202 protein-coding genes, 5 tRNA genes, 1 other RNA gene and 3 pseudogenes (1 of these 211 running past the window's edge) are annotated in these 228,803 nt (G+C 70.4%); 133 read left to right on the top strand and 78 right to left on the bottom strand.

Annotated features, from left to right (window positions below):
• On the bottom strand, positions 1-243 hold the 5' end (the start) of the coding sequence (locus J0I43_RS12080) for an NAD(+) synthase (protein WP_292864014.1). 1,830 nt of this gene lie to the left of the window's left edge; 243 of the gene's 2,073 nt are visible here — the first part of the coding sequence; its start codon is at positions 241-243; its stop codon lies off the left edge, out of view.
• A gap of 67 nt (positions 244-310) precedes the next feature.
• On the opposite strand from J0I43_RS12080, the gene J0I43_RS12075 reads away from it, so the two are divergent.
• The 3 genes from J0I43_RS12075 (at position 311) to J0I43_RS12065 (ending at position 5,446) form a co-directional block, all read left to right on the top strand.
• Positions 311-3,883: a bifunctional RecB family nuclease/DEAD/DEAH box helicase gene (locus tag J0I43_RS12075; RefSeq protein WP_292864011.1), complete on the top strand. Its 3,573-nt coding sequence runs from the start codon at positions 311-313 to the stop codon at positions 3,881-3,883.
• A gap of 15 nt (positions 3,884-3,898) precedes the next feature.
• Positions 3,899-4,198: a DUF3467 domain-containing protein gene (locus tag J0I43_RS12070; protein ID WP_292864008.1), complete on the top strand. Its 300-nt coding sequence runs from the start codon at positions 3,899-3,901 to the stop codon at positions 4,196-4,198.
• A gap of 246 nt (positions 4,199-4,444) precedes the next feature.
• Positions 4,445-5,446, top strand: a complete 1,002-nt coding sequence (locus J0I43_RS12065) for a magnesium and cobalt transport protein CorA (protein ID WP_292864005.1) — start codon at positions 4,445-4,447, stop codon at positions 5,444-5,446.
• A gap of 46 nt (positions 5,447-5,492) precedes the next feature.
• Here the strand turns inward: J0I43_RS12065 and upp are convergent, their stop codons facing one another.
• Positions 5,493-6,125 carry a uracil phosphoribosyltransferase gene (gene upp, locus J0I43_RS12060; protein ID WP_292864002.1) on the bottom strand — a complete coding sequence of 211 codons (633 nt, stop codon included), beginning with the start codon at positions 6,123-6,125 and terminating at the stop codon, positions 5,493-5,495.
• Between the two features lie 76 nt (positions 6,126-6,201).
• Here upp and tadA point away from each other — a divergent pair, with 76 nt between their 5' ends.
• On the top strand, positions 6,202-6,669 hold the full coding sequence (gene tadA / locus J0I43_RS12055) for a tRNA adenosine(34) deaminase TadA (RefSeq protein ID WP_367267554.1): 468 nt from the start codon (positions 6,202-6,204) through the stop codon (positions 6,667-6,669).
• Positions 6,670-6,682: 13 nt separating this feature from the next.
• On the opposite strand, the gene J0I43_RS12050 is transcribed toward tadA, so the two are convergent.
• The 8 genes from J0I43_RS12050 to J0I43_RS12015 form a co-directional block, all read right to left on the bottom strand.
• Complete coding sequence (locus tag J0I43_RS12050) at positions 6,683-7,795, bottom strand: alpha/beta fold hydrolase (protein ID WP_292863999.1); 1,113 nt, start codon at positions 7,793-7,795, stop codon at positions 6,683-6,685.
• Between the two features lie 9 nt (positions 7,796-7,804).
• Positions 7,805-8,569, bottom strand: coding sequence for an aspartate/glutamate racemase family protein (locus tag J0I43_RS12045; protein ID WP_292863996.1), 765 nt, complete (start codon positions 8,567-8,569; stop codon positions 7,805-7,807).
• Complete coding sequence (locus J0I43_RS12040; protein ID WP_292863993.1) at positions 8,566-9,786, bottom strand: amidohydrolase family protein; 1,221 nt, start codon at positions 9,784-9,786, stop codon at positions 8,566-8,568. The genes J0I43_RS12045 and J0I43_RS12040 overlap by 4 nt, the downstream gene beginning before the upstream one ends.
• An 80-nt stretch (positions 9,787-9,866) precedes the next feature.
• Positions 9,867-11,399, bottom strand: coding sequence for an ABC transporter substrate-binding protein (locus J0I43_RS12035; RefSeq protein WP_292863990.1), 1,533 nt, complete (start codon positions 11,397-11,399; stop codon positions 9,867-9,869).
• Positions 11,400-11,426: 27 nt separating this feature from the next.
• Positions 11,427-12,245: an ATP-binding cassette domain-containing protein gene (locus J0I43_RS12030; RefSeq protein WP_292863987.1), complete on the bottom strand. Its 819-nt coding sequence runs from the start codon at positions 12,243-12,245 to the stop codon at positions 11,427-11,429.
• On the bottom strand, positions 12,242-13,255 hold the full coding sequence (locus tag J0I43_RS12025; RefSeq protein WP_292863984.1) for an ABC transporter ATP-binding protein: 1,014 nt from the start codon (positions 13,253-13,255) through the stop codon (positions 12,242-12,244). The genes J0I43_RS12030 and J0I43_RS12025 overlap by 4 nt, the downstream gene beginning before the upstream one ends.
• The gene (locus tag J0I43_RS12020; protein WP_292863981.1) at positions 13,252-14,196 is read right to left on the bottom strand and encodes an ABC transporter permease; all 945 of its coding nucleotides are present in this window, start codon (positions 14,194-14,196) and stop codon (positions 13,252-13,254) included. The genes J0I43_RS12025 and J0I43_RS12020 overlap by 4 nt, the downstream gene beginning before the upstream one ends.
• A complete protein-coding gene (locus J0I43_RS12015; protein ID WP_292863978.1) occupies positions 14,193-15,119 on the bottom strand; it encodes an ABC transporter permease in 927 nt (308 codons plus the stop codon). Before J0I43_RS12015 ends, J0I43_RS12020 begins: the two co-directional genes overlap by 4 nt.
• A gap of 245 nt (positions 15,120-15,364) precedes the next feature.
• Here J0I43_RS12015 and J0I43_RS12010 point away from each other — a divergent pair, with 245 nt between their 5' ends.
• The 3 genes from J0I43_RS12010 to proC are packed head-to-tail and all read left to right on the top strand — an operon-like array spanning position 15,365 to position 17,955.
• Positions 15,365-16,360: an ornithine cyclodeaminase family protein gene (locus J0I43_RS12010; RefSeq protein WP_292863976.1), complete on the top strand. Its 996-nt coding sequence runs from the start codon at positions 15,365-15,367 to the stop codon at positions 16,358-16,360.
• A 52-nt stretch (positions 16,361-16,412) separates the two neighbouring features.
• Positions 16,413-17,084 carry a GntR family transcriptional regulator gene (locus tag J0I43_RS12005; RefSeq protein WP_292863973.1) on the top strand — a complete coding sequence of 224 codons (672 nt, stop codon included), beginning with the start codon at positions 16,413-16,415 and terminating at the stop codon, positions 17,082-17,084.
• A gap of 40 nt (positions 17,085-17,124) precedes the next feature.
• Positions 17,125-17,955, top strand: coding sequence for a pyrroline-5-carboxylate reductase (gene proC / locus J0I43_RS12000; RefSeq protein ID WP_292863970.1), 831 nt, complete (start codon positions 17,125-17,127; stop codon positions 17,953-17,955).
• A gap of 131 nt (positions 17,956-18,086) precedes the next feature.
• Here the strand turns inward: proC and J0I43_RS11995 are convergent, their stop codons facing one another.
• Both J0I43_RS11995 and J0I43_RS11990 read right to left on the bottom strand, forming a co-directional pair.
• Positions 18,087-18,758, bottom strand: a complete 672-nt coding sequence (locus tag J0I43_RS11995; RefSeq protein WP_292863967.1) for a TrkA family potassium uptake protein — start codon at positions 18,756-18,758, stop codon at positions 18,087-18,089.
• Positions 18,751-20,193, bottom strand: coding sequence for a TrkH family potassium uptake protein (locus J0I43_RS11990; RefSeq protein WP_292863964.1), 1,443 nt, complete (start codon positions 20,191-20,193; stop codon positions 18,751-18,753). Before J0I43_RS11990 ends, J0I43_RS11995 begins: the two co-directional genes overlap by 8 nt.
• A gap of 76 nt (positions 20,194-20,269) precedes the next feature.
• Here J0I43_RS11990 and J0I43_RS11985 point away from each other — a divergent pair, with 76 nt between their 5' ends.
• From J0I43_RS11985 to J0I43_RS11965, 5 genes are all read left to right on the top strand, one after another.
• A complete protein-coding gene (locus J0I43_RS11985; RefSeq protein WP_292863961.1) occupies positions 20,270-20,677 on the top strand; it encodes a helix-turn-helix transcriptional regulator in 408 nt (135 codons plus the stop codon).
• 145 nt (positions 20,678-20,822) lie between these two features.
• Entirely contained in the window at positions 20,823-21,014 is a 192-nt protein-coding gene (locus J0I43_RS11980; RefSeq protein ID WP_292863959.1) for a helix-turn-helix domain-containing protein, read from the top strand.
• Between the two features lie 82 nt (positions 21,015-21,096).
• Positions 21,097-21,195 carry an AURKAIP1/COX24 domain-containing protein gene (locus J0I43_RS11975; RefSeq protein ID WP_003792170.1) on the top strand — a complete coding sequence of 33 codons (99 nt, stop codon included), beginning with the start codon at positions 21,097-21,099 and terminating at the stop codon, positions 21,193-21,195.
• Positions 21,196-21,273: 78 nt separating this feature from the next.
• Entirely contained in the window at positions 21,274-21,588 is a 315-nt protein-coding gene (locus J0I43_RS11970; RefSeq protein ID WP_292863956.1) for a glutaredoxin family protein, read from the top strand.
• Positions 21,585-21,881, top strand: a complete 297-nt coding sequence (locus tag J0I43_RS11965) for a Dabb family protein (RefSeq protein WP_292863953.1) — start codon at positions 21,585-21,587, stop codon at positions 21,879-21,881. The genes J0I43_RS11970 and J0I43_RS11965 overlap by 4 nt, the downstream gene beginning before the upstream one ends.
• Before the next feature lie 126 nt (positions 21,882-22,007).
• Here the strand turns inward: J0I43_RS11965 and J0I43_RS11960 are convergent, their stop codons facing one another.
• The 8 genes from J0I43_RS11960 to J0I43_RS11925 form a co-directional block, all read right to left on the bottom strand.
• Positions 22,008-23,120, bottom strand: a complete 1,113-nt coding sequence (locus tag J0I43_RS11960; protein WP_292863950.1) for an ABC transporter ATP-binding protein — start codon at positions 23,118-23,120, stop codon at positions 22,008-22,010.
• The gene (locus J0I43_RS11955) at positions 23,117-23,911 is read right to left on the bottom strand and encodes an ABC transporter permease (RefSeq protein WP_292863947.1); all 795 of its coding nucleotides are present in this window, start codon (positions 23,909-23,911) and stop codon (positions 23,117-23,119) included. Before J0I43_RS11955 ends, J0I43_RS11960 begins: the two co-directional genes overlap by 4 nt.
• Positions 23,908-24,861 (bottom strand): ABC transporter permease, encoded by a 954-nt coding sequence (locus tag J0I43_RS11950; RefSeq protein WP_292863944.1) that lies wholly within the window; start codon positions 24,859-24,861, stop codon positions 23,908-23,910. The genes J0I43_RS11955 and J0I43_RS11950 overlap by 4 nt, the downstream gene beginning before the upstream one ends.
• Complete coding sequence (locus J0I43_RS11945) at positions 24,858-25,991, bottom strand: ABC transporter substrate-binding protein (RefSeq protein ID WP_292863941.1); 1,134 nt, start codon at positions 25,989-25,991, stop codon at positions 24,858-24,860. Before J0I43_RS11945 ends, J0I43_RS11950 begins: the two co-directional genes overlap by 4 nt.
• Positions 25,992-26,128: 137 nt before the next feature.
• Positions 26,129-26,305 carry a YegP family protein gene (locus J0I43_RS11940; RefSeq protein WP_292863938.1) on the bottom strand — a complete coding sequence of 59 codons (177 nt, stop codon included), beginning with the start codon at positions 26,303-26,305 and terminating at the stop codon, positions 26,129-26,131.
• A gap of 100 nt (positions 26,306-26,405) precedes the next feature.
• Positions 26,406-27,200: a tyrosine-protein phosphatase gene (locus J0I43_RS11935; RefSeq protein WP_292863935.1), complete on the bottom strand. Its 795-nt coding sequence runs from the start codon at positions 27,198-27,200 to the stop codon at positions 26,406-26,408.
• Between the two features lie 12 nt (positions 27,201-27,212).
• Complete coding sequence (aspS, locus tag J0I43_RS11930) at positions 27,213-28,553, bottom strand: aspartate--tRNA(Asn) ligase (RefSeq protein WP_292863932.1); 1,341 nt, start codon at positions 28,551-28,553, stop codon at positions 27,213-27,215.
• Positions 28,554-28,564: 11 nt separating this feature from the next.
• On the bottom strand, positions 28,565-29,284 hold the full coding sequence (locus J0I43_RS11925) for an MBL fold metallo-hydrolase (RefSeq protein ID WP_292863930.1): 720 nt from the start codon (positions 29,282-29,284) through the stop codon (positions 28,565-28,567).
• 101 nt (positions 29,285-29,385) lie between these two features.
• On the opposite strand from J0I43_RS11925, the gene J0I43_RS11920 reads away from it, so the two are divergent.
• From J0I43_RS11920 to ccsB, 7 genes are read left to right on the top strand one after another with little or no spacing between them, the layout of a single operon-like run.
• Entirely contained in the window at positions 29,386-29,910 is a 525-nt protein-coding gene (locus tag J0I43_RS11920; protein WP_292863928.1) for a TetR/AcrR family transcriptional regulator, read from the top strand.
• A 48-nt stretch (positions 29,911-29,958) separates the two neighbouring features.
• Positions 29,959-30,618 (top strand): DedA family protein, encoded by a 660-nt coding sequence (locus J0I43_RS11915; protein ID WP_292863925.1) that lies wholly within the window; start codon positions 29,959-29,961, stop codon positions 30,616-30,618.
• Between the two features lie 45 nt (positions 30,619-30,663).
• A complete protein-coding gene (locus J0I43_RS11910; protein ID WP_292863922.1) occupies positions 30,664-31,293 on the top strand; it encodes a histidine phosphatase family protein in 630 nt (209 codons plus the stop codon).
• Positions 31,293-31,919, top strand: a complete 627-nt coding sequence (locus tag J0I43_RS11905) for a TlpA disulfide reductase family protein (RefSeq protein ID WP_292863920.1) — start codon at positions 31,293-31,295, stop codon at positions 31,917-31,919. Before J0I43_RS11910 ends, J0I43_RS11905 begins: the two co-directional genes overlap by 1 nt.
• 19 nt (positions 31,920-31,938) lie before the next feature.
• Complete coding sequence (locus J0I43_RS11900) at positions 31,939-32,766, top strand: cytochrome c biogenesis CcdA family protein (protein ID WP_292863917.1); 828 nt, start codon at positions 31,939-31,941, stop codon at positions 32,764-32,766.
• On the top strand, positions 32,747-34,492 hold the full coding sequence (locus tag J0I43_RS11895) for a cytochrome c biogenesis protein ResB (RefSeq protein WP_367267553.1): 1,746 nt from the start codon (positions 32,747-32,749) through the stop codon (positions 34,490-34,492). The genes J0I43_RS11900 and J0I43_RS11895 overlap by 20 nt, the downstream gene beginning before the upstream one ends.
• 24 nt (positions 34,493-34,516) lie before the next feature.
• A complete protein-coding gene (gene ccsB / locus J0I43_RS11890) occupies positions 34,517-35,665 on the top strand; it encodes a c-type cytochrome biogenesis protein CcsB (protein ID WP_292863914.1) in 1,149 nt (382 codons plus the stop codon).
• A 200-nt stretch (positions 35,666-35,865) separates the two neighbouring features.
• Here the strand turns inward: ccsB and J0I43_RS11885 are convergent, their stop codons facing one another.
• The 3 genes and pseudogenes from J0I43_RS11885 to J0I43_RS11875 form a co-directional block, all read right to left on the bottom strand.
• Positions 35,866-36,759 (bottom strand): hypothetical protein, encoded by an 894-nt coding sequence (locus tag J0I43_RS11885; protein WP_292863911.1) that lies wholly within the window; start codon positions 36,757-36,759, stop codon positions 35,866-35,868.
• Positions 36,760-36,988: 229 nt separating this feature from the next.
• Complete coding sequence (locus J0I43_RS11880) at positions 36,989-39,076, bottom strand: YhgE/Pip domain-containing protein (protein ID WP_292863908.1); 2,088 nt, start codon at positions 39,074-39,076, stop codon at positions 36,989-36,991.
• Positions 39,076-41,940: pseudogene (locus J0I43_RS11875) on the bottom strand (MMPL family transporter); the annotation flags it as partial. The gene J0I43_RS11880 and the pseudogene J0I43_RS11875, both read right to left, overlap by 1 nt.
• A gap of 130 nt (positions 41,941-42,070) precedes the next feature.
• Here J0I43_RS11875 and J0I43_RS11870 point away from each other — a divergent pair.
• Positions 42,071-42,703 (top strand): TetR/AcrR family transcriptional regulator, encoded by a 633-nt coding sequence (locus J0I43_RS11870; protein WP_292863905.1) that lies wholly within the window; start codon positions 42,071-42,073, stop codon positions 42,701-42,703.
• On the opposite strand, the gene J0I43_RS11865 is transcribed toward J0I43_RS11870, so the two are convergent.
• Positions 42,690-43,682 carry an o-succinylbenzoate synthase gene (locus tag J0I43_RS11865; RefSeq protein ID WP_292863902.1) on the bottom strand — a complete coding sequence of 331 codons (993 nt, stop codon included), beginning with the start codon at positions 43,680-43,682 and terminating at the stop codon, positions 42,690-42,692. The two genes, J0I43_RS11870 and J0I43_RS11865, sit on opposite strands and share 14 nt — an antisense overlap.
• An 82-nt stretch (positions 43,683-43,764) precedes the next feature.
• On the opposite strand from J0I43_RS11865, the gene J0I43_RS11860 reads away from it, so the two are divergent.
• Positions 43,765-44,100 (top strand): PadR family transcriptional regulator, encoded by a 336-nt coding sequence (locus tag J0I43_RS11860; RefSeq protein ID WP_292863899.1) that lies wholly within the window; start codon positions 43,765-43,767, stop codon positions 44,098-44,100.
• A 2-nt stretch (positions 44,101-44,102) separates the two neighbouring features.
• On the top strand, positions 44,103-45,047 hold the full coding sequence (locus J0I43_RS11855; protein ID WP_292863896.1) for a permease prefix domain 1-containing protein: 945 nt from the start codon (positions 44,103-44,105) through the stop codon (positions 45,045-45,047).
• 39 nt (positions 45,048-45,086) lie between these two features.
• On the opposite strand, the gene J0I43_RS11850 is transcribed toward J0I43_RS11855, so the two are convergent.
• Both J0I43_RS11850 and J0I43_RS11845 read right to left on the bottom strand, forming a co-directional pair.
• Positions 45,087-45,503, bottom strand: a complete 417-nt coding sequence (locus tag J0I43_RS11850) for a GNAT family N-acetyltransferase (protein ID WP_292863893.1) — start codon at positions 45,501-45,503, stop codon at positions 45,087-45,089.
• Complete coding sequence (locus J0I43_RS11845; protein WP_292863890.1) at positions 45,500-45,892, bottom strand: glucose-6-phosphate dehydrogenase; 393 nt, start codon at positions 45,890-45,892, stop codon at positions 45,500-45,502. Before J0I43_RS11845 ends, J0I43_RS11850 begins: the two co-directional genes overlap by 4 nt.
• A gap of 219 nt (positions 45,893-46,111) precedes the next feature.
• Between J0I43_RS11845 and J0I43_RS11840 the strand changes: the two genes are divergently transcribed.
• Genes J0I43_RS11840 through J0I43_RS11830 form a run of 3 tightly spaced genes read left to right on the top strand, consistent with a single transcriptional unit; the run spans position 46,112 to position 49,261 of the window.
• A complete protein-coding gene (locus J0I43_RS11840; protein WP_292863887.1) occupies positions 46,112-47,023 on the top strand; it encodes a 1,4-dihydroxy-2-naphthoyl-CoA synthase in 912 nt (303 codons plus the stop codon).
• Between the two features lie 12 nt (positions 47,024-47,035).
• On the top strand, positions 47,036-48,268 hold the full coding sequence (locus J0I43_RS11835; RefSeq protein ID WP_292863884.1) for an AMP-binding protein: 1,233 nt from the start codon (positions 47,036-47,038) through the stop codon (positions 48,266-48,268).
• 9 nt (positions 48,269-48,277) lie between these two features.
• Positions 48,278-49,261, top strand: a complete 984-nt coding sequence (locus J0I43_RS11830) for a 1,4-dihydroxy-2-naphthoate polyprenyltransferase (RefSeq protein WP_292863881.1) — start codon at positions 48,278-48,280, stop codon at positions 49,259-49,261.
• A gap of 53 nt (positions 49,262-49,314) precedes the next feature.
• Here the strand turns inward: J0I43_RS11830 and J0I43_RS11825 are convergent, their stop codons facing one another.
• Positions 49,315-49,626 carry a DUF4229 domain-containing protein gene (locus J0I43_RS11825; RefSeq protein WP_292863878.1) on the bottom strand — a complete coding sequence of 104 codons (312 nt, stop codon included), beginning with the start codon at positions 49,624-49,626 and terminating at the stop codon, positions 49,315-49,317.
• 75 nt (positions 49,627-49,701) lie between these two features.
• Between J0I43_RS11825 and J0I43_RS11820 the strand changes: the two genes are divergently transcribed.
• From J0I43_RS11820 to J0I43_RS11810, 3 genes are read left to right on the top strand one after another with little or no spacing between them, the layout of a single operon-like run.
• The gene (locus J0I43_RS11820) at positions 49,702-50,163 is read left to right on the top strand and encodes a PLDc N-terminal domain-containing protein (RefSeq protein WP_292863875.1); all 462 of its coding nucleotides are present in this window, start codon (positions 49,702-49,704) and stop codon (positions 50,161-50,163) included.
• Position 50,164: 1 nt separating this feature from the next.
• On the top strand, positions 50,165-51,970 hold the full coding sequence (gene menD / locus J0I43_RS11815; RefSeq protein ID WP_292863848.1) for a 2-succinyl-5-enolpyruvyl-6-hydroxy-3-cyclohexene-1-carboxylic-acid synthase: 1,806 nt from the start codon (positions 50,165-50,167) through the stop codon (positions 51,968-51,970).
• 25 nt (positions 51,971-51,995) lie between these two features.
• Positions 51,996-52,859, top strand: coding sequence for a polyphosphate kinase 2 family protein (locus J0I43_RS11810; protein WP_292863845.1), 864 nt, complete (start codon positions 51,996-51,998; stop codon positions 52,857-52,859).
• A gap of 86 nt (positions 52,860-52,945) precedes the next feature.
• Here J0I43_RS11810 and J0I43_RS11805 read toward each other — a convergent pair whose 3' ends face one another.
• A complete protein-coding gene (locus J0I43_RS11805; RefSeq protein ID WP_292863842.1) occupies positions 52,946-54,205 on the bottom strand; it encodes an isochorismate synthase MenF in 1,260 nt (419 codons plus the stop codon).
• Between the two features lie 187 nt (positions 54,206-54,392).
• Between J0I43_RS11805 and J0I43_RS11800 the strand changes: the two genes are divergently transcribed.
• The 5 genes from J0I43_RS11800 (at position 54,393) to J0I43_RS11780 (ending at position 59,429) form a co-directional block, all read left to right on the top strand.
• The gene (locus J0I43_RS11800) at positions 54,393-54,968 is read left to right on the top strand and encodes a DUF402 domain-containing protein (RefSeq protein WP_292863839.1); all 576 of its coding nucleotides are present in this window, start codon (positions 54,393-54,395) and stop codon (positions 54,966-54,968) included.
• A 20-nt stretch (positions 54,969-54,988) separates the two neighbouring features.
• Entirely contained in the window at positions 54,989-55,702 is a 714-nt protein-coding gene (locus J0I43_RS11795; RefSeq protein WP_292863836.1) for a demethylmenaquinone methyltransferase, read from the top strand.
• 62 nt (positions 55,703-55,764) lie between these two features.
• A complete protein-coding gene (locus tag J0I43_RS11790) occupies positions 55,765-56,838 on the top strand; it encodes a polyprenyl synthetase family protein (RefSeq protein WP_292863833.1) in 1,074 nt (357 codons plus the stop codon).
• 61 nt (positions 56,839-56,899) lie between these two features.
• Positions 56,900-58,273, top strand: a complete 1,374-nt coding sequence (locus tag J0I43_RS11785) for an FAD-dependent oxidoreductase (protein ID WP_292863830.1) — start codon at positions 56,900-56,902, stop codon at positions 58,271-58,273.
• 157 nt (positions 58,274-58,430) lie between these two features.
• Positions 58,431-59,429, top strand: a complete 999-nt coding sequence (locus J0I43_RS11780; RefSeq protein WP_292863827.1) for an alpha/beta fold hydrolase — start codon at positions 58,431-58,433, stop codon at positions 59,427-59,429.
• Positions 59,430-59,451: 22 nt separating this feature from the next.
• Here the strand turns inward: J0I43_RS11780 and J0I43_RS11775 are convergent, their stop codons facing one another.
• Entirely contained in the window at positions 59,452-60,327 is an 876-nt protein-coding gene (locus J0I43_RS11775) for an oxygenase MpaB family protein (protein WP_292863825.1), read from the bottom strand.
• Positions 60,328-60,390: 63 nt separating this feature from the next.
• Between J0I43_RS11775 and J0I43_RS11770 the strand changes: the two genes are divergently transcribed.
• The 3 genes from J0I43_RS11770 to J0I43_RS11760 all read left to right on the top strand — a co-directional run bounded on the left by J0I43_RS11770 (position 60,391) and on the right by J0I43_RS11760 (position 63,893).
• Positions 60,391-61,020 carry a TetR/AcrR family transcriptional regulator gene (locus J0I43_RS11770; protein WP_292863822.1) on the top strand — a complete coding sequence of 210 codons (630 nt, stop codon included), beginning with the start codon at positions 60,391-60,393 and terminating at the stop codon, positions 61,018-61,020.
• A 183-nt stretch (positions 61,021-61,203) separates the two neighbouring features.
• Positions 61,204-62,952 carry a long-chain fatty acid--CoA ligase gene (locus J0I43_RS11765; protein ID WP_292864445.1) on the top strand — a complete coding sequence of 583 codons (1,749 nt, stop codon included), beginning with the start codon at positions 61,204-61,206 and terminating at the stop codon, positions 62,950-62,952.
• 65 nt (positions 62,953-63,017) lie between these two features.
• Entirely contained in the window at positions 63,018-63,893 is an 876-nt protein-coding gene (locus J0I43_RS11760) for a DUF1295 domain-containing protein (protein ID WP_292863819.1), read from the top strand.
• Positions 63,894-63,911: 18 nt separating this feature from the next.
• On the opposite strand, the gene J0I43_RS11755 is transcribed toward J0I43_RS11760, so the two are convergent.
• Positions 63,912-64,400 (bottom strand): YajQ family cyclic di-GMP-binding protein, encoded by a 489-nt coding sequence (locus J0I43_RS11755; RefSeq protein WP_292863816.1) that lies wholly within the window; start codon positions 64,398-64,400, stop codon positions 63,912-63,914.
• A gap of 114 nt (positions 64,401-64,514) precedes the next feature.
• A complete protein-coding gene (locus J0I43_RS11750) occupies positions 64,515-65,375 on the bottom strand; it encodes a GNAT family N-acetyltransferase (RefSeq protein WP_292864442.1) in 861 nt (286 codons plus the stop codon).
• Positions 65,376-65,525: 150 nt separating this feature from the next.
• Here J0I43_RS11750 and J0I43_RS11745 point away from each other — a divergent pair, with 150 nt between their 5' ends.
• Complete coding sequence (locus tag J0I43_RS11745; RefSeq protein ID WP_292863813.1) at positions 65,526-65,984, top strand: hypothetical protein; 459 nt, start codon at positions 65,526-65,528, stop codon at positions 65,982-65,984.
• Here the strand turns inward: J0I43_RS11745 and J0I43_RS11740 are convergent.
• A complete protein-coding gene (locus J0I43_RS11740; protein ID WP_292863810.1) occupies positions 65,947-66,549 on the bottom strand; it encodes a GNAT family N-acetyltransferase in 603 nt (200 codons plus the stop codon). The two genes, J0I43_RS11745 and J0I43_RS11740, sit on opposite strands and share 38 nt — an antisense overlap.
• Before the next feature lie 152 nt (positions 66,550-66,701).
• Here J0I43_RS11740 and J0I43_RS11735 point away from each other — a divergent pair, with 152 nt between their 5' ends.
• Both J0I43_RS11735 and J0I43_RS11730 read left to right on the top strand, forming a co-directional pair.
• Complete coding sequence (locus J0I43_RS11735) at positions 66,702-67,187, top strand: FBP domain-containing protein (RefSeq protein WP_292863807.1); 486 nt, start codon at positions 66,702-66,704, stop codon at positions 67,185-67,187.
• Between the two features lie 108 nt (positions 67,188-67,295).
• Positions 67,296-67,377, top strand: a tRNA-Tyr gene (locus J0I43_RS11730).
• A 58-nt stretch (positions 67,378-67,435) separates the two neighbouring features.
• Here the strand turns inward: J0I43_RS11730 and J0I43_RS11725 are convergent.
• Positions 67,436-68,011: a TetR/AcrR family transcriptional regulator gene (locus J0I43_RS11725; RefSeq protein ID WP_292863804.1), complete on the bottom strand. Its 576-nt coding sequence runs from the start codon at positions 68,009-68,011 to the stop codon at positions 67,436-67,438.
• A gap of 176 nt (positions 68,012-68,187) precedes the next feature.
• Between J0I43_RS11725 and J0I43_RS11720 the strand changes: the two genes are divergently transcribed.
• The 6 genes from J0I43_RS11720 to J0I43_RS11695 all read left to right on the top strand — a co-directional run bounded on the left by J0I43_RS11720 (position 68,188) and on the right by J0I43_RS11695 (position 72,640).
• Positions 68,188-69,033 carry a hypothetical protein gene (locus tag J0I43_RS11720; protein WP_292863801.1) on the top strand — a complete coding sequence of 282 codons (846 nt, stop codon included), beginning with the start codon at positions 68,188-68,190 and terminating at the stop codon, positions 69,031-69,033.
• 122 nt (positions 69,034-69,155) lie between these two features.
• Positions 69,156-70,139, top strand: a complete 984-nt coding sequence (locus J0I43_RS11715) for a hypothetical protein (RefSeq protein WP_292863798.1) — start codon at positions 69,156-69,158, stop codon at positions 70,137-70,139.
• 6 nt (positions 70,140-70,145) lie between these two features.
• On the top strand, positions 70,146-70,934 hold the full coding sequence (locus tag J0I43_RS11710; protein ID WP_292864440.1) for an inositol monophosphatase family protein: 789 nt from the start codon (positions 70,146-70,148) through the stop codon (positions 70,932-70,934).
• Between the two features lie 150 nt (positions 70,935-71,084).
• Positions 71,085-72,401 carry a peptidoglycan DD-metalloendopeptidase family protein gene (locus J0I43_RS11705; RefSeq protein WP_292863796.1) on the top strand — a complete coding sequence of 439 codons (1,317 nt, stop codon included), beginning with the start codon at positions 71,085-71,087 and terminating at the stop codon, positions 72,399-72,401.
• A gap of 61 nt (positions 72,402-72,462) precedes the next feature.
• A tRNA-Thr gene (locus J0I43_RS11700) sits at positions 72,463-72,534 on the top strand.
• 32 nt (positions 72,535-72,566) lie between these two features.
• Positions 72,567-72,640: transfer RNA gene (locus tag J0I43_RS11695), tRNA-Met, on the top strand.
• A gap of 223 nt (positions 72,641-72,863) precedes the next feature.
• Here J0I43_RS11695 and J0I43_RS11690 read toward each other — a convergent pair.
• Positions 72,864-73,184 carry a hypothetical protein gene (locus J0I43_RS11690; protein ID WP_292863794.1) on the bottom strand — a complete coding sequence of 107 codons (321 nt, stop codon included), beginning with the start codon at positions 73,182-73,184 and terminating at the stop codon, positions 72,864-72,866.
• Positions 73,185-73,992: 808 nt separating this feature from the next.
• Positions 73,993-75,816: a P-loop NTPase fold protein gene (locus tag J0I43_RS11685; RefSeq protein WP_292863790.1), complete on the bottom strand. Its 1,824-nt coding sequence runs from the start codon at positions 75,814-75,816 to the stop codon at positions 73,993-73,995.
• Between the two features lie 167 nt (positions 75,817-75,983).
• Here J0I43_RS11685 and J0I43_RS11680 point away from each other — a divergent pair, with 167 nt between their 5' ends.
• The 8 genes from J0I43_RS11680 to J0I43_RS11645 all read left to right on the top strand — a co-directional run bounded on the left by J0I43_RS11680 (position 75,984) and on the right by J0I43_RS11645 (position 87,774).
• Positions 75,984-78,389, top strand: coding sequence for a hypothetical protein (locus J0I43_RS11680; RefSeq protein WP_292863787.1), 2,406 nt, complete (start codon positions 75,984-75,986; stop codon positions 78,387-78,389).
• 500 nt (positions 78,390-78,889) lie between these two features.
• Positions 78,890-81,031, top strand: coding sequence for a bifunctional lysylphosphatidylglycerol flippase/synthetase MprF (locus J0I43_RS11675; protein ID WP_292863784.1), 2,142 nt, complete (start codon positions 78,890-78,892; stop codon positions 81,029-81,031).
• Between the two features lie 99 nt (positions 81,032-81,130).
• Positions 81,131-82,858 (top strand): ABC transporter ATP-binding protein, encoded by a 1,728-nt coding sequence (locus J0I43_RS11670; protein WP_292863781.1) that lies wholly within the window; start codon positions 81,131-81,133, stop codon positions 82,856-82,858.
• Positions 82,855-84,918, top strand: a complete 2,064-nt coding sequence (locus J0I43_RS11665; RefSeq protein ID WP_292863779.1) for an ABC transporter ATP-binding protein — start codon at positions 82,855-82,857, stop codon at positions 84,916-84,918. The genes J0I43_RS11670 and J0I43_RS11665 overlap by 4 nt, the downstream gene beginning before the upstream one ends.
• Positions 84,915-85,715 (top strand): sulfite exporter TauE/SafE family protein, encoded by an 801-nt coding sequence (locus J0I43_RS11660; protein ID WP_292863777.1) that lies wholly within the window; start codon positions 84,915-84,917, stop codon positions 85,713-85,715. The genes J0I43_RS11665 and J0I43_RS11660 overlap by 4 nt, the downstream gene beginning before the upstream one ends.
• A gap of 40 nt (positions 85,716-85,755) precedes the next feature.
• The gene (locus J0I43_RS11655) at positions 85,756-86,205 is read left to right on the top strand and encodes a MaoC family dehydratase N-terminal domain-containing protein (protein WP_292863774.1); all 450 of its coding nucleotides are present in this window, start codon (positions 85,756-85,758) and stop codon (positions 86,203-86,205) included.
• Positions 86,202-86,624: a MaoC/PaaZ C-terminal domain-containing protein gene (locus J0I43_RS11650; protein ID WP_292863771.1), complete on the top strand. Its 423-nt coding sequence runs from the start codon at positions 86,202-86,204 to the stop codon at positions 86,622-86,624. The genes J0I43_RS11655 and J0I43_RS11650 overlap by 4 nt, the downstream gene beginning before the upstream one ends.
• 1 nt (position 86,625) lies before the next feature.
• Complete coding sequence (locus tag J0I43_RS11645) at positions 86,626-87,774, top strand: UDP-N-acetylmuramate dehydrogenase (RefSeq protein WP_292863768.1); 1,149 nt, start codon at positions 86,626-86,628, stop codon at positions 87,772-87,774.
• Positions 87,775-87,816: 42 nt separating this feature from the next.
• Here J0I43_RS11645 and J0I43_RS11640 read toward each other — a convergent pair whose 3' ends face one another.
• Both J0I43_RS11640 and J0I43_RS11635 read right to left on the bottom strand, forming a co-directional pair.
• Positions 87,817-89,016, bottom strand: coding sequence for a pyridoxal phosphate-dependent aminotransferase (locus J0I43_RS11640; protein ID WP_292863765.1), 1,200 nt, complete (start codon positions 89,014-89,016; stop codon positions 87,817-87,819).
• A gap of 16 nt (positions 89,017-89,032) precedes the next feature.
• Positions 89,033-90,763 (bottom strand): alkaline phosphatase family protein, encoded by a 1,731-nt coding sequence (locus J0I43_RS11635; protein ID WP_292863762.1) that lies wholly within the window; start codon positions 90,761-90,763, stop codon positions 89,033-89,035.
• A gap of 51 nt (positions 90,764-90,814) precedes the next feature.
• On the opposite strand from J0I43_RS11635, the gene J0I43_RS11630 reads away from it, so the two are divergent.
• Positions 90,815-91,483, top strand: a complete 669-nt coding sequence (locus J0I43_RS11630; RefSeq protein WP_292863759.1) for a hypothetical protein — start codon at positions 90,815-90,817, stop codon at positions 91,481-91,483.
• Here J0I43_RS11630 and aceB read toward each other — a convergent pair.
• Positions 91,462-93,129 (bottom strand): malate synthase A, encoded by a 1,668-nt coding sequence (gene aceB, locus J0I43_RS11625; RefSeq protein ID WP_292863756.1) that lies wholly within the window; start codon positions 93,127-93,129, stop codon positions 91,462-91,464. The two genes, J0I43_RS11630 and aceB, sit on opposite strands and share 22 nt — an antisense overlap.
• Positions 93,130-93,301: 172 nt before the next feature.
• Between aceB and J0I43_RS11620 the strand changes: the two genes are divergently transcribed.
• Positions 93,302-94,780 (top strand): helix-turn-helix transcriptional regulator, encoded by a 1,479-nt coding sequence (locus J0I43_RS11620; RefSeq protein ID WP_292863753.1) that lies wholly within the window; start codon positions 93,302-93,304, stop codon positions 94,778-94,780.
• A 31-nt stretch (positions 94,781-94,811) separates the two neighbouring features.
• On the opposite strand, the gene J0I43_RS11615 is transcribed toward J0I43_RS11620, so the two are convergent.
• Positions 94,812-95,303: a DUF4188 domain-containing protein gene (locus tag J0I43_RS11615; RefSeq protein ID WP_292863750.1), complete on the bottom strand. Its 492-nt coding sequence runs from the start codon at positions 95,301-95,303 to the stop codon at positions 94,812-94,814.
• A gap of 101 nt (positions 95,304-95,404) precedes the next feature.
• Here J0I43_RS11615 and J0I43_RS11610 point away from each other — a divergent pair, with 101 nt between their 5' ends.
• The 8 genes from J0I43_RS11610 (at position 95,405) to J0I43_RS11575 (ending at position 107,024) form a co-directional block, all read left to right on the top strand.
• Complete coding sequence (locus J0I43_RS11610; RefSeq protein WP_292863747.1) at positions 95,405-96,049, top strand: MerR family transcriptional regulator; 645 nt, start codon at positions 95,405-95,407, stop codon at positions 96,047-96,049.
• A 381-nt stretch (positions 96,050-96,430) separates the two neighbouring features.
• Complete coding sequence (locus J0I43_RS11605; protein WP_292863744.1) at positions 96,431-97,036, top strand: hypothetical protein; 606 nt, start codon at positions 96,431-96,433, stop codon at positions 97,034-97,036.
• A gap of 72 nt (positions 97,037-97,108) precedes the next feature.
• Positions 97,109-101,956 (top strand): TIGR03773 family transporter-associated surface protein, encoded by a 4,848-nt coding sequence (locus J0I43_RS11600; protein ID WP_292863741.1) that lies wholly within the window; start codon positions 97,109-97,111, stop codon positions 101,954-101,956.
• A complete protein-coding gene (locus J0I43_RS11595; protein ID WP_292863738.1) occupies positions 101,953-103,572 on the top strand; it encodes an anchored repeat ABC transporter, substrate-binding protein in 1,620 nt (539 codons plus the stop codon). The genes J0I43_RS11600 and J0I43_RS11595 overlap by 4 nt, the downstream gene beginning before the upstream one ends.
• Positions 103,569-104,582: a choice-of-anchor M domain-containing protein gene (locus J0I43_RS11590; RefSeq protein ID WP_292863736.1), complete on the top strand. Its 1,014-nt coding sequence runs from the start codon at positions 103,569-103,571 to the stop codon at positions 104,580-104,582. The genes J0I43_RS11595 and J0I43_RS11590 overlap by 4 nt, the downstream gene beginning before the upstream one ends.
• Positions 104,579-105,331: an anchored repeat-type ABC transporter ATP-binding subunit gene (locus tag J0I43_RS11585; protein ID WP_292863733.1), complete on the top strand. Its 753-nt coding sequence runs from the start codon at positions 104,579-104,581 to the stop codon at positions 105,329-105,331. The genes J0I43_RS11590 and J0I43_RS11585 overlap by 4 nt, the downstream gene beginning before the upstream one ends.
• Positions 105,328-106,194 carry an anchored repeat-type ABC transporter permease subunit gene (locus J0I43_RS11580; RefSeq protein WP_292863730.1) on the top strand — a complete coding sequence of 289 codons (867 nt, stop codon included), beginning with the start codon at positions 105,328-105,330 and terminating at the stop codon, positions 106,192-106,194. The genes J0I43_RS11585 and J0I43_RS11580 overlap by 4 nt, the downstream gene beginning before the upstream one ends.
• Entirely contained in the window at positions 106,191-107,024 is an 834-nt protein-coding gene (locus J0I43_RS11575; RefSeq protein ID WP_292863727.1) for a lytic murein transglycosylase, read from the top strand. The genes J0I43_RS11580 and J0I43_RS11575 overlap by 4 nt, the downstream gene beginning before the upstream one ends.
• A 47-nt stretch (positions 107,025-107,071) precedes the next feature.
• Here J0I43_RS11575 and J0I43_RS11570 read toward each other — a convergent pair whose 3' ends face one another.
• The 4 genes from J0I43_RS11570 to J0I43_RS11555 form a co-directional block, all read right to left on the bottom strand.
• Positions 107,072-108,127: an alpha/beta fold hydrolase gene (locus tag J0I43_RS11570; protein ID WP_292863724.1), complete on the bottom strand. Its 1,056-nt coding sequence runs from the start codon at positions 108,125-108,127 to the stop codon at positions 107,072-107,074.
• Positions 108,128-108,242: 115 nt separating this feature from the next.
• Positions 108,243-109,277, bottom strand: coding sequence for a helix-turn-helix domain-containing protein (locus J0I43_RS11565; protein ID WP_292863721.1), 1,035 nt, complete (start codon positions 109,275-109,277; stop codon positions 108,243-108,245).
• Positions 109,278-109,324: 47 nt separating this feature from the next.
• The gene (locus J0I43_RS11560) at positions 109,325-110,284 is read right to left on the bottom strand and encodes an alpha/beta hydrolase (RefSeq protein ID WP_292863717.1); all 960 of its coding nucleotides are present in this window, start codon (positions 110,282-110,284) and stop codon (positions 109,325-109,327) included.
• A gap of 50 nt (positions 110,285-110,334) precedes the next feature.
• Positions 110,335-111,927, bottom strand: coding sequence for a PucR family transcriptional regulator (locus J0I43_RS11555; RefSeq protein ID WP_292863714.1), 1,593 nt, complete (start codon positions 111,925-111,927; stop codon positions 110,335-110,337).
• A gap of 111 nt (positions 111,928-112,038) precedes the next feature.
• Between J0I43_RS11555 and gabT the strand changes: the two genes are divergently transcribed.
• From gabT to J0I43_RS11490, 13 genes and pseudogenes are all read left to right on the top strand, one after another.
• Complete coding sequence (gabT, locus tag J0I43_RS11550; protein WP_292863711.1) at positions 112,039-113,388, top strand: 4-aminobutyrate--2-oxoglutarate transaminase; 1,350 nt, start codon at positions 112,039-112,041, stop codon at positions 113,386-113,388.
• Between the two features lie 127 nt (positions 113,389-113,515).
• Positions 113,516-114,916, top strand: a complete 1,401-nt coding sequence (locus J0I43_RS11545; RefSeq protein ID WP_292863708.1) for an NAD(P)/FAD-dependent oxidoreductase — start codon at positions 113,516-113,518, stop codon at positions 114,914-114,916.
• Positions 114,913-115,815, top strand: coding sequence for a universal stress protein (locus J0I43_RS11540; RefSeq protein ID WP_292863706.1), 903 nt, complete (start codon positions 114,913-114,915; stop codon positions 115,813-115,815). Before J0I43_RS11545 ends, J0I43_RS11540 begins: the two co-directional genes overlap by 4 nt.
• Positions 115,812-117,368: an APC family permease gene (locus J0I43_RS11535; protein WP_292863703.1), complete on the top strand. Its 1,557-nt coding sequence runs from the start codon at positions 115,812-115,814 to the stop codon at positions 117,366-117,368. The genes J0I43_RS11540 and J0I43_RS11535 overlap by 4 nt, the downstream gene beginning before the upstream one ends.
• The gene (locus J0I43_RS11530; protein ID WP_292863700.1) at positions 117,365-118,822 is read left to right on the top strand and encodes an NAD-dependent succinate-semialdehyde dehydrogenase; all 1,458 of its coding nucleotides are present in this window, start codon (positions 117,365-117,367) and stop codon (positions 118,820-118,822) included. The genes J0I43_RS11535 and J0I43_RS11530 overlap by 4 nt, the downstream gene beginning before the upstream one ends.
• A 72-nt stretch (positions 118,823-118,894) precedes the next feature.
• Positions 118,895-120,262: an NAD-dependent succinate-semialdehyde dehydrogenase gene (locus J0I43_RS11525; protein WP_292863697.1), complete on the top strand. Its 1,368-nt coding sequence runs from the start codon at positions 118,895-118,897 to the stop codon at positions 120,260-120,262.
• Between the two features lie 72 nt (positions 120,263-120,334).
• The gene (locus J0I43_RS11520) at positions 120,335-120,772 is read left to right on the top strand and encodes a pyridoxamine 5'-phosphate oxidase family protein (protein WP_292863694.1); all 438 of its coding nucleotides are present in this window, start codon (positions 120,335-120,337) and stop codon (positions 120,770-120,772) included.
• A 150-nt stretch (positions 120,773-120,922) separates the two neighbouring features.
• Positions 120,923-120,995: transfer RNA gene (locus tag J0I43_RS11515), tRNA-Trp, on the top strand.
• Positions 120,996-121,074: 79 nt separating this feature from the next.
• On the top strand, positions 121,075-121,338 hold the full coding sequence (secE, locus tag J0I43_RS11510; protein WP_292863691.1) for a preprotein translocase subunit SecE: 264 nt from the start codon (positions 121,075-121,077) through the stop codon (positions 121,336-121,338).
• A gap of 50 nt (positions 121,339-121,388) precedes the next feature.
• Positions 121,389-122,465 carry a transcription termination/antitermination protein NusG gene (nusG, locus tag J0I43_RS11505; RefSeq protein WP_292863688.1) on the top strand — a complete coding sequence of 359 codons (1,077 nt, stop codon included), beginning with the start codon at positions 121,389-121,391 and terminating at the stop codon, positions 122,463-122,465.
• A 226-nt stretch (positions 122,466-122,691) separates the two neighbouring features.
• A complete protein-coding gene (gene rplK, locus J0I43_RS11500; protein ID WP_137417828.1) occupies positions 122,692-123,123 on the top strand; it encodes a 50S ribosomal protein L11 in 432 nt (143 codons plus the stop codon).
• Between the two features lie 13 nt (positions 123,124-123,136).
• Entirely contained in the window at positions 123,137-123,826 is a 690-nt protein-coding gene (rplA, locus tag J0I43_RS11495; RefSeq protein ID WP_292863685.1) for a 50S ribosomal protein L1, read from the top strand.
• A 70-nt stretch (positions 123,827-123,896) separates the two neighbouring features.
• Positions 123,897-124,933 (top strand): annotated as a pseudogene (locus tag J0I43_RS11490) (NAD(P)H-dependent flavin oxidoreductase).
• Between the two features lie 13 nt (positions 124,934-124,946).
• Here the strand turns inward: J0I43_RS11490 and J0I43_RS11485 are convergent.
• Positions 124,947-125,222, bottom strand: coding sequence for an acylphosphatase (locus J0I43_RS11485; RefSeq protein WP_292863682.1), 276 nt, complete (start codon positions 125,220-125,222; stop codon positions 124,947-124,949).
• Positions 125,223-125,267: 45 nt separating this feature from the next.
• Between J0I43_RS11485 and J0I43_RS11480 the strand changes: the two genes are divergently transcribed.
• Positions 125,268-125,606 (top strand): iron chaperone, encoded by a 339-nt coding sequence (locus J0I43_RS11480; RefSeq protein WP_292863679.1) that lies wholly within the window; start codon positions 125,268-125,270, stop codon positions 125,604-125,606.
• Positions 125,607-125,641: 35 nt separating this feature from the next.
• On the opposite strand, the gene J0I43_RS11475 is transcribed toward J0I43_RS11480, so the two are convergent.
• Positions 125,642-126,331, bottom strand: coding sequence for a LysE/ArgO family amino acid transporter (locus tag J0I43_RS11475; RefSeq protein WP_292863676.1), 690 nt, complete (start codon positions 126,329-126,331; stop codon positions 125,642-125,644).
• A 72-nt stretch (positions 126,332-126,403) separates the two neighbouring features.
• Here J0I43_RS11475 and J0I43_RS11470 point away from each other — a divergent pair, with 72 nt between their 5' ends.
• Positions 126,404-127,282: a LysR family transcriptional regulator ArgP gene (locus tag J0I43_RS11470; protein ID WP_292863673.1), complete on the top strand. Its 879-nt coding sequence runs from the start codon at positions 126,404-126,406 to the stop codon at positions 127,280-127,282.
• A gap of 9 nt (positions 127,283-127,291) precedes the next feature.
• Here the strand turns inward: J0I43_RS11470 and J0I43_RS11465 are convergent, their stop codons facing one another.
• The 4 genes from J0I43_RS11465 to J0I43_RS11450 form a co-directional block, all read right to left on the bottom strand.
• Positions 127,292-128,323 carry an NADP-dependent oxidoreductase gene (locus J0I43_RS11465; protein WP_292863670.1) on the bottom strand — a complete coding sequence of 344 codons (1,032 nt, stop codon included), beginning with the start codon at positions 128,321-128,323 and terminating at the stop codon, positions 127,292-127,294.
• A 110-nt stretch (positions 128,324-128,433) separates the two neighbouring features.
• The gene (locus J0I43_RS11460) at positions 128,434-128,931 is read right to left on the bottom strand and encodes a MarR family transcriptional regulator (protein ID WP_292863667.1); all 498 of its coding nucleotides are present in this window, start codon (positions 128,929-128,931) and stop codon (positions 128,434-128,436) included.
• Between the two features lie 6 nt (positions 128,932-128,937).
• Positions 128,938-130,671 carry an MDR family MFS transporter gene (locus J0I43_RS11455; protein ID WP_292863664.1) on the bottom strand — a complete coding sequence of 578 codons (1,734 nt, stop codon included), beginning with the start codon at positions 130,669-130,671 and terminating at the stop codon, positions 128,938-128,940.
• 197 nt (positions 130,672-130,868) lie between these two features.
• Entirely contained in the window at positions 130,869-131,561 is a 693-nt protein-coding gene (locus J0I43_RS11450; RefSeq protein ID WP_292863661.1) for a YqaJ viral recombinase family protein, read from the bottom strand.
• 413 nt (positions 131,562-131,974) lie between these two features.
• Here J0I43_RS11450 and rplJ point away from each other — a divergent pair, with 413 nt between their 5' ends.
• Complete coding sequence (gene rplJ / locus J0I43_RS11445; RefSeq protein ID WP_292863658.1) at positions 131,975-132,463, top strand: 50S ribosomal protein L10; 489 nt, start codon at positions 131,975-131,977, stop codon at positions 132,461-132,463.
• Positions 132,464-132,512: 49 nt separating this feature from the next.
• On the top strand, positions 132,513-132,896 hold the full coding sequence (rplL, locus tag J0I43_RS11440) for a 50S ribosomal protein L7/L12 (RefSeq protein WP_292863653.1): 384 nt from the start codon (positions 132,513-132,515) through the stop codon (positions 132,894-132,896).
• 51 nt (positions 132,897-132,947) lie between these two features.
• Here the strand turns inward: rplL and J0I43_RS11435 are convergent, their stop codons facing one another.
• Positions 132,948-133,967: a LacI family DNA-binding transcriptional regulator gene (locus J0I43_RS11435; RefSeq protein ID WP_292863648.1), complete on the bottom strand. Its 1,020-nt coding sequence runs from the start codon at positions 133,965-133,967 to the stop codon at positions 132,948-132,950.
• 229 nt (positions 133,968-134,196) lie between these two features.
• Between J0I43_RS11435 and J0I43_RS11430 the strand changes: the two genes are divergently transcribed.
• The 4 genes from J0I43_RS11430 (at position 134,197) to J0I43_RS11415 (ending at position 140,845) form a co-directional block, all read left to right on the top strand.
• Positions 134,197-135,528, top strand: coding sequence for an ABC transporter substrate-binding protein (locus J0I43_RS11430; protein ID WP_292863645.1), 1,332 nt, complete (start codon positions 134,197-134,199; stop codon positions 135,526-135,528).
• 111 nt (positions 135,529-135,639) lie between these two features.
• A complete protein-coding gene (locus J0I43_RS11425) occupies positions 135,640-136,989 on the top strand; it encodes a carbohydrate ABC transporter permease (protein ID WP_292863643.1) in 1,350 nt (449 codons plus the stop codon).
• Positions 136,986-137,963, top strand: coding sequence for a carbohydrate ABC transporter permease (locus tag J0I43_RS11420; protein ID WP_292863640.1), 978 nt, complete (start codon positions 136,986-136,988; stop codon positions 137,961-137,963). Before J0I43_RS11425 ends, J0I43_RS11420 begins: the two co-directional genes overlap by 4 nt.
• 32 nt (positions 137,964-137,995) lie before the next feature.
• The gene (locus J0I43_RS11415; RefSeq protein WP_292863637.1) at positions 137,996-140,845 is read left to right on the top strand and encodes an HAD-IC family P-type ATPase; all 2,850 of its coding nucleotides are present in this window, start codon (positions 137,996-137,998) and stop codon (positions 140,843-140,845) included.
• An 18-nt stretch (positions 140,846-140,863) separates the two neighbouring features.
• Here J0I43_RS11415 and J0I43_RS11410 read toward each other — a convergent pair whose 3' ends face one another.
• Positions 140,864-141,541 (bottom strand): DUF305 domain-containing protein, encoded by a 678-nt coding sequence (locus J0I43_RS11410; RefSeq protein ID WP_292863634.1) that lies wholly within the window; start codon positions 141,539-141,541, stop codon positions 140,864-140,866.
• Positions 141,538-142,257: a DUF3105 domain-containing protein gene (locus J0I43_RS11405; protein ID WP_292863632.1), complete on the bottom strand. Its 720-nt coding sequence runs from the start codon at positions 142,255-142,257 to the stop codon at positions 141,538-141,540. The genes J0I43_RS11410 and J0I43_RS11405 overlap by 4 nt, the downstream gene beginning before the upstream one ends.
• Before the next feature lie 185 nt (positions 142,258-142,442).
• Here J0I43_RS11405 and J0I43_RS11400 point away from each other — a divergent pair, with 185 nt between their 5' ends.
• From J0I43_RS11400 to J0I43_RS11380, 5 genes and pseudogenes are all read left to right on the top strand, one after another.
• Positions 142,443-143,717, top strand: coding sequence for a multidrug effflux MFS transporter (locus J0I43_RS11400; RefSeq protein WP_292863630.1), 1,275 nt, complete (start codon positions 142,443-142,445; stop codon positions 143,715-143,717).
• 45 nt (positions 143,718-143,762) lie between these two features.
• A complete protein-coding gene (locus J0I43_RS11395; RefSeq protein ID WP_292863626.1) occupies positions 143,763-144,401 on the top strand; it encodes a phosphatase PAP2 family protein in 639 nt (212 codons plus the stop codon).
• Positions 144,402-144,410: 9 nt separating this feature from the next.
• Positions 144,411-146,330 (top strand): helicase HerA-like domain-containing protein, encoded by a 1,920-nt coding sequence (locus J0I43_RS11390; protein ID WP_292863623.1) that lies wholly within the window; start codon positions 144,411-144,413, stop codon positions 146,328-146,330.
• Between the two features lie 47 nt (positions 146,331-146,377).
• Positions 146,378-148,002 (top strand): annotated as a pseudogene (locus tag J0I43_RS11385) (SDR family oxidoreductase).
• 9 nt (positions 148,003-148,011) lie between these two features.
• Positions 148,012-148,617 (top strand): GNAT family N-acetyltransferase, encoded by a 606-nt coding sequence (locus J0I43_RS11380; protein WP_292863620.1) that lies wholly within the window; start codon positions 148,012-148,014, stop codon positions 148,615-148,617.
• 23 nt (positions 148,618-148,640) lie between these two features.
• On the opposite strand, the gene cydC is transcribed toward J0I43_RS11380, so the two are convergent.
• The 5 genes from cydC to J0I43_RS11355 form a co-directional block, all read right to left on the bottom strand.
• Positions 148,641-150,329 (bottom strand): thiol reductant ABC exporter subunit CydC, encoded by a 1,689-nt coding sequence (cydC, locus tag J0I43_RS11375; RefSeq protein ID WP_292863617.1) that lies wholly within the window; start codon positions 150,327-150,329, stop codon positions 148,641-148,643.
• Positions 150,326-152,110, bottom strand: a complete 1,785-nt coding sequence (gene cydD, locus J0I43_RS11370; protein ID WP_292863614.1) for a thiol reductant ABC exporter subunit CydD — start codon at positions 152,108-152,110, stop codon at positions 150,326-150,328. The genes cydC and cydD overlap by 4 nt, the downstream gene beginning before the upstream one ends.
• A gap of 109 nt (positions 152,111-152,219) precedes the next feature.
• Positions 152,220-153,251, bottom strand: coding sequence for a cytochrome d ubiquinol oxidase subunit II (gene cydB / locus J0I43_RS11365; protein ID WP_292863611.1), 1,032 nt, complete (start codon positions 153,249-153,251; stop codon positions 152,220-152,222).
• A gap of 8 nt (positions 153,252-153,259) precedes the next feature.
• Positions 153,260-154,705: a cytochrome ubiquinol oxidase subunit I gene (locus J0I43_RS11360; RefSeq protein ID WP_292863608.1), complete on the bottom strand. Its 1,446-nt coding sequence runs from the start codon at positions 154,703-154,705 to the stop codon at positions 153,260-153,262.
• A gap of 109 nt (positions 154,706-154,814) precedes the next feature.
• Complete coding sequence (locus tag J0I43_RS11355) at positions 154,815-155,438, bottom strand: ArsR family transcriptional regulator (RefSeq protein WP_292863605.1); 624 nt, start codon at positions 155,436-155,438, stop codon at positions 154,815-154,817.
• A 113-nt stretch (positions 155,439-155,551) separates the two neighbouring features.
• Here J0I43_RS11355 and J0I43_RS11350 point away from each other — a divergent pair, with 113 nt between their 5' ends.
• Both J0I43_RS11350 and J0I43_RS11345 read left to right on the top strand, forming a co-directional pair.
• Positions 155,552-156,847 (top strand): alpha/beta hydrolase-fold protein, encoded by a 1,296-nt coding sequence (locus J0I43_RS11350; protein WP_292863602.1) that lies wholly within the window; start codon positions 155,552-155,554, stop codon positions 156,845-156,847.
• Positions 156,848-157,005: 158 nt separating this feature from the next.
• Positions 157,006-157,476, top strand: coding sequence for an ASCH domain-containing protein (locus J0I43_RS11345; protein ID WP_292863599.1), 471 nt, complete (start codon positions 157,006-157,008; stop codon positions 157,474-157,476).
• On the opposite strand, the gene J0I43_RS11340 is transcribed toward J0I43_RS11345, so the two are convergent.
• The 3 genes from J0I43_RS11340 to J0I43_RS11330 form a co-directional block, all read right to left on the bottom strand.
• Entirely contained in the window at positions 157,407-158,042 is a 636-nt protein-coding gene (locus J0I43_RS11340) for an AAA family ATPase (RefSeq protein ID WP_292863596.1), read from the bottom strand. The genes J0I43_RS11345 and J0I43_RS11340 overlap by 70 nt on opposite strands.
• 10 nt (positions 158,043-158,052) lie before the next feature.
• Positions 158,053-159,081, bottom strand: coding sequence for an LLM class flavin-dependent oxidoreductase (locus tag J0I43_RS11335; RefSeq protein ID WP_292863593.1), 1,029 nt, complete (start codon positions 159,079-159,081; stop codon positions 158,053-158,055).
• Between the two features lie 174 nt (positions 159,082-159,255).
• Positions 159,256-159,555, bottom strand: coding sequence for a hypothetical protein (locus J0I43_RS11330; protein WP_292863590.1), 300 nt, complete (start codon positions 159,553-159,555; stop codon positions 159,256-159,258).
• Between the two features lie 56 nt (positions 159,556-159,611).
• On the opposite strand from J0I43_RS11330, the gene J0I43_RS11325 reads away from it, so the two are divergent.
• Positions 159,612-160,562 carry an aldo/keto reductase gene (locus J0I43_RS11325; RefSeq protein ID WP_292863587.1) on the top strand — a complete coding sequence of 317 codons (951 nt, stop codon included), beginning with the start codon at positions 159,612-159,614 and terminating at the stop codon, positions 160,560-160,562.
• Positions 160,563-160,607: 45 nt separating this feature from the next.
• Positions 160,608-161,408, top strand: coding sequence for a methyltransferase domain-containing protein (locus J0I43_RS11320; protein WP_292863584.1), 801 nt, complete (start codon positions 160,608-160,610; stop codon positions 161,406-161,408).
• 21 nt (positions 161,409-161,429) lie between these two features.
• Here the strand turns inward: J0I43_RS11320 and J0I43_RS11315 are convergent, their stop codons facing one another.
• Positions 161,430-162,092: a hypothetical protein gene (locus J0I43_RS11315; protein ID WP_292863581.1), complete on the bottom strand. Its 663-nt coding sequence runs from the start codon at positions 162,090-162,092 to the stop codon at positions 161,430-161,432.
• A gap of 108 nt (positions 162,093-162,200) precedes the next feature.
• Here J0I43_RS11315 and J0I43_RS11310 point away from each other — a divergent pair, with 108 nt between their 5' ends.
• Both J0I43_RS11310 and J0I43_RS11305 read left to right on the top strand, forming a co-directional pair.
• A complete protein-coding gene (locus J0I43_RS11310) occupies positions 162,201-163,214 on the top strand; it encodes an SDR family NAD(P)-dependent oxidoreductase (RefSeq protein ID WP_292863578.1) in 1,014 nt (337 codons plus the stop codon).
• Positions 163,215-163,254: 40 nt separating this feature from the next.
• Positions 163,255-164,367 carry a crosslink repair DNA glycosylase YcaQ family protein gene (locus J0I43_RS11305; protein ID WP_292863576.1) on the top strand — a complete coding sequence of 371 codons (1,113 nt, stop codon included), beginning with the start codon at positions 163,255-163,257 and terminating at the stop codon, positions 164,365-164,367.
• 24 nt (positions 164,368-164,391) lie between these two features.
• Here J0I43_RS11305 and J0I43_RS11300 read toward each other — a convergent pair whose 3' ends face one another.
• Positions 164,392-165,477, bottom strand: coding sequence for a putative zinc-binding metallopeptidase (locus J0I43_RS11300; RefSeq protein WP_292863573.1), 1,086 nt, complete (start codon positions 165,475-165,477; stop codon positions 164,392-164,394).
• A 132-nt stretch (positions 165,478-165,609) separates the two neighbouring features.
• Between J0I43_RS11300 and J0I43_RS11295 the strand changes: the two genes are divergently transcribed.
• On the top strand, positions 165,610-166,947 hold the full coding sequence (locus J0I43_RS11295; RefSeq protein ID WP_292863570.1) for an aminotransferase class I/II-fold pyridoxal phosphate-dependent enzyme: 1,338 nt from the start codon (positions 165,610-165,612) through the stop codon (positions 166,945-166,947).
• Complete coding sequence (locus J0I43_RS11290; protein WP_292863567.1) at positions 166,944-168,272, top strand: LLM class flavin-dependent oxidoreductase; 1,329 nt, start codon at positions 166,944-166,946, stop codon at positions 168,270-168,272. The genes J0I43_RS11295 and J0I43_RS11290 overlap by 4 nt, the downstream gene beginning before the upstream one ends.
• Positions 168,273-168,377: 105 nt before the next feature.
• On the opposite strand, the gene J0I43_RS11285 is transcribed toward J0I43_RS11290, so the two are convergent.
• From J0I43_RS11285 to J0I43_RS11270, 4 genes are read right to left on the bottom strand one after another with little or no spacing between them, the layout of a single operon-like run.
• Positions 168,378-169,295, bottom strand: a complete 918-nt coding sequence (locus J0I43_RS11285) for an ABC transporter substrate-binding protein (RefSeq protein ID WP_292863564.1) — start codon at positions 169,293-169,295, stop codon at positions 168,378-168,380.
• Between the two features lie 39 nt (positions 169,296-169,334).
• Positions 169,335-170,063: an ABC transporter permease gene (locus J0I43_RS11280; RefSeq protein ID WP_292863561.1), complete on the bottom strand. Its 729-nt coding sequence runs from the start codon at positions 170,061-170,063 to the stop codon at positions 169,335-169,337.
• Positions 170,060-170,752, bottom strand: a complete 693-nt coding sequence (locus J0I43_RS11275) for an ABC transporter permease (protein ID WP_292863558.1) — start codon at positions 170,750-170,752, stop codon at positions 170,060-170,062. The genes J0I43_RS11280 and J0I43_RS11275 overlap by 4 nt, the downstream gene beginning before the upstream one ends.
• A complete protein-coding gene (locus J0I43_RS11270; RefSeq protein WP_292863556.1) occupies positions 170,749-171,642 on the bottom strand; it encodes an ABC transporter ATP-binding protein in 894 nt (297 codons plus the stop codon). The genes J0I43_RS11275 and J0I43_RS11270 overlap by 4 nt, the downstream gene beginning before the upstream one ends.
• 94 nt (positions 171,643-171,736) lie before the next feature.
• Here J0I43_RS11270 and J0I43_RS11265 point away from each other — a divergent pair, with 94 nt between their 5' ends.
• From J0I43_RS11265 to J0I43_RS11255, 3 genes are all read left to right on the top strand, one after another.
• A complete protein-coding gene (locus J0I43_RS11265; RefSeq protein ID WP_292863554.1) occupies positions 171,737-173,182 on the top strand; it encodes an NAD(P)/FAD-dependent oxidoreductase in 1,446 nt (481 codons plus the stop codon).
• 106 nt (positions 173,183-173,288) lie between these two features.
• Complete coding sequence (locus tag J0I43_RS11260; protein ID WP_292863551.1) at positions 173,289-173,936, top strand: PadR family transcriptional regulator; 648 nt, start codon at positions 173,289-173,291, stop codon at positions 173,934-173,936.
• Positions 173,937-173,941: 5 nt separating this feature from the next.
• Positions 173,942-175,696 (top strand): AarF/UbiB family protein, encoded by a 1,755-nt coding sequence (locus J0I43_RS11255; protein ID WP_292863548.1) that lies wholly within the window; start codon positions 173,942-173,944, stop codon positions 175,694-175,696.
• Here the strand turns inward: J0I43_RS11255 and J0I43_RS11250 are convergent.
• Entirely contained in the window at positions 175,641-176,498 is an 858-nt protein-coding gene (locus J0I43_RS11250) for an SDR family oxidoreductase (protein WP_292863545.1), read from the bottom strand. The two genes, J0I43_RS11255 and J0I43_RS11250, sit on opposite strands and share 56 nt — an antisense overlap.
• A 93-nt stretch (positions 176,499-176,591) precedes the next feature.
• Here J0I43_RS11250 and J0I43_RS11245 point away from each other — a divergent pair, with 93 nt between their 5' ends.
• Complete coding sequence (locus J0I43_RS11245) at positions 176,592-176,954, top strand: helix-turn-helix domain-containing protein (RefSeq protein WP_292863542.1); 363 nt, start codon at positions 176,592-176,594, stop codon at positions 176,952-176,954.
• Between the two features lie 3 nt (positions 176,955-176,957).
• On the opposite strand, the gene J0I43_RS11240 is transcribed toward J0I43_RS11245, so the two are convergent.
• Positions 176,958-178,787 (bottom strand): lipase family protein, encoded by a 1,830-nt coding sequence (locus J0I43_RS11240; protein WP_292863539.1) that lies wholly within the window; start codon positions 178,785-178,787, stop codon positions 176,958-176,960.
• A 57-nt stretch (positions 178,788-178,844) separates the two neighbouring features.
• Here J0I43_RS11240 and J0I43_RS11235 point away from each other — a divergent pair, with 57 nt between their 5' ends.
• On the top strand, positions 178,845-180,146 hold the full coding sequence (locus J0I43_RS11235; RefSeq protein ID WP_292863535.1) for a M18 family aminopeptidase: 1,302 nt from the start codon (positions 178,845-178,847) through the stop codon (positions 180,144-180,146).
• 111 nt (positions 180,147-180,257) lie between these two features.
• Here J0I43_RS11235 and msrA read toward each other — a convergent pair whose 3' ends face one another.
• On the bottom strand, positions 180,258-180,803 hold the full coding sequence (gene msrA / locus J0I43_RS11230) for a peptide-methionine (S)-S-oxide reductase MsrA (protein WP_292863532.1): 546 nt from the start codon (positions 180,801-180,803) through the stop codon (positions 180,258-180,260).
• Between the two features lie 150 nt (positions 180,804-180,953).
• Here msrA and J0I43_RS11225 point away from each other — a divergent pair, with 150 nt between their 5' ends.
• Entirely contained in the window at positions 180,954-182,207 is a 1,254-nt protein-coding gene (locus J0I43_RS11225) for an MFS transporter (RefSeq protein ID WP_292863529.1), read from the top strand.
• A gap of 86 nt (positions 182,208-182,293) precedes the next feature.
• Here J0I43_RS11225 and J0I43_RS11220 read toward each other — a convergent pair whose 3' ends face one another.
• Positions 182,294-183,340 (bottom strand): beta-propeller fold lactonase family protein, encoded by a 1,047-nt coding sequence (locus J0I43_RS11220; RefSeq protein WP_292863526.1) that lies wholly within the window; start codon positions 183,338-183,340, stop codon positions 182,294-182,296.
• A 38-nt stretch (positions 183,341-183,378) separates the two neighbouring features.
• Between J0I43_RS11220 and J0I43_RS11215 the strand changes: the two genes are divergently transcribed.
• From J0I43_RS11215 to J0I43_RS11200, 4 genes are read left to right on the top strand one after another with little or no spacing between them, the layout of a single operon-like run.
• On the top strand, positions 183,379-184,032 hold the full coding sequence (locus tag J0I43_RS11215) for an SDR family oxidoreductase (protein WP_292863523.1): 654 nt from the start codon (positions 183,379-183,381) through the stop codon (positions 184,030-184,032).
• Position 184,033: 1 nt separating this feature from the next.
• Positions 184,034-184,591, top strand: coding sequence for an NYN domain-containing protein (locus J0I43_RS11210; protein ID WP_292863520.1), 558 nt, complete (start codon positions 184,034-184,036; stop codon positions 184,589-184,591).
• A 5-nt stretch (positions 184,592-184,596) separates the two neighbouring features.
• Complete coding sequence (locus J0I43_RS11205) at positions 184,597-185,463, top strand: hypothetical protein (protein ID WP_292863517.1); 867 nt, start codon at positions 184,597-184,599, stop codon at positions 185,461-185,463.
• 20 nt (positions 185,464-185,483) lie between these two features.
• Positions 185,484-186,314, top strand: coding sequence for an SDR family NAD(P)-dependent oxidoreductase (locus tag J0I43_RS11200; RefSeq protein WP_292863514.1), 831 nt, complete (start codon positions 185,484-185,486; stop codon positions 186,312-186,314).
• Here the strand turns inward: J0I43_RS11200 and J0I43_RS11195 are convergent.
• The gene (locus J0I43_RS11195) at positions 186,304-186,690 is read right to left on the bottom strand and encodes a nuclear transport factor 2 family protein (RefSeq protein ID WP_292863511.1); all 387 of its coding nucleotides are present in this window, start codon (positions 186,688-186,690) and stop codon (positions 186,304-186,306) included. The two genes, J0I43_RS11200 and J0I43_RS11195, sit on opposite strands and share 11 nt — an antisense overlap.
• Before the next feature lie 65 nt (positions 186,691-186,755).
• Positions 186,756-187,667, bottom strand: a complete 912-nt coding sequence (locus J0I43_RS11190) for a hypothetical protein (RefSeq protein WP_292863508.1) — start codon at positions 187,665-187,667, stop codon at positions 186,756-186,758.
• 173 nt (positions 187,668-187,840) lie between these two features.
• On the opposite strand from J0I43_RS11190, the gene J0I43_RS11185 reads away from it, so the two are divergent.
• Positions 187,841-188,434: a CoA pyrophosphatase gene (locus J0I43_RS11185; protein WP_292864439.1), complete on the top strand. Its 594-nt coding sequence runs from the start codon at positions 187,841-187,843 to the stop codon at positions 188,432-188,434.
• A gap of 57 nt (positions 188,435-188,491) precedes the next feature.
• Positions 188,492-188,583: transfer RNA gene (locus J0I43_RS11180), tRNA-Ser, on the top strand.
• A 75-nt stretch (positions 188,584-188,658) separates the two neighbouring features.
• Here the strand turns inward: J0I43_RS11180 and J0I43_RS11175 are convergent.
• On the bottom strand, positions 188,659-190,482 hold the full coding sequence (locus J0I43_RS11175) for a cytochrome c biogenesis protein DipZ (RefSeq protein WP_367267552.1): 1,824 nt from the start codon (positions 190,480-190,482) through the stop codon (positions 188,659-188,661).
• A gap of 356 nt (positions 190,483-190,838) precedes the next feature.
• On the opposite strand from J0I43_RS11175, the gene J0I43_RS11170 reads away from it, so the two are divergent.
• The 4 genes from J0I43_RS11170 to J0I43_RS11155 all read left to right on the top strand — a co-directional run bounded on the left by J0I43_RS11170 (position 190,839) and on the right by J0I43_RS11155 (position 195,745).
• The gene (locus J0I43_RS11170) at positions 190,839-192,176 is read left to right on the top strand and encodes an LLM class flavin-dependent oxidoreductase (protein ID WP_292863505.1); all 1,338 of its coding nucleotides are present in this window, start codon (positions 190,839-190,841) and stop codon (positions 192,174-192,176) included.
• A complete protein-coding gene (locus J0I43_RS11165) occupies positions 192,173-192,661 on the top strand; it encodes a flavin reductase family protein (RefSeq protein WP_292863502.1) in 489 nt (162 codons plus the stop codon). The genes J0I43_RS11170 and J0I43_RS11165 overlap by 4 nt, the downstream gene beginning before the upstream one ends.
• Before the next feature lie 121 nt (positions 192,662-192,782).
• Positions 192,783-194,111, top strand: a complete 1,329-nt coding sequence (locus J0I43_RS11160) for an HNH endonuclease signature motif containing protein (RefSeq protein WP_292863499.1) — start codon at positions 192,783-192,785, stop codon at positions 194,109-194,111.
• Positions 194,112-194,278: 167 nt separating this feature from the next.
• Entirely contained in the window at positions 194,279-195,745 is a 1,467-nt protein-coding gene (locus tag J0I43_RS11155; RefSeq protein WP_292863496.1) for a dicarboxylate/amino acid:cation symporter, read from the top strand.
• A 36-nt stretch (positions 195,746-195,781) separates the two neighbouring features.
• Here the strand turns inward: J0I43_RS11155 and J0I43_RS11150 are convergent, their stop codons facing one another.
• The 3 genes from J0I43_RS11150 to J0I43_RS11140 are packed head-to-tail and all read right to left on the bottom strand — an operon-like array spanning position 195,782 to position 200,309.
• Positions 195,782-198,076, bottom strand: coding sequence for a DUF3488 and transglutaminase-like domain-containing protein (locus tag J0I43_RS11150; RefSeq protein ID WP_292863493.1), 2,295 nt, complete (start codon positions 198,074-198,076; stop codon positions 195,782-195,784).
• The gene (locus tag J0I43_RS11145) at positions 198,063-199,319 is read right to left on the bottom strand and encodes a DUF58 domain-containing protein (RefSeq protein WP_292863490.1); all 1,257 of its coding nucleotides are present in this window, start codon (positions 199,317-199,319) and stop codon (positions 198,063-198,065) included. The genes J0I43_RS11150 and J0I43_RS11145 overlap by 14 nt, the downstream gene beginning before the upstream one ends.
• A gap of 9 nt (positions 199,320-199,328) precedes the next feature.
• Entirely contained in the window at positions 199,329-200,309 is a 981-nt protein-coding gene (locus tag J0I43_RS11140; protein ID WP_292863487.1) for an AAA family ATPase, read from the bottom strand.
• A 130-nt stretch (positions 200,310-200,439) separates the two neighbouring features.
• On the opposite strand from J0I43_RS11140, the gene ffs reads away from it, so the two are divergent.
• From ffs to J0I43_RS11110, 6 genes are all read left to right on the top strand, one after another.
• Positions 200,440-200,536: signal recognition particle sRNA small type (gene ffs / locus J0I43_RS11135), an RNA gene on the top strand.
• A 52-nt stretch (positions 200,537-200,588) separates the two neighbouring features.
• A complete protein-coding gene (gene pta / locus J0I43_RS11130; protein ID WP_292863484.1) occupies positions 200,589-202,745 on the top strand; it encodes a phosphate acetyltransferase in 2,157 nt (718 codons plus the stop codon).
• On the top strand, positions 202,742-203,947 hold the full coding sequence (locus J0I43_RS11125) for an acetate/propionate family kinase (RefSeq protein ID WP_292863481.1): 1,206 nt from the start codon (positions 202,742-202,744) through the stop codon (positions 203,945-203,947). The genes pta and J0I43_RS11125 overlap by 4 nt, the downstream gene beginning before the upstream one ends.
• A gap of 42 nt (positions 203,948-203,989) precedes the next feature.
• Positions 203,990-204,718: an HAD family phosphatase gene (locus J0I43_RS11120; RefSeq protein WP_292863478.1), complete on the top strand. Its 729-nt coding sequence runs from the start codon at positions 203,990-203,992 to the stop codon at positions 204,716-204,718.
• 44 nt (positions 204,719-204,762) lie between these two features.
• Positions 204,763-207,312 carry a glycoside hydrolase family 65 protein gene (locus tag J0I43_RS11115; RefSeq protein WP_292863475.1) on the top strand — a complete coding sequence of 850 codons (2,550 nt, stop codon included), beginning with the start codon at positions 204,763-204,765 and terminating at the stop codon, positions 207,310-207,312.
• Positions 207,313-207,485: 173 nt separating this feature from the next.
• On the top strand, positions 207,486-207,992 hold the full coding sequence (locus J0I43_RS11110; protein ID WP_292863472.1) for a hypothetical protein: 507 nt from the start codon (positions 207,486-207,488) through the stop codon (positions 207,990-207,992).
• Here the strand turns inward: J0I43_RS11110 and J0I43_RS11105 are convergent.
• On the bottom strand, positions 207,935-209,068 hold the full coding sequence (locus J0I43_RS11105) for an NAD(P)-binding domain-containing protein (RefSeq protein WP_292863469.1): 1,134 nt from the start codon (positions 209,066-209,068) through the stop codon (positions 207,935-207,937). The genes J0I43_RS11110 and J0I43_RS11105 overlap by 58 nt on opposite strands.
• Before the next feature lie 86 nt (positions 209,069-209,154).
• On the opposite strand from J0I43_RS11105, the gene J0I43_RS11100 reads away from it, so the two are divergent.
• Genes J0I43_RS11100 through J0I43_RS11090 form a run of 3 tightly spaced genes read left to right on the top strand, consistent with a single transcriptional unit; the run spans position 209,155 to position 213,036 of the window.
• Complete coding sequence (locus J0I43_RS11100) at positions 209,155-211,425, top strand: DNA polymerase III subunit gamma and tau (RefSeq protein WP_292863466.1); 2,271 nt, start codon at positions 209,155-209,157, stop codon at positions 211,423-211,425.
• 25 nt (positions 211,426-211,450) lie between these two features.
• Complete coding sequence (recR, locus tag J0I43_RS11095) at positions 211,451-212,044, top strand: recombination mediator RecR (RefSeq protein WP_292863463.1); 594 nt, start codon at positions 211,451-211,453, stop codon at positions 212,042-212,044.
• Positions 212,044-213,036 carry a DMT family transporter gene (locus tag J0I43_RS11090; RefSeq protein ID WP_292863460.1) on the top strand — a complete coding sequence of 331 codons (993 nt, stop codon included), beginning with the start codon at positions 212,044-212,046 and terminating at the stop codon, positions 213,034-213,036. The genes recR and J0I43_RS11090 overlap by 1 nt, the downstream gene beginning before the upstream one ends.
• 33 nt (positions 213,037-213,069) lie before the next feature.
• On the opposite strand, the gene J0I43_RS11085 is transcribed toward J0I43_RS11090, so the two are convergent.
• Positions 213,070-213,558, bottom strand: coding sequence for a hypothetical protein (locus tag J0I43_RS11085; RefSeq protein ID WP_292863457.1), 489 nt, complete (start codon positions 213,556-213,558; stop codon positions 213,070-213,072).
• 188 nt (positions 213,559-213,746) lie between these two features.
• On the opposite strand from J0I43_RS11085, the gene J0I43_RS11080 reads away from it, so the two are divergent.
• From J0I43_RS11080 to J0I43_RS11030, 11 genes are all read left to right on the top strand, one after another.
• Positions 213,747-214,253, top strand: a complete 507-nt coding sequence (locus tag J0I43_RS11080; RefSeq protein WP_292863454.1) for a hypothetical protein — start codon at positions 213,747-213,749, stop codon at positions 214,251-214,253.
• Positions 214,250-215,980 carry a serine/threonine protein kinase gene (locus J0I43_RS11075; protein WP_292863451.1) on the top strand — a complete coding sequence of 577 codons (1,731 nt, stop codon included), beginning with the start codon at positions 214,250-214,252 and terminating at the stop codon, positions 215,978-215,980. Before J0I43_RS11080 ends, J0I43_RS11075 begins: the two co-directional genes overlap by 4 nt.
• Before the next feature lie 193 nt (positions 215,981-216,173).
• Entirely contained in the window at positions 216,174-217,187 is a 1,014-nt protein-coding gene (gene pstC / locus J0I43_RS11070; RefSeq protein ID WP_292863448.1) for a phosphate ABC transporter permease subunit PstC, read from the top strand.
• Positions 217,187-218,446 (top strand): phosphate ABC transporter permease PstA, encoded by a 1,260-nt coding sequence (gene pstA / locus J0I43_RS11065; protein ID WP_292863445.1) that lies wholly within the window; start codon positions 217,187-217,189, stop codon positions 218,444-218,446. The genes pstC and pstA overlap by 1 nt, the downstream gene beginning before the upstream one ends.
• Positions 218,443-219,993: a phosphate ABC transporter substrate-binding protein PstS gene (pstS, locus tag J0I43_RS11060; RefSeq protein ID WP_292863442.1), complete on the top strand. Its 1,551-nt coding sequence runs from the start codon at positions 218,443-218,445 to the stop codon at positions 219,991-219,993. The genes pstA and pstS overlap by 4 nt, the downstream gene beginning before the upstream one ends.
• A 237-nt stretch (positions 219,994-220,230) precedes the next feature.
• Complete coding sequence (locus J0I43_RS11055; protein ID WP_292863439.1) at positions 220,231-222,753, top strand: hypothetical protein; 2,523 nt, start codon at positions 220,231-220,233, stop codon at positions 222,751-222,753.
• Positions 222,754-222,815: 62 nt separating this feature from the next.
• A complete protein-coding gene (locus tag J0I43_RS11050; RefSeq protein ID WP_292863436.1) occupies positions 222,816-223,982 on the top strand; it encodes a hypothetical protein in 1,167 nt (388 codons plus the stop codon).
• A 28-nt stretch (positions 223,983-224,010) separates the two neighbouring features.
• On the top strand, positions 224,011-225,603 hold the full coding sequence (locus J0I43_RS11045; RefSeq protein WP_292863433.1) for a putative Ig domain-containing protein: 1,593 nt from the start codon (positions 224,011-224,013) through the stop codon (positions 225,601-225,603).
• A gap of 188 nt (positions 225,604-225,791) precedes the next feature.
• Positions 225,792-226,904, top strand: a complete 1,113-nt coding sequence (locus J0I43_RS11040; protein WP_292863430.1) for a hypothetical protein — start codon at positions 225,792-225,794, stop codon at positions 226,902-226,904.
• Positions 226,901-227,692, top strand: coding sequence for a hypothetical protein (locus J0I43_RS11035; RefSeq protein WP_292863427.1), 792 nt, complete (start codon positions 226,901-226,903; stop codon positions 227,690-227,692). Before J0I43_RS11040 ends, J0I43_RS11035 begins: the two co-directional genes overlap by 4 nt.
• A complete protein-coding gene (locus tag J0I43_RS11030; RefSeq protein WP_292863425.1) occupies positions 227,689-228,687 on the top strand; it encodes a sortase in 999 nt (332 codons plus the stop codon). Before J0I43_RS11035 ends, J0I43_RS11030 begins: the two co-directional genes overlap by 4 nt.
• The last annotated feature ends 116 nt before the right edge of the window (positions 228,688-228,803 follow it).

Genomic DNA, 228,803 nt, shown 5'->3' with positions numbered 1-228,803 from the left:
GATCGCGCTGCGCGCGGCATCCAGGACGACGTCCTGCATGACCAGGTCGTCGATCGCGTACCCGGTGAGGCACAGCTCCGGGAAGACGGCGACGGCCGCGCCCGCGTCGTGCGCGGCGCGTGCGGCGGAGAGGACGGCCGCGGCGTTCCGCGCCGGATCGGTGATCGCGACCGGGATCGTGCACGCCGCGACGCGCGCGAAGCCGTGCCGGTAGACGCTCTCGAACGGTAGCTGCTGGCTCACCCGCCCAGTCTGGCACTTCGCCCGCGGTGTCGGAGGAGGTGGCTAGTGTCGATCGCGGAAGGATGACATGCGATACATCGAAGACAGCGGCGGCGACGGCGCGCGCATCGTCTGGAGCGCGAGCGATCTGAAGTCGGCTGCCGAGTGCGAGTTCGCGTGGCTTCGCCGGATCGACGCGAAGCTCGGGCGCGTGGCGGCCGTCGAGGAGCCGCAGGACCTGACGCTCGAGCGTGCGGGGCGGCTCGGGACGCAGCACGAGCTCCGTCAGCTCGAGGCGTATCGCGCGCGGTTCCCCGAGTCGGGCCGTGTCGTCGAGCTTCCCGAGACGCGCTCGTCGGATGCCGGAGCCGTCGCCGCGGCGGTCGCCGAGACGAACGCCGCGCTCGCCGATCCCGATGTCGCCGTCGTCTACCAGGCCGTCTTCGCCACCGAGGAGTTCGTCGGCTTCGCCGATTTCCTCGTCCGCGACGACGCCGGCGCGTGGATCGTGCAGGACACGAAGCTCGCCCGGCACGCGCGGGTGACGGCGCTCATGCAGCTGGCGGCATACGTCGATCAGCTCGACCGGTTGGGGGTGGCGCGCAGCGATCTGGTCGAGCTGCTCCTCGGCGACGGCACGACGTCGACCCATGTGGTCCGCGACCTGATGCCCGTCTTCCGGTTGCGGCGAGACCGCCTGCGCGCGCTCATCGCCGATCGTGACCTCCCCGCGGGCGCCGCCGGTGCTCCCATCGCGTGGGGCGATGACCGCGGCGCGCTCCGCGTCGTCGCCTGCGGGCGCTGCGCGACGTGCGATGCCGAGGTGGTGGCGCATCGCGATCTCCTGCTGGTCGCCGGCATGCGACCCGTGCAGCGCGATCGGCTGCGTGGTGCCGGCATCCGGTCGATCGATGATCTCGCCGCCGCGCGCGACGCGCCCGAGCGCATGTCGTGGGACGCGTTCTCGGGCCTGCGCACGCAGGCGCGCCTGCAGTTGGGGAGCCCCGCGGGCGGTGTCCTCCCCGTCTCCGAGCTCGCCGCGGGGACGCACGCCGTGCCCACGTACGAGGTCGTGTTCCCGAAAGCGATCGGTGCGCTGCCCCGACCCGACCGCGGTGACATCTTCTTCGACTTCGAGGGCGACCCCCTCTACACCGAGACGCCGCCCGTCGGTGCGGGACCGCAGTGGGGGATCGACTACCTCTTCGGCTGGGTGGACGACCGCGAGCAGTACACGGCGGTGTGGGCGCATTCGTTCGCCGACGAGCGTGCCGCGCTCGAGACCTTCCTGGACGTCGTGAAGCTCCGTCGCGCCTCGCATCCCGGCATGCACATCTACCACTACGCGCCCTACGAGACGACGCATCTGCTCGCGATGGCGGCACGCTACGGCGTGCGCGAGGCCGAGGTCGACACGCTGCTGCGCGAGGGGGTGTTCGTCGACCTCTACCCGATCGTGCGGCGCGCGCTGCGCGTGGGATCGCGGTCGTACTCGATCAAGAAGCTCGAGCCGCTCTACATGGGCGACGAGGTGCGCACGAGCGACGTCCAGCGCGGCGACGACTCGATCGTCAAGTACGTCGAGGCACGCACGCTGCTGGATGCCGGGCGTACGGCGGAGGCGCAGAGCGTGCTCGACGACCTCGCCGATTACAACCGCTACGACTGCGTCTCGACGCGGCGCCTGCGTGACTGGCTCGTCGACCGGGCCCGCGAGGCGCACCTGATGCCGTCCGCCGACATCGATCAGAGCGAGCGCCCCTACGAACCGTCGCCGCGCGCCGAAGCCCTCGGGCGGCTCGCCGCAGCCGCCGCGGCGCAGTCGCAGCCCGACGACCGCGCCGTCGCGGCGCTCGCGCTCGGCGCTGCGGCGATCGACTACTACCCGCGCGAGGCGAAGACGTTCTGGGCGACGCACTTCCTGCGGCTGCGCGAGCCGGTGTCGATCTGGGAGGACACCCGCGACGTCGTCGTCTTCGACCACGACCGCTCGCGCGTGCTGACCGACTGGCACATCCCCGAGGGCGCGCGCGTCCAGCGGCGCGTCGTCGAGCTGCGCGGGGACCTCGCCCCGGGGACGAAACTCACCGCCGACTCGTCGACCTTCGTCCTGTACGAGCTGCCGGCGCCGTTCCCGATCGACACCAGCCCGCGCTGGATCCACGCCGCGCGCACCGTGCGCGTCGTGGAGGCACTCGACGACGGCGTCGTCGTCGAGGAGAACTCCCTCGCCGGATTCACCTGGCAGGAGCTCCCGATCGCGCTGACCCCGCCGGCGCCCCCGCAGGCGGGCAGCCAGCAGGCCGCGATCGACCACTGGGCGGATGCCGTGATCGCCGCTGCCCCGTCGGCATCCGACGCCTTCCCGCGGGATGCCGCGACCGACCTGCTCCTGCGGAGGGCGCCGCGCACCCGTTCCGGCGCGCTCGCACACTCGGACGCACTCGCGGTCGACGGTGTGGCGGTCGACGACGTCGGCGACATCGTCCGGAGCGTCCTCGACCTCGACCACAGCTACCTCGCCGTGCAGGGCCCTCCGGGCACCGGCAAGACCTACGTCGGATCGCACGTCATCGCGCGTCTCGTGGCCGAGAAGGGATTCCGTGTCGGAGTCGTCGCCCAGTCGCACGCCGTCGTCGAGAACATGCTCGAGCGTGTCGTCGCGGCGGGGCTTCCCGGCTCGCAGGTCGCGAAGGCGCTCAAGGCCGGCGCGGGCGGTGACGCTCCACCGTTCACCGCGATCGCGAAGGACGGCTACGCGACCTTCGCCGCCGAGCACCCCGAGGGGTTCGTGATCGGCGGCACGGCGTGGGATCTCAGCCATCCCGGGCGGGTGCCGAGGGGCAGCCTCGATCTGCTCGTCATCGACGAGGCCGGGCAGTTCTCCCTGGCATCCACGATCGCGGTGTCCGTCGCCGCCGATCGCCTGATGCTGCTCGGCGACCCGCAGCAGCTCCCGCAGGTGAGTCAGGGCACCCATCCGGAGCCCGTCGACACGTCGGCGCTCGGATGGGTGATGGACGGTGCTGCCGTCATCCCCGCCGATCGCGGCTACTTCCTCGCGCAGACGCGGCGGATGCGTCCCGAGATCGCCGCGCCCGTCTCGGAGCTGTCGTACGAGGGGCGGCTCGCGGCGCATGAGTCGACCTCCGGGCGCCACCTGGCGGGCGTCCTGCCGGGGGTGCTCGCTGTGCCGCTCGGCCACACCGGCAACGCGACGGCCTCACCGGAGGAGGCCGAGGTCGTCGTCGCGCTCGTGTGGGACCTCATCGGGCGCGCCTGGACGCCCGGCGCGGGCGCTCCCGCCCGTCCGCTCGACCAGGACGACCTCATCGTCGTGACGCCGTACAACGCGCAGCAGGTGACCGTCGAGGAAGCGCTCGCCGGCGCGGGATTCGATCGGGTGCCGGTCGGCACCGTCGACAAGTTCCAGGGGCAGGAGGCGGCGGTCGCGATCGTGTCGCTCGCCGCGTCGTCGGGCCGCGACGCGCCGCGCGGCCTCGAGTTCCTGCTGCTGCAGAACCGGCTGAACGTCGCCGTGTCGCGGGCGGAGCACACGGCGTACGTCGTCTATGCGACCGGCCTCCTCGACGATCTGCCGCGCACCCCCGAGGGAGTGAGCCGGTTGAGCGCGTTCGCGCGCCTCGTCGGAGCGGCCTGAGCCTAGACTCGCCCCATGACCGACGATGCACCGCGCCAGTTCGAGATCGACCTGCCGCCCGAGGTCGTTCCCGGCAACTACGCCGACTTCGCCAACGTGTGGCACACGCCCGACGTCTTCGTGATGGACTTCGTCTCGCTCGCGAGGCCGCCGCAGGCGGGGTCGGATGCCGACGGCAACCCGGTCACGATCGTCCCCGGCCGGGTCGTGCAGCGCGTGCGGATCCCCCCTCAGCAGGTGTTCGAGCTCGCCAAGGCGCTCACGCAGCAGCTGGAGTTCTGGGAGCAGGAGACCGGGCGCCGTACGGACGGGTGACGGTCACCTCGGAGGCGTATACTCACCGAGGCGCCAGGCATCCGTTCCGATGCTCTCGATCCGGCGCCTCCGAGCGAAGGCGGTGACGACCATGGCAGACGATAGTCCGCGCGCCGCGGTGTCCGCCGCTCGCGTCTTCCTGCGCTGAGCTCCCGCCGACCCGTGGCGCACTCGCGCGCATGCCACCGGCGTGCGCGGCTTTTCCGCGCGCCCGCGATCCGGGCGCCCGCGCGTACGGAGACGACCATGACCTTGATCGACAACGCCATCTATGTGGACGGCCGCCGTGTGGCGACGCCCCGTTCGCTCGACGAGACCTACACCATGCAGGAGATGCACTCCGGCTTCGCGTGGATCGGGCTGTACCGGCCCAGCGCGAGCGAGCTCGCGTCGGTCGCGGCCGAGTTCGACCTGCACCCGCTCGCGATCGAGGATGCTGCCGTCGGCCACCAGCGCTCGAAGGTCGAGCGCTACGGGGACACCCTCTTCGTCGTGCTGCGCCCCGCGCGCTACGACGACGCGCGGGAGGAGCTCGACATTGGTGAACTCCACGTGTTCGCCGGACCCGACTTCCTCATCACCATCCGGCACGCGGAGTCTCCCGACTTGGCATCCGTGCGCCGGAGGCTCGAGGAGCATCCCGAGCTGCTCGCGCTCGGCTCGGAGGCGGTTCTCTACGCGGTGCTCGATCGCATGGTGGACGAGTACGAGCCCGTCGTCGCCGGGATCGAGAACGACATCGACGAGATCGAGGACGCCCTGTTCGGCGACTCCGACGACGATGCGCTCTCGCGCCGCATCTACGAGCTGTCCGGCGAGCTCATCCGGTTCTCGCGGGCGACGCACCCGCTCGTCGGGATCATCGAGTGGCTTCAGCGCGGCCACGACGCCTACCACGTCGACATCGAGCTGCAGCGGCGGCTGCGCGACGTGCAGGACCACGCCATCCGTGTCACCGAGCGCATCGACGGGTTCCGCACCGTGCTCGACAAGGCGCTGACGGTCCACTCCGCGCTCGTGGCGCGACGTCAGACCGAGGTCAACCTGCAGCAGAACGAGCAGGTCAAGAAGATCTCGTCGTGGGCGGCGATCATCTTCGCGCCGACCCTCATCGGCACCGTCTACGGCATGAACTTCGACATCATGCCGGAACTGCACTGGGAGTACGGCTACCCGGTCGCGCTCGGGGTCATGGTGGCGTTCCCCACGGTGCTCTACCTGATCTTCAAGCGCCGCCGCTGGCTCTGACGCGCGGCCTCGCCGAGGTCGAGGCGCCGGGTCGGGTCGCCGGAGTTCAGACGGTGCCGTACAGGCGGTCGCCGGCGTCGCCGAGACCGGGCACGATGTAGCCCTTCTCGTTGAGCCGCTCATCGAGCGCGCCCAGGACGAGGGTCACGTCGCGGTCACCGACCTGCTCCTGGATCTTCGCGACGCCCTCCGGAGCGCCGAGGATGCAGATCGCCGTGACATCCTGCGCGCCGCGCGCGAAGAGGAAGTCGATCGCGGCGCCGAGCGAGCCGCCGGTGGCGAGCATGGGGTCGAGCACGAAGCACTGTCGGTCGCTGAGGTCCTCGGGCAGCCGCTCGGCGTAGGTGTAGGGCTGGAGGGTCTCTTCGTTGCGCGCCATCCCGAGGAAGCCGATCTCGGCGGTCGGCAGGAGCTTCACCATGCCGTCGAGCATGCCGAGGCCGGCGCGGAGGATCGGGACGACGAGCGGCCGCGGTTTCGAGATCCGCACGCCCTTCGTCGTCGTGACGGGCGTCTTGATCTCTATCTCCTCGACGCGCACGTTCCGTGTCGCCTCGTAGGCGAGGAGGGTCAGCAGCTCCTCGGTGAGCTGCCGGAAGACCGGCGACGGGGTGCGCTCGTCGCGCAGCACCGTCAGCTTGTGGGTGATGAGAGGGTGGTCGGCCACGTGCACGCGCATGGGGTTCAGCCTACGGCGCCCGGCGCATTCCGCGCGAAGCAGCTCTCCGGCGAGAACCGCCCCCTACGCTGGAGCCGTGACCCTTCCCACTCGGACGAGCGATGACGTCGCCATGCGGCGCGCGCTCGAGTTGGGTGCGCAGGCCTCTGCGGCCGGGGAGATCCCGGTCGGCGCCGTCGTCGTGGATGCTGCGGGCGCGATCCGCGGCGAAGGCCTCAACCTGCGCGAAGCGACCGGCGACCCCACGGCGCACGCCGAGGTCGTCGCGCTGCGCGCCGCTGCGGCATCCCTCGGCTCATGGAACCTCGAGGGATGCACGCTCGTCGTCACTCTCGAGCCGTGCGTGATGTGCGCGGGGGCGATCCTGCAGGCGCGCATCGGTCGCGTCGTCTTCGGTGCGTGGGACGACAAGGCCGGTGCCGCCGGCTCGGTCTACGACGTGCTGCGCGACCGGCGCCTGCCCGTACGTGCCGAGGTCGTCGGCGGCATCCACGAGTCCGAGGCGCAGGCGCTGCTGCGCACCTTCTTCGACGCCCGTCGCTGACCTCGACGACGCCTCAGTCCGATGAGCTGAGGATGATCGCCTCGGTGGGAGGCGCCGGGTCGGCGGGCCGACCGATGTAGCCGATGCGCTCGAGCAGCGCGCGGCGGAATTGGGCCGGACGCTCGAGGTGCGGCGAGTGTCCGACGCCCTCCAGCTCGACCTCGATGACATCGCCGCCCGCCGTGCGGTAGGCCTCCAGCACGTCGCGCGTCTGTGACACCATCGGCTGCGCGGGCGCGATCTCCTCGCCCGGCCAGCCCGGGACGACCCCGAGCGCGCCGAGGTTGTTGAGGTCGAAGAACGAGGCATCCGACACGATGGCGTCCGCCGAGCCGTGCACCCACAGGATCGGCGGCTTCGCGGCGATGTCGACGATCCCCGACGTGTCGAAGTAGCGCGGCACCATGGTGTTGAGCACGCCGATCGTGCCGGCGGCGAAGCCCGGCCAGTTCGGGCTCGCGGCGCCGTCGCCCGGGTAGTTCCCCTCGGCGGTGGAGGTCGTGTTCATCGACGCGACCCAGGTGTCCTCGTGGTCGGTGGTGTACCCGGGCGCGACGTAGCCCGAACGGAAGACGCTCCGCGGTGACGTCGGTGCCGCGTCCGTCATGTCGCGATCGGTCAGACGCTGCACGAAGTCGGGGTTCGCGCCGCCGCCTCCGCAGCCGGCGTCGTCGTCCGTCAGGCGCGAGCCGTCGCGGCGCGTACCGCCGAATCCGTAGGGCGAGACCGGCGCCTGCAGCGTGAGGCTGAGTGCGGGGTGATCGATCGCGTACTGCATGACGACGCCACCGCCCATCGACCAGCCGACGAGGTGGGCGGTCTCCAGGCCCAGCGCGCGGAGGGTCGCATGGACGTCGTCGCTGAAGTCGCGGACGCCTCGGGTCGCGTCGACCGGCAGGCTCTCGGTGTCGCCGAAGCCGCGCAGATCGATCGCGATGACGCGGAGGTCGCTCGGCAGGTCCTGCATGAGCTCCTGCCAGAACAGGCTCGACGATACGTTGCCGTGGATGAGGACGACCGTGCTGTCGGCCGGTGCGGCGGGGTCGTCGCCCTCGCGTTCGAGGATGTTCACGGTCAGCCGATCGGTGTCGATCAGCCGGGCGGAGATGCCGTCGAAGAGCGTCATAGCCGAATCCTACTCCGGGGTTCTTTCCCCCGAATCGGAGCTCATCAGGGAGCCGAGCGGCGCCCCGGTCCACCGTTTGTGCGCCGCGCGCGGCGCGTACGGACCATGCGCACTGGTGCGTTTGCCGAGCGCGATGAGGCTCTCGGCGAAGCGGACGGCTGCGGCGACACCGTCCACCACGGGAACGCCGAGGCGCCGCTCCAGCTCCGCGTCGAGGCCCGCGAACCCCGCGCAGCCGAGGACGAGCACATCGGCGCCGTCGACCATGACGGCGCGCCCGGTCTCCTCGAGCGCGTCGGCGGTGCGGGCGACATCGGCATCGATCGCGGAGATGGGCACGTCGGCCGCTCGGACAGAACTGCACCGGGCGCTCATGCCCATCGTCATCAGACTGTCGCGGATGCCGGCGACGGTTGACCCCACGGTCGTCACGACGCCGAAGCGGTGGCCGAGCAGGCATGCGGCGAACGCCGCGGCTTCGGTGATGTCGACGACGGGCTGAGGGACCAGCTGCCGCATTCCTTCCCGGCCGTGCTCGCCGAAGCCCGCCATCACGACGGCGTCGAACGCGTCGGTGCGGCGGGCGACCGCATCCATGACGGCAGCCGCCGTGACGAAGCTCTCGACATACCCCTCCGCTGACGCCGGACCCCACGCCGGAGTGACCCCGACGACGGTCGTGCCCGCGGACGCGGCCGCCTGACCGGCCGTCGCGATCGCGGTCGTCATGGCAGCGTCGGTGTTGCAGTTCACCGCCAGGATCCGAACGGTCACCGCAGTTCGTCGTTCTGCGCGACGACCCGCCCACGGTGGATGACGATGCGGTCCGCGTCGCGGTCCATGACGGCTGCCGTCGGGGTGTCTCCGCGCACGACGACAAGCTCGGCGGGGTCGCCGATCGCAAGACCCGGCCGGGCGCCCGGAGAAAGGCGGGCCAGGGAGGGGTCGATCACCGACGCGCCGCCCCACGTGCCGATCGCGAGGCAGTCCTCGATGAGATCGTCGCGCGAGAAGCCCTGGGTGAAGGCGAGCATCCACGTCCGTTCGAGCATGTCGCCGTCGCCCCACGGTGACCAGTAGTCGCGTTGCCCGTCCATTCCCAGTCCGACGCGGATGCCGAGCGAGAGGAGCCGTTCGATAGGAAGATCGAGGGGAACCGACAGCGAGCCCTTCGGAGCGATCGTTGTGAGCGCGACATCGAGCTCGGCGATCTGCTCGAGAGCGCGGTCGACTCCCGGGGAGCGTGCGGCGAGGGAGAACGCGTGCGACACGCTCACCCGCCCGGCCATGCCGAGCGCACGGGTGCGTTCGAGCACGAGGTCCAGTGAGAAGAGACCGAGTGAGCCGCCCTCGTGCAGGTGGATGTCGATGCCGACGCCATGCCGGTCGGCGAGGTCGAACACCGTGTCGAGGTGTCGCACGGGGTCGCGGTCGATCTCACACGGGTCGATGCCGCCGATGAGATCGGCGCCTGAGCGCAGAGCGACGTCGAGGAGGTCGGGGACGCCGTCTTCCAGATGGATGCCCACCTGTGGGAAGGCCACGATCTCGACCGCTGCGCGCTCGCGGTGCGCGGCGCGCGCTGCAAGCACGCCCTCGAACTTCTCCAGTCCCGAATCCGCGTCGACCTGCGCGTGGCTGCGCACCCGTGTCGCGCCTTGCGCGATCATCCGTCCGAGCGTGTAGGTGGCTCGGTCCGCGACCGACCGCTCCGCCGACCGCCAGTTCTCGCGATCGTTCATGATGTGCGACCAGCGCGTGTCGCCCGCCGTGTTCGGGCGGAAGGGCAGGCCCATCCGGGTCGAGTCGAGGTGCACGTGAACGTCGCTGAAGGAGGGGATCAGGATGCCGCCGTCGCCCTCGATCACATCGGCTGGCGCCCCGACGATCGCCCCGGGACGGGCGACCTCGAGGATGCCGTCGTCTCCGATCAGCACGTCCGACGTCTCACCTCCCCAGGGGCGGACATTGCGCAGGAGGGTGGGAGTCACGAGAAGTCTGCCTTTCGGTGAGGGAACCAGGGATGACGGGGAGGAGCGGACGCGTGGACCGTTCCTCCCCGTCCGGATGATCAGCCGGTGTAGGAGACGTCGGCGAGGTCGTACTCGCCGTCGACTCGGGGGGTCCATGTCACCTTGGGTGATACGGCGTAGTCTGCCTCCGGAGTGAACAGGGGTACCAGATAGGCGCCTTGGAAGTTCGCCTCCGCGAGGGCGCGGAAGGCCGCGATGCGATCGTCTCCCGCGACCGTGCGCTGCTGCGCGACCAGCGCGGCCGTCTCCGGGCTCTTCGCGTAGTCGTTCTGGCCTCCGGCGAACAGGTTGGTCGCGGGCATATCGCCGTCCATCGTCGACGGTGCCCAGGTGTTCAGGTACAGGCCCTTCATGTCGACGGTGCCGTAGATGCGGCCCGACAAGGTTGCCTGATCCATGCCGGAGAGCTTCACCGTGATCCCCACGGCCTCGAGGTAGCCGGCGATGGCCTGCGCGATCTCCGCGCTCATGGGGATGCGTCCGCTCGTCGCGTACTCGAGGTCGATCTCCTCACCGCTGTAGCCGGCCTCGGCGAGCAGAGCCTTCGCCGTGGCCGGGTCGTAGGCGGGGCCTGCGGCGTCGGGGACGTAGCCGGCGACGTTCGCAGCGACGATCTGGTCGTTGGCGACGGCGCGCCCGCTCAGCACGGTCTTCACGAGAGCCTCGCGGTCGATGGCATGCCACACGGCCTGACGGATGCGCTCGTCGGCGAGCGGGCCCGCCGTCGAGTTGATTCCGAGGAAGGTCGTGCCGTTGGCGGGCCGGGACCGGACATCGACGCCGCTGCCCTCGGCGGAGGAGACCTGGTTCGGCGAGATGAGGGCGATGTCGAGGCTCCCGGAGAGGACGCCGTTCAGGCGCGCCTCCTCATCGGAGACGGTCTGGAACGTCAGCTTGTCGATCTTCGGCGCTCCGCCCCAGTAGTCGTCGTTGCGCTTGAGGACGTAGTCGACGCCGCGCTGCCAGCTGACGAAGGTGAACGGGCCGCTGCCGACGGGGGCGGCGGCGAAGCCCTCCGAGCCGAGCGCGGTGTAGACCTTCTCGGGCACGATGGACTGCGCAGTCGTGATCGAGGGCCACGGGGAGAACGGGGAGTCGAGGTCGAAGACGACGGTGTGGTCGTCCGGAGCGGATACAGAGGTCAGCATGTCCATGTACCCGAGGTTGTCGGAGTCCGGCGTGTGGAGCACGGTCTCATAGGTGAACACCACGTCAGATGCCGTGAGCGGCTCGCCGTCGTGGAACTTCACGTCGTCGCGGAGTGTGAACGTCCATTCCGTGAAGTCCGCGTTCGGTGTCCACGACGTCGCGAGCGACGGCTGGATGTTGCCGTCGGCATCCAGGACCGTGAGCTGGTCGAAGAGGTTGTAGTAGATGTTGTAGCCGGCGAGCGACCCGTCGATGATCGGGTCCGGCGACTTCTCCGGTTCGGCGACGACTCCGATGGTGAGGTCGTGGGATGCCGAGCCGGAGCCGGTGCCGCCGGCGCAGGCCGAGAGCACGAGCGCAGTGCCGGCGAGGGCGGCAGCGGCGGCGAGTCCGCGACGAAGGCGGGGTGAACGGTGGGTCATGACGGTCCTCTGTTCGTTCGGGTGGGGTCAGAGCGTGATGCGGGGTGGTGCGTCCGCCCGCAGGTGCGGGTCGGGGATCGGGATGGCGGCGAGGAGGGTGCGGGTGTAGTCGTGCTGCGGCCGCTCGAAGATCTGGTCGCGGTCGCCGAGCTCGACGATCCGTCCCTGCCGCATGACAGCGACACGATCGGAGAGGTGCCGGACGACCGACAGATCGTGCGCGATGAAGAGGTATGACAGCTGCCGCTCGCGTTGGAGGTCCTGCAGCAGATTGATGACCTGCGCCTGCACCGACACGTCGAGCGCCGAGACCGGTTCGTCGAGGACGAGGACTTCGGGTTCGAGCGCGAGGGCACGGGCGATGCCGATGCGCTGGCGCTGTCCGCCGGAGAACTGCGCCGGCGTGCGGCGCAGGGACTCGGCGCCGATTCCGACGCTCTCGAGCAGCTCGACGACGCGGGCTTTCGAGTAGCGTCCGACGATCGTCAGCGGTTCCGCGACGATGTCGTGCACGCTCAGGCGTGGGTCCAGAGACGAGTACGGGTCCTGGAACACGAGCTGCACCCGGTTGCGCAGTCGCCGCCGGGCGAGCGGCGGCAGGTCGGCGAGCCGTTGACCGAGGACGCGGATGTCGCCGGACGCCGGGGTGTTCAGCCCGAACACGGTGCGTACGAGCGTGGACTTGCCGCATCCCGACTCGCCGACGAGGCCCAGCGTCTCGCCGCGGTGGAGGATGAGGGAGACCCCGTCGACGGCATCCACGACGTGACGGCTGCGCCATCCCGTGCGGCGGGAGAAGCGCACGTGCAGGTCGTCGATCTGCAGCACGGGTTCGGCGGCGCTCATCGGGCGACCTCCTGGGCGAAGCGCGTGACTGTGTCGGTGTGATGGCACGCGGACAGGTGATCGGATGCCACCGTGCGCAGGCCCGGGACCTCACTGACGCACCGCTCCGACTTCGCCGGAAGCTGGCACCGCGGCGCGAACGGGCACCCCGCGGGCCGGGCCGCGGGCTGCGGCGGCGCTCCCGGGATCGCATAGGCGCGTCCGTTCGCGCTCTCCGCGGTGAGCAAGCTCGCCAGGAGGCCCGCCGTGTACGGGTGGCGAGGTCCATCGAAGAGCTGCCACACGGACCCCGACTCGACGATCCGCCCCGAGTACATGATGACGATGCGATCCGCGGTCTGGGCCACGAGCCCGAGGTCGTGCGTGATGAGCGCCATCGCCGCGCCGGTCCGGCGCCGGGCGTCGGCGAGCAGCTCCATGATCTGCGCCTGGATCGTGACGTCGAGCGCCGTCGTGGGCTCGTCCGCCACCAGGAGGTCCGGATCGTGGGCGATGGCGGCGGCGATCACCGCCCGCTGACGCATGCCGCCGGACCACTGATGCGGGTAGGCGCGAGCCCGGGCTGCGGCATCCGGAACGCCGACGGAAGCAAGAAGCTCTGCTGCGCGCCGGTCCGCCTCGGCGCGGGTCATGCCATCGGCGTGCAGGCGCACCGCGCGGGCGATCTGGGCGCCCACGCGCTTCACCGGGTTGAGCGCGGTCATCGGATCCTGGAACACCATCGCGAGCCGCCGTCCGCGCAGCTCCCGCAGGCGGCGCTCGCCGGCGCCGAGCAGATCCTCTCCCCGGTACTCGACGCGCCCGGAGAGGACCTCGACGCCGGTCGGCAGGAGGCCGAGGACGGCGGCCATCGTCAGGCTCTTGCCCGATCCCGACTCGCCCACGACGCAGAGCACCTCACCCTCCGCGATCTCGAACGAGACCCCATCGACCAGGCGTATCTCGCGTCCCTTCTCCCCGCGGGTGCCGACGACCAGGTCATCGACGCGCAGGAGCACATCACGAGTCATGCGCGGACCTTCTTCCGGCGGCGGAGGGCGGAGAGCTCACGCTCGGAGGTGAAGCGCTGGCTGAGGAGATTGACGCCGATCACCACGAGGAAGATCGCGATGCCGGGCATCAGCGCCAGATACGGCGCATCGCGCACGTATTTCTGGCCTTCGCTGATCAGCAGCCCCCACGACGGAGTCGGCGCCTGCACGCCGAGACCGAGGTAGTCGAACGACGAGGTCAGCAGGAGCACTCCGCCGATGTCCGCCGAGGCGAGGATGAGGACCTGGACTCCCACGTGCGGTGCGATGTGCGTCGAGACGATCCACTGCGGGCTCGCTCCCTGGATGCGCGGTGCGATGACGAAGTCGCGGCCCTTGAGCGACATGGCCGTGCTGCGTGCGACGCGGGCGTACCCCACCCAGTACGTCGCCGCGAGGGTGAGGATCATGACCCAGACGTTGGGCCCGAAGGCGGCGGAGAGGGCGATGAGGACAAGGATGAGCGGCATCGCGAGCTGCACGTCAGCCCAGCCCATCAGCAGGTTGTCCAGCCGTCCGCCCGCGTAGCCGGCGATCATCCCGGTCACCATGCCCACGAACGCATTGATTGCGACGACGAACACGACGATCCCGAGCGAGATCTGGCCGCCCACGGCCAGCCGGCTCGCGAGGTCGCGGCCCAGCATGTCGGTGCCCAGAGGGTGGGACCAGTCGGTGAAGGGACGCGCGAAGGATGCCGAGAGGTCCTGCCCGTACGGGTCGCTCCCCGGCAGAAGTGGAACGATGAGGATGAAGGCGACGACCGCGGCGAGGATGCCCGCGCCCACCCATTCCGTGGGGCGCAGGCGCGGCCACACGAATCGTGCAGCCGTGTCGCGGTCGGGTGCTGGCGGCGGGGTCTGCTCGGCGTGCGCCCTCTCGGCGAATGCCGAGCCGGCCGGCGTGGAGTGCACGGTCATGCGAGGTGTCTCACTCTCGGGTCGATGAGCGCGCTCACGACGTCGACGAGTGCGTTGGCGAGGATGAAAAGCACGGCGACGACGATGAGCCCGGACTGCACGACAGGGAAGTCGCGCGCGTAGACGGCGCTCAGCATCAGTTGGCCGAGGCCCGGCCACGCGAAGACGTTCTCGACGATGACGAGCCCGCCCAGGAAGGACCCGAGACTGATGCCGGCGATGGTGAGAACGGGGAGCACGGCGTTGGGCAGCTGTTCCGCCACCACGACGCGCAGACGGGTCTCTCCCCGGGCGTAGGCCGTGCGGGCGTAGTCGAGCCGCGACTGCTCGCCCAGCGCGTTGTCGAGCAGCCGCAGGTACACGACGAACTGCGCCGTCGCGATCGTGGCTGCGGGCATGATGATCGCGAGCGGGTCGCGGTTGCCGAGCGACGGCAGCAGCCCCAGCGCGACCGAGAAGACGAGCACGAGCAACAACCCGAAGAAGAAGTCGGGGATGGCCTGGCGAGCCGATCCCAGGGCCAGCAATGCCGTGCGCATGCCGGCGCTCCGGACGACGTGGACCGCCACTGCCGCGACGACGGCGAGCAGCACCCCGGCGACGAGCCCCACGGCGCCGAGCTGTAAGGATGCAGGGACCCGCTCGAGCACCAGCTGCATGGAGGGGATGCCGCGCTGGCGATACGAGTCGCCGAAGTCCCCGCGGGTGACGATGCCGACGATGTAGTCGACGTACTGCTTCCAGAGCGGCTGGTCGAACCCCAGGCTCGCGTCGAGAGCGTCGATCTGTTCGCGCGAAGCGTTGTCACCGAGCAGAAGAGCGGCAGGGCTGCCGCTGAGGCGCCCCAGGGCGAACGCGATGGTCACGACCACGAAGATCGTCGCCAGGGCCTGTATGAGTCTTCTCAAGACCAATGCCGCCATGTGCGCCTCCTCTCGCGACCGTGCTTTGGGATACAGGATCCGCTACTTATGTTTCTGCGATATGTCCTGCAGTTTCCGCGCAGTGAACTCTTCGGTCTGTCCCTCGTTGCCAATTTCGCCCGTATTTGCGCGGAAAGTGGAGGAGTGCAGCGACTGTTCGACGGCTACGCGCCGTCGCGCGGATACGCATGTGTGGCGTTGCTCCGCGCCACAACCACTATGTTCGGTATACCAAAGGAGATCTCATGGCGACACTGACACTGACCTCCGTCGACGTCGAGGGCCTCGCGGACGCGGAGGAGATGCGACACGCGATGGCGGCGGCGCACCGGGCCCTGCGGACGGGCAGCGCCGTGCAGCCGAGACCCGACGCGCTCCCGGTCGGTGTCGACGGCACCGCGGACGCTCCCGCCGTGGTGCCCATGAGCGCGCTGTCCGAGGAACTGGGGCTGTTCGCCGTCAAAGTCCTCGCCGACGCGCCGCGCAATCGCGCCGCGGGACTCCCCGCGCAGCGCTCGACCGTCGTGCTGTTCGATGCGACCACGGCGGAGTGTGTCGCCATCGTCGACGGGCGCGCGCTCACCCGTATCCGCACCGCGGCGGTGACCGCGCTCGCGACGGACGTGCTCGTGGCCCCCGATGCGCGCGTCGTCTCCCTCATCGGAGCGGGGCCCCTCGCGGCCGAGCATGCGCGCTCGCTGCGCCTCGTCCGTGGATTCGAAGAGGTGCGCGTGTGGTCTCGCAGCGCGGCGAGAGCCGAGGCCTGCGCTCGGCAGCTGGCCGCTGAGGGCATCCCCGCGACGGCCGCCTCGACGCGGGAGGCCGCGCTCGACGCCGCGGATGTCGTCTGCACGTTGACACCCGCTCAGGAACCATTCCTTTCCCGCTCGATGCTCGGCGATCGCGTCCACGTCAACGCCGTGGGCTCCCCCCCACGCCCGATGTTCAGCGAGGTAGAGGCCGACGTGTTCCGGGACGCGCGCGTGGTCGTCGTCGACCACCCGGCGGTCGCCGTCGCCGAGTCCGGGAACATCCGCGACGCGTTCGTCGCGGGCGCGCTGGACCCGACACGGCTCGTCCCGCTCGGCGACGCGATCGACACCGCCGCGAGTGCGGCGCGCGGCGGGCTCACGATCTTCAACTCGGTCGGCCTCGGCATCCAGGACCTCTATGCGGCGCACGTGCTGTGTCTGCGCGCGCGCGCCGTCGGCGCTGGCACAATGGTCGCGATCCGATCGTGACGCGGCGTCGCGCGGTGGCGGTGCGACGGACGGCACCGTGAGAGGAGATGGGATGCCGGAAGGACACGGCGCGTCGGATGACTCCCTGGCGGCCACCGCCTACCGGCGCATCCGCACGGCGATCATCCTCGGTCGATATCCCGACGGAGCCGCCATCGTCGAGGGGCGGTTGGCCGATGAACTCGAGATGTCGCGGATTCCCGTTCGGGCAGCGATCCTCCAGCTCGGCGTGGACGGATTCCTCGCCACGGCCCCCCGCCGCAGCGCTCGTATCGTGGGATGGGACCGGCGCTCCATCGACGAGCTGTTCGACGTTCGGCTGAGTCTCGAGACCCTGGCTGCGCGGCTTGCGGCGCAGAACGCCGGCCGTGGGGCACCGGTCGACGACCTCGATCGCGCGCTCGACTCCGCGCACGTGGCCGTCACCGGAGGGGATCGCCTCGCGATCGCCGAGGCGCACGCGGCATTCCACGCGTGCATCGTCGAGATGGCGGACAGTGCGCTTCTCACCTCGCTCACCCGCGTCGTCAGCGGCAGGCTGGTCTGGCTGTTCTACCTGACGGGTGCCGACCGCGACGCGCATGAGCAGTCCCATGAGCATGAGCAGCTCCTGGCCGCGATCTCGGAAGGCAATGCGCGTCTCGCCGAGAGCCTCGCCTTCAGCCATATCGAGAGGGGACGCGCGCCCTCGGTGGACATCATCTCGGGTCGGCGAGACAGGTGAATCCGTCGGGATCCCGCGGTTCCTCTGGGAGGATGTGAGCATGCCCCAGACCCTTCCCGCGATCGCGATCCTCGGTGCCGGTTCGATGGGCGGCGCCATCGCGCACGGCCTCATCCGCTCGGGACTCGCCCCGCAGCTGACCGTCACCAACCGCTCCCAGGCCAAGGCGGCGGAGCTCGCCGGCGACGGCGTCACGAGCATCGCCCTCGAGACGGATGCCGAGGCCAACACCCACGCCGCGGCCGAAGCCGACATCGTCCTCGTGGGCGTCAAACCCGTCATGGTGCCCGATCTGCTGCGCGAGATCGCCCCCGCTCTGCGACCCGGCGCGATCGTCGTGAGCCTCGCCGCCGGGGTGACGATCGCGACCTTCGAGTCGATCGTCGGCGAGGGCGTGCCGGTCATCCGCTCGATGCCGAACACTCCCGCGGTCGTCGGCAAGGCGGTGACAGGACTGGCGCGGGGGTCCGCGGCATCCGATGCCGACCTCGCGCTCGTGCGCGCGCTCTTCGAGACGTGCGGCGTCGTCATCGACGTGCCCGAGGCGCAGATCGACGCGCTGTCGACGATCTCCGGATCGGGCCCCGCCTACGTCTTCCTCCTCATCGAGGAGCTCACGGAGGCGGCCCGCGGCAAGGGGTTCTCCGACGCCGACGCGCGGCTCATGGCCGAGCAGACCTTCATCGGCGCTGCGGCGCTGCTGGATGCCACGGGGGAGGATCCGGCCGAGCTCCGTCGCCGCGTCACGAGCCCGAAGGGGACGACCGAGCGCGCCGTCGCCGTGCTGCAGGGCGCGAACCTCGCGGGGATCTTCGCCGAGGCGACCGACGCCGCACTCGCCCGCGCCCGCGAGCTCGCCGCGGGCGCGTAGCCCTACCGCGCGAACTCGCCTCCGGCTGCGGCATCCACAGCGCCGCTTGCTGTCGAGATCACCCGTTGTCCGCGGTCAGCAACCGGCGCACTCGGCGAGAGCCGGCGCACTCGGCTACCCCGCGACAGCCGTCAGCGGTCGAGCGACGCGAATCGTTCGATGTCGCTGTTCGTGCCCGACACGATGATGAGGTCGTGGTTGGTGACCACGGTGTCCGCCTCCGCGTAGCGGAACGGCTTGCCGGGGCTCTTCACGCCGACGACGGTCACGTTGTACTTCGAGCGGACGCCCGACTCGTTCAGACCGATCCCGCGGATGAACTTCGGCGGGTACATCTTCGCGAGCACGAAGTCGTCGTCGAACCGGATGAAGTCGAGCATGCGCCCCGACACGAGGTGGGCGACGCGCTCGCCGGCCTCGCGCTCGGGGTAGATGACGTGGTTCGCGCCGACGCGGGCGAGGATCTTGCCGTGGCTCTGCGAGACCGCCTTCGCCCAGATCTGCGGAACCTTCAGGTCGACGAGGTTGGCGGTGATGAGCACGGATGCCTCGATCGACGATCCGACCGCGACGACCGCCACCTGGAAGTCCTGCGCGCCGATCTGCTTCAGCGCGTCGATGTTCTTGGCATCCGCCTGGACGGTGTGGGTCACCCGCTCGGACCACTTCTGCACGAGCTCGAGGTTGTCGTCGATCGCGAGGACCTCGCGGTCCAGGCGATCGAGCTCGCCGGCGCACGCGGCGCCGAACCGGCCGAGTCCGATCACGAGGACGGGGGCGTCGCTGCGCAGCTGCTCAACCAACGATGGGCCTTTCCACGGGCAGCGAGTAGTGCTGCGAACGGGATGTCGCGGCCACGGCCGCGGCGAGAGTCACTGTACCAACGCGCCCCATGAACATCGTGAGGGCGAGGACGTAGACGGCGGGGTCGGGGAGGGTCGCCGTGAGCCCCGTCGACAGGCCCACGGTCGCGAAGCCCGAGACGACGTCGAACAGGACGTTCTCGACGGTGTCGCCGGTGATCTGCGTGATCGTGATGGTCGAGACGGCGACGATCGTCGCCCCCCATGCGACGACCGAGAGCGCCACGCGCTGCACGTCGCTCGGGATCCGCCGCCCGAACGCCTCGACCGAGGGGCGGCCCTTCGCCTCCGACCACACCGCGAGGGCGAGCACGGCGAGCGTCGTGACCTTGATGCCGCCGGCGGTGGATGCCGAGCCGCCGCCCACGAACATGAGCATCGATCCGACGACGAGCGACGACCCGTTCAGATCGCCGATGTCGACGACGGAGAACCCGCCCGACCTCGTCATGGCGGAGAGGAAGAAGGCTTGGAAGGTCGTGTCCCAGGCATCCATGCCGCCGAACGTCTTGGGGTTGGCGTACTCGAGCAGGAGGAAGACCCCGGCGCCCACGAAGAAGAGGATCACGGTCGTGATGATCGTCAGCTTCGCGTGCAGCGACCAGCGCCGGAGGTGGAAGTGGTGGCGCCACAGTGTGAAGATCACCGGGAACCCGATCGACCCGAGGAACACCCCCGCCATCAGCACGGTGAGGAAGAAGTAGTCCGTCGCGAACGGCGTGAGCCCACCGGCGTTCGGGGTGAAGCCCGTGTTCGTGAACGACATCGCCGCGTAGAACGGCGCCTCCCACAGCGCCGTGAGCGGGTCGACCCCCCCGATGAGCAGTGACGGATAGAGCAGGAGCGCGAGCGCGACCTCGATCACGAGGGTCGACAGTGCGACGGTGGCGAGCAGCTGACCGACCTCGCCGAGGCGCACGGTCTGCCCCTCGTTGACCGGGCCGCCGTGCGCGCGCAGCGGGTTCGTGTCGCCCGCCGCGATGAGCTTCGCCCGAAGGCCCAGGCGCTTGGAGATGACGAGGCCGAGGATGGATGCCAGGGTCAGCACGCCCATCGCGCCCACGTTCACGCCGATGAAGACGAGGACGTGGCCGAACGGCGACCAGTGCGTCGCCATGTCGACCGTAGACAGGCCCGTCACGCAGATCGTGGAGACCGCCGTGAAGAGCGCGTCGGCGAAGGGGGTGCGGATGCCGGATGTCGTCGCCGCGGGGAGCGAGAACAGCCCCGTGAACACGAGGATGAGGGTGGAGAACACGAGAACCGCGAAGCGCGATGGAGAGGCGGTCGCGAGTTCGCGCACACCGCGGAAGAGCGACCCGGCGGCGGCGCCGATGCGGCGACCGACGCGGACGCCGACGGAGTCGTCCGCCATGGCGTCCTCCTCGTTGCGTGGTCGTGCCGGGTCGTTGTCATGGTACTCGGGACGAGAGGCGGGCTAACCTACCTTCATGGCGGACATCTTCGACGTGATCGCCGACGGTACCCGTCGGGACATCCTGCAGCTGCTGCGCGAGCGTGCGATCGCGAGCGAGCACGGCACGAGCGTCTCGTACATCGTGAGCGAGCTCGGCGTCAGCCAGCCCACGGTGTCCAAGCATCTGAAGGTGCTGCGGGAGGCGGAACTGGTCTCCGTCCGCGAGGAGGGGCAGCACCGCTACTACAGCCTGTCGACGGCTCCGCTCGACGTCGTCGACGACTGGCTCATCCCGTTCTTCGATGAAGCGCTGACAGGCCCCGCGGAGGGCGCGACGACCTTGACCGACTCCGCCGCGGCCGCCGCGGACCTGGTGGGCCGGGCCGCGGCATCCACGAAGCATGCCTTCGACAGCATGCTCAAGCGCATCCCGGGCCGCTGACGCGCGCAGACCGACCGCGTCATCCAGCCGGCGCCGAGAAGACGCCGAGCCCAGTCACAGCCGTCACAGAGGTTTACACGCGTCCCGGCCAGCCTCTACGCTGATCCCAGCGCCGCGGGGGAGCCAGGCGCTGGGGAGAGTGAGAATGGCCGAGTTGCCCGATGTGCGTTTTCTGACCGTCGCCGAGGTGGCGGACATCATGCGCGTCTCGAAGATGACGGTGTACCGCCTGGTGCACTCCGGAGAGCTGCCCGCCGTCCGGTTCGGGCGCAGCTACCGCGTACCCGAGACCGCCGTGACCGACGCCCTGCAACGGCCGGTCGCCGACGTCGGCTAGACTGTTCCGAGGGCATTTTTCGAAGTGCCCGTTCCCGGACGCGGCGATCCGCGTCCAGACCCCTGACATAGTGAGGTTTTCCGTGGGTTCTGTCATCAAGAAGCGCCGCAAGCGCATGGCGAAGAAGAAGCACCGCAAGCTGCTTCGCAAGACTCGCCACCAGCGTCGCAACAAGAAGTAATTCCTGCTGCGGCAACGCTGAAACGACACCGAGCGCCTGTCCATCTGGACGGGCGCTTCGTGTTGGAGAATGGATGCCGTGACGACACTCACGCTCATCTCGAAGCCCGACTGCCATCTGTGCGACGTCGCCCGCGAGATCGTCGACCTCGTCGTCTCCGAACTGCCGGAGAGCGATGTCGAGGTCGCGGAGGTGTCGATCCTCGACGATCCGGCGCTGTACGAGGCGTGGTGGGAGAAGATCCCCGTCGTGCTGATCGACGACCGTCTGCACGCGCACTGGCGCCTCGACGCCGCCCGCCTGCGGGCTGCGCTGGATGCCGCGGCATCCGCAGCGCCCGCAGCGGGCGCACTCCCCGCAACGACCACCGCCCCGGAAGAGGAACCCGCATGATCCGTCACATCGTCGCCTGGCGTCTGGCCACCGAGGACCCCGCCGAGAAGGCTGCGCAGGCGCAGAAGATCGCCGCGGACCTCCTCGCGCTGAAGGGCGTCGTCCCCTCGATCGGCGAGATCTCGGTTGGCCCGGACGTCGTCGGCGGCACCAACTGGGACGTGGCCCTGGTCGCCGATTTCGCCGATCAGGCCGCGCTCGACGCGTACCAGACCCACCCCGACCACCAGGTGGTCGTGGCGTACGTGCGTTCCGTCGTCGCCGACCGCGTCGCCGTCGACTTCCAGCTCTGACCTCCCGGGGTTGCGCGCGAAAACTCCGGTGATCTGGCGGAGATCACGCCGATAACGACCCCCGTGGCCACGATCACCGCCGCGGTGGAGGAGTTTTCGTGTGCCGGCCGGACGCACCCCGTGCTCTCACGCGGCCGGTCGCACCGCCACGGCGACCTCGGCGAGCGTGAGCCGCACGCGCTGACCGTACTCGTACCGGTCGGCGACGTCGTGCTGCACGTGGACGATGTCGCCGCCCGTGGTGCGGACGACGGTGCGGCGGAAGCTGCCGAGGAACGTGCTCTCCTCGACCTCACCCTCGATGCCGGGTGCAGCGGCACCCGGCGCCGGCGACACCGCCTCGATGCGGACGTTCTCCGGGCGGAGGAGAGCCGTGACCGGTCCCGTCTCGCCCGTTCCGAGGCGGGCGAGCGTGGCGCCCCACACGGTCACGGCGTCGCCCGTCGCGACCGCGGGGACGGCGCTGGAGAGGCCGACGAACGCGGCGACGACCGGGGTCCGCGGGCGCAGGTACAGCTCTTCGGGGGTGCCGATCTGCTCGATCCGCCCGGCATCCATCACTGCGATGCGGTCGGAGACGGCGAGGGCCTCCTCCTGGTCGTGCGTCACGAACACGGTTGTGATGCCCAGGCGCAGCTGGAGGCGGCGGATCTCGTCGCGCAGCTGCACGCGCACGCGCGCGTCGAGGGCCGAGAGCGGCTCGTCCAGCAGCAGCACGCGGGGCTCCGTGACGAGTGCGCGCGCGAGGGCGACTCGCTGCTGCTGCCCGCCGGAGAGCTGGTGCGGGTAGCGGTCGGCGAGGTGACCGAGGCCGACGAGTTCGAGAGCGTCGAGCGCACGTCGTGCGGCGGGCGCGCGACGGATGCCGCGCCGGCGCAGGCCGAACGCGGTGTTGTCGACGACGCTCAGATGCGGGAACAGCGAGTACGACTGGAAGACCATGCCGATGTCGCGGCGCTGCGTCGGGACGCGCGACACGTCGCGCCCGCCGAGGAGCACCGTGCCGCCGTCGGCGGATTCGAGGCCTGCGAGCACCCGCAGCGCCGTCGTCTTGCCGCACCCCGAGGGGCCGAGGAGCGAGACGAACTCGCCGGGCGCGATGTCGAGGTCGACGCCGTGCAGCACGCGCGTGCCGCCGAAGCTCTTCTCGATGGCCTGGAGCTGCACCCGGGTGCCGGCGGCGGCTCCGGTGAGCAGCAGGTTGTCGGCGGTGTGGGGGAGAGCGCGGTCGATGGTCACGGGCGGGCCTTTCGATGGCCGCGCGCGGCGCGGCCGATGACGAGGAGGAGGACGAAGCAGAAGAGCAGGGCGAGGAGGGTGAAGATCGCCGGGAGGAACGGATCCTGCTTCTGGACCACGACCATCGCGGTCTGGAACACCTGACGGTTCAGCAGCGACGCGATCGTGAACTCGCCGAGGACGACGGCGATGGACAGCAGGGATGCCGCGAGCAGCCCCGGCCGCAGGTTCGGGGCGAGGACCCGCAGGACGACCGCCGTCCACCCCGCACCGAGCGAGCGGGCGGCCTCCGCGAGCGTGCGGAGGTCGACGGCGTCGATCGAGGCCTGGATCGAGCGGTACGCGAAGGGCAGCACCGTGATCCCGTACGCGAACGCGAGCGTCCACGCCCCCGTGCCGAGGAGGCGCCCGATCTGCAGGTAGAGCGGCGCGAGCCCTACGACGAGCACGATCGCGGGGATCGAGATCGGCAGCAGCACGGTGAACTCGAAGATGCGCTTCAGGCGGGGGAACCGCAGGTTCACGAGCACCATCGTCGGCGCGAGGAGGAGGAGCACGATCGCGACCGTCACGACGCACAGGACGAGCGAGTTGCCGAGGCCCGTCCAGATCGGCTTCAGCGTCGCGGCCGTCTTCGCATCGAACAGGCCCGCCCAGCGTGCGAAGGACAGTGAGCCATCCGGCATCTTGAGCGTGTACAGGAGGGTCGAGACGAGGGGGATCGCGAAGAAGGCACCGACGACGACCCCGATGATCGCTCGCGTCGCGGGGCGGGGAGCGAGGCGGGTCATGCCTGCCACCGCGCGGCGCGCCGCTGGACGAGGGTGTACGCACCCATGACGAGGCCGACGACCACGATCATGCCGAGAGCGAGTGCCCCGGCGAGGTTCTCCCGCCCGAGGACGGTCTCGCTCGTGAGCGCCGCACGGATCTGCAGCGGCACGATCTGCGACCCCTGGCTCGCGAGCGCCGCCGCCGTCGCGTACGACGAGAACGCGTTCGCGAACAGGAGCAGCAGGCTCGCGATGAACGACGGGGCAAGTACAGGGATGCCGATGCGCGCCCAGAAGCTCGCGGCCGACCCGCCGAGGGTGAGGTTGGCTTCAGCCCACTGCAGCTTGAGGGCGGAGAGCGCGGGGAGGAAGGTGATGACCATGAGCGGGATCTGGAAGAAGACGTAGGGCAGCACGAGACCGGGCAGTTCGTAGAGCCACGTGCCGTTCGCGAAGATGTCGATGCCGAACGCGTCGCGCAGGAACACCGTGACGACCCCCTGGATGCCGATCGTCGCGATGAACGCGAAGGCGAGCATGACACCGCCGAACTGGGCCAGGACTCCCGCCGCGGCATCCACGGCGGAGCGCACCGTGCCCTCGGCGGAGAGACCGAGGAGGGCGTAGCAGACGAGCGCGCCGACGACGGCGCCGATGACGGCCGTGAGGAGCGACAGACCGGCCGAGTTCGCGAACGTCCGGAGGATGAGCGGGTCGCCGAGGGCGGCGACGTTCGACCATGTGAACGCCCCCTCGCGGGTGAAGAATCCCGAGCCGATCGCCAGGGCCGTCGGCAGGGCCAGGAACAGTGCGACGTAGACCGTGAACGGGAAGAGCCCGAGCCACGCCCATGACAGGCGTCGCCCGGTGGGCGCGGCGGGCCTCGGGGAGGAAGGGGCGGAGCCCGAGGAGGAAGGGGCGGGGGCGGATGCCACGGCATCCGCCCCCGCCGTCACGGCAGTGGTCACTGAACCGCCGTCGCCCACTTCTCGCCGAGGAGGGTGCCCGCCGCGGCGGACTGCTTCTCGGTCGGGACGACGGTCTCGGCGGGCGCCTCCGGCAGCGCCGCGGCGAGGTTCGCGTCGATCGTGCCGGCCTCGGTCATCGCCGCCATGCGCGCGGGGCGGGCGCCGCCCTTGAGCCACAGGTTCTGCACCTCGTCGCTGTACAGGAACTCCTGCCAGAGGCGCGCGGCCGCGGGGTGCGGGGCGCTCTTGTTGATGGCCTGGTTGTAGTAGCCCGCGTAGCCCGTGCCGTCCAGCACGACGACCTTCCACGCGGGGTTGTCGGCCTGGTGCGTCGCGTTCAGGTAATCCCAGTCGAAGACGACGGGGGTCTCGCCGCTCGCGACGGTCGCCGTCGTGACGTCGACCTTGAGGAGGTTCCCCGCCTTCTGCAGCTTTCCGAAGAAGTCGATGCCCGGCTGGAAGTCGTCGAGCGTGCCACCCGACTGGACGGTCGCAAGACCCACGGCGGCGAACGCCGCGCCGGCCTGCGTGGGGTCGCCGTTGATCGCGACGGCGCCCTTGTACGCGGGGGTCAGAAGGTCTTCGAGCGACGTCGGCGCGGGGAACTTCGACGAGTCGTACCCGATCGACATGTACCCGCCGTAGTCGCCGACGAACAGGCCCGTCGGCTCCTTGAGCGCGTCGGGGATGTCGGCCCAGGTCTGCACCTGGTAGGGCGCGAACTGAGCGGTGTTCTGCAGAGCGACCGTCAGTCCGATGTCGAAGACGTCGGGAGCGGTGTCGAGGCCCTCGTTGGTCTTGGCGGCCTGGATCTCCTCGGCGCTCGAGACGTCGGGTGACTGCTCGTTGATCGCGATCTCCGGGTAGCGCTCGGCGAACAGGTCGAGGATCTCGCCGTAGTTCGCCCAGTCGCGGGGCAGCGCGATGACGTTGAGCGCGCCCTCGGCCTTGGCGGCCGTCTCGAGGGCCTCGAACGAGCCGAACGCGGTCACATCGGTGGCGGATGCCGCGTCGACGCCGCCGCCGCTCTCGCCGGCTTCCGCCGCGCCGCTGCACGCGGCGAGGGTCAGGGCCAGGGCGGTGGCGGCCGCCGTCGCGGCGATCGCGCGGCGCAGGGGAGTACGGAGCATGGGATTCCTCTCGGGTGATCCGCGCGCGCCGGAAGGCGCGCAGTGCGGGGATGAGAGGAACGTAGAACCGCTCCGTGACGCGCCGGGTCAGGCCGGGTGAACGGCTCGTGGCCTCCGGGTGACGACCTCGACCGGGATCACACCTCGACGACGGGCGCGTCCGGGGCGTTCTTCTTGATGGACTCGATGCCGTTCTGCGCGGCCGCCTTCGATTCGTACGCCTCGCCGACGGCGATGACCTGCCCGTTGCCGGCCTTGAGGCGGAACCGCCACTTGCCGCCCGCATCGGTGTAGAGCTCGAACTTTCCGGCCATCGCCGTACCTCCCATGACAGAACGGGCCCACCGCCCGTATCGCGTCACACGTTAGTGCGCGCGCCGGTCGGGGGGAAGATCGCCCGCTGTGAGGTTTCGATCAGCCGGCGAGGCGCGTCCGCAGGGTCTCGAGTCCGTGCTCCGTCAGGCCGCCCGAGCGCAGGTAGTCCGCGCTCGAGCCGTGCGTGGCATCCACCCACGCCAGCGCGGCGCTGATGGCCTCCGGAGGCGTCCGGACGACGAGCGTCTCGAGGGCCGGAGTGAGTGGGATGCCGAAGGACGCGACCATCCGCAGCATGCCGTCCGCCCAGTCGCCGGCGAGGTTCTGCTCGGAGGAGGCGTAGTCGGCGACGACGGCCGCGCGCTCGGCGCCCGCGGCGTCGAGGAGGAGAGCGGTCGCGACGCCGGTCCGATCCTTGCCGGCGGTGCAGTGGACGAGGACGGCGCTCGGCTCGTCGTCCTTCGCGTCGCTGCCGGCGACCAGGCGGGCGACCGTCGCGAAGGCGTCGGCGCCGTGCTGCAGCATGCCGATGTAGAGCTGGTCGAGCGTGGGGATCTTCGCGGCGGCATCCGCCAGTTGGTCCGCCGTCGGCGCACTGCCTGGCGAGAGCATCTCCTTCGCGAGCTGCGCCATCGCCCCCTCGAGGATCGACAGCTCTACGGTCTCGATGGTGCGGGTCGGCAGACGGTCGGGCGCGGCTGCACGCTCTTCGGGCGTGCGGAAGTCGACGACCGTGCCGATCGGGCTCGCGTCGAGTGCCGCGACGCCCGCGTCGGTGAGCGCGTTCAGTGCATCGGAGCGGAAGAGCACGCCCGGGCGGGTCACCCCGCCCGACGCGAGGGGCGTGCCGCCCGTGTCGCGGAAGTTGTGCAATCCCTCGATCGGCTCGGTCACGGCATCCCCTCGTTACGGCGCCAGCCGGGTCGGGCCGCGGAAGAGATAGGTGACCTCGCGGATCGAGTCCTGCCCGAGCATGAGCATCAGCACACGCGCGAGACCCATCCCGAAGCCGCCGTGCGGCGGCACACCGTAGCGGAAGAAGTCGAGGTAGTGGGCGAGGCCCTCGAGCGAGAGGCCCTTCTCGAGCGCCTGCGCCTCGAGCACATCGATGCGGTGCTCGCGCTGCGCGCCGGTCGTGATCTCGGTGCCCTGGAAGAGCAGGTCGTAGCTCGTCGTGAGCCCGGTCTCGGCGTTGCGCATGTGGTAGAACGGCCGGATCTCGGGGTGGTAGTCCGTGATGAACACGAACTGGTGCCCGAAGGTCTCGCGCACGTGCGCCGAGATCTGGCGCTCGCCCTCGGGATCGAGGTCGCCGTCGGTGCGCGGGATGTCGTAGCCGCGCGCCTTCACGATCTCGCGCGCCTCGGCGAGCGGGATGCGCGGGAAGGGGAGGGTCGGCACGACGACATCGATGTCGAAGAGCTCTGTGATCTCGTCGCCGTGCTTGTCCTTCACCGCCTGGAAGGCTGCCGCGAGGAGCTCCTCCTGCATCTGCGCGACGTCTTCGTACGAGTCGATCCAGCTGATCTCGGCGTCGATCGAGGTGAACTCGGTCGCGTGGCGGCTCGTGAACGACGGGTCGGCGCGGAAGACATCGCTGATCTCGAAGACCTTGCCGAAGCCGGCGGCCTGCGCCATCTGCTTGTAGTGCTGCGGGCTCTGCGCGAGGTACGCCGTCTGGTCGCCGAAGTACTCGAGGGCGAACAGCTCGGCGTTCCCCTCGGCGGGCGTCGACATGAGCTTCGGCGAGTGGATCTCGATGTAGTCGCGGTCGATCCAGTAGGAGCGCATCGCGTGCTCGAGCGTCGTCTGGATGCGGAAGATCAGGGCGTTGCGGCGCTGGCGCAGGTCGATGAATCGCCAGTCCATGCGCTTGTCGAGCCCGCTGTCGGGCGCGATCGGAGTCTCGGGAAGCGCGGCGGATGCCACGTCGAGGGCGCCGATCTTGATCTCCACGCCGCCGAGCTTGACGCGCTCGTCGTGCTTCAGGTCGCCGGTCACCGTGAGGAACGTGCCGGTGGACATCTCGGAGATGCGGGCCGTGAGGGCGAGGGCCTCGGCATCCTGGTCCGCGCCGTCGGGATCCGGGCGGGTCGCCGGGTTCACGAGCTGCACGGCACCGGTCTCGTCCCGCAGGATGACGAACTGCACCTTCTTCTGGTCGCGGACGGTCTCGACCCATCCGGAGACCCGGACGGGTCCGTCTTCGCGGGACTGCAGCTGGCTGACGAGGGTGCGTTCGGTCACGAGGGTCCAGTCTACGCGGGGGTCTCCGCCTGCTCCCGCACGGCGGCGGCGATCGCGGCGGGGGAGCCGTGCCAGGGTGCCCCGTGACCGGGCAGCACCCAGGCGGCGTCGACGCCCGCGATCCGATCGAGCGAGGCCAGTGCGACGGCGGGATCGTCGCTGAACGGTGCCGGCTGCGCGCCGGACCGGCCCGTCAGCACGTGGCGCGTCGTGAGCGCATCTCCCACGAACAGCGCGCCGACGGCGGGAACGTGGACGGCGATGCTCCCGGGCGAATGCCCCGGCATCCCGATGACGAGGGGCGCCCCGGGCAGATCGAGTCGATCCCCATCTGCGACTTCCTGCACGACCCGGGGATACGCGGTGCGGAATCCGCCCTTGCGCAGCGCATAGGCGAGGAAGCCCGCCGTCGGCATCACCCGCGCCGGTCCCATCGCCGTCTTGGGCTTCTCGCCGGTGCGCGCGCGGTGGGCATCGGCGGCGTGGACGTAGACCGGAACGCCTTCGCGGCGCAGGCGCTCGGCGAAGCCGATGTGGTCGCTGTCGCCGTGGGTGAGGATGAGCCCGCGGATGTCGGAGAGCGGGCACCCGATCTCCCGCAGCTCGCGCTGCAGGTCGCGCCAGTGCCCGGGAAGTCCCGCGTCGATCAGCGTGATGCCATCGGGCAGCTCGACCAGATACGACGAGACGATGTCGCCGCCGAGGCGGTGCAGGTGGGGAGCGAGTCGCATGTTGGGCCTCCATGGCGGTTGGGGCGATCGTCGGCGGGGATCCCTGCCATGGCTACGATAAATAGCTATGATGGCTAATGTCAATAGCTTTGGAGGATCCCGTGCCGACGCCCCCTCGTGCCTCTCTGGCCCAGATCATCGACGCCGGCCGCGAGATCGTCGAGGTCTCCGGACCCGCCGGGCTCACGATGCAGGCCGTCGCCGAGCGCGTCGGCGTGCGGGCGCCGTCGCTCTACAAGAAGGTCGCGGATCGCGACGCGCTCCTGCGCGCGGTCGCCGGGGCGACGCTCGACGATCTGTCCGCCCGCCTGGAGTCGACGGGCGATGATCTCGCCGCGCTCGCCCGCGTCTACCGCGCGTTCGCGCACGAGCACCCCGAGGCGTTTCGGCTGATGTCCGCCGTCCCGATGCCCGTCGAGGTGCTGCGGCGGTCCGCGGATCCGCTGCTGCGCGCCTGCACGCGCATCGTCGGCGAGGCCGACGCTCTGGATGCCGCACGGTTCGCGGTCGCTTGGGTCACGGGGTTCCTCCAGATGGAGCTCGCCGGCGCGTTCCGCCTCGGCGGTGACGTCGACGGCGCCTTCGAGTACGGCGTGCGCCGGCTCGCCGTGAGCCTCCGCTCCTGACGGCGTCCGCTCAGGTTCTCGTAACCTGGGCCGCATAGCGTCGCGGGTATGACGGCACTCGACGGATCCTGGCTCACGGCGCTCGTCGACGGAGTCGTCTCGCTCATGGACCTCATCGGCGCCCCCGGTGCGGGCATCGCGATCGCGCTCGAGAACCTCTTCCCGCCGCTGCCGAGCGAGATGATCCTGCCGATGGCGGGCCTCGCCGCCGCGCGCGGGTCGTTCACGCTCTTCGAGGCGCTGTTCTGGACGACCGCCGGCTCGGTCGTCGGCGCGTTCGCGCTGTACGGTCTCGGCGCCGTGCTCGGCATCGAGCGCCTTCGTCGCCTCGTCGACCGGATGCCGCTGCTCAAGGTCGAGGACGTCGATCGCACCGTCCTGTGGTTCTCGCGACACGGCGGCAAGGCCGTCTTCTTCGGACGGATGCTGCCGATCTTCCGCAGTCTCATCTCGATCCCGGCCGGTGTCGTCCGCATGCCGATGTGGCGGTTCGGCCTGCTCACGTTCGGCGGGTCGCTGGTCTGGAACGCCGTGTTCGTCCTGTCCGGCTACTTCCTGGGCGCGCAATGGCACATCGTCGAGGAGTACGCCGGCATCCTGCAGTACGTCGTCATCGCGGCCGCAGGCGCGGCGCTCGTGTGGTTCACGGTCGCCCGCGTGCGCCAGCTGCGCGGGCGCGGACGCGCGGTGGACAGCGACCCCGCCTGACGGCTCCCAGCCCGCCCACAACCTGCGCCCCCGTAGACTTGGGGCGTGCCCGCCGATCGCCTCCACCTCGTGCGCCATGGCGAGGTCCACAACCCCGATCGCGTGCTGTACGGGCGTCTGCCGAACTTCGCACTGAGCGCCGACGGCCGCGCGATGGCCGCCGCCGCCGCCGCGCACGTCGAGGGCCTCGGGCGCCCCGTGACGGCGCTCTACGCCTCGCCGCTGCAGCGCACGCGCGAATCCGCCGCGCCGTTCGCCGAGGCCTTCGGGCTCGAACCCGTGATCGACGACCGCGTAATCGAGCCGACGAACGTCTTCGAGGGCAAGCGGATGCGCCGTGCCGTCCTCAACCCGGCGAACTGGAAGCACCTGACGGACCCCGCGATCCCGAGCTGGGGCGAGCCGTACCTCGAGGTCGTCGAGCGGATGGACGCCGCGATGACGGATGCCTGGAACGCCGCACCGTCCGGTGACGTCGTCATCGTCTCCCACCAGCTCCCCATCTGGATCACTCACCTCGCCATCGCCGGCAAGCCGCTCAAGCACGACCCGCGCAAGCGCCGCTGCGCGCTGTCCAGCGTGACGAGCTTCGAGCGTCGCGGCGATGAATGGCGCGAGGTCGCGTATGCGGAGCCGGCGACGACGGCGGGAGCCGTGGATGTGGGGGCCGTCTGATGCCCGTGTTCCCGATGGCCGGACTCCCGATCAGGCGGATCGTGGCATCCCTCGCGGCCGTCACGCTCGCGCTGACGCTCGCGGCGTGCACGAGCCCGAACGACGAGCTCGCCGAGCAGTACAAGCAGGGCGGCGACACCGGGTTCATCTCCGGTGACGGCCGTGTGCAGGAGATCCCCGCCGACCAGCGAGACGGCGCGGTGGACTTCACCGGCACGGCGATCGACGGCTCGACCGTCACGAGCGCCGACTACGAGGGCGACGTGCTCGTGCTGAACTTCTGGTACGCGCAGTGCGGTCCGTGCCGGGCCGAGGCCCCTCTCCTGGAGGAGAGTTTCCAGGCCACCAACGTAAAGGGCGCAGAATTCCTCGGCGTCAACATCTACGACGGCCCCGAGCAGGCGACCTCGTTCGAGAAGACCTACGGCATCTCCTACCCGTCCCTCCTCGCGAAGGACGACGCCGACCTCAAGCTCGCCTTCGTCGACTGGACGCCGCTGCAGGCCGTGCCCATCACGCTCGTGCTCGACCGGCAGGGGCGCGTCGCCGCGCGCTTCGTCGGTCAGGTCGAGAGCGCCTCGATCCTGCAGACGATCGTGAACGACGTGCTGGGCGAGTCCTCGTGAGACGGCGGAGGCCGCAGCGGTGAACGCGGGATCGGTCGTCTTCGACGGGGCGCTGTGGCTCGCGATCCCGATCGCGATGCTCGCGGGCCTCATCTCGTTCGTGTCGCCGTGCGTCCTGCCGCTCGTGCCGGGCTACCTCGGGTTCCTCGGGGGAGCGAGCGCCCCGGCATCCGGCGAGGAAGTCCGCAGAAATGCACGTGCTCCGCAGGATGCCGCGGAAAGCCTGCGGAGTTCGCGACAGAGTGCGGAGTTCGTGAAGCGCGCGCCCGGCCGGGGGCGCCTGCTCGCCGGTGTCGCCCTGTTCATCGCGGGCTTCACGGTCGTCTTCGTGGCGATGGGCGTGCTCGCGGGCAGCCTCGGGCGATTCTTCATCCAGTACCAGGACGTCCTCACGCGTGTGCTGGGCATCGTCGTCATCGTGATGGGTCTGGTCTTCCTGGGCGTCTTCGGGTTCGCGCAGCGCACCGTCAAGCCGCAGGTGCGCAGCGGCCTCGGTCTCGTCGGCGCGCCGCTCCTCGGCGTCGCGATGGGCATCGGCTGGGCGCCGTGCATCGGTCCGACCTACGCGTCGATCCTCTCGATCTCGCTGACGCAGGCCGACCCGTGGCGGGCCGTCCTCCTGGCCGTCGCGTACTCGCTGGGCCTCGGCATCCCGTTCCTCCTCCTCGCCGTCGGCTTCGGCTGGGCGACGCGCTCGGTCGCGTTCCTGCGCCGGCATATCCGCGCGGTCAACATCATCGGAGGCGTTCTGCTCGTGGCGCTCGGCGTGCTCATGATCTCGGGAGCGTGGACGGCGATCATGTCCCAGCTGCAGGGGGTGATCGGCGGTGTCACGCTCCCGCTCTGACGCTCCCGTGATCGCGGCCGACGCGTCCGATCCGCTGCGCCCGTCCGATCACGCGGACGGCGACGGCGGCGACGGCCGCGGCATCACCCAGCCGCAGCTGGGGTTCGTGGGCTGGCTGCGGTGGGGCTGGCGCCAGCTGACGAGCATGCGGACGGCGCTCGTCCTGCTCCTCCTCCTCGCGATCGCCGCGATCCCCGGCTCGATCGTGCCGCAACGCTCCGCCGACCCGAACGGCGTTATCGACTTCGAGTCGAAGAACCCCGGGCTGTATCCCGTCTACAACGCGCTGCAGCTGTTCGACGTGTACTCCTCGGTGTGGTTCTCGGCGATCTACATCCTGCTGTTCATCTCGCTCATCGGCTGCGTCATCCCGCGCACCAAGCACCACTTCAAGGCCATGCGCGCCCGTCCGCCGCGGACGCCCATGCGCCTGTCGCGTCTCGACGACTATGCGACGGCCGAGCGCGCCGTCCCTGAAGGACGGGATGCCGAGGCCGAGGCATCCCGCGTCATCGACCTGGCGCAGGCGCAGCTGCGGAAGTCCGGCTATCGCGTCGAGCGCTACGACACGCCCGCGACGGGGAAGCGCCCGGCCATCGCCTCCGTCTCTGCCGAACGCGGGTACGCCCGCGAGACCGGCAACCTCGTCTTCCATGCCGCGCTCGTGGGCGTGCTCATCTCGGTCGGCGTCGGCGGCGGGCTCACCTACACGGGCCAGACCGTGATCGCCGAGGGCGACAGCTTCGTCAACTCCCTCGGTCTCGGGTACACGTCGTTCAACCCCGGCCGCTTCGTCGACACGGAGCACCTCCCGCCGTACTCCCTCGGCCTCGACAGCTTCGAGGTGTCGTACGTGCCGGTCGGTCAGGCGGGGCAGGGCATGGCGGGCGACTTCGCCGCGAACCTCACGACGCGCGAACCCGGTCACGATCCCGAGCAGAAGACCGTCCGCGTCAACCATCCGCTCGACATGGCCGGTGACCGCATCTATCTCATGGGCAACGGCTACGCGCCGACCATCACGGTGCGAGACCCCGCGGGCGACGTCGTCTTCCGCGAGGACGTCGAATTCCTTCCCCAGGACGCCAACATGACCTCGCAGGGCGTCATCAAGATCGCCGACGGCCTCAGCGAGGACGGCGCTCCGACGCAGCTCGGCCTGATCGGCTTCTTCTACCCGACGGCGGCGACGCTCCACACGGGCGCGCTGACCTCCGCCTACCCGGCCCTCGCGAACCCCGTGCTGACGCTGTGGGTCTACGCGGGCGACCTCGGCATCAACGACGGCACCGCCCGGAACGTCTACGCGCTCGACCCGTCCGAGATGACGCAGCTCGCCGGCGGCACGAGCGGCACCGATGCCCTGCAGCTCGAGCCCGGTCAGACCGTCCCGCTGCCGGACGGGATGGGCACGATCACGTTCGAGGACAACACCGCGAACGGGGGAGCGGAGGTCGTCAAGCGCTACGTCTCGCTCTCGATCCACCGCGACGTGGGTGCGCCCTGGGTCCTCGGCTTCGCGATCCTCGCCCTCGCCGGGCTCGTCACGGCGCTCTTCGTCCCCCGCCGCCGGATGTGGGTCAAGGCGACCGCGTCGGGCTCGTCCGTGCAGCTCGAGTACGCAGGACTCGCCCGCGGCGAGGACCCGGCGATCGCGGTCGCCGTCGCCGAGCTGAAGCGCACGCACGAGGCATCCCTCGACAGGCCGGGAACCACCGGCCGCTGACACGCCCCGCGTAGACTGGACGCCATGCCCGACGCCGACTTCTCGCTCGACTCCGTCTCGGTCCTGCTGGTCTGGACGGCCATCGCGATCTACGCCCTCGCATTCGTCGCGTACGCGGTCGACCTCGCGCGTCGCTCCGACCTCGCCGTGAAGGCCCAGGACGTGAAGACGCAGGATGCCAGGGCTCAGGCCGTGACGGCGGGCGCCCTCGTCGGCGCGGGCGCCTCGGCATCCGGCGGCTCGGCATCCGGTGCCGCCGGCGTCGCGCCGTCGTCGGTCGCGCAGCTCCGGGCGGAGGAGGCCGCGGCGCTGGAGGCCGTCGAGGCGCGCCCCGCGGCACGTCCGCGCTACGTCTGGGCCCGCATCGGCACGTCGCTGACGGTTCTCGGCTTCCTCTTCCACGTCGGCGCCGACATCACGCGCGGCATCGCCGCCGGGCGCGTGCCGTGGTCGAACATGTATGAGTTCGCCCTCACCGGCACGATGCTGATCGTCGCGGTCTATCTCCTCGTGCTGTTCCGCTACGACCTCCGGTTCCTCGGAACCTTCATCACGGGCCTCGTGACGGTGCTCCTCGGCGGCACGGCGATCTGGTTCTACACGACGGTCGTGCCGTTGTCGGATCCGCTCAAGAGCGTGTGGCTCGTCATCCACGTGTTCGTCGCGTCTCTCGCGACGGCGCTGTTCGCGCTGGCCTTCGCCCTCTCGGTCGTGCAGTTGCTGCAGGCCCGGCGTGAACGCCTCGCCGTCGCCGCGGAGGAGGCGGGCTCATCGGAGGCGACGGATGCCGAGGCATCCACCGCCGCGGCTCCCGCGGCCCCCGCGAAGACCGGGCCGCGCTTCCTGCGGACGCTGCCCTCCGCGGACGCCCTGGAGTCGCTCGCCTACCGGTTCGCGATCATCGGCTTCATCTTCTGGACGTTCACGCTCATCGCGGGCTCGATCTGGGCGAACGACGCGTGGGGCCGCTACTGGGGCTTCGACACGAAGGAAGTCTGGACCTTCGTCATCTGGGTCCTCTACGCCGGCTACATCCACGCGCGTGCGACGCGCGGCTGGCGCGGCACACGGTCGGCGTGGCTGTCGATCGTGGGCTTCTCGGCCGTCATGTTCAACTTCACGATCGTGAACATGTTCTTCAAGGGCCTGCACGTCTACAGCGGCCTGAGCTGAGGCGCACGGCCCCGCCCCCGCCTCCACCCCTCCGTCGAGTGTCCAAGACACGCGGACATGCCCCGCGCGCCCTCCGCGTGTCTTGGACACTCGGCACCCCGGTCGGCGCGCGGCGCCCCCCGCCTCCCCGCTGAGTGTCCACAACACGCGGATGCCGACGGGGGCGGTACCGCGTTTCTTGGACACTCGGCGTCCCGGGGTCAATCGGGGTAGCCGCGAGAGGCGAGTGCCGCGCGGGTGCGCGCGACGATTCCGTGATTGGGATCGTCGAAGTGGTGCGCGAGGACGCGCACGATGAGCCAGCCCTCGGCGGCGATATCCGACCAGCGGTCGGCGTCGCGCGCGAACTGCAGGCCCGTGCTGTGCTGGCGTCCGTCGTACTCGACGCACACCTTCCACCGTCGGTAGGCGAGATCGAGACGTGCGACGAACCGGCCGTCGGAGCGGCGGAGGTCGATGTTGAGCTCCGGCTCGGGAAGCCCCGCACGAACGAGCGCAAGCCGCGTGAAGGTTTCGCGCGGCGATTCGGAGCCGGCGCGGGCCTCCGCCAGCGCTGCCCGTGCCGTCACGGCACCGCGGTGGCCGCGGCGGATGGATGCCGCGAGTTCATCCGGCGCGGCCATTCCCCGGCTGAGGATGGCATCTGCCATGGCGATGAGGTCCTCGAGGGCGAGGTGCTCCGCGCATTGCGCCCAGACGAGAGCGGGTGGAGGCACCGGCATCCCGTGAACCAGCGTGACCTCGGTCGCATCGAACGTATGGCGATGACCGATCACTCCCTCGGTGCGCGGCTCGCGAGCGCCCCAGAGAGCGCAGACCTCGAGCGGGCGGTACGCGCACCACGCCGGGAGGGGGAGCTCCCAGATCGCCGCGGCGGAGAGGTGACTGAAGATCTGGTGGCCGCGGAGGCGCGGAGCGAGCTGGGCGCACCGCGCGAGGACGCCCTCCTCCGGCGGGTTCGGTGAGCGGATGCCGTGAAACGGTCGAGCGAGCCGTCGCGATCGGAGCCGATTGGCCGGGATGCCGTCAGCGCGTGCCTCGGACACCGCGAACGCCGTCGCGGCGAACTCCTCGGGGAGCGGGATGCGGTACACGCAGCCATTCGACCCCGCTCGGCATCCCGCCGGCGCCGTCAGGACCCGATCTGTGGATGGATCCGCCGATTCGCCGCCTGTGGAGAAATCCCGCCGCCCGCCGAACGATGTCTCTGCCCCTTGCGCACCCGGCGCCGAGTGTCCAAGACACGCGGAGGATGCGCGGGGCATGTCCGCGTGCTTTGGACACTCGGCGAAAGGCCGGGCGCGGCGGGCGCGCCGCGCGGGCCTACGCGAGGGCGGGCGCGGGCTCCAGCAGCGCCGACGCCTTCGCGGTGCGGCGCCGAGCGACGGCGATGATCGTCACGACGAACGCGAGCGCGGCCCAGATGATCATCCCGACGAGACCGGCGCCGAGCCCGCCAGCCGAGGTGAGCGCCGCGAGGAACGCGCCATAGGCGGGGGTCGTCGGCATGAGGGCCGCGATCTGCGTCAGGATGCCGGGAACCGTCGAGACGATCCCGGTCGCCACGGCGAGCACCCCCACGAGCGCCGCGATCCAGCGGCCGGCGCCGCCGAACACCGCGACGAGCGCCTGGTTGACGGCCGCGAAGGCGACGCCCGCGACGACCGCGAGCCCCGCGAAGGTCCACCACGTGCCGGCGTCGTACCCGGCGGCGAGCTGCACGATCGCGGCGACGAGCAGGCCCTGACCGGCCCCGATCGCGGCGGCCGGTGCGAGGCTGCGGAGGGCCAGCAGCACCGACGGGCGGCGCGAGCTCAGCGCGTGGCGCGGCACGGCCTGGAGGGCGATGAACGACGCGAGCCCGCCGAACCAGAGCGCGAGCATCGCGAGGAGCGGGATCGCCGACGCGCCGAACAGCGTCGTCGAGGTGCCCTGCGCCGTGACCGGTTCGGTCACGACCGACGCGAGGTCGGTCGCCTGCTGGTCGGTGTACGACGGCAGGCTGGATGCCGCGGTGCTGAGCCCGTCCGCGAGCGAGCCTGTCCCGGTCGACAGCTTCCCGAGTCCTGCGGCGAGTGCGTCGCCGCCGTCGGCCGCCGTGGTCGCGCCGGTCGCGAGCTGAGTGGCGCCGGAGGCGGACTGCCCGACGCCCGACGCGATGGTCTGCGCCCCGGTGGCGAGACCGTCGGCGCCGGTCGCGAGGTCGCCGGCGCCCGCGGCGGCCTGGGAGAGGCCCCCCGCGAGCCCGGCGATGCCCTGCGAGATCCCGGCCGTCCCGGCGGCGAGCTGTGCGGTCGCGGCGGGCAGCTGGTTGATCTGGCCGAGGCCGTCGGCGATCTGCTGCGCGTTCCCGATCAGGTCGTTCACCGTCGGCAGGCTCGCCTCGGCCTGCTGCGCGGCCTGCGTCAGCCCCGCGCAGAAGTCGGCCGGGTAGCCGTTCGTCGTGCAGTCGGCGGCGAGCTGCTGCAGCTGCGCGACCGTCGCGGCGGCGCTCTCCTGCACGGCGGCGCTGTTGTCGGCGACGCCCTGCGCGGCGTCGATCACCTGCTGCGGCACACTGATGCCCTGCGCCTGAGCAGCGAGCTGCTGCATGCCCGCTGCGACGTCGGCGCTCGGCTGCACGAGCTGGTCGAGGCCGCCGGAGAGCTGCGCCAGCCCGTTCGCCGAGCGGTGCGCACCGGCGGCATAGGCCTGCACGCCCGTCGCGTACTGCGTCGCGCCCGAGGAGAGCTGGCCGAGCCCGCTCGCGAGCGTGCCCGTCCCGGATGCCAGCTGGCGGACGCCGTCGGCGAGCGAGACCGCGCCCGCCTGCGACTGTGCTGCGCCGTCGGCGAGCTGGTGCGCGCCGTCGGCGGCGGTGCCGAGCTGATCGCCGAGCGTCGTGAACCCGAGGAATACGTTCTCGAGGTACACGGTCGACAGCTGCTGGCCGAGGACGGATGCCGCGGCCTGGGCCACCTGCGTCGTGATCGCCTCGTCGACGATGCGGCCGTCGGGCGAGGTCTGCGCCGTGATCGTCGCCTTCTCCGGCGTTCCGCCGGGCGCCGTCGAGGTCGCCGCGGCGGAGAAGTTCGCCGGGATCGTGATGACCGCGTCGTACGTCCCGTCGGCGAGGCCCGTCGCGGCATCCTCGGTGTTGGAGATCGTCCAGTCGAGGTTCGACGGCAGGTCGTCCGACCCCTTCACGAGCCCCGCCGTCAGCTGACGCCCGAGGGGCACGTACTGCCCGTTGACGGTGACGGGCTCGTCGTCGTTCACGATCGCGGCGCGCATGCCGTCGAGGCGCTCGACGGGGTTGTAGAGCGCGGCGACGAGGATGCCGCCGATGACGACGGGCAGGAGGAGGACGCCGATCAGGGTCAGCCAGGTCACGGGGCGGCGCGAGCGTGCGCGCTCGAGGGGGAGAGTCATGAGGAGATCACCTGGGTCGAAGGAGTCAGGGAAGCGAGGTCGAGGGAGGTCACGCTCGGGCGGTGTGCGTCGGCGAGGAGTCCGAGCGCAGGCCCGTCGTGGCGGGCCGAGGCGACGATCGTGAGGGGCGATCCGGCATCGCCGCGCCGCTCCTTCACGGCGGTCGCGGCGTCGCGCAGCAGCGCCGCCGCCTGATCGCGTTCGGCGCCCGCGAGGGTGTCGAGCCCGTCGATCGCGACGAGCGTGGTGCCGCCGCGCAGGGCGCGGCGGAGCTCTCGCAGCGGATCGGCGGCGCCGGCGAGGAGAGCCACGCCGACGTGCGCGCGCACCCAGGCCCCGCGGCCGGGGAGCAGGTGCCCCGCAACGCGCAGGCGACCTTCGCTCGGATCGATCCGCCCCGCCGTCATGAGGACGAACGCGCGGGCGGCGCGGGGATCGGGGGCGGTGACGAGCAGCGTGCCGCCGTGGTTCAGGCGGAAGGTGGCTCCGGAGAAGAGCTCGACCTCTCCCACGCCACGGCCGCCCTCGACGCGCACCGCGACGTCCTCGCCCGCGAGCGGAGCGCGCGAGCCGGGCTCGGGCCAGTCGGCGAGGGCGAGCTCGCGCTCGACGGCCTCACCCTCGATGTCGAAGTGTGGCAGCGCGCGGTCGAGCCAGCGCGGCATCCACCACGCCTTCTCGCCGAGGAGCGCCATGATCGCGGGGCCGAGCGTCATGCGCACGAGGAACGCGTCCACGGCGATGCCGACGGCGAGCCCGAGGGCGATCGGTTTGATCGAGGTGTCGCCCTCGGGCACGAACGCGGCGAAGACGGCGAACATGATCACGGCGGCCGCACTCACCACCCGCGCGGAGGCGGTGAACCCGCTGCGTACGGCCCCGACCGCGGTGTGGCGGTCGGCGCGGCCGGACCGCGCTCGGCGGGTGTGCACGTAGTCCTCGCGCATACGCGAGACGAGGAAGACCTCGTAGTCCATCGCGAGCCCGAAGAGGACGCCCATGAGGATGATCGGCATGAACGAGATGACCGGCCCCGTCCGGGTGACGTGCAGCGCATCGGCGAGCCATCCCCATTCGAAGACGGCCGCGACGACGCCGAAGGACGCGAGGATCGACAGCAGGTAGCCCACGGTCGCCTTGAGCGGCACCCAGATCGAGCGGAACACGATCATCAGCAGGATGAACGACAGTCCGACGACGAACAGGCCGAAGGGGAGCAGAGCCGCGCCGAGGCGGTCGGAGATGTCGATCGCGATCGCCGTGAAGCCGGTCACCTTGAGGTCGACGCCGTAGGTCTCGAGCCATTCGTCGTGGTGGGCGCGGAGCTCGCGGACGAGGTCGGCCGTCGCCGGGTCGTCGGGTGCGGTCGTGGGCACGACCTGGATGAGGCCCGTGTCGGCGGTCTCGTTCGGCGTCGCGAGGGCGACCTCCTTGACACCGGCGATCTTCTCCACTGCGGTCTTGAGGTCGGCCATGAGCCCGAGCGGGTCGGTCGAGGTGACGATCGTCCCGGTGAGGATGAGCGGGCCGTTCGCGCCCGGGCCGAAGTGCTCGGCGGTGAGGTCGTAGGTCTGCCGCGCCTCGCTCGAGCTCGGCTGCATGCCGGCGTTGGGGAGGGCCAGCTGCAGGCTCGCCGCGGGGATCGCGACGACGCCGAGGGTCACGACGACGGCGATCGTCGTGACGATCGGATGCCGCGTGACGAGCATGACCCACCGGTTGACCTTCTTGGGCTGCGTGACCTTCTTGGGCTGTTTCGGCGGCGCAGTCGGCGCGGGCTCGGACGCCGCCGTCGACGTCGACGTCGACGCGGCGCGCCTGCGGGGCCAGCCCGCGACGCGGCCCTTCGCGAAGCCGAGGAGCGCCGGCGTCAGCGTCACCGCCACGAGCACGGCCACCGCGACGGCGCCGGCCGCGGCGATGCCCATCGTCGTGAGGAACGGGATGCCGGCGAAGCCGAGCCCGATGAGCGCGATGAGCACCGTCACACCCGCGAACACGACGGCCGACCCGGCCGTGCCGGTCGCGCGCGAGGCGGATTCCTCGGGGGGAACGCCCGCGCGCACCTGGTCCTGATGTCGCGCGACGATGAAGAGGGCGTAGTCGATGCCGACCGCGAGGCCGAGCATGATCGCGAGCATCGGCGTCGTCGAGGACACCGTCGCGAAGGCGGTGGACGCGAAGATCAGCGCGATCGCCAGCGCCACGCCGATCAGCGCGCTCACGAGCGGGAACCACGCGACGGCGAGCGAGCGGAACGTCACGATCAGGACGAACAGGGCCACGAGCACGCCGACGATCTCCACGAGGGAGAGCGCCGGAAGGGACGTCGAGAAGAGGTCCCCGCCGACGACGACCTGCGACCCGGCCGGCAGCGCCGCGCCGAGGGATGCCGAGGCATCCTCGAGCGCGGTCTTCGTGGCAGCCGGCACATCCGTCACGGTGCCTTCGAACTGCAGACGGATGAGCGCCGCCTCGCCGTCGTCCGACACCGTGCCCGAGACCATGTCCCCGAACGGATCGGTCACGGCGAGGACGCCGTCGAGCGTGCCGAGGTCCTTCACGGTCGCCGCGATCTCGTCGCGGTAGGGGGAGTCCTCGACGTGGTCGCCGGGAGCGGCGACCACGATGAACTGCGCGCTCGTACCGCTCGCCTGCGGGAACGTGCGGTTCAGCAGCTCGATGCCCTCCTGGCCTTCCGTGCCGGGGATCGAGAAGGAGTTGTCGAAGCCTTTGATCGCGCCGGTGGCCATGCCGAGGCCGACCGATCCGCCGACGATGCCGAGCAGCAGCAGCCACGCGACGAGGACGCGCCACGGGTGACGGTACGACCAGCGACCGAGGGAGGACAGGAGTGTGGACACGGGCGCTCCGGAGGACGACGGTTCAGCGGGGGACGATACAAAACTGTATCGGATACATGGTTGTATCCTAGAAGGGTTGCTCCCCGTGATTCTGGGGAGTAGATGTGAGAATCGATCCGAAGGAGGCGCCGTGGCCGATGTCCTGCCCCGCTCGGGCACGCGACGCCGCGAGCAGACCCGTGCGCGGCTTCTCGACGCGGCGCACGAGGTGTTCGCCGAGGTCGGCATGGATGCCGCATCCGTCGAGATGATCTGCGAGCGCGCCGGCTTCACGCGGGGAGCGTTCTACTCCAACTTCGACTCGAAGAACGAGCTGTTCCTCGCGCTCATCACGCAGCTCGCCGAGGCGAAGCTCGATGAGGTCGCCGGGCGCGTGCGCGAGCTGCCGGTCGATGCGGTCGCGGATTCGCGTGGGCTCGTTCGTCAGGTGGTCGGTGCGTCGCTCGGCGAACGCATGGAACCGCAGCTGTTCAGCGAGATCCGCACGCAGGCGCTCCGCGACCCCGCGCTCGCGAGCGCGTACCTCGCCTGGCAGGACGCGATGGCGGCGCGCGTCGAGGGGATCATCGACTACGTCGTGGATGCCTACGACCTGCGCCTGCGCCTGCCGATCGCCGAGGCCGCGCGACTCCTCGTCGACGTGTCGGACGACACGTGCACGCGCGCGACGCTGGAGGGCCGCCCCGCCGAGGAGGTCACCGAGCTCATGAACGCCCGCCTCGAGCGCATGGTCGGCCTCCTCGTCGAGCTCAGTCCTCGATGAGGGCGAAGCACCGCTCCAGCCGCGCGAGCCACCACTCCCGTCGTTCGGGCGACGCGGCGTGCGCGCGCAGCAGCGCGGCATCCACCTCGACCCGTCCGACCGGCAGCGTGCCGCCGTGCGGGCGGAGCGGTGCGCGCGTGACGTCGGCGGCGAGCAGCGACGCCGTGCCCAGGCCGCAGTCGTAGGGGAGATCCGGCAGGGCCGCCGCGAGGGCGAGGCCCATCGACAGTCCGACCGACGTGTCGAGCGCGCTCGAGACGACCGCCGGAAGCCCCGCATCCGCGACGATCGCCATCGCCCGGCTGACCCCGCCGAGCGGCTGCGCCTTCACGACGATGAGATCGGCGGCCCCCGCGCGGGCGACCGCGAGCGGGTCGGATGCCTTGCGCACGCTCTCGTCCGCTGCGATCGGGATGTCCCAGTCGGCGATCCGCTCGCGCAGCTCGGCGAGCTCCGCGACGGTCGCACACGGCTGCTCGAGATACTCGAGGTCGAACTCCGCGAGGGCGTGGAGGGCGTGCTCGGCCTCGTCGACGTTCCACCCGCCGTTCGCGTCGAGGCGGACACGTCCTTCCGGGCCCATCGCCGCGCGCACCGCGCGGACGCGGGCGACGTCGTCGGAGAGCGTCTGGCCGCGCTCGGCGACCTTGACCTTCGCCGTGCGGCATCCGTCGAAGTGTGCGAGCACGCCCGGCACGTCCGCCGCCGCGACGGCGGGCACGGTCGCGTTGACGCGCACGCTGCTTCGCACCGGGGCCGGCTGCGGACGCCAGCCGAAGTCGATGGCCGCCGCGAGCCAGGTCGCGGCCTCCGCATCGTCGTACTCGAGGAACGGGGAGAACTCCGTCCACCCCTCGGGCCCTTCGACCAGGAGCGCCTCGCGGTGATCGACGCCGCGGAAGCGGGTCACGAGGGGGAGGGAGACCACGTGCGCGTTCCCTCGGAGGTCGTCGAGCGAGGGCTGGGTGGTGCCGGTCATGGCATCCATCCTGCCGCGCTCGGCCTCCCTCATGCAGGTGTGTGGTTGACGATAGTGTGTATCACACAGTAACGTGTGATGCGTGAGCGAAACCGAGGCCCTCGACACCCACCTGCAGGAGCTGCGGCGCGGCACGGTGGTGCTCGCGTGTCTGCGTCTGCTCGCCGAGCCCGGTTACGGCTACGGGCTCCTGGAACAGCTGCAGCAGCGCGGCTTCGACACCGACGCGAACACGCTGTATCCCCTGCTGCGGCGCCTCGAGAAGCAGGGGCACCTCACGAGCGCGTGGAACACGGACGAGGCCCGTCCGCGCAAGTTCTACCGCACCTCCGCCGCCGGCGACCGCCTCGCCGCGGTGCTCACTGCCGACTTCCACGCGCTCGCGCACGCGATCGACGCCCTGCCCACGAAGGACTGATCATGACCGCCACCCTCACCGACCGTTACATCGACGCGGTCATCCGCACGCTCCCCGAGCGACAGCGCGCCGACGTCGCCCAGGAACTCGGCGCCGCGATCGCCGATCAGCTCGACGCACGGATCGAATCCGGCGAGCCGGCGGATGCCGCGGAGCGCCGCGTCCTCATCGACCTCGGCGACCCCGACCGCCTGGCCGCGGGCTACGCCGATCGTCCCCTGCACCTCATCGGCCCGCGCTCCTACCTCGCGTGGAAGCGGCTGCTCGTGCTGCTCCTGTGGATCGTGCCGGCGTGCGCGGCGGTCGGCGTCGGCACCGCCGAACTGATCTCGGGAGCGGGGGTCGGCGAGCTCATCGGCGCGATCGTCCCCGTCGTGATCAGCGTCATCGTGCACGTCTGCTTCTGGGTGACGCTCGTCTTCGCCGTGATCGAGCGGACGGGACACCAGCTGCTCGACACGACGCCGTGGACGCCGGACAGCCTGCCGGACGTTCGCGTCTCGGGTGCGCGACTGTCCGACCTCGTCGGCGGGCTCGTCTTCCTCGCCCTGCTCGCGGGTGCACTCGTGTGGGATCTCCTCCGCGGCTTCGCGTTCGTCGACGGCGCATGGATCCCGTTCCTCAACCCCGCGCTGTGGCCCGGGTGGGTGGTCGTCCTCGTCGTCCTCATCCTCGTCGAGGTCGCGCTGACGACGTCCGCGTTCCGCGTCGGGCGGTGGACGATGCCTCTCGCGGCCATGAATGCGGCGCTCGCCGTCGTCTCGGCATCCGTTCTCCTCTGGCTGCTGGGCGGGGGGATGCTGGTGAACCCCGCGCTCATCGATCTCGCGATCTCCTCGGGGGCGGATGCGGACCTGACTCGGGTGCTGGGCGCGATCGTCGCTGTGTCGATCGTCTGCGTCTCGCTGTGGGACATCGTGGACGGGTTCCGCAAGGCACGCCGCTGAGCAGGGAGCCCCGATGTCGGAGCACGGACGGCGTGCGGATCAGGTGCCGCGCGTCATCCACCGCTCCGGTGTCGGAAGCGGCGCGAATCCGAACTGCGCATACAGCCCGTGCGCATCGGCGGTGGAGAGCGTGATGCGCCGCAACCCGAGCGGCTCGAGGTCGGCGACGACGCCTTCGACGAGGAGCTTCCCGATCCCGCGACCGCGCGCGGCCTCGTCGACGAAGACGTCGCACAGCCACGCGAAGGTCACCGTGTCGGTGACGACGCGGGCGAAAGCGAGCTGCTCGCCGGACGCGTCGTCGTACACGCCGTAGGCGCGCGAGCCGTCGATCGCGGCGTCTTGCACCTCCCGCGTGCGCCCGCGCGCCCAGTAGGACTGCTCGCTCAGCCAGTGGTGGACGCGAGCGCGGTCGATGCGCGCGGGATCGGCGGAGAAGACGGGCACGCGCGTCACGCCACCCGCTGCCCGCACATGCCGCACACACCGGTCGCGGGCACCTGCACGAAGCAGTCCGGGCACATCACGGCGGGGCGCTCCGGAATGGTCGGCGCCGCGGCCTTGCGGGGGCTGGGCGACGCGGCGCGGCGTGCGCGTTCGGGGGCGGAGACGGGCGGAGCGAGCTTCGGTTTCGGCTTGTGGTCGGCGCAGTAGTACCGCACGAAGCCGGCCGGGTTCGTCGGATGCCGGTGCTTCACGACCCACAGCGCTTCGCGCGGCCAGGGCTCGCTGTCCGGGCCGCAGCCGGAGCACCGCGTAGCGTCGCCCGGCACGGCCTCGGCGGCCGCGACGGGGATCTCGAAGGGGAGGCCGTCACGCCAGTCGGAGGAGTTCCTGATCTTCATCGTGACATCACCGCGCGCCTTCCGGGCAGCCCCCGCCGGGTGAGGAGTCGCCGTGGTTCATTCTCCCACGTCGGATCGGGTCGCCGACGCCTGGACCGACTCCGTGCGTCCTCGTCCGGGAGGACTTCTGCACTCGGGAGGGCGGATTCCCGTGGGGAGTCCTCCCGAACGCCGATCTCCTCCCGAACGACGGAGGCGCCCCGCGCGTAGGCTGGGCGGGTGACCGACCGCTTCGTCTCCGAACTGTTCGACCCGGCCGAGTGGGAGCTCGCGCCCGGGGCATCCGACTACACGGACATCACGGCGCACCTCAGCCGTGACGGGCGGATCGCGCGCATCGCGTTCGACCGTCCCGAGGTGCGCAACGCCTTCCGACCGCACACGGTCGACGAGCTGTACCGCGCCCTCGACATCGCCCGGCAGGACCCGAAGGTCGGCGTCGTCCTCCTCACCGGCAACGGCCCGAGCCCGAAGGACGGCGGCTGGGCGTTCTGCTCCGGCGGCGACCAGCGCATCCGCGGGCGCGACGGCTACACGTATGCCGCCGACGACGCGACCGCGCCGGACAGTGCGCGCGCGGGGCGTCTGCACATCCTCGAGGTGCAGCGGCTCATCCGGTTCATGCCGAAGGTCGTCATCGCCGTGATCCCCGGGTGGGCGGCCGGCGGCGGTCATTCGCTGCACATCGTGTGCGACCTGTCGCTCGCGAGCGCCGAGCACGGCAGATTCAAGCAGACGGATGCCGATGTCGGCAGCTTCGACGCCGGCTACGGGTCGGCATACATGGCCCGCCAGGTGGGGCAGAAGGTCGCCCGCGAAGTGTTCTTCCTCGCGGAGGAGTATTCGGCGCAGCGCGCGTACGAGATGGGCTCCGTCAATCGCGTCGTGCCGCACCCCGAGCTCGAGCGCGAGGCGATCGCGATGGCGCGCACGATCCTCGGCAAGAGCCCGACCGCGATCCGCATGCTGAAGTTCGCGTTCAACGCGATCGACGACGGCATGGTCGGTCAGCAGGTGTTCGCCGGCGAGGCGACGCGTCTCGCGTACGGCACCGACGAGGCGGTCGAGGGCCGCGACGCCTTCCTCGAGAAGCGTGACCCCGACTGGTCGCCCTACCCGTACCACTACTGAGACAGGCGGCACGTGAAGCTCGAAGGGGTGGATGCCTCGGACGCGCGCGCCGTGCTGCGGGGGCTCCGCGGAGCGGTGCTCGGGGCGGGGCCGGCGATCGCGCTCGGCGCAGGCCCCGGCCACGCACTCGGACGGGCGCGGGACGGCCAGCTCGTCGCCTCGGGGAGCCTCCCGACCGAGGTCCCGGCGGGAACGGCCGTCGTCGTGCGGACGTCGGGGTCGACGGGGCATCCGAAATCCGTCGCGCTCAGCCGCTCGGCGCTCACGGCGTCCGCGCTCGCGACGGCCGAGCGGGTCGGCGAGGGGGCGTGGCTCCTCGCCCTGCCGCCGGGGTACATCGCGGGCGTCCAGGTGCTGGTGCGGGCGCTCGTCGCGGGGCGCGAGCCCGCGATCCTCACCGGCGCGTTCTCCGCGCATGCCTTCGCCGCCGCGGCATCCGCCATGGCATCAAGCGAGGGCGGTGTCCGCGTGCCGACGTACACCTCGCTCGTCCCGGCCCAGCTGCAGACCGTGCTCGACGCGATCGAGGGGGGAGACAAGGGCGCCGAGCGCGCCCTTGTCAGCTTCGAGGCGATCCTCGTCGGGGGCCAGGCGCTCGCGCCGGCGCTCGCCGAACGCGCCCGCGCCGTCGGCGCCCGGATCGTCCGCACCTACGGGTCGAGTGAGACCTCCGGAGGCTGCGTCTACGACGGCATCCCCCTGACCGGCACCGGCGTGCGCATCGACGGCGGCGAGGTGCAGCTGTCGGGTCCGACCCTCGCCGACGGCTACCTGGGCGATCCGGCGCAGACGGACACCGTCTTCGTGCGCGACGAGACGGGCACCCGCTGGTACCGCACGGGCGACCTCGGGACGTTCGACGGCGGACGCCTCGCCGTCACGGGGCGGGCCGACAACGTCATCGTTTCGGGCGGCATCAACGTCTCCCTCGACCGTGTCGAGCGTGCCGTCCGCACCGTCCCGGGCTTCGAGGGCGCCGTCGTCGTGCCCGTTCCCGACGAGCGGTGGGGGCAGGCGTCGGTCGTCGTCGCGGACTCCCCGGCCGCTCGTGACGCGGGCGCGCTGGAGGCCGTGCGGACCGCCGTCGCGGCCGAGGTCGGCAAGCCCGCCCGCCCCCGTGAGGTGCGCGCGGTGGCCCGGATTCCGCTGCTGCCGAGCGGCAAACCCGACCGCGCCGCCGCGCGGCTGGAGGCCCTGGGGACCGCGCTCAGCCCCGACGACGGGCGACCTCCGGCGGCGACGTAGGATTCTGGGGTGGCAGGCAGCACCCGGAAGAAGCGCGCGCACGGCGCGAACAGCGCCAAGAAGAAGACGCACGGCAACCCCCAGTGCGCGCACATCTCGCGCGACCCGGCGCACGTCGCCCCCGCGACCCTGGGCGACTGGATCGGCGCCGCGCGACTGCGGACGCTTCCTCTCGCCGTCTCCCCGGTCGTCATCGGAACCGGCGCCGCGCTCATCGCGAAGACCGAGTTCCACTGGGTCATCGCTCTGTGCTGCCTCGTGCTCGCCGTCGCGATCCAGATCGGCGTCAACTACGCGAACGACTACAGCGACGGCATCCGCGGCACCGACGACCATCGCGTCGGCCCCGCGCGTCTGACGGCGAGCCGCAAGGCGTCGCCGCGCGCCGTGCTGACCGCCGCCCTCGTCTTCTTCGGCATCGCCGCGATCGCGGGCATCGCGATCGTCGTGCGCACAGGGCACTGGTGGATGCTGCTCGTCGGCGCCGCCTGCCTCGTCGCGGCCTGGTTCTACACGGGCGGAAAGCACCCGTACGGGTACGCGGGGCTCGGCGAGCTGTTCGTGTTCGTCTTCTTCGGTCTCGTCGCCACGGTCGGCACGACATTCGTGCAGGCGGGGTCGGTGCCGCAGGAGGCGTGGTTCGGTGCCGTCGCGGCGGGCCTGCTCGCCTGCGCCGTGCTTCTTGCGAACAACCTGCGCGACCTCGACCAGGACCGCCTCGCCGGCAAGCGCACCCTGACCGTGCGCATCGGGCGGCGCGCGACGCAGATCGTCTTCACGGTGTTCGTCCTGGGGGCGTTCGCCATCACGGCGTTCCTCGCGCTCGTCTACCCGCTCGCCTGGCTGGGCCTCCTCGCACTCATCCCCGGCGCCTGCGCCATCCTCATCGTCTGGACGTACCGGCAGCCGCGCGAGCTCGTCGTCGCCCTCAGTCTCACGTCGCTGACCTCGCTCGCCCTCGCGGGCCTGCTCTGCTGGGCCTTCGTCGGCTGACGGATGCCGCGGCGAGCGGCTGCGGCGCAGAGTTCTTCAGCGCTCGGTCGCCCTCAGCGTTCGGTTGTGGAGGGCGGCTCGATGGCGATGTCGTCCGCGGAGGCATCCGTCGCGGCATCCTCGACGTCTTCGTCGGTCACCTTGCGCGCGCGGCGCGCGTCGGCGCCCGACGCGATGCCGGCGCTGAGATCGCCGAGCGGCCGGCGCAGGAACAGCATCGACAGGCTCAGCCCGATGAGCGCCGCGAAGATCGCCGACAGCCAGTAGAACTCGCGCATGATCGGCAACAGCATCATGAGACCGAAGGGCACGAGGAAGGCGGCCAGTCGCAGCACGGTGTAGACGAGGGCCGAGCGAGCACGCATGTCACCGAGTTTACGCGCCTGCGCGGCGGCTTCCCACGCCGTCACCCCCACGATCTCGCCGCTTAGGATGGGAGGGTGGTGCGCATACTCCTGCCGGCGGTGCTGCTGCTGATCGCGTTCTGGGTCTACAGCATCGTCGACTGCGCCCTGCTCCAGCCGACGCGCCATCGCGGCGTGAGCAAGCCCGTGTGGCTCCTCATCGTGGTCCTCCTGCCGGTCCTCGGCGGCATCCTCTGGTTCGTCGTGGGCCGCGGTCGTGCGCGACCGCCGGTCGTGCCGCAGGCCCCCGACGACGACGCCGCGTTCCTCGGCACGATCGGCTCGATCAGCGATCAGGACGAGCGGATCCGCCGCCTCGAGGCCGAGCTCGCCGCGCTCGACCTGGAGGATCTCGCCGGGCTCGACCCCGACGGCCCCGGCCCGCGCGACCCGCGCGACCCAGAGCCCCACCGGCCTGGCGCGGCGGGCCCCGCCGCGCCTCCCTCACCTCCCGATGACGACGCCGACCCGCGCGGGCCGCATGGACCGCGCGCCTGACATGACGCGCGCCGACACGGCGGCTCCGGCGACGGATGCCGCGGCCGCCCTCCTCGGCCGGCTGATCGAGCTCGGGGTGCGGCACATCGTCGTGAGCCCCGGCTCGCGGTCGCAGGCGCTCGCTCTGGTCGCCGCGGAGCTCGAGGCCCGCGGCGCGGCATCCGTGCACGTGCGCATCGATGAGCGCGTCGCGGGGTTCACCGCCCTGGGCATCGGCCGCGAGAGCGGGATGCCGGCCGCGGTCGTCTGCACGTCCGGTACGGCGGTCGCGAACCTTCTGCCGGCCGCGCTCGAGGCTCACCACGCGGGCGTGCCGATGATCCTCCTGACCGCAGATCGCCCTCCGGAGCTGCGCGGCGTCGGCGCGAACCAGACGACACGTCAGCCGGGCCTCTTCTCCCCGAGCGTGCGGCTCGAGGCCGACCTGCCGGTGCCCGATCAGGTCGACGACGACGGCACCGGCGAGCAGTCGGCGATGCTCCGCCGCGTCGCGGAGGACGCCGTCGCGGCGGCGCTCGGCGCCGGCACGCGACAGCCCGGCCCGGTCCACCTGAACCTGCCCTACCGTGAGCCCCTCGCCGGCGCCCTGCCCGAGTGGCTCGGGACGCCCGCGGTGGACCTCGAGCCCCTGCCGTCCGGTCCCGACGCCCTCCCCGTCGAGGACGCCGCCCCGGCGCCCGACCCGTCCGGCGCGCTGTACCAGGGCGGCGGCGGCATCGGCGAGGCGAACCACCCAGCCGACCCCGAGGTCGATCCGCACGTGCTCGAGCGCGGCCCGCGTACCGTCGTTGTCGCGGGCGCGGATGCCGGGCCCGCCGCCGAAGCCCTCGCCCACGCGGGCGGCTGGCCGCTCATCGCGGAGATCGTGTCGGGGTCCCGTTACGGGCGCAACCTGGTGCACGGGTACCGTGCCCTGCTGCGCGAGGCGGAGCTCGGCGGGCGCGTCGAACGGGCGATCGTGTTCGGGCATCCGACCCTCAGCCGCGAAGTCACGGCGCTCCTCTCGCGCGACGACGTCGAGGTGCTCGCCGTCCGCGGCCCGGGCGAACCGCTCAACCTCAACGGGGCGACGACCGCCGTCGACGCTGTCGTCGCGGCGGTCGGCGACGTCGATCGGGACTGGTTCGGCGCGTGGATGCGCGCGTCCCGCGCGGCCGCGGTCGACCTCACGCCCGCGGCTCCGGATGCCGACGGCCTCGCCTCGGCGGTGCCGCGCGAACGACTCGGAGCGATCGCGGCCGAGCTGGAGGTCGCGCGTGCGCCGATCGACCGCGCCGCCCTGGTGGATGCCGCGTGGCGCGCGAGCTGGCCGCACGACCGGCTCGTCTTCGCGTCGTCCCGGCTCGTGCGCGTCGCCGACGAGCTGCTCGGCGGCAAGAAGGTGCCCGTCCACGCCAACCGCGGCCTCGCGGGCATCGACGGGACGATCGCGACCGCGATCGGCGTCGCGATCGCGAGTCAGGCGGCCGGCACGCCCGGCGTGACGCGACTCGTGATCGGGGATCTCGCGCTGCTGCACGACGTCGGCGCGCTGCTGCTGCCGGCCGGCGAGGCGGCCCCCCGCGTGCAGGTGATCGTCGGTAACGACGGCGGGGGGACCATCTTCGACGCGCTCGAAGTCGCGGCCATCGCGTCCCCCGCAGCGATGGCGCGCGTGCTGTACACGCCGCAGGAGGTCGCCGTGGCCGACCTCGCCTCCGCATACGGGTGGGAGTACGTGTCGGCGCGCACCCGCACCGAACTCGACCAGGCCCTCACGTCGGCCGCGGTGGGCCGCCAGATCATCGAGGTGGCACTCGCGCGCTGACCCCGGCATCCCCCAGGATGGCAGCATGACCGCGAAGAGCCAGACCCGCTGGACGGGCGAGCCCGCCGACCTGCTGCGCGTGGGGGAGGGGTTCCGTCTCGCCGACGTCGACCCCGACTCCACCCCGGGCTTCGACGGAGGCAAGAAGCAGGGGCAGGCCGACCTCGCCGACGGCGTGGACGAGCTCGACGAGCTGCAGGAACGCCTCTACGCGCAGAGCCGGGTCGTCGAGGGGGCGCCGTCGGTGCTCCTCGTGCTGCAGGCGATGGACTCGGCGGGGAAGGGCGGGATCGTCCGGCACGTGATCGGGGCCGTCGATCCGCAGGGCGTGCGCCTGAAGGCGTTCAAGGCCCCGAGCGCCGAGGAGCGCGCGCACGACTTCCTCTGGCGCATCGAGAAGGAGACCCCGCCGCCCGGGTTCATCGGCGTCTTCGACCGCTCGCACTACGAAGACGTCCTGATCGGGCGCGTGCGCGCGCTCGCCCCCGCCGACGAGATCGAGCGCCGCTACGGTGCGATCAACGACTTCGAGAAGCGTGTGACGGATGCCGGGACGCGCATCGTCAAGGTCATGCTGCACATCTCGCCGGAGGAGCAGAAGGCGCGGCTCATGGAGCGACTCGATCGCCCCGACAAACACTGGAAGTACAACCCGGGCGACGTCGACGAGCGCCAACTCTGGCCCGCGTACATGGATGCCTACCAGGTGGTGTTCGACCGCACCTCGACGCCGTACGCGCCGTGGCATGTCATCCCCGCGAACAGCAAGTGGTACGCACGTCTCGCCGTCCAGGCCCTGCTCCTCGAGGCCCTGGAAGCCGTCGATCCTCAGTGGCCCGCCGCCGACTTCGACGTCGCCGCCGAGAAGGCCCGTCTCGCCGCGACCTGACCGCGCAGCGCGGCGTCCCACTTCGGTGGTTGAGTAGCCGCGCGCAGCGCGGCGTATCGAAACCGGCCTCAGCCGACGGTCGACCCCTACGCGAGCGCGTCGACGATCGGGCGGAACTTCACGCGCGTCTCGAGCAGCTCCGCCTCGGGGTCGCTGCCGGCGACGATGCCCGCGCCCGCATGTGCTGTGAACGGGATGTCGGCACCCGCCGCCGCAGCGGTGAGGTCGAACTGCGCGCCGCGCAGCGCGATCGCCCACTCACCGTCGCCGTGCGCATCGATCCAGCCGACCGGCCCCGCGTAGCGGCCCCGGTCGAAGGGCTCGATGCGGGCGATCGCGGCGACCGCGGCATCCGTCGGAGTACCCGCGACGGCCGCGGTCGGGTGGAGGACGCCCAGCAGGTCGAGGGCCGACGTCTCGCCTGCGACGGTCGCCTCGACATCCGTCGCGAGGTGCCAGACGTTCGGGAGCGCCAGCGTGAAGGGCTGCTCGCTCGCGGCGAGCGCGCTCGTGAGCGGCGTGAGCGCGTCGACGAGACTGCGGACGGCGAAGCCGTGCTCGGTGAGGTCCTTGACGCTGGATGCCAGTGCTCCGGCGGCCTCGTGATCCGAGTCGGGATCGGCGCCGCGCGCGACGGTGCCCGCGAGAACGCGGGCCGTCACGGTGCCGCCTGCGACGGTGACGAGGGTCTCCGGGCTCGCGCCGATGAGGCCGTCGACGGCGTAGACCCACGTGTCGGGGTAGCCGGTTGCGAGCGAGCGCACGAGGCGGCGGAGGTCGGCCCCGGCGGGGACGGTGCCGACGAGGTCGCGCGCGAGGACGACCTTGCTGACCTCGCCGGCGGCGATCGCGTCGAGGCCGGCGCGGACGGCGGTCTGATAGCCCTCCGGGGTGAGGGCGCCGGGGCCGACCGCGGCCGACCAGTGCGGCCCGAAGGGTACCGCCTGCGGCTCGTCGGGCTCGGGTTCGCCCGTGTCGGGCAGGATCCACGTCGCCCATGTAAGCCCGTCGCGGTGCCCGATCGTGAGCTGCGGCACGGTGAGCGCGGCGGTCGCAGCGGAGCGGACGTCGAACGGCAGCGCGCCGAAAGCGACGAGACCCGTGCCCGGCGCGCCGACGTGGTCATCGACCTCGGCGACGGTGGCGAGCTCGCGCCAGCGCGCGGCGAGCTCCTCGGCATCCCTCGCCTCGATGTGGACGGCCGTGCCCACGCCGACGAGCCAGGCGCCGCGGCGCGCCCAGACGAGCGGGTTCGCGGGGTCGGCGTACTCCAGCAGGTCGCCGAGGGGGGCGATCGCACGGGTCACGACGCGCAGCCGGACGGGGCTGCGGGTCGGGGTGCTCACACGCTCCAGCCTAATCCGGCCCGCTCGTCCGCCGCCTCCCACTCGGAGCGGGTGCGGTTGCCACTCCCTCCGCGTTCACAATTCAGTCTCCGCGACGCGCGCGGCGCCCGTCGCCCCCGCAATCCCGGGGCCCGCCCGCTGGCAGATGCTCGTCCGGACTGAATACCGAACGCGTAGGCTCACGGACATGAGCACCGCCGCCCCGTCCGGGCACCCGGCGCACTCCGGGCGCCCCGAGCCGGGCACGCGCGTGCCGTTCCGCTGGCGCAAATGGGACGGCTCACCGCACTGGGTCCACGACTGCGTCTACCTCGGCAGCGATCGGTGGGGCGACTGGGTCGGGCAGCGCGGTGGCTGGCACAGCGAGCGGCCGGGGCTCGCCTTCGACGCCGAGGGCGACAACGTGACCCTCGTCCCGCCGTCGGGAGACTACGCGGCGACGTTCAACGCGACCCATCCGCGCCTCGCGATCTACATCGACATCGCGTGGGACGTGCACTGGGAGTCCGGGGCGCCGGTCGGCATCGACATGGACCTCGACGTCGTCCGTGCGCGGGACGGCCGGGGGATCTGGATCGACGACCGCGACGAGTGGGACGAGCATCGCGTCGCGTACGGCTATCCGCCGGGCGTCGTTGCGAGACTCGAGCAGGTCGCAACGGACCTCGAGCGCGAGGTCACGCAGGAGGCGGTGCCGTTCGATGGCCCGACCGCGGCGCACTGGCTGTCGGAGCTCGACCGCCTCGCCCCTGCGCACCGCTGACCCTCGCATAGGATCGAACGGTGACTGAGCACCGCGCAGACCTCGGCAAGGATCCCTCGCGGGTCAGCGGCATGTTCGACGAGGTCGCCGCGGGCTACGACCGCACCAACACGGTGCTGAGCCTCGGGCAGGACAAGCTGTGGCGCATCGCGACGACGCGCGCCGTCGCGCCCAAGCCCGGTCAGCGCATCCTGGACCTCGCCGCCGGCACCGGCGCGAGCTCCGTCGCGCTCGCGCGCTCGGGTGCGGAGGTGACGGCCGGTGACTTCTCGCCCGGCATGATCGCCGAAGGCCGGCGCCGACACGGACACGTCCCCAACGTGACCTTCGTGCAGGCGGATGCCATGGCCCTGCCCTTCGCGGACGACAGCTTCGACACCGTCACGATCTCGTTCGGGCTCCGCAACGTCAACGACCCGCAGCTGGCCCTGCGTGAGATGCTGCGCGTCACCGCCCCCGGCGGGCGCCTCGTCGTGTGCGAGTTCTCGCACCCGCAGAGCGCCGCGTTCGCCGGGCTGTACGGCTTCTACAACGACCGCGTGCTGCCGATCGTGGCGAAGACCGTCTCGAGCAACGCCGACGCCTACGACTACCTCAACGAGTCGATCCGCGACTGGCCCGATCAGGTGGCGCTGTCGAGCCGGATTCGGGATGCCGGGTGGACGCAGGTCGCGCACCGCGACCTGACGTTCGGGATCGTCGCGCTCCACCGCGCCACCAAGCCGCACGCCTGACGCGCGGCGCTGCCACCAAGCCGCACGCCTGACCGGCAACCACCCCGGGTAGGCTGGACGGCGTGACTGCGAGCCTTCCCGCCGGTGCCCATGCTCCGGGCGAGCGCCTGTCTGCCCAGCTGGGCCTGACCGAGCGCGTCCTCGCCGGCCCTCGCCTGCGGAAGCTCCTGGGCGTCGTCGAAGCCGGCCTCGATGAGGTCGAGCAGTCTCTCGCGCGCGAGCTGAAGGTCACCGACGCGCTGGCGGATGCCACGACCCGCTACCTCTACGAGGCCGGCGGCAAGCGCGTGCGCCCGATGCTCACGGTCCTCACGGCGCAGCTCGGCACGGGCACGACGGAGCACGTCATCGCGGGGGCCACGGCGCTCGAGATGACCCATCTCGGATCGCTCTATCACGACGACGTCATGGACGGCGCGGACGTGCGCCGCGGTGTCCCGAGCGCGCACGCCGTCTGGGGCAACAACGTCGCGATCCTCACCGGCGACCTCCTCTTCTCGCGCGCGAGCCAGCTCATGGCGCAGATCGGCGAGCGGGCGATCCGGCTGCAGGCCGACACGTTCGAGCGCCTCGTGCTCGGCCAGATGCACGAGACGGTCGGGCCGCAGGCGGGCGACGACCCGGTCGATTTCTACCTGCAGGTACTCTCCGACAAGACGGGTTCGCTCATCGCGGCATCCGCTCAGGCGGGCGTGCTCTTCTCCGACGCGCCCGAAGAGTACGTGCAGCCGGTCCTCGACTACGGCGAGAGGGTCGGCGTCGCCTTCCAGCTGCTCGACGACGTGATCGATCTGTCGGCGGACGCCGAGGCCACCGGCAAGGTGCCCGGAACCGACCTGCGCGCGGGTGTTCCGACGATGCCGTCGCTGCTGCTCGCGCGGGCATCCGACCCGGCATCCCGCGCCCTCAAGGCCACGATCGACGACGGCGTGCTGCGCATCGCCGATGGTGCCGATCCCGCGATCCTGGACGACGCGATCGCACGGCTGCGCGACCACCCGGCGACGGCGGAGACGCGCCGGCAGGCGTACGCGTGGGCGGATGCCGCGGTCGCGGCCCTCGACCCGCTCCCGGCGGGGGCGGTGCGCGACGCGCTCGTGAAGCTCTCGCACGTCATCGTCGACCGCTCCAGCTGACGCGCAACGACTCGGGCCGCTCGGCCCCGCCCCACGACCGGACGAACACGAAGGAACACCCATGACCAAGCTCAGGCTGGCCATCGTCGGCGCGGGTCCTGCCGGCATCTACGCCGCGGACATCCTGCTGAAGGCGGAGCGCAAGTTCGACGTGTCGATCGACCTGTTCGACCACCTGCCCGCGCCGTACGGACTCGTGCGCTACGGCGTCGCGCCCGATCACCCGCGCATCAAGGGCATCATCACGGCCCTGCGCGATGTGCTCGACCGCGGCGACATCCGCATCTTCGGGAACGTCCGGTTCGGCGAGGACATCACGCTCGACGACCTCAAGCAGCACTACAACGCCGTCATCTTCGCGACGGGCGCGATCCGCGATGCGGCGCTCGACATCCCCGGCATCGACGCCGTCGGCTCCTACGGCGCCGCCGACTTCGTCAGCTGGTACGACGGTCACCCCGACTTCCCGCGCGAGTGGCCGCTGGATGCCGCGTCCGTCGGCGTCGTCGGGGTCGGCAACGTCGCCCTCGACGTGGCGCGCATCCTCGCCAAGCACGCGGAGGACCTCGTGCCGACCGAGATCCCCGCGAACGTGCAGGCGGGGCTCGAGGCATCCCCCATCACCGACGTGCACGTGTTCGGGCGCCGCGGCCCCGCGCAGGTGAAGTTCACGCCGCTGGAGCTGCGCGAGCTCGGCGAGCTGCGCGATGTCGACATGGTCGTCTACGACGAGGACTTCGACTACGACGAAGCGTCGAAGGCCGCCATCGCCTCCAACAAGCAGGTCATGGTGATCGACCGTGTGCTGCAGTCGTGGCGCACGCGCGACTCGGTCAACAACGCGGGCGGCTCGGCATCGCGCCGGCTGCATCTGCACTTCTGGGCGAAGCCCGTGGAGGTGCGCACCGACGACAGCGGACGTGTCGCGGCGCTCGTCTACGAACGCACCCGACCCGACGGAGAGGGCGGCGTGGAGGGCACGGGCGAGCTGCGCGAGATCCCGATGCAGCAGCTGTATCGCGCGGTCGGCTACTTCGGCTCGCCGCTGCCGGGCGTGCCGTTCGACAAGAAGCACGGCGTGATCCCCAATCATGAGGGCCAGGTCCTGCGCAAGGAATCGAACGAGCGCGTGCCGGGCGTGTACGCGACCGGCTGGATCAAGCGCGGCCCCGTCGGTCTGATCGGGCACACGAAGTCGGATGCCATGGAGACGGTCAGCCATCTGATCAACGACCAGGGTTCGTGGTGGCAGCCGGCCGATCCGTCGCCCGAAGCGATCCCGGCCCTCCTCGCGGAGCGCGGCGTGGTCTGGACCGACCTCGACGGCTGGCACCGCCTCGACGAACACGAGATCGGCCTCGGCGAGCCCGCCGGACGCGCGCGCATCAAGGTCGTCGATCGTGACGAGATGGTGCGGGTCTCGCGGGGCGAGTGAGTCCCCGTCGGCTTGCGTTCGGGAGGAGATCCGCATTCGGGAGGACTCCTGAGCGGCATCCGCCCTCCTGAGTGCAGAAAGCCGCCCGAACGGCGGGGTTGTCGCGGTGACACCCTCGGGGCCCCGGGGCGCCGGGGCGGCTGGTTAGGCTGACGGCATGGCCGACGCGCAGAAGTGGGCGCCCGACATCCTGGGTGCGCCCTTCGAACGGCTCACGCTGCCGCTCGGGACGGATGCCGAGGGCGACGTCGTCGCGACGCTCGTGCGGTCGCGCCCACGCGGCGCGGTCCTCGCGCCGCTCGCCGACGTCGACGTGCTCTACGTGCACGGCTGGTCGGACTACTTCTTCCAGAAAGACCTCGCCCGCTTCTGGAACCGGCTCGGTGCGCGGTTCTACGCCCTCGACCTGCGCAAGTACGGTCGGAGTCTGCGGCCCGGACAGACGCCGGGCTACATCACGGACCTCGACGACTACGACGCCGACATCGCGGCGGCGCTCGCCGCGATGCGCGCGCGCTCACCCCGGCGTCTGCACGGGCGCACGCGTCGCCTCGTGATGCTGGGGCATTCGACGGGCGGGCTGACCCTCAGCCTGTGGGCCGCGCGTCATCCGGGCGAAGCGGCGGCGGTCGTGCTGAACAGCCCGTGGCTCGAGCTGCAGACCGGGGCCATCGGCCGGCAGGCGATCGCACCGCTCGTCGCGGCACGGGCGCGGTTCGACCCCCTCGGCACGCACCCGGTCGTCGACCTCGGGTTCTACACGCGTGCGCAGCGCGAGCTCGGCACCCTCCCGGACAGCCCCGAAGGGTGGCGCCCCGAACGCGGCTTTCCGACGCATCCGGGGTGGCTCTTCGCGGTGATGGCCGGTCACCGGGCGATCGCCGCCGGGGTCGACATCGACGCGCCCGTGCTCACTCTGCTCTCGACGGGCTACAGCTCACCGCTGCAGTGGACGCCGGCGATGACCACGACGGACAGCGTGCTGGTCGTCGATGACATCGCACGCGCGGCGACGCGGCTGGGCCGGCGCGTCGGCATCCAGCGGATCCCCGACGCGGTCCACGACGTCTTCCTCTCGGGCAGCGCCGCCCGGGCGGACGCCTACGCCGCGCTCGAGGCCTGGCTGCTGGACGGTGCCCTGCCGCGCGCGATCTGAGTCGCGTCACCGGCTCGATGCCTCACGGGGTCCGCGCGCGCGTCCCTTCGCCCCGTAGGCGCCGGTACGGGTGGTCCTGCACACGCGTCGTGGCGTCGGCGATGAGCGCGGCACCCGGCTTCGACCTGCGCGCGAGCGACATGAGCCAAGCGGTCGTGCGGCCGGCCGAGCGCAGGTTCATCGGCCGCCCGTCGATGCCGTAGAGCAGGCGTGCCCAATCGGGAAGGATGCCGAGGACTCCGTCCTGCACGATGATCGTCGTCCAGACGGTGATGGGGTTGCCGCGGAACACCGGCTTGCGCAGGCCGCGCGTGACCTCTGCGGCCTCGACGCCGAGGGCGAGCCACGACGTCTGCGCGTCGATGTACGCCTCGAGGTCCGCCCAGGTGCGGGGGAGGAGCGTCTCGTCCTCGATGCCGATGAGCCGACCCGCGACGAGCTGCTCGACGACGAACTGCTCGACCTCGGCATCCGTCAGGGGCACGCCGAACTCGCGGCTCGCGCGCACGAGGGCGTAGACGAACGTGTTGTGCGTCCACGCGAGCCACTGCGGATTGTCGGCCGCGAGCACCTCGCCCGTGTTCGGGTCGGTCCAGCGTGCATGCGCGTGCATGCGGCGCACGATCTCGCTCGCCTTGTCGGCGTGCGCTTTGTCGCCGAAGACGACCGTCTCGAAGTAGCGCCCTGTGCGCTCATCGCGCCCCGCGGCATCCTCGTGCGAGACGGTCGTGTTGTAGAACACGCGCATCATGAACGGGTTCAGCGCCTGCAGCAGCAGCGCGGCCATGCCGCCGAGCTTGGATGCCGGGTCGGCGAAGACGCGCCACGAGACGCTGTCCGGGGAGAAGTAGCCGTCGTGGGTCGTCGTCGACGCCACCGGCAGGTCGGTCGTGCTCATGAGTACTCCAAAAAGAGGGACAGGGTACAAGTTTGGACTCACTCTAAGTTGTACCATTGTCGCATGGCAGAGGAAGGACTGCGCGAGCGCAAGAAGCGTCAGACCGAGAACGCCATCGAGCTGGCGGCCGTGCGGATCGCTCTGCGCGATGGATTCGCGGCGGCGACGGTGCGCGACATCTGCGCGCTCGCCGAGGTCTCCCGCGCGACGTTCTTCAACTACATGCCGACGCGGGAGGCCGCCATCTTCGGCAAGCCGATCGAACTCATCGATGCGGATGCCGCGGATCAGGCGCTCGCCGAGGCATCCACGACGGACGCCGTCAGTGCCGTCTACGTTCTGCTTCTCGCCTCAGTCGGGCACACGCAGATGAACCCGGCGGTCGCGCGCGGGCGCGCCCGGCTCGCGATGGAGCAGCCCGGTGCGCTCGAGCTGATCAAGAACCAGTACGCGCGCATCAGCACTCAGCTCACTGCCTACTTATGCGGCTGGCTGTCGGCGCGCCCCGAGTGCCGACGGCTGCCCGAGGTGAGCGCGATCGAGGAGGCGTCGCTCGCCGTCGGTGTCGGCATGACGGCGATGGGCGCCGTCTTCGCCGTGCAGGAGGATGCCGAGGCCGACGTCGACCTGTCGGCCTCCGTCTTCCGCGCTCAGCTCGACGCAATGAGTCGGCTCGCGACACCGGGGGACTGACGAGGTCGCAGGGGCGGATGCGGGAGGCATGCATACCGCGTCGGGGTGGCCGTCGGCAACCCTCCGTCACCGCGGAAGCGCTCGTGGCACACTTCTGAGGCGGACATCCGATCCGATCGGGCCACGGCTCCGAACAGATGGCAGCCACGCCCGATCCGAAGGAGAGCTCTGCCCGTGAGAGAGATGTCGACGCCCCCGCTCGCCGACCTGTCGGAGTACCGCAACGTCACGGATCTCCTGATGCGGCGCATCCAGGAGGCCCCCGACCACCCCGCCTTCGACGTGCGTGAGGGCGGGCAGTGGCATCCCGTGTCGACGGCGGCGTTCGGCGCGAAGGTGCGCGCGGTCGCCAAGGGACTCGTCGCCGATGGCCTGCGGCGCGGTGACGCGGTCGCGATCATGGCGTCGACGCGGTACGAATGGGCCGTCGCAGACCTCGCCATCTGGTTCGCAGGCGGCGTCGTCGTCCCGGTGTACGACTCTTCGGCCCCCGGTCAGGTCGCGACGATCGTCGCGGATGCGGACGTGCGGGTGGCGTTCTCCGGAGACGAGAGTTCGCGCGCGGCGCTGGATGCCGCAGGCGTCCCCGCCGTGATCTCCCTCGCCGACGGGCTGGCCGGCCTCGCGGAGCGCGGCGTCGACGTCGAGGATGCCGCGCTGGAGAGCGCTCGCACGCACGCCGGGCCGGCCTCTCCGGCGACGATCGTCTACACGTCGGGAACGAGCGGCACGCCCAAGGGCGTCGTGCTCAGCCACGAGAACTTCCTCGGCCAGGTGCTCAATGTCGCCGCCGCCTACGCGGACATCGTGCGCCCCGACGGCAGCACGGTCATCTTCCTTCCTCTCGCGCACGTCCTCGCCCGCGGTCTGCAGTTGATCTGTCTCGCCGGCGGCATGCGGATCGCGCACCTCTCGGAGCCTTCGGAGGTCGTCGCGTCGCTCGCCGACCTGCAGCCCACCTTCCTCGTGGTCGTGCCCCGCGTCCTGGAGAAGATCGCCGCGGCAGCCGAGGCGAAGGCGACCGAGAAGCGGCTCGGGCGGGTGTGGGCGGCCGCGGTGAGCACCGCGATCGAGGCGGCCCGACGCGCGGAGCGGATCGACGATGGTGAGGCCGCGGCATCCTCGTGGAGCCTGCCGCTGCGCCGCCGGGTCTTCGACGCCCTCTTCTACCGGCGGATCCGCGCGCTCATGGGCGGGAGGATCGGCTACGTCCTCTCAGGCGGGGCAAGCTTGCCGCCGCGGCTGTCGCTGCTGTTCCGCGGCATGGGCGTCCCCGTGATCGAAGGCTACGGGCTCACGGAGACCACCGCGCCCCTCACCGGCAACCTGCCCGGGCGCATCCGATCGGGGACGGTCGGCGTCCCGCTCCCCGGCTCCACGGTGCGGATCTCCGAGGACGGAGAGGTCCTCGCGAAAGGTGTCGGGGTGTTCGCCGGCTACCGCGATCCGGACGACGATCGGGAGGCGTTCGTCGACGGCTTCTTCCGCACCGGCGACCTCGGCAGGCTCGACGATCGCGGCCGGCTGGTGCTCGAGGGTCGCGTGAAGGATGTCGTGACGACCTCCGGGGGGAAGACCGTCGCCCCCGCCCGGTGGGAGGCGGCGATGGAGGAGCACCGCTTCGTCGCGTCGGCGGTCACCGTGGGGGAGGGAAGGCCCTACCTCGCCGCTCTCCTCATCGTCGATCGTGAGGCCGTCACCGCCGCGCGCGACGGTCGCGATGTCACCGTCGATGACGCCGAGCTGCGCGCGGACATCGAGCGCGCGGTCGATGCGGCCAACGCGCTCGTCGCGCGCAGCGAGCAGGTGCGTCGTTTCGCGCTCGTCTTCGCGGATGCCGAGGACCGCGAGATCGTGACGCCGACACTCAAGATCCGCCGACGTGAACTGCTCCACCGCGAGGCGGGCACGATCGACGCGCTCTATCTCTGACGCCCGTTCCCCGACCCCGTCCGTCCCCGACCCATCCACTCCGCTCGTCACCCGAGGAGATCCCCATGTCACAGCGCCCCGGCGCCATCATCATCACGATCGTCGTCGCGCTCGGCATCGGAGCCGGGCTCGCCGTCGCGGGCGGGAGTGCCGGGCAGCGGCTCGGCGACATCCCGCTGTTCGCCGTCGCCGTTGTCGCCGCCTTCGCGATCCAGATCATCGCCTACATCCCGGCGGTGCTGCTGCGCACCGAGAAGTTCTTCGACCTCACCGGCGGGCTCACCTTCGCCCTCGTCGCGGGGGGACTGCTCGTCGCCGTCGCTCCGGCCGGAGCGCGAGCCTGGGTGCTCGTCGCGATGATCGTCGTCTGGGGAGTCCGGCTGTCCGTGTTCCTCGCCGTGCGCGTGCGCGCGCAGGGCTCGGACGGACGATTCGACGAGATCAAGACGAACCCGCTCGCGTTCTTGCGGGTGTGGGTCATCCAGGGTCTCTGGGTCGCGGTGACCTCGTCCGCCGCATGGGTCGGGATCACCGCGATCGACGGATCGGGCTTCGACGCCTGGGTCGCCGTCGGTGGCGCGGTGTGGCTGGTGGGTCTCGTGATCGAGATCGTCGCCGACGCGCAGAAGGCGGCGTTCCGCCGCGACCCGTCCAACGAGGGCCGGTTCATCACCTCGGGGGTCTGGGCCTGGTCTCGGCATCCGAATTACTTCGGCGAGATCCTCGTCTGGATCGGTGTCGCGATCGTCGCGCTCCCCGTCGCCCAGGGATGGCAGTGGGTCACGGTCGTCTCGCCGGTGTTCGTCGTGCTGCTGCTCACGCGTGTCAGCGGCATACCGCTTCTGGAGAAGCGCGCCGACGCGCGCTGGGGCGACGAGCCCGCGTACCGCGAGTACAAGACGCGCACGCCGGTTCTCGTGCCCGGTCTCGGCCGGGGGTGAGGGCTGCCGACCGCGGCCTCAGCGGTAGTTGACGAACTGGAGGTCGACGTCGAGGTCGGCGGCCTTGAGCAGTCGCTGGATCTCCTGCAGGTCGTCACGCGACTTCGACTGCACCCGCAGCTCGTCGCCCTGGATCTGCGACTTGACCGACTTCGGTCCCTCGTCGCGGATCATCTTGGAGATCTTCTTCGCGTCCTCTGACGAGATCCCCTCCTTGAGCGTCGAGGTGATGCGGTACTCCTTGCCGGATGCCTGCGCGTCGCCTGAGTCGAGCGACTTCAGCGAGATGCCGCGCTTGATGAGCTTCGACTGGAAGACGTCCAGCACGGCCTTCGCGCGCTCCTCGCTGTTCGCCTTGATGAGGATCGACTCACCCGACCAGTCGATCGAGGCATCCGTGCCCTTGAAGTCGTAGCGCTGCTCGACCTCCTTGCGCGCCTGGTTGAGGGCGTTGTCCGCCTCTTGGCGGTCGATCTTGGAGACGATGTCGAATGAGCTGTCAGCCATGGCGACAAATCTACCCCGGCCCAACCGTCCGCCCGCGAGAACGCACAACAGCACGCGTTGGAGCCGTCGGGCGGTGCTATCGTGCGTTCTCGCGTTGCACCCGCGGGCACCCGCTCACGTCCGGAACGGAGCAGCTCGCTGCGCGGGAATCTCCAGAAGATGGAACCAGCGCCCAGTTGGCGAGAGGCGGGTCCAGACGGGCAGGAAATGCGGGTCGCTCACATGTCCGTCGAACTCGGCTTCGGTGATCCCGCGCCCCGCGAGCACATCGAGCGAGCGGCGAACGCACCCTTCGACGAGTCGTTCGCCATCGGGCGTGCTCGCTGCGGCGGTCTCGGCGGTGACGACGGGTCGGGAGGAATCCCGATAGACGAGACAATTGGCGACGATGCGGTCGCGCACAATGGCGACCGAGGATGCCTCGACGTCGAGTTCATCGATCAAGTCCGCATTGAGGGCATCAGCGAAGCCAGGACCGACGGGACTCCAGGCGGCGTGCGTCCAGGCGTACACCTCGGCGTTGTGCGCGGCGAGCTCGCCCCACGAACGCTCCGCGGCGCTGGCCACCGAGGGATGCGGTGAAAGCAACGTGCGGTGCGCGACGGCGACCGCGGAAGGCGGAACTACCTGGATCGTGTGGGCGCCCAGCGCACGCGCGAACGCCACGTGGTCGTCACCGACATACCCGCGAGCCATGAAACCCAGGTCGCGTGCGCGCCGTGTTCTGAGGTGGTCGAACACGGCGCGTCCGACTCCGCGGCGCCGGTGCCCCGGTGCCACCGCGATCTCGCACCAATACCTGTCGCCGTGCACGCGCGTGGTCCACATGATCCCGGCCGCGATCGTTGCGCCGGACTCGGTCGCGATCACCGATCTCGTGTCGTTGTCACGCCAGCGGTCGGCGCGCAACGGGATCTCGCGCATCCAGTCGGCTGCGGAGTCGATGTCGGTTTGGGTGAGCGCCGCGAACTCCACGCCTTCCAACCTGCCACACTCGCTGGCTACGCTTCGTAGGTGACCGGTCGATTTGTCTACCACCGTGTCGTAGATCTACTGCCCGGCACGACGGCTCTTCTGTCGGCCTCGGCGCTCCGCGACATCGATGATCGTGCATACCGGAGTGCTATGAGAAAGTACGACGATACGCCCGAGCGCCGCCGGCTCGCGACGACGCGGATACCGTTGATCGATCGCGCGTGGACTGAGGTCGTCTTCCTCTCGCCCGTTCATCCGCGCGCGATCTGGCAAACCTGGCTCGACGTGTCGGGCTCTCCGCTTCCGCGTGCTGAATTCTGGGAGATCCCGGTCGAGCTGCTCCCGGACGATGCCGTAATTCTCGACCGAACCGTAAGCGCGGTTGGCGATCCGATCGACCTGGCAGAGCTGGTGCGGTTCGACGCCGAGCGCTTCCGCACCGCACTGCAGACGACCGCCGCCAATCGTGCGTGGCTGGCGAAGCTGGCCGCGGGAGGGCTCCGGGGGGCGTATTTCCACGGCATCCCGCATGTGCTCACTGCAGGGCCGGTCCCGCTCAAGGGCGCGCGACTCATCTCCTGGGATGCCGCGCCGCCAGTATCCCGTTAGTGGGCTCCCCCGCGGGCGGCCAACCGGGCTTCTCAGACCGGTCGTCGGCGCGCAGCAGCTCGCCCGTCCAGGCGAGGATCGGGCTGCCGTCACGGTTGGGGAGGAGTCCCGTCTGCGCTCCCGTGAAGCGGAAGCCGGTCTTCGCGGCGACGCGCATCGACGCGACGTTGCCGAGGGTGCACTCCCAGCGCACACGGTCGAGGTCGGTGCGCGCGAACACCGCATCGATGACCGCGCTGAGCGCTTCGGGCAGGATGCCGCGGCCACGGAACTCCGCCCCGAGCCAGTACCCGACCATCCCGCCGCGCATGCGTACGCCGATGACGCCGAGGAGCGGCGCCGCACCGCGTTCGCGGATCGCCCACGTCCACTCGGAGTCATCCGCCCAGCCGTCCGGCACATATCCGTCGACGAACCCGACGGCGTCTTCGCGGCGGTAGGGCCAGGGCGTCAGCATGAAGCGCTCGAACACGGGGTCCGTGCAGTAGCGCGCGATCGCGTCGACGTCGGCATCCCTCGGCTGATCCAACGTGAGGCGAGCGGTCTCGAGGGCGAAGGGCGACATCCCCCGATCGTAGGCGGCGCCGCCCGCGAGAACGCACGACAGCACGCGTCGGGGCGGCTGGGCGGTGCTATCGCGCGTTCTCGCGTCGCCCCGGATGCCACCGCGCGGGACGACACAGCGCCCGCGTGCCGCCGCGCTCCTAGACTGGTCGGATGCAGGCGCTGACCGAAGACCAGGTCCGCGCGGCGCTCGTCAATGCGTCGCCCGAGGAGCGCGACCGGCTCTCCGTGCCGATGTCGTTCGTGCTCGCCGACTGGGACCACCTCGACTTCTTCGCGTGGCCCGACCCCGATAATCGCGGTCGCGGGTACGTCGTCGTGGAGCGCGCGGGTGTGCCGACGGGCGTCGTGCTGCGTGCGGCATCCGGCGCCCGGCCGCGGGCCGCGATCTGCAACCTCTGCCACACGATGCAGCCCGGCAACCAGGTGGCCCTGTTCACTGCGCGGCGTGCCGGCGACGCGGGGGAACGGGGCGACAGCGTCGGCACGTATGTGTGCGCAGACCTCGGATGCCACGAGAACGTGCGGCTTGCGGCGCCGCTCGCCCCGAGTGAGATGCGCGCGAGCGTCGACCGCCGCATCGACGGCACGCGTCGCCGTGTCGAGGCCTTCGTCGAGCGGGTCGTCGCCCCGGAATAGGGGGTCGCCGCGCCCGCGCGCCTCGGTGATTTTTCGAGCGGCGCGCGTCGGGCTAAGATAGGTGATCGCGCCTCCGCTCGACTGAACAAGCCGGTCGGGTGCGCACTTGGCGAGTTACCCAAGCGGCCAAAGGGATCTGACTGTAAATCAGCCGTCTTCGACTTCGGGGGTTCGAATCCCTCACTCGCCACGTTGTGATGATGGGCCCGGCTCGATGAGAGCGGGGCCCATTTTCGTTCGAGTATGAGTCAGGTCGCGGATGCTGCGGACCCCGCGAGTGCGAGTGCCTGCGCGCGAACGGCAGAGCGTCGCGCGGCGGTGCTCTCTGCGCCCACGATGAGTGCCGCGAGGTGCGGCAGACACCTGTCGACCGTGGCGATGGCCACGATTGAGAGCACCAGTTGTGCGGCATCCAGCTCAGTCATGGGAACCGCGTCTGCGAGCGCCGTGACGATCGCACGACAGCCGGCCGCTCGTGTCGCGGCTGAGACCGGGCGATCGAGCTCCAGACTCTCCCAGGCAAGCAGCCGCGCGAGGTGCGGGCGCTCGACGGTGCGATCGAAGAGGGCGGAGGCGAACGCGGCCGCAGCCTCGGGCCCCCGCCCGTCCAGCGTCACGCCGCTCAGGAGGCCTTCGACCTCGGATTCGAGGACGGCGTCGAACAGGCCGGCCTTATCGCCGAAGTACTGATAGATCCTCTCCTTGTTGACGCCCGCGCGGCGTCCGATGACATCGACACGCGCCCCAGAAAATCCGTGCGCGGCGAACTGCTCGATGGCCGCGTCGAGGAGGCGACGACGAGTCATCTCGGTACTCCAAGCCATCCGAACAGGTTACCCCAACCGAACAGTTGGATTTGCTGATATCGTCATCCCCAACTGAGTGGTTGGAGATTCTTGTGAAGATTCTGGTGGTGGGGGCAAGAGGTGCCGTGGGGGCGGCGGTCACTGCCGAGGTGCGTGACCTCGGGCACGATCCGATTCAGGTCGGGCGGACCTCTGTGCCTGGTGGCATCGCAGCCGATGCGACGTCATCTGAAGGCCTCAAGCGGATCGGGGCGGCGGCGCGCGACGTTGACGCGGTCATCGATGCCAGCGGCCTGGAGCGCCTCGACCTCCAGCGAGCGATCGGGACGACGCCGCTCATCGACATCTCGGCGACCGCCTCGCACCTCACCCGCCTCGCAGCCGCCGCTCCCGCCGGCAGCACGGTGCTGCTGGGCGCAGGGATCGCGCCGGGGGCGAGCAGCGTCCTCATCGCAGCTCTCGACGTCGCGCCGGGCGACGACATCGATGTCGCCGTGCTCCTCGGCGCCGGAGAGGCGCACGGCGCGGCCGCCGTCGAATGGACCGCGCGCTTGGCGGGGACGACGGTCTTCGCTGCCCCGGAGACGGATGCCGTCGGAGGGAAAATACGCAACTTGCGGACAACGCGGCGTTTTCCGGACGGCGGCCGCGACCGCCGGTTCCTGCGCGCCGACTTCCCGGACGACGCACTCATCGGACGGCCTCGGGGGTTGCGCGTCCGTTCTTGGCTCGCTCTGGACAGCGCACTCGCGACGAATGCCCTCGCCCTGGTCGGCCTCGTCCCTCCGCTGGCTCCGATGCTGCGACACGCGCCACACCTCGGTTCGGACCGCTGGCGTGTGCGCGTGTCCAACCGGCGCACCGGCCACACGCGACTGGCGTCCGGCCGAGGGCAATCCGTCGCGACGGGCCGTTTGGCGGCACGCGCCGCGCTGCGGATCGCCGAGGGCGGTGTCACGGGCGTGGTGACGATGGCCGATGTCCTCACACCGGCGGACCTCGTCTCGGTCGACGGCATCGAGATCGACGAGGATCGATGATCCATCTGCGCGGAGAGGACATCTCCGCCCAGAGAGGACATCTCCGCCCGGAGAGGACATCTCTGCCTGGAGAGGACATCTCTGTCAGGATGGAGGCGATGCCACCCGGCGAAGGGAACGTCATGTCACAACCGATCACCTCACCCGAGTCCAGCAAGATCCTGCGCGCATCGCTCTGGGTCGCGATCGGGGCGCTGATCGCGGCGGCGCTCGTGTGCGTCGTGTGGGTGCTCATCGGCGACGACAACGGCATCATCGGCAAGGCCTTCCTCACGATCCTCCTCCTCGCCGGTTTCGCCGGCGTCGCGATCATCGAAGCGCAGCTCGCCTCCCGCCGTCCGGCGTGGCTCGCCCTCGCGAGCATGGTCGCATGGGTGCTGACCCTCCTGATCGGCGCGTTCCTCATCTGGATGCCGACGAGCGGCGCCTTCGGAGTCGGCGCCGAACGGTTCTTCCGATTCGTGCTGATCGTGCTGATCATCCAGGGCGCGCTGCTGCACGTGCGGCTGTTCCTCACGGCATCCGCCCGCCATCAGACGACCTTCACGACGGTCGTGACCTACGTGACTATCGGCCTCGTCGGGATCCTCGCCGTCATGCTCGTTCTGCCGCTCGTCACCGAAGAGGTCGTCGACTTCCGCCCGCTGTACTGGCGCGTGGTCGTCGCGCTCGCGATTCTCGCCGCGGTCGGGACGGCACTCGTGCCGCTCGTGAACGCGCTGCTCGCGCCCAAGCGACCGCGGCCGCCCGTGCCGGCGACCCCGTACGCGCCCTATGGCGCGATCGCCCCGTCGCCCTACGGCGGCCATGCACCCCAGCCGTACGGCCAGGTCGCACCCCACCCTTACGGTGGACCGGCGCCGCAGGCGCCGCTCCTGCCCTGGCCGACCTTCGTCGACGGTGTGACGCCGCTGCCCGTGCTCCCCGACGGCACGCCCGACTGGAACGCGTACTACACCGGCGTTCCGAGCCACCCGCAGCAGGGCGCGCCGACGCCCGCCTCCGCCGCGCCGACCGCTGAGTCGCCCGCCGCGCCGTGGTATCAGGGCTACCCGCCGCCGCCTCCCGTACCGCCGCAGGCACACGACCCGCAGTCGCAGGGCTGACGGGTGGTGGATGCCGACGGACTTCTGCCCCTCGCCACCGAGATCGCCCGGGAAGCGGGCGCCCTCGCGCGGCGCCGCCGCGAAGAAGGAGTGCGCATCGCTGCGACGAAATCGGCGCTCGCCGACATCGTCACCGATGCCGACCGCGAGGTCGAGCAGCTGATCCGCGCGCGCCTCGCGCAGGCGCGCCCGGGCGACGGCTTCCTCGGGGAGGAGTCGGGGGCAGAGCGCGGCACGAGCGGTGTGACGTGGGTCGTCGACCCGATCGACGGGACGGTCAACTACGCCTACGGCATCCCGCATTACGCCGTCTCGATCGCCGCCGTCACCGGCGAACCGACGCCGGAGGCGTGGACCGCCGAGGCCGGTGTCGTGTACACCCCCGTGGTCGGCGAGCTCTTCCACGCGACCCGCGGTGGTGGTGCCTGGCTCGGCTCCCAGCGACTGGCCGTGTCGACGGCCGCGGATGCCGGTGCCCTTCTCGCCACCGGGTTCGGCTACGACCCGGCGACGCACGCCGGTGACCTCGAGCGCGTGCGTCGTGTCATGCCGCTCGCGCGCGATCTCCGCCGGGCCGGCGCCGCGTCTCTCGACCTCGCTTACGTCGCCGCCGCGCGCCTGGACGGCTATTTCGAGCGTGGGCTGTGGCCATGGGATCACGCGGCCGGAGCGCTGCTCGTCACCGAAGCGGGCGGCGTCGTGACGGGCGCGCCAGACGGTCGGCCCGGGCGCGAGATGACGATCGCGGCGGGTGCGGACCTCGCCGCGCGACTCTCATCGGCGATATACCGCTAGCGTTCATCGCATTCTCAGCCGGTCGGCTGTAGTGTTTACCCGATCGTTACTTTCGCCGCCCGAACGGCGAGACCGATCGCCACCCGACGACGTGCCGCGTTCCCCCGCGCGGCCGGACGAGAGTTCTGCGATTTGACCTTCGAAGCCTCCATGGTTGACGACGCGCCCCCGACGCGACGCTCCAGCCGCCGACCCGCCGCGCCCGCGCCGGCGGAGGAGGGCGTTCCGCTGACCCGCGCTGAGCTGCGGCGACGTGCGGCAGCCGCGCAGGAGCCATCCCAGGAGGCCCCGGCCACCGAGCCGACCATCGTCGAGACGGTCGTCGCCGACGTCGCCGCGGCCATCGTCGCCGAGTCGGTCGGCGCGACCCCCAACGCGAGCGCGCGTCGCCGGCTCCGTCAGGCCGCCCAGGAGGTCTTCGCGCACGTCGCCGCGCCCCAGGAGGCCGCCCCGTACGAGGTCGTCGCCTCGGCGTCCGCCCCCGCGGACGCCGCTCCGGCATCGGGCGCGTCCGGCGAGGCGTTCATCCGCTCTTCGGCTGCCGAGTGCGGCCAGGATGAGTTCGATTTCGCCGCCAAGCTGTTCTCCTTCACGGGGGAGACGCCCGTTCAGCGGCCCGCCGACGCCGACACGCCCCCCGACGCCGCGCCGCGCGCAGCCGCGCCGATCGTCGATGTCGCCCAGCGTCGCCCGCGCCGAGGTGTCGTGGCGTTCCAGCGTGTCGCCGCGGCATCCTTCTCCATCGGCGTGATGTCGATCGTGGGGCTCCTCGCCGTCGGCACGACGACGCCCGCCGAGGCGCTGGCGCCGACGTCGGTCACCACGGCCGACCTCACGGCCGCCGGATCGACGAGCGCCAAGCGCGACAGCGGCGAGATCCAGGCGTTCGTCGCGAGCGACGCCGGCCAGCCCGCAGCCCTCGACCGACCCGAAGGCTACGGCGTCGCCTCGATGTCCGACCTCGCCGCCGAGTCGGGCGTCACGATCTTCGCGAGCGCGGGCCAGGGCACGTGGGTCAACAACCCGTCGGCCGCGATCCAATGGCCGTTCCCCGTCGGCGTGCCGATCTCGGCCGCGTACGGCTCGTCGTCCTACCTCGCCGAGTTCTCCTCCGCGCACAGCGGCACCGACCTCACACCCGGCGATGGTGCCGAGATCCACGCGGTCGCGGCCGGCACCGTGCGGATCGCCACCGAGGCGGGCGGCGACTACGGCGTCACCGTCGTGATCGACCACATCATCGACGGCCAGCTCGTCTCCACCCGGTATGGCCACATGCAGTACGGCTCGCTCCAGGTGACGCAGGGGCAGAAGGTCACGGCCGGCCAGATCATCGGCAAGGTGGGCCAGACCGGCAAGGCCACGGGCCCCCACCTGCACCTCGAAGTGCTGCTCAACGGCACGACCACCACCGACCCGATGCCGTGGCTCTACGAGCACACGACGGGTACCCACACCGTCGGCTGACGGTTCGGCGGGATGCCGCGGCTCTGGTATCCTCTTCTAGTTGCCTGCTCGCAGGTTCAACGCCCCGATAGCTCAGTGGCAGAGCACTTCCATGGTAAGGAAGGGGTCGTCAGTTCAATCCTGACTCGGGGCTCGCATCGCCCCGGTTCACGCCGGGGCAATCGCGGCAGGGTAGCTCAGTTGGTGAGAGCGCACGACTCATAATCGTGAGGTCGCGGGTTCAAGCCCCGCTCCTGCTACAGACAACAACCCCCCGGACTTCCGGGGGTTTTGTCGTTATTGGGACGATGGGTAGAGGGGCGTGGGGGAGGGGCTGTGCCGGTTTTGTGCCGGTTGAGTCGTCGAGAACACATCGCACTGGCCGGTCGCGGACCCGCCGAGGTACACTTGTAGCACGGCGGGCAGTAGCCCTCGGAGCCTGGCAGTCTTCCGGACGGTATGACGAGCCAGGCTCACGTTTTTCTACAGCCGGGTGACTCGGGACTCGACGATCGCATTGACGCGACGGATCCAGTCGCCGCCATTCGAATAGCACCAGGCGACGGCATCGCTCACCCACAGCAGCGGATGCTCGTGCGGCGCGACGTGCCGATACTGCATCTCGGAGGATCCAGCACGGCGGATCGCGTCGGCGATTAGTCGGCGGTCGGCGCGCTCGAGTGATTCGTCTCGTTCGATGATCAACTGCGTCACGCCAGCGCGGACCGCCTCTGCTGTGAGCGCGCCAAGGGACAGCGGTCGCGCTTCCTTGTCGGAGCGCTGTTTGACGATCCAGACGGACACCCGCACATCGAGAGTGCACATGCAGGAGAGGATCTGGCGACGGCGACTGTCACTCTCACTCTTGAAGTGGATGCGGCGCTGACCAGGCTTGAGGAGATCTCGCAGTGCCCGATCAGACGCTCGAACGTCTCCGGCCACGGAGGCGGTCGCGACGACGTAGTAGCCTCGCGCCTTGGACTCGTCGACGTAGACGCGGTCAGCGGGGCGGAAGGTCACTCATCCACCGTAAGCGGGGCAACGGGCGGACGGAACTCCGCTGCCTCCCGCTTCGTGCGAAAGCCGCGCTTATCGGTTTGTCGCTTGGTCGGCGTCCGATACCACGCGCGATAGCGACGACCTCTCGTGGTGTCGTTGTCGGCGGCGCTCGATCGTGCCCATGCGCCGTCCTTCGATCACGAGCAGCATGCGGTGCGATCCTGCCGTTGTCGAGGACTCGGGGCGGATTGGATGAGCTTGGATGACGACGTGAGGGCGCGACCGTCCACACGTCGATGCTCCCGGGGGAGAGGGCTACTCGCCCTCGCGTAGCCACCCATAAACGGCGTGTCGCCGGTTATCGGCAGAGTCCGTTGGGTCATCGCGAAACATGCCTTTCGGCACTTCCGCGTCAATGAGTTTGCCTTCATGCGCAGATCGGACTTCCGCGAGATCGAGGAGCTTCGAAGCGTTGTCGTGGTCAAAGCCCCTCACGCGCGAGATGGGCGTGCGCGTGCCTATCGACGTGGAGATGTTGACGAACAGGCACATTGCGTCGATGTCACCGACCCGTTCTCTGAGATCCTGGAACCAAAGCTGGAAGCCCGGTAGGTCAACGAAGAACCATCGCCAGGCCGCCGTCCTCTCGCGGTTGTCCCATTGTGGCGGGGTTTGTGTCGGACAGGTATGTGTTCAGTGCTGTTCGGAATGCACCTCGCGCGGGATCGTCAAGGAGCATGGGTGAGCTGGGCTCGCCGTCGTACTCCCGGCAGGCCCGTTCCACCACTATCGACATAAGGGTCGCGTCCTGCTCGGCGAGCGCTCGCACGCTGGCGGCGGTGTCGGCCACGTCGAGAAGTCGCATCTGCAGCGCGAGGATTGCCTCAAAGCGTCGAGCGGGATCGATGATGTCGTTGTGTTCCGGGACAGCAGAGTGAAGGGACGCCAACCACTCAATGAGGCTTAACGACGACCGACTGACCGGCTCCAACTCTCTCGCGACCTTGTCCAGGACCAATGCGGGTTCGACAGCTATCACTCGACGGATCTCGGCGTCCGTTTCGTCCGCGTTCTGGCCCGCCTGATGCGCCTCGATACTCGCCCTGACCGTCGCGTCCGCTACGTCATCTTCGGTGAGGCCGAAGCTGAAGTAGCGATCGAAGTACTTTTCGTTCGCCACTCCGCGCGGTCGGGCGCCACTTGACGCGCTCGACCCAGACCAGACGCTTGCGAACGCGGGGAACAAGTAGCCAACTGCTGATGCGACGCCTTCGAGGTCCTTATCGCGGGTACCTGCCTGCTTGAAGCTCGTCCGCCACTCGTCAGCACGAGCGCGCAGCTGCTCTATGTTTGCGTCTGAGCGCGCAAGCGCGCGGGGTAAGTCGCTGCCAGTCAACTCTCCGCGATGCGCCTGAAGCAACGCGTAAACGCCGGGTTCGAGCGTGCGCAGCCACGTCAGAACGAAGAAGTCAGGAAGGTCCAACTCGTCGGACATCGATGCAGAAAGAAGCCGCAGCTGGGTGAAGAACCTCTTCAGCGCTCGCGGGGTGTTGAATCGCTCGGCCAGGAACGAGAAATACGCAGTTGAGAACCGCTCCGTATCGGGCACACTTAGCGACAATCCGCCGTGGTCGGCGAGTTCCTCCAAGCCGCGGTTCGTGAGACGCAACGCATCGTTAGGACGCAAGTGAGGAATATCGAAGCGGACCTGTACGACCTTCTCCATATACTCTCTCGCTCTCGAGAGAGAGTGCTTGCCGACCAAGCTGGTTCGGCTGAGAACATCTAGGACGGTGGACTCGTCGTAAGACAGCAAGTAGTGCACGTGAGGCAGCCGCCCGAGCTGGCGCACGAGCTTGAGCGTGAGGAGCAACTCCTCAGCGGTCACGCGGTCGAGATCGTCGATAACGACAAGAATGGGCGTGGCGGCAGACACCAGTGCCTTCTCGAGCTTCGCACGGCTCGCAGCGGCGCTTGAATCTGGGTCGACAAGATCAGCTGCCGCCGCGATGGCTTCCGTCATGTTCGCACCCCCGAGGGCTCCTATGACCCCGAGTGGAGCAACCGCTCGTCCGAAAGCCGCGACGCGAGAACGGACCTTGATCAGACTCGCTTTCCTCTGAAAGGCGGCCGCGAGCTCGTTGAAGAATCCGAGCTGCAATGACGAGGGGTCGGCATAGTCCCACGGGTTGAACTTGACCGTCACCCAGCGAGGCTTGCGTTCATCGGCTAGTGCGCGACGGGCGAGCCAATCGAGGATCGAGGTCTTCCCGGTTCCCCACGGTCCGACGAGGCTGAAGACCGTCGACGACTTTAGCGAGTGAGATTCTCGGATCACGTCCCAGACACGCTCGACGAAATCCTGTCGCCCAAGTCCGCCGGCCACATCAGCTGCGGCATCATCTGAGAACCATGTCGTCTCGTTCAACTGGTCCACTCCCTGTACGCTGCCTACCCCCATCGATTCAAGGGTAGAAGCTGAGCGTACGGATAGCGCATGACTCGTCAGGTGAACAGTCACAGCTTCGGTCAGAGAACGAAACGTTCGCGTTCACGGCCCGGTTGTGATCGAGGGTTGTCGATACCCTGCGCTTAGATGCTCTTATGGCATCGGAAGTTGACTTCATCTCGGCCTCCGTCGCTCTCCGACCCCCGCGGATCGCGATCCTTGTGGCAGACGACGAGCATTGGCGCGATTGGGTGATGACCGCGTTGACTATCGCCTCGGGCTACTGGGGCGGAGGCAGCTGGATCCTCGTGCCGTTTGACATCAGGTCCTCTCGGCCGGCGTCTGAGTTCGCCGAGATCGTGCGAGCCTATGACCCCGATCATGTCGTCTCGATCGACCTTCACTGGCAGCTTTTCGAGGAGTGGTATCCCGGCCACATCCGCATCAATGGGGTTGCCGATGACGTGGAGCGTCGCCGGATGATTGCCAACCATCACCAACACACGACGGTGCGCGAGTCCGATGAGGCACGCGACGAGGTTGTCTCCTGGTGCTCGCCCATGCGTTCCGTCCGGTTCCGAGATGATCCGGCGAGGCAGAGGGAGCAGCTGACCAGGCTCCGCGCGCGCGACCTCAATGCTCACTTCAATCGAGGTCTAGCACCCTCGCCGCCGCCGGCGGACCCATTGCAGGCGCGTCTCGCCGCCTCGAGTGGCTGGCGATCCGACTTTGGCCTCATGGCCGCCATGCGGGTCGGTGTCGCGCAGAGCGAGAGTGCCACCGGTGCGCGACCGGAGCCGACAGCGGACGACCTCGGTTGGTTGATCCGATCGGTTGACGATGCCCCGGCCTCGCTCATCTGGAACTCCACGACGATCGAGACCAAGGCCTCGGCGGGTCTTGAGAATTGGTTCCTTGCCGACCAACGGCTGCTCCAGGTATCGAATGGCTATATCGAGGACCGCGCAGCCGTGGTCATCGGCGACACCGCCATCGACTTCGCCCTCGCCGTCGCCTACGACCGCCTCGTCGGAAGTGGCATCTGGCTCCCCCGCGCGCTCATTGACGACGGCGAGGCTTTCCGTGACCAGGTACAACGAGCGACATGGATGTTGGCGACGGATCTCGAAGGCGGCGGCGCACATATGTCCGTCAGCTCATCATCTGAGCCAACCCTTTATCTCAACAAGGTGGCGCCGCGGATCGTTGATTCCCCGCTGCCGCCGGGCCTGCAATCCGTGCGAGACCGACGCGAGGAGACGGTACGCGTCGGGCCGCCAATCATTGATGGCGGCTATCTCGAGTACGTTGTGGACGAGCACATCGGGGCCTCGAAGTCGATCCCGGTGCGGACGAATGAGAACGGGTCGAGCGAGGCGATCTCAGGCCTTGAGACGCCTACGCCGTCCGAACTGCTTTATCCGCTCAACTCTGGGTGGGTGCCGTACTGGTACGTGGACATTGCGTGGTTCGGCGACAAGATGCCGCGCGGACGGGACATTCCCGCCCACGCGCTCGTCGCGGACGAGGGGCCGCTTCCGTCCGTTAGTCTCCGTGCAAGCCGCGAGTCTGTGACGATCGACCCACATTCGATGGGGCTGGTCATGGCGGGGTCGTTCCTGCCGGGCCGCATCGGTCGACCACGCCTCCGGGGGCTGTCAATGATGGCGTGGGTGGAGGCGATGGCAGGGCCGGAAGGGCTCGGCGTGCGCCTATCACGTCCCGGGCGCCAGGCGGAGCTGATCCGGAGACGGCTAGGGTCCCGCGCTGCGCTCCTGGACCTAATGACGCCAGAGAACGTAGGAATGCTGCGCGCGTTCATTCCGCGTGAGAAGGGGCCTACCAGCGATGAGCGGAAGGCTGATCCGGAGACAGTCGTTCTCGACGATCTCGACCCATTCCTTACCTTCGAGGCGATGCGGACACTGTTCGGCGGCGATGCGGACGCGACGACGTCGCTCGTTGATCGCCTAACCGTCTCCCGGCTACTTCGCCGTGGGCTCATTCTCGATTGCACAGAGTGCGGTCGCCCCTCGTTCGTCGACGCTGACCGCGTCGCCCAGGTGTACGAGTGTTCGCGCTGCGCGGCAATGAATGCCCTTGTCTCCGCCCGCTGGAAGGAGAAGCGGTCGGAGCCGCGATGGTTCTATAACCTATATGCCGCATTTCGCGAGCTCCTTGGCGCTAACGGCGACACTGTACTCCTCGGCGCTGCAGCACTGCGCGGCTCGAGCAGGTCCTATATCGACTCGCCGGAGCTTGAGTTCTACGAGCTTCAGACAGGGAGGACAGTGGCAGAGATTGACGTGATTGCGAGTGTGAACAGGGAGGTCGTGCTCGTGGAGGGCAAGTCGAACGGGAAGTTCAATGGGAAAGCGAACCGTGAGGATCATGCGGAGAAGATGCTGCAAGTCGCGAAGGCGCTGCGGGCGAACCGGATTGTCTTCGCGACGACGATGGAAGCGTGGAGCAGTACGGACGTAAAGCACTTCGAGCGCGAGGGTGCAAAGGTCGCGCCATTCCCCGTCAAGATCGAGGTGCTCGCGCGTCTGGGCGCCTAGCATCGGTGGTTGGTCGTGCGGGACTCGGTGAATGAGTTGACATCTCCCGCGGGCATCCTTTCCAGCGCTTCGGTGCGGCAAGCTGTCGGAGCCGCGGCTGACCGCGGAGCTGGACGCCTTCGTCGCGCAGCAGCTTCAGTAGGCCGCCCTTCGAGAGGTTGTACTGGTCACAGAGAGACTGCGTCGTGGTGCCAGACTGGTACTTCTCGACGATCTCAGCTACTTCTCGACTATCTCAGCGATGAGGGCTGGCTCGAGCCGACGACGCAGGGGGCGAGGCATCTGCCCAGAGAGTGAGCTTGATGCGGTCGATTCGGCGCGAGACTAGATAGTTTCCGCAGCTCCATCAGGGGTGGCGGCAGCAGGGCTGACTTATTCGAGTTGTCGTGTACTGTGCCTACCGAAGTCATCACGAAACCCTCGGCCGCGGCCGAGGGTTTCGTGATTCCGGCGCCGCGCGCCGCTATCGTCGGAGGTGCCCAGCCGACGAGGAGCGAAGCATGACCGACGCACAGCCCGCCGAACACGCCGAGTCGATCGAACACGCTGCCCCCACCCGCCGGGGGCGAGCGCTCCGGTTCGTGCGCACGGTGCTCTCGCGCGTTCCCGCCACGTGGTTGCTGATCGGCGTCCTGCTGGGCGCGGGGCTCATCACGGGCGCCCTCTGGCGGCCGATCGCCGGGCACCCGTTCTATGAGCACCTCGCCTACGGGCTGCCCTCCTTCGAGAAGGGCAAGTGGTGGACGCCGCTCAGCGGCACGTTCCTCCTCGACACGCCGATCGCGTACCCGATCATCATCCTGGGCTTCTGGGGGATGGCGTACCTCGAGTGGAAACGCGGCACCCGCGTCGCGCTCGCCTATTTCTTCGGCGGGCAGCTGTTCGCGATCCTCGGCGCCGCGTTCCTGCTGTGGAGCGCGACGACGCTCGCGCCCGACTGGGCGTGGGCCGCGAAGGAGGCGGCGTCCGTCGACGTGGGACCCAGCGGCGGCCTGTTCGCGTGCATCGCCGCAGCGATCACGGTCATGCCCTCACCGTGGCGTCTGCGCGGATGGCTCGTCGTGCTCGCGTTCGTCATCGTCAACATGATGTTCTGGGGCTCGATCGACGACCTCGAGCATCTGCTCGCGGTGCTCCTTGTCCTCGTGATCGACCGTTCGCTGCGGCCGCAGCGTTCGACGGTGCGCGAGCAGCGACTGATCGTCTTCATCGGCACGCTCATGCTCGGGGCCCTCACGATCGTCACCCAGATCGTCCCGACTTACGGCCCCTTCGGAGAGACGGTCGTCGATGAAGCGGATGCCGGGTGGGTGACGACCGCGATCAGCGCCGTCGCGATCCTGCTCGTCGCCAACGGCCTGCGACGCGGGCGGCGCTGGGCCTGGGTCGTCAGCATCGTCGTGGCATCCCTCAACATCTTCGTCGGATTCGTCATCCTCGTCGCCGTCGGCGTCCTCGGCTGGGACGATGTCACCGACACCGCCAACGACGGCTCGGTGGGGCTGGCGCTCGCGACCGCCGTCATCTGGGCGATCTACCTCGTCTATCTCGTGCTCGTGCGCGGCGTCTTCCGGGCGCGCCCGCGCCACCCGCTCGGCGTCAGCCACTCCGCTGCGCAGCCCACCGTCGACGACGTGAAGGACCTCATCCGCGCCACCGGCGGAGGCACGCTCTCCTGGATGGCCACGTGGGACGGCAACGACTACCTGCGCACGTCGTCGGGCATCGTGCCCTACCAGCGGCACGCGGGCGTCGCGATCGCGCTCGCCGATCCGCTCGGCCCGGTCGCAGGCCGCGCGGAGTCGGTCGTCGAGTTCGTGGATGCCGCGCAGCACGCCGGTCTCATCCCCGCGTTCTTCAGCGCGAGCGAGGCGACACGCGACGCGCTGCCGGAGGGGTGGCGCAGCCTCGTCGTGGCGGACGATTCGATCGTGGACCTCGAGGGCCTGCAGTTCACCGGCAAGCGCTGGAACAACGTGCGCACGGCGATGAACAAGGCCGGGCGCGAGGAGATCACGTTCCGGCTGACGCGGTTCAAGGACGAGCCCTGGGGTGTTCAGGCACAGATCAGGGCGATCTCGGAGATGTGGGTCGGCGACAAGGGCCTGCCCGAAATGGGGTTCACCCTCGGCTCGCTGACCGAGGCCGCCGATCCGGAGGTCCGCCTCGCGCTCGCCCTGTCTCCCGCGGGAGACGTCGACGGCTTCCTCTCCTGGCTGCCGGTCTACGGCGGGGGCGGCCTCGTCGAGGGGTGGACCCTCGACCTCATGCGCCGGCGAGAGGGCGGCTTCGGCTCGGTGATGGAGTTTCTCATCGGATCGTCCGCTCGGCAGTTCTCCGACGAGGGTGCGCGCATCATGTCGCTGTCCGGCGCGCCCCTCGCGCACGACTATCCCGAGGATGCCGGGGTCATCGCCGTCCTCGCCGACCGGCTCGGCGACAGCCTCGAGCCCGTCTACGGCTTCGCGTCGCTGCATCGATTCAAGGAGAAGTTCAACCCCCGCTACGAGACGATGTACCTCCTCTACCGCGACGAGGCGGACATCGCGCGGATCGCGGCCGCGCTCACGCGCGCCTTCCTGCCGGATGCCACGCTGCGGCAGTTCGCGGGAGCGGGGATCGAACTCGTGGCCGGTCGCTGACCGCCCGCAGCCCCCGCCGCGGGCGACCCCGCCACACGTCATGTCGGAGCCCGGCGATAGCATGGACCGTTCCCACTCCACCTCCACCGGAGAACGCGCATGCTCGGAAAGATCCTCGTCCGCTATCTGCGGACGTACCCGTGGTGGCTCGCGGGGGTGCTGGTCTTCCAGTTCGCCTCCGCCATGGCCTCCCTCTACCTGCCGCGGCTGAACGCCGACATCATCGACCACGGCGTCGCCGCCGGCGACACCGGCTACATCTGGTCGCGCGGCGTGTTCATGCTCGCGATCGCCCTCGGGCAGATCGTGGCATCCGTCATCGCGACGTACTTCGCCGCGCGGGCCGCGATGAGCGTCGGGCGTGACATCCGCCGCGACGTCTACGAGAAGGTGAGCGGATTCTCCGAGCGGGAGGTGTCGACCTTCGGTGCGGGGACGCTCATCACGCGCAACACGAACGACGTCCAGCAGGTGCAGATGCTCGCGATGATGGGCGCGACGATGCTCGTCACCGCGCCCCTGCTCGCGATCGGCGGCATCATCATGGCGCTGCAGCAGGACGTCGGGCTCAGCTGGCTCATCGCGGTCGCGGTGCCCGTGCTCCTGATCATCGCCGTCGCCATCATCAGTCGCATGGTGCCGCTCTTCCGTCAGTACCAGGGCAAGCTCGACGGCGTGAACCGGGTGATGCGCGAGCAGCTCACGGGAGTGCGGGTCGTCCGCGCGTTCGTGCGCGAGCGCATCGAGGAGGCCCGCTTCCGCGTCGCGAACACCGACATCATGATCGTCGGGCGCAAGGTCGGGTCGCTGTTCGTCATCATGTTCCCGCTCGCGATGCTCGTGCTGAACATCACCGTCGTGGGCGTCATCTGGTTCGGCGGCATCCAGGTCGATGCCGGGCACGTCCAGATCGGCACGCTCTTCGCGTTCATGCAGTACGTCGGTCAGATCCTCATGGGCGTGCTGATGGCGACCTTCATGACGATCATGATCCCGCGCGCCGCCGTCTCGGCCGACCGCATCGGCGAAGTGCTCGAGTCGACAGACGCGCTCGCACGCCCCGCCGATCCCGTCACGCGGTTCCCGGCACCCGGCACCGTCGTCTTCGACGATGTGTCCTTCACCTACCCGGGCGCGGAGGCCCCTGTCCTCGCGGGCGTCTCCTTCCGCGCGGATGCCGGCGAGACGGTCGCGATCGTCGGGTCGACCGGCGCGGGCAAGACGACGCTCGTCTCCCTCATCCCGCGCCTGTTCGACGTGACGGGAGGAGTCGTCCGCGTCGGCGGCGTCGACGTGCGCGATGCGGACCTCGACCGCATGTGGCAGGGGATCGGCTACGTTCCGCAGAAGGCGTTCCTGTTCACCGGCACCGTGGCATCCAATCTGCGCTTCGGGCGTGAGGACGCCACCGATGACGAGCTGTGGCGGGCGCTCGAGATCGCCCAGGGCAAGGACTTCGTCGCGGAGATGCCCGGCGGGCTCGACGCGCGCATCGCGCAGGGCGGCACGAACGTCTCCGGCGGTCAGCGGCAGCGGCTGTCGATCGCGCGCGCGATCGTGCACCGCCCCGACATCCTCGTCTTCGACGACTCGTTCTCGGCGCTCGACGTCGCGACCGATGCCCGGCTCCGTCAGGCGCTCTGGCGGGAACTGCCCGAGGTGACCAAGATCGTCGTCGCACAGCGTATCTCGACGGTCGTCGACGCCGACCGCATCATCGTGCTCGATGACGGGCACATGGTCGGCGCGGGTACGCACGCCGAGCTCCTCGCCACGAGCGACACCTACCGTGAGATCGTCGAGTCGCAGCTCGGAGTAGACGCATGAGCGCCCCCAACACCGCCGCCCTCTCCGAAGAGGAGCGCTACGAACTCGAACTCGCCGAGCAGGCCCGGCAGAACTCGGGCGACTGGGACTCGGTCGCGCCGGGCAAGGCCGCGAACTTCCGGCAGAGCTTCGCCCGCATGATCGGCCTCCTCGGGCCGTACAAGTGGTGGTTCGCCTTCGTCTCGGTGCTGGGCGCGATCGGCGTCGTCCTCGCCGTGATCGCCCCGAAGGTGCTCGGCGAGGCGACGAACGTCATCTTCGAGGGCGTCGTCTCCGCGGCCCTCGGCGGGCAGTTCCCCGCCGGCACGACGCAGGCTCAGGTCGTCGACGCCCTGCGCGCGGCGGGCCAGAACGACATCGCGAACATCGTCGCGGCGATGCAGAACTTCCAGGTCGGTGCGGGCGTCGACTTCGAGCGGCTCAAGTGGGTGCTCATCGCCGTCATGGCGATCTACATCGTCTCGGCGGTGCTGACGTGGCTGCAGGGGTACGTCATCAACATCATCATGGTCCGTACGATGTGGCGTCTGCGCGAGGACGTCGAGGCGAAGATCAACCGACTGCCCCTGTCGTACTTCGACCGTGTGCAGCGCGGCGAGCTCATCTCGCGGGTCACGAACGACATCGACAACATCACCCAGACGATGCAGCAGTCGCTGTCGACGGCCGTCACGAACATCCTGACCGTCGTCGGCGTCCTCGTCATGATGTTCTCGATCTCGTGGCAGCTGGCGATCGTCGCACTCGTCGCCCTGCCGCTCATGGCGGTCGTGTTCGGCATCATCGGGCCGAAGTCGCAGAAGGCCTTCTCGGCGCAGTGGCGCAAGGTCGGCCGGCTCAACGCACGCGTGGAGGAGTCCTTCTCGGGTCACGCGCTCGTGCGCGTCTTCGGCCGCGAGGAGGACTCGCGCGCGAAGTTCCAGGAGGAGAACGAGGAGCTCTACCAGGCGGCGTTCAAGGCGCAGTTCCTCTCCGGGCTCATGATGCCCGCGATGATGTTCATCGGTTCACTCAGCTACGTCGGCATCGCCGTGCTCGGCGGCCTCATGGTCGCATCCGGCCAGTTGCGTCTGGGCGATGTGCAGGCCTTCATCCAGTACTCGCAGCAGTTCACGCAGCCGCTGAGCGAGCTGGGCGGCATGGCGGCGGTCGTGCAGTCCGGCACGGCGTCGGCCGAGCGCGTCTTCGAGCTGCTCGACGAGCCGGAGCAGGAGCCGGATGCCGAGGGCGCGCCCGCGCTCGAGGACGGCCCCGGCGTCATCGAGTTCGAGCACGTCGCCTTCGGCTACGCGCCCGACAAGCCGCTCATCCGCGACCTGTCGTTCCGCGTCGAGCCGGGCCAGACGGTCGCGATCGTCGGCCCCACCGGCGCCGGGAAGACGACGCTCGTGAACCTGCTCATGCGGTTCTACGAGCTCGACGGCGGGCGGATCCTCCTCGACGGGCAGGACATCGCCGAACTGACGCGCGACGATGTCCGCTCGCGCACCGGCATGGTGCTGCAGGACCCGTGGCTGTTCGCCGGCACCATCCGGGAGAACATCCGCTATGGCAACGAGGCCGCCTCCGACGTCGAGATCTATGAAGCCGCCGTCGCGACGCGCGTCGACCGGTTCGTCCACACGCTCCCGGACGGGTACGACACGGTCCTCGACGAGGATGCGGCGAACGTCTCCGCCGGGGAGAAGCAGCTGCTGACGATCGCGCGTGCGTTCGTGGCATCCCCGAGCGTGCTCATCCTCGATGAGGCGACGAGCTCTGTCGACACCCGTACCGAACTCCTCCTGCAGCACGCGATGGCGGCGCTGCGCGAGGGGCGCACATCGTTCGTCATCGCGCATCGCCTCTCGACGATCCGCGACGCCGACCTCATCCTCGTGATGGAGCACGGCGATATCGTCGAGAAGGGCACGCACGAGGAGCTCATCGCCGCCGAGGGCGCATACTGGCGCCTCTACCGCGCGCAGTTCGAGCGCGCGGCGACGGAGGAGGAATCCGTCGAGGCCGGTGCCACGGATGCCGGTGTCGCGGACGCCGGTGCCACGGAGGTTCGGGAGTGAACGCTGCTCCGGCCGGACGCCGCACACCCCGGTTCGTCCTCTCGTGCATCGGTGTCGGCCTCGCGGCGGGTCTCCTCTCGGGGCTCTTCGGGGTCGGCGGCGGCACCGTCATCGTGCCGATGCTCGTGCTGATCCTCGCGTTCGGTCAGAAGCTCGCCTCCGGCACGTCGCTCGCCGCGATCGTGCCGACGGCGGCCGTCGGCGTGATCTCGTACGCCGTGCACGACTCGGTCGCCTGGATCCCGGCGCTGATCCTCGCGATCGGCTCCGTGGCGGGGGCACAGATCGGCACGTGGCTGCTGCACAAGCTGCCCGTCGCCGTGATCCGATGGGGCTTCATCGCCTTCCTCGCCGTCGTCGTCGTGATGCTCTTCATCGTCATCCCCTCGCGGAACGCGAGCCTCGAGGTCACCTGGATCACGGGGCCCGGGCTGGTCGTCCTGGGTCTCATCACCGGCATCCTCTCGGGCCTTCTCGGTGTCGGCGGGGGGATCGTCGTCGTCCCGGCGCTCATCCTGCTGTTCGGCACGAGCGATCTCATCGCGAAGGGGACGTCGCTGCTCATGATGATCCCGACCGCGATCTCGGGCACGATCGGGAACCTCCGCCGCAGCAACGTCGACCTGCCCGCTGCCGCCCTGATCGGCGTCGCCGCCTGTACGACGACGGCGCTCGGAGCGTGGATCGCGACGCTCCTCGACCCGCTCGCGGCCAACATCCTCTTCGCGGTGTTCATCGTCTTCATCGCGACGCAGATGGCGGTGCGGGCGCTCCGCTCCCGGCGCACCGCGAAGTAGCCGAGAAGTGACGTCCGGCCCGGCTCGGTAGGATTGACAGGTGTCCGTGAACCCCGAGCTGGTCGGCCGCGCCTTCGCCCCGACCGCCCCCTACCTCGTCGGGCGTGAGAAGGTGCGCGAGTTCGCGCGTGCCGTCTTCGCGACCGACCCGCAGCACGTCGATCCCGCCGCCGCACAGCAGCTCGGGTACGCCGACGTCGTCGCGCCGCCGACCTTCGCGATGGTCATCCAGGACCTCACCCTGCAGCAGCTGCTCGCCGAGCCCGACTCCGGCATCGCGCTGGAGCAGACGGTGCACGCTGAGCAGCGCTTCCACTACTCGCGCCCGATCGTCGCGGGCGATGAGCTCGTCGGGGAGCTGCGCGTGACGAAGGTGCGCCCGTTCGGCAAGGGTGCGATGGTCACGAGCGAGACCGAGATCACGGATGCCTCGGGAGCGCACGTCGTCACCGCGACTTCCGTGCTGCTGATCGGAGGTGAGGTGGCGTGAGCGCCCTCACCGCGGCTTCCCTCTCCGTCGGCGACGTCGTCGCCGAGCGGTCCGTCCACCTCACCCGCGAGGCGCTCGTGCGGTACGCGGGAGCATCGGGCGACTTCAACCCGATCCACTACCGCGACGACATCGCTGCGGCGGTGGGGCTCCCGGGCGTCCTCGCGCACGGCATGCTGACGATGGGCCTCGCGGTCGAGACGATCGTGCCCTGGCTCGGCGACGCCGGACGCATTCTCGAGTACGGCGTCCGCTTCACGCGGCCCGTCGTCGTGGATGCCGAGGACGGCGCCGACCTCACGATCGTCGCGACCGTCGGCGCCGTGACGGATGCCGAGGCCCGCATCGACCTCACCGTGACGGCGGCCGAGACGACCGTGCTCGGCAAGGCTCAGGTGCGCGTCCGCCTGGACGGCTGACGTGCCCGAGATCGCTCCGATCCCGCTCGCCGAGCTCACGACGCTGCGCGTCGGCGGCCGGCCACGCCGGATGATCGAGGCGCGGACGCGGGACGATCTCGTCGCCGCGCTGCGCGATACCTGGGCGAGCGGCGACGACTGGCTGGTCGTCGGCGGCGGCTCGAACCTGCTCGTCGGCGACGAGGAGTTCGACGGCACCGTCGTGCTCGTCCGCACGAGCGGTATCGAGCGGCTGCCCTCGCCGCGCGAGGGCTGGGTGCGCCTCCGCGTCGAGGCCGGTCACGGCTGGGACGACCTCGTCGCGTACGCGGCTTCGGAGGGCCTGTCGGGGATCGTCGCGATGTCCGGAATCCCCGGGACGGTGGGAGCTGCGCCCGTGCAGAACATCGGTGCATACGGGCAGGAGATCGTCGAGACGCTCGTCGAGGTCGAGCTGATCGACGAGTCCACGGGGGATGTCTCCGTCGTGTCCGCCGCGGAGCTCGGCCTCGGCTTTCGCACGTCGGTCCTGAAGAACCACTACGGGTCGGTCGCGGTGCGCCGGGCGGTTGTGCTGTCGGTGACGCTCGAGCTGCGCGAGGTCGGCCACGGTCCGTTCGCTCTCTCCGGTGCGCAGCTGCGGCAGGCGCTCGGCGTCGCGGAGGGTGAGGGAGTGACGCTCGCCTGGGTGCGCGAGACGGTGCTGGCGACCCGCGCCCGGAAGGGCATGGTGCTCGACGACGCCGATCCGGACACGTTCAGCGCGGGCTCGTTCTTCCAGAACGCCATCGTCTCGGCATCCTTCGCTCGAACGCTGCCGCCGGAGTGTCCGCGCTGGCCGGTCTCGACCACTGCGGCGCCGCTCGAGGCCGCCGACCGAGTGATTCCGCTCGCGTCCTACGACGGGTACGTCCCGCCCCCGGTGTCCGTGCAGCCCGACGTGAAGGTCAGCGCGGCGTGGCTCATCGAGCATTCCGGGCTCCGCAAGGGGTTCCACCTGCCGCGCTCGCGCGCCGGGCTGTCCACGAAGCACGCTCTCGCGCTGACCAACCGCGGAGCCGCGACGGCCGAGGAGATCGCCGAGCTCGCCCGCTACATCCAGCAGCGGGTGCAGAGCGAGTTCGGTCTCATCCCGCAGCCCGAGCCGGTCCTCGTCGGCGTCGACCTGTAGCGAGCGGGAGAGGGGCGAGCGGGCGAGCGCGTCGGCCCGCGCTCAGGCGAACAGGTGCTGGAGGCGCTGTACGCCTTCGAGCAGCTGGTCGTCGCCGAGCGCGTACGACAGACGCAGGTAGCCCGACGGGCCGAACGCCTCGCCCGGCACGACCGCGACCTCCGCCTCGTCGAGGATGAGGTCGGCGAGTTCGAGCGACGACGTCACCCGGCGACCCGCCCACTCGCGGCCGAGCAGGCCCGTCACGTCGGGATAGACGTAGAACGCGCCGAGCGGGTTCGGCACCGTCACACCGGGGATCTTGGCGAGCTCCGCCACGATCACCTTGCGGCGCCGGTCGAACGCCTGGCGCATCTGCTCTGCTTCGGTCTGCGGCCCCGTGAGCGCTGCGAGCGCCGCGCGCTGCGCGATGTTGTTCACGTTCGACGACAGGTGCGACTGGAGGTTGCCGGCGACCTTGATCGCGTCGGCGGGGCCGACCATCCAGCCCACACGCCAGCCGGTCATGGCGTAGGTCTTGGCGACGCCGTTGACGAGGATCGTCTGCCCGGCCAGCTCCGGGACCGCCTCGACGATCGACGCGGCGCGCGCGCCCTCGTAGACGAGGTTCTGGTAGATCTCGTCGCTGATCACCCAGATGCCGTGCTCGAGCGCCCACTCGCCGATCGCCCGCGTCTCCTCGGGCGTGTACACCGACCCGGTGGGGTTCGACGGCGAGACGAACACGAGCACCGTCGTCTTCTCGGTGCGGGCGGCTTCGAGCTGCTCGACGGTGACCTTGTACTCCTGGTCCGCCCCGGCGAAGACCTCCACCGGGATGCCGTCGGCCAGAGCGATCGCCTCGGGGTACGTCGTCCAGTACGGCGCCGGCAGCAGCACCTCGTCCCCGGGGTTCACCACCGCCTGGAACGCCTGGTACACGGCCTGCTTGCCCCCGTTGGTGACGATGACCTGCGCGGGCGAGACCTCGAGGCCCGAGTCGTGCAGGGTCTTCGCGGCGATCGCCTCGCGCAGCACGGGCAGGCCCGCGGCGGGGGTGTAGCGGAAGTTCGCCGGGTCGCGCAGGGCTTCGGCCGCGGCATCCACGATGAACTGCGGGGTCGCGAAGTCGGGCTCGCCGGCGGCATACGAGATGACGGGCTTGCCCTCGGCCTTCAGCGCTTTCGCCTTCGCATCGACCTTGAGGGTCGCGGACTCGGCGATGGCGGAGAGTTTGCGGGAGAGCGGTGCGCGTTCGGTCACACGAACAGCGTAGCCGTCAGGCCGCGTCGTCCCTGGTCCCGAAAAGTCCCGTGCCGTACTTCGTCAGCGCTTCATAGGCTTCGCCGTACGTCTTGGGGATGTGCGCGTCGCGGTCGAACTGCGACATCAGCAGGCCCAGCAGTCCGCGTGCGGGGGAGGTCAGCGGGCGCCGCTTGTGGGTCTTCGTCGTGTGCTCGGCGATCGCTTCCGGGTTCGGCGGCTTCCACAGGGAGGTCGGGCGCGGCCAGGTGTACGGCTGGCGCGGCGTCGCCGAGTTGATGGCGTTGTAGATCGGGTTCGCCCCGGCATCCCGCGCGTTCAAGGGCTTCAGCCCGTGCTGCCGGCACAGCGTGTTGATGATCGCGCCATGGTGCATCTCGTCGTGGATGACGCTGCCCGCCGCCGTGTAGGCGCTCACGACGATCGCGGGGACGCGGACGCCGAGCCGGTCGAAGGCGAAGCCCATCTCGCCCTCGTCTCCCGTCGTCGGGGGCGTCGCCGATGGCGGCGGCACGTGATCGAAGGTGCCGCCGTGTTCGTCGAACGTCACGACGAGGGCCGTGTTCATCGCGTTCGAGCCCTGCGCGCTGGTCGAGGTGCGGATCGCGTCGTAGATGTCCTGCAGCAGCTTGTCGCCCGCTCGGACGTCGGAGTAGGCGCTGTTGTCGAGCTGCAGCGTGGAGCCGTCGTCGAGCGTGATCTCGCCGTCGCGCAGCTCGCCCCACGGCGGGTGCATGTCGTTGTGGTTGAAGATCATCCGCGGCTCGACGAACGCGTACGCCGGGAGGTTGCCGTTTTCGACGTCGTCGTAGAACTGCGTCATGTCACGGAAGTGCGTCTTCCAGTACTGGCGCAGCACCGACGCGTGCAGCATGCCGGTCATCGAGACGAGCTGAGTCGGGTCGTAGTAGACGCGCCAGGGGATGCCGGCCTCTTCGAGGCGATTGAAGATCGTGGGCGTCGCGGGGGCGTTTATCCACTTCTCGTAGTCGTCGCCGTTGTGATTGGTGACGTATCCGTGCGAGGTCGACGCGTGGAAGAACGACCGGTTGCAGAACGTCTGCGACGGCACCCCCGCGAACCACCTGTCGTAGACGGCGAACTCGCGCGCGAGCGTCGAGAGCACCGGCAGCATGTCGGGGCTGAAGCCGCCCATCGCCACGCGGTACTCCTCGGGAGTCGGCTCGCGCCGCTTCGACAGCCGGTAGTTGACGATGTAGTCGTGCACGAAACCGGCGTTCGTCGGCATCTGTTCGGGCTGCGGATTGTTGAACGGCGCCGACATCGGATGCTGCAGCAGCTGCGCGTTCGTCGGGGGATCGATGATGCCGAACAGCTGCGTGTTCACGTGCGGGTACGTCTCGCCCGGGTCGGGCTGCGGCTGCTGCATGATCTGGTCGGTCGTGCCCTGGTAGATGAAGGGCACGATCGGCTTGCCGTCGGGCGCCGCGTTCGCGTACGACCCCTGGGGTATCCCGTCGAAGTCCGCCGCCGACTTCTCTGCAGTCGAGTACAGGTGGCCGAGCACGTTGTCGAAGCTGCGGTTCTCGAACATGAGCACGACGACATGGTCGAAGCCGGGCGCGTGACGCGGTGTGAGCGGCGCGAACTCCGGCGGATGCACCGTCGCGGCGGTCGTGATCGCGGCGGTCGCCGAACCGCCGATCGCGAGGCCCGCCGCGCCGATGCCGGTGCGACGAAGGAACTCCCGACGGCTCGTCCGGGTGTCGTCGTCCGATCCGGTCATCGCACCTCCTCGCTCGGGCCGGTCTCTGACAGTATCCGCTACTCTCGGCGCATGGCGCCCACCCTCGCGTTCGACCGATCCGCCCGCTACGGGGCCGCCATCGTCGCCATGCTCGTCGGCGGCTATCTCGGCGTCGCGACCGACTTCTCCTCGATCGTGCAGTCCGAGGTCTACGCGGGGACGATCGCCTCGGATGCCCCTCTGCTGAGCATCGCGCAGTTCCTGCTCGTCCTCGGTTCGATGCTCGCCGCCGTCGTGCTCCTGCCCACATCGGGCTGGCGGCGCCTCGGCGCCTTCACGCTCGTCTGCGTCGTGCTCTTCCTCTGGGTGACCTTCGGGCTGCAGCACGCGGCGGGCAACGTCGTGCACCCCGTCACCTTCTGGCGGTTCGTCCTCGACCAGGGGGCGGTCGTCCTCCTGGCGGCGGTCGGGGGATGGGTCATCGCACGCGGGCGGCATCCGTGGTCGTGGACGGTCGTGATCCTCGCGATCATCCCCGCGCTCGTGACGCCGATCCTCGTCGAGCACTCCTTCCCCTCGAGCGCGATCGCGCTCATCTCGCAGGGGATCGTCGCCGTCGTCGGTCTCGGCGCGGTGTGGCTCGCGGTCTGGATCGACGGGCGGCTCGCGCGTCGCGCGTCGACGGCGAAGGGGCCGGATGCCGCGGCATCCGACCCCTCATCGTCCTCGCCCCGCGATCAGTCCTCGTCGGTCAGGTAGTCCGCGTAGGCGACGAGCGTCAGGAACGTCGGAAAGTCCTCCCCGAGGGCGACCTGCTCGAAGATGCTCGCGGCGTCGTCGAAGCGATCTCCCTCGAAGCGTGTGACCTCCTCGAGGGTGCGCGTGATGAGCTGCTCGATGTACTCGCGAGTGATCTTCGTGCCGTCCTCGGTCGAGCGGTCCTGGTGGATCCACTGCCACACCTGGGAGCGCGAGATCTCCGCAGTCGCGGCATCCTCCATCAGGTTGTCGATCGCGACGGCCCCGAGCCCGCGCAGCCACGCCTCGATGTAGCGGATGCCGACGGACACGTTCGCGTACACGCCCGCGGTCGTGATCGGCAGGCCGATGTGCACGTCGATGAGCTGCTCGGCGCGCACCGACACCTCGGGGCGCTGACGGTCGACCTGGTTCGGGCGCTCGCCGAGCACGGCGTCGAACTCCGCCTGGGCCACCGGGATCAGGTCGGGGTGGGCCACCCAGGTGCCGTCGAAGCCGTCGCCGGCCTCGCGCTTCTTGTCGGCCGACACCTTCTCGAATGCCTGGGCCGTCACTTCGGGGTCGCGACGGTTCGGGATGAACGCGCTCATACCGCCGATCGCGAAGGCACCGCGCTTGTGGCACGTCTGCACGAGGAGCTCGGTGTAGGCCCGCATGAACGGCACCGTCATCGTGACCTGGCTGCGGTCGGGCAGCACGAACCGGGCGCCGCGCCCACGGTAGTTCTTGATCATCGAGAAGATGTAGTCCCAGCGTCCCGCGTTCAGGCCCGCGATGTGATCGCGCAGCTCGAAGAGGATCTCCTCCATCTCGAACGCGGCGGGCAGCGTCTCGATCAGCACCGTCGCGCGGATCGTGCCGTGCGGGATGCCGACGTAGTCCTCGCTGAACGTGAAGACGTCGTCCCACAGCTTCGCCTCTTCGGACGACTCGATCTTCGGCAGGTAGAAGTACGGCCCCACCCCGTTCTCGATGAGGCGCTTCGCGTTGTGGAAGAAGTACAGGCCGAAGTCGACGAGCGAGCCGGAGGTCGCGAGGCTGCGCCCGGCGCGGTCGGTGAACTCGATGTGCTTCTCGGTGAGGTGCCAGCCACGCGGGCGCATCACGATCGTCGGCGTGCGCTCCGCGGTCACTTCGTAGACCTTCCCCTCCGGGGACGTGTACGACAGCTGCCCGCGGATCGCGTCGAGCAGCGACAGCTGGCCCTCGATGACGTTGCGCCAGGTCGGGCTCGTCGCGTCCTCCTGGTCGGCGAGCCACACCCGCGCACCGGAGTTCAACGCGTTGATCGTCATCTTCGGGTCGGTCGGGCCGGTGATCTCGACGCGGCGGTCCTCGAGCCCGGGGCCCGCGCCGGCGACGCGCCACTCGGCATCCTCGCGGATGTGCGCGGTGTCCGACCGGAACTGGGGGTCGTGGCCGTTGCCGATCTCGAAGCGGCGCCGCATGCGGTCGGCGAGACGGTCGTGGCGCCGTCCCGCGAAGCGCGCGTGCAGCTCGGAGAGGAACGCGAGCGCTTCGGGCGTGAGGATCTCCTCGTACCGGTCGCGGATCGGGCCCGTGACGACGATCGCCGACGTCGGGATGGGCCCCGTCGTGGGGCGAGTGGTCGTTTCAGGCTCGATGCCCGTGGCGGTGGGAGTCATGGCCCTGTCTCTCTGTCTCGGTCGTGCGGTTGGTCGTTCGGTGTCGTGCGGGGTGTCCTGCAGTGCGGCTCGTCTGGCCGTGACACCACTCTGAGTGAAGATTCGCACCGCTGGCGACCAAATGCTCAGTGAAGTTTCATGGAAATTCACCTTCTGTGACAGAATGCCGCTCATGACGTTGCACGCCCCCGCCGCCACCGAGATCGCCGACGAGCCCGACGGCGCCGACGCGCTCACGATCGGCCGGCGCATCCGGCAGCTGCGTTCGGCACGCGGCATGACGCTCGAGGAGCTCGCGACCGCCGTGGAGCGTGCCCCGAGCCAGCTGTCGATGATCGAGACGGGCAAGCGCGAGCCGAAGCTGACCCTCCTGCGCGCGATCGCCAAGGCGCTCGGCGCGACGGTCGACCAGCTGCTCGAGGCCGAGACGCTCGACGAGCGTGCGACGCTCGAGATCGCCCTCGAGCGTGCCATGAAGGGGCCGACCTTCCAGGCGCTCGGGATCGACGCCTTCCGCATCGGCAAGACGCTCCCCGACGACGCGCTGCGCGCGATGCTCGCGCTCCACGGTGAGATCGAGCGCCTCGGGGACGAGCGGTCGGCGACCCCCGAAGAGGCGCGGCGCGCCAACGTCGAGCTCCGTCACCTCATGCGCCGGCAGGACAACTACTTCGCCGAGCTCGAGGAGCACGCCCGCGGCATCCTGCGCGCCGTCGACCACCCCGGCGGCCCGGTCACGCAGCGGACGGCCTCCGACATCGCGGCCCATCTCGGGTTCTCGCTGCACTACGTGGCCGACCTCCCGGCATCCACGCGCTCCGTCGCGGACATCCGCAACGGCCGGCTGTACCTGTCGAGCACGGTGCCCGCGAAGGGCGACTCCCGCACCGCCGTGCTGCAGGCGCTCGCGAGTCGCATCCTGGGGCACAGCGAGCCGCGCTCGTACGCCGAGTTCCTGCGCCAGCGCGTCGAGACGAACTACCTGACCGGGGCGCTCCTGATCCCGGAGGACCACGCGGCGCCGGTGCTGCAGGATGCCAAGGCGCGTCGCGCCATCTCGATCGAGGATCTGCGTGACGCCTATTCGGTGTCGTACGAGACGGCCGCGCACAGGTTCACGAACCTTGCGACGCGGCACCTCGGCATCCGGGTGCACTTCCTCAAGGTGCACGAGTCGGGCACGATCACGAAGGCCTACGAGAACGACGACGTGAACTTCCCCGCCGACCGGCTCGGGGCGATCGAGGGGCAGCTGTGCTGCCGGCGGTGGACGAGCCGCGTCGTCTTCGACATCCCCGACAAGTTCAATCCGTACTACCAGTACACCGATACCGGGAACGGGACGTATTGGTGCACGGCGCGTGTCGAAGGGTCGAGCGAGGGAGCCCACTCGGTCTCGGTGGGCGTGCGTTTCGACGACACGAAGTGGTTCGTCGGGCGGGAGACCGCGAACCGCAGCGTCTCGCGGCACGCCGTCGAGGTGTGCTGCCGCCGGCCCCCGGCCGAGCTCGAGGGGCAGTGGCGCGACCAGGCGTGGCCGAACGTGCGCACGCCGCGGACCCTCCTCGCGACGCTGCCGACCGGCGCCTTCCCCGGGGTCGACACGACCGACCTGTACGAGTTCCTGGACGCGCACGCCCCGCGTGCGTGACGCCGCGCGGGGGTGATGCCCCGCCGCGCTCTCAGTCGCGCGCGCCGACCCGCCCGTCCGCCAGCCGGTCGCGGGCGTGAGTCGCGCTCGCCGCCACCGGAACGTGTGATGTCGCGGCGGCGAGGCCCGACGCGGGCATCGCGACGTACATGCTCTCCGCGTGGGCGACGGCATAGGTCTCGTGCCAGACGCCCACCGCGCCGCGCGCGTTGCGGGCCCGGCGATAGTAGGCGAGCCAGGCGGGGCGATGCGCGCGCCCGGCGTCACCCGCGTACGCGTAGAGCTTCTCGTGACTCTCCCAGTACTGCACGAGGAGGGGGCCGCGGGGGCCGATGCCCATGCGCCAACCGAGAAGGCCGGAGTCGGGGTCGCGCAGCAGCTCGGCGAGCATCGGACCCATCGCGAGAGCGGCCGGAATCCACTTGTCGGGGCGCCAGAACCTGTTGATGCGCATCCCGATGAGAAAGACGACCAGGTCGCCGTCGTGCCGGTGCGTCATGCGCCCGGGGAACACCTTCGCCATCATCCGCTCCCTTGGATAGTTTCAGTATCCAGTATTGGATAGCGATAGTATCCATGTCAATCCGCCGCGGTGAGCGGTCATCGATACGGGAGGCCACGCGCATGCGCATGTCGGAGCTGTCGCGGGCGGCCGGCGTTCCCGTGCCGACGATCAAGTTCTACCTGCGGGAAGGGCTCCTCCCGGCGGGCGAGCGCACCGGCGCCACGCAGGCGGAGTACGACGAGGAGCACGTCGCGCGGCTCCGGCTCATCCGGGCGCTCGGCACCCACGCCGGGTTGAGCCTCGCAGCGACGCGGGAGATCCTCTCCGCCGTCGACGATCCGCCGGAGAGCACGCACGACCTGCTCGGCATCGCGCACCGCGCCGTGAGCCCGCCGGCGGATGCCGCCGCGGAGGATCAGGCGGCCGTCAGGGCGCTCCTCGAGGCCGACGGGTGGGATCTGGCGGCCGTCGACACCGCCGCGATCGACGCGGTCGCCGTCGCGTACAGGCAGCTGCAGGAGAGCGGCGTCGCCTTCCCCGACGCCCTCATCGGCACCTATCTGGATGCCGCCCGGACGATCGCCCAAGCCGAGGTCGCCCACGTGCCGTCCACCTCCACGTCGACCTCGACGGCCGACGCGATCGCCTACGTCGCCGTCGGCGTCGTCCTCGCCGAGCCGCTGCTCGTGACCCTCCGGCGGCTCGCACAGCAGGTGGAGTCGAGCCGCCGTTTCGATGCCCGGCAGGCTCCCGCGTCCGACTGACCGGCGGTACCGCCGACGCGCGAGTTGACGGCGGGATGCCGAATCTGCTGTGATGGTGTTTCTCAGTTAGAGATAACGATTATCATTTAGAACTGTCAATGTCATGCCGCATGCACACTCCCGAGATCACCTCAGGTCTCATGGCGTTCCGGTCTGTGGATGCCCGGCGACGGCTCTCCGCCCTCCGGCGGCACGGTTCGGCGTGGGCGCCCCTCGACGCACGTGGATGCCCGTGCGCCGAAGGCTCGTGGGCTGGATGCGCGCCACCCTCGTCTACTCCGATCGAATGCGCTGACCGTTCCGGCGACGGGCGAGCCCCATACCCGGAACGGTCGCGTCACATCCCCCACTGTCATATCGATCCGTGAAACGAGAACCCCCATGAGCACGACCACCTCCGCGCCCCCGCGGCGCCCCCTCTTCGCCCGCACGCTGCTGGCCCTCGCGGCTGCCGTCGCCATCGGCCTCGCCCCCGCTCTTCCTGCTTCTGCCTCCACCGGCGCGCAGACCGGCGAGTGGGACGTCGTCGCCGCCTCCGCGGCGCAGTCGCCTCGCCTGCAGAGCTACGACCACGAGAACGAGTCCTGGGACACGGTCACGTCGCCGGACGCCTGGTTCGCCGTCGGCAGCGGCAAGGTCATCGACGAGTCGGAGACGGCGACCACGCCGGTCGCCGGCGGCGGCATCCGCTTCCAGAACACCGCGTCCGGCGCACGCGCGGCGACCTTCACCTTCCGCATCCCGGCGAACGTCGGCCTGAACATCTCGAACGGGACGCTCACCGTCGTCAACAGCCCCGCGACAGCCGCAGCCCGCACGGTGACGTGGACCACCCCGTCGGTTGCCGCGGGTGCGACGTGGCACGAGCACCTGACCTGGACGTTCTCGGGCTCGGGCACCTCCAGCGCCGCGAACATCGGCGTCTCGGTCTCCGTCCCGGGCAGCGGCGGCTTCTCCGCGTCGACCACCTACCGGTTCACGTTCTGATCCCGTCGCGGGTGGGGCCGGGGCGATCGCGCCGGCCCCACCCGCACCTCCCTCTCGATCTCTAAAGTCCTCATGCGCACGCTTCCCTCCCTCACCGCGTCCGTGCTGGCCGCCGCCCTCGTGCTGGTTTCGCTGGCCCCCGTGCAGGCGGCCGAGCCCGACGCCGTGGATCCCGTTGCCACCGCGACCCCCGCAGCCGTGCCGAGCGCAACGCCCGCCGCGACGCCGACGCCGACGGAGGAACCGACCACCACCCCGGAGCAGCCCGTGCCCCCGGTACACGAGGCGGATGCCGCGGCAACCCTCGAGACGCCGCCGGCGGCTCGCGCCGAGGGGGCCGCCGAAGACGGACGCACTGTCATCTCGGAGGGGGAGGTGCGCATCGTGAGCGCCATCGAGGACGACCGCCTCGTCCACTACCTCCTCGACGAGTCCGGTGCACGCCTCGACCCCGCGACCACGGTGCTGCGCGTACCGCACGCCGAGCCGTGGCCCGGCGACGCGGACGGAGGCGACACGTGGGAGCGCATCGACCCGTCGCACGGCGATGTCTACCGGACCGCCGGCGGTGGGGCTGAGACCAACCCGCTGTCGCTCGTCGTCGACACCTCGGCGGTCCCCGAGGACGCGGCCTTCGACCCGTTCGGCTGGCTCGGCCCGATCTACACGCGACTGGGCCTCGCGCCGGGCGACCCGGTCGCCGCGCTGCTCCCCGGCGGTGTCGAGTTCGGCGGTACGACGCAGCGTCAGGCCGGCCAACCATGGTTCCGGACGACCGGCGGCGAGGGCGGACTGCTGCCGGTGAGCCTCGCGTTCCTCGAGCCGGGTCGGGTCTGCGTTCCCCTGGCCACGCATTTCCAGCGCTCAGACGGCGCGTTCCTGAACGCCGATCTGACGCTGACGGTCGCCGTGGGCGACGCGCATGCGGCGACGATCGAGCCCTGCGCGCCACCCGCGGAGTTCCCGGTGTACGCGCCGGAACCCGAGCAGGCTGCGCCTGGGTCTACCGTGATCGACGCGGGGGTCGCGCTGCTGTCGACGCGCGAGGACCGGGACGGCATCCGTCTCGACGTCGTCACATCGGATCGCGGTCGCGCCGTCGCCCACGATCCCGCCGACGTCGTCTTCTCGCTCCCCGCCCGCGATACGCAGTGGCCCGCGACCGGGCTCTCGCCGTCGAGTCCCACCTTCCGCGACTGGGAGCGGATCGCGGCGCCGGGTGCGACGCTGTGGCGCTCCGCGGGCGTCTACACGCCGTGGGCGGGATCGACGCTGCCGAACGATCTCGTGCTGGATCTCGACGCCTCCTTCATGGACTGGGGTCAACTCTCGGAGACCTCCGAAGGGATCGAGTTCACGATGACCGGCGCCTCGACGACGGGTGACGGCTACGTCGCCACGTACCGGTACTCCGACTCCTACGGGAGCCTCGGCGGGGACGGATCGGGCGCCGCCTTCTGGGACAGTCGCCCGGGCGGGCGCACCGAGACGCAGTTCGTGTACCCGCGGGACGGTGAGTTCCACACGAACGAGAAGGAGTTCATCGGCAGCCCGGCGACCGGATTCGCCTTCTCGGCCGCCGGTGTCTACTGCGTCGGCGTGCGCGCCGGCACCACGCTGGCCGGCGCGTCCGAGGCGACGCGCGCGCATGCCACCTTCACGTTCGCCGTCGGGATCGACCCCGCCGCCGTCACTCCCTGCACGCAGCAGTCGGACGACGACGGGCCGGGCCAGCCCACCGATCCGGGCGGGAGCGAGCAGCTCGACCCCTCGGTCACCTGGTTCCTGAAGAACCACCTCGACCTGGCCCCGCGTCTGACGCCGGACGGCTCGCTGCAGATCGCCACGGGCGACGGCGAGGGCGACGAGCTGACCCCGCTGCGCGACGCCGTGTGGGTGGGGCGTGGCGAGTTCGCGACCTTCCGCGTTCCCGAGCCCGACGCTATACAGGACGTCAGCTTCATCGGAGTGCCCGGGACGACCTACTACGGCTTCACACAGGGCTCGAATTACCAGAACAAGACGATCTGGCCGGGCCTGAGCATGCTCAAGCTGCCCGTGGGGTACACCGATCGCGACGCGACCTGGCGGGTGTCGAAGCTCGAGGGCCCGGGTGACGTCGTCGTGTGGTCGGGAGCCAGGCACTACCTCAACTCGCGCACCGACACGTCGTCGTGGTTCCCGGTCGGGCGTACGCACATCCACGAGAACTGGGCGTTCACGGCGGCGGGTCGATATTGCCTCGCGATCGAGACCCGCATCCACGAGGAGACCACCGGCCTCGACCGCTCCGCGCAGGGCCTGCTGACCGTCGTCGTGGGCGACGTCGACCTCTCCCAGGTACAGCCCTGCGAGCGCACGCGACCGGTCGAGGCGCCCCCGGCGCAGCCGGTGGGCAGCGTGTCGGCCGAGCAGACGGTCGTCAGCGCGGCATCCGTCGCCGGGAATGCCTCGACCAGCGGGCTCGAGCTCGTCGAGCGCGGCGGTGCCGTCGACGTCGTCGCGGCACTCCGCCGCCCCGTCGGCTCGGGCGCCGACTACCGCGATCCCGAGAAGACCGTGCTGGCGCTCGCGCGGGGCGGGGACACCTGGTCGATGTCGGACCGGATCGCCACCGCGATCGACGCCCCGGGCCTCACCGGCGACGTCACACTGCACCTCGGCGACGTCCGCGGTCCCGGGAACTATTGGCTGAATGCCGGGCGTATCTCCGACCAGTTCGCCACCGCGCTCGACACCCGCGCACAGCGCGAGAGCCGTGAAGCCATCCTGCATCCGCGCTACGGATTCGCGAGCTCGCACACCGTCGACGCCGCCGGCGTCTACTGCGTGCCCCTCACGTGGTCGGGAACGACCGCCGCCGGTCAGACCTTCCACATCACGAAGACGCTGACCCTCGCGGCGGGCGTCGACGCGGCATCCGTGACCCCGTGCGCCGCCGGCGGGGAGGGGTCGACGCCCGTCGACCCGGGCACGCCCGACCCCGAGCCCGCCGTCTGGGACGTACCGAACCGCAGCCTCACGGCATCCGGCGCGACGATCCTCACGGCCGGTCACGTCGACATCGCCTCGCGGCTGGATGCCGGGGCTCTCGCGACCGTCGTGAAAGACGACACCGACGGTGAGCCGGTGTACCGCGACCCGGCCCGCACCGTCATCCAGCTCCGGCCGGAGGCGCAGACGAGCGTGCCCGGGGCGCCGGCGTTCGGGTTCCTGGGGGCACCGGGCGCAGCCCTCTGGCAGGTCACCGAGACACAGCAGGACGGACTGATCTGGCCGGGATGGTCGAGCGAGCTCATCGACCGCGGCCTGGTCCCCGCCGGCATCGACTGGTCGTTGCAGCGGGTCGACGGACCGGGCGAGTTCACGCTGTACCAGAGCGATCTCGGGGTTCCGCGGGTCCTCATGTCGACCCGTGACGGCATCACGGCGGCCGACACCGTCCGCATCGCCGAGCACGTCCACGTGCACGGCACCTGGGCGTTCAGCGCCGAGGGGCTGTACTGCCTCGGCTTCGAGCGCACGGCGGTGCACGCCGGCGGTCGCCCGCTGAGCTCCGTCTTCACCCTGGCGATCGCCGTCGGGCGGGCCGACGTGCGCGCCGCCGACCCCGCGAGCTGTTTCACCGCCGCCGCGGGTGAGCCGACCGAACCCGATCGGCATCCGATCGCCGAGGAGCTCCTCACCCCGGGCTCCGAGGGCGGCGTGAGCGTGCTCGACGGGCGGTCCGGATTCCTCGCGGGCGAGCTCGTCACCGTGCAGGTGGCGCGCGAGCGCGCCGGAGACTGGGTCTCGGTGTGGTTGTGGGGCGCCGCGGGCGCCGCCGCCGAGCCGCGCTGGCTCGGATGGGCGCGTGTCGGATCGAGCGGCGCGGTGCAGGTGCGGCTGCCGGCCGACGCCGCGGCCCATGGACACCGCCTCGTCGTCTCGACGCGCGAGGGAACGCTGATCGGGTGGGACGCGCTCACGGTCGTCACGGCGCCGCCGATCGGCGTGCCTGTTCCGGTGCCGGTCGGCGACACGACACCGGCCGTCCGCCAGGTCGCTGCCGCCCAGTGCGTCGCGGGAGCGACGATCCTCTCGTCGGGGCACATCGACTATGCCTCCCGCATCGTCGGGGGCGGCCTCCGCTCGCTCGTCGGCGACGACTCGTCGGGAGCGAAGGTGTACCGCGATCCCGCCGACGTCGTGCTCTGGCTGAAGCCGTCCGCGCGCCAGCAGCTGCCCGCCGGCTACGGCGCGGTCGGCGCGGCGGGGCAGATCGTCTGGCAGGTGCCGCAGACCCAGAATCCGAACCTCATCTGGGTGGGCTGGAACACCGAGGCCCTGAGCGGAGCGAACGCCGCGGGCCCCGTCGACTGGACCCTGGATGCCGTCGCCGGCCCCGGCCGGGTGACCGTGTACACCTCGGGAGTCTTCGGCGGTGTGCAGAGCGTCGTGCTGGACGGCGCGGGGTCGTCGTACCGCATCCCGCTCGGGGTTCACGCGCATGCGAACTGGGCGTTCAGCGAGCAGGGCGTCTACCGGCTGCGGATGACGCAGACGGTGAGCCTGCCCTCGGGCGAACGATCGAGCGACACCGCGACGGTGACCGTCGCCGTCGGAGACATCGACCCGGCGCAGGCCGTCGCGGGCGGAAGCGGCTGCGGCGCGATCTCGGCTGCCCTCCTCACCGCCGACGACGAGGATGCCGCCCGCCGCGCCGCGGAACAGGCCGCCGCCGAGGCCGCGGCCGCTGCTGCCGGCTCGTCCGGATCGGCCGGCACGGCACGCATCGCCGGACCGGACGCGCCGCTCGAGCGTGAGGAGGTCGCCGCGAGCCCCGTGCCCGTGCTCCTCGGTGTGCTCGGCGGTCTGCTGCTGGTCGCGGGCGTCGGAGCCGGAGTGGTCTCGGTGCGACGGCGCCGCCCGGCCTCATGACGGGGACGGACCGCCCGAGTGGGACGGGCGCCACGCCGTCGCGCCGTGGCACGGCATGCGCGGCGGCCGCCGTCGTCATCGCCCTCACGGTGACCGGCTGCGCCGCCGCGCCCGCGCTCAGCGACGCCGACGATCGCGTGCAGGTCGTGACCACGACGCCCCTGCTCGCCGACCTGGTCGGCCACGTGGGGGGAGAGCGGGTGCGCGTGGCATCCCTCGTGCGCGACGGAGCCGATCCGCACGAATACGCGCCCACCCTGCGCGACGCGCGCAACGTCGTCTACGCGGATGCCGCGTTCAGCAACTATGCGCTGCTGGAGGAGCACGGCATCATCAAGACCCTCGACGCCAACCTCCGTCCGGGAGCGCCGAACGTCTCGCTCGCCGAGGAGTCGGTGAAGTACGCGGCGGAGCTCATCCCGCTGGTCGAGGATGCCGGGCTCGACACGGTCTGGCTCGGCGCACGCGTCCACGGCGACGGCCGGCAGTGGGGCGCGACGCGCGCCTCGCAGGTCGTCCTCGAGGCGACCGGGATGACGGGCCCGGGTAAGGCGTTCGCGTACCTGACCGGCACGTTCGGCGACACCGACGTCATGATCGACTCGGCCGACGGCTTCGGGGGCGCCCGTCCGGACACGATCGAGCTGCCCGTCGACGCGCACAGCCATCTCTCCTGGGCGTTCACCGAGCCGGGCGTCTACACGCTCGACCTCCGCGCGAGCCTGCGGCTGACCCCGTCATCGCCGGGGATCGACCTCGCCGCCGCGACGTACACCTTCGCCGTCGGCGTCGATCCCTCGCGCGCGTCGATCGACGGCGCCGTCGTCCTCGATGAAGGCCACGCCGACGTGACCGCCGATCTCGACACGCGTCGCATGCGCATCCGGTACGACCCCGACGGCGGCGGCGAGCACACCCAGCAGGACCTCGACCCCGCCCGCATCGTCATCGAGGTGCCGGCGAAGGCGCAGGAGGAGATCCCGGGAGGATCGGACTTCGCCTTCCTCGGACGCCCGGGGGAGCGGGTGTATCAGCTCGCCCAGGCGGTGCTCGGCCGGCACATCCACGGCGAGATCGATCCGCACCTCTGGCAGAACGTCCGCAACGTCATGGCCTACGTCCAGCTCATCCGCGACACGCTCGTCGAGGTCGATCCCGCCGGGGCCGCGGAGTACGCGCGCAACACCGACCGCTACCTCGCCGAACTCGACGACACCGACCGTGTCGTCCGAGAGACGATCGCCGCGATCCCGCCCGAGCGGCGCTGGCTCGTGACGACCCACGACGCGTTCGGCTACCTCGCGCAGGCCTACGACCTGCGCATCGCCGGCTTCGTGACGCCGAACCCCGCGACCGAGCCCTCGCTCGCCGACCGCCGACGCCTCGCCGACACCATCCGCTCGCTGCACGTTCCCGCGGTGTTCGTGGAACCGAATCTCGCCGCGCGCTCCACGACCCTCGCCGATGTCGCTCGCGCCGAAGGTGTCGCGATCTGCCCGATCTACGGCGACACCTTCGACGCGCACGTCCGCACCTACCTCGATCTCATCCGTGCCAACGCGCGTTCGCTCGCCGACTGCCTCGGCACCGCCCCCCGAGAGGACCCCCAGCCATGAGAGTCGCCCCCGTCTCCACCCGTGCGGCCCTTCGCCGCCGGGTCTTGGCCGGTCTGCTGGTGGCGGGCGCCCTGCTGAGCGCCGGCCCTGCCGCCCATGCCGCCGCCGAAGGCGATGATCCGAACCTCGATCAGACGATCGCGGCCGACGAGGCCGTCGTGCGCGGCGCGCGCACCCTCAGCAGCGGACACGTCGACATGGGGCCGCGTTTCGTGGACGGTTCCTGGACGTTCCTCATCCACGACGACGTCGCGAAGGTCGATCCGTCGCTGACGAGCGTGTGGCGCTACCCCGACGAGACGGTGCTCCAGGTCGTCGACGCCGCGCAGCTGACGGCCCCGGACGACGCCGCGTACGCCTTCCTGGGTGCCGAGCCGGGGTCGACGGTGTGGGTCGTGCCGCAGACGCAGAACCCCGACGTCGTCTGGGTCGGCTGGAACACGCAGGACCCCGAGGTCATGGCCCGTATCGACCGCGGCATCACCCTGACCCTCGATGCCGTCGAGGGGCCGGGGGCGATGTCGGTGTACCTGCAGTCCGGCTCGTTCGGGGCACCCCAGGTGCTGTGGGACTCGCGGACCCCCGAACCGCAATCGGTCTGGGTGGACGTCAACACCCACACCCACGCGAACTGGGTCTTCACCGCACCCGGCGTCTACCTCGTCGAGCTGACCGCCGAGGCGACGCTGCAGGGCGGCGCCACGGTCTCCGACACCCGCCGCATCCGCTTCGCCGTCGGTTCGCAGACGCCGGTGGATGCCGCGCTGGGGGCGACCTGGACCGGCTCCGAGCAGGGCCCGCCCGCGGCTGCCGCCCCGGCATCCGACGACGATCCGCTCGTCCCGATCCTCGCGGGCGCGATCGGCGCGGTCGCGGTCGCCATCGTCGCAGGGGCGGTCGTCGTGATCGTCCGCGGCCGACGTGCGCGCCGTGAAGCGCTGCGGGCGGATGCCACGGCCGCTGTTGCACCTGACCGTCGCCCCGGCGCCGAGACGAAGGAGGCATCATGACGGCGGCGCTGCAGCTGACGGACGTCGTCGTCGAGCTGGCCGGCCGGCGTGTCTTGGACGGAGTGTCCCTGACGGTGTCGGCGGGCGAGCTCGTGGGACTCATCGGCCCCAACGGCGCCGGCAAGACGACGCTGTTGCGCACGGCGCTGGGCCTGCTGAGGCCGCAGCACGGATCGGTGCACGTGGCCGGCAGGCGGGTGCGCCCCGGGCGCTCGCCCGTGGGCTACGTGCCCCAGCGTCACGACGTCGCGTGGGACTTCCCGATCACGGTCGCCGACGCGATCATGACCGGACTGGTGCGCCGCATCGGGCCGGTGCGCCGGCCGGGGCGGCAGCACTGGGAAGCGGTCGGCGAAGCCCTCCGCCTCGTGCGGCTCGCCCCTCTGGCCGAGCGCCCGATCGGGCAGCTCTCCGGCGGGCAGCGTCAGCGCGTGCTGGTCGCCCGGGCCCTCGCCCTCCGCCCCGAGGTGCTGTTGCTGGACGAGCCGTTCACGGGCCTCGACCTGCCGACGCAGGAGCTGCTCACCGAGCTGTTCGCGGAGCTCGCGGCATCCGGTCGCGCCGTGCTGATGACGACCCACGACATCGTCGGCGCGATGGCGACGTGCGGGCGCATCGCCCTCCTGGCCGGAACGATCGTGGCCGACGGAGAGCCCCGCGTCGTCGCCGGCGAGACGGAGATCTGGGCGCGGACCTTCGGGGTCGGCACCGACAGCGCGTTCCTCCGGATTCTCGAGGCGGTGCGATGAACCCGCTCGACTTCCTCGCCGACCTGGTCAACCCGCAGCTGGCGTTCCTGCCGAAAGCGCTGCTCGTGGCGGTCGTCTCCGCCCTGGTCTGCGGCGTCGTGGGCACCTTCGTGGTCCTGCGGGGCATGGCCTTCATCGGGGATGCCGTGGCGCACGCCGTCTTCCCGGGCCTCGCGATCGCCTTCGTCCTCTCCGGCGACCTCGTCCTCGGCGGGACGATCGCCGGCGTCGTCACGGCCGTGCTGGTCGCCGTGTTCTCCCAGAACCGGCGACTGAAGGAGGACTCGGTCATCGGCATCTTCTTCGTGGGAGCCTTCGCGCTGGGGATCGTCGTCATCTCGCAGGCCCCCGGCTACGCGGGATCCTTGCAGCAGTTCCTCTTCGGCTCCATCACCGGCATCCGCGACGAGGACATCTGGGTCGTGGCGATCACGGCGCTCATCGTCCTCGTCGCGATGTTCGCACTGCACAAGGATTTCGTCGCGACGAGCCTCGACCGCGAGTCCGCTCGGGCGCTGGGCGTTCCGGTGTTCTGGATCGACCTCGCGCTGTACGTGCTCGTCACCCTTGCGGTCGTCATCAGCGTGCAGACGATCGGCAACGTGCTCGTCCTGGCTCTGCTGATCGCACCCGCCGCGACCGCGAGGATGCTCACCGACCGCCTCGCGGTCATGATGGCGCTCGGGCCGGTCATCGGCGCGGTCGCCGCCGTCGGGGGGCTGTACGTGTCGTGGTCGTGGGACCTGCCGGTCGGCGGCACGATCGTGCTCGTGCTGCTGGGGATGTTCCTCGTCGCCGTGCTGCTCGGCCCCCGTCAGGGGCTCTGGGGGCGCGTCGGACGGCGACGGGCACGTGCCGCATGAACGACGAGTTCACCCGTCTGCTCGTCCCGGATCCGAGTCTCGGCGGGGCCGTCGCCGCACGTCGGCCGCGTCGGCGAGCGGCGGCCCTCAGCGGCGTCCTGGTCATCGCGGCGCTCGCGACCTTCGCCGGTGCGCTGTGGGCGTCGTGGCCCGGCGAGCACCCACCCGATTCGGCGACGGGAGTGCCCGCCGGCACGGACGCTTCCACTGAGTCGTCCCCGACGCCGTTGCCGGTGGTCTCACGAGCGCCTGGCGCGCAGGCGGTCTCCGCGCTCGCCGACCCGGCGTGGGTGAGGCGGACCGCGGCGCGCACCGGCATCCCACCGCGCGCTCTCGCCGCCTACGCCGGCGCCGCCTTGCGGATTCAGCGCGTGCACCCCGGGTGTGGGCTCGGCTGGAACACACTGGCGGCGATCGGCGAGGTGGAGTCGGCGCACGGGACGATCTTCGGCGGTGCGATCGGGGCCGACGGCGTCGCACGACCACGGATCATCGGCATCCCGCTCGACGGCACCTCCTCGCTCGCCGTCGCCGACACCGACGGCGGCGTGCTCGACGGTGATCCCATCTGGGACCGAGCCCTCGGCCCGATGCAGTTCATCCCCGACACGTGGACGCGCGACGGGCGTGACGGCGACGGCGACGGGAGAGCGGATGTGGACTCGATCGACGACGCGGCGCTGACGGCGGCGGACTATCTCTGTCGTGCCGGCGGCGACCTCACCGATCCGTCCTCATGGATCCGCGCCGTCGATGCCTACAATCCGTCCGTCGACTACAACCACCGCGTCGCGGAGGCCGCCGACGCCTACGCGGCGCTCGCCGGCTGACGGCCCGGCACGGGTCACCGTGCGCGAGCCGCGTCCCCGTCCGGAGCTCAGTCGGCCGGGGACGCGAGCAGCTCCCCGAGCAGCGCGTCCACCTGAGGGATGAATCCGGGGTCGACGGCGAAGAGCCCGAGATGCCCATGGACGTCGTCGATGACTCGCAGCTCGCTCCCCGGAACGAGGGCCTGCTCGGCGGCGCAGTCGCGCACGGGGAAGAACATGTCCTCCGAGATGGGCATCACGAAGGTCTTCGCGGTGATCCGGCCCAGAGCCGCGGCCAGGTCGCCGCCCGTGTGCCGGGAGACGTCGCCGCGCTGCCACTTCCACGCCATGGCGAGCAGGTCGTTGGGGTCCATCGCCGTGAAGTAGGGCTCGAGGAAGTTCGTGAGGAACTCCTCCTTCGACGCGAACCCCAGTGCGCTCCACTTCTCCTGCTTCCAGAACTCCGTGGAGAAGCCCATCGTGGCCCAGAGGTGGGCGTGGCGGGTCAGGCCGTCCGCCACCTCGGAGTTCGAGGCGTACTCACCGCCGTTCCAGCCCGGGTCCGACCAGATCTGCTCGTTGAGCGTCTCGGTGAACAGGAAGTCGTGCGGGGTGTTCTTCGCGGTGCCGGCGATCGGGGCGGCGCGGCGGACCTTCTCGGGGAAGCGGACCGCCCATTCGTAGGTCTGCTGCGCTCCCATCGAGCCGCCCACCACCAGCGCCAGACGTTCGATCCCGAAGTGCTCGCGCAGCAGTCGTTCCTGCGCGACGACGTCGTCACCGATGCGCACCTTCGGGAACTTCGACATCGACACGGCATCCTCGGCATTGTGCGGAGACGTCGACAGGCCGCCTCCGATCTGGTTGACGCAGACGATGAAGTACTTCGCCGGGTCGAGGGCGTGGCCCTCGCCCACGTAGGCATCGGCCCAGATCTGGTGCGTTCCGGAGTACCAGGTCGGGATCAAGATCGCGTTGTCCTTCGCCTCGTTCAGGGTTCCCCAGGTGCGGACGGCCAGCTGCACGTCGGGGAGCGTCCCTCCCTCTTCGAGGTCGAGGGCGCCGATCGAGACCAGGGTGTAGTCCTGGTGGACGGCGGGGGAGTAATACGGGTTGTCGATCATCGGTTCCACCTCATCGTGGTCGGGATAGTGCTCACCAGCATCCCGGGAGGGGAGGGCGCCGGCCACCGACGAAACGACGCAGATGCCTCGTCCGGATCAGACGTTTGGCGGGTGCTCAGGAGGAGGGTGCGGGCAGCTCCAGGACGCGCGAGGTCCGCAGCCGCCAGATGAGGAAGGCCAGGCCCAGCCGGGTGCGTCCGAGACCGTCGAGCGGGTCGAAGCCGAGCTCGGCGATGACCGTGTCTACGCGCGTCGACATCGTGGAGTGATGGATGCCGGCCGCGCGCGCCGCCTCGCGAACCGACGAGGTGCGTACGAGGGCGTCGACAGTCGACGCTCCCCAGGGGTGACGCATCACGGCATCCAGCGCATCGCCGTCGCTGTCCGCCCGGGTTCGGGAGGGAAGGGAGGCCAGCACTTCGGCCAGCCCTCCCAGATCGTCGGCGTGGGACGGGCCGTCGCCTCCGTCAAGACCGTGCGGGCCGTGCAGACGCAAGGCGATCACCGCCGTGCGCAGCGACAACCACAGGTCTTCCGGGGCGGCGGCCGTTCCGATGCCGAGCGGGGTGGCATCCACCGGTGCATCCGCCTCGATGATCGCGGCGTGCACGGGGCCGTGGGCGGTCGTCTGCACGTCCTCGGGCCCGGTCGGGTGCACCCGCCACGTCGCGAACAGGGGCGCGGCCACGGCCCGGTATCGGCGGGTGGGGGAGAGCCCTCGACGGGATGCGGCGTCGAGGCGGTCGGCGAGCGGTGCCTCGGCGTCGAAGATCACGGCGAGGTCGCGGCGCGTGGGAGCCGCGTCGTCGTCGCGTATGCGCAGGGCGAGGGCGAGTCGCTCGAGGATCAGCGCATCGTTGGCGTGCACCCCCGTGCCGTCATCATCGATCCAGACGGCGGTATCGGCGCCGACGGTGACGGTCGCGCCACCGGGCCCCGGGTCCGTCAGCTCGTGCCCGCGGGTGTCGATGCGGGTGAGGCGTCCGTCGCGGCGGAGCGACACCGGTCGCCCGGCGAGGGCGGCCGCAGCGCTGAGCAGCCCGCGGCTGCCCACGCCGCCGGTCATGAGCTCGTCGAAGCACGCGATGACGCGCAGGCTCTGACTGGCCGTGGGATCAAGGGCCCGTAAGCGCCCCAGCAGCTCCTGCACCCGTGCCCTCCTTCGCGTACGGCTCGTCCAGCATGACGCGCGGGAGCCTACCGCGCCAGTGTCCGCTCGACCCAGTCGCGCCGAGCGTGGATCATGGCGCGAGAGATCGAGGCGTGCGGGGCGAAGATGTCACACGCGTGGAAGGCACCGGGCCACACGTGCAGTTCGGTCTCCACCCCCGCCTCCCAGAGCGCCTGCGCGTACGCCACCGTCTCGTCGCGGAAGATCTCCGCGCCGCCCACGCTGAGAAACGTCGGCGGCAGTCCGGACAGGTCTTCGGCGCGGGCAGGCGCCGCATACGCGCTGACCTCCTCGCCACCGACGCGCCCACCGAGCAGCGCCGCCCACCCCGTCTCATTGCTGACCCTGTCCCACACGCCGACCCCGTCGAACGCGTACGTGGAAGCGGTGAGACCCCGGTCATCGAGCATCGGATAGTCCAGCAGCTGCCCGCACAGGTGCGGCCCACCGCGGTCGCGCGCGGCCAGGGCGACGCCGGCCGCGAGCCCGCCGCCGGCGCTCGCCCCCACCACCGCGAGCCGGTCGGTGCGGATTCCGAGCGTCCGTGCGTTCGCTCCCACCCACTCCAGGGCGGCGTAGCAGTCCTCGAACGGCACCGGATCAGGGTGCTCCGGCGCCAACCGGTACTCCACGCTGATGAGCCGCATCCCATACCGCTCGACCCACTGCAGCGGTTCGTCGAGGCCGCTGAAGCGATCGCCGAACATCATGCCGCCGGAGTGGAAGATCAGCAGCGCCGGGAGAGGCTGCGCCGAATCCTCGGGAGAGATCACCGACGCGGCGATCGAAGCGCCCTCATGCCCCGGGTAGTGCAGGTCCTCGATGCGGATGCGGTGCGCCGCGAGGATGTCGCTGCGCGCAGGGGAGGCGTAGGAGCGCCGCATGAACGGGATCAGCTCCGGGGTCACCGTCGGCGGGAAGAGCCCGCCGACCACGGCGAGGGCCGCTTTCAACTCGGGGTCGAACACGGCGCGGTTCGGATCCATGTCGTCATCTAAGCGCATCAGCGGCGAGTCCCGGCCGGCGCTCCCGGACCTCAGTCGGCCAGCGCGACGAGCGCCGCCCACAGCTCCGCACGGGCGGGGAACGACGCGAGATCGACGCCCAGCACCTGCTGCGCCTGCGCGACGCGTGCGCGGACGGTGTGGCGATGGATGCCGAGGGCCTGCGCCGCCTCGTCGATGCGGGCATCGTGGGCGAGCCACGTCCGTACGGTTTCGGTGAGCACCGTGCCGTGCGCCTCGTCGTGCGCGCGGAGAGGCTGCAGCCGCGCCTGCGCCAGCGCTCGGCCCTCCGGCGTCCCGAGGGCGGCGAAGACGCCGCCCTCGGTCGCCCGTGCGAACGCGGCGACCTCGCCGGTGGCGGCGCGCCGCGCCGCCACCGTCGCCTGCTCGTACGCCCGCGCGAACCCCGGGTAGTCCACGGGGTCGCCCGACCCCACGGCGGTGTCGAACAACCGCGCGAACGTGTGCAGCGTGTCGACGTCGGCGGCCGGAACGACGATGACGTGCCCGTCCGGCCCCCGGCCGTGGAAGAGGGCTCCGCGCCGCTCGGCGGCGCGGAGCTCGAGCCAGTCGGTCGCGGCATCCGCCCGGCCCGGCGCGAGAGGCGCGGCGGCCACGACGATCGGAGCGGCGGGGAGCGGGCCCCACAGCTCGCGCGACACGCGTCGCGCGAGCTGTGCATCGCCGGCGAGCAGCGCCTGCACGAGCGCGCCGCGGAGCGCCGCGCGTGCCCGCCCGAGCCCCACGTTCTGCTCCAGGGCGAGCCCCGCCATGGCGATGACGGCCGTCACGACGCTGCGGCCCTCGAGGTCCAGTTCGGCGCCCGCGATCGCGATGAGTCCGCGCAGGTGCCCGCCGCGGCCGAGGGTCTGCAGCGTCACGCGGGTTCCCGACACCTCGAACTGCGACGCGGCGCGGGCGCCGCGTCGCAGGACCGCCCCCGCCTCCGCATCGATCGCGGCGGCGAGCTCGCCGCCGCTGGCCGAGGCGTCCCCGTCGGCCCCGTCATCCGTGCCGGCTCCACCCCGGACGCCGCTGCTCGCGGTGAGCACGCCCGCGGCGTCATACAGGCCCACCCAGGCATCCAGCTGCTTGGCGAGCTCGGCGACGGTGGCGCCGAGCCCGTCGGGGCGCAGCGCCGCGAGCGAGATCGCGCGCTGCGCCGACAGGGCCCACGTCCGTCGGGCGTAGGCCTGCGCGGCGATCGCCTCGGCGTTGGCGCGCGCGAGCGCGATGAAGGGGGTGCGGTACGGCACCTCGAACAGCGGCATCCGCTCGTCGTGGCACGCCGCGACGAGCGCGGGCGGGATGCCGTCGCGCACCACCTCGGTACCGAAGCCGAGGCCGCGGACGCCGCGCGCGCGCAGCCGCGCGACGTACGCGTCGGCGGGGGCGGCGGGGTCGCCGGACCCGGAGACGGTCTTGAACTGCGTGCCCGTCGTGAGGAGCAGCAGGTCGTCGGCGAGGAACGGCGTCGGGTCGGCGAGGTCGGATGAGTGCACCCAGCGCAGGGGCGTGTCGAGGGCGTCGGGGGCCAGTGCGTCCTCGTCCGACGCGAGGCGCAGACCCAGGTCGGGGCGGGCGAGGAGCGCCCGGAGCGTCGGCTGGGGGTCGGTGGCAGGCATCCGGGTGTCCGATCTGTTCCGCGCTGATATAGACGCGGTGTACTTCGTGGTGTTCAGAATGTACACCGCGGCGGATGTGCGACGTCCGCGAGCGCGCATACGCTCCCGACCATGAGCTCGATGTCGACCACCCTCCTCGGCGGACCCACCCTCCCGCAGCAGCGTTCCCTCGTCACCGCGATCCCCGGCCCGCGTTCGCAGGAGCTCCTCGCACGCAAGGCCGCCGCCGTCTCGGCCGGCGTCTCGCACACCGTGCCGATCGAGGCGGTCGCCGCTGGCGGCGGTGTCGTCGTCGATGCCGACGGCAACTCCCTCATCGACCTCGGATCGGGCATCGCTGTCACGAGCGTCGGCAACGCCCACCCCGCCGTGGTGCAGGCGGTTCAGGATGCCGTGGCGCAGTTCACGCACACGTGTTTCATGATCTCGCCGTACGAGTCGTACGTCGCCGTCGCCGAGCGGCTCAACCGCCTGACGCCGGGCGATCACGAGAAGAAGTCGGCCCTGTTCAACTCGGGCGCCGAAGCGGTCGAGAACGCCGTCAAGATCGCACGCAAGTTCACCGGTCGCCAGGCCGTCGTCGCGTTCGACCACGCTTACCACGGCCGCACCAACCTCACGATGGCCCTCACCGCGAAGTCGATGCCCTACAAGAGCGGATTCGGCCCGTTCGCCTCCGAGGTGTACCGCGTGCCCGCCTCGTACCCGTTCCGCGACCGGCTCTCCGGGCCGGAGGCGGCGGCCAAGGCGATCTCCACGATCGAGAAGCAGATCGGCGCCGACAACCTCGCCGCGGTCATCATCGAGCCCATCCAGGGCGAGGGCGGCTTCATCGTCCCCGCCGACGGATTCCTCTCGGCGATCGTGGACTGGTGTCGCGCCAACGACGTCGTCTTCATCGCCGACGAGGTGCAGACCGGCTTCGCCCGCACGGGTGCGATGTTCGCGAGCGAGCTGTTCGGCATCGTCCCCGATCTGATCACCACCGCCAAGGGCATTGCGGGGGGCATGCCCTTGGCGGCGGTCACCGGACGCGCCGAGATCATGGATGCCACGCACGGCGGCGGCCTCGGCGGCACGTACGGCGGCAACCCCGTCGCGTGCGCGGCGGCCGTGGCATCCATCGATGCGTTCGAGAACGACGGTCTCATCCAGCGTGCCGAGGAGCTCGGAGCGATCCTCCGTTCCCGACTCGACGCGCTGCAGTCCGAGGATCCGCGTATCGGCGACATCCGCGGGCACGGGGCGATGGTCGCCGCCGAGTTCGTCGACCCTGCGACGGGGGCACCCGACGCGGCCCTCACGGCCGCGGTCGCGAAGGCCGCGATCGCGGAGGGCGTCATCGTCCTCACGTGCGGCACCTACGGCAACGTCATCCGCTTCCTGCCGCCGCTGTCGATGCCCGACCACCTCCTGCACGAGGGTCTCGACGTCGTCGCGGCCGCCCTGAAATCCCACTGACCGCTGCCGCTCCGGCATCCCCCTCGTCCCACTTACGACCGACCTCGTCCCACTTTCGGTTGATTTCTCCACCGAGAATCAGCCACTTTTGGGACACGATGCCCGCCCCGCCTTCAGAGGAGAAGCAATGACCGAGATCACACGAGACGTCGTCATCGTCGGCGCGGGGGCCGCGGGCCTCACCGCCGCGAACCAGCTCAAGAAGGCCGGTCTGTCGGTCGCGGTGCTCGAAGCGCGTGACCGCGTCGGCGGACGGCTGTGGACCGACGTCATCGACGGCGCGATGCTCGAGATCGGCGGGCAGTGGATCTCGCCCGACCAGGACGCGCTCATCGAGACGGTCGACGAGCTCGGCCTCGACACCTTCAGCCGCTACCGCGACGGCGACAGCGTGTACGTCGGTCCGGACGGGGCCGCGCACCGCTTCACGGGGGAGATGTTCCCCGTCGCCCCCGAGACCGAGGAGGCGATCGCCCGGGTCACCGAGCTTCTCGACGCGATGGTCGCAGAGATCGACCCCGACCGTCCCTGGGCGCACCCGAAGGCCGCCGAGTGGGACGCGATCTCGTGGGAGGAGTGGCTCCGCCGCCAGACCGACGACGACGAGGCGGTGCGGAACCTCGCCTTCGCGACCGGCTCCGCGATGCTCACGAAGCCGACCCACGCGATCTCGCTGCTCGAATCGCTCCTCATGGCGGCATCCGCCGGCAGCTACTCGCACCTCGTCGACGCCGACTTCATCCTCGACAAGCGCGTCGTGGGAGGCCTCCAGCAGGTGCCGATCCTCCTCGCCGAGCGCCTGGGCGACGACGTCTTCCTGAGCCAGGCCGTGCGCACGATCGAATGGTCGGATGCCGGGGTCACCGTCACCACCTCGCCCACGACGGGCGTCACCGGGACGGCGACGACCGACGGCAGCACGGGGCTCACGGTGCGGGCGCGCCACGCGATCCTCGCCCTCGCGCCGGTGCTGTACGACCGCATCTCCTTCGTGCCGGCGCTCCCGCGCCTGCAGCACCAGATGCACCAGCACATCTCGATGGGCTTCGTCATCAAGGTGCACGCCGTCTACGACCGTCCGTTCTGGCGTGAGCAGGGCCTGTCGGGCACGGCATTCAGCCCGTACGAGCTCTCGCACGAGGCGTACGACAACACCAACCACGGCGACGAGCGCGGCACTCTCGTCGGCTTCGTCAGCGACCTCAACGCCGACGGCGTGTTCGAGCTCTCCGCCGAAGAGCGCAAGCAGCGCATCCTCGAGTCGCTGTCGCACTACTACGGTCCCGAGGCGCTGAACCCCGTCGTCTACTTCGAGAGCGACTGGGGGAGCGAGGAGTGGACCCGCGGCGCCTATGCCGCGAGCTTCGACCTCGGCGGCCTCTCGCGCTACGGCGCGCGCCTGCGCGAGGCGATCGGCCCCATCCACCTCGCGTGCAGCGACCTCGCCGGCGCCGGGTACCAGCACGTTGACGGCGCCATCCGGATGGGGCGCCTCGTGGCATCCCAGATCCTCCAGGCGCGCGCGTGAGCGCTCATATCGTCGTCGGCTACACCGCCACCAAGACCGGGCGGGATGCCGTCGCGTTCGCCGCCCGTCTGGCGGCGGCGATCGGGGCCGTCCTCGACGTCGCGATCATCCTGCCCCGCGCCGACCGCAGTGTCATCACCCCGCCCGACGCGGGGTACGACCGGCACCTCCGCGACCAGGCGCAGCAGTGGATCGCTGCGGCGATCGACCGCATCCCCGCCGATGTCGTCGCGCACGCGCACGTGCGCGCGGCCGAGTCCTTCGCCGAGGGCCTCGTCGAGATCGCCGACGGATTGGATGCCGCGTTCATCGTCGTGGGCGCGGCCGACGGCGCTTCGCGCGGCAGGCACCGCCTCGGCACGACGACGACCGAGCTGCTCCATTCTTCCGACGTCCCGGTGGTGCTCGTCCCGCGCGACGCGCGCAAGGTCGCGGCCGAGACGGGCATCACGCGTCTCACTGTCGCGATCGGCACGCGTCCAGGCGCCGACGCCCTGATCGGCGCCACCGCCCGGCTCGCGGAGGCCGCCGGTGTGCCCGTGCGCCTCCTGTCGCTGCTGCCGGTGGACCTTCCGGCCACCGCCGACACGGCCGCCATCCGCATCTCCACCTCGACCGCGGCCGACGAGGTGCTCGCCGCCGCGCAGGCGAAGCTGCCCGCGGGGCTCGACGTGGATGTCGTGGTCGCCGCCGGCGACAGCATCGAAGACGCCGTCGCGCACCTCGAATGGCAGGGCGGCGAGGTCGTCCTCGTGGGCTCGAGCCGTCTCGCGCAGCCGCGGCGCCTGTTCCTCGGATCCACCGCGGCGAAGATGCTCAAGGAGATCACGGTGCCGGTGATCGTCGTGCCCCGCACCACCATTCTCACCGCCCCGCCCGCCGAGGAGACGAAGAAGTGACCCCTCCCGAAACCGTTCCCCTCGACGACCGATCGGACCGGGGCCTGTCCAGCAAGGGTCTCTCCGCCGGCACGATCGGCCTCATCGGCGCCGTCGTCATCGGCATCTCCTGCATCGCCCCCGCCTACACGTTCACGGCGGCGGTCGGCCCGACGGCATCCGTCGTCGGCGCGCAGATCCCCGCGATCGTGCTCGTCGGGTTCATTCCGATGCTGCTCGTGGCGTTCGGCTACCGCGAGCTCAACAACCGCATGCCCGACGCGGGCACGTCCTTCACGTGGGCGTCGCGCGCCTTCGGCCCGTGGATCGGATGGATGGCGGGGTGGGGCCTCGTCGTCGCGACGATCCTCGTGCTCTCGAACCTCGCGGGCGTCGCCGTCGACTTCCTGTTCCTGCTCATCTCGCAGATCACGGGCAACGCGGAGATCGCCGACCTCGCATCCAACACCGTCATCAACATCGCGGTGTGCCTGCTGTTCATGCTCGCTGCGACATGGATCTCCTACCGTGACATGCAGACGACGCAGAAGCTGCAGTACGTGCTCGTGAGCTTCCAGGTCCTGGTGCTCGTCTTCTTCGCGGTCGCCGCGATCGTCGAGGCCGTGTCTGGAAACGGCTTCGACTTCCAGCCGTTCGACATCTCCTGGTTCAATCCGTTCGCGGTGAGCTCGTTCTCCGCATTCGCGGCGGGGCTGTCCCTGTCGATCTTCATCTTCTGGGGGTGGGACGTCACTCTCACGATGAACGAGGAGACGAAGGACCCCGAGAAGACTCCGGGGCGCGCAGCGACCCTGACGGTCGTCACGATCGTGTCGCTGTACCTGCTCCTCGCGGTCGCGATGATCATGTTCGCCGGTGTCGGCACGGGCGAGCTCGGTCTCGGCAACGAAGGCATCCAGGAGAACGTGTTCTTCCACCTCTCCGGCCCGATCCTCGGACCGCTCGCGTTCCTCGTGTCGCTCGCCGTCCTGACGAGCTCCGCATCGTCCCTGCAGTCGACGTTCGTCGGCCCCGCCCGCACGCTGCTGTCGATGGGGCACTACGGCGCGCTGCCGCCGGCCTTCGCGAAGGTCAGCCCGCGGTTCTTCACCCCGGGCTACGCGACGATCGTCTCCGCGATCGTGGCCTCCGCCTTCTACGCCGTGATGCGCGTCGTCAGCGAGAACACGCTGTGGGACACGATCCTCACCCTCGGCATGATGATCTGCTTCTACTACGGACTCACCGCGTTCGCGTGCGTCTGGTACTTCCGCAAGCAGTGGTTCGACTCGGTGCGGAACGTGTTCTTCACGTTCCTGTTCCCGCTCGTGGGCGGCATCATCCTCGCGATCCTCTTCTTCACGACCCTCATCGACTCGATGGATCCGGCGTACGGCTCCGGTGCCGCCGTCGGGGGAGTGGGGATCGTCTTCGTCCTCGGCATGCTGATCATCGTGGTCGGCATCGTCATCATGATCTGGCAGTTCGTCAAGCGCCCCGCCTTCTTCCGAGGCGAGACGCTCGGCACGGACGCCCCCGCCAGCACCCGTCGCCTGAAGGAGGCCGCACGTTGATCAGCGAAACCGCTCTGCTGGAGAAGCTCCCCCGTGGACTGTTCATCGGTGGGGAGTGGGTGGACGGCTCCCACGGCACCTTCCCCGTCCAGGACCCGGCCACGGGAAACACCCTCGTCGAGATCGCCGATGCGAGCGCGGAGGACGGCATCCGTGCCCTCGACGCCGCGGTCGCCGCGCAGGATGCCTGGGCGGCGACGCCCGCGCGCACGCGCAGCGACATCCTCCGTCGTGCGTTCGACCTGCTGCAGGAGCGCGCCGACGAGTTCGCCCTGCTCATGACCCTCGAGATGGGCAAGCCCCTCGCCGAGGCGCGCGGCGAGGTCACCTACGGGGGCGAGTTCCTGCGCTGGTTCAGCGAGGAGGCGGTGCGCATCTCCGGCCGCTACGGCATGAACCCCGAGGGCACCGGCCGCATGGTCGTCAGCCAGCGGCCCGTCGGCCCGTGCTTCTTCATCACGCCGTGGAACTTCCCGCTCGCCATGGCGACGCGCAAGATCGCTCCGGCGCTCGCCGCCGGCTGCACCGTCGTGGTCAAGCCGCCGGAGCTGACGCCGCTCACGACCCTCGCCTTCGTCCAGCTGCTCGTGGAGGCGGGACTTCCCGCCGGCGTCGTCAACGTCGTGACCACCACGAGTTCGAGCGCCGTCTCGGGGCCGATCATCGCCGACCCGCGTCTGCGTAAGCTCTCCTTCACGGGGTCGACCCCCGTCGGCAAGAAGCTCATCGCCCAGGCCGCCGAGGGCGTGCTGCGCGTGTCGATGGAGCTCGGCGGCAACGCTCCCTTCGTCGTCTTCGACGACGCCGACCTCGACAAGGCGGTCGACGGCGCCATGGCGGCGAAGTTCCGCAATATCGGGCAGGCGTGCACGGCGGCGAACCGCTTCATCGTGCACTCCGCCGTCGCGGAGGAGTTCGCCGATCGCGTGAGCGAGCGGGTCAGGGCGATGAAGATCGGCCGCGGCACCGAGGAGGGCGTGCAGATCGGACCGCTCATCGACCGCAAGGCCGTGGAGGGCACGGCAGCGCTCGTCAAGGATGCCGTGGACCGCGGCGCGACCGTCCGCGCCGGCGGCTCGGCGATCGACGGCCCCGGCACGTTCTTCGAGCCGACGGTCATCACCGAGGTCGCCGCCGGCAGCGACATCCTGCGCGAGGAGATCTTCGGTCCGGTGCTCGCGATCGCGACCTTCGACACGGAGGACGAGGCCGTGCGCCTCGCCAACGACACCGAGTACGGCCTCGTCTCGTACGTCTTCACGCAGGACCTCGCGCGCGGTCACCGCATGATCGACAGCCTGGAGACGGGCATGATGGGGCTGAACGTCGGCGTCGTCTCGAACGCGGCCGCCCCGTTCGGCGGCGTCAAGCAGTCCGGGATGGGCCGCGAGGGCGGGCTCGAGGGCATCCACGAGTATCTGTCCACGAAGTACACGCTGATCCCGGCATCCTGACCTCGGGCGACCGAGCGCACGAGAACCGCACGAGAAGACCGACACCGAGATCGACACCGAGAAGAGGACACCATGAGCGACTACGCCGTCACGAACCCCGCCACGGGGGAGACCCTCGCCACGTATCCGACCGCGACGGACGCCGAGGTGGAATCGGCGATCGCGGCCGCCGACCATGCGTTCCGCACGTGGGGGCGCACGTCGAGCCCGGCCGAGCGCGCCGCGCTCCTGCGTCGCGTCGCCGAGCTCCACCGCGAGCGCCGCGACGAGCTCGCCGCGATCATCGTGCGGGAGATGGGCAAGCCGCTCGCGGCCGCCGAGGGCGAGGTCGACTTCGCCGCCGACATCACCGAGTACTACGCCGACAACATCGACAAGATCACGGCGGACACGCCGATCGACCTCCTCGCCGAGGGGTCGGCGGTCATCCGTCGGGCGCCGCTCGGCGTGCTGCTCGGCATCATGCCGTGGAACTTCCCGTACTACCAGGTCGCCCGGTTCGCCGCGCCCAACCTGGCGATCGGGAACACGATCCTGCTCAAGCACGCGCCGCAGTGCCCCGAGTCGGCGGCCGCGATCGCGCAGATGTACACCGACGCCGGGTTCCCCGAAGGCGCCTACGTCGACGTGCGTCTGACGAACGAGCAGTCCGCGACCGTCATCGCCGACCGCCGCGTGCAGGGCGTGTCGGTCACGGGCTCCGAGCGGGCGGGCGCCGCGGTCGCGGAGATCGCGGGGCGCAACCTCAAGAAGGTCGCCCTCGAGCTCGGCGGATCGGACCCGTTCATCCTGCTCTCGACCGACGACCTCGACGGAGCGGTGCAGATGGCGGTCGAGGCGCGTCTGGACAACAACGGCCAGTCGTGCAACGCCGCGAAGCGCTTCATCGTCGCAGAGGATCTGTACGAGCCGTTCGTCGAGAAGTTCACGGCCGCCATGGCGGATGCCAAGGTCGGCGACCCGTTCGCGGAGGACACCGTCCTCGGCCCGCTCTCCTCGCTCGCCGCGGCGGAGCGCCTCGCCGAGCAGGTCGACCGGGCGGTCGCCCAGGGAGCGACCGTCGTGACCGGCGGGGTCCGCGACGGCGCCTACTACCCCGGCACCGTGATCACGGGCGTGACGGAGGACATGGACGCCTACCGCGAGGAGTTCTTCGGGCCGGTCGGCATGGTGTTCAAGGTCGCGGGCGAGGACGAGGCCGTCGAGGTCGCGAACGGCACGTCGTTCGGGCTCGGCTCGTACGTCTTCACGACCGACCCCGCCCAGGCCGAGCGCATCGCCGACAAGATCGACGCCGGAATGGTGTACGTCAACATCGTCCTCGCCGACTCGCCGGAGCTCCCCTTCGGTGGCGTCAAGCGCTCCGGTACGGGGCGCGAGATGGGCCTGCTCGCCGCCGACGAGTTCGTCAACAAGAAGCTCATCCGCATCGCCGGCTGAGCCCGCCGTCACACATGATTTCCCCGGCGGGCGGGGGTTTCGCCCCGCCCGCCGGCGCGGCAGGATGGAGTCATGGAGCACACGCCGGACCCCATCACCCCGCTCAGCGACGCCGAATGCTGGGACCGCCTCGCGGAGCAGCAGCTCGGCCGCCTCGTCACGCGCGTGGGCGATGTCATGGACATCTTCCCGGTCAACTACACGGTCGACGGGCGAAGCGTCGTCTTCCGCACCGGCGAGGGCAGCAAGCTGACCGAGCTGACGATCAACGACGAGGTTCTGTTCGAGGTCGACGAGTACACGTCGACGGATGCCTGGAGCATCGTCGTCCGCGGATCCGCGCAGCGTCTCGACGACCCTGACGAGGTCGCCGCGGCCGACCGGCTGCCCCTCACTCCGTGGATTCCGACGGTGAAGTACAACTACGTCCGCATCGTGCCGACGTCTCTTTCCGGGCGCGATTTCCTGCGTGGCGAGGAGCCCGATCGCTACGGCATCCAGCAGTACTGAGGCGTCGCCGGGTTCGCGACCCCAGCGCCCATGACGTACACTGGACAGTGCAGTTGAAGTCTGCATTCTTTCGCCGTGCCCACACGAGATCATCGTGAACGGGGTCGCATCGGAAGGGGAGGACTTCACCCCGAGATCCCCCGGATCTCTAGGGCGGTAGCTCAATTGGCAGAGCAGCGGTCTCCAAAACCGCAGGTTGCAGGTTCGATTCCTGTCCGCCCTGCGCGTCAGCGTTGTGTTGACAGAGCGCGCCAGCAGACGCTGGCGCGGAAGCAGTCCGAGCAGTTCGCATGGGTGGGTACATGGTCCAGGAAGAGGCGCACGGCGAAGTCGTCCCCGCGGGCGGCGCGCCCCGTGAGAAGAAGCTGAACTTCTTCCAGCGGATCGCCCTCTTCATCCGCCAGGTGTTCGCAGAGCTCCGCAAGGTCGTCACGCCGACCCGGCAGGAGCTCGTCAAGTACACCCTGGTCGTGCTGGGCTTCGTCGTCGTCATGATGGCGATCGTGTACAGCCTCGACTTGCTCTTCACCTGGGTGGTGAACGTCGTCTTCGGCGTCCCGCGCTGAGCGCGCGCATCCCCGCCGCTGCGCCCCACCCCCGATGGAAGAGAATCCACGTGCCTGAGAAGTACACCGACGACGCCGACTGGGCGACCGCCGCAGAGCAGTCCAGCGAGGACGACGAGGCCCAGGAGGGCAACATCCTCGCCGAGGAGGAGCGTTCGTCGGCCCCCGCCGAGCACCTTGCCGTCCACGTCGTGGACGACGAGGACGAGGATGCCGGCGACGACGAGGACATCGACATCGACGACCCGGAGGCAGACGCCATCGTGAACGACGCACTGGAGATCGACGAGGCGGCCGAGGCCGAAGCAGCCGCCGAGGTGCTGAACGACTCGCTCGCCGAGGAGGAGGCGGAGGCCGCTGCGGCCGCCGCTGACGAGGTCGCCCCCTACGACGGCCCCGACGTGAACGGCGAGCCCGACGCTCCCGCCCTCGACGAGGACTTCGTCGCCGAGGTGGATGCTGCCGCTGACGTCGTCGACGAGGCCGAAGCCGACGAGGACGCCGCCGAGGCGGACCCGTATGACGCGTTCCGCGCGGAGCTGCGGTCCCTTCCGGGCAAGTGGTACGTCATCCACTCGTACGCAGGCTTCGAGCGCAAGGTGAAGGCCAACATCGAGCAGCGCAAGAACACGCTCGAGGTCGAAGAGGACATCTACCAGATCGAGGTCCCGATGGAGGACGTCGTCGAGATCAAGAACGGCCAGCGCAAGATGGTCAATCGCGTGCGCATCCCCGGCTACGTGCTGGTGCGCATGGAGCTCAACGAGGACACCTGGTCTGTCGTGCGGCACACGCCCGGCGTCACGGGCTTCGTGGGCAACGCCCACAACCCGACGCCGCTGCGCTTCGAAGAGGCGTTCAACATGCTCAAGTCGCTCGTCCAGGTGACCGAGGCCGCTCCCGCCAAGGGTGCGGCGAAGGGCGCGGCGACCCAGGCGCGCACCGTCATCACCGAGGTCGACTTCGAGATCGGCGAGACCATCACGATCAAGGAGGGCTCGTTCGCCGGGCTCCCCGGATCGATCAGCGAGATCGACGCCCAGCGCGGCAAGCTCACCGTCCTCGTCTCGCTCTTCGAGCGCGAGACCCCCGTCGAGCTCTCGTTCGACCAGGTCACCAAGCAGTAGCGGCTCTTCCTCGTCCCACTCGGGGCGAGAGTCGTCCCACAAAAGGCTGGTTCAGAGGCTCTGAACCAGCCTTTTCTGGGACATGGATGCCGAGGGTGCGGGATCGGGTAGAATAGTCCGGTTGCGCGCCTGTCGCGCGGCATCCCCACCACCTTCAGGAATGGCCTGAGGCGTGGAAGCGCGCCCCGCGGCTCCGGCCGGAAGGCGCTCGAAAAGGAGAGAGAGAATGGCACCGAAGAAGAAGGTGACCGGCCTGATCAAGCTTCAGATCAACGCCGGTGCCGCCAACCCGGCGCCGCCGATCGGCCCCGCGCTCGGTCAGCATGGCGTCAACATCATGGAGTTCTGCAAGGCGTACAACGCCGCGACCGAGTCGCAGCGCGGCAACGTCATCCCCGTGGAGATCACCGTCTACGAGGACCGCAGCTTCACGTTCATCCTGAAGACCCCGCCCGCGGCGGAGCTCATCAAGAAGGCCGCCGGCGTCGCGAAGGGCTCGAAGACCCCGCACACCGTCAAGGTCGCGAAGCTCACCAAGGACCAGGTCCGTCAGATCGCCGAGACGAAGATGCCCGACCTGAACGCGAACGACATCGAGGCCGCCTCGCTGATCATCGCCGGCACCGCCCGCTCCATGGGCATCACGGTCGAGGACTGAGGGGGAGAACGACATGGCTAAGTCCAAGGTTTACGAAGCAGCCGCGGCGAAGATCGACCGCGACAAGTTCTACACGTCCACCGAGGCGGTGAACCTCGCGAAGGAAACCGGCTCGACCAAGTTCGACTCCACCGTCGAGGTCGCGCTCAAGCTGGCCGTCGACCCGCGCAAGGCGGACCAGATGGTTCGCGGCACGGTCATCCTGCCGCACGGCACGGGCAAGACCGCCCGCGTCATCGTGTTCGCGACGGGTCCGGCCGCCGAGGCCGCCATCGCCGCGGGTGCGGACGAGGTCGGCGGCGCCGAGCTCATCGAGAAGGTCGCCGGTGGCTGGACCGCGTTCGACGCAGCCGTCTCGACGCCCGAGCTCATGGGCCAGGTCGGTCGTCTGGGTAAGGTGCTCGGCCCCCGTGGCCTCATGCCGAACCCCAAGACCGGCACCGTGACCCCCAACCCGGCCAAGGCCGTCGAGGAGATCAAGGGCGGCAAGATCGAGTTCCGCGTCGACAAGCACGCCAACGTGCACTTCGTCGTCGGCAAGGCGTCGTTCTCGGCCGAGCAGCTGGACGAGAACTTCAAGGCCGCGCTCGAGGAGATCGTGCGCCTGAAGCCCTCGAGCTCCAAGGGCCGTTACATCCAGAAGGGCGCCGTGTCGACCACGTTCGGCCCCGGCATCCCGCTGGACGTCAACTCGCTCGCCTGAGTTCGCTCTACGACAGGGGCTCCACCTTCGGGTGGGGCCCCTTCGTCGTCCTCGGGGGTAACGTCGGACCGTGACCCTCAGCGACGTCCTCGGCATCCGGTACCCCCTCGTCCTGGGGCCCTTCGGCGGGCTCTCGAGCGTGGAGCTCACCGCCGCCGTCAGCAACGCGGGCGGGCTCGGGTCGTACGGTCTGTACGGCTACGACGGGGCTCGGATCACGGACACCGTCTCGCGGCTCCGGCAAGCGACCGACCGTCCGTTCGCCGTCAACCTCTGGGTGCCTACGGGAGACGAGGCGACGCCGGATGCCGTCGATATCGCGCCACTGCGCGAGGCCCTCGGGCCCGTGTTCGTCGAGCTCGGCGTCGCGCCGCCCGAAGAGCCGGCCCGGTTCCTCCCGCCCATCGACGAGCAGCTCGCCGCCGTGCTCGAGGCCCGCCCGGCGGTGCTGAGCGTCGTCTTCGGCGTTCCGGGGGCCGCTCTCGTCGACGCGGCCCACGAGCGCAGCATCGCCGTCGTCGGCACCGCCACGACCGTGGCCGAGGCGCAGGCGCTCGACGATGCCGGCGTCGACGCGATCGTGGCGACGGGGTTCGAGGCGGGCGGACACCGCGTGTCCTTCCTCGGCCCGGCCGAATCCGCCCTGATCGGGACCATCGCGCTCGTCCCTCAAGTCGTCGATGTGGTCTCCGCCCCCGTCATCGCGGCCGGCGGGATCGCCGATCGCCGGGGCGTCGCGGCCGCGTTCGCGCTGGGGCGTCGGGGGTTCAGGTCGGCACGGCGTTCCTGCGCACGCGGCAGTCCGCGGCATCCGTCGGCCACCGCGCCGCGATCGCGACATCCCGCGACGACACCACGCGCCTGACGCGGGCGATGAGCGGGCGCCTCGCCCGCGGCATCCCGAACCGGGCGATGACGCTCCTCGAAGCCGAGGAGATCCTGCCGTTCCCCGCGCAGAACTGGCTCACGGGACAGTTCCGCACCCCCGCCGCCGCGCAGGGACGGAGCGACCTCGTCAGCCAATGGGCGGGGCAGTCGGCCGCGCTCGCGACCCGGGAGGACGCGGCAGACGTCTTCGCCGAGCTCGCCGCCGGGCTGCCCGGCTGAGCTTCCCTCTGGCTCAGCCGTCGCGGCGGATCTCGAAACCGGTGTCGCCGAGGGGCGCGATCCGTGCCGTGTCGACCCCGGTGACGCGGGCGGCGGGCGGCCCGTCGTGCATCCAGGAGAGGACCGTGTCGACCGCGGCATCCTCGCCCTCGAGCTCCGCCTCGACGCGGCCGTCGCGGAGGTTCCGCGCCCACCCGGTGACTCTCGCGCGGCGCGCAACCTGCTGCAGCGTATAGCGGTAGCCGACGCCCTGGACGTCGCCCGAGACCATCGCGTGCACGCGCTTCATCCCTTCATCCTGTCGCGCAGCGGCGGGAACTGGAAGGATGCCGGCATGGGAACCATCGACGACTATCTTGCGACGCTCGCTCCGGAGGATGCGGCGATCATCGCGCACACCTATGCGGTGGCGCGGAGCGTGGTGCCCGACGCGGAGCAGGGGCTCGGCTACGGGATGCCGGCGCTCACCTACCGGGGGAAGTCCCTGCTATCGGTGATGCGCGCGAAGGCGCACTTCGGTGTGTACCCGTTCAGCCCCGCCGCGATCGTCGAGATCCTGCCGCTGCTGGATGGCGTCGACCACGCGAAGGGGACGATCCGATTCACCGAGCCGCTGCCTGATGACACGATCCGCGCCCTGGTCGCTGCTCGCAAGGCACAGATCGAGGGCTGAGCGGCGAACCGTCCCGCGGTGCTGGGCCAGAGCGGTCAGTGCGGCCAGACGAGGTTCACCGCGATCGCGAGCATCACGACCGCGATGACGCCGTCGAGAATCCGCCACGCGCGGGGCGTGGCGAGCCACCGGCTGAGCGATCGTGCGCCGAGCGCGAGCGCGAAGAACCATCCGAAAGACGCGACCACGGCTCCCGCGGCGAACACCCACCGCGTGTCGCCGTGCGTCGCGGCGACCGAGCCCAGCAGGAACACGGTGTCGAGGTAGACATGCGGATTCAGCCAGGTCAGCGCGAGGCACGTGAGGAGCACGGGCGCCAGTCGAGAGGCCGCCCGTGGGCGGGTCGCCGTCGACCGCGGGGAGCCGGCGCCGGCGAGTGGTGTGGCCGTGATCGGGGCGTCGGAGGCGACGGCCGGCGCCGCGGCATCCAGCGTCTCCCCGTTCCCGCGCAGCGCCCGACGTGCGGCGATCAGTGCGTAGACCGCGAGGAACGCGGCGCCGGCCCAGCGCACGGCGTCGATCAGCCAGGGTGCGGCGTGCAGAAGCACCCCGAGCCCTGACACCCCCACCGCGATCAGCGCGGCGTCGGACAGCGCGCACACGAGCGCGACCGCGACGGCGTGCTCTCGCCGGATGCCCTGCCGCAGGACGAACAGGTTCTGCGCGCCGATCGCGACGATGAGCGAGAGACCGAGACCGAGGCCGGCGAGGAAGGGGGAGAGCACGTCTCGACGTTAGGGTCGGCGGTTGATACAGTCCAGTTCAGATTCTTTCATTCGGTGAAGAAGGGCTTCATCATGCGGATTCCCGCGGTGGGCGCGACCACCTTGGCCGCCGTGCTGGATGCCGGGAGCATGGAGGCGGCGGCGGAGCGCCTGCACATCACGACGTCGGCCGTCAGCCAGCGCATCCGGGCGCTCGAGGCCGAGCTCGGTCGCGTCCTGCTCGTACGATCGAAGCCCCTGCGCGCGACGCCCGCGGCGCATCCGATCGTCCGTTTCGCCCGTCAGCTGGACCTGCTCGCGCAGGATGCCGCGATCGAGCTCGGGGCCGCCGCCGCCCGGACGAGCATCCCGCTCGCGGTCAACGCCGACTCGCTCGCGACCTGGTTCCTCCCGCCTCTCGCGCGGCTGTGCGCCCGGCATCCCGTGGTCTTCGACCTCCACCGCGACGATCAGGACTTCACGGCGGGCCTCCTCGAGGAGGGCGTCGTCATGGCGGCGGTGACGTCGCGTGCCGAGCCGGTGGCGGGATGCCGCGTGCAGGCGCTCGGCGTCCTCCGGTACGAGGCGGTCGCGGCACCCGCGTTCGTGCGCGCGCACTTCGCGGGAGGGGTGAGCCCAGACGCCCTCGCCCGGGCTCCGCTCGTCGACTTCGACCGCCGCGACGATCTGCAGTCACGCTGGCTCGTCGCGCAGGGCGCGGACCCGTCGTCGCCGCCGCGCCACCGGGTGCCCGCGTCGCAGGACTTCGCCGCGGCGACGGTCCTCGGTCTCGGCTGGGCGCTGCTGCCGGAGAGGCAGGCGCGGCCGGGGATCGCGGACGGGACGCTGGTCGCCCTCGGCGGGCCCGCGATCGATGTGCCTCTGTACTGGCAGCAGTGGAACCTGCGGTCGACGCTGCTCGACGCCGTCGCCGAGGACGTCGTCGCGGAAGGGCGGCGGGTGCTGCGCTGACGAGACGCGTCAGGCCTCAGCGACCGACAGCACGATCTTCCCCCGTGTGTGCCCCTGTTCGAGCTCGCGGTGCGCGGCGGCGGCCTCGGAGAGCGGGAACACGCGGTCGACGAACACGCGGATCGCGCCCGAGTCCAGAAGCCGCGCGAGGGTCGCCAGCACGACGCCGTCCGGCGTCACCTTGTACGACGTCGCGCGCACCGTGGCAGCCGCTGCGGCCTCGGCGTATCCCGGCCACGAGCCCGTCGGCACGAGCACGTACAGGCCCCCGCGGCGGATGACCCCGATCGAGCGCGACCCGGTGGTGTCGTGGGTGTTGCCGACGAGGTCGATGACGACGTCGACCTCGCCGACGACATCCTCGAACCTGGTCGTGAGGCGGTCGATGACGACGGATGCCCCGAGCTCGCGCAGCCATCCGAGGTTCGGGCCGGATCCGGTCGCGGTGACGTGCGCGCCGAAGTACGCGGCGAGCTGGACGGCGAAGTGACCGACGCCGCCGGAGCCGGCGTGGATGAGGATCCGCTGCCCCTCGTGCGCGTGCGCGGTCTCGACGACGAGCCCCCACGCGGTCAACGCCGCCAACGGCACCCCCGCGGCCTCGACGTGCGAGAGCGATGTGGGCTTGCGGGCGACGGACAGCGTCGGGGCGACGACGTACTCGGCGTAGCTCCCGCCCGAGCGAGGGAAGGCGGCCATGCCGAACACCTCCGTGCCGACGGGGAAGGGATGCGTCTCGTACGGCGACGTCACGACGACGCCGCTGAAGTCGAACCCCAAGGTGCTCGGGTACCCCTCGATCGCGGCGCTCAGGCCCGCCCCCGACCGCGTCTTCGCGTCGATCGGGTTCACGCCGGCGGCGATCACGCGCACGAGCACCTCGCTCAGCACGGGTGCGGGCGTCGGCGTCGCGGTCACACGCAGCGCATCGGCGTCGCCCGGGGCGTCGAAGACGACGGCGCGCATCTCCTCGGGCACCGCGATCGGCTCGGCGGGGGTGGAGTCGGTGACGGAAGCGAGGCGCAGCGGCCGGAACTTCATGAGCGTGTCCTTCCGCGTGTCGTCGTCGCCAGCAGGATGCCTGGGGTGCGACCCAGTCAAGCGCGGATTTGTCTCCGACGTGTTACGCGGGTGCTACCGGGTCGAGAAGGTCAGTGCGGCAGCGTGCTCGTCGTGAGGGCGTGCAGGAGTCTCGTGAGGTTCTGGATGTCGTCGACGGGCCATCCGTCCAGCGCCTTCACGAGGGTGTCCTCCTGCGGTGCGCGCGCGTGTGCGAGGCGGTCGAGGCCGAGCGCGGTGGGGGAGAGGATGCTCGCGCGCCCGTCGTCGGGGTCGGGGTCGCGTCGGATGAGGCCGAGCTGCTCGAGCTCTCGCACGGTGCGGCTGAGCTGACCCTTGTCGACGACGAGGTGCTCGGCCAGGGCCGATTGGGAGATGCGCTCCCGACGCGCGATCGTCGTGAACACCTTGTAGGCGCCGGGGAGCATGCCCGGGCTGACGCGCTGGGCGTTCTCCATCAACAGACGCCGCATGCGCGAGATCAACTCGCTGAGCTCGCCCTCCAGGTCACGCACCGCATCGGTGCGTGACCGGAGAGCGTCGCCGTCATGCACCGCGTCGGTGCGTGGCCCGGCATCGTCGAGGGACATCGCCCGCTACGACCGGGTGTCGTCGTCCGTGGGGGCGGCGCCGTCGGCATTGGTCTGCACGCGCACCGAACCGGTCGCCGCGAGCGTCGCCATGGCCTCGGGCACCGAGACGGTCGCGAGGTCGGCCTCGCTCGCCTGGATGCGTTCGGTGGTGGTCATGGTCGTCAGCGACTTGTTGGGCAGGAACACGATCGCGAGCAGCGAGAGCACGGCGAAGGGCACCGCGATGAGGAACGAGTGTGAGATGCCGTTCGCATAGATGTCCTCGAACACGACGCGCAGCGCCTCCGGCATCTCCGAGACCTTCGGCAGGGCGCCCGACTGGAGCTGCTCGCCCCAGTACTGCGCCTTGTCGCCGAGGCTCATGATCGCAGCCGTGATGTCGTCCTTGCGCTCGGCGACGAGGTCCACGACGCGTGCCGCGAGGGCAGCGCCCATCACCGACACGCCGATCGTGCCGCCGAGGCTGCGGAAGAACGTGACGCCCGAGCTCGCGACGCCGATCTCCTCGGGGCGCGTCGTGTTCTGCACGACCAGGACCAGGTTCTGCATCGTCATGCCGACGCCGGCACCCAGCAGGAACATGTAGACCGAGACGAGGAAGAAGTCGGTGTCGTAGTGGATGGTCGACAGCAGGAAGGAGCCGGCGATCAGCAGCACCGAACCGACGATCAGGTAGGGCTTCCAGCGCCCGTACTTGGTCACGAGCGCCCCCACGCCGATCGATGAGATCAGCAGGCCGCCGATCATCGGGATCGTCATGAGCCCGGCCTCGGTGGGCGTGGCGCCGCGGGCGAGCTGCATGTACTGGCTGAGGAAGACCGACGCGCCGAACATCGCGATGCCGGTGGCGATCGAGGCGATCACCGACAGGGTGAAGGTGCGGTTGCGGAACAGGCTCAACGGGATGAGCGGCTCCTTGGAGCGCAGCTCGACGATGATGAACAGGACGGCGGCGAGGATCGCGCCGCCGACCATGAGGACCGTGTTGAGGCTCCACCAGTCGTTGTTGTTCGCGACATCCGCCCAGTCGCCCGACACGGTGGTGCCGGCGTTGGTGACCCAGATCAGCAGCATCCCGACCGCCACCGAGAGCAGCACGATGCCGACGTAGTCGATGCTCGTCTTCTTCTTGGGGCGCGCGGGCACGTGGAGCGTCGCCTGCACGAGGATGAGCGCGATGATCGCCACCGGAAGCGACACGAAGAAGTTCCAGCGCCAGCCCCAGGCATCCGTGATCACGCCGCCGAGCAGGGGGCCGCCGATCGTGGCGAGCGCCATGACGCCGCCGAAGAGGCCCATGTAGCGCCCGCGCTCGCGCGGGCTGATGATGTCGGCCATGAGCACCTGGCTGAGCGCCGCGAGGCCGCCGGCGCCGATGCCCTGCACCGCGCGGAAGGCGATCAGCATCTCGGGGCTGGTCGAGAACCCGGCCGCCGCCGTCGCGAGGACGAAGATCACGATCGCGAGCTGGTAGAGCACCTTGCGGTTGGTCAGGTCGGCGAGCTTGCCCCAGATGGGAGTCGAGATCGCCGTAGTCAGGAGGGTCGCCGTGACGACCCAGGTGAACGCGGTCTGGTTGCCGTCGAGGTCGTGGATGATGACGGGGAGCGAGGTGGAGACGACCGTCGAGGCGAGCATCGACACGAACATGCCGAGGATGAGGCCGGAGAGGGCCTCGAGCACTTGGCGGTGGTTCATGCGCGGCTTCAGCGCGGCGTCGGAGGGCGTGGCTGACATGGGGATCCTTCGAGAGTGATGCGAAACGAGGAAGGCGACGGTGCCGAGAGGCAATGGTTGATTGATATCAACCGTTGAGACTGGTCAACGATACAGCTCTCGTTGACCTACGTCAACCAAGGTCGCCGCACGTCATCGCACGGCATTGCCACGCGATCGCGAGGGAGGCGGCGGGCAGGCGTCGGGGTGAGCGTGCGTCAGTCGGCGAGCGCGAGGGCGCGGAACGGCTCGCGCGGCCGCGCGGCGGGCGGAGCGACCGTGGTGACAGGGATGCCGCGACGCGACATCGTCCGTCGGTACAGCTCGTCGATGAGCTCCGTCGCGAGGCGCACGAGCTGACCGATCTCACGCTCGTCGCGCTCGACCCACGCGCAGCGGGGCTCGTCGCCCACGGGGACGAACCCGTCGTGCTCCTCCCAGACGACGAGTGTCCGCTCGGCGCCGAGCACGTGCTGCTGCCACCACACCTGACGCAGGTAGGTGCGGGGGATGGAGCGCCACGTCTTGTTGGTCGTCTTGATCTCGGCGAGGGTCACGCGGCCCTCGGCATCCACCGCGATTCCGTCGGGCGTCGCCAGGTGACGCTTCTCGACGACGGCGTGGAACAGGGCGGAGGACGGCTGGATGCCGTGGGTCGCGGCCACCCACGCGGCGATCTCGGGCTCGCGCCGCCGCCCGTGATCGGTGTAGGCGTTGCCGGAGAATCCGGGCCCGCCGCCGAGCTTGGAATCCGCGGCGCGGGCGATCGCCGTGTGGCTCGTGAGCTGTGCGACATCCGTCGCCGTGATGCCGCGTGACCGCGCGCGCATCCAGCCGACGCGATCGCGCGAATCGGCGACGATGCGGGCGGCGAGGTCCGGGGCGAGCGATGCGAAGGCCTCCGGAGTCATTCTTCGAGGCTAACCCGCGACGCGATTCGTGAGTGCGCGACGCGCGCGACTCGCCGAGAGCGCCTGATGTTGCCGAGACGGCCGCTTCTTCACGGTCAATGACGGGCGCTCTCGAGAAGACGGGGTGACCTCGGCGCGCGCAGAGGACCGGACGTGGATGCCGGGGCGCGATTTGGCGGGCGGGCGGGCGGCGCGTAGACTCGTCGAAGCCAAAGACCGCTGGTCTCGGTGTGCGCGAAAGCTCACGCCGACGAAGCTCTGCATCGCAGGGGCCCGCGCAGGTGACACTGAATTCACCGGGAAACCGGAATCGAAGCTCCGTGCGCTTGCGCCGGAGCTTCTTCGCGTTGGGGGAGTGGTCGAGGCGGCGCCCCGGCACCCTGGGGCGTCACGTACACATCCAAGGAGTGACCATGGCGCGCAAGGACGCATCGGTTGCCGAGCTCACGAAGAACTTCGAGGACTCCGCTGCCGTTCTGCTGACCGAGTACCGCGGTCTGACGGTTGCCCAGCTCAAGCAGCTGCGCAACAGCATCCGTCAGGACGCCTCGTACGCCGTGGTGAAGAACACGCTGACCAAGATCGCCGCCAACAACGCGGGGATCACGGCGCTGGACGAGGACCTCAAGGGTCCCTCGGCCGTCGCTTTCGTGCACGGTGACTTCGTCGCCACCGCCAAGGCTCTTCGTGACTTCGCCAAGGCCAACCCGCTTCTGGTGATCAAGGGCGGCATCTTCGAGGGCAACGCCCTGAGTGCCGACGAGGTCAACAAGTACGCCTCGCTCGAGAGCCGTGAGGTTCTGCTGGCGAAGGCGGCGGGCATGATGAAGGCGACGATGGGCAAGGCTGCCGCCACCATCGACGCGCTTCGCGAAAAGCTGGAGACCGCCGAAGCCGCGTGAGCGGTGGCGATCTCTTCACCACACACCCCATCTATCTAGGAGATACATCATGGCTAAGCTCACCACTGAGGAGCTGCTCGAGCAGTTCGCCGGCCTGACCCTCGTCGAGCTCAACGACTTCGTCAAGGCGTTCGAGGAGAAGTTCGAGGTCACCGCCGCTGCCCCCGTCGCCGTTGCCGGTGCCGCCGGTGGCGCGGGCGCCGCTGAAGCCGAGGAGGAGAAGGACTCGTTCGACGTCATCCTCGAGGCCGCCGGCGACAAGAAGATCCAGGTCATCAAGGTCGTCCGCGAGCTCACCTCGCTCGGCCTCGGCGAGGCCAAGGCCGTCGTCGACGGTGCCCCCAAGGCCGTGCTCGAGGGCGCGAACAAGGAGACCGCCGAGAAGGCCAAGGCTTCCCTCGAAGAGGCCGGCGCGACGGTTACCTTGAAGTAATCACGCTCACGCGTTCCGAGGGCCCTCCTGCATCACGCAGGGGGGCCTTCGTCATTCGGCGGCGCTTCCCGTCAGCGGCGCCGCGGTGGAGTTGCGCATGATGAGGCGCGCCGGCGTCCGCACGACGGTGCGCGCGCGCCCCGGTTCGGCGATCTCGGCGAGCAGCACCTCGACGGCCGCCGCCCCTTGCTCGCGCGGAACCTGCTGGAGCGTCGTGAGGGCGAACATCTCCGCGAACTCGTGGTCGTCGATGCCGACGACCGAGAGCGAAGCCGGCACCTGGATGCCGAGGCGACGGGCCGCGATGATGGTCCCGATCGCGACTTCGTCGCAGACGCCCACGATCGCCGTGGGGCGGCGGCGGGTGTCGCCCAGCAGGTCGGCGGCCGCCGCGTAGCCGCCGGGCAGCGACACCTCGGAGTGCGCGTGCCGGACGAACTCGGAGAGCCCGGCTTGGCGCATCGCGTGGCGATAACCTGCGAGACGCTCCTGATCGACGTGCGCCCAGTGGCTGCGCGGTGAGCCGCCCACGAAGGCGATGTCTCGATGGCCGAGCTCGATGAGGTGTTCGGTCGCACGTCGCGCCGCGTGGTCGTCGTCGACGGCGACCACGCTCGTCTGCTCTCCGCTGCCCACCACGCTGACGATCGGCCGACCGATCTGCGTGAGCTGATCGATCTCCTGGTCGACCGGCTCGAGGCCGACGGCGATGAGGCCGTCGAAGCGCTTGCGAGCGAGGAAGTCGCCGAAGATCCTCTCGCGGCCGGGCGTGCCCGGCTTCGCGTCGTACAGCGTCAGGTCGAGTCCACGTTCCAGGAGCGCCTGCTGGATGCCTTCGAGCACCTCCGCGAAGAACCACCGATTGAGATACGGCATGACGACGCCGATGTTCTGGGTGCGACCGGTCGCCAGGCCCACGGCGCCGGCCGACGGGACGTAGCCGAGCGCGTCCGCGGCATCCCGCACGCGGGCACGCGTCGCGTCGGACACGTAGCCCGAACCGCTCAATGCGCGACTCGCCGTCGCTTTCGAGACGCCCGCCTGTGCGGCCACCTCTGCAATGCCTGCCATCCGGCTCCTCCTCGAGTCGCCTTCCCACGATAGTCGAAAACCTCAAAGATGTGGAACCGTTTGCATTTGATATGGTCGCGCTCCCACGACTCCTAACGGCCGTTACCTGCTCGTGATCGCGCCGATCTTGCGATCCGTGAGGAAGTCCAATACGGTGATGTGGAATCGGTTCCCTACGACAGCACCATGCGCAGGCAATCGAATTACGCACTCAACGAGGAGGAATCACGTGCGGAACACTCAACGTCGGTGGATCGTTCCGATCGCCGTCATCAGCGTCGCTGGTTTTGCGCTCGCGGGCTGTGCCGAGGGGGGTTCGAGCGGCGGCGACAGCAGCGGTTCGGCCGAAGGACAGACCGTTCGCATCTCGGGCGGCATCACCGGATCCGAGGCGGATCTGCTGCAGCAGTCGTTCGCCAAGTTCACCGAGGACACCGGCATCAAGGTCGAGTACACCGGCGACAAGGGCTTCGAGGGCAACATCGTCACCAAGGTGACCGGTGGAGACGCGCCCGACCTTGCGATCGTCCCGCAGCCGGGTCTCCTGCAGACCCTCATCGGCACGGGTGACGTCGTCAAGGCTCCCGACGCGGTCGACAAGGCCGTGGACGAGAACTGGTCGTCGGACTGGAAGACGTACGGCACGGTCGACGGCACGTTCTATGCCGCGCCGATGCTCGCCAACGTCAAGGGCTACGTCTGGTACTCGCCGGCGAAGTTCAAGGAATGGGGCGTCGAGGTCCCGACGACCTGGGATGAGCTGCTGACTCTCACCCAGACGATCCAGGAGAAGACGGGCAGCGCCCCCTGGTGCGCCGGATTCGAGTCGGGCACCGCCTCGGGCTGGCCCGGAACCGACTGGATCGAGGACCTCGTGCTGCGTCAGTCGGGCACCGATGTCTACGACAAGTGGGTGGCCGGCGACGTCAAGTTCACCGACCAGCCGATCGTCGACGCGTTCGACTCCCTCGGCAAGATCCTGCTGAACCCGGCCTACGTCAACGCGGGCTTCGGCGACGTGCGCAGCATCAACTCGACGGCGTTCGCCGACGTCGCCGCGAAGGTGGCCGACGGCACGTGCCCGATGACGCACCAGGCGTCGTTCCTCTCGTCGAACTTCCTCGACGTGAAGACGGCGGCGGGCGCGACCCCGAAGGTCGCAGCCGACGGTGACGTCTACGCGTTCGTGCTCCCCGGCACGAAGGCCGGCGAGTCGCAGGTCGAGGCCGGTGGCGAGTTCGTCGCCGCGTTCAACGACAATGAGGCGACTGCCAAGGTGCAGGAGTTCATGGCGTCGGCCGACTTCGCCAACGCGCGTGTCAAGCTCGGCGGCGTGATCTCGGCCAACAAGAACGCTGACCCGTCGCTCGCCTCCAGCGAGTTCCTCACGGACGCGATGACGCTGCTGCAGGACCCGAAGACGACGGTCCGCTTCGACGCATCCGACCTCATGCCCGCAACGGTCGGCTCCGGCTCGTTCTGGAAGGGCATGGTCGACTGGATCGACGGCAAGGACCAGGCCACGGTCCTCAGCGACATCCAGGCCGGCTACAACAACTGATCCACACCCCGTGAGCGGTGGTGGGATGCCGGTGCCGCCGGCATCCCACCACCGTCACACCCCGTACGACACCCGTTCCGCGTCCGCAGAAGCACACGGAGGCCACGCCCCATGCCCGAGACCACGACCGCGAAGCCCACGATGTCGGCTTCGGCAGAACCGCCGGGGACGCGTCCGTCCGGCCGCCGCGACGAACGCGGCACGCGCGGGTCGACCCTGATCCTGCTCGTCGGTGCGATCATCGTCGTCGCACTCTTCATCTTCCTCATCGTCCAGACCCCGCGCGAGACCTCGCCGACCACGCTCGGCTTCTCGTTGAACAGCTTCTTCCAGTGGCTCGGGAACCAGCATCAGCTCGTGCAGATCCCGATCGTCCTCGTCGTGTTCGGCGCCGTGATCGGGCTTCTCCTGCTGCTCATCGAGTTCGCCCCGCGCCCCGGACGCTTCTACTTCTGGCTGCGCCTGGTGGCGTGCTTCGCGATCCCGGTGATCGCGTTCATGATGCTGCGGCCCTATCAGAACGCCGTGTTCTACGTCCTCGGCATCGCCGTCGTGCTCGGCGGGGTGCTGTTCCTCCTCGACTACCGGTCGCGGGAGGGGGCGGGGTACCTGTTCCAGCTCGTCCTGTTCGCCGCTCCCGCGGTCATCCTCCTGCTCATCGGCCTCATCTACCCGGCGATCGCCACGTTCGTGCAGTCGTTCTTCGACAAGACCGGCAAGGACTTCGTCGGCATGGAGAACTACGTCTGGGTCTTCACCAACCCGGAGGGGTTCTGGTCGGTCATCAACACGGTGATCTGGGTGCTGGTGGCCCCCGCCGTGGCGACGATCATCGGACTCGCGTACGCCGTCTTCATCGACCGGGCGCGCGGAGAGAAGTTCCTCAAGGTCCTCATCTTCATGCCGTTCGCGATCTCGTTCGTCGGCGCCGGCATCATCTGGAAGTTCGTGTACGACTATCGCCAGGGCGATCAGCTCGGCATCCTGAACGCGATCGTCACGGCCTTCGGCGGCGAGCCCGTCTCGTGGCTGAGCGTGACGCCGCTCGTGAACAGCCTGCTGCTCATGGTCGTGTTCGTCTGGTCGCAGACCGGGCTCGCGATGGTGATCCTCTCCGCGGCCATCAAGGCGGTGCCCGCGGAGCAGAACGAGGCGGCCGAGCTCGACGGCGCGAACGCGTGGGAGAGGTTCCGCAACGTCACGGTCCCCGGCATCCGCTCGTCGATCGTCGTGGTCGTCACGACCGTCGCCATCGGGGCGCTCAAGATCTACGACATCGTCGCCGTCATGACCGGCGGCCGCTCGAACACGAGCGTGCTCGCGTTCGAGATGGTCAACCAGCAGCAGCGCTTCCAGAGCTACGGGCACTCGGCCGCCCTCGCGGTCGTGCTGTTCCTGTTCGTCACGCCGCTGATCGTGTTCAACGTCATCCAGATCCGGAAGCAGAGGGAGATCCGATGAGCACCGGGGTCGACATCATCGAGCCGATCGCGGACGCGCGCACGGCGCGGCAGGTCGCACGCGACACGCGCAAGAACGAGGCGATGGCGCGCAAGCGCCTCACCTCCAAGGGCGCCACGATCGCGGCGATCATCATCGCCTTCTTCTGGACGATCCCGACCTTCGGGTTGTTCGTCACCTCGTTCCGCCCCGGCGCCGACGTGCAGTCGACCGGTTGGTGGACGGTGTTCGTCGATCCGTCGTTCACGCTGTCGAACTATTCGGAGGCGCTGAACTCGGGCGGGACCGCCCTGACCCTCGGTCAGTCGTTCCTGAACTCGCTCGCGATCACCATCCCGGTCGTGTTCTTCGCGCTCGCGGTCGCGTCGCTCCTCGCGTACGCCTTCGCGTGGATCGACTTCAAGGGGCGCAACATCGCCTTCATCGCGGTGTTCGCGTTGCAGATCGTGCCGTTGCAGATGGCCCTCGTGCCGCTGCTGAGCCTGTTCTCACGCGGCCTCACGATCGGCGAGGTCACGGTGTTCCCCGGGTTCGCGCTGCGCGACATGGACCACAGCTTCGCGACCGTGTGGATCGCGCACACGATCTTCGCGCTGCCGCTCGCGGTGTTCCTGCTGCACAACTTCATCGCCGAGATCCCGAGCGAGGTCATCGAGGCCGCGCGCGTGGACGGCGCCGGTCATGGCCAGATCTTCTTCCGGATGATCCTGCCCCTCGCGGCGCCTGCCCTCGCCTCCTTCGCGGTGCTCGAGTTCATCTGGGTGTGGAACGACCTGCTCGTGGCCACGATCTTCGCGCCGTCGTCGTCGCTGCCGCTGACCCAATCGCTGAATTCGCTGTCGGGCACGTGGGGGAACAAGTGGTTCCTGCAGGCGGCGGGCACGTTCATCTCGATCATCGTGCCGCTGCTCGTGTTCTTCGGCCTGCAGCGCTTCTTCGTGCGCGGCCTGCTCGCGGGCGCGACGAAGGGCTGATCCGGAGAGCGGGGAGGCTCTAGGCTCAGCCCATGGCCTCCCCGTTCCCGACTCCCGCCACCCTCGACGAGGTCGTCGATCCGACGCGCGGCCTCACTGCGGCGGAGGTCGAACGGCGCACCGCGGCGGGGCAGGCCAATGCCTACAAGGCCGAGACGAGCCGGAGCGCGGGCAGCATCATCCGCGCGAACGTCTTCACCCTCTTCAACGGGATCGTGTTCGCGTGCTTCGGCATCCTGTTCGTCCTGGGCCGCTGGCAGGATGCCCTCTTCGGGTTCGCGGCGATCGCGAACGCGATCATCGGCTCCGTGCAGGAGTTCCGTGCGAAGGCCGCGCTCGACCGGCTCGCCCTCCTCAACGCGGCGAGCGCCCGCGTCCGCCGCGACGGCGTGGAGAGCGAGATCCCGCCCGGCGAGGTCGTCCTCGGCGACATCCTGGTTCTGCGGGCCGGCGACCAGCTGCCCGCGGACGCCCGGGTCCTGTCCACACGGGGCCTGCAGATCGACGAGTCGATGCTCACGGGCGAGGCCGACGCGATCGACAAGCACGAGGGCGACGACGCGCTCTCCGGCTCGATCGTCGTCGGCGGCGACGGCGCGGCCCAGGTCGTGCGCGTGGGCGCCGATTCCTACGCCAACACGTTCGCCGACGAGGCGAAGCGCTTCTCGCTCGTGGGGTCGGAGCTGCGCGACTCGATCAATCGCGTGCTCACCTGGGTCGGCTGGGCCATCGGTCCCGTGGGCCTGCTCGTCCTGAACGCGCAGATGCAGGCCGCGGGCGGCTGGGCGGAGGCGTGGCACACCGGGACATGGGTACAGGCCGTCGTCAACACGATCGCGTCGCTGACAGCGATGATCCCGCTGGGACTCGTCCTCATGACCTCGATCACCTTCGCCGTCGGCGCTGCGCGTCTCGCGAACCGGCAGGTGCTCGTCAACGAGCTCCCCGCGGTGGAAGGGCTCGCGCGCGTCGACGTCATCTGCCTCGACAAGACCGGCACCCTCACCGAGGGAGAGATCACCTACGGCGACGTCACCGTGCTCACCGAGACGCCGGGGTGGCGGGAGACGCTCGGCTGGTACGGACGGGCGCCCGAGGCGAACGCGACCGCGCGCACGCTGCAGGAGCCGTTCGGCGACGAACCCGCGCGGGAGGCGGCCGAGACGATCGCGTTCTCGTCGGCGCGCAAGTGGAGCGCGGTGTCGTTCGCCGGCGCAGACGGCACCTGGGTGCTGGGGGCTCCCGAGATGATCTTCGGCGCCGCCGCGACGGATGCCGCGGACCCGCTCGGCTCGATCGTGATCGACCGCGCCGCGTCGGGGCGTCGCACTCTCGTGCTGGGGTTCGCTCCGGCATCCCTCACCGCGTCGCAGGCGGAGGACGAGCAGCTGCCGGAGGGTGTCCGTCCGGCCGCCGTGCTGACCTTCCGCGAGAAGGTCCGCAGCGACGCCGCGCAGACGCTCGCCTACTTCCAGGAGCAGGGCGTCGGCATCCGCGTGATCTCGGGCGACAATCCCCGCACCGTCGCCGCCATCGCGCGTGAGGTGGGGTTGGATGCCGCCGAGGGCTACGACGCGCGCACCCTCCCCGAGGACGACGCCGCGCTCGCCGACGTGCTGGAGCAGAACCTCGTCTTCGGGCGCGTGACGCCCGATCAGAAGAAGCGCATGGTCGAAGCGCTGCAGTCGCGTGGGCACACCGTCGCGATGACCGGCGACGGGGTCAACGACGCCCTCGCGATCAAGACCGCCGACATGGGCATCGCGATGAACTCCGGATCGCCCGCGACGAAGGCGGTCGCGCGGATCGTGCTCCTCGACGGCAAGTTCTCGCATCTGCCCGACGTCGTGGCCGAGGGGCGGCAGGTCATCGCCAACATCGAGCGGGTCTCGATGCTCTTCCTCACCAAGACCGTCTACGCGACGCTCCTCGCGGTCCTCTTCGGCGTGCTCGTGCTGGAGTTCCCCTTCCTGCCCCGGCAGCTCTCGATCACCGACGGGCTGACGATCGGCATCCCCGCGTTCTTCCTCGCGCTCATGCCGAATGCGCAGCGCTACATCCCCGGCTTCCTCCGGCGATCGCTGAGCTTCGCGATCCCCGCCGGTGTCGTCGTCGCCCTGACCCTCACCTTCTACACGCTGACGGTGCGCGGCGGCGTCGATGTGGACCAGCTGCGCACCGGCGCGACCATCATCCTCGCCGTCGTCGGAATCTGGATCCTCGGTGCGCTCGCCCGCCCGCTGAACCGCTACAAGGGCGCCGTCGTCGGCGCGATGTTCATCGCGCTCGTCGTGATCTTCAGCGTTCCGCTCGCGCGGAGCTTCTTCGTGCTCGTCGACCCCGGGCAGGACACGGCGTTCGTGATCGCGCTCTACGGCATCGTCGCGATCGTCCTCATCGAGGTCATCCGCGCGATCCAGCGGCGCTACGTCGCGCGCACCGAAGCCGCGGGCGGCACGCACGCGCTCGCCGGTCACCCCGTGGAGCGAGCACGTCGGCCTGTGCCGGTCGCGATCGCCGTGGTACTCGTCTACCTCGGCGGGCTCGCGAGTGCGCTCTTCGGGCTCCTGTTCCTCCTCAGTCGGTACGACGTCGCGGAAGGCGAAGTGGTCGAGGTCTCCCTCATCGGGTCGGGGATCATGCTCTTCGGGCTGCTCTCCGTCGCCGCGGCATCCGGCCTGGGACGCGGCAGCGGGCTGTCGCGGGTCTTCGTCACGGCGCTCGCCGCGATCCTCATGGCGCTGCAGGTGTGGAGCCTCATCGAGACGCACGACTTCAGCGGCTGGTCGATCGCGCAGATCGTGCTGCACACCGCGGTCATCGCGGCGCTGTGGCTGCCGCCCGGAACCCGCTTCTTCCGCCCCGTGCTCCACGCGGGCTGACACCGCGAGCGCCGCGCGTCAGGGCGTGCAGGCGAGGGACTTCTGCAGCGAGGTCATGAGGTCGATCTCCGCGGACTGCGTCGCGATGACGCTCTGCGCCACCTGCAGGGCGCGCGGCTCGCTGCCGAGAGAGACGAGCGCCTGGGCCATCGGGATCGCGCCCTCGTGGTGGCGGATCATCAGGGTGAGGAAGCGGCAGTCGGCATCCGTGCCCGTCGCCGCGCGCATCGCCGCGAGCTCGCCGTCCGTCGCCATCCCCATCTGCGCCCTGAGCTCGGCCTCGGTGGCGTTCAGCGTCGTGACGTGCTCATGACCGGACGGGGCCGCGGCCATCCAGGCCATGAGCGGGCCGCCGGACTGCGGCAGGTTCCACTTCACGAGCCAGTCGTAGAACTCGCCCTTCTGCGCGGACTGCGTCGTGGCGATGTCGTACGCGAGCACGCGCACGTCCTCGCTCTCGGTGGTGCGGTAGATGTCCATCGCCATCTCGACGGCCTGGCCGTGGTGCACCTGCATGTCGCGCGCGAAGCCCGCCTCGGGGGAGTCGGTGCCGGGGAGCGCTGCGGCTCCGCTCGCGCCGAACGTCGAGAAACGCCCGATCGCGAACGCCAGCGCGATGACAGCCACGGCGACGAGGAGCACCGCCCACCACGGCGGCAGGGCGCGTTCGGGGGCGTCGCCGTCCGAGGGGCTCACGACTGCTTGCCGGGCCCGTCGATCGCCCCGGTGCAGGCCGCCGCCGGCTCGGGCACGTTCTGGCTGCGCCAGTACTCCTCGAAGAACGCGGGGATGCGCGCATCGGAGGCATCCTGCAGCTGCAGCTGCGTGTTCCAGCCGCTCAGGACGATGGGGGCGGGCAGACCCTCGTACGGTGAGAGGATCGTGTAGGTCGACGGCAGGTGAGAGCGGAGCGTCGCGAGCTCGTCGCCCGAGACCTGCGCGGCGTCATACGTCACCCAGATGGCGCCGTGCTCGAGTGAGTGCACGGCGTACTCGTTCTGCTGCGGCCGGTCGTAGACACCGCAGTTCAGCCAATACTGGTTGTGCGGTCCGCCCGCGGGCGGGTTCTGCGGGTAGTCCACCGTGCCCTCGACGTGACGGGTCTCGTTCGTGAACGTCTCGACGCCGTCGATCGTGGCGCCGGTGCCCCCGGCCTCGTAGGTGGGGGCAGGGGCCGGCGCGAAGATGAGGGATGCCGCGACGACGCCGACGACCGTGAGGGCGGCCACGCCCCCCACGACCCACCACGTGAGCCGGCTGCGGCGGCGCTTCGCGAGCTGGCGCTGGTACTCCGCCAGCTTCTCCTGCTTCTGGAGTTCGCGCTGCTGCTTGACGGTGAGGTCGATTCGCGCCTGCGTTGCGGGGTTGCCGCTCGCGCGCTTCGGGGAGGGGGGCTGTGAAGTCGGGGTCATGTGCGTGATCTCGGCTCGGGATTCCGGCGCGGACGTCGCCGGTGATCCGATCCTATGCAGACGAATATGCCGGCGGGGCGGCTCGCGCATCACTGTCGGCAATATCATAGAAAGCTCGCCGAATCGTTTCGAGATTCGTGCGTCACCGCTCCTCGAGCTCCCACCCCCTCATCGACGGGACCCCCGTGCGCGACATCGACCGCTCCTCCTCGCCCTCCACCGCACCGATCGTGCTGCACCCGGGCGACGCGATCACGACGTCGCGCCGTGTCGTCTACATCATCCTGCTCGGGGCCCTCACCGCTCTCGGCCCATTCACGATCGATCTCTACCTGCCGGCCTTCCCCGTCCTGCAGGCCGACTTCCACACGACCGCCGCGGCGATCCAGCTGACGCTCACCGGCACGATGATCGGGTTCGCGCTCGGGCAGCTCATCGTCGGTCCGCTCAGCGACAAGGTGGGTCGGCGCATCCCGCTCTTGTCGGTCACCGCGCTGCACGTCGTCGCGAGCACGGGCGCCGCCCTCGCCCCCTCGCTCGAGCTGCTCAGCGTCGCCCGGGTGCTCATGGGGATGGGCGCCGCCGCGGGCGGCGTCGTCGCCATGGCGATCGTCCGCGACCTCTTCGGCGGTCGTCGGCTCGTCGTGATGCTGAGCCGCCTCGCCCTCGTCTCCGGCGTCGCCCCCGTCGCAGCACCGCTCATCGGCTCGGCCCTCCTCGCGATCATGCCCTGGCGAGGCATCTTCGTCGTGCTCGCGGCATACGGACTCGTCATGCTCGTCTCGGCGATCGTGATCGTGCCCGAGACGCTCCCCGTCGCGCGCCGGCAGGAGAAGGGCGGGGCGACCGTGCTGCAGCGCTACCGCAGCGTCCTGCGCGACCGCGTGTTCATCGGCGTGCTCATCATCGGCGGGATGACCTTCAGCGGGCTGTTCTCCTACCTCTCGGCGTCGCCGTTCCTCTTCCAGGAGGGCTACGGCTTCGACCCGCAGCAGTACGGGGTGCTCTTCGCCGTCAATTCCGTGGGCGTCGTTGTCGGCGTGCAGGTCGCGTCGCGGCTCGCGGCGCGGTTCGGGCCGCAGTGGGTGCTCGCGTGGTCGACGGCCGTTCTCGTCCTCGCCTCCACGGCCATCGTCGTGCTGGATCAGCTGGGCGCGGGGCTCTGGGGAACGATGGTGCCGCTTTTCGTCTTCATGACCGCGTGCGGGTTCACCTTCCCGTGCGTGCAGGTGCTCGCGCTCGACCGACACGGCAAGGCGGCGGGCACCGCGGCATCCCTCATCGGCGCCTGTAACTTCGGCGTCGCCGGGATCATCTCGCCGCTCGTCGGGTGGATCGCGAAGGATGCCGGGATCACGGCGACCACGATGGCCGTCGTCATGATCGGCTGCGCCGTCGTCGGCTTCCTGTCGCTGTGGCTCGTCGTGCGGCCGCGGACGGTCGCGCGCCTCGCGCCCTGAATCGCCACTGAGCCTCGACGGAAGCCGGTCGGGCACAATGGGGCGATGACGACGCCGCCCGACGAACACGCCACGACGATCGCCCTGCAGCGCGCGGTGATCGGGGTGGTGCTCGTCGTGTGCGCGTTCGCCCTCGGCATCCTCGTCACGGTCGAAGCCGACGTCGATCTCGACGACTGGTGGAACGGCGTCGTCTCGTTCTTCGTGTTCCTGCAGCCGGCGTCGCTCGCGATGAACTTCCTCGGCGGCGGCTGGTTCGCGACGTTCGTCGTGCCGCTCGGCGGTGCCGCGGTGCTGTTGGCCCTGCGGCGCCCGTGGGGCGCGGCGTTCGTGCTCGTGGCCTCCGCAGCCAGCGCGGCGGGCGTGCAGATCCTCAAGGCGACGTTCGGTCGGGCGCGCCCGGAGGACATGATCGTCGTCTCCGACCACGGATCGTTCCCCTCCGGCCACACCGCGAACGCCGCGACGATCGCGGTGATCGCGGTCGTTCTCGCGCCGCGCCTCTGGGTCGCGATCGTCGGCGCGGCCTGGGTGTTCGCGATGGCTTTCAGCCGGACACAGGTGCACGCGCATTGGCTGAGCGACACCGTCGGAGGCGCGCTCGTGGGCGCGGGCTTCGCGCTCCTGGTCGCGGCGGCACTCACGCCGATACTGACCCGTGAGAGCGAGCGGCGCGCTCGCTAGGCTTCAGGCATGACTGCTCCCGATGACGCCGAGCTCGCCCGTCTGCAGGCCGAGGCCGAAGCCGCCGAGGCGGCGCTGAAGCTCGCCCAGGCCAAGGCCGCGCTCGCCGCAGCGCAAGCCGAGGCGGCCCGCGCCGCCTCGGAGAGCGGAGCGGCATCCACCCCGCCTGCCGCACCGCCGGAGGCGTCGGCCGCGCCGTCTGCTGCCTCCGTGGCGGAGGACGCGCCGGCAGATGACGCCCCGACCGACGCCGCGCCGGCGGAGGCCGCTCCGGCGCCGGTCGCGTCCGACAGCACCGGCCCGCTCGGTGACGCGGACATCGCGGCGATCACGAAGGGGTACGCCTTCGAAGGGGAGACGCTCGATCTCGGGGCGCTCATGAACGGGGATCCGCTGCCGAGCGCGCAGATCCGCATCCCGCTCGGCATGCTGAACCGCCACGGGCTCGTCGCGGGCGCCACCGGCACCGGCAAGACCCGCACGCTGCAGGGTCTCGCCGAGCAGCTCGCCGACAAGGGCGTGCCGGTCTTCGCAGCCGACATGAAGGGCGACCTCTCCGGCATGGCGACGGCGGGGGAGTCGAGCGACAAGCTGCTCGCCCGCACGCGCGCCCTCGGCCAGGACTGGAAGCCCGAGGCATCCGTCGTCGAGTTCTTCGCCCTCGGCGGCGTCGGCAAGGGTGTTCCCGTGCGTGCGACGGTCTCGGGGTTCGGGCCGCTGCTGCTGAGCAAGGTCCTCGGCCTCAACGAGACGCAGGAATCGAGCCTCGGCCTCGTCTTCCACTACGCCGACGCGAACGGTCTCGCCCTCGTCGATCTGTCGGACCTCCGCGCCGTGCTCACCTATCTTACGAGCGACGAGGGCAAGGCGGAGCTGAAGAACCTGGGCGGCCTGTCGGCCGCGACGGCGGGAGTGATCCTGCGCGAACTCATCACGTTCGCCGACGGCGGGGCCGACGTCTTCTTCGGCGAGCCGGAGTTCGACGTCAACGACTTCCTGCGTCTGGCCGCCGACGGCCGCGGGGTCATCTCGCTCCTCGAGGTGCCCGGCGTCGCCGACAAGCCCGCGCTGTTCTCGACGTTCCTCATGTACCTGCTCGCCGAGCTGTTCGAGATCCTGCCCGAGGTCGGCGACCCCGAGAAGCCGAAGCTCGTCTTCTTCTTCGACGAGGCGCACCTGCTGTTCCGGGATGCCTCGAAGGACTTCCTCGCGCAGATCGTGCAGACCGTCCGGCTCATCCGCTCGAAGGGCGTCGGCGTGTTCTTCGTCACGCAGACGCCCAAGGACGTCCCCTCCGACGTTCTCGGCCAGCTCGGCTCGCGTGTGCAGCACGCCTTGCGCGCCTTCACCCCCGACGACGCCAAGGCCCTGCGGGCGACGGTGGGCACCTACCCGAAGAGCGGGTACGACCTCGAGCGCACGCTGCAGGAGCTCGGCACGGGCGAGGCGATCGTCACGGTCATGAGCGAGAAGGGCGCCCCGACCCCGGTCGCGTGGACGCGCCTGCGCGCACCGCAGGGGCTCATGTCCCCGACGCCGGACGCCCAGATCGACGCCGCCGTCGCGGCATCCAGCCTCCTGCCGCGCTACGGCACGCCGATCGATCGGGAGTCGGCGCGCGAGATCCTCACGGCGAAGATGAACGCCGCGGCCGAGGCGGAGGAGGCCGCGGCTGCGGCCAAGGCGCAGGCCGAGACCGACAAGGAGCTCGCCAAGCAGCAGGCCGCGGCGCAGAAGGCCGAAGCCGCCGCCGAGAAGGAGCGACAGAAGGAGTACGACCGGCTCATGAAGGCCTCCGGCGGCACGTCACGCACCCGCACGACGCGGAAGGCCGACGCGTCGCCGCTCGAGCAGGTGCTGAACTCCAAGACGACGCAGACGATCCTGAACTCGGTCATCCGCGGGATGTTCGGCACCGGAAGGCGCTGACAGGCACCGGGAGGCGCTGACGGCGACCGGCTCGGCTACCCCGGCGGATGCCGGGGCGCAAGCCCGTCGCCCCCGCCCGTTCGCCGTCGTACGCTCGGCGCATGAGCGAGCTGACGACCCCGACCGGGCGCGAGGAGGCGCTCGTCGCCGTGCCCCGCGCGGATGGCACCGCGCCCCGCGCGCTCGTCCTCGGGGCGACGGGCTACATCGGCGGACGGCTCGTGCCGCGCCTCGTCGCGGCGGGGTACCGCGTGCGCGTCCTCGTGCGCGATCCGGCACGGCTCGCCGCCTTCGAATGGGCGGACGCCGTCGACGTCGTCGAAGGCGCGGCGACGGATACCGCGGCGCTCGAGCGCGCCTGCGCCGACGTCGATGTGCTGTATTACCTCATCCACTCGATGGGTCAGGGGGCGGGGTTCGAGCGGGCCGATCTCGTTGCGGCACGCGCCGTCGCATCGGCCGCATCGGCGGCGTCCGTCCGGCGCATCGTCTACCTCGGCGGCCTCCATCCGGAAGGCGTACCGCTGAGCCCGCACCTGCGATCGCGCGTCGAGGTGGGCGAGACGTTTCTGCAGAGCGGCGTGCCGACGCTCGAGCTGCAGGCGGGCGTCGTCATCGGGTCGGGGTCGGCGTCGTTCGAGATGATCCGGCACCTCACCGATGTGCTCCCGTACATGCCCGCACCGAAGTGGGTGCGCAATCGCATCCAGCCGATCGCCGTGCGCGATGTGCTGCACTACCTGCTGGGCGCGGCGCGCGTCGCCCCCGACGTCAATCGCGCCGTCGACATCGGCGGGCCGGACGTCCTGCGGTACGGACAGATGATGAACGGCTACGCCGTCGAGGCGGGGCTGCCGCAGCGGCCGATCGCGGCGCTCCCCGTCCTCACCCCGGGGCTGGCCTCGCACTGGGTCAACGTCGTGACGCCCGTGCCGCGGGCGATCGCGCGCCCCCTCATCGCGTCGCTGCAGCACGACTGCGTCATGGACGACCACGACGTCGACGCGCTCATCCCGCCTCCCGACGGCGGCCTCACGCCGTATCGGCGAGCGGTCGCCCTCGCGCTCGGTCGCGTCGAGGCCGACACGGTGGAGACGAGCTGGCAGGATGCCGAGGTCACCGGCATCCCGTCCGATCCGCTGCCGTCCGACCCGGAATGGGCGGGACGGACCGTCTTCACCGATGTGCGGGTCGCGCGCACTCCCGCGCCGGTCGAGGACCTGTGGGCGGTCATCGCCGGGATCGGCGGCGTCAACGGGTGGTACTCGGCACCTGTGCTGTGGGCGATCCGCGGGTGGATGGACCGCCTGGTCGGCGGGGTCGGGCTCTCTCGGGCCGGCGCAGCAGGTCGCGGGTCGCGGTCGGCGACGTCGTCGACTTCTGGCGGGTCGAGAAGGTCGAGCCCCACAAGCTCCTGCGGCTGCGGGCCGAGATGAGGGTGCCGGGCCTCGCCTGGCTCGATCTCGCCTGTGAGCCGGACGCCGGCGGCGGGTCGGTGTACCGGCAGCGCGCCGTGTTCTTCCCGTCCGGGCTCGCGGGGCGGCTGTACTGGCTCGCGGTGCTGCCCTTCCACGGGTTCATCTTCCGCGGGATGGCGCAACGCATCACGGCGACCGCCGAGGCCGACGCGCAGGCCGCGGGCGAAGCGTCCGGCGGCGCGGACCGCTCCTAGACTGGGCGCGTGCCGTTCATCCGCCCCTTCCGCCCCGGCGACGAGGCCGCGCTGTCGGACATCTGCCTGCGCACGGCGGATGCCGGAGCCGACGCCACCGGTGTCTTCGCCGACGACGACCTGTGGGGCGCGGTGTTCGTGCTGCCCTACGCGGCGCGGCATCCCGACCTGGCGTTCGTCGTCGAGGCGGACGACGGCCGCGTGGTCGGCTACGTGGTCGGCACCGACGACACCCGCGCCTTCGAGGACTGGTTCGCCGTGCACTGGTGGCCGCAATTCGCCGAGCGCTGGCCGATGCCGTCTGCGCCGGTCGGTGAGCGGACGCGACAGGACGGCACGGTCGCGTATGCGTACGGGCGCCGCGGCGGCGCGGAGCCCTTCGGCGACACCTACCCGGCACACCTCCACATCGACCTCCTGCCCGAGCTGCAGGGTCAGGGCTTCGGGCGCCGCCTGATCGACACGCTCACGGGCGCGCTGCGGGCGCGCGGCGTGACGGGGCTTCACCTCGCCGCCGACGTCCGCAACGCCGGCGCGATCGCCTTCTATCCGCGCGTCGGCTTCACGCGGATCCCCTCGCACGAGGACGTCGTCGCGTTCGGACGCGAGCTCTGACGGCTGCCCCCGACCGGCTCGGTTCAGACGACGGAGCCGGCCGCCAGCCGGACCGTCCGGTCGACCAGGCCGTCCGGGACGGCGACGTGCGAGATCAGCACGATCGCCTGTTCGGGCGCGACCGCGCCGAGGAGGTCGGTTAGCAGAGCGTCGGACGCATCGGCGTCGACGCCCGCGGTCGGCTCGTCGAGGACGAGCACGGGGAAGCCGTGCAGGATCGCGCGGGCGAGGGCGATGCGCTGCGCCTGCCCACCCGAGACGAGCGCTCCGCGCTCGCCCACGCGCGCCGACAGGCCGCCGCGCTCGCGCAGCCACTCGCCGAGGCCGACGCGTTCGAGCACGGCCTCGAGTTCGGCATCCGTCGCCGTGTCACGCGCGAAGAGCAGGTTCTGCCGGATGTCCTCGTCGAAGAGCATGGGCTGCTGCTCGCACAGGCCCACGGTGCGGCGCACGTCGTCGGGGTTCAGGGTCGCCACATCCGTGCCGCCGAGCGAGTACCGGCCTTCGGAGGGCGAGAGGAACCGCAGCAGCACGTGCGCGAGCGTCGTCTTGCCGGCGCCGCTCGATCCGACGACGAGCACGCGCTCGCCGGGCGCGACGGTGAGGTCGACCCCGTGCAGTGCCTCACGGTCGCCGTCGCCCGCGAACGGCCAGTACGCCGAAACGCCGCGCAGCGCGAGTCCCTCGCCGAGCGGGGGAGCGGCACCGGTGGGCGCAGGAACGCTCTCGGACGGGATGCCGGCGGGCACCTCCTCCGGGAGAGATGCCGCGATCCGCTCCGCCGCCGCCCGTACCTGCCGCCACGCCGCCGCAGCTGCGGGCACGGCGGCGAACACCTCGAAGACGGCCATCGGCACGAGCACCGCCACGGCGAACGCCGGGCCGGTCAGGGTGCCGTCACCGACGGCGGGCGCGGTCACGAGCACGGCGACCAGCGAGGCGGCGCCGGCCGCGAGGGAGACGAGCGCCGTCGTCCCGGCCTGCGCTCCGGCGCGCCGTGTCACGGCGCGCCGGAGCTCTGCGTCGGCGTCCGCGATGCGGCGGGCGCTGGCGTGCTCGGCGCCGTAGGCGACGAGCACGTCGAGGCTCGCGAGGTGATCGAGCACGGCGTCGGCGAGACGCGCGCGGAGCGGCGCGATGCGCCGCTCCGCGCGCGAGCCCGCGGCCCAGCCCCACCCGGTCGCGACGAGCGCGGCGAGCACGAGGCATCCGAGGAGCGTCAGCGCCGCCGGCCACCACACGAACGCGACGAGCACGACCGCCCCGATCGCCACAGTGACCGAGGATACGAGCGGGAGGACCACCCGCAGCGGCAGGTTCTGCAGCTCGTCGACGTCGTCGACGAGCGCACCGAGCACGGAGCCGCGGCGCGTGCGGGCGAGTCCGTCCGGCGCGAGCGGGATGAGCCGGCGCACGAGGTCGGTGCGGGTGACGGCGAGCTGACGCAGCGCCGCGTCGTGGCTCGCGAGACGCTCGGTGTAGCGGAACGCGGCGCGGCTGAGCGCGAACGCGCGGACGCCGACGACGGCGGCCGACAGGTACATCACGGCGGGCTGCTCGCTCGCCCGCACGATGAGCCACGCGCTGCACGCGAGCAGCGCGACGGCGGATGCCTCGGACAGAAAGCCCGACGCCGCACCCGCCCAGAACCGGCGCAGCGGCGGCATCGCGCGGCGGAGGATCTCGGCGGAGGTCACCGCGGGGGCCGTCATGCCACCACCTCCGCCGTGCGGGGGGCGAGCGTCACGACCACATCGGCGATCGCGCGGGCCGACCGGCGGTGCGAGACGAGGAGGACGGTGGCGCCTTCGTCGGCGACACCCCGGACGGCGCGCCACAGCGCATCCTCGGTCTCGGCATCCAACGCAGAGCTCGGCTCGTCCAGGGCGACGACCGCCGCGAGACCGCGCAGGTGCCGGTACAGGGCGCGGGCGACGGCAACGCGCTGCGCCTGCCCGCCGGACAGGCCCGCCCCCTGTACGCCGAGCTCGCGCGCGGGGTCGAGGTCGCCCGCCTGCGCGAGGTGCAGCGCGCGGCGGACGATCGTGGCCCGCCGCGCCGCGGGATTCTGAGGAGATGACGGATTCTGAGGATCGGATGCCTCGGGTTCGTCCTCAGAATCCGTCATCTCCTCAACATCCGACGGGTCAACATCCGACGGGTCGCCGAGGGCGACATTGTCGCCGATCGTCCCGGCGATGAGGCCGGGCTGCTGACCGGCCCACGCCAGCCACTCCGGCGCGGACAGCTCGGCCAGCGGCATCCCGTCGACCGTCACGCGGCCCTCGTACGCCGCAGCTCCCCGGAGCGCGGCGAGGAGACTCGACTTGCCCGAGCCGCTCGGTCCTTCGATGAGGGTGACGGTGCCGGGCATCGCCGTGAACGAGACGGGCGGCATCAGGACGTCGCCGCGACGGACGCGCGCGTCGCGGACCTCCACCCGCCCGGAACCCACCCGCCCGGAACCCACCCGCCCCGACGCCTGTGTCCGCGGTGCGGCGGCGGGGGCGTCCGTCGCCTCGTCGAGCACGCCGAACACGTCGTCGGTGGCGGCGACGCCCTCCGCGGCGGCGTGGAACTGGACGCCGACCTGGCGGAGCGGCAGGTACGCCTCGGGCGCGAGGAGCAGGACGAAGAGGCCCACCGTGAGGGTCAGCGACCCGTCGAGCAGGCGGAAGCCGATCGACACGGCGACGATCGCGACCGAGATGGAGGCCAGGAGCTCGAGGGCGAATCCGGAGAGGAACGACACGCGCAGCACCCGCATCGTCTCGCCGCGGTAGGCGTCGGTGACCTTCTCGATCGAGGATGCCGCGCGGTGCTGGCGACCGAAGACCTTGAGCGTCGCGAGCCCCTGCACCGTGTCGGCGAACCGCGCCGCGAGCTGACCGAGGGTCCGCCACTGCTTCTGCTGCACGGTGCGCGTCGCGAGGCCGATCAGCACCATGAACAGCGGGATGAGGGGGAGGGTGATGAGAACCGTGAGCCCCGACACCCAGTCCTGCCACCACATGACCGCGACGAGCACGGGCGTCGCGATCACCGTGAGCACGAGCTGCGGGAGGTAACGCCCGAAGTAGGCGTCGAGGGCCTCGAGGCCGCGGCCGGCGGTGACGGCGAGCTGCGCCGTGTTGCGCCCCGCGAGCCAGCCGGGACCGAGTGCGCCGACGGCGGCGACGAGCCGTTCGCGCAGCTGCAGCTGCACGCGCGCGGATGCCCGGGCCGAGAGCGACTCCCGCGCCCACAGCAGCACGGCGCGCGCGGCTGCGACGGCGCCGAGTGCGGCGAGGATGCCGGTGAGCTCCGCCCACGACGTCCCCGCGATCACGCGCGTGATGGCCTGCGTCAGCAGCCACGCGAAGGCGACGACGACGGCGGTCTGCGCCGCGCCGATCACCGCGATGAGGGCGAAGAACCCTCGCGACGCGGCGGCATACCGCAGGAGTCGCGGATCCACCGGGCGCACGCGCGTCGGTGCCGGGTCGGGTGCCATGCTTCGATCCTGCCCTACCGCGTCGTTCGTCGGGACCGTGGTGCGGGTGCCGACCCTCGTGCACCGGTGGGCGACTCCCGCCCCGCCGGTCCGACGAACGGAGACACGCTCAGTGCGCGGAGGCCTCGGCCTTCTCGATCATCGTGCGGGTGACACGCTTGCGGAAGATCCAGTACGTCCAGGCCTGGTAGGCGAGCACGAGCGGAAGGAAGACGAGCGCCGCCCAGCTCATGATCTCGAGCGTCATCTGGGTCGACGAGGCGTTCGCGATCGTGAGGCTGTTCGCCGGGTCGTTCGAGGCCGGCATGACGTAGGGGAAGAGCGCCAGCCACAGCGTCAGCACCGCGAACACGATCGTCACGGCGCCCGCGGCGAACGCGCGACCGTCACGATCCACCCAGTTGAAGGCGACGGATGCCAGGAGTGCCACCGCGGCGATGACTCCGCACGCGATCACGGCCCACAGCAGCGGCGCGTCACGGCCGGCGGCGATCGCGATCGTCCACACGACGCAGCCGGCCGCGAAGATCACGGTCGGGATCGCGAGCTTCTTACCGAGCGCCTGCGCGTCGTGGTGCACCTGTCCGTCGGTCTTGAGCCCGACGAAGTAGACGCCGTGCAGGAAGAACAGGAGGAGCGTCGTCACTCCGACCCACAGCCCGTAGGGGTTGAGGAGCGTGAACAGCGACCCGGTGAAGTTCTTGTCGGCATCGATCGGCACGCCCTGCACGATGTTGCCGACCGCGACGCCCCAGAGGAGGGCGGGCACGACCGAGCCGATCGTGATCATCCAGTCGAAGCGGCGCTTCCATCGGATGTCGTCGCGCTGGTGGCGGTACTCGAAGGAGACGCCGCGGAGGATGAGCGCGAGGAGGATGAGCAGCAGCGGCAGGTAGAACCCGCTGAAGAGGGTCGCGTACCACTCGGGGAAGGCCGCGAACAGGCACGCGCCCGCCACGATGACCCAGGTCTCATTGAGGTCCCAGACCGGGCCGATCGTGTTGATCACCTGGCGGCGCGAGACCTCGTCCTTGCCGAGGAACGGCAGCGACATGCCGACGCCGAAGTCGAACCCGTCGAGGACGAAGTACCCGACGAAGAGCACGCCGACGATGAAGAACCAGAGAGTTGCGAGATCCATGTCAGCTCCTAGTAGACCGTCGAAGGCGTCTCTTCGACGGCGAGGTCGGCGGGATCGGGGTCATCGGGCCCGGGGAGCGGCGCGGGGCCTTCGCGCACGGTCTTGAAGATGAGACCGAACTCGACGATCGCGAGCGCCAGGTAGATGAGAGTGAAGGCGATGAGCGAGATGAGCACCGTCCACCCCGGCACGTTGGGGGAGACCCCGTCCTGAGTGAGCATGAGCCCGAAGACGATCCACGGCTGACGGCCCATCTCGGTGAAGATCCAGCCGACGAGGATGCCGAGGAGGGCGAGCGGCGCCTGCCAGATCGCGATCTTCCACATCCAACCGGCGACGGGACGCTTCGCGCCCTTGCGGGTGACCCACAGCCCCACGACCGCGATCGCCGTCGCGAGCACGCCGAAGCCCATCATCCAGCGGAACGCCCAGTAGGTGACCCAGAGGATCGGGGCGAAGTTGCCGCCGACCTGGTCGGCGAACTGCGGGAACATCTCGTTCGTGTAGAGCGCGTTGAGATCGTTGATGCCTTCGACGCAGCCGTTGAAGTCGTGCGTGGAGAGGAAGGCGAGGGCGTACGGCACGCGCAGCGACCAGACCTCGCCGGTGCCGTCGGGCGTCCCGATCGAGAACAGCGAGAACGAGGCATCCGGCCCGCACGCCGTATTGAACAGCGCTTCGGCGGCGGCCATCTTCATCGGCTGGGTCTGCACCATCACGAGGCCGAGCTGGTCACCGGAGAGGAAGACGCACACGAAGCCGATGATCATGCCCCACAGACCGAATTTCAGGGCGGGGCGCATCGTCTCGTCATGCTGCTTGCGGGACAGGTGCCAGGCCGCTGCGGCGATCATCACGCCGGCGGAGAACATGAGCGCGGCGGAGATCGTGTGCGGGAACTGCGTGAGGGCGACGGGGTTGGTGAGCACCGCCCAGAAGTCGGCCATCTCGGCGCGGTGCCCCTCGGTGGACATCTGGTAGCCCTTGGGGTTCTGCATGAACGCGTTCGCGGCGAGGATGAAGTAGGCCGAGAGCCAGGTGCCGACGACCGTGATCCAGATCGTCGCGAGATGGACGCGGCGCGGCAGCTTGTTCCAGCCGAAGATCCACAGTCCGATGAACGTCGCCTCGAAGAAGAAGGCCATGAGGCCCTCGAAGGCGAGCGGAGCGCCGAACACGTCGCCGACGAAGCGGCTGTAGCTCGACCAGTTCATGCCGAACTGGAACTCCTGCACGATGCCGGTGACGATGCCCATCGCGAAGTTGATCAGGAAGATCTTCCCGAAGAAGCGCGTCAGGTGCAGCCACTTCACATCGCCGGTGCGGTGCCAGATCGTCTGGAAGATCGCGACGAACAACGACATCCCGAGCGTGAGCGGCACGAAGATGAAGTGGTACAGGGTGGTGAGGCCGAACTGCCAGCGTGCGAGCAGGAGCGGGTCCAAGAAGTCCATCGCAGTCCTTCCCCGGAGGTGGGTCTTCCTTGTGACTGAAGGTACACAGGTCTTTCTCAGCGCAGGAGGGGGTGGGCCGTGAATAAACCCATGCGCAGGTTCTGGGAGGTCAGGCCTTCTGCGACGCGTGCAGCAGCTGGACGATGCACTCGCGCGGGTCGCACGATGAGCGCATGCCGTCGACCGACAGCGGACCGTCGGCCGAGCTGAGCACGCTCTGCATGATGCTCAGGTGCACGCTACAGAGGGTCTCCCGGTGGGATGCCTGCGACGACGCGTGCGCGCACGGCGTGAGCTCCACCGTCAGCTCGCTCTCGTCGACGACGGGGTCGAACCCCGCCCCTTCGAGGTCTTCGACGAGTGCGTCAATCTGGTGGAGTGCGGCGGTGTCGAGCTCGGGAGCGGATCCGGGAAGGACGCGGCGCATCAGGTCGCCGCGTTCGGCGGCGTCGCGTGCTTTGCGCCGCTGGACGGGACTGCAAGCCGTGACGCCGTCACTCGCGGAGTAGAGCACGCGCGGACGGCCGCGCGTCGTGCGGTGTTCGGTCTCTGAGACGACGTAGCCGTCGTCCATGAGGCGCTGCAGGTGCTCGCGCACGGTGTTGGGGTGGAGTTTCGTGGCCGAGACGAGCTCGGAGACGGTGCGATTCGGACGATCCTGTACGAGGTGCAGGATCTCGACGCGTGAGTAGCTGGATATGGCGCTGTAGCCCGCCGGGCGACCTGTGGTCATACCACTATTATTCACGGCTTTCCCCTTTCGCGCCAGTGGTCTGATCAGGTGTCTCGGAAAGCACCGTTCGTGCGCTCACCGGGCGCTCACTCTCCGTGGTCTAGTGTCACCTCATGTACATCTGGGAGCTGCAGATCATCGGCGGCCCCTTTCCCGTCATCGTGTACTCCGTGGCGGCGGTGCTGCTCGTCGTCCTCCTCGCGCGGCGATGGCGGCTGCGCTCGGTTCAGGCCGCGATCATCGGGGCCGCGCTGGGGGCGGGCGCCGCGACGATCGCCGTCCTCGTCGCGAACCTCACGAAGGCGTTCGGCGACGACCTGCCCGACTTCGTGCTGTGGTGGAGCGCGGGGGCGCTGGCCCTCGTCGGGTTCGCCCTCGGCGGCATCGTCGGCGCCCGCGTGTGGCGTGCGGTCGTGTCCGTCGTCGCGGCGATCGCGTTCGCGCTGGCCGGGGCGGTCGCGATCAATGCGACGTTCGGCCTCGATCCGACGCTCGGCTCGGTGTTCGGCCTGCCCGATCGCCCGCCGATCACGCTCCCGACGCCGCCCGCCGAGTTGCAGGGTGCACCGGCGCAGCCGTTGTCGGCGACCTGGACGGCTCCCGAAGGGATGCCGGCGAAAGGCCAGCGCGGCAGCGCCGTCATCCCGGGGACGGCGTCGGGGTTCGACGCGCGCCCCGCCGGGGTGTACCTGCCTCCCGCCGCTCTCGTCCCGAACGCCCCCGCGCTTCCTCTCGTCATCATGATGATGGGGCACCCGGGCAACCCCGACCCGACCGTGATCAGCGACGTGCTGGATGCCGCGGCATCCCAGCACGACGGCCTCGCGCCGATCGTGATCGTCGCCGACCAGCTGGGGGCTTCGGGCGCCGACACGGCGTGCGCCGATTCTGCGGCCTACGGCAACGCCCGCACGTACGTGAGTGTGGACGTCGTGGCGTGGGCGAAGGCGAACCTGAACATCATCGACGATCCGGCCTACTGGACGATCGCGGGCTACTCCAACGGGGGCGGGTGTGCGCTCACGTTCGGGGTGCGCTCGCCGCAGCTGTGGAAGAACATCCTGAGCGTGTCGGGCGAGCCGTACGGCGGGTCGGAGCAGGTCGAGAACATCACCAAGATCATCTACGGCGGCTCGGCGGCGGCATTCGAGGCATCCAAGCCGGTGAACATCATGGCCGCGGCGCCCGCGGGCACGTTCCAGGGGATGACCGCGATCTTCACGGCAGGGGCCGACGATCCCGAGTACATCGCGGCGGCGGACGGCGTCGCCGCGGCGGCGAAGAGCGTCGGGATGACCGTCGTGCGCTACGACGTTCCCGGCGCGGGGCATACGGGCGACGCTCTCAAGGGCGGCCTGATCGAAGGATTCGCCGTCCTGTATCCATTGCTGGGGCTCTCGACGGGTTGAGCGGGTGAGCGGCGCCCGGCCCGTGCACAACTCCTTCGATCCGTGCGGCGTGGCGCCGGAGAACCGCGTGTTTCCGGGGGAGGCCGGCGTGGCCTGCGCCGATTCGAAGGAGTTATGAACGGCCACGCGCTGACCGTTCGGCGCCGTACGCTGGGTGGGTGAGTGCCGACGCGATCGCGGAGTTCTGGCAGCGGTGCCGAGCGGATGTGGCCGGCCTGCCCGAGGAGACGCCTTCGGCATGGGCGTTCGGCGCGACGCGCGAGCACGCCGACGGACTACTGGAGCTCGTCCTCGCGGGGACGAAGACGGCGACGGCGTCCTCCGTGTGGGATTACGAGTTCTCGGGCGATGCGCTGCCGCAGGCCGGCGAACTGAGCATCATCCTCGACGGCATGGGTGCGCCGCGCGCGCTCATCGAGACGACCGATGTCGTCGTCGTGCCGTTCGACGAGGTGGCGGCGGCCCACGCATTCGCCGAGGGCGAGCGCGACCGCACGCTCTCGTCGTGGCGGGAGGTCCACAAGCGGTATTGGACCGAGCACTCCGAGGGGCCGCGCGGCTACGAACCGGACATGCCCGTCGTATGCGAATCTTTCCGACTGATCGTGGGCGGCGACGGATCGTCGTGACGGCGGCGCTCCCCGGCCGCCACGGCGCCGAGCCAGACCTCGACGTCGCCCGGTGTCCGCAGACGCACGATCGTGAGGGAAGGGTGCTCCACGCGGAGCGCCGCGACCCGAGGTGCGTAGGTCCGCCGAGTCGACCAGGACCACCGGACGATGTGCTCAGAGTCGGTGAAGAAGGCCCACAGCGGCCCCTCGAGGTTGCCGTTCCACAGCTCCTCGCGTCGCCACCGGCGGCGCACCGTGCGCCGCACGACCTGCGGCAGGGTCACCCGGAGGTAGGGCAGATCGAGCCACACCAGGAGGTCGGCGCGCTCGGCGAGCAGAGGGCGGGCGTCGGAGTACTGCCATTCCGTGATCCACGCGTCGCGCGCGATGAGGGCGCGCACGTCGTCTGCGAACGACGCACGCGGTGTCCAGTCCGGGCCGTGGAAGAGCGCGTCGATCTCGGTGTGCGGGATGTCCAGGATGCCGGATAGTCGCCGTGCGAGTGTCGTCTTCCCGACACCTGATACGCCCGCGACGAGGATCCGTCGCGGGCGTATCGGAAGGGGGTCTCGCGCGCCGAGCATGACGCGGAGTCTACTTCTCGGTGTTCGGCTTCCATCCGAGGGCGGGCGCGACGTGCTTCGCGAACTCCTCGACGATGTGCAGGTTGAACGCGACGCCGAGTTGGCTCGGGATCGTCAGCATGAGGGTGTCGGCGCTCATGACGGCGGCATCCTGCTGCAGCTGCTCGACGAGGACGTCGGGGGATGCCGCGTAGGTCTTGCCGAACGTCGAGCGGAAGCCGTCGATGTAGCCGATCCCGTCGCCCTCCTGGCTGTGCCCGAAGTAGAGCTCGTCCTCGGCGGTCGTGATGGGGAACACCGAACGGCTCACCGACACGCGCGGCGTGCCGGTGTGCCCGGCCTCGTTCCACGCCGTCCGGAAGCGGTCGATCTGCTCGGCCTGCAGGATGTCGAACGGGCGCCCGTCGGCCTCGGTGACGAGGGTCGACGACATGAGATTGAGGCCCATCCGGCCCGCCCACTCGGCGGTGTCGCGGGACCCTGCGCCCCACCAGATGCGATCGCGCAGCCCCGCGGACTGCGGCTCGATGCGCTGCAGCCCGTTGCCGCCGCCGAACGGGGAGTTCGGGTCGCGTTCGGCGATGCCCTCGCCTCCGATCGCGCGCCAGAACAGGTCGAAGTGCTCGCGTGCGAGGTCGGCGCCGCGCGGGTCCTCAGCGGTGTAGCCGAACTTCTCGTACCCGCGCACGACCGTCTCGGGTGACCCGCGGCTGACGCCCAGCGCCAGTCGCCCGTCGGAGATGAGGTCGACGGCCGCGGCCTCCTCGGCGAGGTACAGCGGGTTCTCGTAGCGCATGTCGACGACGCCCGTGCCCATCTCGATGCGCTCGGTCTTCGCGGCGATCGCCGCGAGCAGCGGCATGGGGGAGGCCTGCTGACGCGCGAAATGGTGCACGCGGAAGTAGACGCCGTTCGCGCCCAGTTCGTCCATCCCCTGGGCGAGGTCGATCGCCTGGTGGAGCGAGTCTCCGGCGGTCAGCTCGCGCCCGCCGCCGAGCGGTCCGTAGTGTCCGAACGAGAGTGTTCCGAAGCGTTGCATGATGACTGCAACCGTACGCCCGAGCGTTCCATTCCCGTGAATGGATGCCGCGGCATCCGGATGCCTGCACACAGTCGCACTCGGCCGAGTTTCGGTCTCCTCAAGCGCCCGAAGCTCTCGCGAATCGAGTTTCGGTCGCTTTACGCGCCCGAAACTCCGCGGGCGTGGCGCGCGTCAGCGCGCCGGTGGACGCAGGCCGGTCTCGATGACGATGCGGCCGCCCGTGATGACGCCCGGGCCGTCGCGCGGCGTCGGTGCGGGAGCGGGCGTGATCTGCTCGGCCTCCCAGACGGCCTGCGCCTCAGCGGCGGTGGGGCGCCAGACCTCGTCGAAACCGAATGAGCCGCCCGAAGGGCGCGAGATCGACTCGCCACGGCGCCGCCTGCGCGCGGTGTCCCACGCGTACCAGACGAAGTACACGGGCAGCGCGATGAGGGAGAAGAGGAAGACCCACATCACCGCCGCACCGAACATGACGTGATTGTACGCGGCGGGGAATGCGCCGGGGCGTGCCGTGCTTGGATCGGAGTATGACCCGCATCGGCACGAGCGACCTCGACGTCTTCCCCCTCGCCCTCGGCGGCAACGTGTTCGGCTGGACGGCCGACCGTGACGCCTCCTTCGCCATCCTCGACGCGTTCCACGCCGGCGGCGGCAACTTCATCGACACGGCCGACTCGTACAGCGCCTGGGTGCCCGGCCACGAAGGCGGCGAGAGCGAGCGCATCCTCGGCGCGTGGCTCGCGAGCCGGCATCACACGGGCCTGACGGTCGCGACGAAGGTCAGCCAGCATCCCCAGTTCAAGGGACTGGCCGCGGCGAACGTGCGGGCAGCGGCCGAGGCATCCCTCGAGCGCCTCGGCGTCGAGTCGATCGACCTCTACTACGCGCACTTCGACGACGCCGAGACGCCGCTGGAAGAGACCGTCGCCGCCTTCGGGCAGCTCGTCTCCGACGGTCTCGTGCGGTACACGGCGGTGTCGAACTACTCCGCCGATCGGATCCGCGAGTGGGTGCGCATCGCGCGGGACCTCGGCGTCTCGGAGCCCGTCGCGATCCAGCCGCACTACAACCTCGTCCACCGCGAGACCGAGAACGACATCGTCCCGGTCGCGGAGGAGCTGGGGCTCTCGCTCGTACCGTACTTCTCGCTCGCGAAGGGGTTCCTCACCGGCAAGTACCGGTCGACCGAGCCGGAGGATCAGGCGTCGCCGCGCGCCGGCCAGGCCGCGACGTACGCGACGCCGCAGGGGCTGCAGATCCTCGAGGTGCTGGAGCGCGTCGGCGATGCGCACGGCGTCTCGATCGCGGCGACGGCCCTTGCGTGGCTGCGCGCGAAGCCGACGGTCGTCGCCCCCATCGCGTCGGCGTCGAAGCTCGCCCAGGTGCCGGACCTCCTCGCGGGCGCGACGACGGAGCTCACGGCGGCCGAGGTCGCCGACCTCGACGAGGTCTCGGAGTGGACCCCCGCCGACATGTGACGGCGGTGGTGACGGCGGGGCGTCGGCGCCTGGCAGGATGACCCCATGCCCGACGCCTACACCCACGGTCATCACGAGAGCGTGCTGCGCTCGCACCGCTGGCGCACCGCCGAGAACTCCGCCGCCTACCTTCTCCCGCTCCTGACGCCGGGGACGTCGGTCCTCGATGTCGGCGCGGGGCCGGGGACCATCACGCTCGACCTCGCGGCTCGGGTCGCGCCCGGAGCGGTGCGCGGTGTGGACGCCTCGCCCGACGTCGTCGCGCAGGCCGAGGCCGACCGTGCGGCAGCGGGCGCGTCGACCGTGTCGTACGCGGTCGACGACGCGTACGCGCTGGACTCCGCCGACGATGAGTGGGACGTCGTACACGCCCACCAGGTGCTGCAGCATCTCGCCCGTCCGGTCGACGCGCTCCGGGAGTTCCGCCGCGTCGTGACGCCGGAGGGCGTCGTCGCGGCGCGCGACGTCGACTACGAGGGCGTCATCTGGTGGCCGCGGCTGCCGGGTCTGGATGAGTGGCTCGAGGTCTATCTCGCGGCGCACCGCGCGACGAGCGGCGAACCAGCCGCGGGGCGGCGGTTGAAGGCGTGGGCGCAGGAAGCCGGCTTCGCCGATGTGCGCGCCTCCGCGTCGGTATGGCTCTACGAATCCCCGGCCGAAAGGGCGTGGTGGGGCGGGATGTGGGCCGATCGCGCGCTGCAGTCCGCGTTCGCGGACGTCGTCGTGGGGCAGGGGATCGCCGACCGGGCCGCGCTCGAGCGCATCAGCGCCGCGTGGCGGGAGTGGGCGGTCGCCGAGGATGGCTGGATCCTGCTGCCCCACGGCGAGATCCTCGCTCGCGGCTGAGGGCCGCGGGAGCACCCGGGGTCAGGGGGCGAGTCGCTCGATCGCGGCGATGAAGGCGTCGAGGTCGAAGGCGAACTGCTCGGCGCCGTAGTTGTCGACGCGCGCGTCGACGAGCTCACGCAGCGCCACGTACCCCTCCCGCTCCGTCGCGAGCGCGACACGCAGATCCTCGACCTGGGGATGGCCGCCGGCGCGGCTGCCGATCACGGCATCCTGCGCGAATCCGCGGCAGATCGTGACGAGCAGGTGCAGCGCGCGGCTGACCGTCACCGGTTCGAAGCCGGCGGCGAGCATGCGCGCCGCGATGACGTCGGCGGGGCCCGCGATCGCGAGGTCGCGCGGGCTCGTGAAGCGGAAGTAGGGCAACCACTGCCCGATGTCGACGAGACTGTGCCACATGTTGTCGGCGTAGGCCCGGCACGCGCTCTGCCACGTCTCGCCCAGGTCGACCTCGTCGGCCGAGAAGCGGCGGCGGAAGGCATCGATCGCGAGCAGCTCGAGGAGGCTCTCGCGGTCGGTCACGTGATGGTTGAGCGCCTTGCGGTCGACGCCGAGAGCCGTCGCGACGCCCTGCATCGTGACGTCGACAGGATCGAGCCCGCGCGCGGCATCGACGATCGCCGCCTGGTCCAGGCCCGCGCGCGCGCCGCGGCGACGACGCGGCGCGGGGCGGGGATCGGACATGGTGACGACTCTAATGCGGATCCACTATTATTTCCCGCACGGGAATAAAAGTTCCCGATCGGGAATTGAACCTGATGAGCCCGCCCGGGGCTCGCTAAGGAGCTCACCATGTCAGAGACGACACCACTCACCGCCGCCAGCACGATCGGGGCCTGGCTCGACAGCGAGGTCGGCGGACCTCTCGTCCGGGGCCTGCTCGCCGCATCCGGTGCGTCGGAGGAGACCCTCGCGCCGTTGCGCGGGCTTCCCCTCCAGCAGCTCGTCGCGCTCAGTCAGGGGCAGATGCCCCAGTCGGTCGTCGACGACCTCGTTCTGAAGGCGAACAACGGCGTCATGCCGGCGGATGCCGCGCCGTCGGGCTGGGTCGAGAAGATCACCGCCGGGCGCTTCGCCGGCAAGACCGTCGTCGTGACGGGGGCCGCAAGCGGCATCGGTCGTGCGACCGCCGCGCGTGTCGCCCGTGAAGGCGGCCGCGTCGTCGCCGTCGACATCTCGGAGGAGAAGCTCGGCGAGTTCGCCGCATCCCTCCCGGAGGCGACGATCGTGACGGTCGCCGGCGACATCACGAAGCAGGAGTCGATCGACGCGATCGTGGCCGCGGCGGGGGAGCGCATCGACGGTCTCGCCAACGTCGCCGGCATCAACGACGACTTCTCGCCGTTGCACGAGACGACCGACGCCATGTGGGACCGCGTCATGGGCGTCAACGTCACGGGCGCGTTCAAGCTCACCCGCGCCGTTCTGCCCGCGATGATCGCCGCCGGCGCCGGGTCGATCGTGAACATCTCCTCCGAGGCAGGCCTGCGCGGCTCGGCGTCGGGCAACGCTTACACGACGAGCAAGCATGCCGTCATCGGCATGACCCGCTCCGCCGCGTTCATGTACGGTCCCGCGGGCATCCGTGTGAACGCCATCGCTCCGGGAGGCGTCGCCACCGGCATCCCGTTCCCGCCGCACGTGTCCGAGGCGGGGTCGGCGCGGCTGCACCCGTTCCAGGCATCCATCCCGACGCTCGCGACGGCGGAGGAGCTCGCGGCATCCATCACCTTCCTCCTCTCGGACGACGGCGTGAACCTCAACGGCGTCGTGCTGCCGAGCGACGGCGGGTGGTCGGTGCAGTAACGGGATGCGCGTGTCGGCGGTCACGCGTAGCGTTCTGCGCATGACCGCCGACACGTCCGTCCACCGCCTCACGCGCGACGAGGCGCGGCGTCTCGCCGTTCGTGCGCAGCTCCTCGACGCGGAGCGACCGGGCGATGTCGTCGAGGTCGCCGAGCAGCTCGGCGCGATCAAGATCGACCCCACGGCAACGATCACGACAGCGGAGCACGCCGCCCTGTGGAGCCGCATCGGCTGGGCATACGAACCGGGCCAGCTGCGCAAGGCGGTGGAGCAGGATCGGCTGCTGTTCGAGTCCGACGGGCACTTCCACGCGGCATCCCTTCTGCCTGCGCATCTCGCGCGCATGCGGGCCCGGGTCTTCCGCGAGCGCGCGGCGACGTGGATGGCGGCGAACGAGCGATTCCGCCGCGACGTCCTCGCTCGCCTCCGGGCCGAAGGGCCGATGCTCGCGGCGCAGATCCCCGACACGAGCCAGGTCGCGCACCACGACGAGGCCGGCTGGTACGGCCCCAATCAAGTGCCGCGCATGCTCGATCTGCTCGCCTACATCGGCGAGGTCGGGATCGTCGGGCGCGAGGGGCGGCAGCGCGTGTGGGACATCGGAGATCGGGTCTACGCGGGGGTTCCCGAGTTGGATGCCGAGGACGCGGCCCGGGTGCTCGAGCGCCGCCGCCTGCAGGCCGCGGGCATCGCGCGGCAGAAATCGCCGTGGACGCCCGTCGGCATGGCCGGCGAGCCGGCTGTCGTCGAGGGCTCGGCCTGGAAGTGGCGCGTCGATCCGGACGCGCTCGCGGGGCTCGACGACGACCCGGGAGGGCGCGTCGCGATCCTGAACCCGTACGACGGGGCCCTCTTCGATCGGCCGCGGCTGAAGGAGCTCTTCGGCTTCGAGTTCATCCTCGAGCAGTTCAAGCCGAAGGCGCAGCGGGTCTACGGGTACTTCGCGCATCCGATCCTCGTCGGCGACCGGTTCGCGGCGCTCCTCGATGCGCAGCTCGACAAGAAGAAGGAGAACCTCGTCGTCACCGCGGTGCACGAGCGGGACGAGCTCGGAGGAGGCCTCGACCCCGAGGAGCGCGAGATGGTCGATGCCGAGATCCGCGATCTCGCGGACTGGCTCGGGGTGCCCGTGGTCTTTCCCGGCGACCGCTGACCGCGTCCGCTGACCGGCTTCCTTCTAGGCACTCTCCTCGCCCGGCGCGAGGGCGAGGGCCACCTGCTCGTCCGTCGTGAGGGGCGTGCGCGTGATGATCTCGTGCAGGAAGGCGAGCTTGCGCTGCACGGGCTGCGTGATCGTGAACGGGTAGAGGTCGCCGAGGCCCATCGAGCGGTTCACGCGGTTGAAGCCCTGCGACAGCGCCGCCCAGTCGGCGAGGACGCGCCCGACCGGCTCGTCGCGGTAGTCGTCGCGCGGTACGACGTCGATGTCGCGCAGCGTCGAGACGCCGGCATCCAGCCGGATGCCGATCGCGGCGGCGGTCTGGAGCGTACCGACGATGTGGAGGTAGTGCGCGAAGGTCTCGGCGAAGTCCTCCCACGGGTGCATCGTGGCGTACTCCGAGATGAACGAGTCCTGCCACGACTCCGGGGCGCCCACGGCGTAGTGGCGCTTCAACGCCTCCTGATAGCTCGCCCGCTCGTCGCCGAACAGGTCGCGGCAGCGCGCCCAGGTCTCGTCGTCCTGGATGAGGACATTCTGGTAGTAGTGCCCGATCTCGTGCCGCAGGTGCCCGAGGATCGTCCGGTAGGGCTCGCCGAGCTTCACGCGCACGGCTTCGCGGACGTCGTCGAGGCTCTCCGCCAGGTCGATCGTGATGATCCCGTTCGCGTGCCCGATGATGACCTTCCGCCCGTCCGAGCGGCTCGACAGGAGGTCGAAGCCGAGGCCGCCCGGCGTCGTGTACCAGGGAACGATCGGGAGCCCGAGGTCGCCGACCTGCAGGAGGAGGCGGCGCTTGGCCTCTTCGACCTTCGCGAGCTTCTCGAGGGCGATCGTGTCGTCCTGATCGGGGCGGGTGCGGGTGAGGCGGCACGAGATGCAGCGGCCGGCCGGCGCGTCGTCGCGGACGAGCCAATTGCATCCCCACTCGCGTTCGGAGCAGGCGAACCACGTCCCGTCGTCACCGGTCGCGCGCCCGTCGCGCAGCGCGACGAACACGCGGTCGATGACCTGCATGCCCATCTCGGTGCCGCATTCGGGGCAGACGAGCGTGTCGAGGTAGACGAAGCGGCGGCAGGAGGGGCAGCGCGGGGTGGAGCTCACCGGATCACCGTACCGGCTGGCGTCACACGACGACACGCGATTCGCGTCCGCGAGGCCGCGCGGGCGACGATGAGATCCCGCGTGAGCGCGGACGGCGCGAGCGCGCGCGGAGGGTCTTCAGGAGGTAGGGCGATGAGCCGACGAGGGTTTTCGACACGTCAGGTGCACCAGGGCGTTGCAGTATCCGTGCCGGCATCCGCCACGGGGTCCGCCCCGACCGCACGTGTGACGCCCATCTACCTGACCGCGGGCTTCGAGTTCGACGAGTACGCGGCGGCCGGCGCGCACTTCGGAGCGGGGGAGGGTTACGCCTACACCCGCATCGGCAACCCCACGATCGACGCCGTCGAGCACACGCTCGCTGCACTCGAGGGCGGGTCGCAGGCTCTTCTGCTCGCGAGCGGCCAGGCGGCGACGACCGTCGCGCTCCTCGCGCTCGTCGAGGCGGGTGGACACATCGTGTCCTCGACGCACATCTACGAGGGCACGCGGGGTCTCCTGCGCGACAACATCGCCCGGCTCGGCATCGACACGACCTTCGTCGACGCGATCGACGACGTGGATGCCTGGGAGGCGGCGATCCGCCCGGAGACACGGGCGCTCTTCGCCGAGTCGATCTCGAACGCCACCAACCGGCTCCTGGACATCCCCGCGATCGCTGAAGTGGCCCGACGCCACGGCATCCCGCTCGTCATCGACAACACGTTCGCGACGCCGTATCTGCTGCGGCCGATCGAGCTCGGCGCCGACGTCGTCGTCCACTCGGCGAGCAAGTTCCTCGCCGGGCACGGGAGCGTCCTCGGCGGCGCGATCGTCGACAGCGGCCGCTTCGACGCCGAGCGCTCCGGCGCGCTCTATCCCCACCTCGTGGCGCCCGGCCGCGGTCCCGGTGGCGTGCCGGGTCCCAGCATCGCCGAGCGCACGGGCGGCGACGCCCGCATCGCCTACGCACGCGAGAGCGTCGCCCCGCGGTTCGGGCCGACGCCGTCGCCGCTGAACGCCTTCCTCATCGGGCAGGGCATCGAGACGCTGAGCCTGCGCGTGGAGCGGCAGAGCGCGAACGCGCTCGCCGTCGCGCAGTGGCTCGCCGCGCGCCCCGAAGTCGCCTCCGTCGACTACGCCGGGCTGCCCGCGCACCGCGACCACGCCCTCGCGGTGCGCGACCTCGCGGCGGGGTTCGGCTCGGTCTTCACCTTCACGCTCCGCGGCGACGCCGATACGGCGCAGCGCTTCGTCGAGGCCCTCGAGGTCTTCACGCACATGACGCACTTGGGTGACGTGCGCTCGCTCGTGCTGCACCCGGCGACGACGTCGCACGCCTTCCTCACCGACGCCGAGCGCCGCGCCCTGGGCGTCGAGCCGGGGACGCTCCGCGTGTCGATCGGCATCGAGGACGTCGCGGACCTCCTGGGCGACCTGTCCGCCGCCCTCGACGTCGCCGTCGACGCGCCCGTCGCCGTGGTCGCGTGAGCGCCAGGCCGCAGCACTTCGGCTGGTTCCTCGCGCGCGGGTTCGGCCCGCACGGGTGGGGCCATCCGTACCTCGACTGGGACTACGACTGGACACGCCCCGACCTCTATCAGCAGTCCGCGCGCGAGCTCGAGCAGGCGGGGTTCGACTTCCTCCTGATCGAGGATGCCCCGTCGCTCGGCTCGCCCGCGACGATCGACCTGCGCGTGCGGCACGCGTTCGGCGGCCCCAAGCACGACCCGCTGCTGCTCGCGCCGTACCTGTTCCAGGCGACACGGCACCTCGGCGTCATTCCCACCGTCAACCCCGCCGCCACCCTCCCATACACGGCGGCGCGTCAGTTCGCGACGCTGCAGCACTTGAGCGCGGGCCGTCTCGGGCTCAACGTCGTCACCGACACCGGGAGCGCGCGCCACTTCGGCGATGCGCCCGCGCTCGGCCACGACGCGGCCTACGACCGGGCGGAAGAGTGGCTCGCCGGCATCCGCGCGCTCTGGTCGTCGTGGGGAGCCGGTGCGCTCGTCCGCGACGCGGCATCCGGCGTCTACGCCGACGGCACGCGCCTGGATGCCACGGTGCACCGCGGTGAGCACTTCGCGTTCGACGGGCCGCTCAACGCCATCCCGTTCGACGAGGTGGGGCTGGGGGAGCCGGTCATCGCGTCGCCCGGAGGCTCGGGCCGCGGGCTCGCCTTCGCCGGTGCGAACTCCGACATCCAGCTCGCGCTGGCGCCGCTGCACGAGCAGAGCGTGCGCGACTACCGTGCGCGGATCCACGCGGCGGCGGCGGAGCGCGGGCGCCGCGCGGAGGACATCCGCATCATGTTCGCGATCCAACCCGTCATCGTGGCGTCGCGTGAGGAGGCGGATCGGGTGGTCGCCGCATCGGCGCACCCCACCGACGAGACGCTGCGTCAGATCGCCCAGCGTCAGTCGAGCGACCTGGAGACCGATCTGACGGGCCTCGATCTCGATGCGCCCCTTCCCGACTCCTTCTTCGCCGAGCATGTCTCGCAGGGCTCGCTGCGCCGTCTGACCGGCGACCGCGACCCACGGACGACGCCGCTGCGCGCCCACCTCGGCGCGCTCGCGAAGCTCGGCCGGATCTCCGACCGTTCGGGGTTCGTCGGCACCGCAGAGGAGTTCGCCGACCTCGTCGAAGAGCTCGGCGAGTGGGGGAACGACGGGGTGCTGCTGTGGGGCGACCTGCATCCCGCGACGGTGCATCGCACCCTCGACGAGCTCGTGCCGATCCTGCGCCGGCGCGGCATCCTGCGCCGGGAGTACACCGGCGCCGGCCTCCGGGCCGATCTGCGCGCCTTCTGAACCTGCGCCATCTGCGCTGCCTGAGCTGAGCGCCTTCGCCCGCGAGCGCTCATGCGAAGGCCCCGGCATCCCGCGTGAGCAGGATGCCGGGGCCTTCGTCGTGCGTCAGCTGAGGCCGTTCTCGCTCAGCCACGCCTTCGCGATGTCCTCCGGCGACTTCTGGTCCTGCGTGGACTGCACGTTGAGCGCCACGAGGCCTTCGGGGGTCAGGGCCGCGCTGACCTTGTTGATGACGGCGGCGGCATCCGTCGGGAACGACGCGCTCACGAGCGGCACGACGTGCGACGCGAGGAAGAGTCCCTTCGGGTCCTCCAGCGTGACGAGGTCCTTCGTCTTGATGTTGGGGTCGGCGCTGTAGACGTTCGCGACCTGGATGTTGCCCGCGACGAGCTCGTCGACCGTCGTGTCGGCCGTCGCCGAGAAGGTGACGTCGACGCCGTACTTCTCCTTGAGCCCGCTGGGGCCGTATGGGCGCTGCTCGAGTTCGGGGGCGCCGCCGAGGACGAGCGGAGAGATGCCCGCGAGGTCGCCGATGCTCTTCAGGTTGTGCTGGGCGGCGAAGGCCGCGGTCACGTTGTACGAGTCCTGGTCGGTGGCGGGCGACTGGTCGAGGACGGCGAGCCCATCGGGGAGCGCCTTCTCGAGCGCCGCGTAGACGTCGTCGGTCGTCGTGGCCGTCGTCGTCTTGTCGAAGTACTGGAGGAGGTTGCCCGTGTACTCCGGCGTGAGCTGGATCGTGCCGTCCTGGAGGGACGGGATGATCGCGTCGCGCTGGCCGATGTTGAACGTGCGCTCGACCGTGAAGCCGGCGCCCTCGAGGGCCTGTGCGTAGATCTCGGCGATGATCTCGTTGGAGTAGTAGGCCTGCGACCCGATCGTGATGGTGTCGGATGCCCCGGCAGAGCCCGAGCCGGTCGCGGCGGGCTCTTCCAGCGAGCCGCTGGACCCGCACGCGGTGAGCGCGAGGGCGGTGATCGTGAGGGCGCTCGCTGCGAGGGCGAGCCGCGAGGTGATGCGTGACATGGTGGGTGCCTTTCTGGATGCTGCGTGTGTGGTGCGGGGTCAGGAGGTGGCGGCGGCGACCCGCGCCGCGCCGGCGGCGCGAGGCGCGGGCGCGGCGGTGCGGGCGCGGACGCCGCGCGGGACGAGGAAGCGCTGCACGAGCGCGAAGAAGCCGTCGAGGACCAGTGCGAGCGCGACGACGAGGATCGATGCCCCCAGGATCTGCGCCGTGTCGCGCAGCTGGATGCCTTGGATGATGTAGAAGCCGAGGCCGCCGAGCCCCACATACGTGGCGATCGTGACCGTCGCGACGACCTGGAGGGTGGCGGAGCGGATGCCGCCGATGAGGAGCGGAAGACCGAGGGGGACCTCGACCTTCCAGAGCACCTGCCACGGCGTCATGCCGACGGCGCGCGCCGCGGAGACCACGGCCCGGTCGATCGCCTCGAACCCGGCGTACGCCCCCGCGAGGATCGAGGGGATCGCGAGGATCACGAACGCGACGACGGCCGCCTGGCTCTTGTAGACGACGCCGACGAGGAGGTAGAGGAGGACGACGAGGCCGAGCGTCGGGATCGCGCGGGCCGCGCCCGACAGGGCGACGGCGAATTCGCGCCCGCGGCCGGTGTGTCCGATCGCCCAGCCGGCGGGGATCGCGATGAGCGCGGCGAGGAGCACGGAACCGAACGTGAACGCGAGGTGCTGCCCGATCGCGACGGGCAGGGGCAGCGATCCGGTGAGCCGGTCGGGCGAGAAGATCCATGCGAAGGCGTCGAGGAAGAGGTTCACGCGGCCGCCTCCACCGCGAGGCGGCGAAGCGCCCGCCGTTCGGCGCGGCTGCCCTCGCGCTTGGGCACCCACGGCATGAGGGCGCGACCGGCCCACACGAGGAGCAGGTCGATGATGAGCGAGATGACGACGACCAGCACGACGCCCGTGAGCACCTCGGGGATGATCCGCCGCTGCAGACCGTTCGTGAAGAGGTACCCGAGGTTCTGGACGCCGATCAGGATGCCGACGGTCGCGAGCGCGATCGTCGACGTCGCCGTGACGCGGAGCCCCGCGAGCAGGACGGGGCCGGAGAGGGGCAGGTCGACCGTCCAGAACCGCCGCCACGGTCCGTAGCCGACGGCGACGGCGGCCTCGCGGGTCGTGGCATCCACGGAGTCGAGCCCATCGGTCACCGAGCGGGTCATGATCGCGACGCCGTAGATCGTGAGTGCGATGACGAGGTTCGTCTCGGAGAGATAGGGGATGCCGAAGACCGCCCAGAGCAGAGCGAACAGGCCGAGCGAGGGGATCGTGTACAGGAGCCCGATCGTCGTCAGCACGGAGCCGCGCAGCCGCGTGTAGCGCCACGCCAGCCAGCCGAGCGGCAGCGCGATGACGAAGGCCAAGGCGATAGCGATCGTGCTCTGCCGCAGATGATCGAGCGTGAGTGAGCCGATGAGCCCGAGGTTGTCGAGGACCCAGTTCACGGCGCGCTGCCCGAGCGATTTGCAGCGACGGCGCCGGCGCCGAGGTGCTCTCCGACGGATCCCGCATCGGCGGGGGCATCGACCAGCACGCCCTGCGTGCGACCCGCGGCATCCACGAGGACCGTGCCGCGCGGCGTGCGCTTGGTGTGCAGGGCGCGCGCGCCCCGATCGACGCCGACGAACTCTGCGACGAAGTCGCTCGCCGGGTTCTCGACGATCTCGTCGGGGGTGCCGACCTGTGCGATCTTCGCGCCCTTCTCGAGGATGACGACCTGATCGCCGAGCAGGAACGCCTCGTCGATGTCGTGCGTCACGAACACGACGGTCTTCTCCAGGTCGCGCTGCAGACGCCGCGTCTCGGTCTGCAGTTCGCTCCGGACGATCGGGTCGACCGCGCCGAACGGCTCGTCCATGAGGAGGATGTTGGGATCGGCGGCCAGGCCGCGTGCGACGCCGACGCGCTGCTGCTGGCCACCGGAGAGCTGGCGCGGGTAGCGCTCCGCGAGCGCGCGATCGAGTCCCACGATGTCGAGCAGCTCGAGCGCGCGGGCGCGGGCCTGCTTCTTCGGGACGCCGTTCAGGCGCGGAACGGTCGCGACGTTGTCGACGACGGTGAAGTGGGGGAGGAGCCCCGCGTTCTGCAGCACATAGCCGATGCCGCGGCGCAGCCTCACCGGATCGCGCTGCTGGATGGGCTCGTCGTCGATGAGGATCTCGCCGCTCGTCGGCTCGATGAGGCGGTTGATCATGCGCAGGAGCGTCGTCTTGCCGCACCCCGACGAGCCGACGAAGACGGTCGTCTTGTGCGCCGGCAGCACGAGGCTGAAATCGTCGACGGCTGTGGTGCCGTCGGCGAAGCTCTTCGTGACGGAGCGGAACTCGATCGCCATGCGTCCTCCGGGTGGGTGTGCTCCACCCAACCACACCCCTCCGACATCCCGAAGGGGGGTGGCACACGGCGTCACACTCGGGTAGAGGTGACACATGCAGAAGGACGAGTACGACCTCATCGTGATCGGGGCGGGGCCCGTCGGCGAGAACGTCGCCGATCGGGCCGTGCAGGGTGGTCTCTCGGCGGTGATCGTCGAGAGCGAGCTCGTCGGCGGCGAGTGCTCCTATTGGGCGTGCATGCCGTCCAAGACGCTCCTGCGCCCCGCCGCCGCACTGCAGGCGGCGCGAGCCGTGCCCGGCGCCGCGGCGGCGGTCCGCGGCGGCGTGGATGTCGCTGCGGCTCTGCGCTCGCGGGATCGGATCGTGCACGAGTGGAGCGACGACGGTCAGGTGGAATGGCTCGCGGGTGCGGGGATCGACCTCGTGCGCGGCCACGCCCGCCTCGACGGCGAGCGCGCCGTGCGCGTCACCGCGCCGGACGGATCGGAGCGCGTGCTGCGCGCGCGTCACGCCGTCGCCGTCTGCACGGGGTCGGCCGCTCTGATGCCGGAGATTCCCGGCCTCGCCGACGCGGCGCCCTGGACGAGTCGTGAGGCGACGGCGGTGCAGGAGGTGCCGGCATCCCTCGCGATCCTCGGCGGCGGCGTCGTCGCGTGCGAGCTCGCGACGGCGTACGCCTCATTCGGCACGCAGGTCACCGTGATCGCGCGCTCGTCGCTCCTCGGCGCGGTCGAACCGTTCGCGAGCGACGCCGTCACGACCGCGCTGCGCGAGGCGGGGGTCGACGTGCGGCTGCGCACCGCAGCGACGGCGGTGCGTCGCGAGGGCGGCGAGGTCGTCGTGACGCTCGGCGGAGGCGGCGGAGACAGCGAAGAGCTGCGGGCGGCGGAGCTCCTCGTCGCGACGGGGCGCGTGCCGCGCACCGAAGACCTGGGCCTCGAGACCGTCGGTCTGCGCGCCGGGGCGTGGCTGGACGTCGACGACACGCTGCGCGTGCGCGGCAGCGAGTGGCTCTACGCCGTGGGCGACGTGAACCACCGCGCGCTCCTCACGCATCAGGGCAAGTACCAGGCGCGCGCGGCCGGTGACGTCATCGCGGCGCGGGCGCGGACCGGTGAGAAGCCTGGCGCGGCGGACGAGCGCCCCTGGGGGGCGCACGTCGCGACGGCGGACCATCGCGCCGTCCCGCAGGTCGTGTTCACGAGTCCGCAGGTCGCCTCCGTCGGCCCGACGCTGGCACAGGCCGAGGCTGCCGGGGTGCGCGTGCGCGCGCTCGACGTCGACCTCGCGCAGATCGCGGGTGCCGCGACGTACGCCGAGGGCTATGCCGGCACCGCGCGGGCGCTCGTCGACCTCGACCGCGGCGTCATCGTCGGCGGCACCCTCGTCGGCCCCGACGTCGCGGAGATGCTGCACGCCCTCACGATCGCCGTCGTCGGCGAAGTCCCCCTCGAGCAGCTGTGGCACGCCGTTCCCGCCTACCCGACCGTGAGCGAGCTGTGGCTGCGCTGGCTGGAAGCCTTCGGGCGACCGCAGTGAGCGGCATCCGTCTCTCGTCGTCGATGCGCTTCACGGCGAACTCACGGTATCGGTGAGCATCGAACGATATATCGTTGAGTATCGTTCACTTCGAGGAAGGGTCGTCATGAACAACGGATACGGCGGTCAGGGTTTCGGCGGTATGGGCTTCGGCGGCAGCGGCGACGGCAAGGGCGTGTTCGGCGGCCAGGGGATGAATGACATCTTCGACGCGCTCGGACAGTTCGGCCAGAAACTCGAGCAGCGCTTCGACCTGCCCCGCTTCGACATGAAGGCCGGGTCGCGGATGGGGCGCGGTGATGTGCGCGTCGCGATCCTCGCGATCCTCGCCGAGCAGCCCCTTCACGGCTACCAGATCATCCAGCAGATCGAGGAGCGCTCGGGAGGCGCGTGGAAGCCGAGCCCCGGTTCGGTGTACCCGACTCTGCAGCTGCTCACCGACGAGGGCATCGTCGACGTCGAGGAGGAGAGCGGGCGCAAGACCTACTCGCTCACCGAGGCCGGGCGCGCGGAAGCCGCCGACAAGCCCGCGCCGTGGCGCGCGAGCGAAACCACCGCAGGGGATGCCGGCGCCGCGCCGGGCGCGTCCCGCCACGACGGCCCCGGGTTCGGTGCCCTCTCGAAGTCCGGTGCGAACCTCGCCCAGGCGGCGATGCAGGTCGGCCGCACGGGAACGCCCGAGCAGGTGCAGCAGGCGATCGACATCCTCGACGACGCGCGCCGACGGCTCTACGCGATCCTCGCCGAGGGCTGAGCGGGATGCCGCCGGGCGACGCCCCCTCTTCCGCTCCCGCCCCATCCCGCGCTCGCTACAACCGGATCATCCGGTTCGCGACGGGGGTCATGATCCAGGCGTGGTGGTTCGAGCTCGTCCTGCCGCGCATCGGGCTCCGCCGCGTCGCCGAGCGCACGCGCGCTCGGCGATCGCAGCGGATCGCCACCCGGTTCCGCGTTCTGGCCGTCGACCTCGGCGGCCTCATGATCAAGGTCGGGCAGTTCCTGTCCGCGCGCCTGGACGTCCTGCCGCCCGAGGTCACCAGTGAGCTCGAGCAGTTGCAGGACGAGGTGCCGGCGGTGCCGTTCGTCGAGATCCGCGCGCTCGCCGAGGCGGAGCTCGGAGTCCCGCTGGACCGTGCGTACGCGTGGTTCGACGAGGTGCCGGTCGCGGCGGCATCCCTCGGCCAGGCGCACCGCGCGCGGCTCGCGGACGGCGACGAGCAGATCGCGGGGTTCGCAGAGGTCGTCGTCAAGGTGCAGCGGCCGGGCATCGACCGGATCGTCGAGACCGACCTCGCCGCGCTCCGCACGATCGGGGCGCGCCTGAGCCGCATCGGCTTCGTCGCGGATCGCGTCGACGCGCCCGCTCTCGTCGAGGAGTTCGCAGCGACCAGTCGCGAGGAGATCGACTACCTGCACGAGGGCGTGAACGCGGAACGGTTCGCCGAGACCTTCGCTGACGGGGCGCGCGTGGCGGCGCCCGTCGTCGTGTGGGAGCGGACCACGCGCCGCGTGCTGACGCTGTCGGATGTCACCGCGATCAAGCTCAACGACGTCGCGGCGCTGCGGGCGGCGGGGATCGACCCGCGCGAGGTCGCCCAGGCGTTCGCGGGCGCGATGTTCGATCAACTGTTCGGCGCGGGATTCTTCCACGCCGATCCGCACCCCGGCAACGTCTTCGTCACGCCGCACGCGCCGGACGGGAGCGGCCGCACGTGGACGCTCACCTTCATCGACTTCGGGATGATGGGACAGGTCCCGGAGGGGCTCCGCGACGGCCTGCGGAAGATCGTCATCGCAGTTGCCGCGCGGGACGGCACGGGCCTCGTCGACGGCATCCAGCGCATCGGCGTGCTGCTGCCGGGCGCGGACACGAGCGAGCTCGAGCGCGCCCTCACGGCGCTGTTCGCGCGATTCGGCGGCATGGCGTTCGGCGAGCTGCAGAACATCGACCCGCGCGAGTTCCGCACCTTCGCCGACGACTTCGGCGCGGCGATGCGCGAGCTCCCGGTGCAGCTGCCGGAGAACTTCCTGCTGATCACGCGGGCCGTCTCGCTCACGTCGGGGGTGTGCAGCGCGCTCGACCCCGCGTTCAACGTGTGGGAGGCGATCGATCCGTACGCTCAGCGGCTGCTGCGCGAGGAGAGTCGCAACGTCGTGACGGATGCCGCGAAGAGCGCGCTCGGCTACGCCTCGACTCTCCTGGGGCTGCCGCCGAAGCTCGATGTCGTCGCCGACAAGATCGACCGCGGGGCGCTGTCGGTCGCGACCCCCGAGATCGACCGGCGGTTCGATCGGCTGGAAGCCCTCGTCCGCCGGACGATCGCCGCAGTCGTCTTCGCCGCGATGCTCGTCGGGGGAGCGCTGCTCCTGCCCGCGGCATCCGTCGTCGCCGTGATCCTGATGGGGGCGAGCATCGTGCCGCTCGCGTTCGTGCTCGCCCCCACCCGCTCCCGGGCGCTCAGGCGAGCGCGGCGCGCAGGCCCTCGGCGACCGGGGTCGTCGGGCGGCCGATGAGGCGCGACAGCGTGCCGTCCGTGTCGGCGAGGACGCCTGCGCGGATGCCGTCGTCCATGCTCGCGACGAACTCCGCCGTCCCGGCATCCAGACCCGCGGACTGCAGACCGGCGACGTACTCGTCGTGCGTGAGCCGCACATACGCGACATCGCGGCCGAGCACCTCGGCGGCCGCGGCCGCGAGGTCGTCGTAGGTGAGGCTGGCGTCACCGGCGAGCTCGTACACCTGGCCGATGTGACCGTCCTCGGTGAGGACGACGGCGGCGGCTTCGGCGTAGTCCCGGCGGCTCGCGGCGGCGACGCGGCCGTCGCCCACGGATGCCGCGATGACGCCCGACTCCGCGGCGCGCTGCACATCGCCGACGTAGTTCTCGGTGTACCAGTCGTTGCGGAGGATCACGGTCGGCAGACCGCTCGCGGCCAGGGCCTCCTCGGTCTGCTTGTGCTCGGCTCCGAGCGGCCAGTCGAAGCTCGTCGCCTTCGAGACGCTCGTGTAGACGAACTGCGCGACGCCCGCCTGGACGGCCGCATCGATGACGTTCTTGTGCCCCGCATAGCGCGTGCCGGGCTCGGATGCCGAGATCAGCAGAACGCGATCGACGCCCTCGAGCGCCGCGGCGATCGTCGCCGGGTCGTCGTAGTCGAGGTGAGCGGTGCGGACGCCGCGGCCGTGCAGGTCGTCGAGCTTCGCGATGGTGCGGGCGCCGGCGACGATGTCCGAGGCGGCGACGCCGCGGGCGAGCAGGGCGTCGACGACGAGGTGGCCGAGGTGCCCTCCGGCACCGGTGACGAGAATGGTCATGAGTGGTCCTTTCGATCGGTTCCACGAGGGGCAACGCGCGCTCGCGGCATCCATTCCGAATCGTGGGTACCCACTTTTCGGTAAGGTACCCACATGGCGGTGAGTTTTGCGGAGATCCAGGCAGGGCGCGATCAGGTGTTCACCGAGAACTGTCCGACGCGCGTCGTGCTCGACCACGTGATGAGCAAGTGGGGCGTGCTCGTCCTCCTGGCGCTCACGGACGGCACGGCGCGATGGGGAGAGCTCCGGCGCGCCGTCGCCGGGATCAGCGAGAAGATGCTCGCCTCGACGCTGCGCACACTCGAGGCCGACGGACTCGTCGCGCGGACGGCCTACCCCGAGGTGCCGCCGCGCGTGGAGTACGCGCTCACCGCGCGGGGCGACGAGCTCATGGAGCGGATGCTGCCGCTCATGGAGTGGATCGCCGACAACGCGACCGAGATGGTCGCGCGCTGACCCTCACTCGCACGTGGTCGGCGCGCCGCCGGCTGCCACGGCGTCCGCCCACGCGAAGAGGTCGCCGATGAGCGGGGAGTCGGCGGCGACGACGCCCATGTGCGAGCGTCCGGCGTACTCGTGCGCGCTGACCGCGGCTCCCGCTGTGCTCGCGGCACACACGCGCACCGCGAGGTCGCGCTGGATCGCGATCGGCACGACCTCGTCCGCGGTGCCCATGCCGAGGTACAGCGGTGCGCCGACCGTTCCGGTCGCGGCGTTCGCCGTGAGACGGTCGTGGACCGCTCCGGCGGACAGATCGATGCGGTACAGCTCGTCGTCGGTGCCGAGGCCGAGCGCGACCAGGAGCGTCGCGGCGGTCCCGGTGTCGAGCACGCAGCGGCTCGCCGCCGCCCGGGCGAACGTCGCGCCGGCGGGATGGGTGACGCTCTCGATGGAGATGTCGTCGTACTCGTCTGCGTAGGGCACCAGCACGTATGACGTGATGACGTCGCCCAGGGGCGTCGCGCCCGCGCCCGCGACGCGCTCCGCCATTGCCAGCGGGTCGGCGGCTGCCGACAGCGCTGCGACGCCGCGCACCCGCAGTTCGGGGGCGTAGTCGGCGGCGATCTGCCCGGCCCAGAGGGCCGCGTGCCCGCCCTGCGAATGCCCCCACAGCCAGGTCTCGGGGGAGGCGTCGACGCCGTCGAGCTGCCGCACCGCCCGCACTGCGTCGAGCGTCGCGCGGCCCTCTCCCTCCCCGATCAGGTAGGGGTAGCGCCCGCCGGTGCCCTGCCCGGGGTAATCGGTCGCGACGACGATCCAGCCGCGCTCGATCATCTTCTCGATGCCGGGCACGCCGCGGTCCTCGAGCGCATCGGGGAGGAGGCTGGGGGCGCAGCTCTGTGCGACACCGGTCGTGCCGTGCTCCCAGGCCAGCACGTCGCGAGGGGTCGTGGATGTCGCGGTGGGGATCGCGACGACGGCGCTCGCGACCGCGGCGGACCCGTCGGCGCGGGTCGTCGCGTACAGGATGCGCTGCGCGGTCGCGCCGCTCGGCGATACCCCCTCATATGCAGCGGTGCGTAGGAGCGCGCCGGGTTCTGCGGGCACCGCCCCGGACCAGACGTAGAAGTCGTCGATCGGCTGCACGTCGCGCAGTGCCCACACCGACCCCGCGGTCACACCCGCGGCGAGGGCGACGGCGGCGACCGCCGCGGTGACCCGGATTCCGGTGCTCCGGCGCCCTGGGCTCTGTGTCCCTGGGCTCTGTGTCCCTGGGCTCCGCGTCCCCGCGCTCACGATTCGGCCGGGTGCGCGAGCCGCCGCGCGGGACGGCCGGCCCCGCAGCGCATGCCAGCCCTCGCGGACCCCTCCGACGACGAGCGCCACCGCGACGAGCCACGCGAGCAGCAGCAGGGCCACGTCGGGCCAGACCCACACGAGCGCCGCCGCGACGGCGCCCGCCACCACGAATGCCGCGTCCGTCGCCCGACGGGCGCCCGTCGACGCGCCGCGCACGAGGAGACGCACGGCGAGCGCGACGAGACCGAGCGCGATGACCGCCGGGAGGGCCTGGACGACCTCCGAGGTGAACAGGAGCGCGGCGACGGCGCCGACGAGGGCGAGAGCAGCGCCGACCCAGGAGCCCGCGCGCCCGCGCGCTCCGGACGCGAGCCGCACCGCCCACGCGACGAGGAGGACGGCGGCGGCCCACACGAGCAGCTGCAGAGTCGTCAGCGGCCGTGGGAACAGCCAGAGGCCGCCCACGACGCACGCGGCCGCGACGACGACCCGCGCTCCGCGCGCGGCACGCCTGCTCCCGTCCCCGCGCTGCGCGCTGTCAGCCCCCACCAGATCAGAATAGGGCCGCCCTCCGACGGGTGCGACGGATCGCCGTACGCTGAAGGGATGCCGCAGTCAGCCGCCGTCCTCGCCCACGCCGACGACCTCGCCGGGTTCGTCGCCGATTCGCCGTCGAGCTTCCACGCGGCATCCACCGTCGCCGCCCGCCTCGGCGCCGCCGGTTTCACGGCGCTCGACGAGACCGAGTCGTGGAGCATCGCGCCGGGGGCGCGCCAGCTCGTCGTCCGCGACGGGGCCGTGCTCGCGTGGATCGTCCCGGACGGTGCGTCCGCCGACACGCCGTTCCACGTCTTCGGCGCGCACAGCGATTCGCCCGCTCTCAAGCTCAAGCCGCAGCCGACGACGGGGCGCGCGGGGTGGCTGCAGGCCGGCGTCGAGATCTACGGGGGCCCGCTGCTGAACTCGTGGCTCGACCGCGAGCTGCGTCTCGCGGGGCGGCTCGTCCTCGACGACGGGTCGTCCGTGCTCGCCGCGACGGGGGCGCTGCTGCGACTGCCGCAGCTCGCGATCCACCTCGACCGCGAGGCCAACGACCACCTCGCGCTGAACAAGCAGACCCAGACCCAGCCCGTCTGGGGACTCTCGTCCGCACTCGCTTCGACGGGTGGCGCGGCATTCGCCGATCTGCTGGGCGAGGTCGCCGCAGCGGCGGGCGTCGACGCCGCGCGCATCCGCGGGTACGACCTCGTGACGGCCGATGCGGCCCGCGGCGCCGTGTTCGGCCAGGACGACGTCTTCTTCGCGTCGGGGCGTCTCGACGACCTCGCGTCGGTGCACGCCGGGCTCGTCGCCTTCGAGAAGGCGGGCACGGATGCCGCGCACATCAGCGTCCTCGCCGTCTTCGATCACGAGGAGGTCGGGTCGGCGACCCGCTCGGGTGCTGCGGGACCGTTCCTCGCGGACGTGATCGAGCGCATCCAGCTGGGCCTCGGCGCGGACCGCGAGCAGCAGCTGCGTGCGCTCGCTGCGTCGTGGTGCGTCTCGAGCGACGTCGGACACTCGGTCCATCCGAACTACGTCGAGAAGCACGACCCCGTCGTCCAGCCCGTTCTCGGGTCGGGCCCGATCCTCAAGATCAACGCCAATCAGCGCTACGCGACGGATGCCGCGGGCGCCGCCACGTGGCACGGCTGGTGCGATACGGCGGGCGTCGTGAGCCAGGAGTTCGTCTCGAACAACGCCGTGCCGTGCGGGTCGACGATCGGGCCGATCACCGCGACCCGGATCGGCATCCGGACCGTCGACGTCGGCATCCCGATCCTGTCGATGCACTCGGCGCGCGAGCTCGCCGGCACCGCCGACCTCTTCGCGCTGTCGCGTGTCGCGGAGGCGTTCTTCGCGGGCTGAGCCGCGGCGCCGGTCCGCGCCCGGGCGCCACACCGCGGTTCGGGCTCCACAGATCGGTAGCGCCCGAACAGGGACGTGGCGTCCGGGCCTGCCCCGGGCCTTCGGGCGCCGTCAGGCGCCGGCGGTCTCCGCGCGCTTCGGGAGCACCCAGCCGGCACGGGGGAAGTGGCACGTGTACCCGTTCGGGATCCGCAGCAGGTAGTCCTGATGCTCGGGCTCGGCCTCCCAGAACGCCCCGGCCGGCTCGATCGTCGTGACGGCCGGCGCCGGCCAGAGGCCCGAGGCGTCCACGTCCGCGATCGTCTCGCGCGCGACGCGCTCCTGCTCGGCATCCAGCGGGAAGATCGCCGACCGGTAGCTCGTGCCGATGTCGTTGCCCTGCCGGTTGAGCGTCGACGGGTCGTGGATCTGGAAGAAGAAGGCCAGGAGATCGCGGTACGTCGTCTTCGCCGGGTCGTAGACGATCTCGACCGCCTCGGCATGCCCCGGATGGTTGCGGTAGGTCGCGTGGTCGTTCTGCCCACCCGTGTAGCCGACGCGGGTGTCGAGCACGCCCGGCTGTCGGCGGATGAGGTCTTCCATGCCCCAGAAGCATCCGCCGGCGAGGACCGCCGTCTCGGTGTCGGGGGTGCGGGTGATGCTGCCGTCGTCGGTCATCCTTCCATTGTGGTCTCTCCGGCCGGCGCGAGGGTCGCTGCGGTAGAATGGATGCCTCCGCGGCGCCGTATGGCGCGGCGAGGTGCATCTACCAGCTCCACAACCGAGAAACGGCGGCACGTGAAAACGAGCCGATTCTCGGAGGAGCGCGTGGCAACCACCGTCATACCCAGCACCGATCAGCGCACCCTGGTCCAGCACACCGGCTGGGCGTACTGGCCGATCGCCTTCATCGCGCGGCTGCCGTTCGCGATGATGACCGTCGGCGTCCTCATGCTCGTCGTCGCCGCGACGGGCTCGGTGGGGCTCGGCGGGCTCACCTCGGCCGCCGTCGGCGTGGGCGTCGTCGTCGCCGGTCCGATCTTCGGCGACCTCGTCGACCGGCACGGGCAGCGCCGCGTCCTCGTCCCGGTGGGGCTGGCGAACGGCCTCCTTCTCGCGCTCTTTCCGCTGATCGTCATGAGCGCGGCTCCGGAGGGCGTCGTCCTCGCCGCCGCGCTCGCGATCGGCCTCAGCGCCCCTCAGGCCGCTGCGATGAGCCGCAGCCGGCTCCTCACGATCATCGCGGCCCGCCTCGCGCCGACCCGTCGCGTGCAGACGACGAGCCGCGTCATGTCGTACGAATCGGCCGCCGACGAGACCGCGTTCGTCATCGGGCCGTTCCTCGTCGGCATCCTCGCGGCGTTCATCGCGCCGTGGGCGCCGATCGCGATCGCCGCGGCGCTCAGCTTCGGCTTCGTCACGGCGTTCGCGCTGCACCCCACCGCGCGCGTGCAGGCGGGCGGGGATGCCGAGGCGGAGCGCGCTCCCGTCCGCGCCGTCTTCGCGCGGCCGATCCTCGTGCTGGTGGCGGCGACGTTCGGCGTCGGAGTGTTCTTCGGCACGACGCTCACGTCGCTCACCGCGTTCGCGCAGAGCTTCGGCGACGAGTCTCGGGCGGGTCTGTTGTACGGACTCATGGGCATCGGGTCGGCCGCTCTCGCGCTCGGCGTCGTGTTGCTCCCGGACCGCTTCGCGCTGCGCCGGCGCTGGCTCGTCTTCGCGGCCGTGCTCAGCGCGTCGGCACTCGGCTACGCGATGTTCGCCGACGCCGGCTCGATCGTCATGTGGCTGCTCCTCATGGGGCTCGGGGTCGGTCCGACGCTCGTGACGCTCTTCTCCCTCGCGGGCATGCGGGCGCCGGCGGGCCGGGCCGCGACGACCATGACACTGCTCGGCTCTGCGTTGACCCTCGCGCAGGCCCTGGCATCCGCCGTCACCGGGTGGGTCGCCGAAGAGCTGGGCGTCGGCGTCGCGATGGCCCTGCCCGCGGTCGCCGCCGCCCTCGTTCTCGCGCTCGGCGTCGTGAACGTGGGGGTCGAGCGCCCCGGACGGGGCTCGAAGCGAGGAGTTTCGGTCGTCTGAGGCGCCCGAAACTCCCGCGAACGCCGTTTCGGTCGCCTCAAGCGCCCGAAACTCGCCTCGCCCCGCGCGCCTCGGGCCCCGCGGGCTCAGACGAAGCGCACCCAGTTCGCGCCGCGGCCGGTCTCGGCGCGCTGCCGCAGCTCGAGGTGGTCGCCGATGACGGCGTAGAGCGAGACGGTCGTCGACTTCTCGCCGGCCGCGACGAGGAAGCGGCCGTCGGGGCTCACGTCGAATCCGCGCGGCTGGGTCTCGGTGCGGGTGAACGCCTCGGCATCCGTCGGCGTGCCGTCCGCGGCGATCGCGAGGGAGCCGAGCATCGACTCGGTGCGCTCCGACGCCCAGAGGCGGTCGCCCGCGAGGTGCAGGTCGGCGCCCCAGATGTAGTGGTGCGCGAGGGGGTCCGCGCCGAAGACGCTGCGGCCGAGCCCAGCGGACGCGTCGATCGCGGTCGCGGCGCCGGCGAACCCGAGGCTGCCGTCCGCGCGGTCGCGGCGGTAGTGCAGCACCTCGCCGGAGAACTCCGTCATGACGTACACGGCGTCGTGCGCATCGTCGACGACCAAGTGGCGGGGGCCGCTGCCGGCGGGGGCGGCCACGGTCGGCGGGTCGAGGGGCGTGAGCGACAGATCGTCGGCGAGAGCGTACTGCGCGATGAGGTCGGCGCCGAGCGACACGAGGTACGCGAAGCGTCCGTCGGGGGAGGGCAGCACGGAGTGCAGGTTCGGATACGTCACCCGCGACACCGGCTCGCCGACCACGCCGTCCGCCACGGGGCAACTGATGCCGTATCCGCCGCCGTAGCTGACGCCGAGGAGGCCCGAGCCGTCTCGCGTGAGCGCGAGGTAGTTCATGCCGCCGCCCGGCAGGTCGAGGCGCGAGACGGGCGTGAGGATGCCGGAGGCGCGGTCGAGCGTGAGGGCGACGATGCCCGCGGGCTCGCCCTTCACCCCCGCGTAGACGAGATCGCGCGCCGCGTCGACGACGAATGTCGAGCAGCCGGTCAGGCCCTCGGTCACGGCGAGCCGATCGAGGCCGGCCGACGCGCCGTCCGAGCTGCCGGGTGTGAGGCGGAATGTGGAGATCGAGCCGTCGCCGGCGTTGGCCACGAGGACGAGGGAAGCGGTGTCGGTCACCCCTCCAGCGTAGGCTCGAGTGCGACGGAAGGATCCCCATGGCCCGCATCCTGCTCATCGGAGGGCACGGTAAGGTCGCCCTGCTCCTCGAGCCGCTGCTCCAGGCAGCCGGTCACCACGTCACCGCCGTGATCCGCTCGGAGGATCAGGCGGCCGACGTCGAGGCCGCCGGCGCGACGCCGCTCGTCATCGACATCGAGCACCTCGACCTCGACCAGACGACGAACCTCGTCGCCGGGAACGATGTCGTCATCTGGTCGGCCGGTGCCGGTGGGGGCGACCCCGTGCGCACCGTCGCGGTGGACCGGGATGCCGCGATCCGCTCGGTCGACGCCGTCGTTGCCGCGGGGGTGCGGCGCTACCTCATGGTGTCGTACTTCGGCGCAGGTCCCGATCACGGCGTCGACCCCGCCGACTCGTTCTTCGCGTACGCGGAGGCGAAGACCGCCGCCGACGCGCACGTGCGCGCGAGCGGACTGGACTGGACGATCATCGCGCCGTCCGCGCTGACCCTCGACGAGCCGACGGGGCGGATCGACGCCACGGCGGCGACGTCCGCCTCCGTGCCGCGTGGCGACGTGGCCGCCGTCGTGGCGGCATCCATCGCCGACCCGTCGACGATCGGACGCACGATCCGGTTCAACTCCGGCGACACGCCCGTCGCCGAGGCGCTGCGCGCCGAGGGCGTCTGACGTGGCCGGCACCGATCGCACCACGTGGGTGCTCGTCGACGGTGAGAACATCGACGCGACGCTCGGCGGCTCGATCCTCGGGCGGCGCCCCCAGCCCGACGAACGGCCGCGATGGGATCGGGTCCTCTCCTTCGTGGCGCGCACCTGGCACCAGCAGGCTCGTGGGCTCTTCTTCCTGAACGCGTCGACGAACCTGCCGATGCCGTTCATCCAGGCGCTCCTCGCGCTCGGGTTCCAGCCGGTGCCGCTCTCGGGCGACGCCGACGAGAAGGTCGTCGACATCGCGATCCAGCGGACGCTGCGGGCGCTGCGCGATCGCGAGGGGGATGTCGTCCTCGTCAGCCACGACGGTGACTTCGTCGAGGACGTCGGCGCGATCCTCGACGGCCGTCGGGTCGGGGTCGTGGGCTTCGCGGAGTTCCGCAACGCCGCCTTCGCGGACCTCCCCGGCGTCGATTTCTTCGATCTCGAGTACGACGTCGACGCGTTCGACGCACAGCTGCCGCGGGTGCGGATCATCCCGATCGACGAGTTCGACCCCGACCGGTTCCTGCGCTGAGCGCCATGCGCCCCGGCTCGACCTCGCTGCAGCGGACCTACCGCTACCTGCGGATCGCGATCGTGGGCGCCGTGGTCGTCGTCTTCACGGCGATCGCGACGACGCTGCCGGTCGTCGGCATCCTGCCGTCGATCAGCCACTACTACTACAGCCCCGCGAACACCCTGTTCGTCGGGGCGCTGATCGCCGTCTCGGTCTCGCTGTTCGCGCTCTCCGGTCGGGGCGCCGAGCGCGTGCTGCTGGATGCCGCGGCCACGATCGCCCCGCTCGTCGCGATCGTGCCGACGGCGGTCTCGCCGGGATCGATCGCGGGGGCGGATGCCGCATGCCCGGGTGACCGGCGGACGTGCGTTCCGGAGGAGTACGCCGCCGCCGTCGACAGCGGCGTGATGACGTACCTGATCGTGGGGGCCGCCGTCGTGATCCTCGCGGCCGCTCTGACCGTCGCCGGCGAGGTCGACCGCCGCGGCGCCGCCGTGTCGATCGTGATCTCCCTGCCTGTGCTCCTCGTCGTTGGCCTGACCTGGGGGTTCGCCCGCACAGCCTTCCTGGCATGGGCGCACGTCGCCTCGGCATCCCTTTTCTTCCTCCTCATCGCCGCCGTCGCGGTGCGCACGGCGATCGCTCCCCGCGCGCCGGGCGCTCCGCCGTGGCTGCGCCGCGCCTACATCGCCATCGCGGTCGCGATCGCCGTGCTCGTCGCCGGGATGCCGCTGTACGGCGCGCTCCACGCCGGACGGGTCTACGGTGTGTTCGTCGGCGAAGTGCTCGCGCTCGTGCTGTTCGCGGGGTTCTGGATCCTGCAGTCGGTGCAGTACTGGCATGCGGACGACCCCGCGATCATCGGGCCGCGCGCACCGCAGAGTGGCTGACCACGTCGGAGGAGGAGATCATGACCCGGACGATCGTCATCACGGGCGCCAGTGACGGGATCGGCGCGGCTGCCGCCCGGCAACTGCACGCGGCGGGGGAGCGCGTCGTGGTGGTCGGGCGCCATCCCGACAAGACGCGGGCGGTCGCCGAGAGCATCGGGGCGCCGTGGCACCTCGCCGACTTTGCCGATCTCGACCAGGTCCGCGAGCTCGCGAGCGTCCTCACCGAGCGGTATGCCCGCATCGACGTGCTCGCGAACAATGCGGGCGGGATCTTCGGCGAGCGCACGCTCACCCGCGACGGGTTCGAGCAGACGTTCCAGGTGAATCACCTCGCCGGGTTCCTGCTGACGAATCTGCTCCTCGAGCGCCTCATCGAGAGCCGCGCGTCCGTCATCCAGACCTCGAGCGTCGCGGCGCAGCGCTTCTCGCGATTCGACATCGACGATCTGCAGGGCGAGCGCCGCTACACCGCGAGCACGGCCTACGGCAACGCGAAGCTCGAGAACATCCTCTTCACGAAGGAGCTCGCGCGCCGGTTCGGCGACCGCGGCCTGTCGGCCGTCGCCTTCCATCCGGGCGCCATTGCGAGCGGGTTCGCGGGCAGTTCGCGCGGACTCTGGCGCTGGATGTACACGAATCCGCTGGCGAGCCGGCTCCTCACCCCGACCGAGGTCGGCGGCGCGCGGCTGGGTTGGCTCGCGCTCGGCACTCCGGGCGTCGACTGGCGCTCCGGCGGCTACAACGCGAAGAATCGCCCCGCCCGCACGACACCGCTCGCCGACGACCCGCTCCTCGCGCGCCGGCTGTGGGAGCAGAGTGCGGACATGGTGGCGCTGCCTACGCGATGACGGCGCCCGCGCCGACTCCGTCGCCGATGTCGGCCGGCACCGTCAGGTACCACTCGACGAACCTCGTCGCGCGCCCGTCGGCTGCGAGGTGGACCTCCCAGAGGTTCACGTAGGAGGCGTGGCCCGGATAGTCGACCGTGCCGCGGATGATGCCGATGCCGTCGCTCTCGACGAGGACCGCGAGATCCCACACCGCCTGCGTCGGCTCGGGGCTCATCCACGCCTCGACGATCGCCTCGATCCCGCGTACCGGGTCACGGTCGTACGGGTGGAACCAGTACTCCGCGTCGTCGGTGAAGATCGCGAGCACGTCATCGGCATCCTTCGTCCGCCATGCGCGCAGGTATCCGTCCAGCCAGTCGCTCGTCATCGTCATGGCTCCGGTCTAGCAGCACCGTCCGACACGGGCGCTGACACGGCCGCCGACACGGGTGCCGATCGTCAGGCGAGGACGCGCAGGATGGCGTCGGCGAGGATGCCGGTCACGTGCGGCGCCACGTGGAGGTTGAGCGCCGGCTCGATGAGCTCGACCTCCAGCAGGCACAGGCCGTACCGCGCGGAGTGGACCGTGTCGACGCGGGCGTAGAGCGGCAGATCGCCGCCCGTCACCTGCTGCACGGCACGAAGCACCTCGGCCGCGAACGTGCGCTCGCCGGCGGTGGCGTCGACGGGGACGGGGTTCTCGCGGTACACGCCACCGCGGAATCCTCCGCCGGGCGCGAGGAGCGCGCCCTTCGCGATCGCGTGCGTGAACTCTCCGCCGATGACGTAGAGGGCTTTCTCGCGGCCCTCGGAGAGTTCGAGGATCTCGGGCTGGATCATCGCGACGTCGCCGCGGCCGATGATCCGACAGGCGAGGGCGAGCGCCGCCGGGTCGGATGCCGCGAACAGCCCGGTGTCGCGGGCTCCGGCCGACACCGCCGGCTTCACGACGACGCGATCGACCGCCCCGACGGTGCCGAGCGCCCCGATGGCGTCTGCCGCGGCACTCGCCGTCGTCGCGTAGGTCGTCGGAACGACGCGGACGCCCGCGCGCTCGAGGTCGCCCAGGTAGGCCTTGTCGAGGTTCCAGCGCATCGTCGCGGGGGCGTTGACGACGCGGGTCGCGTGCTCGGCGCGGTCGAGCCACGCGGCGAAGTCGGCGGGGCGCTCGGGATAGTCCCACGGCGAGCGGATCATCAGCAGATCGAAGGATGCCGGGTCCAGCGCCGCGTCGTGCCAGACGACCGCCGCGGCGTCGGCACCGCGGTCGGCGAGCGCCGGGAGCAGCAGTGGGGTGTCGTAGTCGGGGTCTTCGTCCGCATAGGCGTCAGTCACGACGATGCCGATGCGCGGCGCGCGGGAGGAGGTCACGGGCATCCAGCGTAGTGAGGCCGCTTGACACGCTTGCGCCGCGATGGCGAAGGTGGGGGTGGGTGCAGACGAGGAGAGCGGATGTCGCAGACGTGACCGGAACCGCGCGCGCGGAGCTTGCCGCGGTCGCGGGCGAGGCGTCGGGCTGGCCTTCTCGCTTGCGCGATCTTCCGATGGGCGCCGATCCTCGTGCCGCCGCGGTGCTCATCCTGTTCGGCGTGCTCGACACACTGCCTGCGGGGCGCGAGGCGCAGGATGCCGCCGTCTCGCGCGACCTCGACGTGCTCCTGCTGGCCCGGGCGACGACGCTGCGCGCGCACCCGGGGCAGGTCGCGTTCCCCGGGGGCCGGCTCGACCCCGGGGACGACGGACCGGTCGCCGCGGCGTTGCGGGAGGCGCGTGAGGAGACCGGTCTCGATCCTGCCGGCGTCGAGGTGCTCGGCGCCCTCCCGCAGGTGCCGCTCGAGTATTCGGGCCACCTGGTGACGCCCGTGCTGGGGTGGTGGCGGCATCCGTCGCCCGTCGGCGTCGTCGACGTGGCCGAGTCTGCAGCGGTGTTCCGCGCCCCCGTCGCCGACCTGCTCGATCCGCGGCGTCGCGGCGTGACGGTGATCCGGCGCGACGGTCAGGAGTGGCGGGGGCCCGCGTTCGAACTGGACGGGCACCTCGTCTGGGGTTTCACCGCGATCCTGCTCGACGTGCTCTTCGACCGGCTCGGCTGGACGGAGTCGTGGGATGCGCAGCGCGTGATCGCGCTGCCGGGCTGACCGGCGCCGGTCGTACGTTCGCAGGGCGGGCGTTCGGGGGCTGATAGGATCGTCGATGGAAGTGTGTCCGAGCGGCCTAAGGAGCATGGCTGGAATCCATGTAGGCGGGGTAACTCGCCTCGCAGGTTCAAATCCTGTCACTTCCGCCACACGCACGGTGTGAGAACCCCGCCCGACGGAACATTCGGGCGGGGTTCTTCCATCTGCGCCTCAGCGCGCGCGGGTCATCGGCCGCCGAACGTGAACGAGTACCCCTGCACTCCCGCCGGCAGCGTCACTTCGATGGTTCCGGACGTGGTGTCGGGGGTTTTCGTGAGCTCGTAGGAATTGGGTGTCCCCGACACGTCGATCGCGCGGGTGGTGCCGTCCACGTCGACCGTGATCGTGCCTGTTCCGGCGAGGACCATGCGCACCTCCGCGGCGGTGTAGTTCAGTCGGATGGTGACCGCGTCCCCCGTGGCCTCGATGTACTGCGTCTCCACGTTCGCGCCGCCGTCGATGGCGAACGAGTTGGCGGGCTGGTCGGCGGGGTAGGCGAAGGTGGCGACGCCGCTGGAGTATCGGTCCCCGCCGCCGTAGTTCTGGGCCTTGGACCAGCCGAGGTAGGTCTCGGGGGTGATGACTCCGCTGTCGGGAGTGTCGTCGGCGACGTCGGTGGGCGCGGGAAGCCGCACGCCCGGGTTGGCGTCGGTGAGCAGCCGGCGGATCATCCGTTCGGTGGCGGCGTAGTTGCCCTCTCCGAACTGGACGTTGCGGACGGTGCCCGCGGAGTCGATGAGGTAGTGGGCGGGCCAGTACCGGTTGCGATAGTTCGTCCAGGTCGACAGGTTGTTGTCGATCGCGACGGGATAGGTGATGCCGAAGCCCGCCGCGCCCTCCTTGACGTTTCGCACTTCCTTCTCGAACGCGTACTCCGGCGAGTGCACTCCGATGATCTGGAGGCCCGCGTCGGCGTAGGCCTTCTCCCAGGCGACGACATGGGGGAGGGAGCGCTGGCAGTTGATGCAGGAGTACGCCCAGAAGTCGATGAGCACGACCTTCCCGCGCTCTTCGCCGAGGGTGAGGGGCTGGTCGCCGGGAGTGTTGAACCACTCCTGGATGCCGGTGAGATCGGGCGCGGTGCCACAGCTCTGGAGCTCGGTGGCGTTGTTCGTGCAGAGGTCGAGGTCCTTGTTCTGGTCGTTCTCGAGCCCGCCGAGGTTGAGGGCCTCGCTGACCTGGTCGCTGCTGGAGAACTGGTTCTGCAGCGCCGAGGTGTAGTCGGGGACCAGGCGCTGCAGGGCCGCCGGCACGTTGAAGAGCAGTCCCACCGCGAGGGCGATCATGAGCACGCCGCCGGTGGTGCGGATGGCCTTCTGGTGCATGCGGAACGTGCGCACGCGCTCGGCGACGCGGCGCCCGGCGAGAGCGAAGATGAGGAGCGGGATCGCGGCGCCGATGGCGAAGGACACGGTGAGGATGATCGTCTCGACTCCGATGCGCCCCGTGGAGCCGGCGACCGTGATCGCGGCGAGGACCGGCCCCGCGCACGGGACGTACACCGCACCGAGGGCGAACCCGAGCACGAGGCCCGACCCGTCGGTCCCGACGTTGCGGCGCGGGATCTTCGAGAAGGGCTTCTCCAGGATCTCCTCGAAGCGGGGGAAGATCAGCCCGGCGCCGATGAGCAGCAGCACGACGATTCCGGCGTAGCGCAGGACATCCTGCGGCAGGTTCAGCAGCGCCAGAATCAGCGAACCGAGCAGCGTGAAGAGGCTGAACGACACCACCAGGCCGACGATCACGAGATACGGGCGCCACCGCGACACCACCCGCACGTCCTCGTGGGCGGGCTTCTCCGCTGTCAGCACGGCGCCCGATGCGGTCTCCGCGGCGCCTCCCGCCGCTCGGGCGGCGCGCGCGTCGTCGCGGCGCCGCTGGACGGCCTCCGGGCGTGCGCTCTGGGCTCCGCCAGAGAGGAAGATGACCGGGAGCACCGGCAGGATGCACGGCGAGATACCCGTGATGAGTCCGCCGAGCAGGCCGATGAGTGCGAGTGAGATGATCACGGATGCCTCCAAGGCTGAACGTGCTCGTTGTTCGGAGCCGAGTCCGCATCCGATTGGATTCCGATGGATATCCAACGCAACGAGCCGGAAATAATCGCGCCCTACAGTCGCCGTATAGCTGCTGCTCACTCGGGAGGTTGATCATGTCGGATGTCCCGTCCGTCCATCCCTCCGCGGTGTGGAACCGTGGCGCGATCGCTCACGGCGACCATCAGAGCTGATCCCGCACTCGGCGCTTTCTTCCGCGCACGCCGACACGATGTCGACGTCGCGCGATCTCCTTCTCGCCATCTCGCGCGAACTCCATCAGTGCCGCCGTCATGCTGCCGTGACCGCACTCATCAGAGGACCCTTCCATGTCATCCAAGACACTGCACCTTGCCCTGTTCCTGTTCCCCGGCTACCACCTCGGCGCGTGGCGCCTGCCCGATGCGATCCCTGAGATCGACATGAGCATCGATCACCTGACCCGTGCTGCTCAGCTCGCCGAGGGCGCCAAGCTGGACGCCATCTTCTTCGAGGACCAAGCGGCCGTGCGCCGAAGCAACGACATCCTCGCCGGTGACACCTACGGGGCGGCGAACCCCCGCTCGATCCACCTCGATCCCACCGTGGTGCTCCCCGCCCTGGCCATGCACACCACGCATCTCGGGCTCGCCGCGACGTCGACCACGACGTTCAACGACCCGTACAACCTCGCCCGTCGGTTCTCCACGCTCGATCACCTCAGCGGTGGCCGTGCGGGATGGAACCTCGTCACCTCGTTCAATGAGGACGAAGCGCAGAACTTCGGCCTGGACACACACATGCAGCACGCCGCCCGCTACGAACGCGCCGGCGAGTTCGTCGACGTGGTCACCGGGCTGTGGGACTCCTGGGACGTCGACGCGATCAGTCGCGACAAGAAGACCGGTGTGTACTTCGACACCGACAAGATGCGCTTCCTCAACCACGACGGCGAGCACTTCAAGGTCCGGGGGCCACTCACCACCGCCCGCAGCCCCCAGGGCCGTCCGGTCATCTTCCAAGCCGGATCCTCCGAACCGGGCAGGGACCTCGCCGCTCGCACCGCGGACGTCGTGTTCACGCTGCAGTCCGACATCGACAAGGCACGGGCGTTCCGCGACGACATCCGCGCCCGCGCCGTCGCCTACGGGCGCCCCGCAGACAGCATCAAGGTGCTCGTCGGAATGACCCCGATCGTCGGAGACACCGACGCCGACGCTCGTGATCTGGCCGACCAGATGATGGCCCTCATCCCCGACGACCTCGCGCTCAGCAACCTCAAGCCGCTTGCCGGCGGGGTCGACTTCCGCGATTTCGATCTCGACGCGCCCGTGCCGGAGCTCCCCGAGACGAACGCCGGGAAGTCGCACCGTGAGGCGATCATGGCCATCTCGCGGGAGAAGAACCTCACCGTGCTCGAGACGGCGCGCTACTTCGCCGAGGGCAGCTATCTGAAGATGATCGGCTCGCCTGCCACCATCGCCGATGCCGTGCAGACATGGCGCGACGCGGACGCCTGTGACGGGTTCCTCGCCGTACCCACCCATTATCCCACCGGCGTGGAGGACTTCACGGAGCGGGTGGTCCCAGAATTGCAGCGACGAGGTGCGTTCCGAACCGAGTACACGGGCACCCAGCTCCGCGACCACCTCGGCCTGAACGGCAGCGCGGTGGGGGTGAAGGCATGAGACCGCACGGCGGCGATCCTGCCCTCCTGCGTGAGGCGTTCTCCGGCTTTCCCTGCGGCGTCGTCGCCATCGCTGCTGCCGCTTCGGGGAGCGACCACGTCCTCGTCGCCTCCTCGTTCACGGTCGGCGTCTCACAGGACCCTCCGCTGGTGATGTTCGCGGTGCAGCACACCTCCTCCACCTGGCCCATTCTCAGCACTGCGTCGAGGCTGGGCGTGTCGGTGCTCGGAGAAGGCCACACCCGCCACGCGCGCAAGCTCGCCGCGCCCGACCGGTCCCGCCGGCTCGAAGGCCTCGCTGTGCATCGGACTTCCCACGGTGCGATCCTTCTCCTGGATGCACCGATCTGGTTGGAATGCTCGGTGTGGAGTACGTACCCCGCAGGCGATCACGACATCGTGGTGCTCCGCGTGGAAGAACTCAGCACCGACTTCGCGCACCAACCGCTGCTGTGGCACCGGTCGGGCTTCACGAAGATCGCGTGACCGATCCACGAGACTCGAAGAAAGATCTATGTTCGAATCTGGCAGAGTCGACGTATGAGCTTCATCGGAGATCTTCGCGACGGCATCGACCGTCTTGCGGACTTCGTCGAAGCTTGAGGTCGTGCTCGCGGGTGTCGTCGCCCGGCGGTCCGCGCGCGATCGCGGGCACGGCGGCCTCGCTCAGGTGGAGGGCTTCCGCACTCCCGTACAGATGGTCAAAGAGATCACCGGCGCGACGCGCGGCGAGGCGATCCGCGCGGTCAAGGTGGGCGAAGCGCTTGTCGCCGGCGTTCCGGATCTGACGCAGGATGCCGAGGCCGCGCCCCTCTCGCCGGACGAGGAGGTCGCCGTTCGTCCGTGGCACGAACCGCTCGGTGACGCGTTGCTCGCCGGGCGGCTCTCGAGTGCTCAGGTCGATGCGATCCGTCGTGGTCTGGGAGAGCCGCCCGCGATGGACCGGCCCGCCGACGACGTCAGGGAGGTCTGGCGGGTCGCCGCGATGCAGCTGATCGACGAAGCGACGTCGTGCTCTGTTGAAGACCTCATCGCCGCGGCGCGTTCCGTTCGCGACGCGATCGACCCGGCGGGTGCGGAAGAACGCTGGCGCGACCACTATGCGGCTCGATCATTCCGGATGCGCACGGATGCCGAGGGGCGGCGCCACGGCCACATCGTCTTCGACGACGCGACCTTCGCCTTCTGGCAGACCGTGATGGATGCCGCGCTCCGCCCGCGCCGCGGCGGCCCCCGATTCCTGACCGACGAGGAGCGTGCCGCAGCGTCCGAACTCAGGAGCGACCCGCGGACGAACGAGCAGCTGGCGTACGACCTCATCACCGATCTCGTCCATGCGGGCGCGAAAGCGGAAGCCAAGGATGTCTTCGGAGCACGATGTGCGGGCGTGCGAGTCGTGACCATCCATGATGACCGCGACGGCGCCGCGCCGCGCGACCTGTTCGAAAGGCTCCTGCAGGTCGCGCACAGCGAGGACGGCGCGCTCACGGTGCCCGGCTCCATCGTCGAGCGACTCGTCTGCGATCTCGGCATCACCCCTGTGACGCTCGACGCGGGTGGGAACCCGCTCGACATCGGTCGCGATGCGCGGCTGTTCTCCTCCCGTCAGCGCATCGCGCTCGCCACAAGAGACGGCGGGTGCATCTGGCCCGGCTGCGATCGTCCGCCGTCGATGACCGAAGCGCACCACATCGACGAGTGGGTCCGCGACGAGGGCGCGACCGACATCGACCGCGGCGTCCTGCTGTGCGCCTTCCATCACGTGCACCTGCATATGACTGGCAGGCGCATCACCCGCGAGGGGAAGGGCCCCTTCCTCCTCCTGCCGCCGCCGGGTGACCTCACGCCCCCGATTGAACTGCGGACCGCGTCGCCGCTGCGCTGGATGTTCGACCCGCCGGAACGCCGACCGTGGCGCCGTCCGTCCGCCGCGTGACGCGTGCCCGCGAGCTCGCGGCGGGAATGCGGGCGGCGTGTGTGCCGTTGTCGTCACTCGTCACATCCCCCTGTCGTCGCATCGCGTCGTCGTAGGGTCGAGCGTGGTCTGCTCTCTGCGGGCCGCTGCACCAACCGGCATCCGCCACCCCAGGAGATACACCCCTCATGAGTTCCCCCCGCACCACCGCGCCCGCGTCGAATCCGGCCGCACGCACCCCCCGGCCCAAGAAGCCGTTCTACCGCTCGTTCGGATTCCAGATCACGATCGCGCTCGTCGCGGGCATCCTGCTCGGCATCCTCGCGCTGAACATCGGCCCCGATGCAGAAGGCAACGCCAACGGCCTCGCCGCGACGCTCTCCACCATCGGCAACGCCTATGTCACGCTGCTGAAGGTCGCGGTCGTCCCGCTCATCTTCCTCGCGATCGTCGCGAGCATCACCCAGCTGCGGAATGTCACGAACGCCGCGCGCCTGGCGGGACAGACTCTCCTCTGGTTCGGGATCACGGCCCTCATCGCGGTGACGATCGGCATCGTCCTCGGCGTCACGATCCAGCCCGGCAATCGCGTCGCGCACGATCAGTTGACGACCGCCGACCCCTACGCGGTCGGCACGTGGTGGAACTTCCTCAAGGGGATCATCCCGCAGAACTTCCTCGGCCTCACCGTGTCGAGCTCGGCGGATGCCACGACCGGCGCCGTCACCTCGACGGTCGGCTTCAACGTGCTCCAGGTGATCGTCATCTCGATCGCGGTCGGCGTCGCCGCGCTGAAGCTCGGCAAGCGCGCCGAGCCCTTCGTCGCCTTCACGCAGTCGACCCTGAAGATCGTCCAGCGGGTGCTGTGGTGGATCATCCGCATCGCCCCGATCGGCACCCTCGGCCTCATCGCCTCCGCCGTCGTGCAGTACGGCACCGACAAGCTGCTGACCCTCGTCTGGTTCGTCGTCGCGGTCTATGCGGGGCTCGTGCTCGTGCTCTTCGTCGTCTACCCGATCCTCGTGAAGAGCCACGGCCTGTCGATCAAGCAGTACTTCTCCGGCGTCTGGCCCGCCGTCCAGCTCGGCTTCGTGTCACGCTCGTCGATCGGCACGCTGCCCCTCACCCAGCGGGTCACCGAGCGGAACCTCGGCGTGCCGCGCGAGTACGCGTCGTTCGCGGTGCCGCTCGGCGCGACGACGAAGATGGACGGCTGCGCCGCGATCTACCCGGCGATCGCCGCGATCTTCGTCGCGCAGTTCTTCGGCGTCGAGCTCAACTTCGTCTCCTACCTGCTCATCGCGCTCGTCTCGGTCGTCGGCTCGGCCGCGACCGCCGGCACGACCGGGGCGACCGTCATGCTGACCCTCACCCTGTCGACGCTGGGTCTGCCGCTCGAAGGCGTGGGCCTCCTCCTCGCGATCGACCCGATCCTCGACATGGGCCGCACGGCGGTCAACGTCGCGGGCCAGGCGCTCGTCCCGACGATCGTCGCGAAGCGCGAGGGCATCCTCGACGTGGCCCTCTACGACGCGCCGCGCGACGGCGAGCCCTTCTCGGACGACTCGGGCGATGACGACAACGCCTCGACGGATGCCGCGCCCGCGGATGCCGTCGACGACGGCATCCGCACGGAGACGCCCGCGCGCGTCTGAGCGCGACCCGAGCCGACGCCCTGGTCTGAGCCCCGCTCAGACCAGGGCGTCTCTGTCTGCGAACGCCGACCCCGGGCGCACGACGAGGGACCGCGGCAGGAGCGTGGCCCGCGCCCGATCGAGCGGGCCGCGGCGCGCGCGCAGGCCGACGCGGATCGCATCGGCCTGCGCGATCCCGTCACGCGAGCCCGTGCCGCCTGCGCCGCCGGCACCATGGCGAGCTGCGCTCTCCGCGCCGCCACCGCGCGGCGCATAGTTCTCCCGTTCGACGGCCGCGACGAGCCGGGCGACCGCGTCCTCCGGCGCCCCCTCCGCGACGAGGCGCACACCGAACGCTCGCGGCGACTGCGCGGCGGATACCGCGATTCCCAGGTCGATCGCAGCGTCCTGCACGAGCACCCACGCGGCGGCGACGCCACCTCGGCGACGGAGGAAGCCGCGGCGGGCGGCGCCCGCCGCGGCGGGCACTGAGGCGACCACGAGCGCGCCGAGGACGATCAGGAGTGCGGGCCGCGGGTCCCCTCCGGCAGCCGGCTGCCCGGAGGTGCCGCCCGTCGCTTCGTCGCGCGCCTCGTCGGGACGGGCTCCCGCCGATGCGCTCGAGGTGGGCGTCGGGGTCGGGCCGGACTCCTCGGCATCCGTCCCGCCGGTCGACGAGGCCGCGCTCACATACCGCGTGGCGATGCCGAGACTCTTCGTCGGCTCGAACGGCACCCATCCGATGCCGTCGAAGTACACCTCCGGCCAGGCGTGCAGCTGCCCCGTCGTCACGGCCGCCACGCGCTGCCCGTCGACCGTATCGCCCGTATACCCGCCGGGGAGGAAGCCGACGACGATCCGCGACGGCATCCCGAGCTCGCGCGCCATGAGGGCGAACGCGCCCGCATAGTGGATGCAGTAGCCCGCCTTCTTCTCGAGGAACGCCGCGACGGCGGCGACGCCGGTGTCGTCGAACCCGTCGGTGACGGGGGCGGTGAGGGAGTACGTGAACTCCGGGCCGCGGAACCACGTCTGCAGCGCCTCCAGGCGGTCGTAGTCGGTCGTCGCGCCTGCCGTCACCTGCCGGGCCAGGTCGCCGATCACCGCGGGCGTCCCCTCGGGGAGGGCGTACACGTCGACGCGGTTCTCCGCGAGGCGCGCCTGGCTCGCCCGGATCTGCTCGAGCGTCGGTCGCGGCACCTCTGCCACGACGTCGTAGTTCTGCCCCTGGGCGCTGTTCTGCGCACTGAGGATCGTGCGGCTGTACGGCACCGACCGCCAGGCGCCCTCGAGGCCGTCGATCGCGACGGCCGGGTAGGGGATCGGCAGATAGGCCGACGACAGCTGCGTCACCTCGACGTGAGTGCGGTACTCGGTCGTCGCGATGCCCTCGGCGACCTGCACGGGCTCGAGTGGCGCATCGGCGAGGGCGACGGAGCGCAGCTGATCCGGCATCCACACCGACCCGTCGAAGATCGACAGCGTCGTCACACGCAGGTTCGGCAGTTGGGGCGCATCGCTGCGGAGCGTCAGCACCGGCGTATCGCCCGGGCGGCGGAGGTCGCTGCCGAGGTCCAGGGAGGGGTCGATCCGGGCCGCCGCTCCCGATCCCGCGCCCCCGACCGCCGGGTGCGGGAGGGCCGGACCGATGACGAGCGCCCCCACGATCGCGACGGCACCGATCGCCACGGCGACGGCGGCGACACCGCCCGACCGGGTCGCCATGATCGGTGCCTCGCGCGTGCGGTTCTCGGCTCGGATCAGGGCGAGCACGGCGATCGCGAGCACGACGAACGCGGCGATGTCGACGGGAGCCGGCACGACGACCGAAGGGATCAGCCACACGAGGACGAGCGCGATCGCCGCGAGCAGCGGCATCCTCGCCGACAGCACGACATGATCGAGCGCGATCGCGAGAAGTCCGAACGACGCGACGATCACGAACGACATCGCGGGCGTCGCCGGGATGGGCGCCACGCCCGAAGCGATCTCGTCGGAGGCCGTGCGGATGACCTCCGGCACCGCCGCCACGACCGCGCCGGTGGGGAGGAAACCCCACAGGGCGGTGCCGGAGAAGAAGCCCCCCGTGACGACGAGGGCCCAGACGACGACTTCTGCCAGCGTCACGCCGATCGCGGGCACCCGTCGCCGGCGCAGCCCGAACCCCGTCGCCAGAAGCACCGCCGCGAGCACCGCCGCGCCCGGCATCCACGGGCCGGTGTGGATGACGCGTGCGAGCGGAGGCAGCGTCGCGAGGAGCGCGAGCCACATCGTCAGCGTGAGGCGCAGTTCGCCCCGCGGCCGCCGCTGCCGCTCGGCGCCCCGTGTCGAGTACACGTCACCGCCCGACACGGTGCGCTCCCCGCTCGGCGACGTCGGTCCACGCGTCGACGAGGTCGTCCTCCGTCGCGATCGCCGCGACGCGCCATCCCGCCGCTGCGGCGTCCGCGAGCGCATCCCGCGACGGCATCATCGCGAACAGCACCGGCATCGCGCTGCGATGCGCGAGCGGCGCGAGCGCAGCGGCATCCGACGACGTCAACGCGCCCCCGATGACGATGAGCGGCCCGGTTGCGCCCTCCGAGACCGGTGCGGCGAGGAGCGCCGCGAGGTCCTCCGTCGACCCGTCGCGTCGCGCGGTGACCGGCGCGAGATCGATCGCGAGCTGTTCGATGCCGGCGGCATCGCCCCCGTCGAGGGGATCGGACAGCGGCGTCCCGTCGAAGTCGACGACGGTCACGAGGTACCCCTCCTGCACGAGGCGCGCGGCGATCGAGACGCACGCGCAGACCGCGACCTCGAACGCGGGGTCGGCGCCTGGCGCGCGCGTCGCCTCGACGTGCCAGCGCGCCGAGGCGCGATCGAGCGCGACGAGCGCGGCGGGGGTGGTCTCCTGCTCCTCCTGACGCACCATGAGCGCGTCGCGGTGCGCGCTCGCGCGCCAGTGGATCCGGCGCATCGAATCGCCCGGTGTGTAGTGCCGGGGGACGAGATTGTCCGAACCCTGACCGAGCTGATCGCTGGTCGTGTGCATCGTGCCGCCGATGTCACCCGGCAGGTCGCTCAGCGGGCCGAGCGCGACGACGGCGGGGGTGATCGTCAACGGCACGGCGCGGCCGATCGCGTGGCGGCGCCGTGCGAAGCCGAAAGGGTCCGTCGAGGTGACGGAGATCGGTCCGACGCTCCGGATGCCGCGGCGGCGGAGCGTCACGGAGTATCGCAGCAGCGCCGCCCGTGAGCCCGCCCGCATGCCCGACCCGGTCTGCGGGAAGATCCCGTCGGCCGGGCCCGTGACGCCGTCGGGAAGCCGGTCGTGCCAACGCCCCTGCGCCGTCGGCAGCGGCGAACGGATCTCGACCCGGAGGTGGACGTCGAGGTCGCTTCCGACCGCGCCGACATCCGGATCGAAGGACCTCTCGACGCGCTCGGTGCGCCGGACGAGGTAGAGCGTCGCGACGCTCCCCACGAGCGCGACGGCGAGAAGCACGCTCACATACAGCAGCTCGGTGATCTGGAACGCGTGCGCGCCGATGAAGGCGACGAGCGCCAGGACGGCGGCTCCGGTTCCCCGGGCGGTGAGCGGCCAGCGTGACATCCGTGCGCCTCAGCGCGCCGCCAGCGGCACGCGCACCGAACCGACGATGCCACGGAGCGTCACTGCGACGGTGTCCGCACCCGACCGCCCGCGGGCGGTCGCCGCGCCCCGCACCGCGATGAGCCGATGCGCGAAGACCGGCTCGACGAGGCTCGCGACGTCGTCGGGGATCACGAACTCGCGGCCGTCGAGCGCGGCCCACACCTTCGCCGCACGGATGAGCTGCAGCGTGGCGCGGGGGCTCGCGCCGAGTCGCAGGTCGGGGTGCTCGCGCGTCGCGCGGGCGAGCGCGACGGTGTACTCCTCGACGGCGGGGGAGACGTGCACACTCCGTGCCCACGCGATGAGGCCGCGCACGCCGGCGGCGTCGATGACCGGGGCGAGCGCGTCGAGCGGGTTCACGACGTCGCGCTGGCGGAGCATGAGCGCTTCGTTCGCGGCATCCGGATAGCCCATGGAGATCCGCATCATGAACCGGTCGCGCTGCGCCTCGGGCAGCGCGTACGTGCCCTCCATCTCGAGCGGGTTCTGCGTCGCGACGACGAGGAACGGCTCGTCGAGCGCGTGCGAGCGGCCGTCGACGGTCACCTGGCGCTCCTCCATCGCCTCCAGCAGCGCCGACTGCGTCTTGGGGGAGGAGCGGTTGATCTCGTCGGCGATCACGATCTGGGCGAAGATCGCGCCGGGCTTGAACTCGAACTCGCGCTCGACCGGGTTGTAGACGCTGACCCCCGTGACGTCGCCGGGGAGGAGGTCGGGCGTGAACTGGATGCGTCGCACCGTCGCATCCACGGATGCCGCGAGTGCGCGCGCGAGCATCGTCTTGCCGACGCCGGGGACGTCCTCGATGAGGAGATGTCCTTCGGCGACGAGGCACACGAGCGCGGCGCGCACGGCGGCCGGTTTGCCGTCGATGACGCGCGACACCGAGGCGAGGATCGCGTCGGTCTGGCGCGCGAACGCATCGGCGGTGATCGGGGCGGGGGTCATGAGCGGCCAGCCTCCCGGTGGTCAGGACGATGCGCGGGGAGATGCGCGGGGCGATGCGTCGCCGGTGACGCGCGTGAACCGATGCTAACCCGGTGTGGCGCCCCGCGGGCCGGACGTCGGGTAAACTCCAAGAAGCTCTCCGCGAGGCGGCATCCAGGCCAACTCCCCCAGGACGGAAACGTAGCAAGGGTAACCAGGCTCTGCCGGGTTCGCGGAGAGTCTTTCTTTTCCCCGGGCCGTTCCTGGCCACCTGCCGACGAGCGCCCGTAGGCTGGCAGCGTGGCCCAGAGCATCTACATCACGTCGACCGAGGGTCTCTCGGGCAAGTCCACCGTCGTCCTCGGCGTCCTGGACGCGCTCAGCCGCACGACGCCGCGCGTCGGGGTCTTCCGTGCGATCGCCCGGTCGAACATCGAGCGGGACTACGTGCTCGAGATGCTGCTGCAGCACATCGGGGTGGAGCTCGACTACGAGGAATCGGTCGGCGTCACCTACGACGACGTGCGCCGCGATCCGGATGCCGCGCTGTCGACGATCGTCGAGCGGTTCAAAGCCGTCGAGGCGAAGTGCGACGCCGTCGTCATCGTCGGGTCGGACTTCACCGACGTCGGCTCGACGAGCGAGCTCGGCTACAACGCACGCATCGCGGCGAACCTCGGCGCGCCCGTCCTGGCCGTCCTCAACGGGCGTGCCAGCGAAGGCGATCGCCTCGGGCTGAGCGTCGCACGCACGCCGGAAGAGCTCGTCCGCCTCGTCGTGCCCGCGCTCGGCGACCTCGCCCAGCACCGCGCGGAGCTGTTCGCGGTGATCACGAACCGCGCCGACCCCGATCGCCTCGACGAGATCAACGCGGCGATCCGGGAGGTCGTCGCCGACGCACCCGCGGCGGACGGCACGCGCGAGGCGCCCGTGAGCGTCTGGGCGATCCCCGAGGACGTCTACCTCGTCGCGCCGGCGGTCCGCGACCTCATGCCCAAGCTCGACGGTCGCCTGCTGCGCGGCGACGACGACCTGCTCACCCGCGAAGTGCTCGATGTGGTCGTGGCGGGCATGTCGCTCAACAACATCCTGCCGCGCCTCACCGAGGGCGCCATCGTCATCGTCCCGGCCGACCGCACGGAAGTCCTTCTCGGCCTCCTCCTGGCGAACTCGTCCGGGACGTTCCCCTCGATCTCGGGCATCATCCTCAACGGCCCGTTCCCCCTCCCGACCGTCGTGCACGACCTCATGATCGGCCTCGACTCGTCGCTGCCGATCGTGCAGACCGACCTCGACACCTACGACACGGCCGTGCGCGTCATGAGCAGTCGGGGACGCCTCGCGGCGGGCTCCCAGCGCCGTTTCGACACGGCGCTCGCGCTCTTCGAGCAGCACGTCGACACCGAGGAGCTGACCCGGGCGCTCGGGCTCGCGCACTCGGCCGTCGTGACGCCGCTCATGTTCGAGTACCAGCTGCTGGAGACCGCGCGGACCGAGCGCAAGCGCATCGTCCTGCCCGAGGGGGGCGACGACCGCGTGCTCAGGGCCGCCGCGACCGTCCTCGCGCGCGGCATCGCCGACCTCACGATCCTGGGCGAGGATGCCGAGGTCCGCGGTCGCGCCGTCGAACTCGGCCTCGATCTGTCCGGCGCCCGCGTCCTGAGTCCTTTCGATCCGGAGACCGTCGACCTGTTCGCGACCGAGTACGCACGCCTCCGCGCGCACAAGGGCGTGACCTACGAGAAGGCGGCCGACATCGTCACGGATGTCTCCTACTTCGGCACGATGATGGTGCACCTGGGCCTCGCCGACGGCATGGTCTCGGGCGCCGCCCACACGACCGCGCACACGATCCGCCCGGCGTTCGAGATCATCAAGACCCGTCCGGGGGTGTCGGTCGTCTCGAGCGTCTTCCTCATGGCGCTCGCCGACCGCGTCCTCGTCTACGGCGACTGCGCCGTCATCCCCGACCCGACGGCCGAGCAGCTCGCCGACATCGCGATCTCCTCCGCGGCGACCGCGCGCGAGTTCGGCATCGATCCGCGCATCGCGATGCTCTCGTACTCCACGGGCGAGTCGGGCTTCGGCGCCGACGTCGAGAAGGTGCGCTCGGCGACCGCTCTCGTCCGCGAGCGCACGCCCGACCTGCTCGTCGAGGGGCCCATCCAGTACGACGCGGCCGCCGACGCCGCCGTCGCGAAGGCGAAGATGCCGGAGTCGCAGGTCGCCGGCCGCGCCACCGTCTTCGTCTTCCCCGATCTCAACACCGGCAACAACACCTACAAGGCGGTCCAGCGCTCGGCGGGCGCGATCGCGATGGGCCCGGTGCTGCAGGGGCTCAACAAGCCCATCAACGACCTCTCGCGCGGAGCGCTGGTCGACGACATCGTCAACACGATCGCGATCACCGCGATCCAGGCGCAGGCACAGCCTGCGGGAACGGACCCCACCGCATGAGCGTCGTCCTCGTCATCAACAGCGGCTCGTCGTCGTTCAAGTACCAGCTCATCGATGTCGAGACGCAGGAGGCCCTGGCATCCGGCCTCGTCGAGCGCATCGGCGAGCCGCTCGGCGCCGCGACGCACGAGGTCGACGGGGTCAAGACGGCGATCGAGCTGCCGATCCCCGATCACGCGGTGGGATTCGCTCTCATGCTGCAGGCCTTCGAGGATGCCGGCCCGTCGCTGGCGGAGGCACAGCTCGCCGCCGTCGGCCACCGCGTCGTGCAGGGCGGGGCGCGCTTCTTCCACCCCACCCTGATCACCGACCTCGTCGAGATCAACATCGACGAGCTGTCGCTGTTGGCGCCCCTGCACAACCCGGGGGCCGTGCAGGGCATCCGCGCCGCGCGCGCGGCGTTCCCCGAGATCCCGCACGTCGCCGTCTTCGACACCGCGTTCCACCAGACCCTCCCGCCCGCGGCCTACACGTACGCGATCGACCGCGACCTCGCGCGGAAGCACCGCATCCGCCGATACGGCTTCCACGGCACGAGCCACAAGTTCGTGAGCGAGGCGGCGGCCCGGTTCGTCGACCGCCCGCTGCGCGAACTCACGCAGATCGTCCTGCACCTCGGCAACGGCGCGTCGATCACCGCGATCGACGGCGGCCACTCGGTGGAGACCTCGATGGGGCTCACCCCGCTGGAGGGGCTCGTGATGGGCACGCGCTCGGGCGACCTCGATCCCTCGGTGCTCCTCGTGCTGGCGCGCCGTGAAGACATGACTCCGGGCGAGCTCGACACCCTGCTCAACAAGCGCAGCGGCCTGCTGGGGCTCGCGGGCGTCAGCGACATGCGCGACATCGAGCAGCGCCGCGAGGCGGGCGACGGCGCCGCGATGCTCGCCTTCGACGTGTACATCCACCGGATCCGCGCCTACATCGGCGCCTACATCGCGCAGCTCGGCGGTGTGGACGTCATCTCGTTCACGGCGGGGGTGGGTGAGAACTCGGCCCTGGTCCGGGCGCAGGCACTGGCCACGCTGGAGTTCCTCGGCATCCGCCTCGACCCCGAGCGCAACGAGCGCCGGGAGCGCGGCATCCGCGTCATCTCCGCCGACGATTCCGCCGTCACGGTCCTCGTCGTGCCGACCAACGAGGAGCTCGAGATCGCGCGCCAGACCCTCGAGGTCGCGCGCGCGGCCACCGCGCGCGACTGAGAACGTCACGCACCGGACACACCCCGCGACTACGCTGGCACAGTGACGAACGAGCTTCCCGATCTCGCGACCTTCGACGGCGTCCTCTTCGACCTCGACGGCGTCCTCACGCCGACCGCCGAGGTGCACATGCACGCATGGCAGACGATGTTCACCGAGCTGTTCACGGCGTGGGCGATCGAGCCCGCGTACACCGAGGACGACTACTTCCGCTGGCTCGACGGCAAGCAGCGCTACGACGGCGTCGCGAGCCTGCTGCGCTCGCGTGACGTCGAGATCCCGTGGGGCGATCCGTCCGATCCGCCGACGGCCGACACGGTGTGCGGCATCGGCAACCGCAAGAACGAGGTGTTCGCGCGCGTCCTGCGCAGCGAGGGGATCGCGCCCTATCCCGGATCGCTCGCCCTGATCGAGCAGCTGCGCGCGGCCGGCACGCCGATCGGCGTCGTGTCGAGCTCGAAGAACGCCGAAGAGGTTCTTCGCGCCGCCGGCATCCGAGACTTCTTCCCCGTCGTGATGGACGGTGTCGTCGCCGAACGCGAGCAGCTGCGCTCGAAGCCGGCACCCGACATGTTCGCCGAGGGCGCCCGGATGCTCGGCGTCGACCCGGCCCGCAGCGCCGCCGTCGAGGATGCGCACTCGGGCGTCGCCTCCGCCGCCGCGGCGGGCTTCGCGCTCGTCGTCGGCGTCGACCGGGGCGCGGGGGCCCAGGCGCTCCTCGATCTCGGTGCGACGCTCGTCGTGGACGACCTCGCGGCGTTCGTCCGATGATGCGCAGCACCCCCGAGAACGGCACGACCGAAGGGATGGACAGGATGGATCGCGACCGCTTCCCCGTCGACGAATGGCGTCTCGTCGAGAAGAAGTTCTCGCTCGACGACGTCGGCGTGACCGAGACGATGTTCGCCCTCGGCAACGGCTACCTGGGACTGCGGGGCAACCACCCCGAAGGGCGCCATGCGCACGAGCACGGCACCTTCATCAACGGGTTCCACGAGGTCTTCCCGATCCGCCACGCCGAGCAGGCGTACGGCTTCGCCGAGGTCGGTCAGACGATCATCAACGCGCCGGATGCCAAGGTCATGCGCGTCTACGTCGACGACGAGCCGCTCTCCTTCGACCTCGCGGACGTCCGCGAGTACGAGCGCGTGCTCGACATGCGCACCGGTGTCCTCACCCGCCGGCTCCGCTGGATGACGCCGAGCGGCAAGGACGTCGTCATCGAGGCCGACCGCATGGTGTCGTTCGAGGAGAAGCACCTCGCGATCATGCGCGTCACGGTCACCGTCCTGAACGCCGACGCCCCCGTCACGATCGCCTGCCAGCTCATCAACCGGCAGGACGGCGAGGACGTCTACGGCGGCAAGGCACCCGGCGGCGGCAAGGCGGGCTTCGATCCGCGCAAGGCCGAGAGGATCTCCGAGCGCGTCCTCCAGCCTCAGGAGTACTGGCAGGACGGCGGGCGCTCGGCGCTGTCGTACCGGGTGAGCGCCTCCGGGATGACGCTCTCCCTCGTCGCCGACCACCTCATCGAGACGGACAACGAGTACTCCGCCCGCACCTCGATCGAGCCCGACATCGCGAAGAACGTCTTCCGGGTGCAGGCGAAGGCGGGCGTGCCCATCACCGTGACGAAGCTCGTGAGCTATCACACGTCGCGCGGCGTGCCCGCCCGCGAGCTCGTCGATCGCGGACGCCGCACCCTCGACCGTGTCGAGGCGGAGGGCGTGCAGGAGCAGTACGACCGCCAGGCGGCCTGGATGGCCGCCTTCTGGGAACGTTCCGACGTCGTCATCGGCGGGCACCCGGACCTGCAGCAGGCGACGCGCTGGTGCCTGTTCCAGCTTGCGCAGGCGGCTGCCCGCGCCGACGGGCAGGGCGTGCCGGCGAAGGGCGTGTCCGGTTCGGGCTACAGCGGTCACTACTTCTGGGACACCGAGATCTACGTGCTCCCGTTCCTCATCTACTCGAGCCCCCTGTGGGCGCGCAACGCCCTCCGCATGCGCTACCTCATGCTCCCCGCGGCGCGCAAGCGCGCGGGGCAGCTCAACGAGGCGGGGGCTCTCTTCCCCTGGCGCACGATCAACGGCGAAGAGGCATCCGCCTACTACGCCGCCGGGACGGCGCAGTACCACATCAACGCGGACGTCAGCTTCGCGCTCGGCAAGTACGTGCGCGCGACGGGCGACGACGAGTTCCTCTACCGCGAGGGTGTCGACATCGCCGTCGAGACGGCGCGCCTGTGGTCGACGCTCGGGTTCTGGCGCTTCAACGAGGACGGGGCGCCGGAGGTCTTCCACATCCACGGCGTCACCGGGCCCGACGAGTACACGACGGTCGTCAACGACAACCTCTTCACGAACGTCATGGCCCGCTACAACCTGCGCTTCGCCGCGCGCGTCGTCACCGAGATGGCGGAGCGCGCGCCTGAGGAGTACGCCCTCATGGTGGAGCGCCTCGGTCTCGGCGCGGAGGAGGCGGAGGGCTGGGATGCCGCGGCGGAGGCCATGCACATCCCGTACAGCGAGGGCCTCGGCATCCACCCCCAGGACGCCGTCTTCCTCGAGCGCGAGGTGTGGGACCTCGAGTCGACGCCCCCCGAGCAGCGCCCGCTGCTGCTGCACTTCCACCCGCTCGTGATCTACCGCTATCAGGTGCTCAAGCAGGCCGACGTCGTGCTCGCGCTGTATCTGCAGGGCAACCACTTCACCGACGAGGAGAAGCTCGCCGACTTCGAGTACTACGACCCGCTGACCACGGGCGACTCGACGCTGTCGGCGGTCGTGCAGGCGATCCTCGCGGCGGAGGTCGGGTACCAGGATCTCGCGTTGGAGTACTTCTCGCAGTCGATCTTCGTCGACCTGGGCGACCTCCACCACAACGCCGCCGACGGCGTGCACGTCGCCTCGGCGGGCGGGGTGTGGACCGCGCTCGTGGCGGGCTTCGGCGGAATGCGCGACCACTGGGGCGAGCTGTCCTTCGACCCGCGCCTTCCCGCCGACTGGCCGTCGCTGTCGTTCCCGCTGCAGTGGCACGGTACGTCGCTGCACATCGAGATCACGAAGGATGCGCTCACCGTCACTGCGGGGGCGGGCGATGCCGTCGCCTTCCTCGTGCGCGGGACCGGCTACGAGGTCGCGGGCGGGGGATCGGTCACGGTTCCGCTCGACGGTCAGGGTCCGGTGCTCTCGGGGCGGCCGACGCTCAGCGACATCGGCGAGACGCTCCGCGAGGACGGCACGCTCCTGTCGGCATCCGTCCCGATCACGACGGCGACGACCACGATCCCCGTCATCACGGGCGCCGTGCCGATCGTCGACGCCGCGCATCGCGAGGAGCACGGGAACCTCGGCATCGACTCCTGACGCGGGCGCGTCGCCCGGTCTCGCGAGGGGTCGCGACACGCGGTGGCGCGCGGGTGCCACGCCGCGTGTCGCGACCCCTCGCGGACCTCAGCGGGGTCACTCTGCGCGGACGGTCATCACCCGTGCGTGCGCGGGCATGGTCGAGGTGGGGGCGGGGCGCCACGGTTGATCGTGTGACCTTCCACGTCCTCGCGCTCGCGCCGGCCGCCGTCGGCCTGTGCTGCCTCGCGGCGGATCGTCGGCGTACGCGAGCCCTCGAGGTCGGCGCCGCCCTGCTCATGATGCTTGCGATGTGGGATGCCGCCGTCACCGCTTTCGTCCCGGCAGCGTTCTGGACGGCTGCACTCGTCGTCGGCGGGATGGCGCTGGCCGCGGTGCGCGGGCGCGTGAGAGGCCTCCGATTGGGCGGAGACGACGTCTCGATGGCCGTGCACTCGGCGGCCGGCATGGTCGTGATGGCGGCCATGATGCTCGCCATGGTGGGCGGCGCGGCGGTGACCGCAGCCTCGCACCACCATTCCGGCACGCCCGCGCTCGCCGTCGCCGCGGTTGCCGGTGCCGTGGCATACATCGTGGCATCCGCCGCGCTCGCGGTGCGGTCGCACGGCCGGCTGGCGCGCGCTCAGTACCTGGCGATGGCCTCGTCGGTGGGGATCATGTCACTGTCGCTCGTCGTCTGACGAGCGGTCTCCGCGACGATCGCGCGCACGGCATCCCTTCCGGCGCGGTTCGCGCCGACCGTCGACTGCGACGGTCCGTAGCCGATGAGGAACAGCCGCGGCTCGTCGATCGCACGCCCGTTCGCGACGCGGATGCCACCGGCCGCAGTGCGCAGCCCCAGCGGGGCGAGGTGGGCGATGTCCGCGCGGAACCCCGTCGCCCACAGGATGGCGTCGGCGCGTTCGAACGTGCCGTTGGGCATGCGGACGCCGTCCGGCTCGATCGCCGTGAACATCGGATGCCGCACGAGCACGCCGCGCGCACGCGCCGACTCCGACCAGGCGGTACGGTGCTGACCGGTCACCGAGATGACGCTTCCGGGCGGCTCGCCTCGGCGCACGCGTTCCTCGACGCCCGCGATCGCGGCGATGCGTGCCGCAGTGTCGAACTCCGCGGCATCCCACGTCACCTCGTTGCGTGTCACCCAGAACGTCTCGGCGACGTGCGAGATCTCGTCGAGCAGCTGGACGGCCGAGATCCCCGCCCCCACGATCACGACCCGCTCGCCGGCGAACTGCTCGGCCGAGACGTAGTCGTGCACGTGCAGCTGACGACCGCGGAAGGTCTCGGCGCCGGGCGCGTGCGGCCAGAACGGGCGTCGCCACGTTCCCGTAGCGTTGACGACGAAGCGGGCGGCCCAGACGCCCGCGTCCGTCTCGACGAGGAGGCGCCCGTGCGGATCGTCGCCCTGGCGGCGGACGGCGCGGACCGTGATCGGACGCTGCACGCGGAGGTCGAAGCGTTCCTCGTACGCGGCGAAGTACGCGGGGAGCACGTCGCGCGCGGACGCAGCCGGATCGGCAGGCGGGACGGGGAAGCCGGGGAGTTCGTGGATGCCGTTGACCGTCGCCATCTTCAACGACGCCCACCGGTGCTGCCAGGCCCCGCCGGGGGCATCGTCGTGATCGAGGATCACGTAGGAGGGTCCGGAGTCGGCGGGAGCGGGGGAGTACCCGCGCCGGCGCAGGTGATACGCGGCAGACAGCCCGGCCTGCCCCGCGCCGATCACGACGACGTCGACGGCTTCGGGCTCCACGTCGGGTGCAACCGTCGAAGCGGCACGGCTGTTCCCCGTCGACGCCCGCCCGGCGCGATGTCGGCGGCACGCCGTAGGCTGGTCGGGTGACCACAGCCCTCTATCGCCGCTACCGGCCGGAGTCGTTCGGCGAGATGATCGGGCAGTCCCAGGTCACCGATCCGCTCATGACCGCCCTGCGCGGCGACCGCGTGGGCCACGCCTACCTGTTCAGCGGTCCGCGCGGCTGCGGAAAGACGACCTCCGCCCGCATCCTCGCGCGGTGCCTCAATTGCGCAGAGGGCCCGACCGACACCCCGTGCGGCGTATGCGACAGCTGTGTCGAGCTCGGGCGCGGCGGGGGCGGATCGCTCGACGTCGTCGAGATCGACGCGGCATCCCACAACGGCGTCGACGATGCACGCGACCTGCGCGAGCGGGCGATCTTCGCCCCCGCCCGCGACCGGTTCAAGATCTTCATCCTCGACGAGGCGCACATGGTGACGCCGCAGGGCTTTAACGCCCTGCTGAAGCTCGTGGAAGAGCCGCCCGACCACGTCAAGTTCATCTTCGCGACGACCGAACCCGAGAAGGTCATCGGCACGATCCGCTCGCGCACGCACCACTACCCGTTCCGGCTCGTCGCGCCGGCCGCGATGCTCGCCTACGTCGAAGAGCTGTGCACGCAGGAGGGCGTCGAGGTCGAGCCCGGTGTGCTGCCGCTCGTCGTGCGTGCCGGCGGAGGATCGCCGCGCGACACGCTGTCGCTGCTCGATCAGCTCATCGCCGGCTCCGAAGCGGGCGCCGTCACCTACGCCCGCGCCGTCGCGCTCCTGGGGTACACGCACGCGGAACTGCTCGACGAGGTGGTCGGAGCGTTCGGCGCGCACGACGCCGGCGCGGCCTTCGCCGCCGTCGATCGCGTCGTGCAGACCGGTCAGGATCCGCGCCGCTTCGTCGACGACCTGCTCGAACGCCTGCGCGACCTCATCATCATCGCCGCGACCGGCGAGGGCGCGTCGGCGGTGCTGCGCGGCATCCCCGCAGACGAGCTCGAGCGGATGTCGCATCAGGCGGCTGCTTTCGGCGCTGAGCGGCTCTCGCGCATCGCCGACCTCGTCGTCGGCACCCTCGACGACATGTCCGGAGCGACATCCCCGCGTCTGCAGCTCGAGCTGCTCGTGGCGCGCGTCCTGGCGTCGACGGCGACGGATGCCGCGGCTCCCGTCGCCGCGCCGGGTCCGCCGGCGGCCGCTCCGGCGGCGCCGGCTCGCCCGGCTGCACCCCGTGGGCAGAGCGTCGAGACGGCATCCGCCGTCTCCCCGGCCGCGCCGCGGGAGGAGCGCGTCGACACGGCGCCCGCCCCGCCCGTGGCCGCTCCCGCAGAGAACGCGGTGCCCGCCGAAAACGCGGTGCCCGTCGACAACGCGGTGCCTGCAGGTCCCGTGACGTTCGACAGGATGCGCGACGCGTGGCCCGAGATCCTGGGGAATCTCGAACAGGTGAGCCGCACCTCGTGGATGCTCGCGACCGGTGCGACCCCGATCGCCTACGGCGACGACGTGCTGACGCTGAGCTTCCGCAGTGCGAGCGATGTCGCCGCGTTCAAGAAGCTCGCCGCGGGCAAGGGCCCGAGCGAGGATCTGCGGGGGGCGATCCTCGGAGTGCTCGGCGTGCGGGTGAAGTACGTCGCGCGCCACGACGAGAACCCGAGTGATCCCGGCCCGGGCGGGCCGCCGCGACCCGGTGCCGACACGCCTGACGGACCGGTCGGCGGGGTGACCGCCCCGCCGAACTCACCTGCCGCGTCCGAACCGACGGCCCCACCCGTGCCGTCCGCCGCCGCGCCGCTGAGCGCGCCGGTGTCCGCACCCGCCGCGTCCCCCGCACCCGCACCAGCCCGCGGGGGCGCCGCGCCGCCCGATCGGCCGACGCCCGCGGCATCCGCCCCCGTCACCGATTGGGTGGTCGCCGCCATCCCGACGAGCACGCCGGACGGTGCCGCCCCCGTCCCGGCGGCGCAGTTGGCGGTCGACGATGAGCCCGAGGATGCCGCGGCATCCGCCGCGCGGACGCTCACGCTCGAGCGAGAGGGCGTGCACGAGCGCTTTCACGACGGCGACGTCGTGCCGCTCTCCGAGATCCCGCCCGAGGATGAGAACGACATTCCGCCGCCACCCGACGATGAGGCTCCCGTGCCGCCGCGGGCTCCCGTTGCCGTCGAGCGCCCCGCTCCGGAACGGGCGGTACCCGCCGCCGGCCCCCGCGCACCGCGGATGAACGGCATCGAACGGGTCGGAGAAGCCGTCGTGCGGCAGGTCCTCGGTGCCACCTTCGTGCGGGAAGAGCCGCACACTCCACCCACGCGCTTCAACTGACCGACCGAGAGGTTCCTGAGACTCCATGTACGACGGCATCGTCCAAGATCTCATCGACGAGTTCGGGCGACTGCCGGGCATCGGCCCGAAGTCCGCTCAGCGCATCGCGTTCCACATCCTGCAGACGCCGACCTTCGACGTGTCGCGGCTGTCGCACCTCCTCGGCGAACTGCGCGAACGGGTGCGGTTCTGCGAGATCTGCGGCAACGTCAGCGAGCAGGAGCGGTGCGCGATCTGTCGCGATCCGCGGCGCGACCAGACCCTCATCTGCGTCGTCGAAGACGCGAAGGACGTCTCGGCCATCGAGCGCACGCGCGAGTTCCGCGGTCTCTACCACGTGCTCGGCGGGGCGATCAGCCCGATCGCGGGGATCGGTCCCGACGATCTGCGCATCACGCAGCTCATGCAGCGCCTCGCCGACGGCACGGTGCAGGAGGTCATCCTCGCGACGAACCCGAATCTCGAGGGGGAGGCGACGGCGACCTACCTCAGCCGTCTTCTCCATACGCTCGAGATCCGGGTGACCCGACTCGCGTCGGGGCTCCCCGTCGGCGGCGATCTCGAGTATGCCGACGAGGTCACGCTCGGACGCGCCTTCGAGGGCCGCCGGAGCATGTGATGGCTCGGCCTGCCCGCCCGCACCCGGCTGCTCGCGCGCATGGTGGCCCCGCGCACGGTGTGTCCGGGCGCGCCTGGCTGCTGTACGGCGCGATGGCGATCCTCTGGGGCATCCCGTACCTGCTCATCAAGGAGGCCGTCGACTCGTTCTCACCCGCGGCGATCGTCGCGGGGCGCACGCTCCTGGGCGCACTCATCCTGCTGCCGCTCGCGATCCGCCGCGGCGCGCTGCGCCCCGCCCTGAAGCTCTGGCCCTGGGTGCTCGCGTTCGGCGCGATCGAGATGGCGGGTCCCTTCTTCCTGCTCGGCCACGCCGAGCTGACGCTTCCGTCCGGTCTCACGGGGCTCCTCGTCGCGACCGTGCCGCTGTTCGCGGCAGGCATCGCCCTCGCCCGCGGCGATCGCACGATGCTCTCTCCCACCCGGGCGGCGGGTCTCGCGATCGGGTTTCTCGGCGTCGGCGTCATCGTCGCAGGCCCCGGCCTCGCCGTCGCCGACCCCGCCAGCGCGCTCGGCGCCCTCGGCGAAGTGCTCCTCGTGGCCTTCCTCTACGCCGTCGCACCGTTCATCGTCGCGACGAAGCTCGCACGGGTCCCCTCGATCGGCACGATCACCCTGTCGCTCCTGGCCGTCGGCATCGCCTACCTGCCGGTCGCACTCCTCACCCAGCACGAGGTGCCGACCGTGCGCAGCACGGTGTCCCTCGTGGCCCTCGGCATCCTCTGCACCGCCGTCGCCTTCCTCGCGTTCTTCGCCCTCATCGGCGAGGTCGGACCGGTGCGGGCACCGCTGTTCACCTACGTCAATCCGGTCGTCGCGATCGCCTTGGGCATCGTCGTGCTCGGCGAGGATCTGTCGGGAGGGCTCCTCATCGGATTCCCGATCGTGCTCGTCGGCTGCTGGCTCGCCGCGACCGGAGGGCGACTCCGTCCGCGCCGAGAGGGCGGAGCGCCCGATCAGCCGTCGTTGCCGGAGCCGCTTCCTCGTCCCTGAGCTGCGCGCGGGGCGGCCGCTCGACGATCGCGATCAGCGCAGCACTTCGACGAGCACCACCCACGAGATCATCAGTGCCGCGACGATCGAGAGGATCGACCCGATGGCGAACAGCAGCAGCCCGCCCGGCATCCCCACCGCCAGCATGACGCCGCCGATCAGGTATGCGAGCGGAGCGACGAGACCGAGCACGACCTTGAAGAAGCGCGCCCGGTTCTCCGGGTGCCGGTTCTCGACGATGCGTCGAGCAGCCTGCACGGGGAACGCGAGGAATCCGGCCGCGACGATCAGTACCGAGACCCCGTAGGCGACGTCGCTGATCGCGGGCATGAGGCCGATCGCGGATGCCGTGAGCGCGAGCACCAGGCCGCTGATCCCCGAGGCCAGTCGCGAGGTGAGCGACGTCTCTTTGACGATATCGCCGATGTTGACGCTCGCCGCGACGATCACGAGACCAGCGAGCGCGGCGGCAGCCCCGACGATCGCCACGTTGAAGTCGTGCCAGCTCTCCACCGCGTCCATGGGGGCATCGTAGCGGCGCAGGCGCAGTTCTCCGCTCGCTCGGCCCGGGGAAGCGCGGTACGCAACCGCTCGTCGTCCAATCGGAGCGCTCTCGTTCACCTCGCAGACCGCTGCCGGTCGCACGGCGGCAGGAGCATTCGGGGCGCGGCTCGGCGTCCCCCGATAAGCGGTGCCGCGGAAGGTCGACCATGTCCGCGCGGATTCTCTACGCGCATTTCGCCGCCGCGAACCACACCGCGGCTGCCGACTGGTTGCGCACCGTGCGCGAGATGGCGGCGGGGCAGGGAAGTCAGGACATCTTCTGGACAGCCCAGACGGAGCTCGCTCGCACGCAGGCGGCGGTGTCCTGGCGCCTCGTCAGTGAGAACCGGCGCGAGATCTCGCGAGCGAGCGTGCTGCACAGCGACGAGAGGGCGGTGGCTGCCGACGTCGCTCAACTGCTGCGTCGGGCACACGAACTCCAGGTGCACACGTCGCCGGCGCCGCGGCTGCGCAGTACCGGATGGTTCGTCAGCCACGGCACCGAGATCGTGATGATCGGGGCGCGGCGGTACGAGAAGCGTTCGACCGCGGAGAGCGCCGCCCTCCTCGCGATGCGACTCGTGCGTGAACTCGCCGAGACCGCCGCCGAGACCGCCGCCGATGGCACTGGCCATGAGCACCCCGACGCGACGACGCCGTTGCTGCTGCAATGACCGACGGGCTCATCGCGGGGCGGTTCCAGCTGCGACGACTGCTGGGCGCGGGCGGCACGGCGTCGGTGTTCGAAGCTGTCGACGCGCGCAGCGGCGGCGCCGTGGCCCTGAAGCTCCTCCACCCGCACCTCGCGGCGGACCGTGCCGTCTGGGATGCCTTCTTCGAAGAGGTCCGCGCAGCGCAGACCGTCGATCACCCCGGCATCGCCCGGGTGATCGATGAGGGCGTCGACTCCGCAGAGCCGCCCGTCGTCTGGATCGCCATGGAGCTCGTCGCGGGCACGAGCCTCGCCGATCATGTGGCCGATCACGGACCGTTGCCGGTGGATGCGGCGATCGTCGTCGCGACCGCTCTGCTGGACGCTCTGCAGGCGGCCCACGCCTGCGGCGTCGTGCATCGCGACGTGACGCCGGCGAACGTGATGATCGATCCCCTCCTGCTGACCGTGCCGCTGGATGCCCCCGCGTTCGCGCGCAGCGTCCGCCTGCTCGACTTCGGGCTCGCCGACGTTCCGGGCCGTTCGACCGCGGGCGCAGACCCGTTGCTGAGCAGTGCGACGACGGAGGCCTCGCTCGGAGTCGTGGCGAGCGTGCCCTATGCCTCGCCCGAGCAGGTATCGGCCGGGGCGGTCGCCGAGGGGAGCGACCTGTATCAGGTGGCGGCGACGCTCTACTTCGCGCTGACCGGCTCGCCTCCCTTCGTGGGCGACACCGCGGTCGTCGCGCGCGCCCATCTGTCGGCGCCTCCGCCGGTGCCGTCGTCGCGCCGCAGCGGCGTGCCTCGCGCGGTCGATCGGATCGTCACGACGGCGATGATGAAGCGGGCGGACGACCGATTTCCGAATGCGGCTGCAATGGCCGCGGCGCTCCGGGCCGCAATGCCGGAGGTCGCGGAGCTGCCGGCGGCGTCTCTCGAATCCGACGGCGGTAAGGGCGACGCTCCTTACGCGGCCACTGTTCAGGATCGCACGGCTCTCACCCGTGTCTATCGGACGAGCGTGCCGGCGGGGCCGGATGTCCCGCGCTCGGAGGTGACCCCGGCAGCGATGACTCCCGCCGGGCGCGGCGGGTGGGGGGCGCCTCTCATCGCGGTGCTCGCGATCGCGTCGATCACCGCCGCGGTGGGAATCTCGGCGATCGCGGCTTCGAACGCTCCGACGCCGCTCACGGCGCCGCCCGCAGCGCCGACCGCGACGGAGGCATCCTCTCCGGCTCCGCCGAGCGCCACCGAGACGGAGGCGCCGCGTGCGCTGGTGCCGGCGATCACGGGGCTCGTGCTCTCCGACGCGGTCGCCGCGCTTCAGCGTGAGGGACTGGTGCTCGGCGACATCGCACGCGAAGACGCCCCGTCGCAGGTCGACGTCGTGCTGGGGGCGACGCCCGCCGTCGGGGAGTACACGCGGGTCGGATCGGTCGTCGCGCTGCGCGTCGCGACGGGGCGAAACGTCGTCCCGGACACCATCGGCCTGAGCCGCACGGAGGCGATCGGGAAGCTCGCGGCGGCGGGCTTCGGCACGCGCGACGCGGTCCAGGCGCCGGATGACGGCGGCGCGACGGTGTCCGCTGCGTCGCCGGCCGCCGGCCAGGTGGCGGCTGTCGGCACCGTTGTCGTCCTGACGCTCGTCGCGCGCTCTGCGGTGCCTTCCACGCCGACGCCGGTTCCGACGAGCACCTCGACGCCGCTGCCGACGCCCGCCGCGACCCCGAGCGAGAGCGGCCGACCGTGACTTCCGTCATCTCTCGCATATCCACCCGACACGGCGAAGACATGCCACGAGTCATCGTCGTTCACTTCGCCGCGGCATCCTGTCCACGCGAAGCGCGGTCCCCGTCGCGCCCGTCACGCGCAGAGCTGTCGTTCGGCGCCTTCCCTCCGACACCGCTCGCCGGTGATCCGAACCGCGCCGCCAAGGAGGCGACATGACGATCGAATCCGTGACGGAGGTCATCCCCGCCCCGGCGGCACCGCAGCCGCGCTCCTTGACATCACGACCGGTGCGGGCCGATCGCATCTTCCGCACCGTCTGCTACGCGGCCGGGGGAGTGACCGTCGCGATCATGCTGGCAGTCGGGGTGTTCCTCTCGGGTCGAGCCTCCGAAGCGCTGACGCGCTCGGGTCCGGCGTTCCTGTGGACGCAGAACTGGGCGCCCGAGTCGAACGACTTCGGCATCGCGGCGGTGCTCTTCGGAACCGTGACGATCGCGCTCGTCGCCCTGACGATCGCCGTGCCGCTTTCGCTCGGCACGGCGCTGCTCATCAGCGAGATCGTGCCGGGGCAGCTGAAGTCTCTGCTGATCTCGCTCGTCGACCTCATGGCCGCTGTGCCGAGTGTGGTCTTCGGTCTCTGGGGGGTGTTCTTCCTGCAGGCCGGGGTGATCCCGGTGTCGCAGTGGATCTCGACCTATTTCGGCTGGATCCCGATCTTCGCGGTCACCGACGACGCGGGTGCGCGCATCACCGACGCGGGGGCGTTCACGTCGTCGGCCTTCATCGCCGGGATCGTCGTCTCCCTGATGATCGTGCCCACTCAGACCTCGGTCATGCGCGAGGCGTTCTCGCAGGCGCCGCTCGGCGAGCGCGAGGGTGCGCTCGCACTCGGGTCGACCCGGTGGGGCATGATCCAGACCGTTGTCCTGCCGTTCGGGCGCGGCGGCATCATCGGCGGGACGATGCTCGCGCTCGGCCGCGCGCTCGGCGAGACGATCGCGGTCGTGATGATCATCTCGCCGATCTTCACGATCAACTGGCAGGTGCTGAAGACCGGCACGAACTCGGTGTCGGCCCTCATCGCGCTGCGCTACGGCGAGTCGAGCCAGTTCGGGCTGTCGGCGCTCATGGCCGCGGGTCTCGTGCTGTTCATCATCACCCTGATCATCAACTTCACGGCGTCGACCATCGTCGCGCGCAGCCGGTCGGGAGCGGAGAGCAACTGATGACGATCCTCGACTCGAGATCTCACGTGGATGCCGGGCAGCCAGCCGTGCAGCGCACGGTCGTGCCGGTGCGGAGCGACGCGACGGGCGCCAGGCGCGACCTCCGCTCGATTCCCCTCGACGACGCGTTCAACGTGCTCGGAGCGCTCGCCGCTGGGCTCGCGGTCGCCTCGCTGCTGTTCGGCTGGCTGACTCCGATGACCGGGTTCATCGGGTGGGCGGTGATCTCCTTCGTCGCCTTCATCGGCATCTATGCGGTGCTCTCGTCGCTGCGCGCCGACCGGCTGACCGTCGGCGAGCGCATCATGACGGCGCTGTTCTGGTCGGCGGGGGCGATCCTCCTGAGTGCGCTCGTCTTCGTGCTCGGATTCACGGTGTTCCGGGGCATCCCGGCTCTGCTCAACCCGAACTTCTTCGTCGAGACGATGAAGCTTGCCGGGCCGCTCGATCCACTGAGCGTGGGCGGGATCGCGCACGCGATCATGGGGACACTCATCCAGATCTCGATCGCCCTCGCGATCACCATTCCGCTCGGTATCACCACGGCGGTATTCATGAATGAGATCGGCGGCCCGTTCGCTCGATTCGTGCGGACGGTGTCGGACGCGATGACGGCGCTCCCTTCGATCGTCGCCGGCCTGTTCGTATACGCCGCGGTCGTTACCCTCATCACCAATCAGCGCTCAGGTTTCGCCGCCGCGCTCGCGATCAGCGTCATGATGCTGCCGATCATCATCCGGGCCTCCGATGTCGTGCTGCGGCTCGTGCCGAACAACCTGCGCGAGGCCTCGTACGCGTTGGGATCGACCCGCTGGCGCACCGTGTGGACCGTCGTCTTGCCGACGTCGCGGTCGGGCCTCGTCACTGCTGTGATCCTGGGCACCGCACGCGGAATCGGTGAGACCTCGCCAGTGCTGCTCACTTCCGGTGTCACTGCCGAGATGAACCTCAACCCCTTCGCCGGCCCGATGATCTCGCTCCCGCTGCAGGTGTTCGATTTCGTCAAGTCGCCCGAGCCGAACATGATCGCGCGCGGCTTCGGGGCCGCGGCGACCCTTGTCATCGTGGTGCTGATCCTCTTCCTCGTTGCGCGCGTCATCGGCGGACGCGGGGCAGGGCAGCTCTCGGACCGTCAACGTCGTGCCGCCGTGGCAGCGTCCGAGCGCGATCTCGAGCGCATCGTCCGTCGCCGCGTGGAGAAGTCCCACTCTGAGTCGCTACACCGACCCTCACCGTCCCCTGAAGAGAGCATGCCGTGAACCTCGCTCGCCCATTTCGTTTTGTCGCCGGCGCTCTTGCGGCGGCGCTGCTGGTCCTGGCTGCTGCGGCCCCGGCTCACGCCGACAGCTACGTACCCGTCTCTGGATCGGGTTCGACGTGGTCGCAGAATGCGCTCGACCAGTGGCGGAAGAACGTCGCCGGCAACTACGGCATGACCGTCAACTATTCGGGGACGGGATCGAGTGCGGGCCGCCAGGATTTCATCAACCAGACAGTGGACTTCGCGATCAGCGAGATCCCGTTCCAGTCTCAGCCTGAGGACGGTTCGGCGCCAGAGATCCCTCCTGTCAAATACGCCTACATGCCGATCGTCGCCGGTGGCACCTCGCTCATGTACAACCTGAAGATCGCCGGCAAACAGGTGACGAACCTGCGGCTCTCGGGCGAGGTGATCGCGAAGATCTTCTCGGGTGCGATCTCCAACTGGAACGACCCCGCCATCCAGGCGGACAACCCGGCGCTGGCGATGCCCGATAAGGCCATCACGCCGGTCGTCCGTTCGGACGGATCGGGGACGAGCGCGCAGTTCACGCTGTGGATGTCGAAACAGTTCCCCAGCATCTGGACGCGGGGGATGACCTCGCAGTTCCCGTCGCTGACCTCGGCGTTCAAGGCGCAGAGCGGGTCACTGGGTGTCGCGGGGTACGTGAGTCAGAACTACGGCGAGGGCGCGATCACCTACGTCGAGTATTCCTACGCACTCAAGTCGGGATTCCCCGTGGCGAAGGTGCTGAACAATTCCGGCTATTACGTCGAACCGACGTACCAGTCCGTCGCGGTCGCCCTCATGGGCGCCGCGATCAATTCGGACCTCACGCAGAACCTCGACGGTGTGTACAACAACGCCGATGCCAGGACGTACCCGATGTCGAGCTACTCCTACATGATCGTTCCCTTGGAACCGACGAAGGTCTTCACCGCTGACAAGGGGAAGACGTTGAGCAAGTTCGCGAACTACATGATCTGCGAGGGGCAGCAGCAGGCGTCGGCGCTCGGCTACTCGCCACTCCCGATGAACCTGGTGCAAGCAGCGTCCGACGTGATCACGAAGATCCCCGGCACTGTCGGCGGCGTCGACTTCAACGCGTGCAACAACCCGACGTTCAAACCGGGAGACTCACCGTCGAACAACCAGCTCGCAGCCACGGCACCGATGCCCGCGGACTGTGACAGGGTCGGCACGACGCAGTGCGCGACCGGCACGGGCGGTGCCCTCGTGGACACGCCCGTCACCGGCACCGGCGGATCGGGGCAGGCGACGAGCGGCAGCGGCGCGACGGATGCCACGGCAGCTTCCGCCGGCGCTGCGGTCACTTCGGATGCCGTCTACGACGCGAACGGCAACCTCGTGTCCGGATCCGCGGCCTCGGGCGCGAAAGCGGTCTCGTCGCCGTTCTCCCTCGCGTCGGATTCTTGGGGTGTTCCGCAGACGACGATGCTCGTCGCCGCCGCCCTCCTGCTCGTCGCCGTGGTCGTCCCGCCGCTCGTCTCGCGCCGATTGCGCGGTGGTGGCGGGGGTCGGTAGCGCTCTGCCGCTTGGGCTGTCCGATGGTGCCCGGCGATTATGGCCGGCCGCCGTCGGCGCTGCTTCGCGCGCCATCATGACTACTCCAATTATGACCTCTGACCTGGTATTTAATCGGTTCTCCCCCTGAGTACCCCCTGGAGAAGGCTCGTTCCCAGCGTGTTCATCCCGTGTCCACAACCCGCCCATAACTTGATCCTGTCCGGCGCTGGGGCGCCGAGAATCCCTGGAGAAAAAGTGAACGTGATGCCGCGCGCCCGACGCCGCACCTGGTTCGCATCCGGTCTCACCGGAATGCTGACGGCAGGCGCCGTCTTCGCCCTCGTCGCCGGCTCGAGTGTCGCCATCGGCGGCTCACCGGCCCAGGCAGCGGAGGCCTCGTCGAGCGCGTTGACGATCGCGGCCAAAGACTACGATCCGGAGTATCAGAACTCGCCGTTCCCTGACCTCGCGATCTCGGTCTCCCAGACGAAGAACCTCGTCTCTCAAGGCATCCAAATCAGCTGGAGCGGTGGACGCCAGTCCGTCGCTCCAGGTCAGACTGGTGGGGAGGACTTCCTCCAGATTTTTCAATGCTGGGGCGATGATCCTTCAGACCCGACTCGTCCAGATCGTACGACGTGCCTGTACGGCGCAACGCTTGGCCCCGGAGCAACGCGCGATACCCAACGGGAGTCCGACAAAGTCGTCGACAAGGCGCACGATGCTCAGTTCACGATTCCATCGAAGGGTGTGGCAGAGCCCGCTTACACGAGCATTCCCTTTAGAGCGCCGGACGGCACCACTGTCACAAACCTGAAAGTCAACTCTGACGGTACGAAGTCGGTCAACACTGACGTGTCGGTTAACACCAATCAGTACTTCACCGCCTACACGACGAACGAAGTGCCCTGGGCGCCCTCCGGCGCTGACGGACGTGGTTCGGTCTCTTTCGAAGTGCAGACCGCCATGCAGTCGTCAGGGCTGTCCTGCGGTACGCCGAAGCCTGACAATCTCGCCGTTGGAGAATCGTGCTGGCTCGTCGCGATTCCGCGAGGCGCGTCCGATAACGGATCGCGATACATCACTCAGTCGGGCCTCTTCTGGGACACGTGGAAGCACGCGATCGCCTTCAGACTAGATTTTCGCCCGCTCGGTGCGCGGTGCGAACAAGGAACCGCCGAGCGCCAGATCTTCGGCAGCGAACTCATCTCACTCGCTGTGAGCTCATGGCAACCGACGTTCTGTCGAGCTCCCGGCGGGTCGGTGTTGGCTCTCGTCACCGGCTCCGAATCGGATGCACTTCGCGCTGCGGCAAGCAAAGCGGGCGGGGGGTTGGTGGTGACCACGCGTCCGTTGCAGGGCGCGGACGGGGATCCACTCGTCTACGCGCCGATAGCTCTCAGCGGGTTGTCCATCGGGTTCACGATCGATCGATTCGTCAATCCAAACGTCGCCGCGCCACCAGAGGTGGCGGAAAAGGACCGTCTTCCGATCACGAAACTGAGGCTCACACCGCGGTTGCTCGCGAAGCTCCTCACAAACTCCTACCGCGCTGCGTTGCCGCTCGGTGTCGATGCTGGGGTCGTGGAGCACAATCCCTGGAATGTGTCACAGGACCCTGAGTTTCTCGCCGTCAACGACCCCGAGTGGGCGTCGCTCACAATGCAGGGGTACGCCCTCGGCGATCTGATGGTTCCTCAGGGACGCTCGGACGCTGCGTGGGTCATGTGGCAGTACATCTCCGCCGATCCGCAGGCCGCGGCCTTCCTTGCCGGCACTCCCGACCAATGGGGCATGGTGGTAAACCCGTGGAGCAGCACCGATCCGGCGAAGAACGCGTCAGGCGCGGCGTTCACGGTGCCGCGAGAGGACTTCCCGAAGGCCGACCCGATCGAGCGACCGAGCGACAGCACCGGTGGCGCGGTGAACCTCATCACGTGGCGTCCCTACACCTCCGATCTGGACGCCTCCGGCTACCTTGCGCTCCGAGGCGATGGTCAGTTGCTCGGAAGCTGGGATTTCACGAGTCCAGCGCCGAAGTGGGGAAAGGCTGCTCGCGCTCTCCCGGGCCGCCGGCAGGTGTTGGCGCTTACGAGCGACTCGGCGGCACAGCGGTATCAGGTAGTGACGGCCGAGCTTCAGAACTCCGCGGGTGCCTTCGTCGCCCCCAGCACCGAGTCGATGCTCGCAGCGGCCAGCGCAATGGTTCCCGACGGCAGCACCGGGCAGGTGCGCCGGTATGACTCCGCATCGCCTGCTGCAAAGGCGGCGTTCGGTGCGTACCCACTGACGGTTCCCCTATATGCGGCGGCGAACCCTGACACGGTCTCGGCGGATGCGCGCAACACGTACGTTGCCTTCATCCGATTTGCGGCTGAGGAAGGCCAAACACCCGGAGATGGACTCGGACAGCTGCCACGAGGGTACGCGCCACTTCCCGACGAGTTTGTCGCGCAAGCGATGGCTGCGGCCGACCTCCTCGCCAATGGACGTCCGGCAATCAACGCGCCGACCACAAGTTACATCCCATCCCAGAGCTCGCCGGCGCCGCAACGCGCGATGACGCAGCCTGCGGCGTCGCAACCCACCGGCGACGGCAGCGGCGCAGGGAGTGCCGTCGCGACAGGCAACGCCAGCGGCGCGTTGTCGGCAGGCTCCACACCGACTGACCCGGAAAGCGGAGGCTTGGCTGCCGCAGTGCCGTTGAGTGCGCTCGCCGGCGTTGCAGGGGCCGCGGCCGTTCCATTGATCACCCGTCTGCGAAGGCGGGTCAGCTGAGCCCGCGCCCGCGGAATCAGACGTTCCACACAGCACTACTCGACCACCAAGAAGGAAGTGACATGAAGTTCAAGCGAATCGCCGCCATCGGTGCGGTGATCGGCGTGGCTCTCACCGGTTTCGGGATGACGGCCGCTCAGGCAAACCCGATCGGTTCTGGCGACGGTTATGTGATCGTCGGCTCCGACACTCTTCAGGACGCTGTCAACGCGCTCACCAACGGCACCAAGATCACGGGCAGTAATGTTCGGAGTGCCGCCGCGGGTCGGGTGCTCAGCTCGTTCGATGCTTTCCCGAATGACACCGCCCTGGCGGGCAGCCTCATCCAGACCAAGGCCTACGGCCCCTACTTTCAGCGACCGGCTGGGTCGGGCAATGGCAAGAAGGCGCTGCTCGCGTCGATGGGAGTGGATGGCACGGGACAGGCATCCTCCAACATCTGGGCGGGTGTTAACGTGGCCGGTCAGATCGACCTGTCTCGTTCCTCGGGTGGCCCGACCGCCAGCGGCAGCGGCTCGCTCGCGTACATCCCCTTCGGCCGCGACGCTGTGTCGTTCGCTTTCAAGGCTGGCTCGAACGTGTCTCAGGCCACCATCTCCACGGTGTCGACCTACAACGCGTCCCAGCTTCTCGCGCTTTACCAGGCCGCGAACGGTGACGTGACTATCAACGCGAGCGACCACATCATCGCCACGCTGCCGCAGAGCGGTTCGGGTACGCGTGAGTTCTTCCTCAAAGCGATCGGGCACTCGAGTGACGGCAAGGGAGCGGTCTCGACCGTTCCCACCAACCGCCAGTCGTTCGCGGAGAACACTGGCAGCGTTCTCGCGCCTGCAGCCAACGAGATCTGGGTGATCCCGTTCTCCGTCGCGAGCTACGTCGCGCAGGTCAACGGGGCCGCGCCCGCGAACACAACGTCGGGTATCACGCTCGGCAGCCCTCAGGGCGCGGCCACTCCGCCATTCACCGGATCGGCCGCGAACCTGGTGCCTGGGGCCAACTTCTACGCCAGCTCCACCTGGGGGCGCGACACCTACATCGTCGCTCCTTACGCCAAGGTCACGTCGGGAGCGGGTTTCGACGCGAAGCTCTTCGACGCCCTCGACTACACCAACGACACGAGCCTCGCCGCGTTCAAGATCGACGGCGACCTCACTCCGGCCGGTGCCGTGAAGCAGAAGTTCGGCTTCCTCGAGCCCACCACCTACAACTTCACCCGTTCCTCCTGATCAGTCTCGCCCAAGAAAGGAAAGAACAGTGAACTTCAAGAAGTCTCTCGCCGCCTTCGGCGCCGGCACTATCGCGGCGCTCGTTCTCGCGCTGGCAGCGCCGGTGGCGGCCAACGCCGTCACCCCTGCCGGTCCAGCCGATTCGTCGCATGACGTATGGCTGAGTTCGTCCGCCAACACCCCCGTACTCCTGGCTCCGACGGCCACGCCGAAGCTCAATGCATCGGTCTACGCGTCGAAGTCAAGCGATCCGGCCGATCGCGCGTGGGCGATGCCTTCCGGCGCGGTCTACGAGTACGAGTTCATCTCTGCGCGCGGCAAGGAGCGCAATGTGGACGACTGGACGATCTATACCGATCGTCACACTGATCCGGGCGCGAATGTCAACCTCAAGATCAGCACGATGACAACGGCGAACCCCGGCAAGTCGTTCGACCAGATCGGAAACAACGGCGGCGACTTCTCGCTGGGCCTCGCGTTCGTTGACGCGCTCGGTCACGTCATCGAGGCGAACTACGTCTACATCACGGTTACGCCGAATGCCAACCCCACGGCGGCAACCTACGAGTTCTCGACGCCCGTTTCGGCTCCTGTTGTCGTCGTGCCCGTGATCACGACAACCTCCCTCAACGCGCTGACGACGGGCACGACGTTCACGCAGACGCTCGCGGCGACGGGAACGGCGCCGATCACGTGGTCGCTGAAGTCGGGCACGCTTCCCGCGGGCCTCGCGCTCGACGCCGCGGCCGGCACGATCTCGGGCACGCCCACGACGGCGGGTGCGTACAGCTTCACGCTGACCGCGACCAACGGCGCGGGCTCCGTCGACCAGGCCTTCACCGGCACGGTGGCCGCCCCCGCGCCGACGGCTCCCACTGAGCCGACGACGGGCGCGATCACAATCGCCGACCCGGCCAAGGGCGCGACCTCGATCACGGTTCCCGCGGGCACGGTGAACAAGGGCAAGACGTTCGACGTGTGGGCGTGGTCGACCCCGACCAAGCTCGGTCAGGCGATCGCTGACGCCACCACGGGAGACGTGGTGGTCGACATCAGCACGCTGCCCGCCGGTGCGCACAAGGTCGCCCTCGTGCTGCCCGGCGACGCGACCTACGCCGTTCAGGAGTGGGTGTCGTTCACCAAGCCGACGAACACTGGCGACACGATCTCCACGGACGTCGCGCTGACGGCTGCGGTGACGGCGAGCGACCTCTGGTCGCTGTCGGCGGAGAAGACGGCGGTCGACTTCGGCAACGTGGCGCGCAGCGCTTCGGTGACCAAGAAGCTCGGCAAGGTCACCGTCGTCGACGACCGCAACGTGCTCAAGGGCTGGGAACTCGGCGCCGCGTGGAGCGACTTCACCGGTGCGCAGAACATCGGCAAGGACGTCCTCGCAGTGGCTCCGGCTTTCGCGGCCGGCTACACGACGGCGCCGTCCGGGATCCAGGTGTCCAGCGTTGCTGGAACAAGTGGTGCCAAGAAGCTCGCCGAGAGCGCTCCGCTGGTCAGCACCACCCCCGCGGGTGCGCAGTTCGACGCCGACCTCACCTTCACGGCGCCGGCCAGCGCCGCTGCGGGTGCGTACAGCTCGACGCTGACCCTCACGCTCACCTCCAAGTGAGCGCGCGCTGAGCCCCAGGGCTCGTTCAGAGCATCACCCACTCTGAGCCGTGTGGGGAGGCCGCTTGCGGCCTCCCCACACGGCGCGTCGTATCCACCGCTTCTTCGATCACCTCTCCGAAGCGGTCTGCTCACTTCTCGTTCACCCGTGCGATGATCTTCCGTCGCCCTCATCTGCGGAGATAGACCGTGCTCAACTCGATTCCCCGGTCGAGGCGGCGCATCCAGCACGCGCTCGGTGCGCTCGTCGTCCTGCTCGCCCTCGTTGTCGCGCCTATCGCGGCACCCACGACGGCCCACGCTGACGATGCTCCGTCCCCCGGCGACGTCGGAGTGGCCACTCGGCCCGCCGGCCCCGACGGCACGCCCGACGACCGCACGCGCTTCTCCTACACGGCCGACCCGGGGCAGAGCGTCACCGACCAGGTGTACGTGGGCAACACCGGCACGGAGCGGCAGGACTTCACCGTCCTCGCCACGGACGCCTTCAACGGTGCGGACGGCGCGTTCAACCTCCTCGCGACCGCTGACAGTCCGACGGGAATCGGCTCCTGGGTGACGTTCGAGAACGGCCAGAACCGCATCCAGTTCTCCCTCGACCCGCAGGAGGTGCGGCTGCTGACCTTCACGGTGGCGTTCCCGGCCGATGCCACCCCCGGAGACCACGTGGGCGGCATCGCCGCATCGGTGCTGCAGGAAGGTGAGACGGTCAAGGTCGACCGCCGCGTCGCGACGGCGATCTTCGCGCGCGTGTCGGGCGACCTTCAGCCTCGACTGACGCTCGCGAGCTACGAAGCGACCTATCAGGGCGACTGGTGGAACCCGTTCGGCGGCACCCTGAAGATCCTCTATACGGTGGACAACCCGGGGAACGTCGCTCTCGCTTCGAACAACACGACGCACGTCGCGACCTGGTTCGGCATCCCGGCCACCGGTGACGCGGGCGGGAGCACCCCCATCCTGCTGCCCGGCAGCTCCGCGACCTACGAAGTCGACATCCCCGGCGTCGCGCAGTGGGGCTACCTCAGTCCGTCGATGAGCATGCAGCCGTTCGTCGACACCACCGACGCGTCCCAAGTGCTCAGCGTCACCCCTGTCACCCGTGACACCGTCGTCATCGCGATCCCGTGGGCGCTGCTGATCCTGGCGGCACTGATCGCGGGTGTCGTCTGGTTCGTGCGGGCCCGGCGCAGGCGCGACGAGGCACGCGCCGCCGAATGGATCGCCTACACCCAGGCAGAAGCGGCCGCGGCGGCCGAGCAGAAGCTGCGCGTGGATGCCGGATCGGCGACCGACTCGTGAAGGCCCATCCACCCGTCGTGCGGCACCAGGCGATGACGGCCGGCATCCTCGTCGCCTCGCTTCTGGCGGCTCTCGCGATGACGTTTCTCGCGCCCGGAGCGTTCGCCCGCGCGGACGACTCCGTGTCCGACGACGGCAACCTCACCGTCACCGTCACCGACGGCTCGACCCCCCGGCCGACCCCCTCGGTCTCGCCGAGCCCAACGGGCGCCACGTCCGGCAGCACGTCGGGAACGGGCGCGGGAAGCGGCGGCACGGGCACGAGCGGGTCCACCGGCGTCGGGACGGGCGGCGGTGGCACCGATTCCGGTGCCAAGCCCGGTGAGGTCGGCACCGCCGGTGGGGTCTACGTGAGCGGCGTGAACTCCACCGCCGCCCTCACTCCCGACCCGCTGGACGGTCTCGTGACGGTGTGGATCACCGTCCGCAACGCCTCGACCGCACCGGTCGATGCGACGGCGGACTTCTGGATGGAGAGCCTGCTCTTCGGCATCCCCCTCGACCGCGTCGAGGGCGTCGCGATCGCGGGCCTGCAGCCGGGGGAATCGCGCGTCGTCCCCGCTCAGCTGCACGGTGCCGGCCAGTGGACCCTCGTCAACGCGCACGCGACGGTCACCCCTCCCGAGACGGTCGACGGCGTAGCGCTCACCCCGCTCACCCGGGACGCGACAGTGTTCCTCTTCCCGTGGCTGCTCGCGGGCCTCGCCGCGCTCATCGCGATCGCGGTGCTCGTGCGCCGCGCGCTCCGCGCCGCCGCAGCCGCCCGGACGGTGGAAGCGATCGCATGACGCTCTTCGACGAGAAGACGCAGGTCCTGTCTCCCACGACCCCCGCCGCGCTCCCGCACTCGGCGGGGGGTCGACGGCCCACTCCGCCGCGCCGACCGCCGAGACCGCCGCGACGGATGCCGCGGCCGGCTCCCCAGTACGCACCGCTCACGACCGGGCAGGCGATCGCCCGCGGCATCCTCGCGCTCATCTCCGCCCTCGCTCTCGCGTTCGTCCTGCACCTGCTCGTCCTCAGCCACGTCGAGCACTACGCGTCGCAGCAGCAGCTGGCGAACACGTTCCGGGACCAGCTGGCCGCCGGAACCGCACCCGTCAGCGAAGGCGACTTCGACAACGTGCTGCTCGCCGACGGAGCGCCCGTCGCGCTCATCGACATCCCGCAGCTGGGGGTGCGCGAGATCGTCGCCGAGGGCACGTCGTCGGGCGTTCTCATGAGCGGCCCCGGCCACCGCCGCGACACGGTGCTGCCCGGCCAGATCGGCGTGAGTGTCGTGATGGCGCGCGCCGCGGCATACGGTGGCCCGTTCGGCCGCATCCAGAGGCTCCAGCCCGGCGACCAGTTCACCGTGCGCACCGGTCAGGGCGAGAGCACCTTCGACGTCCTCGGCGTCCGCTACGCGGGCGACCCGACGCCGCCCGCGCCGGCAAAAGGCGAGAGCAGGCTGATCCTCGTGACGGCCCGAGGGGCGCCGTACGTGCCCACGGGCATCGCCTACGTCGACGCGAGGCTCACCGGCACGGCCCAGCCGGCCGGCGTCCGGCAGACCACACCCCTCACGCTGCCGCCGTCGCACACGGCCATGGCCACCGACACGACGACCGTCTGGGCGCTCGTGTTCGCCCTCCAGTTCCTCGTCGTCGCCGAGATCGGCGCGGTCTGGGCGTTCCGCCGGGTCGGTGCGCAGAAGACCTGGATCGTGTTCGTTCCCGTGCTCCTGCTCGCGAGCGTGTTCGTCGCCGACCAGGCCACGCGCCTTCTTCCCAACCTCCTCTGACCGCCTCACCTGCCCTGCCCACGGAGCGACCCATGACCGACACCCCCGACGCCCCCGCGATCCAGACGGTCGAGGCTGCCGGTGAGACCGAGCAGACGGATGCCGGCGCGCCGGCG

This window comes from Microbacterium sp. (genome assembly GCF_017305435.1).
Classification (GTDB): domain Bacteria; phylum Actinomycetota; class Actinomycetes; order Actinomycetales; family Microbacteriaceae; genus Microbacterium.
Note: the sequence above shows the minus strand (reverse complement) of the source record. Positions and strands in the feature narration are given on the sequence as shown.

What these genes read in the sequence shown, in the direction of transcription:
- J0I43_RS11415 (WP_292863637.1), top strand. Translation starts at nt 137,996, where the DNA reads ATGGCCTCCCCGTTCCCGACTCCCGCCACCCTCGACGAGGTCGTCGAT.
- J0I43_RS11955 (WP_292863947.1), bottom strand. Translation starts at nt 23,911, where the DNA reads ATGACCCGCCTCGCTCCCCGCCCCGCGACGCGAGCGATCATCGGGGTC.
- J0I43_RS11635 (WP_292863762.1), bottom strand. Translation starts at nt 90,763, where the DNA reads ATGACCGGATCGGACGACGACACCCGGACGAGCCGTCGGGAGTTCCTT.
- J0I43_RS11340 (WP_292863596.1), bottom strand. Translation starts at nt 158,042, where the DNA reads ATGCTCGGCGCGCGAGACCCCCTTCCGATACGCCCGCGACGGATCCTC.
- J0I43_RS12025 (WP_292863984.1), bottom strand. Translation starts at nt 13,255, where the DNA reads ATGACTCGTGATGTGCTCCTGCGCGTCGATGACCTGGTCGTCGGCACC.
- J0I43_RS11330 (WP_292863590.1), bottom strand. Translation starts at nt 159,555, where the DNA reads ATGTTCGGTGCGGCGGTGATGTGGGTCTTCCTCTTCTCCCTCATCGCG.
- J0I43_RS11235 (WP_292863535.1), top strand. Translation starts at nt 178,845, where the DNA reads ATGCCGCAGTCAGCCGCCGTCCTCGCCCACGCCGACGACCTCGCCGGG.
- J0I43_RS11480 (WP_292863679.1), top strand. Translation starts at nt 125,268, where the DNA reads ATGGGAACCATCGACGACTATCTTGCGACGCTCGCTCCGGAGGATGCG.
- J0I43_RS11770 (WP_292863822.1), top strand. Translation starts at nt 60,391, where the DNA reads ATGGCAGAGGAAGGACTGCGCGAGCGCAAGAAGCGTCAGACCGAGAAC.
- pstA (WP_292863445.1), top strand. Translation starts at nt 217,187, where the DNA reads ATGACGATCCTCGACTCGAGATCTCACGTGGATGCCGGGCAGCCAGCC.
- J0I43_RS11285 (WP_292863564.1), bottom strand. Translation starts at nt 169,295, where the DNA reads ATGTCACGCATCACCTCGCGGCTCGCCCTCGCAGCGAGCGCCCTCACG.
- J0I43_RS11580 (WP_292863730.1), top strand. Translation starts at nt 105,328, where the DNA reads ATGAACCCGCTCGACTTCCTCGCCGACCTGGTCAACCCGCAGCTGGCG.
- J0I43_RS11855 (WP_292863896.1), top strand. Translation starts at nt 44,103, where the DNA reads ATGACCGCCACCCTCACCGACCGTTACATCGACGCGGTCATCCGCACG.
- upp (WP_292864002.1), bottom strand. Translation starts at nt 6,125, where the DNA reads ATGCGCGTGCACGTGGCCGACCACCCTCTCATCACCCACAAGCTGACG.
- J0I43_RS11670 (WP_292863781.1), top strand. Translation starts at nt 81,131, where the DNA reads ATGCTCGGAAAGATCCTCGTCCGCTATCTGCGGACGTACCCGTGGTGG.
- J0I43_RS11740 (WP_292863810.1), bottom strand. Translation starts at nt 66,549, where the DNA reads ATGTCGCCCTTCGCCCTCGAGACCGCTCGCCTCACGTTGGATCAGCCG.
- J0I43_RS11200 (WP_292863514.1), top strand. Translation starts at nt 185,484, where the DNA reads ATGACCCGGACGATCGTCATCACGGGCGCCAGTGACGGGATCGGCGCG.
- gabT (WP_292863711.1), top strand. Translation starts at nt 112,039, where the DNA reads ATGAGCTCGATGTCGACCACCCTCCTCGGCGGACCCACCCTCCCGCAG.
- J0I43_RS11555 (WP_292863714.1), bottom strand. Translation starts at nt 111,927, where the DNA reads ATGCCTGCCACCGACCCCCAGCCGACGCTCCGGGCGCTCCTCGCCCGC.
- rplL (WP_292863653.1), top strand. Translation starts at nt 132,513, where the DNA reads ATGGCTAAGCTCACCACTGAGGAGCTGCTCGAGCAGTTCGCCGGCCTG.
- J0I43_RS12065 (WP_292864005.1), top strand. Translation starts at nt 4,445, where the DNA reads ATGACCTTGATCGACAACGCCATCTATGTGGACGGCCGCCGTGTGGCG.
- cydB (WP_292863611.1), bottom strand. Translation starts at nt 153,251, where the DNA reads ATGGATCTCGCAACTCTCTGGTTCTTCATCGTCGGCGTGCTCTTCGTC.
- J0I43_RS11525 (WP_292863697.1), top strand. Translation starts at nt 118,895, where the DNA reads ATGAGCGACTACGCCGTCACGAACCCCGCCACGGGGGAGACCCTCGCC.
- J0I43_RS11760 (WP_292863819.1), top strand. Translation starts at nt 63,018, where the DNA reads ATGTCACAGCGCCCCGGCGCCATCATCATCACGATCGTCGTCGCGCTC.
- secE (WP_292863691.1), top strand. Translation starts at nt 121,075, where the DNA reads ATGGTCCAGGAAGAGGCGCACGGCGAAGTCGTCCCCGCGGGCGGCGCG.
- J0I43_RS11050 (WP_292863436.1), top strand. Translation starts at nt 222,816, where the DNA reads ATGAAGTTCAAGCGAATCGCCGCCATCGGTGCGGTGATCGGCGTGGCT.
- J0I43_RS11725 (WP_292863804.1), bottom strand. Translation starts at nt 68,011, where the DNA reads ATGGCTTGGAGTACCGAGATGACTCGTCGTCGCCTCCTCGACGCGGCC.
- J0I43_RS11460 (WP_292863667.1), bottom strand. Translation starts at nt 128,931, where the DNA reads ATGTCCCTCGACGATGCCGGGCCACGCACCGACGCGGTGCATGACGGC.
- J0I43_RS12035 (WP_292863990.1), bottom strand. Translation starts at nt 11,399, where the DNA reads ATGACCCACCGTTCACCCCGCCTTCGTCGCGGACTCGCCGCCGCTGCC.
- J0I43_RS11945 (WP_292863941.1), bottom strand. Translation starts at nt 25,991, where the DNA reads ATGCTCCGTACTCCCCTGCGCCGCGCGATCGCCGCGACGGCGGCCGCC.
- J0I43_RS12020 (WP_292863981.1), bottom strand. Translation starts at nt 14,196, where the DNA reads ATGACCGTGCACTCCACGCCGGCCGGCTCGGCATTCGCCGAGAGGGCG.
- J0I43_RS11575 (WP_292863727.1), top strand. Translation starts at nt 106,191, where the DNA reads ATGAACGACGAGTTCACCCGTCTGCTCGTCCCGGATCCGAGTCTCGGC.
- J0I43_RS11075 (WP_292863451.1), top strand. Translation starts at nt 214,250, where the DNA reads ATGACCGACGGGCTCATCGCGGGGCGGTTCCAGCTGCGACGACTGCTG.
- J0I43_RS11030 (WP_292863425.1), top strand. Translation starts at nt 227,689, where the DNA reads ATGACGCTCTTCGACGAGAAGACGCAGGTCCTGTCTCCCACGACCCCC.
- J0I43_RS11125 (WP_292863481.1), top strand. Translation starts at nt 202,742, where the DNA reads ATGAGCGTCGTCCTCGTCATCAACAGCGGCTCGTCGTCGTTCAAGTAC.
- J0I43_RS12030 (WP_292863987.1), bottom strand. Translation starts at nt 12,245, where the DNA reads ATGAGCGCCGCCGAACCCGTGCTGCAGATCGACGACCTGCACGTGCGC.
- J0I43_RS11425 (WP_292863643.1), top strand. Translation starts at nt 135,640, where the DNA reads ATGCCCGAGACCACGACCGCGAAGCCCACGATGTCGGCTTCGGCAGAA.
- aceB (WP_292863756.1), bottom strand. Translation starts at nt 93,129, where the DNA reads ATGACTCCCACCGCCACGGGCATCGAGCCTGAAACGACCACTCGCCCC.
- J0I43_RS11985 (WP_292863961.1), top strand. Translation starts at nt 20,270, where the DNA reads ATGGCGGACATCTTCGACGTGATCGCCGACGGTACCCGTCGGGACATC.
- J0I43_RS11880 (WP_292863908.1), bottom strand. Translation starts at nt 39,076, where the DNA reads ATGACTCTCCCCCTCGAGCGCGCACGCTCGCGCCGCCCCGTGACCTGG.
- J0I43_RS11780 (WP_292863827.1), top strand. Translation starts at nt 58,431, where the DNA reads ATGGCCGACGCGCAGAAGTGGGCGCCCGACATCCTGGGTGCGCCCTTC.
- J0I43_RS11810 (WP_292863845.1), top strand. Translation starts at nt 51,996, where the DNA reads ATGACCGCGAAGAGCCAGACCCGCTGGACGGGCGAGCCCGCCGACCTG.
- J0I43_RS11620 (WP_292863753.1), top strand. Translation starts at nt 93,302, where the DNA reads ATGACGTTGCACGCCCCCGCCGCCACCGAGATCGCCGACGAGCCCGAC.
- J0I43_RS11680 (WP_292863787.1), top strand. Translation starts at nt 75,984, where the DNA reads ATGGCATCGGAAGTTGACTTCATCTCGGCCTCCGTCGCTCTCCGACCC.
- J0I43_RS11590 (WP_292863736.1), top strand. Translation starts at nt 103,569, where the DNA reads ATGAGAGTCGCCCCCGTCTCCACCCGTGCGGCCCTTCGCCGCCGGGTC.
- cydD (WP_292863614.1), bottom strand. Translation starts at nt 152,110, where the DNA reads ATGGCACCCGACCCGGCACCGACGCGCGTGCGCCCGGTGGATCCGCGA.
- J0I43_RS11675 (WP_292863784.1), top strand. Translation starts at nt 78,890, where the DNA reads ATGACCGACGCACAGCCCGCCGAACACGCCGAGTCGATCGAACACGCT.
- J0I43_RS11315 (WP_292863581.1), bottom strand. Translation starts at nt 162,092, where the DNA reads ATGTCCGATCCCCGCCCCGCGCCGCGTCGTCGCCGCGGCGCGCGCGCG.
- J0I43_RS11090 (WP_292863460.1), top strand. Translation starts at nt 212,044, where the DNA reads ATGGCTCGGCCTGCCCGCCCGCACCCGGCTGCTCGCGCGCATGGTGGC.
- J0I43_RS11485 (WP_292863682.1), bottom strand. Translation starts at nt 125,222, where the DNA reads ATGAAGCGCGTGCACGCGATGGTCTCGGGCGACGTCCAGGGCGTCGGC.
- J0I43_RS11570 (WP_292863724.1), bottom strand. Translation starts at nt 108,127, where the DNA reads ATGATCGACAACCCGTATTACTCCCCCGCCGTCCACCAGGACTACACC.
- J0I43_RS11205 (WP_292863517.1), top strand. Translation starts at nt 184,597, where the DNA reads ATGCGCCCCGGCTCGACCTCGCTGCAGCGGACCTACCGCTACCTGCGG.
- J0I43_RS11595 (WP_292863738.1), top strand. Translation starts at nt 101,953, where the DNA reads ATGACGGGGACGGACCGCCCGAGTGGGACGGGCGCCACGCCGTCGCGC.
- J0I43_RS11320 (WP_292863584.1), top strand. Translation starts at nt 160,608, where the DNA reads ATGCCCGACGCCTACACCCACGGTCATCACGAGAGCGTGCTGCGCTCG.
- J0I43_RS11745 (WP_292863813.1), top strand. Translation starts at nt 65,526, where the DNA reads ATGAGAAAGTACGACGATACGCCCGAGCGCCGCCGGCTCGCGACGACG.
- recR (WP_292863463.1), top strand. Translation starts at nt 211,451, where the DNA reads ATGTACGACGGCATCGTCCAAGATCTCATCGACGAGTTCGGGCGACTG.
- J0I43_RS11305 (WP_292863576.1), top strand. Translation starts at nt 163,255, where the DNA reads ATGACCGCCGACACGTCCGTCCACCGCCTCACGCGCGACGAGGCGCGG.
- J0I43_RS11545 (WP_292863708.1), top strand. Translation starts at nt 113,516, where the DNA reads ATGACCGAGATCACACGAGACGTCGTCATCGTCGGCGCGGGGGCCGCG.
- J0I43_RS11455 (WP_292863664.1), bottom strand. Translation starts at nt 130,671, where the DNA reads ATGTCAGCCACGCCCTCCGACGCCGCGCTGAAGCCGCGCATGAACCAC.
- J0I43_RS11310 (WP_292863578.1), top strand. Translation starts at nt 162,201, where the DNA reads ATGTCAGAGACGACACCACTCACCGCCGCCAGCACGATCGGGGCCTGG.
- J0I43_RS11080 (WP_292863454.1), top strand. Translation starts at nt 213,747, where the DNA reads ATGTCCGCGCGGATTCTCTACGCGCATTTCGCCGCCGCGAACCACACC.
- J0I43_RS11615 (WP_292863750.1), bottom strand. Translation starts at nt 95,303, where the DNA reads ATGGCGAAGGTGTTCCCCGGGCGCATGACGCACCGGCACGACGGCGAC.
- J0I43_RS11140 (WP_292863487.1), bottom strand. Translation starts at nt 200,309, where the DNA reads ATGACCCCCGCCCCGATCACCGCCGATGCGTTCGCGCGCCAGACCGAC.
- J0I43_RS11600 (WP_292863741.1), top strand. Translation starts at nt 97,109, where the DNA reads ATGCGCACGCTTCCCTCCCTCACCGCGTCCGTGCTGGCCGCCGCCCTC.
- J0I43_RS11775 (WP_292863825.1), bottom strand. Translation starts at nt 60,327, where the DNA reads ATGAGCACGACCGACCTGCCGGTGGCGTCGACGACGACCCACGACGGC.
- J0I43_RS11405 (WP_292863632.1), bottom strand. Translation starts at nt 142,257, where the DNA reads ATGACCCCGACTTCACAGCCCCCCTCCCCGAAGCGCGCGAGCGGCAAC.
- J0I43_RS11965 (WP_292863953.1), top strand. Translation starts at nt 21,585, where the DNA reads ATGATCCGTCACATCGTCGCCTGGCGTCTGGCCACCGAGGACCCCGCC.
- J0I43_RS11765 (WP_292864445.1), top strand. Translation starts at nt 61,204, where the DNA reads ATGTCGACGCCCCCGCTCGCCGACCTGTCGGAGTACCGCAACGTCACG.
- J0I43_RS11755 (WP_292863816.1), bottom strand. Translation starts at nt 64,400, where the DNA reads ATGGCTGACAGCTCATTCGACATCGTCTCCAAGATCGACCGCCAAGAG.
- cydC (WP_292863617.1), bottom strand. Translation starts at nt 150,329, where the DNA reads ATGACGGCCCCCGCGGTGACCTCCGCCGAGATCCTCCGCCGCGCGATG.
- J0I43_RS11350 (WP_292863602.1), top strand. Translation starts at nt 155,552, where the DNA reads ATGTACATCTGGGAGCTGCAGATCATCGGCGGCCCCTTTCCCGTCATC.
- J0I43_RS11845 (WP_292863890.1), bottom strand. Translation starts at nt 45,892, where the DNA reads ATGAAGATCAGGAACTCCTCCGACTGGCGTGACGGCCTCCCCTTCGAG.
- J0I43_RS11715 (WP_292863798.1), top strand. Translation starts at nt 69,156, where the DNA reads ATGTCACAACCGATCACCTCACCCGAGTCCAGCAAGATCCTGCGCGCA.
- J0I43_RS11520 (WP_292863694.1), top strand. Translation starts at nt 120,335, where the DNA reads ATGGAGCACACGCCGGACCCCATCACCCCGCTCAGCGACGCCGAATGC.
- J0I43_RS11825 (WP_292863878.1), bottom strand. Translation starts at nt 49,626, where the DNA reads ATGCGTGCTCGCTCGGCCCTCGTCTACACCGTGCTGCGACTGGCCGCC.
- J0I43_RS11865 (WP_292863902.1), bottom strand. Translation starts at nt 43,682, where the DNA reads ATGACCGGCACCACCCAGCCCTCGCTCGACGACCTCCGAGGGAACGCG.
- pstC (WP_292863448.1), top strand. Translation starts at nt 216,174, where the DNA reads ATGACGATCGAATCCGTGACGGAGGTCATCCCCGCCCCGGCGGCACCG.
- J0I43_RS11785 (WP_292863830.1), top strand. Translation starts at nt 56,900, where the DNA reads ATGACCAAGCTCAGGCTGGCCATCGTCGGCGCGGGTCCTGCCGGCATC.
- J0I43_RS11115 (WP_292863475.1), top strand. Translation starts at nt 204,763, where the DNA reads ATGGATCGCGACCGCTTCCCCGTCGACGAATGGCGTCTCGTCGAGAAG.
- J0I43_RS11215 (WP_292863523.1), top strand. Translation starts at nt 183,379, where the DNA reads ATGGCCCGCATCCTGCTCATCGGAGGGCACGGTAAGGTCGCCCTGCTC.
- J0I43_RS11800 (WP_292863839.1), top strand. Translation starts at nt 54,393, where the DNA reads ATGAGCACCGCCGCCCCGTCCGGGCACCCGGCGCACTCCGGGCGCCCC.
- J0I43_RS11470 (WP_292863673.1), top strand. Translation starts at nt 126,404, where the DNA reads ATGCGGATTCCCGCGGTGGGCGCGACCACCTTGGCCGCCGTGCTGGAT.
- proC (WP_292863970.1), top strand. Translation starts at nt 17,125, where the DNA reads ATGCCCCAGACCCTTCCCGCGATCGCGATCCTCGGTGCCGGTTCGATG.
- J0I43_RS11085 (WP_292863457.1), bottom strand. Translation starts at nt 213,558, where the DNA reads ATGGACGCGGTGGAGAGCTGGCACGACTTCAACGTGGCGATCGTCGGG.
- J0I43_RS11145 (WP_292863490.1), bottom strand. Translation starts at nt 199,319, where the DNA reads ATGTCACGCTGGCCGCTCACCGCCCGGGGAACCGGAGCCGCCGTCCTG.
- J0I43_RS11990 (WP_292863964.1), bottom strand. Translation starts at nt 20,193, where the DNA reads ATGGCGGACGACTCCGTCGGCGTCCGCGTCGGTCGCCGCATCGGCGCC.
- J0I43_RS11665 (WP_292863779.1), top strand. Translation starts at nt 82,855, where the DNA reads ATGAGCGCCCCCAACACCGCCGCCCTCTCCGAAGAGGAGCGCTACGAA.
- J0I43_RS12015 (WP_292863978.1), bottom strand. Translation starts at nt 15,119, where the DNA reads ATGGCGGCATTGGTCTTGAGAAGACTCATACAGGCCCTGGCGACGATC.
- J0I43_RS11605 (WP_292863744.1), top strand. Translation starts at nt 96,431, where the DNA reads ATGAGCACGACCACCTCCGCGCCCCCGCGGCGCCCCCTCTTCGCCCGC.
- J0I43_RS11245 (WP_292863542.1), top strand. Translation starts at nt 176,592, where the DNA reads ATGGCGGTGAGTTTTGCGGAGATCCAGGCAGGGCGCGATCAGGTGTTC.
- J0I43_RS11395 (WP_292863626.1), top strand. Translation starts at nt 143,763, where the DNA reads ATGACGACGCCGCCCGACGAACACGCCACGACGATCGCCCTGCAGCGC.
- J0I43_RS11450 (WP_292863661.1), bottom strand. Translation starts at nt 131,561, where the DNA reads ATGACTCCGGAGGCCTTCGCATCGCTCGCCCCGGACCTCGCCGCCCGC.
- J0I43_RS11925 (WP_292863930.1), bottom strand. Translation starts at nt 29,284, where the DNA reads ATGCGACTCGCTCCCCACCTGCACCGCCTCGGCGGCGACATCGTCTCG.
- J0I43_RS11185 (WP_292864439.1), top strand. Translation starts at nt 187,841, where the DNA reads ATGGGCGCCGATCCTCGTGCCGCCGCGGTGCTCATCCTGTTCGGCGTG.
- rplJ (WP_292863658.1), top strand. Translation starts at nt 131,975, where the DNA reads ATGGCGCGCAAGGACGCATCGGTTGCCGAGCTCACGAAGAACTTCGAG.
- J0I43_RS11325 (WP_292863587.1), top strand. Translation starts at nt 159,612, where the DNA reads ATGACCCGCATCGGCACGAGCGACCTCGACGTCTTCCCCCTCGCCCTC.
- rplA (WP_292863685.1), top strand. Translation starts at nt 123,137, where the DNA reads ATGGCTAAGTCCAAGGTTTACGAAGCAGCCGCGGCGAAGATCGACCGC.
- J0I43_RS11270 (WP_292863556.1), bottom strand. Translation starts at nt 171,642, where the DNA reads ATGGCGATCGAGTTCCGCTCCGTCACGAAGAGCTTCGCCGACGGCACC.
- msrA (WP_292863532.1), bottom strand. Translation starts at nt 180,803, where the DNA reads ATGACCGACGACGGCAGCATCACCCGCACCCCCGACACCGAGACGGCG.
- J0I43_RS11390 (WP_292863623.1), top strand. Translation starts at nt 144,411, where the DNA reads ATGACTGCTCCCGATGACGCCGAGCTCGCCCGTCTGCAGGCCGAGGCC.
- J0I43_RS11610 (WP_292863747.1), top strand. Translation starts at nt 95,405, where the DNA reads ATGCGCATGTCGGAGCTGTCGCGGGCGGCCGGCGTTCCCGTGCCGACG.
- J0I43_RS11915 (WP_292863925.1), top strand. Translation starts at nt 29,959, where the DNA reads ATGACGGCACTCGACGGATCCTGGCTCACGGCGCTCGTCGACGGAGTC.
- J0I43_RS11260 (WP_292863551.1), top strand. Translation starts at nt 173,289, where the DNA reads ATGAACAACGGATACGGCGGTCAGGGTTTCGGCGGTATGGGCTTCGGC.
- J0I43_RS12075 (WP_292864011.1), top strand. Translation starts at nt 311, where the DNA reads ATGCGATACATCGAAGACAGCGGCGGCGACGGCGCGCGCATCGTCTGG.
- J0I43_RS11335 (WP_292863593.1), bottom strand. Translation starts at nt 159,081, where the DNA reads ATGCAACGCTTCGGAACACTCTCGTTCGGACACTACGGACCGCTCGGC.
- J0I43_RS11355 (WP_292863605.1), bottom strand. Translation starts at nt 155,438, where the DNA reads ATGACCACAGGTCGCCCGGCGGGCTACAGCGCCATATCCAGCTACTCA.
- rplK (WP_137417828.1), top strand. Translation starts at nt 122,692, where the DNA reads ATGGCACCGAAGAAGAAGGTGACCGGCCTGATCAAGCTTCAGATCAAC.
- J0I43_RS12005 (WP_292863973.1), top strand. Translation starts at nt 16,413, where the DNA reads ATGCCGGAAGGACACGGCGCGTCGGATGACTCCCTGGCGGCCACCGCC.
- J0I43_RS11435 (WP_292863648.1), bottom strand. Translation starts at nt 133,967, where the DNA reads ATGGCAGGCATTGCAGAGGTGGCCGCACAGGCGGGCGTCTCGAAAGCG.
- J0I43_RS11560 (WP_292863717.1), bottom strand. Translation starts at nt 110,284, where the DNA reads ATGGATCCGAACCGCGCCGTGTTCGACCCCGAGTTGAAAGCGGCCCTC.
- menD (WP_292863848.1), top strand. Translation starts at nt 50,165, where the DNA reads ATGACGCGCGCCGACACGGCGGCTCCGGCGACGGATGCCGCGGCCGCC.
- J0I43_RS11250 (WP_292863545.1), bottom strand. Translation starts at nt 176,498, where the DNA reads ATGACCATTCTCGTCACCGGTGCCGGAGGGCACCTCGGCCACCTCGTC.
- J0I43_RS11155 (WP_292863496.1), top strand. Translation starts at nt 194,279, where the DNA reads ATGAGTTCCCCCCGCACCACCGCGCCCGCGTCGAATCCGGCCGCACGC.
- J0I43_RS11940 (WP_292863938.1), bottom strand. Translation starts at nt 26,305, where the DNA reads ATGGCCGGAAAGTTCGAGCTCTACACCGATGCGGGCGGCAAGTGGCGG.
- J0I43_RS11165 (WP_292863502.1), top strand. Translation starts at nt 192,173, where the DNA reads ATGAGACCGCACGGCGGCGATCCTGCCCTCCTGCGTGAGGCGTTCTCC.
- J0I43_RS11170 (WP_292863505.1), top strand. Translation starts at nt 190,839, where the DNA reads ATGTCATCCAAGACACTGCACCTTGCCCTGTTCCTGTTCCCCGGCTAC.
- J0I43_RS11630 (WP_292863759.1), top strand. Translation starts at nt 90,815, where the DNA reads ATGGCGCCCACCCTCGCGTTCGACCGATCCGCCCGCTACGGGGCCGCC.
- J0I43_RS11195 (WP_292863511.1), bottom strand. Translation starts at nt 186,690, where the DNA reads ATGACGATGACGAGCGACTGGCTGGACGGATACCTGCGCGCATGGCGG.
- J0I43_RS11265 (WP_292863554.1), top strand. Translation starts at nt 171,737, where the DNA reads ATGCAGAAGGACGAGTACGACCTCATCGTGATCGGGGCGGGGCCCGTC.
- ccsB (WP_292863914.1), top strand. Translation starts at nt 34,517, where the DNA reads ATGCCCGACGCCGACTTCTCGCTCGACTCCGTCTCGGTCCTGCTGGTC.
- J0I43_RS12050 (WP_292863999.1), bottom strand. Translation starts at nt 7,795, where the DNA reads ATGACGCTCTTCGACGGCATCTCCGCCCGGCTGATCGACACCGATCGG.
- J0I43_RS11585 (WP_292863733.1), top strand. Translation starts at nt 104,579, where the DNA reads ATGACGGCGGCGCTGCAGCTGACGGACGTCGTCGTCGAGCTGGCCGGC.
- J0I43_RS11360 (WP_292863608.1), bottom strand. Translation starts at nt 154,705, where the DNA reads ATGGACTTCTTGGACCCGCTCCTGCTCGCACGCTGGCAGTTCGGCCTC.
- J0I43_RS12010 (WP_292863976.1), top strand. Translation starts at nt 15,365, where the DNA reads ATGGCGACACTGACACTGACCTCCGTCGACGTCGAGGGCCTCGCGGAC.
- J0I43_RS11705 (WP_292863796.1), top strand. Translation starts at nt 71,085, where the DNA reads ATGGTTGACGACGCGCCCCCGACGCGACGCTCCAGCCGCCGACCCGCC.
- J0I43_RS11255 (WP_292863548.1), top strand. Translation starts at nt 173,942, where the DNA reads ATGCCGCCGGGCGACGCCCCCTCTTCCGCTCCCGCCCCATCCCGCGCT.
- J0I43_RS11735 (WP_292863807.1), top strand. Translation starts at nt 66,702, where the DNA reads ATGCAGGCGCTGACCGAAGACCAGGTCCGCGCGGCGCTCGTCAATGCG.
- J0I43_RS11905 (WP_292863920.1), top strand. Translation starts at nt 31,293, where the DNA reads ATGCCCGTGTTCCCGATGGCCGGACTCCCGATCAGGCGGATCGTGGCA.
- J0I43_RS11295 (WP_292863570.1), top strand. Translation starts at nt 165,610, where the DNA reads ATGAGCCGACGAGGGTTTTCGACACGTCAGGTGCACCAGGGCGTTGCA.
- J0I43_RS11420 (WP_292863640.1), top strand. Translation starts at nt 136,986, where the DNA reads ATGAGCACCGGGGTCGACATCATCGAGCCGATCGCGGACGCGCGCACG.
- J0I43_RS11465 (WP_292863670.1), bottom strand. Translation starts at nt 128,323, where the DNA reads ATGAAGTTCCGGCCGCTGCGCCTCGCTTCCGTCACCGACTCCACCCCC.
- J0I43_RS11980 (WP_292863959.1), top strand. Translation starts at nt 20,823, where the DNA reads ATGGCCGAGTTGCCCGATGTGCGTTTTCTGACCGTCGCCGAGGTGGCG.
- J0I43_RS12070 (WP_292864008.1), top strand. Translation starts at nt 3,899, where the DNA reads ATGACCGACGATGCACCGCGCCAGTTCGAGATCGACCTGCCGCCCGAG.